The following is a 212,049-nucleotide window of genomic DNA, read 5'->3' as shown; positions in this document are numbered from 1 at the left end:
AGAGGGCGCCGCCCTCCGTCTTTCCGTACTTGGTGCCGTCGGCCTTGGTGATCAGTGGCGTCGTGAACGCGTGCACCGTCTCTCCCGTGACGCGGCGCACCAGCTCGACCCCGCCGGTGATGTTGCCCCACTGGTCGGAGCCACCGAACTGCAGGCTCACGCCGTGCGTACGGAAAAGGTTCAGGTAGTCCATGGACTGCAGGAGGATGTAGGAGAACTCCGTGTAGGAGATGCCGTCCTCGAGGCGCTTCTTCACGGTGTCGCGGGCCAGCATCCGGTTGACCGGGAAGTGCTTGCCGACATCACGCAGGAAGTCGATGACCGACAGCGACGCCGTCCAGTCGGCGTTGTTGACCATGGTCGCGGCGGTCTCGCCCTCGAAGGAGACGAACCGCTCGATCTGGCTGCGCACCTTCCCGACCCACTCGCCGACCGTCTCGGAGGAGTTGAGCGTGCGCTCGCCGGAGTCGCGGGGGTCACCGATCATGCCGGTGGCGCCGCCGACCAGGACGTACGGCGTGTGGCCGGCCTGCTGCAGACGCATCGCCATCGTGATCTGGAGCAGGTTGCCCATGTGGAGGCTCGGCGCCGTGGGGTCGAACCCGATATAGAACTTCACACTCCCGCCGGCCAGCGCTTCGCCGAGCGCGTCGCGGTCCGTCGAGTCGGCGATGAGGCCTCGCCACTCGAGGTCGTCGAGGAGTGTGGGATCGATGGACACGTGGTGCCTTTCTCCGGGCGTTATCAGTCGGACGTCTCGCCGCCCTCACCGGGCGGTCCAGGAAGCAAGGGTAGTAGGCAGAACCCCCTACTCTTGTCACTGGCGTTCAGGTACGAGATTTGAGGGGATCTGGGTGATCGCAGGCAGGTACCGGCTCGAGAGGGAGCTCGGCCGGGGAGCGATGGGGGCCGTCTGGCTCGCCACCGACGAGGTGCTGGGGCGCTCGGTCGCGCTCAAACAGCTGGTCGCGCTCGACGGCGTCTCCGATGCCGCGGTGGAGCGCGAGGCGCAGCTCGCCGCCAGGCTGGTGCACCCGAACGTGGTCGCCGTCTTCGACCTGGTGCGCGACGACGACAAGCCCTGGCTGGTGATGGAGTACGTCGAGGGCCAGACCCTCGCCCACATGGTGCGCGACGACGGTCCGCTGCCCATCGAGGACGCCGCCAACCTGACCGGCCAGATGGCCTCGGCCCTTCGATCCGCTCACGCCGCCGGCATCGTCCACCGCGACGTGAAGCCCGCCAACATCGTGGTCGGACGAGGCGGCCGCGCCAAGCTGACCGACTTCGGGATCGCGCGCGGCGTCGACTCCCAGACCACGCAGACCGGGCAGGTGACCGGCTCGCCGGCCTATCTGGCCCCCGAGATCGCCACCGGCGGACGCGCCAACCCGGCCAGCGACATCTGGTCGCTGGGCGCCACCCTCTTCCAGTCGCTGACCGGCGAGCCGCCGTACGGGATCGGTGACAACGCGCTCGCGACGCTCTACCGCGTGGTGCACGAGAACCCGCCGCGTACGCCGCTGGCCGGTCGGCTCGCTCCGCTGCTCGAGCACACCATGGCCTACGACCCGGACGAGCGCTGGTCGGCCGGCGACGTCGTCGACTTCCTGGCGGGCAGGTTGCCGGCCGAGAAGCTGGAGCCGGTCTCGCAGCGTACTCAGACGCTCGCCTCCGTCGCGGCGCCCGCGGCCGCTGCCGACACCGGCGAGGCGGCATCGACCGGCGCTTCCGATCGGCGCCGGCGCTGGTGGCCCGTGCTGCTCGTCGCCGGGGTCGCCGCTCTGGTGCTCCTGGTCGGCGGAGCGCTGTGGGCCAACCGCAGCGACGAGCCGGCCGCGGACCCGAAGAAGACCGCTACCTCCGAGCCGACCCAGAACGCCGAGGAGCTCGCTGAGAAGACCGACGGCGAGTCGGAGGAGCCCAGCCCGAGCACCAGCCCGAGCAGCAGCCCCAGCGAGACCGCCAGCGAGACTCCGAGCGAGAGCCCCTCACCGAGCGAGACCACCGGCGCTACCGCAGAAGGCGTCGATGCCTTCATCAGGAGCTATCTCGCTACCGCCCCCTCGAACCCGGACAGTGCCTACACGATGCTGACGCCGGCGTTCCAGGCTCGCAGCGGCGGGATCGAGGGCTATCGCGACTGGTGGGGCGGCGTCGCGAGCACCAGCGTCGTCTCGCTCTCCCCCAGCGTCGAGCCGCTCAAGGCGACCTACACCTACAACTACACGATGAAGGACGGTCGGCGCGACGGTGGCACCGTCACTCTCGGCCTCGTCTACGCCGACGGGAAATACCTCATCAACAGCGAGGGCTGAACACAGCATGGACACAACTCCTCGGACCCACTCGGACTCGATCCACGTACGGGTCGCCCCCGACGAGCTCTACGCGATCGTCTCCGACGTGACCCGCACCGGTGAGTGGTCGCCGATCTGCCAGGAGTGCTGGTGGGATGCGGGAGAAGGCCCCCAGGTCGGAGCGTGGTTCACGGGGAGGAACGTCGTGCCCGAGCGCACCTGGGAGACACGCTCCCAGGTCGTCGCGGCCGACCCGGGTCGCGAGTTCGCCTGGTCTGTCGGCAAGGGCTACGCACGCTGGGGCTTCCACCTCGAGCCGGGCGACGAGCCTGGCACGACGACCTTGACCGAGTCCTGGGAGTTCACCAGGGCCGGGCTCGAGGTCTTCATCGAGCGGTATGGCGACGACGCACCGAACCAGGTCGAGAACCGCACCACAGCCGCTCGCACGGGCATTCCGGCGACCCTCGCCGCGATCAAGAAGATCGCCGAAGCCGAGTAGCGGGGTCGAGGCACGGACGAGAAGGGCCGGTCGCCAGCGCCTCCTGACGGCGTCGTCCCGACCTCTAGTCCTGGGCTGTGCGGCGTCTCGCCAGCTCATCCCGCTAGGCTCAGCGCGGGCCGTTAGCTCAGTTGGTCAGAGCAGGGGACTCATAATCCCTGGGTCGCGGGTTCAAGCCCCGCACGGCCTACCACCGATCGGTGCGCTGGACCTCGTGCATGAGCTCGAGCTTGCGGAAGCCGAACTGCTTGTTGATGCGCTGCATCACGTCGTTGGACGGGTCGGTCCAGGTGTGGATGCTGGTGCGGTCGGGGTGGTCGCGCTGGACGGCGGCGAGGGTGGCGACCTTGAGGGCCAGGCCGAGCTTGTGGCCGCGGTGGGCGGTCTTGACGAAGGTGTCGTCCTGGATGGCCTCGTCGCTGCCGTGGGCCAGGAACATGACCGAGTATCCGACGAGCTCGCCGGTGAGGATCTCACGGGCGGCGGCGGTGATGCGGTCGTAGGAGCGGGCGGTGCTCTTCTCGGCCGAGCGGACGCGCTCCTCGGTGTGGGCGACGACCTCCTGGTCGGGGCGGCCGGGCATCTCCTTGCCCATCTGGTTGCGCAGTCCGACGAACTGCTGGAGCAGGTCCTCGGGTGTGCGGTCCTCCCACATCAGGATCTCGTAGCCGAGCACATTGAAGGGCTTGTGCCGCAGCGGGAGGTCGGCGGCGAGGTGGTCCTCGCGGCGTACGGAACGGAAGCCGAGGGCCCGCGCGAAGGCCAGGGACGACCTCGGCGGGATGGTCACCTCGGCGGTCGTGAGCGTGCGGCCGCTGGTGCGGCGTACGTCGTCGGCGGCACGCCACAGCTCGGTGCCGACACCGCGCCAGCGGTGCACGGGAAGGACATGGATGCCGAGCTCGACGACGTGAGCCCGCTCCTCCTCGGGAAGATCGAGCTCGGCGATGCCGATCGTCTCGCCCTGCTCCTTCGCGGCCAGCAGCACCCGGCGACCGTGGTCGTGCGGTGCCCTGACGGACGTGGTGAGCGCCTCCAGCGTGCGATGTGACGCATAGGGTCGATCGAAAGCCATCGATGCCGCCTCGACGGCGTGCCAGGCCTTCAAAGCGGTGTCATCGTGGACGTCGACGGGGGCGATCACAGACACGGGCTCTATCTAACCGTGTCGAGCAAGGTCGCGGGAAATGCGGTCCCCTGTTAGCCGTTCCAGCGGCCGTTGCCGGTGCCAGGACCAGGCCCGTCCGGCCCCGGTTCGTCTGTCGGCTCGTCACCGGGATCCGGCGGGAGCGGCGGATCGGGCTCTGTCGGGGTGGGCGTCGGCGTCGGAGTAGGCGTCGGGGTGGGCGTGGGCGTCGGAGTGTTGGAAGGCGACGGCTTCTTCGTCGGCTTCGGCTCCTTGGTGGGCTCCGGCTCGGGCGGCGGCGGGACGTACGGCGCGTGGCCGGTCTCGGGGGCCTCACCGTCGAGCCAGGCCGGCGGCGGGAACTCCTCGCGGTCGAGCCCGTCGGTCAGCTCGCTCATGATGTCGACCCAGGTGTCTGCCGGGTAGTCGGCGCCGAAGAAGGTGTCGAGCCAGCCGTCGAGGGCGCCGTTGCCGGTGCCGCGGCTGTAGGAGACCGCCGTCGCGAGCTGCGGGGTGTAACCGACGAACCAGGCCGAGGAGACCTCGTCCTTGCCGTTGGTCGCGGTGCCGGTCTTGCCGGCAGCGGGCTGGGCGACCGCGCTGGCCGCCTGCCCGGTGCCGCTGGCGACGACCTGCTGGAGGGCGTAGGAGGTGTCGTCGGCGACGTCCTCGTCCATCGCCCGCTCGGGCTTGCGGGAGTCGTCACGCTCGTAGAGCACGGTGCCGTCTGCGTCGACCACCTTGGAGACGGCGTGGACGTCGTTGTGCATGCCTCGGTTGGCGATCGTGGCGTAGGCGTTGGCCATGTTGATCGGGCTCGCCTGGTTCCTGCCGAGGGTGAGCAGGAAGTCTTCGGGGCTGAAGTCGCCGGTCGTCATCGGCATGCCGGGGTGGGCCGGATCGGCCTTCTGCGGCGGCAGGCCCGCAGCCACGGCCATGTCGTAGACGTCCTTGCTCCCCTTGGGCAGCGCGTCGGACATCTCCGCGAAGGCGGTGTTGACCGACTCCTCCATCGCGGTGAGGCTGCTGATCCGCGCGCCGTAGCTGTGACCGGTCGGGTTGGCGGCGTCCTGCCCGGAGTTGCGTACGCTCACACCGCCCGGGAACTCGGCGGGTGAGTTGCCGTTCCAGCTGTCCTTGAGCGAGTAGCCCGCCTTCAGGGCCGCAGCCAGGGTGAACGCCTTCATCGTCGACCCGGCCATGGAGCCGGTCGCCGCCCAGTTGCGCTGCGACTCCAGGTAGTCCTGGCCACCGTAGAAACCACGCAGTGCGCCGGTCTTCACGTCAACCGTCGCGGCGCCGACGTGGAGCTCGTCGGCCTTCTTGTTCTCGTCCTCGTAGTAGGCCTTCTTGTCGTCCGGGCGTACGTCCCTGACGGCATTCTCGACGGCCTTCATCGTCTTCTTGGTCAGCGTGGTGGTGATCCGGAGCCCGCCACCGTTGATCTCGTCCTCGGTGAGCAGCGGGTTGCCCTGCTCGTCCTTGAGGCGGAGCAGCTCGTCACGGACGAGCTTGAGCGCATGGCCCTTCTGCCCGCCGAGTCGGCTGTCGGAGCGCGGCGACTTGAACTTGGGCAGCGATTCCTTGGCCTTCTCCCCCTCTGCGGCCTCGATCATGTCGAGCTTGACCATCGAGTTGATGACGTAGCTGTAGCGGCCCTTGAGCTCGGTGACGGCCTCGTCGCCGTTGTTGGGGTCGAGGTCGTTGGGGTCGTTGATGATCGCGGCGAGCGCCGCGGCCTCCTTGACGGTGAGCTTCGCGGCCGGCTTGTTGAAGTAGGCGTTCGAGGCGGCCTCGACGCCGTAGGCACCGCGACCGAAGTAGATCGTGTTGAGGTAGCCGGCGAGGATGTCCTCCTTGGACTTCTGCCGGTTGATCTTGACCGAGATGACCGCTTCCTTCACCTTGCGCGTGTAGGTGCGCTCCTGGGTGAGGTAGAGGTTCTTGACGTACTGCTGGGTGATCGTGGAGGCACCCGACTGGGTGCCGCCGGTGTTGTTGTTGACCAGAGCGCGCAGGATGCCCTTGATGTCGATGCCGCTGTTGTTCCAGAAGGTGCGGTCCTCGGCGGCGACCGCGGCATCCTTCATCAGCTGCGGGATCTCTTCGTACGGCAGCGAGTCACGGTCCTGCGAGTCGGCGATGTAACGCCCGACCTCGTCCTTGCCGCCGCGGTAGTAGACGAAGGACGTCTCCTTCTCGTAGGCGGCGTTGGCGTCGGGGATCTGGATGGCGTTGTAGGCCACGATCACGCCCAGGGTGCCGATCAGCGCACCGACGAGGACGACGATGAAAAAGGTCTTGACGACCTTCCGTCCCCGCTTCTTCTTCGGCTTCGGCGTCGGTGTGTAAGGCGAGTTGCCCTGCCAGCTCACGATTCCCCTCCCGCGGTCACAAACGCCCATAAGACTACGGCGGGTGCCCACGCCCTACGCACTCTTCGGCCACGTGTCCGGGACGTTTCAGCGGGTCCTCAGGTTGTGGCACGCACGGCAAAGAGCCTCCGACCTGGGCCGCGGGGGTGATGTATGCCCAGGTCAGAGGCTCTTTCGCGGATCGATCAGGCCAACACGTAGAAGGTCGTGTAGTGGTCGGGGGTGAAGTAGACATCACCCGTCGTCGTGTCGAGGACGATCCGGTACGCCTGGCGCTGAGCGCCGCACTCGCGCGGGGTGACGTCGAACTCGAGGTAGGCGTGGCCCGTGGGGAGCTCACCTTCGTAGTTGTTGTAGGTGCCACCGGAGAAGTTGCAGGTGCCGGTGGGCGGCCAGTCGTGCCACCCACGGTTGGACGGGTAGCCGAGCGAGGCCCAGACCTGGTTGGAGTCGAGGGCCTCGGCGCAGCCCTTGTGGGTGCAGCTCTCGATCGGGTCGGCCTGGGCGGCGGGCGCGAGCGCGACGCTTCCGCCGAACAGGCTGACGGTGGCGACGAACGCTGCCAGGAGCAGCTTGAACATCGTGAGCACGGAGCGGTTCTTCCCGGACATGAATCCTCCAGAGTGTGCGTTACGGACGGCGGTAATTCTGCTACCTGGAGCGCCCCCATGGGGGGCTTCGAAGGTCACGAACCGGTGAACTCTCGGCTCAGACGGTGCCTTCTCAGACGGTGCCTTCTCAGACGGTGCCTTCTCAGACGATTCCGGTCTCGCGGGCCACGATGGCGGCCTGCACCCGCGAGGTGACGCCGAGCTTGGCCAGCACCCGGGAGACGTGGGTCTTGGCGGTCGCCTCGGAGATGACCAGCCGGCCGGCGATGTCGGCGTTCGAGAGGCCCTGGCCCAAGGCTCTGAGCACGTCGCGCTCGCGCGGGGTGAGGTCTGCGGGAAGGCTCGCCGGGTCTTCCGCCTGGGGTGCGCTCGAGGATCCGGCCGGGCCGGTCAGCTCGGCCAGCACCCGCCGGGTCACCTCCGGGGCCACCACCCCGTCGCCGGCCGCGACGTGCCTGACCGCGTCGATCAGGGCCGCCGACTCGGCGGTCTTGAGCAGGAAGCCGGCCGCGCCGGCACGCAGGGCGCCGAAGATGTAGTCGTCGAGGTCGAAAGTGGTCAGGACGAGTACGTCGGCGAGCCCCTCCTCGACGATCTGACGGGTCGCGGTCACGCCGTCGGTGCCCGGCATGCGTACGTCCATCAGCACGACGTCGGGACGCAGAGCGCGGGCGTTGGCGACCGCGGTGGCACCGTCGGCGGCCTCCCCCACCACCTCGATGTCGCCGGCCGTGGCCAGCAGCATCCGTAGGCCGGCGCGGATTGCGGCGTGGTCGTCGGCGAGCAGCACGCGGATCATCTGACCGTACCGCCTTCCACCTCGCTGGAAGCCCGCAGCGGGAGCACCGTTCGTACGCGCCAGCCGGGGCCGTCGGGACCGGCCTCGAACGTGCCGTCCAGGGCCTCTGCCCGCTCGCGCATGGAGACGAGCCCGGTTCCGGTGCCGACGCCTGTCGCGCTGCCTGCCTCCGTGGTCTCGCGATCGCCGCCTTCGTCGCTCACCTCGACCTCGAGCACCTCACCCGGCACCAACCGGACGTATGCCGTGCCGCCGCCGTGCTTGACGGCGTTGGTCAGCGACTCGCGCACGATCCGGTAGACGGCGTGGTCGACCGCGACCGGCAGCGCGAGATCCGCCCCGTCGACGAGGCCGGCCGGATCCTCGACCCGCACGGGCATGCCCGCGAGCCGGGTCTGCTCCAGGACCGGGCCGAGGTTGGCGGTGCGGGACGCGGCCGTGAGGTCGCCGGCATCTCCGTGGGCATCGACCGGGTCGGAGCGCAGCACCCGGATCATCGCGCGCATGTCGTCGAGCGAGGCCAGGCTCTCGGCCCGCACCGACCGCAGCGCCGCCCGGGTGCGGTCGGCGTCGTCGTCGCCGGCCAGCGCCGCCCCGGAGGTGAGCGCGATCGCGGAGAGGTGGGAGGCGACCACGTCATGGAGGTCACGGGCGACGGCGGAGCGCTCGGCCCTGACCGCGTCGTGGCGCTCGGCCTCGGCCAGCCGCAACATCGCCGAGCTGCGCTCCCGCTCGAGCCGGGCGCGTTCGTCGGCGGCGTCGGCGAGCTCGCTGTTGTGACGTACGTTCGAGCCCCACCACATCGGGGTGACCACGAGCGCGACCAGGGCGAACGCGAGCGTGGCCGGCACCCGCGGGTCGGAGGTGGCCGCCGCGGAGGAGATCACGGCCGCCGCGATCACCGCGACGATCCCGGCGCCGGTGACCCGGCGGGTGATGACCGAGCCGTGCAGATGCGTGGCGTAGAGCGCGTCCCAGAGCATCACCACCATCGCGACGCTGCCCCCGATCAGCAGGTCGCCGGCGAAGCAGACGGCGACGGCGGCCATCACCAGGAGCGGCTTGCGTCGCTTCAGCACGAGCGCCGCGGCGGCGACGACGAGCGGCACGAGGTGCCACCAGGCCGAGAGGTCGTCCGCGCCGAGGCCGAACGGGTGCAGCCCGCGTACGGTGCCGACCTGCCCCAACGAGTGGAGCATCAGGCCGACGGCGAGGACGACACCGGAGTCGGTCCAGGCCAGGCGCCGGTCGGAGGCACGCAGGCTGGAGCCGCCGCCGAGCAGCGCCGAGGGCAGCTGCTGCAGCAGGGTCGGGCGGTCCACGCCACCATCTCAGCACGTACGCCGCCACCCATGGGTCATCCGAAGGATGTATCCCGCCCCGGAAGGATCACCGTTTCGGCTGACGCGCGCCGGCGCGCCCGGCGCGAGAGTCGACGCATGGACATGGACCTCGGCCCACTCACCGGCGATCTGGGCGGCTCGGCGACGTACGCCGCGCTCGCGATCCTGGCGCTGATCGACTCCACCAGCTTCGGCACCCTGCTGATCCCGGTGTGGCTGCTGATGGCACCCGGGCGGGTGCGGGCCGGGCGGATCCTCGTCTACCTGGGCGCGATCGGCGGGTTCTACGCGCTGCTCGGCGTCGGGATCCTCCTGGGCGGCTCGGCCCTGGCCGAGACGTTCGCCGGGCTGCGGGACTCGCGGCCGTTCCTGTGGGGCCAGCTGCTTCTCGGCGTCGGCCTGTTCGCCTGGAGCTTCAAGCTGGACCCGCCGAAGAGGTCGGTGAAGACGCCGGTCACGGTGGGCACAGCGGCTGCTCCGGATGCACCGCAGACTCCGGAGACGCCGGAGTCCCCGGCGGAGCCGCAGCTGCCGCACCGGCTGCTGCGCTGGCGCGAGCGGGCGGTGGCCTCGGAGTCGGGTTCGACGGCCGCGCTGGCCGGGTTGGCGGTGCTCGCCGGCCTGGTCGAGGTCGCCTCGATGCTCCCCTACCTCGCCGCGATCGGCGTGATCGGCACGCAAGGGCCCGGCTGGCCGGTCTCGGGCCTGTGGATCGCCGCCTACTGCGCAGTGATGATCGCCCCGGCGCTCCTGCTCACCGTGCTGCGCGTGCTCGCCGCACCGCTGGTGGCCCGACCGCTGGCCGCGCTCGACCGGTGGCTGGTCAAGCACGCCGCAAGCGCGACGGCCTGGGCGGTCGGGATCGTCGGGTTCCTGCTCGCCCGGGCCGCTGCCGGGTCGCTCTTCGGCTGACCCCGGAGCGGCCTCACCCCCAGCCGCAGTGGAGCGGCAGGAAGTCGTAGAGGGCACTCCGCTGCGCCTTGCTCAACGGCAGGAAGTAGGCCGCATCCGCGGCGATGCCGGGGCCGGCGACGTGGACGCGGAACAGGCCACCCACCTTGTCGTCGGCCAGCGCGTGCGGGTCGCACCGGGCGGGCACGACGCGCATCTCGAGCGTCTTCGCCTCGCCCGTCATCGGTCGCGGCGCGGCCTGCGGCCAGGTCGGTGTGCCGGGGGCGAGCTGGAAGAGCACGGTGCCCTCCCAGCCGTCGAAGGTGACCTCAGAGCTCGCTCCGGTGGGGGCGAAGGTCACGGGGAGCACGAAGACGCTCTGCCTGCCGTTGCCCTCGAACCGCGGGTCGCCGACGGTGATGTCGGCGGCCTCGGTCAGGCTCCGCTCGGCGCAGTCGCGGTCGAGCAGCTGGGCGATGTTGGCGTAGCGGTCCTCGGCACGGCCGGTGCTGACCTGCCACTCCCCCGCGTCGTCGCCGGCGCGGCGCCAGGTCATGGTCACCTCGGCGTTGCCGCCCTCGCCGCACCGCCCGCGGGGCATGTCGACGTCGAAGTCCATCTCGGGATCGACCGACTCGGCCCCGGTCCAGCCGGCTCGGAACCGGTCGCTGCTCACCTCGACCCTCGAGACCTCGATCGGCGCCCCGGTGTCGTTGACGAGGCGTACGAACGCATCACCGGTGTTGCGCTGGAGCCGGGTCTGGTCGACGTACGCCGTGAGCCCGTCGGGCCAGGGCACATCGTCGGGCTCCGACCCACCGCAGGCGGTCAGCAGGCTTGCGGCCATCACGACGGCCGCAAGGAGAGGCCTCATCCGGCGACGACGATGACGTGCAGGTTGCGGGGACCATGGACACCCTCGACGCGGTCGAGCTCGATGTCGCTGGTGGCCGAGGGGCCGCTGATCCAGGTGAGCGGCCGGGCGGGATCGAGATCTGCGACGGCGTCAGGCACGTCGGCGACGACCTGGTGCTCGTGCACGATGCAGACGTGGGTGTCGGGCACGAGCGAGATGATGCGACGCCCCTGGCCGGGGCCGTGGTCGAGCACGATCGTGCCGGTCTCGGCGATGCCGACCCGGGCCTCGGTGACGACCGCGGCGATGCGGTCGAGGTCGGTCGCGGTCAGGGTGCCGTCGTCGACGACGGCGTCGGGCACCTGGACCGAGAGGCCCTCGGGCACGATCACGGAGCCTTCGGGGAGCGCGGCCGCGACCCGGTCGGCGAGCTCGGCGGCGCCGCAGCGCTCCACGACGGCGCGATAGTCGGCGACGCGCTCGGCGAACTTCGCCACCGCATCGGCAGGCGTCAGCGAGACGCCCGGCACCGTGGGTGCCGCCGGGGCCGGGTCGACGCCTGCGAGCGCCGCTCGCACGCCGGCGAGGATCTCGGAGCGTGCCTCAGTCATCGCCGTGCTCCTTCCGCCGACCGCCGTCGGTGCGTCTCCACCAGGCCCGGAACGACTCCTTCGGCGTATCGGGCAGATCCCGCGCGCCGGTCCAGGCGGCGATGCCCACGCGGCGGGCCAGACCCAGGCCGATGCCGGTCAGCCGCTCGAGGCCGGCGAGGCGGCTCGAGCGGCCGAAGACGTACGCAGCGCCCTTCATGGCGGCGGCCTCCGGCTTCGGCACACCGTTGCGATGGGCGTCGACGACCTGGGCGCGCTGGTCGACGAGCACGGCCGGGATGTCGATGCGCACCGGGCACACCTCGAAGCACGCACCGCACAGGGAGGAGGCGTAGGGCAGCGAGTCGACCTGGTCGTCATGCCCGACGCCCTTGAGCAGCGGGTTGAGGATGGCGCCGATCGGGCCGGGGTAGACCGAGCCGTACGCATGGCCGCCGGTGCGCTCGTAGACTGGGCAGACGTTGAGGCAGGCCGAGCAGCGGATGCAGCGCAGCGCCTGCCGGCCGACCTCGTCGGCGAGCGCGCGGGTGCGGCCGTTGTCGAGCAGCACGACGTGCACCTCCTGCGGTCCGTCGCCAGGCGTCACGCCGCTCCAGGTCGAGGTGTAGGGGTTCATCCGCTCGCCGGTCGAGGATCTCGGCAGCAGCCTGAGCAGCGGGTCGAGCTCCTCCCAGCGCGAGACGACCTTCTCGATGCCCACCACCGAGACCAGCACCTCGGGCAGCGTCAGGCACATCCGGCCGTTGCCCTCCGACTCGACGACCACGAGGGTGCCCGACTCGGCCACCGCGAAGTTGGCGCCGGAGACGCCGACCTTCGCCCGCAGGAACTTCTCCCGCAGGTGCTCGCGGGCGGCGGCCGCGAGCACCGCCGGCTCGTCGCTCAGGTCGTCGGGTGCGGGCCGGCCGGCGGCCGCCATCTTCGACATGAAGATCTCGCGGATCTCGGCGCGGTTGCGGTGGATCGCCGGCACCAGGATGTGGGAGGGCAGGTCGTCGCCCAGCTGCACGATCAGCTCGGCCAGGTCGGTCTCCCAGGCGGCGATGCCCTCTTCGGCGAGCGCCTCGTTGAGCCCGATCTCCTGGGTCACCATCGACTTGACCTTCACCACCTCCTCGGCGGCGTGGTCCTTGGCGATCGCGGCGACGATCGCGTTGGCCTCGGCCGCGTCACGGGCCCAGTGCACGGTAGCGCCGTTGGCGGTGAGGGTCTCCTCGAGGCGTACGAGATGGCGCTCGAGGTCGCGCAGCGCGGTCTCCTTGACGGCGGCGCCGGCGACTCGGAGGTCTTCCCAATCATCGACCTCGGCGACGACCTTCGCCCGCTTGTCGCGGATGGTGCCGGTGGCGTGGGCGAGGTTGTAGCGGAGCTGGGAGTCGGCGAGGGCCTCCCGCGCGGCCTCCGGGAAGGCGGGCATGCCGACGAAGGTGGCGCTCATCGGGCCGCTCCTTCCGCGTCGGCCCCCGCATCGACCTCGGCGGCCTCGTCGACGGTCGCCTCGGTGGAGGCGAGGATCTCGGCGAGATGCACCGGGCGTACGCCGGAGCGCTGCCGGGAGAGCACACCGCCGATGTGGGTCAGGCAGGAGTTGTCCCCCGCGACGACCATCTCGGCTCCCGTCTCCTTGATGTGGCGGGCCTTGTCGGCGCCCATCGCGATCGAGGTGTCGGCGTTCTTGACCGCGAAGGTGCCGCCGAAGCCGCAGCACTGGTCGGCGCCGGGCAGGTCGACCAGGGTGAGGCCGCGCACCGATTCCAGCAGCCGGCGCGGCCGGTCGCCGACGCCGAGCATCCGCAGCGAGTGGCACGTCGGGTGGTAGGTCACCCGGTGCGGGTAGTAGGCGCCGACGTCGGTCACGCCGAGCACGTCGACGAGGAACTCGGAGAGCTCATAGACCTTGGGCGCCAGGTCGGCGACGGCGGCCTCCAGATCGGCGTCGCCGGAGCGACGGGCCACGATCGAGTGCTGATGTCTCGCCGATCCGGTGCAGGACCCGGACGGCGAGACGACGGCGTCATAGCCGGCGAACGCCTCCACGAACGTACGCACCGCCGGCACCGCCTCGTCGAGATAGCCGGTGTTGACCATCGGCTGCCCGCAGCAGGTCTGCGCCTGCGGGAAGTCGACCTCGACACCGAGTCTTCGCAGGAGCCGGACGACCGCCTGCCCGGTGCGGGGGTAGAGCGCTTCGTTGATGCACGTGACCATGAGTGCGACTCGCATCCGCGGCCTCCTTCGTCCCCTCAGTCCTATCAGGAATCGCCGGGCTGTCGTGGCGAATGCCCGAACGGCCGGCGGGTTCGCGGACGTGGGTCTCTCGGCGCGGGAATCGGTGCGACGCCCGCCGCGTTCTCCGCCCATGCACGCACTCTGGGTCTGGGCACATCCGCACACGTCGTCACTGAACGGACACCTGCGCGAGGCAGGCATCACGGCGCTTCGCGAGAACGGCTGGAGCGTCGACGAGGTCGACCTCTACCGCGAAGGCTTCGATCCGCTCCTCGTGGAGACGGGCGAGGAGGACGTACGCCGGCACCAGGAGCGGCTGCGCGAAGCCGATCTCGTGGTCATGCAGTTCCCGCTGTGGTGGTATTCGGTGCCGGCGGTCCTCAAGGGCTGGATCGACCGGGTCTTCGAGTCGGGGTTCGCCTACGACGTACCGGATCCGGAGACGGGCAAACCGCTGAAGTATGGCAAGGGCGGGCTGGTCGGCAAGCGCGCGCTGACGATCGTGACCGCCGGCGACCGGGCCGACAGCCTCGGGCCGCGCGGGATCAGCGGCCACATCGAGGACGTCCTGTGGCCGCTGCTGCACGGCACTTTCTGGTACACCGGCATGGACCCGCTGCGGCCCCACCTGATCACCGAGACCGGTGACGTCGACACCGACGTGCTTGCCCAGCTCGAGACCGACCTCGCCGTACGCCTCAAGGGAGTCACCGACGAGCCGCGCATCGAGTATCTGCCCATGACCGACGACCACTACGACCACACGATCAAGCTGCACCCGAGCGTGGCACCGGGGAAGGAAGACCTGTCCGCCCACCGCAGCGACGGCTAGCGGCGAGCGGTACGACGGGACGCTCTTGTCGGTCTACCCATAGGTAACGGACAAGAGCGTCCCGTCGTATCCGGCAGGCTCCTCAGAGCTGGGAGTCGTAGACGCGGATGTAGTCGACGACCATGCTCTGCGGAAACTGGGTGGTGCCGTCGGGGTTGCCGGGCCAGTTGCCGCCGACCGCGACGTTGAGGATGAAGAAGAACGGCTGGTCGAAGACCCACGGGTTGCCGCCGGTGTCGGCGGTGGTGCGGGTCTGGTAGACGTTGCCGTCGACCGACCAGCTGACCGATCCGGGCTGCCAGTCGATGGCGAAGGTGTGGAAGTCGTCGGCGAAGGACCAGCCCTGCGGGTGGGTGTAGGAGCCGGTGATCGGGTTGCCGCCGGAGTAGCCCGGACCGTGCAGGGTGCCGTGCACCATGTGGGGCTCGAAGCCGACGTTCTCCATGATGTCGATCTCGCCGGAGTCGGGCCACGGGGTGTCGGGGAACTGGCCGCCCAGCATCCAGAACGCCGGCCAGATGCCCTGGCCACGCGGGATCTTGATGCGCGCCTCGAGGTGCCCGAACTTCGGCTGCACCTTGCCCTTGGTGGTCAGCCGGGCCGAGGTGTAGCCGCTGCCGTCCTGCCGGGCGGTGATGACGAGGTTGCCGTTACCGTCGAGCGCGGAGTTGTCGCGGGAGTCGGTGTAGGTCTGGAGCTCGTTGTTGCCCCAGCCCCCTCCCCCGGTCTCGAGGTTCCAGTTGGCACCGTTGGGGGCGCTGCCCGCGGCGCCGTCGAACTCGTCCGACCAGGTCAGGGCGGAGGCTTCGGGTGCGGCCGGCGCCTGGTCGGAGCCGCCTGCGGGGCCGGGCACCGCAGCCGGTGCGGCGAGCGGGGCAGCGAGGACGAGAGCCAGAGCGGCGCTCGCCGTGAGTGTGGTGCGGATGGTGCGGGTGCGGATCCTCGAGCTTCGCATCGATCGCTCCTTCGCGAACGTGGGGGTTAACTGTAAGGCGACCTTACAGTTATTTACCCTGGCCCGGAGCTGAAACGCCGACCCGGCCTCCGGACACACTGCAGGCGAGATGGTCGCCACGGCACGGATCCGAGCAGAACGTGGACGCCGCTCCGTGCTCTCGTCGAGCAGATCGCTCTCGAGCACGAGGACTACAGCGGCGCCATCCGGTCAGGGCCGAGCGTCCGATCTCCGAGGATCCGCCAGGTCGCCGACCCGACGTCGAGGACCCGATCAGCTGAGTCGAGAGGCAATCACCAGAATGGTTGAGATGCTTGGCCCGATGCCCACCACCACGCCGCCCCGGACCGGACGACGCCGGCCCCTCTTCTGGGTCGGGATCGTCCTGATCCTCGCCGGTCTGGCGATCCTCGGCTACGTCGTCTGGGAGCTCTACGGGACGACGTACGTCAGCAAGGAACGGCAGCAGAAGACGACCACGAGGATCGAGAAGGCGTGGGACTCCGGCCGCGCGGCGGTCCACACCGACGCCGGGTCGACCAGCACCGTCATCGAGATCCCTCGGTTCGGGAAGGGCTACCGGGTGCCGGTCATCGAAGGCACCTCAGATCGCGCGTTGAGCGCTGGGTTCGGCCACTTCGCGGGCACGGCCGGGCCGGGCGAGGTCGGCAACTTCGCGCTCGCCGGCCACCGGATCACCCACGGTGAGCCGCTCCGCGACCTGCCCGAGCTTCGCTCAGGCGACAAGATCCGCGTGCTGACCAGGGAGAAGACGTACGTCTACGAGTTCACCAGCAACGGCGACGACCTGGTCGTGCCGTTCACGTCGGGCTGGGTCACCGATCCGGTCCCCGACAACCCCGAGCGGGTCGGCGTGGAGCCGGAGCAGGGCGAGGGTCAGCGCCTGATCACCCTCACCACCTGCTCCGAGCTCTTCCACACCGACAACCGGATGATCGCATTCGGCAAGCTGGTCTCGACAGAGCCGGCGAGGTAGCTCGCGGGGCGCGTCGCCACCCCGCGGGAACTTCAGCCGTGGGCGGCCTTCGCCGCGTCCGTCTCGGTGGACGCGCTGCCGGTCTGCAGCTGGCCGCCCTGATCCTCCAGGTGGGCGCGTACGAACCAGTGGAAGAGCTCGAGCTGCTCGGTCTGGCTGATCAGGATGTCCTGCGTCACCGGGTCGAGCTGCTCGAGGGTGTCGATCGCCTCGCGGTAGGAGCCGATCACGCCCTGGTAGGTCAGGTCGAGGGCGGCCAGGTGCTCCTGGGTCGTGGCCCGTCCGATGCTGTACTCGTTCCACGTACGCTCCTTGACCAGTGCCCCAGGAGTGCCTCGCGGGGCTCCGCCCACGGTGGCGATGCGCTCGGCGAGAGCGTCGGCCATGTCGCGCACCGCGTCGACCTGGGGGTCGATCATCTGGTGCACGGCGATGAAGTGCGGACCCACGACGTTCCAATGCACATGCTTGAGGGTGAGCTGGAGGTCGTTGGTGGCGTGCAGACGCGACTGCAACAGGTCGATGATCCTCGTCGCGGCACCCTCGTCGAGGCCGGGGACGGTGTAGTGCGGCTTGTTGGTAGTCATGTGCTGGTAGGTACCCGTCAGCGGCTCGGTTCATACCGCATAAACTCGGCGCGTGTCCGCACTTCTCCGCTCGCCGTCCCGCCTCTTCCGTCTCGTCGCGACCGCCGAGGCGGTGACCTGGACCGCCCTGCTCATCGGCATGTTCCTGAAGTACGTCACGGAGACCACCGACCTGGCGGTCAGCATCTTCGGCATGCTGCACGGGATCGTGTTCATCACCTACTGCGTGACCACGGTCGCGATCGCCGTCGACCAGCGCTGGTCGTTCGGCAGGCGCCTCGGCGGCCTCGCCTCCTCGATCCCGCCGTTCCTCACCCTCTGGTTCGAGCGCTACGCCGAGCGCCACGATCTCCTCGTGCCGGCATGGCGGCTGACCTCCGAGGCCCCGGCTCGCCCCCTCGAGCGTCCGCTGGCCTGGCTGCTGCGCAACCCGATCGGTGGTCTGGGCGTCGGCGTCGCGAGCGTCGCGGTGCTGACCGTCGTCGCCCTCGTCGCCGGCCCGCCGGTCGGCTGACCCGGCGTCGCCGGCGCGCGTGGCCCTAGCCAGAGGTCACGCGGTCTGGCTACCGTGATCGCGAACGCATCCCCACTACGAAGGAGCATTCGCGATGGCCGGCAAGTTCGAGGTGTATGAGGACAAGGCGGGCAAGTTCCGATGGCGACTGAAGGCCGGTAACGGCGAGATCGTCGCATCGGGCGAGGCCTACGAGTCCAAGAGGGCCGCGATCAAGGGCACCGAATCGGTCCAGCGGGCGGCGGCCGACGCCGCCGTGGTCGAGGTCGACTGACCGACACCGTCAACAGGGGTGACACCCGGCGATCCGCCCTGTCGCTCACATGAAGAGAGCGGCTGGCCATGGCGTTGTGCCTGGTCAGCGGCTCTTTCTGTGGCCCCCGAGCTGGAATCGAGCCCCGGCGGGTGCGCCCGGAGCCGTAGCAGCCACGAGGGCGGCCACCTCCCACTCTTTGCCCCCACGAGGAATGACACAACTTCCAGTGCCGCACCGTAGTGTTGACGGGAGTTGACACGACCCTGGCGGGCGCGCATGCGGAGCGAGTCCGAGCAGGTTGAGCGGAGGTGGGCGTATGTCGGCGACGAAGCTCCTGGTACTCGGTGTCGTGCACCTCTCCGGCGGCGCGCATGGCTACCAGGTGCGGTCCGAGCTACAGAGCTGGGGTGCGGAGATCTGGGCCAAGATCAAGCCCGGCTCGATCTATCACGCGCTGAAGAAGGCGGCGGCTGATGGCCTCCTCAACGAGCACGCCGAGCCGGGCAACTCCGGGCCGGATCGCGTTCTGTACCGCGTGACAGATCGGGGACGTGACGAGATAGTCGAACTGGTCCGCGACGGTCTACGGCGCACCCATGACCCCACCATGCTCGACGCGGCCGTCGCCATGTTGCCCATGCTGACCAGGGCAGATGCCATCGCGCACGTTGACGAACGGGTCGCACGCCTGGAAGCGGAGCTCGTCGGGCAGGCCCAGGGGTGGGAGAACCCGAACTCCGACATTCCCGAACACGTCCGCGAGCAGGCCGACCTGTGGGCGGGACGCGCCCGCACCGAGCTGGAGTGGGCGAAGAGCCTGAGCAAACGACTCTCTGAGGGCGCCTACACCATGGCCGATGATCCGGGTTCGTGGCGAACGGTCCCCGATCCCCTCGAGATGCGCTTCTAATCAACCTTGACTAGTTGTTCTCCTTCGGCGTACTTTGGCCAAGTAGTCAAACTTGGCTAGTGCTCAACCAATCCGTTCGCAACGCCGAGAGAGGGAATCGAACCGATGGGAAAGCTCGCGATCGAGACGAGAGGGTTGAAGAAGAGCTTCGGCAAGACCACCGCGGTCGCCGGTGTGGACCTGGCCGTGAGCGCCGGGGGCGTGTACGGCCTGCTCGGCCCGAACGGGGCGGGCAAGACCACCGCGATCCGTATGCTGGCCACGCTCCTGCGCCCCGACGCCGGAGAGGCGCACGTGCTCGGCTACGACGTCGTGCGTGACGCCCGCGCGGTGCGGAGCAGGGTGAGCCTCACCGGGCAGTTCGCGTCGGTCGACGAGGACCTCACCGGGGTGGAGAACCTGTTGCTGCTCGCCAGGCTGTTCGGCTACTCACGCCGCCGAGGCAGGGAGCGGGCGGCCGACCTGCTCGACGCGTTCGGTCTTGCCGAGGCGGCCGACCGGCAGGTGAAGAAGTACTCCGGCGGGATGCGCCGGCGCATCGACATCGCGGCCAGCCTGGTCGTCACCCCCGAGCTGATCTTCCTCGACGAGCCCACGACCGGGCTCGACCCGCGCAGCAGGAACCAGGTGTGGGAGATCGTCAGGGCCATGGTCGCCGAAGGCACCACCGTGTTGCTGACCACGCAGTATCTCGACGAGGCCGACCAGCTGGCCGACCGGTTAGCGGTGATCGACCACGGGAAGGTGATCGCCGAGGGCTCGAGCGGCCAGCTCAAGGCATCGGTCGGCGCCGGCTCGCTCCACCTACGGCTACGTGCGCCCGAACAGCGGGCCCCAGCAGAGCGGGTCCTCGCCGGCGTCCTCGAGGTTCCGGTCGAGCCGTCCGCCGACCCGGCCGCGCTGTCCGCGCGGATCTCCGACCCCGAGCGGGTCGCCCGTTCCCTGGCCGAGCTGTCCCGCAGCGGCATCGACGTCACCGAGTTCGCGCTCGGTCAGCCGAGCCTGGACGAGGTGTTCCTCACCCTGACCGGACACGCCGCCGAGGAGACGCCCGAGGAGGATGCCGCATGAATGCCATGACCGCAGAACAGGCGTCGGCGCCGGTCACCGAGGACGCGCTGCGCAGTGTGCTGGCCGGCGAGCGGCCGTCCAGCCCCGGTCCGGTGCTCACCTCGTTGACATTCGGCTGGCGCGCTCTGCTGAAGGTCAAGCACGTGCCCGAGCAGCTCGTCGACGTGACCATGTTCCCGATCATGTTCACGCTGATGTTCACCTACCTGTTCGGTGGCGCGCTCGCCGGGTCGACTCAGGAGTACCTGCAGTTCCTGCTGCCCGGCATCCTGGTGCAGGCGAACGTCATGATCACAATGAACACCGGCATCACGCTGAACACGGACATCCAGAAGGGGGTGTTCGACAGGTTCAGGTCACTTCCGGTGTGGCGACCCTCCCCGCTGGTCGGTGCCCTGCTCGGCGATCTGGTGCGCTACTCGATCGGGTCGGCGATCGTGATCACGCTCGGCCTGGTCCTAGGGTTCCGGCCGGAGGGTGGCGCCGTCGGGGTGGTGCTCTCGGTGGTGCTGCTGCTGGAGTTCTCGTTCTGCCTGTCGTGGCTGTGGACGATGCTCAGCCTGATCCTGCGCACGCCGAACTCGGTGGCGGGGGTCAGCATGATGGTGATGTTCCCGCTGACGTTCGTGAGCAACATCTTCGTGGACCCGAAGACGATGCCCGGGTGGTTGCAGGCGGTCGTCGAGGTCAACCCGATCACCCACCTGGCGACCGCGGTGCGTGGCCTGATGGACGGCTCGGTCCCATCCGGTGAGATCGGCTGGGTGCTGGTCTCGTCCGTGCTTCTCGTCGCGGTCTTCGGCCCGATCACGATGGCCCTCTTCCGCAACAAGAAGTAGATGCCGCTACCCGGACACGACAAGGAGAGCCGAATGAGCACCATCCCCACGAACAGCTCGGAAACCGTTGCGCACACGCCCGGGCGGGCGATCAGCTTCGGGGTCTGGATTCTGCAAGTCGCGCTGGCGGTGATCATCGCCGGCGGCGGAATCTCGAAGCTCGCCGGCGACCCCGTCATGGTGGACATGTTCGCCGACATCGGGGCCGGCCAGCGGCTCCGTTACCTGGTCGGAGCGCTGGAGGTCGCGGGAGCGGTCGGCCTTCTGATCCCGGCTCTGGCGGGCCTGGCGGGTCTCGGGTTGGCGGCACTGCTGACCGGTGCTGTCATCACCGATCTGTTCGTGCTCGAGCAGAGCCCTTGGCTGGCGCTCGCCCTTCTCGTCGTGGCGGCCGTGATCGCAAGGGCGCGGTGGTCGCGCACCGAGGCCGTCGTCGGCACGCTGCTCAGACGCTGAGACAAACCCCTCGAACGGAGATGTGAGATGAACGAGATGGCCTTTCGCGTGACATCGAACGATGGCACCACCATCGCCTACGACCGGAAGGGAAGCGGCCCGGCCGTCGTCCTGGTAGGCGGCGCACAAGACGACGGAGCCGAGAACGCTCCCTTGGTACCTGCTCTCGCCGAGCACTTCACGGTTTACAACTATGCCCGTCGGGGACGCGGCACGAGCGGCTTCACCGAGCCCTACGCCACGGAAAGGGAGATCGAGGACCTGGACGCGTTGATCGCGGAGGCGGGCGGCTCGGCACACCTGTTCGGGGCGTCCTCTGGTGGCGCGCTGGCGCTGGAAGCCGCCGCGGCCGGGTCAGCCATCGACACGATCGCCGTGTGGGAGGTGCCCTATGCGGTCGGAGACGACATCCGCCCGCGATTCGAGGAGTACGTCGCGGACACCCGACGCGCCTTCGACGCCGGGCGGCACGAGGAGGTTCTCGAGCTGTTCATGCGCCTGACCGGCGCCTCCGACGACAACATCGCGGCCAGGAAAGCGGCAGGCAAGCAGACGGCGCACTGGGCGGACTCGGTCGCCCTCGCGCCCACGCTGGTCCACGACAGCATCTTCGTCAACCGCTACCAGTTGCCGGCCGATCGACTGGCAACGGTCACCCAACCGGTCCTGGTCACCACCGGAGGACCGATCACGGTCCCCTACATGGCGGGCCTACCCTCGGACTTCTTCGACCGCGCAGCCGACGAGCTCGCAGTCCTACTGCCCCACGCTCAACGGGAGACCCTCGAGGGGCCGGATCACGTCGTCGACCCACAGATCCTCGGCCCGCTGTTGCTACGGTTCTTCAGCAGCGAACACTGAGGGGACCGCGAGGTGTTGCGGGAAGACCGATGAGGCACCGCGCAAGCAGATCTCCGATGCGGCTGCTGCTCGAAATGACAAGAGCCTCTGACCCTGCGTTTCTGCAGGTCAGAGGCTCTTTTTCTGCTCCCCGAGTTGGACTCGAACCAACAACCCTCCGGTTAACAGCCGAATGCTCTGCCAATTGAGCTATCGGGGAATGCTCCTTGCGGCGCGTGTGGAACTTTAGCAACCCGGCCACGGCGATCGGAAATCGGCACCCCGGGAGATCGCGACCCTACTCGGCGACGAGGTTCCTGAGGCCGCGCCGGTGCTGCTCGAGAGCCGCGAGCTGGGCGAAGAGACGGTGGTAGCCCTCGGGGTCGGCGGCCGCGTCGGTGCGCTGCAGGCGGCTCTTCACCTCGGCGATGCGGCGCTGGTCGAGGAGCTCGAGGAGGCGTACGACATATTGCAGGACGTACGCCGCGTCGGGCTCCTTCGCCGACGGGACCGGCTCGACGGCGACCTCGGCGAGGATGCGGTTGACGAGGGGGTCGGAGGCGGCGGCACCGAGCTTCTGGGCCCAGCCGGCGTCACCGGTGCCGGCGCCCGGCCCGCCGAGGCCGGCGATGGTCTCCCACAGCGCCCGGTAGAGCGGGTGGGTGAAGGCTTCGGGGGTGATCTCGCCGGTGGTGCGGCCCAGGGCGACCGGGTGCTGCACGAAGAGCTTCAGCGTCTCCCGCTCGACCGCGAAGCGCGGCTCGCGCGGGTGTGGCATGGGCGGGCGCTGTGGTGCGGCGGGCGCCTCGGGAGCGGCGGCCGGCTCGCGACGCGCAGGAGCGGCCTGGGGCGCGGGGCGACCGGCTGCGCGGCGTACCTCCTTGGCGGCTTCGTCGGGGTCGACGCCGATGAAGCGGGCGAGGTCGCGGGTGAAGCCCATCTTCTTCGACTCGTCGCGCACGGAGGCGACCAGCGAGGCGGCCTCACGCAGGGCGTCGATGCGGCCGTCGGCACGGTCGAGGTCGTATTTCGAGGCGATGTTGCGCAGCACGAACTCATAGAGCGGCACCCGGTTGGCGAGCAGCTCGCGCACCGCCTCGTCGCCCTTCTTGATCCGCAGGTCGTTGGGGTCGAGGCCGTCGGGCTCGACGGCGACGTAGGTCTGCGAGGTGAAGTTGCCGTCGCCCTTGAACGCCTTCAGCGCAGCGGACTGACCGGCGGCGTCGCCGTCGAAGGTGAAGACGACCGCGCCGCGCAGCTGCTGGTCGTCGGAGATGAACCGACGCAGCACCTTGGCGTGGTCGTCGCCGAAGGCGGTGCCGCAGGTGGCCACCGCCGTCGTGATCCCGGCGAGGTGGCAGGCCATCACGTCGGTGTAGCCCTCGACGATGACTGCCTCGCGGGTGCGAGCCATCTCCTTGCGGGCCAGGTCGATGCCGTAGAGCACGTGGCTCTTCTTGTAGATCGGCGTCTCGGAGGTGTTGAGGTATTTCGCCTCGACACGGTCGTCGTCGAAGAGTCGGCGCGCACCGAAGCCGATCACGTCGCCGCCCGACTCGCGGATCGGCCACATCAGCCGCCCGCGGAACCGGTCGTAGTGGGAGCGCCCGTGCGCCACCAGCCCGGCGGTGACGACCTCCTCGTCGGAGAAGCCTCGTGCCCGCAGGTGCCGGTAGAGGTCCTCTCCCCCGCGTGGTGAGAAGCCGACACCGAAGTGGAGCGCCGCGTCGCGGTCGAAGCCCTTCTCGTCGAGGAACTGCCGCGCGACCACGGCATCGGGAGTCAGCAGCTTCTCGGCGTAGAACTCCGCGGCGACCTTGTGGGCCTCGACCAGCTTGCCGCGCGAGGGGCCGCGACGTACGGGCGCCTCGTCGCCCTCGTCGCGCTGCACCTGCACGCCGACCTTGTCGCCGAGCCGCTCGACCGCCTCGAAGAAGCTCAGCCCGTCGAGCTTCATCACGAAGTCGATGACGTCGCCGCCCTCGCCGCAGCCGAAACACTTGTAGAACCCGCGCGAGGGGTTGACGTTGAACGACGGCGTCTTCTCGTCGTGGAAGGGGCACAGGCCCTTGTAGGTGCCGGGCCCGGCGCGCCGCAGCGTCACGTACTGGGAGATGACATCGTCGAGGCGCGCCTTCTCACGCACCTCCTGGATGCTCGTCTCCTTGATGCGTCCCGCCACGGGGTGAATCCTACGGTGAGCGGGTCGAGACCGAGAACGTACGCCGCGGTCCCAGCTCCACCCTGCGGTCGGACCACATCCGCTGCTCCTCGCGCACCCGCGTCACCTCGGCCGGATCGATGGTGGCGACCACCATGCCGGGGTTGGTGTCGTCGAGGCGCTGGACGGGCATGCCGAGCGGGTCGTAGACCGCCGAGCCGCCGATCAGGCCGAGCGGCCCGCCGACGAGACCGGCGAAGGCGACGTAGATCGAGTTGTCGAGGGCCCGGGCCGCGTAGTGCAGGTCACGGCGGTGGGCTCCGCCGGGGAAGTAGGCACCGGTGTTGAGGTAGCAGATCGCGCCGTCGGCGGCCGCGGCAGCCGCATGCTCGGGGAAGTTGGCGTCGTAGCAGACCGACAGCGCCACCCGTACGCCGTCGACCTCGATCGTCGCGCCGTGCTCTCCGGGTTCGAAACGCTCGCGCTCGGGCGGGTAGAGATGCTGCTTGTCGTACGCCGCGACCGGCTGCCGCCCCGGCGCGATGACCAGGCTGGTGATCGTCCGGCGCCCGCCCGAGGCGAGGGGCGAGCTGAGCACGAGCACCGCGCCGGTCTCCTCGACGGCGGCCTGCACCGGGGCCAGCCAGGCGAGGTCGTCGAGCGTGGGAAGCGGGCCGTCGAAGGCGTCGAGGTCCCACGAGGTCGTGAAGGTCTCGGGCAGCGCGACCAGGCCGGCGCCTTGCGCCGCCGCCTCACGGACCCGGCTCGCGGCCGTCTCGACGTTGGTCGCCACATCGCCGGGCACGGCTGTGTCCTGGACGACCGCGAGCCGGAGCGTCGCGCGAGCGGGCATGTCAGTAGTCGCCGGACATGACGTTCGCCAGCGGCTCCCCGGCGGCGAATCGCTCGAGCTGCTCGCGGACGATCCGGTGGGCGCGCGGCCAGGTGGCGCTCGAGGGGCCGCCGACGTGCGGGGTGATCAGCAGGTTGGGCGCGTCCCACAACGGGTGCTCCGCGGGCAGCGGCTCGGGCTCGACGACGTCGAGGGCCGCGGAGATGCGCTCGGTGGCCAGCTCGGCCACCAGGGCGTCGGTGTCGACGACTCCGCCGCGGGCGATGTTGACCAGCAGCGCGCCGTCCTTCATCCGCGCGAGGAACTCGCGGTCGACCAGGCCACGCGTCTCGTCGGTCAGCGGCGTCGCGAGCACGACCACGTCGGCCTCGGGCACCAGCGCGGGCAGCTCGTCGAAGCCGCGCACGCCCTCGCGGGCCGTGCGGGCGACACCGATCACCTCGGTCTCGAACGGGATCAGTCGCTGCTCGATCGCGCGGCCGATCGCGCCGTGGCCGACGATCAGCACCCGCTTGTCAGCCAGCGCCGGGAACCACGCCTGCTTCCAGGTGTGCTTGTCCTGGTGGCGTACGTGGTCGGGGATGCCGCGTAGCGAGGAGAGGATCAGCGTGAGGGTGAGCTCGGCGGTCGAGGTGTCGTGGATGCCACGCCCGTTGCACAGGGTCACACCCTCGGGGATGCGACCGCGGGCAGCGTCGACGCCCGCGGTAAGCAGCTGCACCACCTGGAGCGACGACATCTGCTCGACGACGTCGAAGATGCGCGAGCCGAGCAGATAGGGCGGCACGTAGAAGGCGACCTCGTCGACCGACGCGGGCACCTCGACCGCGTCGGCGCCGAAGTATCTGCAGTCGAAGACCTCGAAGCGGAGACCGGGAGGAACCGAGCCGAGCTCGGCGGGATCGAAGGGCAGCCAGACCAAGGGATCGCTCACTCTGGCGAGACTACTCAGCCGAGTTCATCCGAATGCCGCCCAGGGCACCCCGAGAACCGGTTTGCTTGGACGGCACCGTGAACTCCCCCTCGAGCACACTCGGAGACAACCTTGAGACTCATCACGCGCATCCTGGCCGCTGCCGCCGTCGCGGCGCTGCCCCTGACCGCCACCGGCCTCTCCCCCGCTGCCGCCGGCACCACCGCCGACGCCGCTGCTGACACAGTCACGATCGACGGCGCGGCCGCGGGCACGTTCCGGGCGCTGACGTACAACATCGCAGGGCTGCCGGAGTTCCTCTCCAGCGCCCCGACGCCGCGCGAGGAGGCGACGCTGGCGATCGGTGAGCGCATCGGCGACTTCGACATCGTCAACGCGCAGGAGGACTTCAACTACCACGCCTACCTCTACCGCACCGACACCCACGCCCACCGCACCCCGACCTCAGGTGGCGTGCCGTTCGGGAGCGGTCTCAACAGCGTCCAGCACCAGCCGTACGAGGCCCTCGACCGCGTCACCTGGGACGACTGCTACCTCAACCAGGCCGACTGCCTGACCCCGAAGGGGTTCACCTTCCGCCGGGTGCAGCTCGCCGACGGCGTCTGGCTCGACGTCTACAACCTGCACGCCGACGCCGGCGACGCGGCCGGTGACGAGGAGGCCCGGCGCTCCAACCTCGCCCAGGTCACGGCCTATCTTCAGGAGCATTCCGCCGGGCGCCCTGTGCTGATCATGGGCGACACCAACACCCGCTACACGACGCCGGGCGACCGGATCGCGCAGTTCGCCGCCGACAACGGCCTCACCGACGCCTGGGTCCAGATCCCGCGCGGCGGCGACGCCCCCGAGCAGGGCGAGCCGCCGCTCGGGTGCCCCTCGGACAACCCCGGCACCGACTGCGAGGTCGTCGACAAGGTCCTCTACCGCAGCGGTGGCGGCGTGAGCCTCGAGGCGACCAGCTACGAGAACCTCGACGCCGACTTCCGCTACACCGACGGCCAGATGCTCTCCGACCACTTCCCGATCGCGGTCGGTTTCAGCTGGTCGGCCGAGTAGGCGACCACCTGGGCGCGGTCGTCACCTAGGCCGGCGAACCACACCTGCTCGCGAGAGTCGCCAGGCCCGGTCCGGCGAGATCCGAGAGGGCGTCGGCGCGACCGCAGACCGCCATCAGCAGAGCCTCTCCGGGGCCGGTGACCTCCTCACCGGCCCCGTGGGACCAGTCGAGGTCGGAGGCCACCAGACGCAGGCCGCGTACGTTGCGCCTCGCCGGCAGCGGCGGAGCCATCAGAGCGAAGCCCAGCACCGGCACCAACCGCTCGGCCGGCACCTCGCGCGGCAGCCCGAGGGCCCGGCGGATGTCCTGGTGATGGATGAGCCCGTCGGTCAGGCCGATCCGCGAGTCGGCCAGCGCCGTCGGGCCGGACGGCTTCGCGTGCGCGCGCACGTAGGCGACCAGGTCGCTGGGGTGCCGGGCGCTGAGCTCCTCGAGCCGGCGAGCGTTCATCGTGCCGATGTCGAACCCGGCCCGCAGGTAGCGGCGGGCGAGCTCCGACAGCCCGATCTCCTCATAGCTCATCATGTGTGCGACGACGTCGCGCACCGTCCACCCGCTGCAGAGCGAGGGCTGCTCCCACTGCTCCGCGCTCAGCGTCTCGAGGAGGTCGGCGAGGTCTCGCCGCTCGGCCGTGGCCAGTGCGGTGCGATCCGTGCTCATGGTGGTGCTCCTTCTCTGCCCGGCAGCCGGCTTCAGGATGCCTACTCTCCCAACGCCAGCCCCACGAAGGCCTGCAGCGCCGCGTCGATCGGGTGCGGCTGCGGGATGCCGGCGGCATCGAGAAGGTTCCAGCGCTGCTCGTTGAGCGCGATCGAGACCTGTCGGCGGCCGTCCTCGCTGGTCATCAACAGGGCGCCGGCGCCCCAGGCGGTGCCGTCGTGGCCCCAGAAGGTGCCCTGGCCCGGGGTCGTGGTGCGCGTCAGGCCGAGACCGTAGTCGATCGTCGAACCGTCGAAGGCGATCACCGGCCCCGTACGCCGCATCTGCTCCAGCGACGACGGCGAGACGATCTCGCCGCCCAGGAGCAGGCCGAAGAACCGGTTCAGGTCGGTGACCGTGGAGACCAGCGACGCGGCCGACCTGACCCAGGACATGTCGAAGACGCTGAAGTCGTGGGGCGGGTCGTACATGCCGAACCAGCGCTCGTACATCTTCGGGTGCGGCGCCTCGATCCGCGGCTGCGTGGGCAGCTCGGAGCCGGAGAGCCCTAGCGGCTCGATGAGGGTCTCGGTGACGTGCTGCTCGGCGTCGCAGCCGGTGACCAGCTCGAGCAGCTGCCCCAGGAGGAGGTATCCGGTGTTGGAGTAGATGCCCGGTCGGCCCTCTGGAGCGGCCACAGGCGGAGCGGAGACGCCCATCTCGATGAGCTCGATCGGGTCGAACCGGGTGAACTGGTGGTCCTCCATGCTCGCCGGGCTCGTCTCCGCGATGACCGGGAACGCTTTCAGGGAGGGGTAGGCCGTCGGCAGATAGTCGGCCAGGCCGCTGGTGTGGCTCAGCAGCATGCGCACCGTGATCCTGGCGCCGCGCTCGCCCGGCACCAGGCGCGGCAGGTAGTGGGCCACGGGCTTGTCGAGGTCGATCTCGCCCGCCTCGCACCGACGCATGATCGCGGCGGCGGTGAACGTCTTGGTGACGCTGCCGACCCTGAGTCGCATCCTCGGGTCCATCGGCCGGCGCGTGTCGGTGTCGGCGACACCGGCGGCTCCCAGCCAGGCGTGGCCGTCTTCGCGCACCTCCGCGACGATGCCGGCCAGTCCGGCGCCGTGGACCCGGTCGAGACCGGCCTGCAACGCTTCCGGGCTCATCGGGCCACCGCCTCGTGGGTCGCCTCGCGGGTCGGCTCACGGGTCGACTCGCGCCAGACCAGCACGACGGCCGCGAGACCTGCGATCGAGGGCAGCATGCCGACCCACCCGATCTGCGGCGCCAGCCCGGTCTCGCCCGAGGTGTCGCGGATCGTGAGGTTGAACAGCGCCACACCGGTGCCGAGCAGGAACAGCGTGGTCACCAGCCACGGAGCGACCCGGGGCCGCACCCTGCTGACCCAGAGGCTCACTGCCCAGCCGATCACGCCGATGGCTCCGAGCACGGTCAGATAGGTCGTGTAGACCCGCACTCCTTCACCGATCCGATCCTCGCCGTAGCTGGGGTAGCCGGCTCGGATGTGGTCGGCGAGCACGTTCGTGGTGGCGCGGTCGACGTAGACGACCGCGACCGCCGCGACGCTCAGGGCGAGGCCAGTCAGCATCACCAGCACGGTGCTGGTGCTCTTGTTCGTTCCCATTGATCTCTCCTTGTCTCTACATCTGTAGAGCACTCTACAGATGTAGAGGAACGACGCCAACGGATTTCAGGGGTCACCCCCGGCGGCGGAGCCTCAGGCGGTGACGGCGGCGATCAGCCGGGGAACGTTGGCCCGGATCACAGCGACCGCGTCGGCGGCACTCTCCTCGCGGACAACCGTGTCGAAGAGCAGGCCGTTGAGCAGGGCGACCAGCTCCTTCGCCCGCGCGGCCGGATCATCGACCCCCATCAGCGCGAACTGCTCATGGAGCGCACCCCGGAAGACCTCCTGACGAGCCACCAGGGCGGCGCGCAGCTCCGGGCGGCGGGTCGACTCGAGCGCGAGCTCGAAGCGCGCCACCTGACGCTCGCGGCCGGTGGTCACCCACGCCTCCAGGACGCCCGCGATCGTGGCGGCCGCGGCCTGCGGGTCTTCGAGCGAGGCCACGTCCATCTCCGCGGTGTCGACCTCGGTCGCTCGCTCCACCACCGCCTGGAGCAGCGCCTGACGCGTGCGGAAGTAGTAGGACGTCGACCCTTCCGGGAGGCCGGCCTCACGGTCGACCGCTCGATGGGTCAGGCCGCGCATCCCGTCGCGCGCCAGTGCGGCGATGGCCGCGTCGGCCAGCTCCTCGCGTCGCCCCATGGCGATTCTCCGTTCGCTCTACTTCTGTAGAGCCAGATCATAGGCCCCGGCAGAGCCGTTCGTGCCACGCCAGCGCGGTGACGTCGGTGAGCGAAGCGACCTGGTCGACCACGACCCGGAGCCGCGCCGCGTCGTCGCCCGCGGCGCGCCAGTCGTCGGCGAACTGACGGTCGAGGTCGCGCGGAGCGGTGGCAGCCAGGTGCTCGACGAGCCCGCTGAGCACGTTGCGCTGATGGTCCATCTTCGCCACCCGGTCGTCGGACTTCATCACGTAGTGCGCGGCGATGCCCTTCAGCAGCGCGATCTCCAGGCGGGTCTGCTCCGGCACCACCAGGTCGGCGCCGAAGCGGGCGAAGGGGCCGCCGCCGGCGGCGTACGTCGCCTCCTTCACGGCCCCGCAGAAACGGCCGATGACGTCGGAGGTCAGGTTCTTGAGCATCGCCTGCGACCGGCGCGAGCCGTCATAGGCCGCGCCCTCCGCGATCCAGCAGCCGGCCGCGCGCAGGTCGGCGATGGTCGCCTCCGCCCGGGCCCGGTCGAAGCCGGGCACATACCAGTCGGCCACCGTCTCGGCGACGCCGTCGAGGTCGAGCGTGGCGAGGTCGATCTTGCCGGCGACGATGCCGTCCTCGACGTCATGGACGGAGTAGGCGACGTCGTCGGCGAGATCCATGATCTGCGCCTCGACGCACTGCCGCTGCCCGGCACCCGGAGCACGCAGCCAGTCGAAGACGGGCAGGTCGTCCTCGTAGACGCCGAACTTCGGGCCGGGCCGCTCGCCGTTGCGCCACGGGTATTTCGTGCAGGCGTCCAGCGTCGCCCGCGTCAGGTTGAGACCGACCGAGCCGCCATCGGCGTCGAAGGTCTTCGCCTCGAGCCGGGTCAGGATCCGCAGCGTCTGGGCATTGCCCTCGAACCCGCCGACCCCCGCAGCGAGCTCGGCCAGCACGTCCTCACCGTTGTGACCGAACGGCGGGTGACCGAGGTCGTGGGCGAGCGCGGCGGTCTCGGCGATGTCGGGCTGCTCCGAGGCCGGCCCGTTGAGCGCACGTGACATGTCGCGCGCGACCTGGGCGACCTCGAGCGAGTGGGTCAGCCGGTTGCGTACGAAATCGTCGGCCTGCGGCCCCACGACCTGCGTCTTCGCCGCGAGCCGCCGGGTCGAGGCAGCATGCACCACCCGGGCGCGATCACGCTCGAACTGCGTACGCTCCGGCGCAGAGACTCGCTTGGGCGGCTCGGCGACGATCCGCTCGCGGTCGGCAGGCCTGTAGAGATCCACGACTGAGAGGCTAGCCGCTACCACCCCCAGCAACGCCGAGCACCGGTTCAGCGAAGCAGCGCCGCGTAGTCCTCCGCGCGGAAACCGGCGCTCGCGAGCACGTCGGCGAGCGTGATCGCCTCGAGCTCGGCGAGCACGGCCCGGGCGACCCGGCGGTCGAGATCGGTGAGCACGCCCTGGATGTTGGCACCCACCGCGCAGGCGGGGTTGGGGCCGTGGATGCCGAGCACCGGGTCGTCGCCCTGCAGCACCCGCCACACCTGGGCGAGGTCGACGACCTCCGGGTCTGCAGCCAGCTCCCATCCCCCACGGGCGCCGGGCCACGAGCTGACCAGGCCGGCCGCGCGCAACGGGCCGAGCACCTTGCGCACATGGACCGGGTTGACGGCGGTGCTGCCGGCCAGCTCCTCGGAGCCGACGGGAGTCGTACGGCCGGCCGCCGCGCACGAGGCGAGGTAGGTCAGCACATGGACGGCCACGGCGAATCGCGTGTTCGTCGGGGTGGCCATGACCCCCATCTTGCCTTATTGCCATCGCGGTGGCTACATTTGAACAACCGTCATCACCGCGACTACAGATTGAGGCTCTCCATGACCATCGCCATCACCGGCGCCTCCGGCCAGCTCGGACGACTCGTCGCCGACCAGCTCCTCGACGTGCTCGACCCTGCCGAGGTCGTGCTCCTCACCCGCGACCCCGCCAAGCTCGCCGACCTTGCCGAGCGAGGCGCCGACGTGCGCGCGGCCGACTTCGGCCGATCGGCCGAGCTCGCCGGCGCCTTCGCGGGCGTCGACCGGGTGCTGCTCATCTCGACCGACGTCGTGGGCGCCCGGGTCGAGGGGCACCGCGCTGCCATCGCGGCCGCCGCCAAGGCGGGCGTACGCCACATCGCCTACACCTCGGTGCCCGAGCCGACCGCCGACAACCCCGCCGGCGTCGTGCCCGACCACGCCGCCACCGAGGAGGCGCTGCGCGAGAGCGGGCTGGCCTGGACGATGCTGCGCAACAACCTCTACGCCGACATGCAGGTCGACACCGTCACCCAGGCCGCGACGAGCGGACAGCTGGTCACCAACCTCGGCGACGGCGGCGCCGCGTACGTCACCCGAGCCGACTGCGCGGCTGTCGCCGTCGGCGTGCTGACCAGCGAGGGACATGAGGGCAAGGCGTACGACGTCACCGGCCCGCACGCCTACACCGCGGCCGACCTGGCCGCGCTGGCCGGCGAGCGGTCCGGCACGCCGGTCGAGGTCGTCCAGGTCGGCGACGACGCCTACACCGCCGGCCTCGTCGCCGCCGGGCTGCCGGAGGCCTTCGCCCCGCTGCTCACCTCGTTCGGCGCCGCCACCCGCCTGGGCAAGCTCGCCACCGTCACCGACGTCGTCGAGCAGGTCGGCGGACGTCCGGCGACGCCGCTGAGCGCGCTGGTCGGCTAGCCCCACGTCGAGTCGGCGCGAATGTCCCAGAAAAACAGCTCGAGTCGGCGCGTCTGCCCCAAGCGGTTGGGGCAGACGCGCCGACTCGGGCGCAATTTCTGGGACAGACGCGCCGACTCGGCCCTTCGGCACGGGACAGACGCGCCGACTCGGCGGGTCAGTTGACGGCTACGTGGACGTGGTCGTAGTGGTTGGCGGTGGGGTCGCCGCGGTCCTCCATCGGGCGCCAGCCCTCGCTGGAGCGTACGGGGGTCCAGATCTGCTGATACCAGATGATGTCGTAGATGTTCAGGGCGGCGGCGTGCTCCTGCACGAAGGCGGCGATCGCGTCGCCGAGATCCTTGTCATCGGTCATGAAGTCGAGGGCCTCGCCGCTGATGTGCTCACCATGGGGGTCGTAGCCGTAGGTGGTGCCGGAGGCGACCGCCGGGAAGGCGTTGCAGACCGCGCGGTAGAGATTGACGGCGTCCGGCACGAGGCCGCTCTCGACCGAGGAGTCGCCGCACGCGGAGAAGTCGAGCCCGGCCGGGGCGTCGCCCGACGGCGAGGGTGATGGCGTGGGGGCGGGCTCGGGCTTCGGCTCGGGCTTCGTCTTGCCGAGGTAGCCGTCGGCGATCCACACCGGGCTGCCCTCCAGCACGATCTCCTGGCGGCTGCTCTCGTCGCGACCGGTGTAGTAGACCGCGCGACCGAGCTCGAGCGTGCCGAGCTCCTTGGCACGCTTCCCGGAGGCGGCGTAGACCGTGACGTCGTCCTGGAGGTAGCGCAGCACGGCCTCCTGGGCGCCACCGGCGACCGAGGAGGGCCGCTGGATCAGCGACTCGATGGTCGCCACGTCGCTCTTCGCATGCTTCGACGCCGTCGACTCGCGATCGCCGCCGCGGCTGACCACGGGGCCCCGATCGGAGACGTCGCGGCGATCCTTCGACACCCGGGTGTCCTCCCGGGTGGTCGGCAGCGGCGGCAGCTTCGTCGCGCTCTTCACGTCGGTCTCGCGCCCGGGATCGGGCACCGACGGCAGTCGCAGCCCGGAGCGGTGCTCCACCTCGGCGATCACGACGCCAGGGTTGGCAGCGGCGGCTCCGGTGGCGATCGCACCACTGGTCGCGAACGTCACGATGCCTGCGGTCGCCACGACCTGCTTGGTCCTGCGGACGGCTCGATAATCGCCTCTGTGGCTGGTGGCCACTGCGCAATCCTTCGCTCGACAATGTGGGGGTGTCGCCCGAGAACACCCTTCGCCACTCCCGATGGAGCTGGGCGTGGACCCGGGCACGGCGACCGAGTCAAGCACACACCTACGGGGGTATCCCACGTACGTCTGGAGACTTTTGCCAACTTGTTGATCAGCCGGCCGGGCCCGGACACAGCTCGGCCCGGGCTCGATGAGCCCGGGCCGAACCTCGTGTGGATCGTCGCGTGTCAGTTGGTCGACACGTGCACGTGGTCGTAGTGGTTGGCGGTGGCGGACCCACGGTCCTCCATGGCACGCCAGCCCTCCGAAGCACGCACAGGGGTCCAGATCCGCTGGTAGTAGATGATGTCGTAGAGGTTGAGCTCTGCGGCATGCTGCTGCAGGAACGCGGCGATCGAGTCGCCGAGCGCCTTGTCGGAGAGCATGAAGTCGAGCGCCTTGCCCGAGGTGTGCTCACCGTGGGCGTCCCAGCCACCGACGGTCATGGAGGCGACCTCGGGGAACGCGTTGCAGACCGCGCGGTAGACGTTGACCGCGTCGGGCACGAGGCCGCTCTCCACCGAGGAGTCGCCGCACGCGGCGGTGCTCACCCCGGCGGCGGCACCGGTGGCCTCGGGCTTCTCGTCGACGAGGTGACCGCTGGTCACCCACGAGACCTCGCCGTCGACGAGGATCTCGTCGCGACCGGACTCGGTGCGTCCGGTGGCGTAGACGAGCTCGCCCGCCTCGATCTCCCCGGCCTGGGCGGCGTGCTTGCCGAAGGCGGACCAGAGGTTGAGGGTCTCTTCGGTCCACCGCTTGACGGCCTTGCCCGTGCCGGTCTCGACCTGCTCGGGCCCCTTGGTCAGGGTCTCGACGGAGGAGACGGACTCACGGTCGCCGCCGCTACGGCTGACGACCGTCTCGCGGCGGTCGCCCGCCACTCGTGCATCGTCGCGCGTGCTCGGCACGTCGGCCTTGCTGGACGAGGCGATCGACGCCCCGGCCTTGTCTGCGATCAGGGTCGGCTCCGCGAATGCGGCTCCGGCGCCCACCGCGGCTCCGGTCGCAAGGACCGCGACGCCTGCGGAGACAACTATGGATTTGGTCTTACGGACGGCCCGAGTGTCGCCTCTGTGGCTGCCGACCACACGCAGTTCCTTTGCTCGATGACATGGTCAGTGCCCGCACATCTCGATGAGTTACAGCTGGTGAAACCCATCGGGGAAGGCCGGGCACGAAGATCGAGTACAGCACACACGCCAAGGGGTATTCCAATCCCTCTACGCGGTTTTTGCGTTGTTTTGTTTCTGTCGATCGACTGACTTTGCGCGCCCCAAAGGGCATGGTGTAGCGGCCGTCGAACCCTCGCCGCGAGGCCGGTGAGCCTCAGCCGCCGGAGGTCTCCGCGACGTTCTCCGAGAACCCGCACCCGCGCCCGTCGGCGTCGTCGAGCCACCCCTCGGGGAGGGCGACCTTGTGCCTGGGTGCACCCTGTCTCCCACGCGGAGAACCCAGCTGTGACGAGGGAAAAGGCTCGTTCCGGTCGAGCCTCGAGAGCATCTCGTCGAGATCTTCGAGGCTGTTCACGAGGCCCAGGGTGCGACGCAGCTCGCCACCGGCACCGAACCCCTTGAGATACCACGCGATGTGCTTGCGGATCTCCTTGCAGCCGCGCTCCTCCCCCATGTGCTCGCAGAGCAGCTCGGCATGGCGTCGCATGATGTCCGTCACTTCGCCGAGTGTGGGGAGAACGTTGACCTTGTCACCCGCGAAAGCGGCCGCCAGATCACGGAAGAGCCAGGGACGACCCAGGCAGCCGCGGCCGATGACGACGCCGTCGACGCCGGTCTCCTCGACCATCCGGATGGCGTCGGCGGCCTCCCAGATGTCGCCGTTGCCGAGCACCGGGATGTCGACAGAGGCCTTCAGCTCGGCGATCGCGTCCCAGTCGGCCGTGCCGGAGTAGGCCTGGGCGACCGTACGCCCGTGGAGCGCGATCGCCGCGGCGCCGCTCTCCTGGGCGATGCGGCCGGCGTCCATGTAGGTCATGTGGTCGTCGTCGATGCCCTTGCGGGTCTTCATCGTCACCGGCACGTCATAGGGCGCGGCCGCGCGCACGGCGTGCTCGAGGATCTCGCCGAGCAGCCCGCGCTTGTAGGGCAGGGCTCCCCCACCGCCCTTGCGGGTCACCTTCGGCACCGGGCAGCCGAAGTTGAGGTCGACGTGGGCGACGCCGTAGTCGGCGCAGAGGATCTCGGTGGCCTTGCCGACGTAGACCGGGTCGGTGCCGTAGAGCTGCACGCTGCGTACGGTCTCGGCGTCGTCGAACCGGAGCATGTCCTTGGTGTGCTCGTCACCCTCGACCAGGCCGCGGGAGGTGATCATCTCGCAGACGTAGAGGCCCGCGCCCTGCTCGGCGCACAGGCGCCGGAAGGCGGCATTGGTGACGCCGGCCATCGGCGCGAGCACCACCGGAGTCTCGACGCTCAGGCTGCCGAGCTGGAGGCCCCCGGAGATAGGCGAGGCGGGAAGGGACATGCCTTCCATTGTCCGGCCAAACCCGATGCGTACGAAATCTATGGATGTATCTAGGGAGTCGGCGATCCCGACGCCGACTTCGACGGCTTCGGCGCCGCGTACGGCGTCGGCTCGCCCTCCCAGGTGATCGGGTCGAACTCCTCGAACGGGCGGAAGCTCACGCCCACCAGCTTGCCCTGGTCGGGCACCAGCATCACCAGGCAGGCGTCGACGCTGGCACCGGCGCCGAACTTCTGCGGAAGCGTCTTGGCGCTGCAGGGCTTGAACGGCTCCTTGAACGCGGCCGCCTCGACGAGGTTGCCCTCGCCGTCGAGACCCCACAACGGGACGTCATAGCCACCGAGGTCGGTCTCGCCCTCGTTCTTCACGGTGACGCGCACGAAGTAGGGAGCGCGGGACTGGGCCGCCTCGTCGAGCTTCCAGCCGGAGAAGGTCTGCTTGTAGGAGGTCGACTCGAGCTTCTTGAGCGTGATCGAGATCTCGCCGTCGACGCCCGACTTGGGCGACCATTCGACCGTCGCCGTCTCTCCGACGTTGCGATCGGCGCCCGGCTCGGTCGTCGCCCCCGAGGTCGGTTCGGCGTCGGCCGTGCCGGACGCGGAGCCGGAGGCGGACGCCGAGGCGGAAGGTGACGCGGATCCTTCGGGCGCGCTGGACCGCGGGGCAGTGCCGCTGCAGCCCGTCAGCGAAATGGCAAGGACCGCACCCGTGACGGATGCGGTGACAAGGGAGCCCGCTCTCAGCATGGGGACATCCTGCCGCACTCCCCTCGGGGAGTGCGGCAGGAGGTGCTTACGCACGCGATAACGGTGCTCGCCGTGAGCGGTCGCGCTCAGGCGCCGATGAGACGCTCGGCGAAGTACTTCGTCACACCCTCGAGCGGGATGCGCTCCTGCTTCATGGTGTCGCGCTCGCGGATGGTGACCGCGTTGTCCTCGAGGGTGTCGAAGTCGACGGTGACGCAGTAGGGCGTGCCGATCTCGTCCTGGCGGCGGTAGCGCTTGCCGATCGACTGGGAGTCGTCGAAGTCGACGGCCCAGTTGCGGCGCAGCTCGGCCGAGAGGGCCTTCGCCTTCGGGCTGAGCGCCTCGTTGCGGCTGAGCGGCAGCACGGCCACCTTGACCGGGGCGAGGCGGTGGTCGAGCCGGAGCACGACCCGCTTGTCGACACCGCCCTTGGCGTTGGGCGCCTCCTCCTCGGCGTACGCGTCGACGAGGAAGGTCATCACCGAGCGTGACAGACCGGCCGCCGGCTCGATGACGTAGGGCAGGTAGCGCTCGTTGGCGGCCTGGTCGAAGTACTGCAGGTCCTGGCCCGAGTGCTTCATGTGGGTGCCGAGGTCGTAGTCGGTGCGGTTGGCGACGCCCTCGAGCTCGCCCCACTCGCTGCCGGCGAAGTTGAACTTGTACTCGATGTCGACGGTGCGCTTGGAGTAGTGGCTCAGCTTCTCCTGAGCGTGCTCGTAGAGACGCAGGTTGTCAGGGTTGATACCGAGGTCGGTGTACCAGGCCATCCGGGCGTCGATCCAGTGCTGGTGCCACTCCTCGTCCTCACCCGGCTTGACGAAGAACTCCATCTCCATCTGCTCGAACTCGCGGGTGCGGAAGATGAAGTTGCCCGGCGTGATCTCGTTGCGGAAGCTCTTGCCGATCTGGGCGATGCCGAACGGCGGCTTCATCCGCTGGCTCGTGACCACGTTGGCGAAGTTGAGGAAGATGCCCTGCGCGGTCTCCGGACGCAGGTAGTGGAGACCCGACTCGTCCTCGATGACACCGAGGTAGGTCTTGAGCAGGCCGGAGAACTTGCGCGGCTCGGTCCATGCGCCGCGGGTGCCGCAGTTGGGGCAGGCGATCTGGTCGAAGGGCACGTCGTCGGGGTTGACGACCTCGCCCTTCTTCTCCGCCTTCTCGGCCACGGCCTCCTGCAGGTGGTCGGCACGGAAGCGCTTGTGGCACGACTGGCACTCGGTCAGCGGGTCGGTGAATGTCTCGACGTGACCGGAGGCCTCCCAGGTCTTGCGCGGCAGGATCACCGCGGAGTCGAGGCCGACGACGTCGTCGCGCTGCTGCACCATCGCCCGCCACCACTGACGCTTGATGTTCTCCTTGAGCTCGACACCGAGCGGGCCGTAGTCCCAGGCGCTCCGGGTGCCGCCGTAGATCTCGCCGCTGGGGTAGACGAACCCGCGCCGCTTGGCGAGGGAGACGACGAGGTCAAGGGTCGATGCTGGCGGCTTTGCCACGATGATTGCTCTCTGCTCGGTTCGAGCCCGGCCGGCTGCCGGGCATCGGGATGGGGACACTCAAATCGTATCCACGGTGTCATCTTGTTATGTACGCCGCCCGCGGGGCCAATTCGCCAGGCCAAATCGTTGGGCGCCTGAGGTAGGTGCCGATACCGTCGTTCGGCATGGAGCCCAACGCGCGTCGCCTGTGGAAGCTGCTCGAGCCGATCCATGCGGTGGGCTACTTCTCCCCCGAGCCGATCGGCCTGCTCAAGGACGCGGGCTATCGCGGCTACTGGATGGGCTACTTCGCCGCGCGGTCTGCCCCGCTGGGCGCTGTTCCTCCCGAGGTCGTCCACGCGGCGTTCTACAACTTCGCTCTGTCACATGTCTCCCGGGCGCTTCCCGACGCCTGGGGATTCGCGCCGCCGGAGGCTGCCCACGAGGCCCGCCGCACCGGTGCCGTCGCCGCGCTCCGGCGTCAGCTCGGACCGCTCGCCGACTCCGACGACCTGGCCCGGACAGCCGCCCTCGCCTCCCGGGCCGCTCTCGGCGCTCCCATGGAGGGACGCCCCCTGTACGCCGCCCTGCGCTCGCTCCCCCTCGCCGACGACCCCGTGAGTCTCCTCTGGGACGCGGCGACGCTGCTGCGCGAGCACCGCGGCGACGGTCACGTCGCCACCCTGGTCGCCGCCGGGATCGGCGGCCGCGAGTCGCACGTCTTCCACGCCCTCGCCAACGGCACCTCGCCGTCGGTCTACGCCACCACCCGCAACATCCACGAGAGCGAATGGTCCTCCCTCGTCTCGGGGCTGCGCTCCCGCGGGCTCGTCACCCCCGACGGCGACTCACTCACCGACGCGGGCCGGGAGACCCAGGTCGGGATCGAGTCGACGACCGATGCGCTCGCCGCCACGGCGTACGAAGCGCTGCAGCCGGCCGAGGTCGACGACCTCATCACCCTGCTGCTCCCGCTGACCAAGGCAGTCGTCGCCTCCGGGGAGATCCCCGGCCAGTCACCGATGGGGCTGAACCTCGACGACCTCGACCGAGACCAGTGAGGTCCAGCGCCTTCGGTGCACACAGTCGTTACTGAAGTGAGGTTTGAGGCGCCTCGTTCGTCACATCAGTAACGACTGTGTGCGCGTCGGTCACCAGACCAGGGCGTCGAGGGATGCGACCCGGCGTACGTGCGCATCGGGATGGGCGTCGTGACGGTCGACGAGGACGGCGTCGAGGCCAGCGTCGATCGCACCGAGCACGTCGTGGGCCAGGCTGTTGCCGACCATCAGCGCCTCCGCGGGGGCGACGCCGGCCCGCTCGCAGGTGAGCCGGTAGGCCCGCGGGTCTGGCTTGCTCGCCGGAAGGGTCGAGGTCGACACGAGCAGATCGACCTCCGCGGCAAGGCCGGTCAGATCGAGCTTGAGGCGCTGGTGGGCATCCTCGCCGTTGGTGAGGACGACCGCCCGGAGTCCGGCCTCATGGACCCTGCGCAGCGTGGGGACGGCATCGTCGAAGGCGACCCACTGCGCCTCGTACCTCTTCAGATATCCGGCGAAGAGCGCATCCGCCTCCGCATCGTCGAGCTCGGTGCCGAGGAAGTCACGGGTCCGCTCCCGCCGCTGCTCGTGGAAGCTGATCTCGCGACGCTGGTAGCGCTCGTAGTGCCGGCCCGAGATCGCATCCCAGCGTGCTTCGACGTCCCCCGTGACGCCGTGCTCGGCCGCCCATCCGGTCACGGCTACCCGCGCCGCCCCCGCCTGGTCCACCAACGTGTCGTCGAGGTCGAAGATGATCGCGCGCAGCACGACCGACACTCTATTGCCGCCACCACCGCGCACCTGCCCGATTCTGGTTCCCCGTACGCGGCGTCAGCTGGCACCTTCCCCACATGTGCGCGGTTGTTGCATCCAGAGCTGGCGGGCGATCCAGCGGTTACCCGACCCGCACGACTTCAGCGCGGGCGGCAGCAGGCGCCGCGCCCCAGCCCGAGGTCGGCCGGGTCTCCTCCTCGGCTCAGACCTCAGCGGCGCGGCCAGAAGCGGCCCGAGCCCGGCCGGGCAGTCGGGTGACGAGGCCGACGACGACATCGGAGAGGGCGAGGACGAGGGCGGCGGGGGTGGCGGCGGCCAGGAGGATGGCGGCTGCGGTGAGAGGGTTTCCGGCGAGGTCGAACAGCAGCCAGGCCAGACCGGTCGAGCCTCCGGAGAGGAAGATCAGCACGGCCGCGCCCGCGACGACGCCCTTGGGGCCGCCCACGGCTCGGGCAGCGATCGCCGCAGGCACGGCGACGGCAACGCAGACGATGCCGGCGACGGCCCCGAGAAGGATGAGGACGGGCCCGGCGAGCGGGCCACCGGGACCCGTGTCGCCGGTCGCGGAGACGAGCAGGAGTCCGATGTAGACCAGGGCCGTGAGCACCGGGTAGGCGAGCCAGGCGATCACCGCTGCGAGAGCGAAGGAGGCAGTGCGGAAGGCGATCACGGGCAGGCTCATGCGCACAGGATGCCGGAGCGCGGTGGCTGTGGCGCCAGGTGTTGGTGTCTCGTTGGTCAATCGAGGCGTCCGCGGACCATGCCGATGAGGCGCCCGAGCACCTCGTCGGGCGCGACGTTGAGGCCGTTGTGGAGGTGCGCGTTGGTGATCCACGGGCGCAGGGTGGGCACCAGGCCGGCGGTGGCGAGCGAGTGCTCGCGCAGGACGTAGGGGTCGTCGTAGTAGACCGCCGCGGCGCACGGGACGTCGACGGTGGCCAGCGCGGCCGGGTCGTAGAGGCTCGGCCACTCGCGCTCGGCGAGCAGGTCCGCGGCGTCGGCGAAGGGAGCGAGCAGCGGGTCTTCGGTGAAGTGCCACGGGAAGAGGTGCTCGGCGGTGAACAGCGTCGGATCCTCGTACGCCGCGGGCCGGACCCGCGCGGAGGCCCACCGCGTCGCCTGCCCATCGGCGTAGCAGGCCTCGTGCACGAGCGCGTAGAGCGGGGCGTGTCCGCTGAAGGGCAGCAGGGCCGCGACCTCGTGCCCGAAACCAAGGCCGGCCGGGTCGCGCTCGAGGAGGTGGTGGATCTGCTCGGAGCCGCCGGTCATGCCCAGGCGGATGCCGATGGAGCGCGCCTGAGCGGCGGAGAGGAGACCGCCGTGCGGGAGCCGGATCTCGCTGGCGTCGCAACGCTCGACCAGGGCGCGCATCCGGTCGCGGTCGCCCGGGAAGCGGGCGTAGTGGCGCTCGGTGAGCTCGATCGTGCGGGCGAAGGTGGCGGCGTAGACCTCGTCGAGAGGCACGCCGACCGCCGGCACTCCCCCGGTGAACAGCACCTCGCGCAGCGACTCGGGATGGGTCGAGAGGTAGCGCAGCGAGCAGAATCCGCCGAACGACTGCCCCAGCAGCGACCAGCGTGAGATGCCCAGATGGGCACGGAGCAGCTCGGCGTCCTCGACGATCGAGTCGGCGCGGAAGTGAGCCAGGTGGTCGGCCTGCTCGGCCGGGCTCATCTGGGTCATCGCGGTGAGCGGCGTCGAGCGCCCGGTCCCTCGCTGGTCGAGGAGGATCACCCGGTAGTCCTGAAGTGCCCGCTCCAGCCACCCCGGCACCATCGGCACGTTGACCGGACGCGGGCCCTCGCCGCCCGGGCCGCCCTGCAGGAAGAGCAGCGCGTCGCGGTCGTCGCGATCACCCGGGCGGCGCACCTCGCGGGCGAAGACGGTCAGCGTCTCTCCCCCGCCGCCGAGATGGTCGAGCGGCACCTCGATCTCGTGCTCGATCAACACCAGGCCAGGGATCGTCTCGATGCGCACGCGACCGATCGTAGCCGCGTGCAGCTGGACACCTCTGTTGCCAAGCAGGCTGGACCCACCTAACCTGAACGCCGTTCAGTTGAACGGTGTTCAGGTTTGCTATCACCCGAGGAGACGCATCACATGACGACAGCCTTCGACCAGCTGGCAGACCGGATCCTGGCCGGCGGGGCCGCCAGCGCCGACGACGCGGTGGCGGTGCTGCGTGCGCCCGACGCGGAGCTGATGAGCGTCGTCGCCGCGGCCGGGAGGCTGCGGCGGGAGCATTTCTCCAACACCGTGAAGGTGAACTACCTGGTCAACCTGAAGTCGGGGCTGTGCCCGGAGAACTGCAACTACTGCAGCCAGGCGCTCGGCTCGCAGGCGCCCGTGCTCAAGTACTCCTGGCTCTCCAAGGACGAGACGCTCGAGCAGGCCGGCGCCGGACTCCGCGGCGGGGCGACACGAGTCTGCATGGTCTCCTCGGGCCGCGGGCCCTCCGAACGCGACATCGACAAGGTCGTCGAGATGACCTCAGCGCTCAAGGACGAGCACGAGGGCGTCGAGGTCTGCGCCTGTCTCGGGCTGCTCAAGGGCGGCCAGGCCGAGCGGCTCAAGGCAGCGGGGGTGGATGCGTACAACCACAACATCAACACCGCCGAGTCCAACCACGACAACATCGTGCAGACCCACACCTACGCCGACCGCATCGACACGATCGACAAGGCGAAGGACGCCGGCCTCTCGCCGTGCTCGGGCCTGATCGCGGGTCTGGGCGAGAGCGACGAGCAGCTCGTCGAGGCGCTCTTCGCACTCAAGGAGCTCGACGCCGACTCGATCCCGGTCAACTTCCTGATGCCGTTCGACGGCACTCCGTACGAGAACACCTGGGAGCTCTCCCCCGCCCGCTGCGTGAAGATCCTGGCGATGGCGCGCTTCGTCTGCCCCGACAAGGAGATCCGGATCGCGGCGGGGCGTGAGATGCACCTGCGTACGCTGCAGGCGACCGCCCTGCACGTCGCCAACTCGATCTTCCTCGGCGACTACCTGACCTCCGAGGGACAGGACGCGCTGGCCGACCTGGAGATGCTGCGCGAGAACGGCTTCGTCATCCTCGGCATGGACGCCGGGGCGTTCGAGGAGCTGATCGAGGAGCATCGCGCGAGGGCCGCCGGTGCCACCGACCGGGTCGCCGGCGGTTGTGGCAGCAGCTGCGGAGACGGTTGCGGCGGCGGTTGCGGCGGCCACGACGAGCCGGAGGGCCCGGCGATCCGGCGTCGCGGAGCGGGAACCGATGTCGCTGCCAACGCTTGAGCGGGGCGCCGAGCTGCTCACCTTCGACCGCGAGCACCTCTGGCACCCCTACACCTCGATGACCGAGCCCGCCCCGGTGCGGCTCGTGACCGGCGCCGAGGGCGTACGCCTCCATCTCGCCGGCGACGACGGCGAGCGTCTCGAGGTCGTCGACGCCATGTCGTCGTGGTGGTCGGCGGTGCACGGCTATCGCGTGCCCGAGCTCGACGCCGCGCTCGCCGAGCAGGCCGGACGGATGGCGCACGTGATGTTCGGCGGCCTGACCCACGCCCCCGCGGTCGATCTCGCCGAGCGGCTCGTCGCAATCACGCCCGACCCGCTGCAGCACGTCTTCCTGGCCGACTCCGGGTCGGTGAGCGTCGAGGTGGCGATCAAGATGGCGCTGCAGAGCCAGCGCGGACGCGGGCGGCCCGAGCGCACCCGCCTGCTGAGCCTTCGCGGCGGCTACCACGGTGACACCTTCGGCTGCATGAGCGTGTGCGACCCGGTCGGTGGGATGCACTCGATGTTCACCGACGTGCTGGCTCCGCAGGTCTTCGCCGAACGGCCGCCCGCGCCGGGCGGGGACGTGGAGGCATGGGCCGAGGGCGTACGCCGCCTCGCCGAGGCCCACGCCCACGAGCTCGCCGGGATCGTCGTCGAGCCGCGGCTCCAGGGCGCGGGCGGGATGTGGGTCTACGACGACCGCTGCCTGGGCGTGCTGCGCGAGATCGCCGACGAGCACGGTCTGGCGCTGATCTTCGACGAGGTCGCCACCGGGCTCGGCCGCACCGGCGACCTCTTCGTGTCCGCGCAGGTCACGCCCGACATCCTCTGCCTCGGCAAGGCGCTGACCGGCGGCTACATGACCCTGGCGGCCGTGGTGACCACCACCGAGATCGCGCACGCGATCTCGCGCAGCGAGTCGGGCGTGCTGATGCACGGCCCCACCTTCATGGGCAACCCGCTCGCCTGCGCGGTGGCGCTCGCCTCGCTCGACCTGCTGGCAGCTCGCGGCTGGGAGCAGGACGTACGCCGCATCTCCACCGCACTCTCCGCCGGCCTCTCGCCGCTCGCCGACCTGCCCGGGGTCACCGGCGTCCGCACCCTCGGGGCGGTCGGCGTGGTCGAGCTCGACCGCCCGATCGACTCCGCCCGCGCCACCGCGGCGGCGCTGCGGGAAGGGGTCTGGATCCGGCCGTTCCGCCACCTGATCTACACCATGCCGCCCTACGTCACCGACGACGCCGACCTCGTCCGCATCTGCCGCGCGATCGCTGCTGCCGCGGAGGTGGCCTGATGAGCAAGGCGCTGGACGGCTCGCCGGAGTCGACAGACCGGGGTCGGTCGAAGACTAGGTGGGAGAGCTGGATCGCTGAGGCTGCCACAGCTCGGGAGGCGGCCGGCCTGACCAGGCGGCTGCGGCCGCGTGGGCCCGGCGACGACACCATCGATCTGGCCGGGAACGACTACCTGGGGCTCTCGCGCCACCCTGATGTGCGTCGCGCCGCGGCCGACGCGGCGCTGCTCTGGGGCGGCGGGGCGGGTGCATCACGCCTGGTCACGGGCACACTGAGGCTTCATCAGGAGCTCGAGCACGAGCTCGCCGACTGGCTGGGGCAGCCGACGGCGCTGACGTTCTCGACCGGCTATCACGCCAACCTCTCGGTCGTCGGCGCGCTGGCCGACCGCTCGGCCCATGTCGTCTCCGACGCGCACATCCACGCCTCGTTGATCGACGCGGTGCGGCTCTCCCGCGCGCAGCTCACCGTGGTGCCGCACAACGACGTGGCCGCGGTGCGGGCCGCGCTGGCCGCTCGCCCCGGCGTACGCACCCTGGTGCTGGCCGAGTCGATCTACTCGGTGCTCGGCGACGAGGCACCGCTGACCGAGCTGGCGGCGGCGTGCGCCGAGCACGGCGCGCTGCTCGTGGTCGACGAGGCTCATGGTGTCGGCGTGCACGGGCCCGGGCTCGTGCATCGGCGCGGTCTCGCCGGGAGGCCCGACGTGCTGGTCACCGCGACCCTCTCCAAGAGCCTGGGCAGTCAGGGTGGTGCCGTGCTCGGGCCGGGAGCGGTGCTCGACCATCTGGTCAACACCGCCCGGCCGTTCATCTTCGACACCGGGCTGGCGCCCGCCTCGACCGCCGCTGCCTTGGCTGCCGCGCGGGTCGCACGCTCCGGCCCGGACCTGGCCGACACCATCCGCGCCCGCGTCACCGCGCTGGCCCGGGCCCTCGGGGTCGCGGCCCCCGCCGGCGCGGTGCTGTCGGTGCCGATGCCGTCGCCCGAGGCTGCCGTCGCCGCTCAGGCAGATCTGCTCGCCGAAGGCGTACGCGTCGGCTGCTTCCGCCCACCGTCCGTGCCCGACGGGGTCTCCCGGCTGCGGGTCACGGCCGGGGCGGGTGTCACCGAGGAGGCGTGGGAGCGGGCGTGCAAGGCCATCGACACGATCGTGGGCGAGGTCCGGTGAGAGCGCCGCTGAATGCTCACCGAGGTACCTCGGTGAGCATGCGAGGCACGGCATGACCGGCCGCGTGCTGATCGTCACCGGCACCAGCACAGGGCTCGGCAAGACGGTCGCGACGGCGACGCTGGCAGCCCGGGCGCGCGACGCCGGCGAGAGCGTGGCGGTCGTGAAGCCGGTGCAGACCGGCACCGCCGACGGTGACAGCGACGCCGCCGAGATCCACCGGCGCACCGGGATCGAGGTGCACGAGCTGACCACCCTCGAGGAGCCGCTCGCCCCCGACACCGCCGCGAGACGGGCCGGCGTGGAGATCCCCCGGGTCGCTGCGTACGCTCCGAGGGTCTCGGCCCTGGCCAGCGACAACGATCTCGTGCTCGTCGAAGGGTCTGGCGGCCTGCTGGTGCGCCTCGACACCCACGGCGGCACCCTCCTCGATCTCGCCGACGCACTGCGGGCCGCCCGTACGCCCACGTCGTTCGTCATCGTCACCTCGGCCGGCCTGGGCACCCTCAACCACACCGAGCTGACCGTGGCCGCGCTGCGCGCACGTGGCTACGAGCCCGACGGGCTGATCATCGGGTCGTGGCCGAGCGACCCCGGGCTGGCCGAGCGGTGCAACCGCGACGACCTCCCCCGCGTCACCGGTGTCCCCCTCCTGAGCGCCATCCCGAAAGGAATTGACAACCATTCTCAACAGGTCTGAGAATGGTTCTCATGACCCCCACAGTCCGTCCCGTCGGCCTCCTCGCGGCCGGCGCACTTCTGCTCAGCTCCGGCTGCGCCGCGTTCACCGACGACTCCGGCTCGGCCGGCTCAGAGTCCGGAAAAGTCCAGGTCGCCGCCGCTTTCTACCCGCTGCAGTACGTCGCTGAGCGGGTCGGAGGCGACCTGACCGACGTCACCGGCCTCACCAAGCCGGGCGTCGAGCCCCACGACCTCGAGCTCAGCATCAACCAGACCGCCGCGCTGCAGAGCGCCGACGTGATCCTCACCGAGCACGGCTTCCAGCCGGCCGTCGACGACGCGATCGAGCAGGACGTGCCCGGCGAGGTCGTCGACGTCGAGAAGTCCGTCGAGCTCCGCCACGGCGAAGAGCACGACCACGGTGACGACCACGGCGACGAGGACGAAGCGGCCCACGCCGAGGAGGGGCACGACCACGGCGATCTTGACCCCCACTTCTGGCACGACCCGCTGCTGCTGGCGCAGTATGCCGGCGACGTACGCGATGCTCTGGCGAAGGCCGACCCCGACAACGCCAAGACCTACGAGGCCAACGCCAAGGCGCTGACCGACGACCTGGGCGCGGTCGACAAGGAGTTCACGACCGGGCTCGCGAAGTGCCGGATCAAGGAGGTCGTGGTCTCCCACGACGCCTTCGCCTACCTGAGCAAGTACGGCCTGGAGTTCGAGTCGATCGCCGGCCTGACCCCCGACGCCGAGCCCAACCCGGCCCAGCTCGCCGACATCGGCGAGCACGCACGCGAGCACGACGTGACCACGATCTTCTCCGAGCGCCTGGTCAGCGCCGCGCTCGCCGACACCCTTGCCGGCGACCTCGGCCTGAAGACCGCCGTGCTCGACCCGATCGAGGGCCTCTCCGCGGACACCGAGAAAGAGGACTACCTTTCCCTCATGCGCCAGAACCTCGACGCCCTGAAGGCGGCCAACGGTTGTCAGTGACCACAACAGGGAGCAGCACCGTCCCCGCCGATGTCCCCGTGCAGCTGCTGCGCGGGGACGTCGCGCTGTCCGGACGCCCCGTCCTGCGTGAGGTCGACCTGAGCGTCGACCGCGGCGAGTTCGTCGCGCTGATGGGCGCCAACGGCTCCGGAAAGTCGACGCTCGTACGCACCTTGGTCGGCCTCAACCCGCTCTCGGCCGGGCGCCTGGAGCTCTTCGGCCGCCCCCTCGCGGGCTTCCACGACTGGTCGCGGATCGGCTACGTGCCGCAGCGCTCGACTGCCTCCGGCGGTGTGCCGGCATCGGTCTGGGAGGTCGTCGCCTCCGGCCGGCTCACCCACCGCAAGCTGCTGCGCCCGCTGCGCAGCGCAGACCGGGCCGCGATCCGATCGGCGCTCGAGGTGGTCGGGATGGATGCGTACGCCCATCGCGGCATCGCCCAGCTCTCCGGTGGCCAGCTCCAGAGGGTGCTGATCGCGCGAGCGCTCGCCGGCCGCCCGGAGCTGCTGCTGCTCGACGAGCCCACCGCCGGGGTCGACCTGCCCAACCAGCACGCCCTGGCCGGGGCGCTGCGGCGCCTCAAGCACGACGGCGCGACCATCGTGCTGGTCGCCCACGAGCTCGGTCCGCTCGCGCCGCTGGTCGACCGCGCCGTCGTGATGCGTGACGGACGCAAGGCCTACGACGGCGCTCCCCTCTCCGACGCCGACGTCCATGCGCAGGGGTTCGACGCCGCGCACGTCCACTGCGACGACGCGTCGACGCCTGAGACCAACGCCGCCGTCCCGACTCCCCTCAAGGAGCTCTGATGACACTCTTCGAGCTCTTCTCGGTGCCGTTCATGCAACGCGCCCTGATCGCGGCGTTCCTCGTCGGGGTCGCGGCACCCGCGGTCGGCACCTACATCGTCCAGCGACGGCTGGCCCTGATGGGCGACGGCATCGGCCACGTCGCCGTCACCGGCGTCGCGATCGGACTGTGGACCCAGACCTCCCCCACCTGGACCGCGGTGGTCGTGGCGATCGCCGGAGCCGTGGTGATCGAGATCGTTCGCGAGCGCGGTCACGCCGAAGGTGATGTCGCGCTGGCGATGCTGTTCTACGGCGGGCTCGCCGGCGGCGTCTTCGTCACCGGGCTCGCCGGCACCGGCGCCTCCCGGTTGCAGGAGTTCCTCTTCGGCTCGATCCTGACGATCTCGGTCGACGACCTGCTCGTGACGATGGCGCTCTCTGTCGTGCTCATCGTCCTCTGCGTCGGGCTCTCGCCACAGCTGTTCGCGGTCTCCCAGGACCCCGACTACGCGAAGGTCGCCGGGCTGCCGGTGCGGTTCTACTCGATCCTGGTCGCTGTGCTCGCCGCGCTGAGCGTCGTGATCGCGATGCGTACGGTGGGGCTGCTGCTCGTCTCGGCGCTCATGGTCGTGCCGGTGGCGATCGTGCAGCAGCTGACCCGGTCGTTCCGGATGACGCTGCTGGGCGCGATGGGCGCCGGGCTGCTCGCCTCCGTCGGTGGCCTGGTCCTGGCGGCCGCACTCTCGCGTACGGGCGCCAACGTGCAGCCCGGACCCAGCATCGTGCTGGTCGCGCTGGCCGGCTTCTTCCTGGTCTGGCCGATCGGAGCCTGGCTGCGCAGGCGGCGCGCCCTCGTGGCGCCCTTCCCCGAGACCGAGCCGCCCGAGCAGCCGGTCGACGAGGAGCACCCGCACCAGCACGGTGAGAAGTGCGGACATGTCGCGGTCGAGCACGGAGACCACGTCGACTACATCCACGACGGCCACCGCCACGCGGCACACGTCGGCGCGGAGGAGGAGCACTATGACGAACACTGACCCCGCGACCACCGCCCAGCTGGCCTCCGACGCCAGCCTGCGCCCCACCAAGCAGCGGCTCGCGGTGGCCGAGGCGCTGAGCACGTACGACGGCTTCCACTCGGCCCAGGAGATCCACTCCCGTCTCGACGGTGCCGTCGGCCTGGCCACCGTCTACCGCACCCTCACCGCGCTCGCCGAGTCGGGCGCCGTCGACGCCATGCGCTCGGAGGACGGCGAGACGATCTATCGCCGCTGCTCCGACACCCACCACCATCACCTCGTCTGCCGCGACTGCGGTCGCACCGTCGAGGTCGAAGGCCCCGCCGTCGAACGCTGGACCAAGGCCATGGCCGACGACAACGGTTTCACCGACGTCTCCCACACCCTCGAGATCTTCGGCACCTGCACCGACTGCCGCTGACAGCCGAGAGGTCACGTCTGCAGGCCGAAGCGTCACGTCTGCAGGTCGAAGCGTCACGTCTGCAGGTCGAAGCGTCACGTCTGCAGGTCGAAGCGTCACGTCTGCAGGTCGAAGCGTCACGTCTGCAGGTCGAGTGGGCATCGAGATGCCCACTCGACCTGCAGAACTGACCTCTCAACCCGCAGGAGTGACCTCTCGACCTGCAGGGGTGACCTCTCGGCGGGGAGGGGTTAGGGTGAGACCGGGTTGGGGAGGGCGCCGCCGTACCTTCTGTCCCTGCTCGCGTACGTCTCGATGGCGTGCCAGAGGTGGCGGCGGTCGACGTCGGGCCAGAGCACGTCGGTGAAGACGAACTCGGAGTAGGCGGCCTGCCAGAGCATGTAGTTGGACAGGCGCTGCTCGCCGGAGGTGCGCCAGATGAGGTCGGCGTTGGCGAGCTCGGGCACGTAGAGATACTTCTCGATCGTCTTCTCGGTGATCTTGGCCGGGTTGAGGCGACCGGAACGTACGTCCTCACCCATCGCCCGCATCGCGTCGGCGAGCTCGGCGCGGCCGCCGTAGTTGACGCACATCGTCAGGGTGCACACGCTGTTGTCGCGGGTGAGCTCCTCGGCGACCTTGAGCTCGTTGATGACCGACTTCCACAGCCGTGGCGTACGTCCGGCCCACCGCACCCGGACGCCGAGCTCGTTCATCTCGTCGCGGCGGCGGCGGATGACGTCGCGGTTGAAGCCCATCAGGAACTTCACCTCGTCGGGCGAGCGTGACCAGTTCTCGGTGGAGAACGCGTAGGCCGAGATGGCCTTCACGCCGATCTCGATGGCTCCTTCGACGACGTCGAAGAGCGAGGACTCACCGGCCTCGTGGCCCTTGGTCCGGGGGAGGCCACGGTCCTTGGCCCATCGGCCGTTGCCGTCCATGATGATCGCCACGTGCTCCGGGACGAGGTCCTTGGGGACCGGGGGCGGGGTAGCCCCGGACGGGTGGGGGCTCGGGATACGGACCGGGTTGTTCACGAGGCCCAACCCTAGTCGGGCGATAGCCAGCGGGCGGCTGCTGGCCCGGATAGGCCCGCGGCGGAGGCACCATCGGACGCCGCGCCCGGTCGTACTCCATCTCCTCGGGTCGCGGCGCCGGACCCGGCAGCGTCAGCGCGCCGATCACGGTCGTGATCGGCATCGCCAGCACCACCCCGATGCCGGCGGCCATCGTGGCCACGATCTCGCCGGCCATCTGCTCGGTCGTGAGCAGGGAGAGGAAGGTGCGGTCGTAGAGCTGGATCACCAGCAGCAGGGTCAGCGCCGAGCCGACGTAGGCGAACACGATCGTGTAGATGGTCGAGGCTACGTGGTCGCGACCGATCCGCATCGCTCCGCGGAAGATGTCCCAGCGCGACGAGTCCGGCCCGGCGGCGCGCAGCTCCCACACCGCCGACGCCTGGGTGATGGTGACGTCGTTGAGAGCGCCGAGGCCGGCGATGATCACCGCCGCGACCAGGAGGCTCTGCAGGTCGAGCCCGTCGTCGAGCGACGACAGCGTCTGGCCGCTCTCGGAGCCTAGGCCGCTGAGCCGGCTCGCACCGATGGCGACGGTGCCGATCAACGCGGTCACCGCGACACCGGCGAGCGTGCCCGCGAGCGCCACCGAGGTGCGCACCGAGAGCCCGTGGGTCGTGTAGAGCACGACGTAGAGGATCAGCACCGAGGAGACCAGCGCGACCCATGCCGCGGGCTCGCCCGAGAGCAGCGCGGGCAGCAGGAACAGCCACACCACGGCCCCGGCGAAGCCCAGCCCGAGCACCGCCATCAGCCCCCGCAGCCGGGCGACGGCGACGACCGCGATCACGAACAGACCGACCAGGAGCGCGAGCGGGGGGCCGCGCTCGACGTCGAAGAAGGCGTACGTCGCCTCCCCCTGCTTCTCGATGCGCGAGAGCTCCACCTTGTCGCCGGCCTCCAGGCCGGAGCGGGCCATCGGGGTCGAGACCTCGACCGAGACCTCGGTGCCGGTGTCGGGTCCGCTGGCGAGCTTGGCGGTGGCGGTGTCGCAGCCCTTGGGCTTGCCCTCGGCGGCGCAGGGCGCGGAGACGGAGGTCACCTCGGCGGTCTCGAAGACGACCCCCTTGGCGATGAACTCCTGCGAGCCCTGCAGCTGGTCGACCGCGGCTCGGTCGGGCCACCAGGCGGCCACCCCGGCCAGCGTGATCACGGCGACGAGCACCAGCGAGACGGTCAGGACCATCCGGGGCAGCGCGTCGACCTCCACCTCGACGTCGTCTCCACCGTGCGCATGACCGTGGCCGTGCGAGTGGCCGTGCGAGTGGCCGTGGGAGTGGGCCATCGTCTCCTCAGCTCTCGACGTATTCGAGCGACCGCAGACTGCGGTCCAGGTGCCAGGAGAGATAGGCGGCGACGAGCCCGCTCGCCTGTCTGCTGGTGCGCTCCTCGGCGCGAGCGACGCTATCCCAGTCGCCCGCGAGCAGCGCGCCGAGGTGGGCGAGCGTCTCCTGCGACGGCGTCGCCGAACCCGGCACCCGGCAGGTCGTGCACAGCGCACCACCCATCGACACGTTGAACCATCGGTGCGGGCCCTCCAGCCCACATCGCGCGCACGCCTCGAAGCTGGGCGCATAGCCGGCCACGGCCAGCGAGCGCAGCAGATAGGAGTCGAGCACGTGGCGCGGCAGCCGGTCGCCCTGGGCGAGCACCCGCAGCCCGCCGACGAGCAGCAGATACTGCTGCGGCGAGGGCTCGCGCTCCTCGTGCACCAGCCGGTCGGCGGTCTCGAGCATCGCCGTGCCTGCGGTGTAGCGGTCGTAGTCGAGACCGATGCCGCTGTGGAACAGGGTGAGCGTCTCGGCCTGGGTGATCGTGTCGAGCGTGCGACCCTCGGCGAACTGGAGATCGACGTGGGTGAACGGCTCCAGCCGCGACCCCCACCGAGAGCTCGTACGCCGCACGCCCTTCGCCACGGCACGCACCCGTCCGTGCTCGCGGGTGAGCATGGTGATGATGCGGTCGGCTTCTCCCAGCTTGTGGGTGCGAAGCACGATCGCCTCGTCGCGGTAGAGGGGCACAGGGACATTGTGCCCTCAGCCGCCCACATAACCTGCCTCACGCCTCGGCGTTATCGGAATATGCATCCGACCGTCCGGCGTCCGCTGGTCCTCGTCCTGGCCGCGGCACTGGCCCTTGCCCTCCTCGCGCTCGCCCCGGCCTCACCGGCCCGCGCGGCGACCGATGAGGTCTACGCCCCGCTCGACCGTCCCGGTCCTTCCCTGACGGTGCCACGCGAGAAGCTTCGCGACGCACTGACCTGCCACGGTGATCCGACGACGGGTCCGACGCCCGTGCTGCTCAACCCGGCCACCAGCGTGACCCCGGAGGAGAACTTCGGAGCCACCTACGTCAAGGCCTTCAACGCCCAGGGCCGCGCCTGGTGCTGGGTGACCATGCCCCACAACACCCTCGGCGACATCCAGATCGCCGCCGAGCATCTGACCTACGCCGTGCGCACGCTTCATCGACGGGCGGGCCGCGACATCTCGGTGCTCGGCCACAGCCAGGGCGGGATGAGCATCCGGTGGGTGCTCCGCTTCTGGCCGGACACGCGCGCGATGATCGACGACGTGATCGGGGTCGCTCCCTCCAACCACGGCACCACAGCGCTCGCCGAGTGCGTCGAAGGGGTCACCACGTGCACGCCCGCGGTCTGGCAGCAGCGGGACGAGGCCGCGTTCATGGACGCCCTGAACAGCCGCAGCGAGACCATTGCCGGGATCTCCTACACGGTCGTCTACACCCGTCTCGACGAAGTGGTCACCCCCAACCACTCCGCAGCCGCATCGTCCTCGTCGTTGCGCACCGGCGAAGGTGACATCACCAACGTCGCGATCCAGGACGTATGCCCCACCGCGGCCAGCGAGCACGTCCTGGTCGGCGTCACCGACCCGGTGGCGTACGCCCTGATCACCGACGCTCTCGACCACCGTGGCCCCGCCGAGCCGGCTCGGGTCGACCGGTCGACCTGCACGCAACCTGTGATGCCCTACTTCGACGCGACCGACCCCGACACCGCACGGCTGCTCCTGCTGCAGGCCGCGCCCAAGGTCGCGACCGTGCCGGTCCCGGTGCTCAACATCGCCGGAGCACCGCAGGTGCCGGCCGAACCACGGCTGCGCTGCTATGTGTACGCCGACGGTTGCTGAGCCACATCACGGCAACGACGCGTGTGGCTGACGGGCTCCGCACGATGCGTCTCATATCGTGCCGCTCATGAGCACAGCAGCCACCGACCGAGGCGCCGACCGGCGCCACGACGACCGCAACCCCGGCGCCGCGCCGACGCCGCCGGTCACGATCGTCGACTGGCTGATGCTGGTGCTCGCGATCGTCTCGGTCGCAGCGGTGGTGTGGGTCTCGTTCTGGGACGTCTCCCAGGTCTGGTACGACCGCGTGGCCGTCGCCGACTACGTCGTCTGCGGCATCTTCGCGGTCGAGTTCGTGGCCCGCTGGATCCGCTCGGGGCTCGGCTGGAAGTTCCCGATGATCTACTGGTACGAGCTGCTCGGCATGATCCCGCTCGGGGTCGCCGCCAGCCCGGCCTTCCGCGGCCTGCGGCTGCTCCGGATCGTGCTGATCCTGATGAGGCTGGCCCGCGCGGCAGACCGCGCGTTCGGCGACCGCATCTCGGCGTACGTGGTGGGGAGGTTCTCCGGCGCCATCGTCAACGCGATCCGCAAGCCGATCACGGTCGCCGTGCTCGACGAGGTCATCGCCGTGGTGCAGACCGGCAACTACACCCGCCACATCTCCTCGGCGATCGAGGAGAACCGCTCCGAGATCGACGCGCTCATCATCGATCTCATCCGCCAGGACCAGGCGGTGGGCAAGCTGAAGTATCTGCCGTTCCACGACGACATCGTCCGGCTCGTCGCCGACACGGTGCTGCGCCTGGCCGACGAGGGCCTGGCCGACCCGCGCGTGCACGAGATCATCTCCGACGCCATCCGCGAGTCGGCCAAGGAGCTGCGGGAGAACATCGGGTCCAGCGCCTACAACGAGGTCAAGAAGGACGCCGAGCTGTTCGGAAAATAGCCCGTCGGGGCCCGCGAACGGGCCCCGACGAGATGCTTCTCAGACGCTCGGGATCGTGACCGCCTGCGCGCGGTTGGCGGCGCAGACCACGGCCCGCAGCGATGCGGTGACGATGTTCTCGTGGATGCCGATGCCCCACACGATCTCGCCGGCGATCTCGCACTCGACGTAGGCGGCCGCGGCGGCGTCACCGCCGGCAGAGAGCGCGTGCTCGGCGTAGTCGAGCACCCGGATCTCGGCGCCGGCGTCCTTGAGCGCGTCGACGAACGCTGCCACCGGGCCGTTGCCGACACCCTTGTAGGTGCGCACCTCGCCACGGACCCGCAGGTCGACGCTCTGCTCGTCGCCGCCCTCGGCGTCGGTGACCGACGACCAGCTCTCCAGGGCGTAGGGCTCCTCGCGCTCGAGGTATTCCGCGGAGAAGGCCGACCAGATGTTGTCGGCGCTGATCTCGCCGCCCTCGGTGTCGGTGTGCTGCTGGATCGCCCGGCTGAACTCGATCTGCGCGCGGCGCGGCAGGTCGAGCGAGTGCTCGGTCTTGAGCAGGTAGGACACGCCGCCCTTGCCCGACTGGCTGTTGACCCGGATGACGGCCTCGTAGGTGCGGCCGACGTCCTTGGGGTCGATGGGCAGGTAAGGCGCCTCCCACGGGATCTCGCCGACGTCCTTGCCCTGCTCGGCAGCCAGACGGTCGAGGTCCTCGAGGCCCTTCTTGATGGCGTCCTGGTGGGAGCCGGAGAAGGCGGTGTAGACGAGGTCGCCGGCGTAGGGGTGGCGCGGGTGCACCGAGATGTTGGTGACGTACTCGACGGTGCGGCGGATCTCGTCGATGCCGCCGCCCACGGTGAAGTCGATCTGCGGGTCGATGCCCTGGGAGAAGAGGTTCATGCCCAGGGTGACCAGGTCGACGTTGCCGGTGCGCTCACCGTGTCCGAACAGGCAGCCCTCGACGCGGTCGGCGCCGGCCATCAGGGCGAGCTCGGTGGCCGCGACCGCGGTGCCGCGGTCGTTGTGCGGGTGCAGGCTGATGGCGGAGTGCTCACGACGGGTCAGGCCGCGACCGAAGTATTCGATCTGGTCGGCGTAGGTGTTGGGGGTGGACATCTCGACCGTGGCGGGCAGGTTGAGGATGATCTCGCGACCGGCCTCCGGCTGCCATACGTCGGAGACCCGCTCGCAGATCTCCAGCGCGTAGTCGGTGTCGGTCTGGGTGAAGATCTCCGGGCTGTACTGGTAGCCGAACTTCTCGGTGCCGATCAGCTCCGGCATGTGCTCCTCGGCGTACTTCATCACCATCTCGGTGCCGCGCACCGCGATGCCGATGCACTCGGCAGGCGAGACGTGGAAGACCACCCGGCGGAACAGCTCGGCGGTGGCGTTGTAGAGGTGGATCGAGGCGCGCGGGGCGCCGGCCAGCGACTCCGCGGTGCGTGCGATGAGGTCTTCGCGTGCCTGGGTCAGCACCGAGATCTGTACGTCGTCGGGGATCCGATCCTCTTCGACGAGCTTGCGCACGAAGTCGAAGTCGGTCTGGCTCGCGCTCGGGAAGCCGACCTCGATCTCCTTGTAGCCCATGTCGACGAGCAGCTCGAACATCCGCAGCTTGCGGGCCGGTGTCATCGGGTCGATCAGGGCCTGGTTGCCGTCACGCAGGTCGGTCGAGAGCCAGCGCGGAGCCTTCGTGATCTTCTGCGCCGGCCAGGTGCGGTCGGGCACGTCGACGGGCACGAACGCGGTGTAGCGCTCGAAGGGCATCCCCGACGGCTTCTGCTGATTGCTGGAGTTGCTCAGGTTGGTCATGCGGAATCCTCGTCAGATGGGAGAGAGTGCCGGCGCACGTCGAACCTCCGCAGCGAGGGAGTCCGGCTTCTCAGACCCCGCTGCGGCAGCTAAGAAGGAGGCTGCGCAACATGACTCCGTCACCATAACAGAACGGTTACACGCACTCCCCCGCGGCCACCCGGCTTCTCGGATCGAGAGACGCCCGAGCAGAGGCGCCTCCCGAGTCTCGGCCGTACGCCTGGACGGGTGCTCACAGCCGACAACAATGGTTGGCTGTGAGCATGGCCAGCCTGCTGATCGTCCACCACTCCCCCACCCGCTCCCTGCAACGTCTGACGGACGCGGTCGTCTCGGGTGCCAACGATCCCGAGATCCACGGCGTCGACGTCGTCGTACGCCCCGCGCTGGAGGCCACCGCCGACGACGTCCTCGCCGCCGACGGCTACGTGCTCGGCACCAGCGCCAACTTCGGCTACATGTCGGGTGCGCTCAAGCACTTCTTCGACTCGACGTTCCTCGCCGTCGGTGGTGCGCTCGACCCTTCCGGGGGCGCGGGTGAGTCAGCGGGAGAGACCGCCAAACGCCCCTACGGCCTCTACGTCCACGGCCGCTACGACACCACCGGCGCCATCCGCTCGGTGCAGTCGATCGTCGGCGCGCTCGACTGGACCCAGGCCTACGACATCCTCGACGTCCTGGGGGACGTCGAGGATGCGCACGTCGAGGCCGCCTATGAGCTGGGCGCGACGCTTGCCGCAGTGATCACGGCCTGACCAGGACGATCGAGTTGTAGGCCGTCAGGTTCTTGTCCACGTAGTAGCCGGATCCCAGGAACCCCTCGCAGTCGCCGGTGCCGTCGTAACCCGTGCAGGTGCGCGCGGTCGCGCCGCCGGTCTGGTTGTTGTAGACCCGGTGGTCGCCGTGCTCGTTGGAGAGGTTGTGGGCACCGTAGGAGTAGTAGACGTGCTCCGGCATGTCGCCGTTCCACCCGGTGCCGGGGTAGACGCAGACCGCGCCCGAGGGGCAGCCGTGCGCCTGGGCGGTGACGTCCTTCGCCGCCTCCGCCTGGGCTGCCGGGGCGGATGCCAGCAGGGCGCCACCGGCGATGGCGACAGAGGCGAAACCGGTCATGGCCGCCCTCGTGATCACGGTGTTCATGGTGTCTCCTCATCTCACGTCCGGCCGAGCGGTTCGACCGGGGCGGATCATCCGCCACCACCGACTCCACCGTGTCGGGCTCACCCGAATCTGCACCGAGTCTCACCCGCTCCTCTCGCGGACGGGTCCCACTGGATTTCGGCTCGCGCATACCCCCGCAAGTAGAGTCGACCCCCGTGATCGGCCATACCCCGCGACGTACGACGTCCGTTGCTCTTCTGATCGTGGTGCTCGCCGCTCTCGCGCTGAGCGGGTGCGGCGGCGATCGGGCTGCCGCAGAGGGCGAAGACCCGAAGCAGGTCGACTCGACCGCGCTGCCCGAGGTGGGCAAGTGCCGCAACCTCAGCCACGACGACGTCTCCGAGGCCTACAACTTCGACAAGTACGTCCCGTGCGACGAGCCGCACAACGCCGAGACCTTCGGCGCCGGACCGCTGCCCGACGAGTTCAAGGACGCCGGCTACGGCGACGAGAAGGTCAACGAGTGGGCCTTCAGCCAGTGCCGCAAGCTGCTGGAGGACTACGTCGGCTCCGACCAGAGCCTGCTGATGCGCTCGATGCTCTCCCACGTCTACTTCGGCCCGTCGGAGAAGGCCTGGGACGAGGGCGCGCGCTGGATCCGCTGCGACGTGGTCGGCGGTGGCCAGCAGGGGGCGGAGTACGTCGACCTGCCGACCACCACCCGCAACCTCCTCAAGGTCAAGAAGGTCGAGGACATCGAGGACCGCTGGATGGTGTGCGCGACCGGCAAGACCGTGACCTCACCGAAGGTGCCGTGCTCGGACTCCCACAAGATGCGCGCGGTGACGACCATCAAGCTGGGCGAGGCCAAGGACAAGTTCCTGGGCGTGGAGGACTCCAAGAAGAAGGCGGCGCAATACTGCCGAGGCTCGGTTAACGCCTGGCTGGGCTACCCGGAAAGCTTCGAATACGGGTACACATGGTTTGGAGAGAAAGAGTGGAAAGCCGGCAACCGCTGGGCGATCTGCTGGGCGGCGACCAAGGAGTGAGCATGCGAGACACGCTGAAGCGGGGCCCGAAGCGATCGATGCCGCTCGGGGGATCTCTGGCCCTTGTCATCGTGGGGGCCCTGGCCCTCGCCGGCTGCGGAGGCGGTGAGCCCGACGCCGCGCCGTCACCCTCCTCGGCACCGCCGTCGGCATCGGCGTCCGCCGCACCCTCCCCCAAGGACGGCGCCTGCTACAACGTCAGCTACGACGAAGCCCTGGCCCCCACGGCCGGTGGCACCGCGGTGAGCTGCAAGGGCAAGCACACCACCCAGACGTACGCCGTCGGCCGGCTGAAGAACGTCGTCGACGGCCACCTCGTCGCGGTCGACTCCGAGCAGGTCGCGGCCCAGGTGGCGGCCTCGTGCCCGAAGAAGGTCACGAAGTATCTCGGCGGCAACGCCGACGACCTGCGGCTCTCGATGCTGCGACCGGTCTGGTTCACGCCGACGATCAAGGAGTCGGAGGCCGGCGCCAACTGGTTCCGCTGCGACATCATCGGCATCGCCGGGCCCAAGGCGCTGATGACGCTCAAGGGCAACATGCGCGGCGTGCTGGGCGACTCCGACACCGCCGAGCCGTTCCGGATGTGCGGCACCGCGTCGCCGAAGTCCGACTCGTTCAAGCGGGTGCCGTGCTCGCTGAAGCACTCCTGGCGGGCCCTGTCGGTCATCGATCTCGGCTCGGGCAAGTACCCCGGCGAGTCGAGGGTCAACCGCGCCGGCGCCGAGGACTGCAAGGCCGCCGCCGCCGAGGTCGCCGACGACCCGCTCAAGTACGAGTGGTCGTGGGAGTTCCCCAGCGCCGAGCAGTGGCAGGGCGGGCAGAGCTACGGCATCTGCTGGGCGCCGGCCTGATCCCTCAGGGGCCGATCCCTCACAGACTGATCCGGCTCAGAAGCCCAGCCGGCGCAGCTGGCGCGGGTCGCGCTGCCAGTCCTTGGCGATCTTGACGTGCAGGTCGAGATAGACCGGCATGCCGAGCAGCTCCTTGATCTGCAGCCGTGCCCGCTGCCCGACGTCCTTGAGCCGGGCTCCCCGGTGGCCGATCACGATGCCCTTCTGGGAGTCGCGCTCGACGTAGAGGAAGGCGTGCACGTCCATCAGCGGCTTGCCCTCCGGGCGGTCCTCCCGCAGGCGCATCTCCTCGACGACGACCGCGATGGAGTGCGGCAGCTCGTCGCGTACGCCCTCCAGGGCCGCCTCGCGGATCAGCTCGGCGACGATGATCTCCTCGGGAGAGTCGGTGAGCTCGCCGTCGGGATAGAGAGCCGGGCCCTCCGGGAGGAGCTTGATCAGCAGGTCGCCGAGGAGGTCGACCTGGTCGTCACCGACGCTGGAGACCGGCACGATCTCCGCCCACTCGATGCCGAGCTCCTCGCCGAGCTGCTGGATCGAGAGCAGGTGCTGCCCGATCTGCTCGGGGGTGGCGAGGTCGGTCTTGGTCGCCACCGCGACGCGTTTGATGCCCTTCTTGAGCTTGTTGGCGTTCTCGGCGATGCGACGGTCGCCGGGGCCGATCTTCTCGTTGGCCGGGAAGCAGATCGCGACCACGTCGACCTCGGTCCAGGTGGACTCGACCAGCTCGTTGAGCCGCTCGCCCAGGAGCGTGCGCGGCCGGTGGATGCCCGGGGTGTCGACGAGGATCAGCTGGCCGTCGGGGCGGTGCACGATGCCTCGGACCACGGTGCGCGTGGTCTGCGGCTTGTCGGAGGTGATCGCCACCTTGGTGCCGACCAGCGCGTTGGTCAGCGTGGACTTGCCCGCGTTGGGGCGTCCCACGAACGACACGAAGCCGCTCCGGAATGCAGCCTGGGTCTCCGGATCGGTCACTGTCGCTCCTGTTGCTCGTCGTATCGCTGCCAGATCTGCTCATCGGTGAGCCCCTGGGCCTTGCCCTCACGCCAGATCGGTCCGGGGTCGACCGCCCGCGGCTGCCGTTTCTGGCCGCCTCCGCGCCAGTAGCCCATCACGTCGTAGGCGTGGGAACCGAGCTTGCGCTCGCGCATCAGATGCTTGCGGATCGCCCGCATCTGGCTCGACTCCCCCGCCATCCAGAAGTAGCCGTCACCACCGGGCCAGTCGATCTTCTCCACGGCCGCGGCCAGGTCGGAGGAGGTCGCCGTGGGCGACGTCGACCAGACGACGTCGACGCTGTCGGGAAGATAGCCGGGCACGTCCTCGGGCACCTCGGCCCAGATCCGCGTGGGCAGCGTGGTCGTCTCGGCGATCCGCGCCATCGCGGGCATCGCGGTCAGGTCGCCGACCAGCAGCAGCCACTGCGCGGCGTCGGGGGCGGCGTAGGAGCCCTTGGGCTCGGTGATGGTGACCGTCTGCCCGACCGGGTCGGTGCGCATCGCCCACTCGGTGACCAGACCGACGTCGTGCACGACGATGTCGAGGGTCAGCTCGCCACCCTCCCAGGAGCGCACCGTGTAGTAGCGCGACTGGAACTGCCCCGGCACGATCAGCCCGACCCACTCGTCGGGGATCCCGGTCGAGGTGAACCCGGCCAGCCCCGCACCGCCGAGCACGAGACGGACGAGGTGGGGCGTGATCTGCTCGCGCCGCAGCACCTCCGCGGCGTACTGCTGGGCCTTGACACTCATCGTCGCGCAGTTTATCCGCGCCCGGCTCCGCCACCCGCATCACCGCGTCGGCGCCCGCCGTGATTGTCGAATTGGTCGTGACTCGTTCGTGGAGCAGGTGGATAGTCCTGTTCAGGCGAAGGAGACAGCCATGAAGACCTACAACCTTGCTGAGATGTACGGCGCGCCGACGATGTCCTGGGAGGAGGTGAGCGAGCGGCTGGAGGCGGGGTTCAACCAGGGGCCGGGCTCGCAGGAGGGGGAGCCGGGGCGCTACACGACCTGGGTGAGCACGATCAACGCCGACGGCGGGCCGCACGTGAACGCGGTGGGCGCGGTGTGGTTCGAGGGCTCGTTCTACCTCGTCACCGGGCCGACGACGCGGCGCGGTCGCAACCTCGACCGCGACCCGCGTTGCGCGGTCTCGCTCTCGGTGCGCGAGTTCGACCTCGTGGTCGAGGGGCGGGCGACGCGGGTGCTCGGCGACGAGCTCGCACGGGTCGCCAGGCGCTACCACGACGACGAGGGCTGGCCGGCCGAGGTCGACGAGTCGGGTGACGCCCTGACCGCGCCGTTCAGCGCCCAGAGCGCCGGCCCCGCGCCGTGGCACGTCCACCGGCTCGAGGCAACCTCGGCGCACGCGGTCCAGTGCGTCGAGCCGTACGCCGCGACCCGGTGGAGGTTCTGACATGGTCGACCTCTTCGCGGGCATCCCGGTGACGAGCATCGCCGCCGCCGTGACCTGGTACGAGAAGCTGCTCGGCGAGGTCGCGTTCTACCCGAACGACGTCGAGGCCGTCTTCGAGGCCGCCGAGCACCGTTACGTCTATGTCGAGCAGAAGCCGGAGATCGCCGGACACGGGTTCCTCACCCTCTTCGTCGACGATCTCGACGCCCGTCTTGCCACGATCGCGGATCGCGGGCTGCGGCCGGCCTCGGAGGAGACGTATGCGAACGGGGTGCGCAAGACCCTCTTCCGCGATCCAGACGGCAACGAGATCGGCATCGGAGGCGGCCCGGAGGCCGCCTGAGATGCCGACCCGTCAGAAGGTGTGCCGCAGGGGGTAGCCGGAGAGGCCGTCCACCGTCTTGGTGGCGAGCACGTGGTGGAGCTGGATGTTGTTGCGCTCGAAACCGATCCGAGAGCCGGCCATGTAGACACCCCAGACCTTGGCGGTGCCGAGACCGACCTCGTCGACGCACGCGTCCCAGTGCTCGACCAGGTTGTCGTTCCACCCGGTGAGCGTCTTGGCGTAGTGCACCCGGATGTTCTCGTGGTGCTGCACCTCGAGGCCGGTGTTCTCGATCGCGGACACGATGGTGCCCGAGCCGATCAGCTCGCCGTCGGGGAAGACGTAGCGGTCGATGAACGCCCCTGCGCTCGCCCGGGAGACGTTCTCCGGGCGGGTGATGCAGTGGTTGAGCAGGCGGCCGCCGTCACGGAGCTTGCCCTTGATGAACCCGAAGTAGGCCGGGTAGTTGGCCACGCCGATGTGCTCGGTCAGCCCGATCGAGCTGACCGCGTCGAAGTCACCCTCGGCCACGTCGCGGTAGTCGGAGTAACGCACCTCGGCGACGTCGTCGAGGCCGTCGGCCTTGATCGCCCTCTGCGCCCAGTTGGCCTGCTCGCGCGAGAGGGTCACGCCGAGCGCCTTCACCCCGTAGTGCTTGGCGGCGTGACGGACCATGCCGCCCCAGCCGCAGCCGATGTCGAGCAGCCGCATCCCGGGCTCGAGCCCGAGCTTGCGGCAGACCAGGTCGTACTTGGCGAACTGCGCCTCCTCGAGCGTGGCGTCGTCGGCCGGGTAGAGGGCGCAGGTGTAGGTCATCGACGGCCCGAGGACGTACTCGTAGAAGGTGTTGGAGACGTCGTAGTGGTGGTGGATCGCGTCGGCGTCGCGCTCGTGCGAGTGGCGCGTCCACGGCAGCGCGCCGAGCGCGCGACCGGAGAGATGGCGTACGGTCTCGGCCCGGTGCCGCCAGGCCGGCAGGTGCTCCTGCGGCGGCGGCTTCGGCGGCACGAAGCTCTTCACACCCATCGCGCGCACCAGCTCGACCAGCTCGCGGGGGCTGGGCCGAGCGAAGTCGGTCTTCTCCAGCACCAGCGAGAGGAGCGGGTAGGGGTCGCCCGGATGGATGCCGGTCAGGTCCATGTCGCCGTTGACGTAGGCACGAGCCAGGCCGAGGTCACCCGGCGCGGTCAGCAGGAACGCCAGGCCGCGCGGGTTGAGGATGTCCATCCCGTACGGCGAGTCCGGGTCACCCGAGACGCTGCCGTCGTAGGCGGTCAGCTTGATCGGCAACCCGCCGTCGAAGAGCCCGTTGATGGTGCCTGCGATGTTCTTGCCCGGAACGTGACTGCCTGGAATGTGGCTGTCTGGAACGTGACTGCCTTGACTCACAGCCTCTTCACCGCCTTGCTGTACAGATCGGTCAATCGGTCGCCGGGGTCATACCTCGCCTTCACGGCAGCGAGGTTGTCCCCGTCGTAGAGAGCGTTGAAGACATCCTTGTCGTAGAACGCCTCGGAGTAGAGCGATTTATGCCCGCCGAGCTCGTGGACCCGCGCCTCGATCGCGCGGTTCTTGGGGGCGTCGACCGCATCAGGGCCGACGTGCACGGTGCCCCAGAAGCCGACGTTGACGTAGGGGCGGTGGGCCTCGAGCGGGTAGGTCGGCCACTTCTCCCCGGCCTTCGTGCCCCGGGAGACCAGCGGGCACAGCCACACCGGCCGCATCCCGATCTCGGCGTCGAACCACTCCAGGAAGGCCGGGAGATTCTCCACCGGCACCTCGATGTCCTGGATGACCCGCTCCCGCAGCGGCCGGCCGGCGCGGGCGTCGAGCCTGTCGGCGATGCTGAACCTGCGGTCGAGGCCGATCAGCTTCATGTAGACGTCGGAGCGGCGCAGCCGGCGCGGCCAGAGGCGGCGGACGTACTTGTTCTGCGCGCCGAAGGCGCCCGAGCACCAGAACCAGTCGGTGTCCCAGCGCCACAGGTAGTCGTAGGTCGTCAGCAGGTCGGTCTCGCGCTCCTGGATCGAGCGGTAGTAGATCTGCTGACCGCCGTAGTCGGACGGGTTGCCGTAGGGGCGCTCGGTCCAGGTGGCCAGGGTCAGGTAGTACTCCCCCGGCTCGAAGGCGACGCCGTCGAGCGCGTCGACGGCGACCTCGTCGTACGTGCCCGACTCGGTGATCTGCGCGATCGTCTTCGCGAGCAGATCGGGGTCGTCGAAACGGATGTGGCGCAGCGCGACGTGGCCGGGCACCTTCTCCAGCTTGATCTTGAGCCGGGTGGCGTAGCCGAGGGACCCGTATGAGTTGGGGAAGGTCTCGAAGAGCTCGCGGTGCTCGTTGTCGGGCGATGCGGTGACGACCTGACCCGTGCCGGTGAGGATGTCCATCTCCAGCACCGACTCGTGGGGCATGCCGTTGCGGAAGCTGGTCGCCTCGATGCCCATCCCGGTCACCGCACCACCGAGCGTGATGGTGCGCAACTGGGGCACGACGTAGGGGATCATCCCGTAGGCCAAGGTGACGTCGACCAGGTCCTCGTAGGTGCACATGCCCTGTACGTCGGCGGTGCCCGCCTGCGGATCGACCTCGATCACGCCGCCGAGGCCGGAGACGTCGAGACCGGGTGCGCTGGTCTCGGCGCGGGCCCTGAAGAGGTTGGTGGTGCGTTTGGCGAGTCTGACCGGGGCCCCGTCGGGGATCTCGGCGTAGGAGGCCGTCAGTCGTTTGACGGCCTCGTCGTGCACTTCCCAGCCAGTCTCACTCGTCACCCGATCGACTTTACTCGCCCGCTGGACATCCGGTTTCGATTTTTCGGGTAGTTCGCTTACAGTCGCAAGCTCCGACGCCTCTGTGTCGGGCTCCCCCACCTCGTGCACCCTGGAGGGTCTTCATGTCCAGTGCTGCCCATCGCGACGCTGTGTCCACACTTGCGGAGAAGGCATCGCCCTACTTCACCGAGAACCAGGTCAAGTGGCGCAACAAGGCCGTCTCGCAGGCCCGGCTCGCGCTGGCGATCGATCAGATCGTCGTGCACATGCGTGAGAAGGGCGTCGACATGGCCACCATGAACGGCCTCACCGCCTACCGCGACGAGGACGGGATCCACGTCACGATCGAGCTCGGCACCCTCCCGCTCGTCGCCGACACCGGCGGCCACCGGGCCGCTCGCTGAGCCGGCAGCCGTCTAACGGAGGTTGCCCCGCGGGTCACCGACCAGGACCAGCACGTCCTCGCCCGCGAACTCCTTGACGGCGGCCAGATCCTCGGCGGCCGGCTGATCGGAGTCGCCGAGCACGACGACGGCCTCGAGCCCCTTCGACCCGGAGGCGACGGCCATCGCCACGCAGACGCCGATCGCCGAGATCTGGAGCGCGGCCAGATCCACGGTGGCGGCGGCGTAGGTGCGGCCGTCGAGATCGCGTACGGCTGCGCCTTCGGCCGCTCCGGTGCGGGCTCGCGTCGCGCGGGCCAGCGTCACCAGCTTGCGGTCCTCGGCCGAGAGCTCACTCTGCTCGGGCATGGGCCTCCTTCATCCTGTCCTTGACCCGGTCGTGGGTCCTGTCGTCGGCCTTGTCGTCTGACCTGTCCGGCTTCTCGCGCTGCTCGTCGCCGCCGTCGTGGCTCGCGGTCTCCGACTCGGCCTCGACCGGAGCCACGACACTGATGCGTACGGTGCCGATCTTGTTGCGCCGCCCCGCCGACTCCTCGGCCTCGAAGTGGAGGCCGTAGGCGTCGACGTCGGATCCGGGGATCGGCACCAGGCCGAGGTGCTTGGCCATCAGGCCGCGTACGGAGTCGACGTCGTCCTCCTCGACGGGGAACCCGATCAGCTCCTCGAGGTCGCTGACCAGGAAGCGCGCGGGCACCCGCCAGGAGCCGTCGCCGAGATGGAGGGGTTCGCGATCCTCGACATCGTATTCGTCGGTGATCTCGCCGACGATCTCCTCCAAGATGTCCTCGATGGTGACCAGCCCGGCGGTGCCGCCATACTCGTCGACGACGACGGCGATGTGCTGACGGTGCTGCTGCATCTCGGCGAGCAGCTCGTCGACGGGCTTGGAGTCGGGCACCCAGGTGGGCTTGCGCATCAGCGACTCGACGCGCTGGGTGGTCTCGACCTCGGGCGCCTCGAAGTCACGGGCGACGACGTCCTTGAGGTAGACCATGCCGATGATGTCGTCGAGGCTGTCGTCGATGACCGGCATCCGGGAGAAGCCGGAGCGCAGGAAGAGCGAGAGCGCCTGACGCAGGGTCTTGCGTCGGTCGAGGAAGACGATGTCGCCACGGGGCACCATCACCTCGCGGGCGCTGGTGTCGCCGAGCTCGAAGACGGAGTGGATCATCCGGCGCTCGTCGGCCTCGATCAGGTCGGAGGCCTCGGCGATGTCGACCAGCTCACGCAGCTCGGTCTCCGTGGAGAACGGGCCCTTGCGGAAACCCTTGCCCGGGGTGAGCGCGTTGCCGAGCATGATCAGCAGGGTCGGGATCGGGCCCAGCACCGTGGTGATCATGCCGATCGGGCCGGCGACCGCGAGGGCGATGCCCTCGTGGTGCTGGCGGCCCAGCGTGCGCGGACCGACGCCGATGACCACGAAGGAGACCACCGTCATCGTGGCGGTGGTGGTGAGCACGGTCGGCCACCAGCGCCCCTGGTAGGTGTCGTAGGCCCACAGCGCGGCCAGCACGGTCGCGCCGATCTCGCACAGCATCCGCAGCAGCAGCACCGTGTTGACGTAGCGGGCGGGGTCGTCGACCACCGCCACCAGGCGCTTGGCGCCGGCGCGGCCCTCGGCGACCAGCTCGCCCGCCCGTGCGCGCGAGAACGCGCTGAGCGCTGCGTCGGCGGCCGAGAAGATGCCGGCGATGAGGACCAGAACTGCGGCTGCGATCAGCAGCCTCGCATCGTCCATGAGTGTTTAGACCGACTCCTACTCGGGTGCTCTGGCTGCGGATCCCCAGCTCTGCAGGAGCTTGGCCTGCAGGGCGAACATCTCGGTGTGCTCGTCGGGGTCCACGTGGTCGTAGCCGAGCAGGTGGAGGATGCCGTGTGTGGTCAGCAGCTCGATCTCCGCGACGGTGCCGTGGCCGGCCTCCTCGCCCTGCTTGGCGGCGATCGTCGGGGCGATGATGATGTCGCCCAGGTCGCCCTCCTCCGGCTCCTCGTCGAGTCGGCCGGGGAGGAGCTCGTCACCGGGGAACGAGAGCACGTCGGTCGGGCCCTCGGTGTCGAAGTAGCGCTCGTTGAGCTCGGTGATGGTGGCCTCGTCGCCGAACTTGATCCGCAGATCGGCCTGCGGGTGCACCCGCAGCTCCTCGAGCAGGTGACGAGCCAGCTTGGCGACGTGCTCGACGTCGATCTCCTGCTCGGACTCGTTGATGATCTCGGTGCTCATCGCGGGCTCAGCGACCCTCTCCCGAGGCGCGTTCGGGCTGCGCCTGGCTGCGGGCGTCGTGGTCCTCGTAGGCGGCGACGATCTTGGCGACCAGGCGGTGGCGTACGACGTCGTGGCTGGTCAGGTTGTTGAAGCTGATGTCCTTGACGTCCTCGAGGATGCCCTCGACGACCCGGAGGCCCGACTTCTGGCCTGAGGGGAGGTCGGTCTGGGTCGCGTCGCCGGTGACCACGATCTTGGAGCCGAAGCCGAGGCGGGTCAGGAACATCTTCATCTGCTCGGGCGTCGTGTTCTGCGCCTCGTCGAGGATGATGAAGGAGTCGTTGAGGCTTCGCCCGCGCAGGAACGCGAGCGGCGCGACCTCGATGGTGCCGCTCGCCATCAGCTTGGGGATCAGCTCGGGGTCCATCATGTCGTGGAGCGCGTCGTAGAGCGGGCGCAGGTAGGGGTCGATCTTCTCGGTCAGCGTGCCGGGCAGGAAGCCCAGCTTCTCGCCGGCCTCCACCGCGGGCCGGGACAGGATGATCCGGTTGACCTGCTTGGACTGCAGCGCCTGCACGGCCTTGGCGACCGCGAGATAGGTCTTTCCGGTGCCGGCCGGGCCGATGCCGAAGGTGACCGTGTGGTTGTCGATCGCGTCGACGTAACGCTTCTGGTTGAGCGTCTTGGGACGGATGCTGCGACCGCGGTTGGAGAGGATGTTGAGGCTCAGCACGTCGGCGGGCTTCTCCGTCGTGTCTGCCTGGAGCATGCCGATCACACGCTCGACGGTCTCGCCGCTCACGCCCTGGCCGGTGCGGATGATCTGCACCAGCTCCTCCAGCAGCCGCTCGATCATGGCGATCTCGCTGGGCTCGCCGATCAGGCTGACCCGGTTGCCACGCACGTGCACGTCGGCGTCGAAGTGTGCCTCGATGATGCCGAGATGCTCATCGGCCGGGCCCAGCAGGGTGACCATGTCGACGCTGTTGGGAACGACGACGGTGTGCTTGGTGGTCGCGGAGTCGTTCGGGAGCGGACTTGGGTGTCGATCGGTCATGGATGCCCGGGCGGGCCCTTTCTGGTCACGAGGCTGGTGCTATCCATCGTACGCGGCGCGCGGGCCCGGCTCCTACTGGCTAGTTCGCCCGCGGCCGCCGTCGATCTTCAGCCGGCCAGCAGGGCCTCGACCCGAGCGGTCTCCTCGGCCAGCTCGTCGCGCTCGTCGGGGGTGAGGTCGCGCAGCATCTTCTGCACGACGACCTCTCCGTCGACCGGTTTCCAGAGCCCGACGAGGTGGCCTCCGGCGAGGATGACAGCGCCGCCACGGGCGATGCCCCACTCCTTGCGGGTGCCCTTGGCGGTGATCCGCTCGCGGTTGGCGTGGGCGAGCCAAAGGTTGTCGTAGGTGCCGAGCAACCGCACCGGCGCGTGCTCCTCGCCTGTGGCGATCGGGGCGTCAGGCACGTCGTAGAGGGTCTTGCCGGCCTCGTCGCGATAGGTCACCAGGCCGTCGATCCGTTTGATGACCGGACCGAGACGAGTCAGCGACGACCAGGCGGTGATGTCGGCGGCGGTCGCCGGCCCGAAGGCGCGCAGGAAGCGGCGTACGATCTCGGGCGCCAGGCTCGGCACCACATCCTCGACCTCCACCGGGGAGACGCCGGTCCAGCGGGGCAGCAGGTCGTAGACCAGGCCGCCGGACCCCTTCCACAGCCCCCGGGGCGGCAGCTGCACCAGCGGCAGCTCGTTGCGCGCGCGCAGCCCCAGCGCCTTGGCGGGCACACCCGGGAAGTGGTCGACCAGGCCTGCCTCGAGGGCGGCGTTGGGCAGGGCGCCGAGGGCCAGCACGTCTTCGGTCGCCTCCACGAAACCGGGCAGCTGCGCGGCCGGGCGGATGATCTCGACCCGCTGGGTGTAGTAGTCGTGCACCGGCTGGGTCCAGGCCCTGATCAGCGCGGCGTCGGCGGCGGTGTGCATGTGGATCGTCGAGCGCAGCGAGGAGAGCCGGACGAGCTCGCTCGCCTCGAGCTGAGCGCTGAGCGCGTACGGATCGAGCGACTCCAGCCGGGCCGCGAGAGCGAAGAACGGTGGCAGCTGGTCCTGCGCCTGGAGGCCGACCAGGTGCTCGATCATCTCGGCCGGTGTCATCGCGACCCGTGAGAGCAGGTGCTGGCGCAGCAGGAGCGTCCGGTTGAGCCGGCGTTCGGTGAGGATCACGGTAGTGATGATCTCCTACTCGACCGTGATCTTCGCGCCGACCTCCTCTGCGGGCTTGCCCTCGCCGTCGGAGGTGTCGTCGGTGCGGGCGATGAAGGTGTAGGTGCCCGGCTCGAGCCCGGAGACGTCGACGGTCGTCGACCACGGGTAGAGCTTGTCCATCCAGCCGTCGGCCGTGGCCGCGCCGTCGAGGACCGCCTTGCCCGTGGAGTCCTGGATCTCCCACGGCACGTTCGCCTCGGGCGAGTTGGCCTTGCCCGAGGCCTCGAAGGTGTCGGCCACCTTCGCACCCTCGGCCGGCGTCGCCAGCGTGATCAGCTCGGCCGTACGCGGCGGGGTGCTGACCTGGGCGGACGGCTTCTCCGAGGGCGCAGCGGAGGCGTCCGGATCCTCGGCGACCGCGCCGTCGCTGCCGCAGCCGGCCGCCCCGGCCAGCACCCCGACCATCGCGATCGCGGCCAACCGGCGCCCGTGAACCGTAGGTGTGCTCCTCATGCGTCCATCGTCACGCTCCACCCCGTCACGAGAAACCCACCACGCCGGGCAGGCCGTTCCCGATCGTGAAACGTCGCCGGCCGACGTCTCGTGACGGGTCAGGCCCAGCGCAGGGTGCGCGCCAGGAGAGCCGCGGTGGCGGCGACGCCGGCGGTGGAGGTGCGCAGCACCTCGGCGCCGAGGCGGACGGTGGTGGCGCCGGCCTTCTCGAAACCGGCGACCTCGTCGTCGCTCAGGCCGCCTTCGGGGCCGACGACGACCAGGATGGTGCCCTCGTCGGTGACCGGGACCGCGCCGAGCGGGAGGGTGCCGTCCTCGTGGAGCACGACGGCGACGTCGGCGGCTTCGATCATGGCCACGACGGCATCGGTGGTGGCCAGCGGCTCGACCTCGGGGTGCCACAGCCGGCGGGACTGCTTGGCGGCCTCCCGAGCGGTGGCCCGCCACTTGCCGAGTGACTTCGCCGCGCGCTCGCCCTTCCAGACCGCGACCGAGCGCGACGCCGCCCACGGGACGATGCGGGCGACGCCGATCTCGGTGAGCATCTCGACGGCGAGCTCGCCGCGGTCGCCCTTGGGCAGCGCCTGGACGACCGTGATCGCGGGAGCGGGTGGCGCGTCGGCGAGGATGACGTCGTCGACGCGTACGGTCATCGACCTCTTGGTGGTCTCCGAGATCGTGCCGGTGATGCCGGCGCCGGCGCCGTCGGTGAGCATGACCTCCTCGCCGAGACGGAGCCGTCGCACGACGACCGCGTGATGACCCTCGTCACCGCTCACCTCGACCTCGTCGCCGACACGGGCGTCGGCGAGCGAGTCGACGATGTGAACAGGCAGCGTCATGTCGCTACCTCCGTAGCGCGAGCGCAAGAACACGGAGATAGCGACATGACCGACCGAATGTTCGCTCGCTGGCGCTCGATCATGACATCAGTGCCCGTTGAGGGTGTCCTTGAACCAGGAGAAGACGCCGCCCTTGTGGGCTGCCTTGAGCTGGCCCTGGGTGGCCTCCTCACCGCGCATCTCGGCGAGCTGGCGCAGCAGCGCCTCCTGCTCGAGGTCGAGCTTGGTGGGGGTCTCCACGCTGATGGTCACGACCAGGTCGCCGCGACCGCCACGAAGCCCGGGCACGCCGCGGCCACGCAGCACGTGGTCGGTGCCGGACTGGGTGCCGGGGCGGAGCTCGATCTGGATCGAGGCGTCGTCGGCGTCGACCAGGTCGGAGCCGTCCTTGGCGAGGTCGGCCTCCAGGGTCGGCAGGTTGAGCGTGGTGCCCAGGGCCGCCGCCGTCATCGGCACCTTCGCGGTGCACTGCAGGTCGTTGCCGCGGCGGGTGAAGGTGGCGTGCTTGGCGACGTGGATCTCGACGTAGAGGTCACCGGCGGGGCCGCCGCCGGGGCCGATCTCGCCCTGCTCGGCGAGCTGCACCCGGGTGCCGTCGTCGACGCCCGGCGGGATCTTGACGGTCAGGGTGCGGTGCGAGCGCACGCGCCCCTCGCCACCGCAGTCGCGGCACGGGTCGGGGATGACCGTGCCGAAGCCGTTGCAGGCCGAGCACGGACGCAGCGTGCGGATCTCGCCCAGGAAGGAGCGCTGCACGACCGCGACCTCGCCCTGGCCGTGGCAGGTCTCGCACGGCACCGGGCGGGAGCCCTCCGCGGCACCGTCACCGTCGCAGGTGTCGCACACGACGGCGGTGTCGACCTTGAGGTCACGGGTGACGCCGAACGCGGCCTCGGCCAGCTCGATGTCGAGACGGATCAGGGCATCCTGCCCGCGGCGTACGCGGGGACGGGGGCCGCGGCCGGCGCCACCGGTGCCCGCACCGGCGCCGCCGAAGAAGGCGTCCATGATGTCGGTGAACGAGAAGCCGGCGCCCTGGGCACCGAAGCCGCCGGCGAACGGGTCGCCGCCGCGGTCGAACGCGGCCCGCTTCTGCGGGTCGCTCAGCACCTCGTAGGCGTGGGAGATCTCCTTGAATTTCTCCTGCGACTCGGCGTCGGGGTTGACGTCGGGGTGATATTGGCGCGCCAGTTTCCGGTAGGCCTTCTTGATCGCCACGTCGTCGGCGTCGCGGTCGACACCGAGGAGCTCATAGGGGTCCAACGTCACTCTTCCTGCCATCGAAATCAGTTCCTGCTCAGGTCGTCAAAGGGTTCGGGGGCCTGCTCAGGCCTCGTCGAGGATCCGGGAGAGGTAGCGCGCGACCGCGCGCACCGCTGCCATGGATCCGGGGTAGTCCATCCGGGTCGGCCCGACCACGCCCAGCGTGGCCAGGGCCTCGTCACCAGGTCCGTAGCCGGTCGCGACCACGCTGGTCTGCGACAGCTCCTGGTAGGGGCCTTCGGCGCCGATGCGCACGGTCACCAGGCCGCCGGCGGTGGCCTCCCCCATCAGCTTCAGGAGGATGACGTGCTCCTCGAGGGCCTCCAGCAGCGGACGTACGGCGGTGTCGAAGCTGTCGCCGAAACGGGCCAGGTTGCTGGTGCCGCCGATGGAGATCCGCTCGTCGGAGCGGTGGTCGTTCATCGCCTCGATCAGCGACTCGGCGATCGCGGCGGCGAGAGCGTCCTGCGGGGCATCGGCCGCGGGCCGGGCGATCGCGCTCAGCGCTTCGCCCGCGTCGGCGATGATCGCCCCGGAGACAGCGGTGTTCATCTGCGCGCGCAGCCGGGCCAGGGTCTCCTCGGAGATCTCCTCGGCGACCTCCAGGATCCGCTGCTCGACGCGGCCGGTGCTGAGGATGACGACGATCAGGAGCCTGGTCGGCGCCAGCGCGACGAGCTCCACGTGGCGTACGGTCGAGCGGCTCAGGGTGGGGTATTGCACCACCGCGACCTGGCGGGTCAGCTGGGAGAGCAGCCGGGTCGAACGGCTGACGACGTCGTCGAGGTCGACGGCACCGTCGAGGAAGCCGGCGATGGCACGCTTCTCGGCCGAGGTCATCGGCTTGACCGTGGTCAGCCGGTCGACGAAGAGGCGGTAGCCCTTGTCGGTGGGCACGCGGCCGGCGCTGGTGTGGGGCGCGGTGATGTAGCCCTCCTCCTCCAGCGCGGCCATGTCGTTGCGCACTGTCGCCGGGGAGACGCCCAGACCGTGTCGTTCGACCAGCGCCTTGGAGCCGACCGGCTCCTCGGTCTTGACGTAGTCCTCGACGATCGCCCGGAGGACGGAGAGCCTGCGTTCGTTCTGCATCCGCGCTCCTTTCCTACCCCGGGTCCGCTGCCAGACCTTGGGTCGCCTGGCACTCATTCCGTGCGAGTGCCAATCCTACCGGTTCACCGGCAGGGAGCCAGTTCCGGCGGTCGTTCCGCGACCCGGAACGCCGCCAGGCGGCGAGATGGCATCGAAATCGTGACAGAGAACACATCTCTCGCCATCGAGACACCCTTAGGTTAGGCTGACCTTAGAGAAACTGATTCAACGCTTTCGCCCCACTGGAGAGTCCCATGATTGCTGACGATCGACTGGCCCGCATCACGGACCACGCGAACGACGAGCACCAGGCCGACCTGTGCCACACCCTCGCGGCACGCCTGGGCCTGCGCCCGCGGCACATCGTGGGCGTACGCCTCTCCAACCTCACCTCCGAGAGCGTCGAGGTCTCCTGGATCACCCTCGACGGCGGCCACCACGCGACCTTCCGGTTCCCGGCGACCGCCACGACCCCCGACGAGGTGCTCGAGCAGCTCGGCCGGGTGCTGACCGGCTCGCTGTACTGATCTGCGCACGCGGCGTGGCTGCGTGCCCCCGAGGGTGTCGGTCACTACCCTCACCCGGATGAGCGATCGCTACGGCTCCGACGTCCTTGCCGGCGACTGGCGCAAGCCCAAGAACGGGCGCGCCGTCGAGACCCCCGCAGAGCTGGGCGCGGTGGTGGAGGAGGTCGAGACCGACTTCGTCGGCGAGATCGTCCGGATCGACCGCGACCTGCACACGCTGACGCTGGAGGACAGGCGCGGCAAGCGGCGTACGTTTCCGCTCGGTCCCGGCTTCTGGCTGGAGGGCAAGCCGGTCATCCTCACTCCCCCGGTGACGCGCACGGCTCCGGCCAAGCCGGCCAAGACCGCCTCGGGGTCGGTCGCGGTCTCAGGCGTGAAGGCCCGGGTCGCGCGCGAGTCGCGGATCTTCGTCGAGGGGCGTCACGACGCCGAGCTGGTCGAGAAGATCTGGGGCGACGACCTGCGGATCGAGGGCGTCGTCGTGGAATACCTCGGCGGCGTCGACGACCTCGCCGACCACCTGGTCTCCTTCCGGCCGGGCCCGCAGCGACGTGTCGGCGTGCTGGTCGACCACCTGGTCAAGGGCTCCAAGGAGGCCCGGATCGCGGACTCCATCAGGCGCTCCGCGGTCGGCAAGGACGTGCTGATCGTCGGCCACCCGTTCATCGACGTGTGGCAGGCGGTCAAGCCGGATCGGCTCGGGCTGGAGAAGTGGCCATCGGTGCCGCGCTCGATCGAGTGGAAGAAGGGCATCTGCCAGCACATGGGCTGGCCCCACCGCGACCAGGCCGACATCGCGAGGGCGTGGAAGCACATCCTCTCCCGGGTCTCCTCCTTCGGAGACCTCGAGCCCGCCCTGCTCGGGCGGGTCGAGGAGCTGATCGACTTCGTGACGGTGGATCAGTAACCAGCACGCTTGGGCATGATGATCCACAGCACGATGTAGACGATGAACTGCGGTCCGGGCAGCAGGCAGGAGATCACGAAGGCCAGCCGGATCAGGTTGGCGTCGATGCCGAAGCGGTCACCGAGGCCGGCACAGACACCGGCGATCCATTTGTTGTCGGACGGACGAGAAAGAGTTGTGGTAGCCATGGCTCCACACTGCCCTGCCTGAGGCTCTTTACCAATCAGGAACTCCCCTGATCCTGCGATCAGGACCAACGTCCCGTCCTCAGGGCCTCTCAGGGCGTCTCATTGCCTCTCATGGCTTCAGGGCAGCAGGTCTCGGACCACGGCGTCGGCGAGGAGCCGGCCGGTGTCGGTGAGGACGATCGTGCCGTCGGCGACGGTGACCAGGCCGCGGCTCACCTGCCCGGGAAGGGCGGCGCGGCCCTCGTCGTCGAGCACCTCGACCCGCAGCCCGTCGGCGAGGCGGAGCTCGAGGAGGACGCGCTCGACGCGCCGGTCCTCCGCGGCCAGGATCTCGCGGGCGTGGGCCGGGCTGAGGCCGTCGTTGATGCGATCGGCGTAGGCCTTGGGGTGCTTGACGTTCCACCACCTGGTGCCGCCGACGTGGCTGTGGGCGCCGGGGCCGACACCCCACCAGTCGCCGCCTTGCCAGTAGAGCATGTTGTGGCGGCAGCGCTGGGTGGCGTCGGTGGCCCAGTTGGAGACTTCGTACCAGGTCAGGCCGTGTTTCCGCAGGGCGGCGTCGGCCAGCTCGTACTTGTCGGCGAGGTCGTCCTCGTCGGGCATCTCGAGCTCGCCCCGCCGGACTCGCCGGGCCAGCGCGGTGCCGTCCTCGACGATCAGGGAGTACGCCGAGATGTGGTCGGGGTCGCTCGCCAGAGCGGTCTCGAGGCTCGTGCGCCAGTCGTCGATCGACTCGCCCGGGGTGCCGTAGATGAGATCGAGGGAGACCTGCTCGAAACCGGCCTGCCGTGCCCACTCGACGACCTGCGGCACCCGCTCGGGGTCATGGGTGCGGTCGAGGGTCTCGAGCACGTGGGGAACGGCCGACTGCATCCCGAAGCTGAGCCGGGTGAACCCGCCCTCGCGCAGGGCGCGCAGGTAGTCGAGGTCGACCGAGTCGGGGTTGGCCTCGGTGGTCACCTCCACGTCGTCGGCGAGGCCGAACTCGTCCCTGATCGCGCCGAGGACGCCCGTAAGGTCCTGCGCCGGGAGGAGCGTCGGCGTGCCGCCGCCGAAGAAGACGGTGTCGACCTGCTTCTCGCGCTCACCCAGCACGCGGCGGGCCAGCCTGACCTCCTCGATGGCCTGGTCGGCGTACGTCGTGCGGCTCACGCCCTCGCCGAGCTCGATCGCGGTGTAGGTGTTGAAGTCGCAGTAGCCGCATCTGACCGTGCAGAACGGGACGTGGACGTAGAAGCCCAGCCCCTTCTCCCCCAGGGTGCTCAGCGAGTCGGCCGGCAGTGTTCCGTCGGCGGGGGCGGGGTCACCGGGAGGCAGAGCAGAAGGCACCCGTCCATTATCGAGCCAGCCGGCGAAATGGGTTAACCGCGCCTGGGGTGGGGGTGGCAAGATCCGGGTGTGTCCGTCTCCCAGCCAGACCTCCTCGATGACGTCCTCGACAACCCGGCCTGGCACTCGCTGACCGGTGCGCACGCAACGCTTGCCGAAGGCTCGGGGCTCGGGCGGCGCTACCGGCCCGACGTGTCGATCTTCGCCGCGGTCTCCGACCCGCACGAGCCGCAGGCGTGGCGGGATCTGGCCGGGGTCGTCGGCCCCGGAGGTACGGCGCTGATCACCGGCGCGGGTGGCGTCTGCAGCGAGGGGTGGTCGCGGGTCGGCGGCGGCGAAGGGGTGCAGCTCGTCGAGACGTCACGCGTCACGGCGGCACCCGATCCGGAGGCGATCGTGCTCGGCGACGCCGACGTGCCCGAGATGCTCGATCTCGTCGCTCGCACCGAGCCCGGACCGTTCGAGACCTCGACCCACACGATGGGTACGTATCTGGGGCTGCGTCACGAAGGCCGCCTCGTCGCGATGGCCGGCCAGCGGATGCACCCCGGCGGATGGGTCGAGATCAGCGCCGTCTGCACCGCCCCCGAAGCCCGCGGGCGCGGCCTCGCGAGCCGTCTGGTCGGTGCGATCACCGCCGACATCCACGCCCGCGGCTCGCGGGCGCTGCTCCACGCCTCGGTCACCAACACCAGCGCCATCTCGGTCTACCTGGGTCTCGGCTTCGAGCTGCGGCGGCGTACGACCTTCGAGCTCTTCCGCGCACCCCTCTGACCCTGTCTCGTCGAGGCGTCAGGTCTGCAGGTCGAGGCGTCAGGTCTGCAGGTCGAGGCGTCAGGTCTGCAGGTCGAGTGGGCAACGTTGTGCCCACTCGACCTGCAGGAGTGACTTCTCGCCCTGCAGGAGTGACTTCTCGACCTGCGGGGGTCAGCGGAAGTCGCGGGAGCGGTGGCGGGAGGCGATGGCCTTGGCTGCCTCCGGATGGATCTCGTCGAGCGGGGCGAGCCGGTCTGCGAGCAGGTTGGTGACGTTGTCGTTGCGCTCGAGGATGCCGCGGATGAGCATGACGGAGGTGGAGACCGCGATCTTGCGATGCTTCTTCCACAGACCGGCCGAGCAGACGACGTTGAGCATGCCGGTCTCGTCCTCGAGGTTGATGAAGGTGACCCCGCCGGCGGTGCCGGGGCGCTGCCGGTGGGTGACCAGGCCGGCGACGGTGATGCGGCGCCCGGAGTCATAGGTGGGGAGGTCGGCGATCTTCGGAAGGCCTGCCGCGGTCAGCCCCTGACGGAGGTGGGCGAAGGGGTGGCTGCCGGGGGTCACACCGGTCGCCCAGAGGTCGGCGAGGGTCTCCTCGACCGGATCCAGATCGGGCAGCTCGGGCGTCTCGGCGGTGAAGCGTACGCCTTCGAGCTGATCCTCCGTCTCGGTCCATCCTGCCTGCCACAACGCCCGGCGGCGGCTCGAGGTGAACACCTCCAGGCACCCCGCGGTGGCCAGCGCCTCGAGCTGGGTGCGCTCCAGGCCGGCCCGGCGCGAGAGGTCGAGGGAGTCCTCGAACGGGCGCTCCTCGCGGGCCTTCACGATCCGCTCGGCGACCTCCTTGCCGATGCCGCGGACGGAGTCCAGACCCAACCGCACCGCGAAGTTGGCGTCGCGGCGGTGCTCCGGGGTGGGGTCGGGGGTGCCGGGCACCCACGGGCTCTTCTCCTCCGTGTCGAGTCGGCACTCGTCCTTGCCGGTCGGTGACAGATCGGGGTCGGCCGGGCCCAGATCGACCGGCTCCAGATCGGCGGTCGCGCTGGAGAGGTGGAGGTCGGGGCGGCGCACCTCCACGCCGTGGCGACGGGCGTCCTGGGTCAGCGACTGGGCCGAGTAGAAGCCCATCGGCTGGGCGCGGAGCAGCCCCGCCAGGAACGCGGCCGGGTAGTGGAGCTTGAACCACGACGAGGCGTAGACGAGCTTGGCGAACGAGAGCGCGTGGGACTCGGCGAAGCCGAAGTTGGCGAACGAGAGGATCTGGCCGTAGATCGCCTCGGCCTGCTCCTCGGTGAGGCCCTTGCTGCGCATGCCGCTGTAGAGCTGCGCCTTGAGCGAGTCGATGCGCTCGACGCCGCGCTTGGATCCCATCGCCCGACGCAGCAGATCGGCGTCGTCGGCATCGAAGTCGCCCAGCACCCGGCCCATCTCCATCAGCTGCTCCTGGAACAGGGGCACCCCGAGGGTGCGCCCCAGCACCGGCTCCAACACCTCGTGGGCATAGCTCGCCTTCTCGCGCCCGGTGGCGCGGCGTACGTAGGGATGGACCGCCCCGCCCTGCACCGGCCCCGGCCGGATGAGCGCGATCTCGATGGCCAGGTCGTAGAAGCATCGCGGCTGCAGCCGCGGCAGGGTGCCGATCTGAGCACGTGACTCGACCTGGAAGACCCCGATCGAGTCGGCACGGCAGAGCATGTCGTAGACCGCCGGCTCCTCCTTGGGGATGGTCGCCAGGGCCCAGTCCTCGCCCAGGTGCTCGAGCGCCAGATGCATCATGTGGTCGAGCGCTGCCAGCATGCCGAGCCCGAGCAGGTCGAACTTCACCAGCCCCATGTATTCGGCGGCGTCCTTGTCCCACTGGATCACGGTGCGGTCATCCATCCGCGCCCGCTCGATCGGCACCACCTCGCCGATCGGCTCCTCGGTCAGCACCATCCCGCCGGAGTGGATGCCGAGATGACGCGGTGCGCCGTGGATCTCGGCGGCGAGCGCCAGGACCGGGGCGGGGATGCCGATGTCATCAGGAGCCTCGACGCGGGAGTAGCCGACGTGCTTGGACCAGGCGTCCTGCTGCCCGGGGCTGTGACCCAGCGCCTTGGCCGCATCCCTGACCGCCATCTTCGGCCGGTAGCCGACGATGTTCGCCACCTGCGCGGCATTGCGGCGGCCGTACCGCTGGTAGACCCACTGGATCACCTTCTCGCGCTTGTCGGAGTCGAAGTCGACGTCGATGTCGGGCTCCTCCTCGCGATGCACGGAGATGAACCGTTCGAACGGCAGCCGGTAGAAGACCGGGTCGATCGCGGTGATCCCCAGCGCGAAGCAGACCGCGGACGCGGCCGCCGATCCTCGCCCCTGACAGAGGATCCCCTCTCCTCGCGCGAACTCGACGATGTCGTGCACGATCACGAAGTAACCCGGGAAGTCCTTGCCCTCGATGACCGCGAGCTCATGCTCCACACGCTTGCGGGCCTTCGCGACGAACTCCGGGTCGGTGGCGTTCGGCTTCGCATAGCGCTCCGCGAAGCCCTTCTCGGTCAGGTGGCGCAGCCGGCCCGCGGCGGTCTCGCCCTCGGGGATCCCACGCTTGGGCAGCTTGGGCGTGGCCTTGCGCAGGTCGAAGGCGCACTCCTGCGCGATCTCGACGCTGCGCTCCACCGCGCCGGGGTGGCGGCGGAAGAGCTGCTGCATCTCCTCCCCCGACCTGACGTACGCCGTCGGGCCGGCCGGGAGCCAGCCGGCGATGTCGCTCAGGGTGCGCCGCGCGCGGACCGCGGCGAGCGCGTCGGCCACCCGATGCCGGTCGGGCGTGGCGTAGTGGACGTTGTTGGTGGCGACCGTGGGCAGCCCGAGCTCGCGGGCGATGCCGGCGAGCAGGTCGTTGTCGTAGGCGTCGGTCGGGTGGCCGCGATCGGTCAGCTCGACGACGACGTTGTCGCGCCCGAACATGTCGGTGAGCTCACGCAGCGCCCGAGCAGCGGCGATCGGGCCGGCGTCGGTCAGGGCCTGGCGCACGGCACCCTTGCGGCACCCGGTGAGGATCATCCAGGGTTGTGACGAACTGACTGACCGGTCAGTCAGTTCGTGGAGGTCGTAGGTCGGCCGGCCCTTCTCGTCGCCGCGCAGCTGGGCCTCGGTGATCGCCGCGGCCAGCTGCCGGTAGCCGTCGACGCCCCTGGCGAGCACCAGCAGATGACTGCCTTCGGGGTCGGCGACCCCGTTCTGCGGCTTGGTCAGGCCCAGGGACAGCTCAGCGCCGTAGACGGTCAGCAGCTTCCTCTCCGGCGGCTCTGTTGTCTCCGGTGTCTCCGGCACCAGCTTCTGAGCCGCCTCGGCCAGGGCGGGCGCCCCGTAGAACCCGTCGTGGTCGGTGATCGCCAGCCCGTGCAGCCCCTGCCGGATGGCCTCGGTGACCAGCGCCGAGGGGCTGCTGGCGCCGTCGAGGAAGGAGAAGTCGGAGTGGGCGTGGAGCTCGGCATAGGGCACCACCGGACCTTCTGGCCACGAAACCGCCTCCTCGGTCATCCGTTTCTTGCGTCGCGAGATCGGTGCATCACCGTAGGGGTCCTTCGGAGGGCGACCGGACAGCCTCCGCTCCAGCTCCTTCCACGGGATCTCGGGGTTGTTCCAGCCCATCAGTCATAGCTCGCTTCGGTGACCCAGTGGTCGGTGTCGAAGGTGGCCAGCCAGGCGCGACCGTCGACACCGACGAGCTGGAAACGGGCGACCCGCCGGCCACCGCCCGGCTCCCACCAGCCATCGGTGACCGGCCACGGCCCGGCCCAGGAGGCGATCCGCTGCCAGGGCTGGGCGGCCGTGGGGCGGTAGCGGACCGGCTCGCCGGAGAGGCCACCCCGCGGCAGGACGACCACCTGCCGCCCGGCCTGGTCGCAGACCTCCGCCGGCCAGGGATCGGCCAGCACCCTGGCCGGCGCCGGCGGCGGAATGCTCCCCGGCCAGGGCAGCGCCCGGTCGCGGAGGGTGGTGGGGCGGTCGCCCCAGGGGACGTACGCCTGCCGCTCGCGCGGGCTCCGGCCACCCTGGATCACGGGGGCGACGACGGCCTCACGGCCGAGCAGCCCCTGCACCCGGGCGATGCCGCGCTCGACGCGCTGGTCGGTGCCGCCCCAGAGCCCGTCGGCGTGAACCGCCTCGGGCACGGCGACCTCGGGCACGAAGCGGACCTGGGTCACCGCCCCGCCTCCGTCGACTCCAGCGAGCTGCCAGTGCAGCCGGTCGATGAGATCGGCGGAGGAGAACCAGCGCGGGTGCGCCCAGGTGCGGCAGGAGTCGGCGCCGCGCGAGAGGGACGCAGTCTCCATCGCGACCTCGATCCGCACCTCGGTGCAGACCTCCTGTCGCGCCGCGAGCCCTTTCACGAACCCTCCCGCAGCCTGGCGCGAGGAGAAGCAGACCGCCTCCGCGGAGTCGAGCGGCGGCTCGAAGGCCACCTCGGTGGCGAGCTCGGGTGGTGGCGTACGGCCTGCGACCGGTCGCAGCCCTTCACCGTGGATCACCCGTCGGACCCATGCGGCCTGCGCGCCGAAACGGGCCTTGACGTCGGCACCGGGCAGGTCGGCGAGGCCGCCGAGCGTGGTCAGGCCGAGCCGTTGCAGGAGGCTGACCGTGTTCGCGTCCTCGAGGACGTGGACCGGCAGCGCCCGCAGGAACGCCGCGGAGCCTCCCTCTACCGGGACCGCGTAGGTCTCCTGCAGCCCGGCGCTGCGCGCGGCCTGCTCGGCGGTGAAGAGCTCGTCGGCGATGCCGATCCGCACGTCCCAGACCCCGAGCCCCACCACGCACTCGGCGATCGCGGCGCCGGCCTCGGCCTCGCCACCGTAGAACCTGGCCGGCGAACGCAGCGCGACCAGCCCGGGGCGCAGCGGCATGACCCCGGGACGCAGCTCCTCCAGCCGGGTCAGCACCTCCTCGAAAGCCCGCGTGTCACGGAGCTCGTCGGCAGCGAGCACCTGCACCTCGGGGCAGCGCGACTGCGCATCCCGACGCCGCATCCCGCGCTTGATCCCGAAGTCGCGGGCCGCCTGGTTGCTCGCCTGGACCCGGTTCTGCGCGAAGACCGCCGCAGGCAGGTGCCGCGGCAGCCCCTGCTCACCCAGCGCCGAGGCGACCGGCCAGTCGGCGCACCAGACCACCAGCGTGCGGTTCATGGCATGCGCGGCGCTCATGCCGACTCCTGTTTACGCAGGTCGACCACGGATTCGAGGCCCCGCTGATCACCGGCGGGCCTGAGGGCGCCGCCCTCGGCCGGGAACCAGAGCGCCGTACGCCGCGGCGGAGCCGTGCCGCGCGCTGCCTCGACCGTCATCCGTCTCGCCCGGAGGTGGCCGGCGCCGTTGCCCAGACCGACCCAATGCGGCTCGGTCGCCCGGAGGCGTACGTCTGCCCTGGGCCACTCCCCCAGCGCGACCAGCGCGGCACCCCGGGTGCGCAGCCGGGCACCGATCTTCTCCGCTACACCCGGCGAGACCCGACCGGTCGGCCGGACCAGCACCACCGTGGTCACATCGACCAGCGCCGCGGTCGCCTCGAGCCAGAAGTCCTGCGGACGCGGCACCAGGATGGTCCGCTCCAGGGACACCCCGGTCTCGGCCGCCGCCTCGGCCCCGAAATCGTCCACCCCGACCACGGCGGTCCACTCCCCCACCCCCGAAGGCCCCGCCAGCATCAGCATCGCCAGTGACAGCGAGTCGACCGCGTACGTCCCGCCGGCCCGCAGCTGCACCACCCCGCCCAGCGCCTCGTGCGTAGCCAGCTCCGCGCCGATGCCCGGCTTCTGCTCCAGCCGTCGCACCTTCGACCGAAGCTGCTCGATCTGCGCCAGCTTCTGGTGTCGCTCAATCCCCGCTACCACTCCCACTCAGCAAGTATCGAACATTTGTTCGAACAGAGCAAGGTCGCCGAGAAGTCACTCCTGCAGGCCGAAGAGTCACTCCTGCAGGTCGAGTGGGCATCGAGATGCCCACTCGACCTGCAGACCTGACGCCTCACCCTGCAGACCTGACCTTTCGGCCTGCAGACCTGACGCCTCGGCGAGGGAAGGGTCAGCCGCCGCGGAGTGCGGAGGCGAGGTAGGTGAGGCGGGGGTGGTCGGCGGAGGGGAGGGCGGTGACGACGGCGCTGGAGGCGACGGCGACCTTCCAGTAGGTGGCGCCGGCGACGACGAGGAAGTCGGCCTTCGACGAACCGTCGCACGACAACGGCGTGGTGATGAGCTCGGGCTCACCGAAGGCGCGCAGGGCGGCGATGACCGGGGAGTCGTCCTCGAGGGCGGCGCGTGCGCAGGCGACCATGCCTTCGTCGGCGTCGGGCACGGCGCTGACACGCAGGGTCTGGATGCGCGGCTCGGCCTCCGGGGAGAGCATCACCTCGAGGTCGTAGCGGCCCTTCTCGGCCGGCACGACCGCCAGCGCGACGCCCATGGAGCGGGAGAAGTAGCCGTAGGGCGCACCGCCCAGCGGCAGTCCGACCTTCGCGCGCGCCTGGCTGATCTGGGTGCGCCGGTGGACATCGGGCGCGTCGAGCTCGACGTTGTCGGCGAACAGCGACGGCGTCGCGAACACCTCACCACCCTCCGGGTCGAACGTACGCAGCCGCTCGATCGCAGCCTCCAGCGCCGAGTCGAGCCGCGGCCGCAGGCCCTTGACCACCGTCGAGAAACGGTGCGGCCCGCCGGCGGCGGTCTCCTCGGCGACCAGTCGGCGCAGGGCGTTCGCCGCCGTCGGGGCAGCACCGGCGTAGGTGCTGTTGGACAACGTGATCACGCCGAGACCGGTCGCCGGGTGCCAGAGCATCCGCGACCCGTAGCCCGGGTAGCCACCGGAGTGGTGCACGAACTGTCCGAGCCGGTCGTGGTCGACCATCAGGCCGTAGCCATAGCCGGTCGCGACCGCGCCGAGACCCGCCTCTGGCCCCTCGAGCGCGAGCGTGGCCGAGACCGAGCCGAAGCGCTGCATCTGCTGCATCTCACGCCGTGACGCCTTCGAGAGCGGGTGCGCGTCGGTGGCCGAGGAGAAGGCACCGACGAACCCACCGACCCAGCGAGCCAGGTCGGCCACCGAGGAGTGCATCCCGCCCATCGCCGCGAAGGAGCCCGAAGGGATCGGCTCCGCCTCGGTCCACGACCTCGACCCCTCGAGCCGGTCGCCGGCCCAGGCCGGGTGCAGCGGCGGCACGTGACCGGGCACCCGGTTCACGATGAGGTCGGGCGAGAAGGCGGAAGCGGTCATCCCCAGCGGCGCGAGCAGCTCGTGCTCGATGAAGTCACGGTTGGCTCCCTCCGGCGAGGAGCCGCCCACGACGTTCTCGATCGCCCGGCCCAGCAGCGCATAGCCGAGGTTGGAGTATTCGAACCCGACGCCCGGCTCGCGCCCGACGGTGAGTCCGCCGTCGAGGAAGGTGCCGAAGTCGTCGTAGGACAACGACTCCTGACGGTCGCCCCACGGGTCGTCGGTGGGCAGACCGGCGCTCATCGAGAGCAGCAGCCGCAGCGTGACCGCCGGTGAGTCCGGCGAGTAGGGCGGCTGGTCGACGAGCTCGGGCACATACTGGGCGATCGCCTCGTCGAGGTCGAGCAGCCCGCGGTCGCGCAGCAGCAGCACCGCCGCGGCGGTGAACGACTTCGACATCGACGCGATCCGGAAGACGCTGTCGACACCCGGAGCCGGGCCACCGAGGGTCGTCGAGCCGAAGGCGCCGGAGTGGATCAGCTCGGTGCCGCGTACGACCCCATAGACCAGGCCGGGGGTCAGATTCTCCGCGAAACGCTGAGCGAAGAGCTCGTCGACGGCGGCGGTGTTGAGACTCATGCGGGCGTTCCTTCGGTTGCAGGTTGCTCGACGCGTTGCAGCCTAACCACCGACGGCACCGAGAGGACGGCAAGACAGACCACGACATAGAGCATGCCGCTGGCCAGGAACACCGGCCGTGCGCCGAACCACGCCCCGAGCGGGCCGTAGAGCAGCTGTCCGACCGGCATCGCCACGAACGAGCCGAGCGCGTCGTAGGAGTAGGCGCGCGAGAGCATCTCCTCGGGCACGTTCTCCTGCATCGCCAGGCTCCAGCCGAGGCTGAAGATCTCGATGCCGGCGCCGGCGACCGCCATCGTCACCACGAACGGCACCGTCTGCGGCCAGAGCGCGAGCGCGAAGAACGGCAGCCCGAACACCATGATCCCGCACATCCCCGCCCGCAGCGGACGCCGGATCGTGGCCCGCATCAGCACGATCGTCATCACGAGCATCCCCGCCGCCAGCGCGGAGTTGCCCAGCCCCCAGCCCTCCACGCCGATCGAGGACGACTTCGCGTACGCCGGGCCGAGCACCTGCTGGCCACCGGACTGGATCGCGTTGAGGATCGCGAACGCCACCACGACGACCCACAGCCAGGTGGTGCTGCGGAAGTAGGTCCAGCCCGCCCGCAGGTCCTGGAGGGCCGAGGTCTTCTCCGCATCCGCGGGCCGAGGCGGGATGCGTACGCGAAGCAGGAAGAGCGCCGCGAGCAGCCAGGTCAGCGCATCGACCGCCAGCGCCCAGCCGGCGCCGACACCGACCACCAGGAGCGCCGCGATCGAGGGGCCGAGGATCGTCAGGGTGCTGCGCGACATCGAGAGCAGCAGGTTGGCGGGCTGCAGATCCTTCTTCGCCACCAGCTGCGGCACCATCCCCTGCATCGCCGGGAAGGCCATCGCCATGGCGGTGCCGTTCATCGCCTCCAGCACGACCAGCTGCCAGATCTCGGCGTGGCCGCTGATGATCAAGGTGGCCGCGGCCGCCTGGGTCAGCGCCGAGGCCACGTTGCTCAGCTGCAGCACCAGCCGCCGCGGGAACCGGTCGGCGATCACGCCTCCGATCAGCAGGAACACCACCATCGGGATGGTGTGCGCGGCGACGACATAGCCCAGCGCCGAGGCCGAGTCGCTGACCTCCAGCACCGCGAACGCCAGCGCGACGTGCGACATCGACGACCCGGCGAGGTTCACGAACCGGGAGGCGAAGAACCAGCCGAAGTCGCGGTCCTTGAGGACGAAGAGGCTTGCCTTGATGCTCACCGGGTCGCGACGTAGCGCTCGGCCACGGCACGCGGCTTGTCACCCAGACCCTCGATGCCGATCAGCCGCGGCAGCAGCGTCCGGTCGAGGTTGAGCGCGCGAAAGAGGTCGGAGACGGTGATGCCGTGGTCGGGTCGGTGCACGACGACGATCTCGTCACCGGCCTCCAGCTCGCCCTCCTCCAGCACGCGCAGGTAGGGCCCCGGGCGGGCCTCCTGGGTGAACCTCCTGACCCACTGGGAGTTGTCGTAGCCCGAGACCCCCATCCAGTTCTTGAAGTCGTTGCACGGCGTACGCACGCTGCAGACCTGCAGCAGCACCGTGCCGATCCGCCACTGCTCCCCGACCAGCGACTCGTTGATGTCGATGCCCTCGGTGGTGAGGTTCTCGGCGAACTGGCCGTCGCGCAGCTCGGCGCCGAGGCGCGCGCCCCACAGATCGAGGTCTTCGCGGGCGAAGGCGTAGACCGCCTGCTCCTCGCCGCCGTGGAAGCGCCGGTCGGTCTGGGTGTCGGTCACGATGCCTTCCGCACCGACCCGCACCGGACCCGGCGTCGCGTGCTTGTCGATCGAGGTGGCGCCCACTCCCGCCCACTCCGCGGGCTTGGACGGACCGACGTTGACGCTTCGCACGATGGGCATGGCCCGATTCTCCCCCGGCCTCGCCGGGTGGGTCACGCGAGTTTCTGAGCCGCCCGAAGACAGCCCGGCGACCGCCCGGAGACCGCCCGGAGATCAGTCCTGCACAGCCTTGGCGACCGAGATCATCGCGGTGATCCACTCCTTGTCGGGCGTCTGGTTCTCGGCCACCTCGCCCTTGACGTTGACCATCAGCCGCAGTATCGCCCACGCCCGGGCACGATCCTCGTCGAGCTCGGCGGCGTCGACCAGCGCGAAGAAACGGTCGCGCACACCCTCGCGCAGCCGCCCCGCATATTCGTCGAACCGGTTCCACAGCATCGGCGCGAGCTCGTAGTGCGGGTCGCCGGAGAGCGGCTTCGGGTCGATCACCAGCCACTCCTCGCGATCACCGCGCAGCACGTTGCCGAAGTGCAGATCGGTGTGGACCAGCCGTCCGTCGGTCGCCTCGTCAGCGGCGAGGTCGCGGGCGATCGCGCGCGCCTGCTCGACCATCCGCGGCGGCGCCGGAAGCCGCCGGGTCCTCTCCCCCAGCTCGCTCGCCCAGCGCGCGGCCTGGGCCGACAACGTACGCAGCTGCGGCGGAGCCGCCACGTGCAGCTGCCGGTAGAAGCCGCCGACGATCTCGCACGCCTGCACGTCCCACACCTCGCTGAGGTCTTCGGTGTGCAGCCGCTCCAGCAGCAGCGCGAACCGTCTCGGGTCGGCCCGCAACAGGCGTACGACGCCGCGACCGCCCCACGCCTGCAGCGCCAGCGCCTCGTGCTCTGCCTCCCAGTGGGGCCGGACGACCTTCAGCATCGCGGCCTCGCCGTCGGCGGTGCGCACCGGCAGGACAAGGGCGGTGTTGCCGTGGGTCGGCTCGCCGTCGGGCCTCAGCGACCACTCCTCGAGCAGGTCGCGAGCCACGTCGGCAAGCCTGTCGAGCCACGTCATCGACAGCCACCTTAATCGCTTCCCAACCCCGGCCGGATCGGGCAGGTTGAGGCCATGTCACTTCCAGAGTCGATGGGGACCCGAGGCGTCCCCTATCCGCCCGAGCGCTACGACGGCGAGGCCGGTGAGGTCTCGGCCTACCACCGCCCCAGCTCCGCCGCTCCCGATCTCGAATATCCCCGCAGCGGCGTCACCGTCGACTATCTGGCCACCGGCGCCACCACCGCCGGCGACTACGGGCTCTACCGCTGGCACTTCGGCCCCAACGAGTCCGGCCCCGGCCCTCACTTCCACCGCGCGGTGGCCGAGTCGTTCTACGTGCTGACCGGCACGGTGAAGATCTACAACGGCGAGGAGTGGATACCGGCGGGCGCCGGCGACTTCGTGCACGTGCCGGCCGGCGGCCTGCACGGCTTCCGCAACGTCGCAGACGCACCCGCCTCGATGCTGCTCCACTTCACCCCGGGTGCGCCCCGGGAGGGCTACTTCGAGGGCCTGCGCGAGCTGGCCGAGGGCACCGAGCTGGGCCCCGACGACATGGCGGAGTTCTACAAGCTCCACGACAACTACTGGGTCGACTGAGCTACCGGGTGGTCAGAGCCTTCCAGGCCTCGATCCCCAGGCCGACGATGTCGGCGGTCGACTCTGAGGTGGCGGCCGCGTCCTCCAGCGGGAGCCACTCCGCGAAGTCGGTGGTGCCACCGACCTCCAGCGTGCCCAGCACGCCACCGACGATCCGCGCCTCGAAGATCACCCGCGTGGACTGGTAGGGCCGTCGCCCGGCCTCGAACGGCACCACGAAGACGTTGGTGGTCAACGGCTCGCCGACCTCGACGTCGTAGCCGGTCTCCTCCTTGACCTCGCGCACCACCGCGGCGGGCAGCTGCTCGCCGTAGTCCACGCCACCTCCCGGCAGCGTCCAGCCCGGGTCTGTGCGGTGGTTGCCGTTGAACCAGCTCAGCAGGATCCGGCCGTCATCGACGATGACGGCGTAGGCCGCCACCCGGGTGTCGTAGTCGGTGAAATGCATCCCCGGGAGACTACAACGGACGAGCCGACGGGCTCAGTCGAAGACGTACGCCGTCGCGTCCTGGGGGAAGGATGTCCAGGCCCTGATCCGGCGTGGGCGCACCACCGGTGCCCCTGCTGCGTAGTGCTTCGCCTCGAAGACGTTCTCGCCGTACTCGGGATACTTCGCGTTCAGCAGGCCCGCGATCTCCTCGGCGACCTCCGGTGCGAACGCCGTCTCGTGCACCTCTCCCTCGATGACCACCAGCTTCCACGGGTCCGGCAGGTTGACCGTGACCTTCGGGTGCTCGGCGGCGAGCCGTCGGTGCAACGTCTCCGGGCTGCCGCCGTAGACCAGCATGTCGTCGAACCAGATCCCGTCCAGCGGCGTCACGTGCGGACTTCGCCCCGGTCGCTGGAAGGCGAACCAGAACTGTTTCGCCTCGACCAGCCGTCGACGTACGTCCTCCCACGCCAGCAGCTCGCTCGGCGTGCCGTACTCCTCCGGGAACCGGACCTGTTCAGTGCGCATACGGCGAGTCAACCACCGCATGAGCACCTCCCGCCTGACCGAAATTGCGCTGGTTCGACGTCCGTACGCCACAACGCATAACCAGTGGCCGCGGGCGATCGCGGCGACAAGAATGACGTCGTGAGCACACCCCGAGCAGTCGGCGTACGCATCTCCTACGCCGACGTCCCGACGGCCGTGACCGGCTGGGTCGAGGCTCGCCTCGGCTCGCCCGTGGTCTCCTACGCCGACCAGGTCGGTGGGATGTCGCCCGGATGTGCCACCCGGGTGGTGTGCGCCGACGGCACGAGGGCGTTCGTCAAGGCCGTCGGCGCCGACCTCAACGCGCACACGCCGACGCTGTTTCGGCGCGAGATCGCCGTGCTGGACCTCATCGGCGAGCACCCGCTGTGGGCGCGGCTCGAGGCGTCCTACGACGACGGCGACTGGGTCGCTCTCGTGCTCGAGGACGTCGAGGGCCGCCATCCCGACCTGTCGGACGACGTGGTGATGGGCCGTCTCCTGGAGGCGACCGACGACCTCAGCGTCGTCCTGGGCGAGCGGACACCGCGCGAGATCGCCACCGGCGGCGGCACCTACGACACCGGGCTGACCGGCCAGCACTCGATCTTCCGGCAGTTCGCCGACTCCGTGGAGACCCTCACCGAGATCCCCGACGCGCCCGTGCCTGCGTGGGTGCGTGCGGACACGGCCGGCTGGGCGAAGAAGATCCGCACGCTCGCTGAGCACCCGATGACCACGCTGGTCCACTACGACATCCGGGTCGACAACCTGCTGCAGCGGCCCACCGGTGAGATCGTCTTCGTCGACTGGGGCGGCGCCGGGATCGGGCCCGACTGGATCGACCCGCTGCTGGCCAGGCTGGAGCGGGTCGACCAGGGCTGGTTCGATGCCTCGCTGGCCTCCTCCGAGGCCCTCGTGCGGATCGGCGACGAGGCGGTCACCACGTGGCTGGTCGGGATCGGCACCCATCTGGCCGTGCGCTCGGTCACCGCCGTCGACGTCAACCTGCCGACTCTGCAGGAGTTCCGGCGTACGGAGTCGGCGAGGTTCCTCGGCGCGGCAGCTCGGCGTCTGTGACCCGACGCTGCCGCGCTTGGTCCGTCGTGATGGACTGACGGGCATGCAGACCCGGGCTGCCCTGACCGCCACGCTCCTCGTGATCGCTGCGACCTCGGGCTGCGGCTCCGAGCCCGCGCCCCGGACCACCGGCACGCCGAGCGCGTTCTCGGCCGAGTCGACCTCCATCCCGAGCGGGTTCACGGCAGCGGAGTGCCCGGCGACGGTCAACGACAAGCACGCCACCTTGAAGCTGGCCGTGCCGACCGGGTTCACGCCCGAGTCCACCGACCCGAGCGACCAGACCCCCGACGGCCGGTGCTCGTGGCGCAGCCCCGACGACCTCTTCTTCAGCGTCGAGGTCGGCGAGAAGGAGTCACTCGGCGACCTCAACGACGAGCTGAAGCAGTATGAGGACATCGGCGGCGACGACGAGGTCAAGGACGTGACGTACGACGCCCCGACCGACGCCTTCGGCGGCATGGAGGGCGAGCGGCTCAGCTGGTGGACCTACTCCGACGGCTCGCCCGCCGACTGCGTCGATGTCCAGGCAGGCGGCGTCCATCTGTCGTGGCAGAACCCCGAAGGCACCGAGCAGCGCCTCGACGACCTCGACGTCGTCCTGGAGAGCGTCGAGCTCGTCCTGTCGTGAGGGGGCGTCAGGACGTGCGGATCCAGTGGTCCGGCGGCAGGTCGGGCTTGTCGGCGACCGGCACGGTGGTCTCGGTCCAGCCTTGACCCCACGCCTGGGTCGCCACCGCGGGCCAGAACGCGACGGCTGCTGCGTTGTCGTGCTGGAACGGCACCGCCCAGGGCCCGGGGTGTCGGGCGATGACATCGAGAGCGAGCTTGCGCCCGAACCCACCGCGACGAGCCGCGGGCACGACGAAGAACGCCTGCATGATGCGCTCGGCGAGCCCGAGGCCCCGCACCAGCGCGAACCCGATCGGAGCGTCCTCCCCCGTGTCGGGGTGCGGCGCCCAGGCCAGGTAGCCGCAGCGGTCAGACGCGGGATATTCGTCGAGCCACTCGTGCCGATAGCGGCCGTCGGCGAGCGGGAAGCCGTTGACCACGGGCGCGAGGTCGTGGCGGAAGTCCTGCCACAGCCAGGCGACGATCCCCCACTCCGCCTCGGTCGAGACGGGGCGGAGCGCGTAGGTCACTTCTTGCCGGCCGACTTGTCGGTGGAGGGCTGGGTGGTGGAGAGCGCGGCGACGAAGGCCTCCTGGGGCACCTCGACGCGACCGACCATCTTCATCCGCTTCTTGCCCTCCTTCTGCTTCTCGAGCAGCTTGCGCTTGCGCGAGATGTCACCGCCGTAGCACTTGGCGAGCACGTCCTTGCGGATGGCGCGGATGGTCTCGCGGGCGATGACCCGGGCGCCGATGGCAGCCTGGATCGGCACCTCGAACTGCTGCCTGGGGATCAGCTCGCGCAGCTTGCCGGCCATCATGACGCCATAGCCGTACGCCGCGTCGCGGTGCACGATCGCGGAGAACGCGTCGACGGCCTCGCCCTGGAGCAGGATGTCGACCTTGACCAGGTCGGCGGCCTGGTCGCCGCTGAACTCGTAGTTGAGCGAGGCGTAGCCCTTCGTCGACGACTTGAGCTGGTCGAAGAAGTCGAAGGCGATCTCACCCATGGGCAGCGTGTAGCGCATCTCGACGCGGTCCTCGGAGAGGTAGTCCATGCCGCCGAGCGTGCCGCGCTTCTTCTGGCACAGCTCCATGATCGTGCCGATGTAGTCGGCCGGCGAGAGGATCGTGGCCTTGACGACCGGCTCGCGCACCTCGCTGATCTTGCCCTCGGGGAACTCCGAGGGGTTGGTGACGATGTGCTCGGACCCGTCGTCCATCACCACGTCGTAGACCACGTTGGGCGCCGTCGAGATGAGGTCGAGGTTGAACTCGCGCTCGAGGCGGTCGCGGGTGATCTCCATGTGCAGCAGGCCAAGGAAGCCGACGCGGAAGCCGAAGCCGAGCGCGCCCGAAGTCTCCGGCTCGTAGGTCAACGCCGCATCGTTGAGCTGGAGCTTGTCGAGCGCCTCGCGCAGCACCGGATACTGGTCGCCGTCGATCGGGTAGAGCCCGGCGAAGACCATCGGGTTGGGGTGCTCGTAGCCGCCCAGCATCTCCTCGGCGGGCCGGTGGTTGCCGGTGACGGTGTCACCCACGCGCGACTGGCGTACGTCCTTCACACCGGTGATCAGGTAGCCGGTCTCGCCGACGCCGATGTGGTCGGCCTTGACCGGCTCGGGGCTGATCACACCGAGCTCGAGCATCTCGTGGACCGCACCGGTCGACATCATCTTGATCTTGTCGCGGTGGGTCAGCTTGCCGTCGAAGACCCGCACGTAGGTGACCACGCCGCGGTAGGTGTCGTAGACCGAGTCGAAGATCAGCGCGCGCGCCGGGGCGTCGGGGTCGCCGACCGGGGCCGGGGTCTGGGCGACGATCTCGTTGAGCAGGCCCTCGACGCCGAGGCCGGTCTTGGCGCTGACCTGCAGCACCTCCTCGGGCTCGCAGCCGACGAGGTTGGCCAGCTCGAGAGCGTACTTCTCCGGGTTGGCCGAGGGCAGGTCGATCTTGTTGAGCACCGGGATGATGTGCAGGTCGGCGCTCATCGCGAGATAGAGGTTGGCCAGCGTCTGGGCCTCGATGCCCTGCGCGGCGTCGACGAGCAGGATGGCCGCCTCGCACGCCTGCAGCGAGCGCGAGACCTCGTAGGTGAAGTCGACGTGACCGGGGGTGTCGATCATGTTGAGGACGTACGTCTCGCCCTCGACCGCGTTCTCCTGGCCCTCGGTGACCGTCCACGGCATCCGCACGGCCTGCGACTTGATGGTGATCCCGCGTTCGCGCTCGATGTCCATCCGGTCGAGATACTGCGCCCGCGCGGCCCGCTCGTCGACGACACCGGTCAGCTGCAGCATCCGGTCGGCCAGGGTCGACTTGCCGTGGTCGATGTGGGCGATGATGCAGAAGTTGCGGATGATGGCCGGATCGGTGGAGCCGGGCTTGGGGGCAGCAGTCATGATGCCCGTCATCATCCCATGGTCAGGGCTGATGGAACCAAAGCGGCAGCTGCACCGACTCCCCCGGGCAGGTCACGTTGCGATCGCGGTCGTCCTCGAGCCACTGCACGATGACGGCGGCGCCGCCCTGGAACATCCACTCCCCGTCGCAGCGTTCGAGCGCCGCCTCGCGTGAGGTCTCGCCGGCCGGGCGCCATTCGGGCAGCTGCAGCTGCAGGTCACCGACGATCGGCGTCCACAGGCCCGAGATCGAGTAGACCCCGACCCGCTTGCCCGCGTCGCGGTAGCCCTGCACCGCGCCCTTGACGACCGCCTGATTCTGCTCGATGTTGTTTGACCACTCCCAGACCTTGACCGGCTCGACGTCGATCCAGACCGAGGGCGACTCCAGACCGGCCCGCTTCATCTGGTCGAGGTTCCAGCGCGCCTGCTGGTAGCCGACGTTGGTGAGCTGCCCGGTCCGTGTGCTCGGGTCACCGGGGCCCTCGCCGCCGCGCTCGCGGATGTCCTTCTTCTCGGGGAAGGAGACGATCGCGTACGCCGAGGTCATCAGCTTGCGCTCCTTCGCCCACTCCGCCTGCGAGGCCAGGCACGGGTTGGGCCGGAACGCGGGCCCGTTGGAGAGCCCGATGATCACGAACTCGGCGGAGTCGAGCGGCATCGGCAGGCCCAGCGTGCGACGCTCCTTGATCCCCATGCCCTTCGGACACTGCGGCCAGCTCATGTCGCCGCCCTCGACGATGCCGCGATCCTCGGCCGGCGGCACCGAGGGCACCTCGAGCGAGGTCTGCGGCGATGGGCTCGTCGGCGCCGAGCTGCTCGAACCGGGCGCGGCAGGCGCTGAGGGCGACGCGGACTCGGCGTCGGCCTCGGGCTCGGCAGCGCACCCCAGCAGCATCGGCGCCGCCGCGAGCAGCAGGACACCGGCGTACGCGATCTTTCTGGGCCACATCACCCCAGATACTGCCAGCCGTATCCCAGCGGGTCACGCCTGCGCGAAGTCGTCTCCCATCACCGGACGGATCTCGATCGGCTCCCCGAGGACCGCGACGATCCGCGACACGATGTCGATGGCGCGCTCCTGGCTGGCCACGTCGATGACCGCGAAGCTGGCCAGGACCTCCTTCAGCTCGGCGAACGGACCGTCGGTCGCGACCGGCCCGCTCGTGCCCGGCCGGACCGTCACCGAGACCGCCGGATGACCCAGCCCTTCGGTGCTGACCAGCTCGCCGTTGGCGACAAGCTCCTCCTCGAACTTCTGGTACTCCGCGAATGCCGCGAGCGCCTCCTCCGAGGCCGTGTCGGCGGCGTCCCACGCATCGGCGGGCGTGTATCCCAGCAACAGGTATTTCATGCCTCCGAAAGTAGTCTGTGGACATGACCGGGCCAGCGGTTCTCGAGGAAATCCTCCGCACGGAGGCGCCGTACGTCCTGAGCGCCCTGGTCCGCCGCTTCGGGCGGTTCGAGGCCGCCGAGGACGCCGTCCAGGAGGCGCTGCTGGACGCCAGCGTGCAGTGGCCGCGCGACGGGGTGCCGGAGAACCCGCGCTCCTGGCTGACGCGGATCGGCTACCGGCGGATGGTGGATCTGCTCCGCACCGAGCAGGCGGCCCATCGTCGCGAGCTCCAGGTCGGGATCGGCGAGGTGGTCACGCCGACAGGCCCGGCGGCGGAGACCGACGACAGTCTGACGCTGTTGCTGCTGTGCTGTCATCCGGCGCTGTCGCGGACCGGACAGGTGGCGCTCACGCTGCGCGCCGTGGGCGGCCTGACGACGGCCGAGATCGCCCATGCGTACGGCGCGCCGGAGGCCACCATGGGCACCCGGATCAGCCGGGCGAAGCAGACGCTGCGCAAGGCCGGCGCCCGATTCACGCCTCCGGGCGAGGCCGAGCGGGCGGAGCGGATCGGTGCGGTGCTCGACGTGCTCTACCTCGTCTTCAACGAGGGCTACACCGCCACCGCCGGCGCCGAGCTGGCCCGGGTCGACCTGACGCAGGAGTCGATCCGGCTGACCCGGATGCTCTGCCGGATCGCTCCTGACGAGCCCGAGGCCGCCGGGCTGCTGGCTCTGATGCTGCTCACCGAGGCCCGCCGGCCCGCCCGCGCCGATCCGGATCTCGGCCTGGTGCCGCTGGCCGAGCAGGACCGGACGCTGTGGGACCGAGCTCTGCTCGAGGAGGGCCTGGCCGTGCTGGACGAGGTGTGGGGCGCCGGCGACCCGGGTCCTTTCCTGCTCCAGGCGGCGATCGCGGCCGTCCACGCCCACGCGGAGTCCGCGGCGGAGACCGACTGGCGCGAGATCCTCGGCCTCTACCTTCTCCTGGAACGTACGCTGCCGACCGCACCTGTCCGCCTCGGCCGCGTGGTAGCGGCGGCCCACGCGTTCGGCCCGGTGGTCGGCCTGCGGCTGCTCGATGAGGTCGACGCCGAGCACGGCCTCGCCGGCGATCCGTTGACCGCCCAGCGGGTCCTGGCGGTGCGGGCGCACCTGCTGGACCAGCGGCGCGACCCGTCCGCAGCCGCCCAGTTCCGGGCGGCTGCGGAGCTGACCGCCAACGAGGCCGAGCGCGACTACCTGGTGCGGCGCGCGAGTCAGACCCGGGTCATCGTCGACTCGTAGCCGCCCTGGCCGGCGTAGTCCCAGTCACCGGCCATCACGTCCCCGGTCTCGTTGAAGGTGCCGACGAACTTCACCGGCGAGCCCTTCTCGCCGCCCCAGATCGTGAGGACGTCGCCGTCGAGCTCGTAGACGTAGTCGAAGGTGGCACCGGTGTTGTCGTAGTAGCGAGAGTGCACGTCGGCGCTCGCCTCCTCGCCGAAGGGGCGCAGGTTGCCGATCACCTCGATCCCGGTCGTGACCTGGCCGAACTGCTCCAGGCGAACGTCTTGGAGCAGGAAGTAGCCGCCTTCCATCCAGCGGTAGGTCACCTCGCCCTCGGCTCCGCCGGTCACCTTCCAGGTGCCGATCAGCCGGTCCAGGGCGCGGATGCCCGGGCTCGGGGCGGGCGCTGCAGGCATGGCGTACTCGTCGTTCATGATGTCGCTCCTCAGATGCGGCTGGCTTCTCCGGCCTTCACCCCTCTCTCGGAGACCACCCGGCGATCTCGACATCTGCGTGAAAAAAGTTTCCTTCACCGGCGCCCGGCCCACCCTCCACGCACGTGTTCACCGATACGACCCGCGGAACTCACCGATCGTTCCGCCGGAGTCGGCAGGTTTGGTCCATGACCTCCCTCAACCGCCGCTCCGTCCTCGGCCTCGGTGCCGCCGCCGGGGCCGGACTCGTCATCCCCACGACCGCAGCAACCGCCCACGGCGCCCCGGCGTTCATCCGCGGCAACCGCCCGAACCTGACCCATGGCGTCCAGTCGGGCGACGTCGGTGCCCGGGGCGGGCTGCTGTGGAGCCGCGCCGACACGACCTCCCGCCTGGTCGCGGAGATCTCGGCCGACGAGTCGTTCCGGCGGGCGCGGCCGATCCACGGGCCCGTGGTGACCGGACGCAGCGACTTCACCGGCGAGCTGAAGGTGCGCGGCCTCGAGGCGGGTCGCGACTACTTCTACCGGGTGCGCGCCGTCGACCCCGACGACCCGCGCCGCGGCAGCGCCTGGGAGCTGGGCCGGCTGCGTACCGCCCCCGACCGCCGCCAGGACATCCGCTTCCTGTGGTCCGGTGACATCGCCGGCCAGGGCTGGGGCGCCAACCCCGACTTCGGTGGCTTCCGGATCGCGCCCGCGATGGCGGCGCGCGAGGCCGACTTCTTCCTCAGCTCGGGCGACAACGTCTACGCCGACGGCCCGCTCACCCCGACCGTGACGCTTCCCGACGGGCGGGTGTGGAACAACATCGTCACCGAGGAGAAGCACAAGGTCGCCGAGACGCTGACCGAGTTCCGCGGGCAGTTCGCCTACAACATGCTCGCCGACAACTGGCGCGCCTTCCTCGCCCAGACGCCGATCGTGGCGCAGTGGGATGACCACGAGGTCACCAACAACTGGTATCCCGGGGAGATCCTCCCCGCCGACGGGCCCTACACCGAACGACGCGTCGACGTGCTGGCCGCGCGGGCCAAGCAGGCCTTCCACGAATACATCCCGGTCGGCGACGCCTCCCCCGACCCCGACGGCCGGATCTACCGCAAGCTCTCCTACGGCCCGCTGATGGACCTCTTCGTGCTCGACATGCGCACCCACAAGGACGCCAACACGACCAACGGCGAGACCTCCGGCGACGGCGGCGTGCTCGGCGAGCGCCAGACCGCATGGCTCCTGCGCGAGCTGGCCGCCTCACGCGCGACCTGGAAGGTCATCGCCGCCGACCTGCCGATCGGGCTGGTCGTGCCCGACGGCACCTTGCAGGAGGGTCTCGCTCAGGGCGACAGCGGTGCCCCGCTGGGCCGCGAGATCGACATCGCCCGCGTGCTGACCGGGCTCAAGCGCCTGGGCATCCGCAACCACGTCTGGCTGACCGCCGACGTCCACTACACCGCGGCGCACTCCTACTCCCCCGACCGGGCCGCCTACCAGGACTTCGACCCGTTCTGGGAGTTCGTCTCCGGCCCCCTCAACGCCGGTGCCTTCGGCCCGAACACGCTCGACGCCACCTTCGGCCCGGCCGCCGAGTTCGTCGCCGCGCCCCCGGCCGCCAACGCCTCCCCGGCCGACGGGTTCCAGTTCTTCGGCGAGGTCGAGATCGACGGACGTACGCAGCAGCTGACCGTCACCCTGCGCGACATCGAGGGCGGCGCGCTGTTCACGAAGACGCTCGATCCGGCGCGCCGCTGAGGGGGCCGTTTTACGTTAAGGTCCACCCAGACGTCTTGCCGCCCGCCAGGAGGACCACCCGACGATGTCCGACATTCATGTGGTGCCCGGTGACATGAAGGCGGCCGCCGCTGTCGCCGCGGATGCTCAACGAGACGTACGCAGCGCCGACTCGGCCGAGCATCTGGGCAGAGCAGGTGCCGCGATACCGGGGGCGGAGTCGGTTGCGGCCCTGACCGACCTCGGCAACCGCTGGACCGATCAGACCACGTCCGCGGCTGACAGCGCAGAGAGGCTCTCCGCCCAGATCGAAGACGCCCTGCGTGAGGCGCAGATGGCCGACGCAGCAGTCGCCGCCGACGCCGGCAAGGTCATGGGCCGACGCTGATGGGAATCACGTTCGGCCAGGTCAAGAGCTGGAAAGCAGCGCCGTTGGGCACGGCCGGCGATGGGATCAAGGCCGATCTCAGCAAGCTCGAGAAGAGCCGCGACTCGTTGGAGAGCAAGGGCGTACCGGGCTCGTGGAAAGGAATCTCGGCAGAGGCAGCCAGAGCACATCGCAACGGGCTGGTCCAGCAACTGACTGCCCACATCGCGAACAAGCAGCAGATGCAGAAGGCTCTCTACTCCGCCGAGACCGAGGTCGAGGCGATCGAGCGTCTGGCCGACGCGATCACGGAGCGCGCCGCCGCGCAGCAGTTCACCGTCGGGGACGACGGCGCGGTCACCGACGTCTCGCCGACCCAGACCTTCGACTCCCAGGCCGAGGCAGACGACTTCACGAGCCGACGCAAGACCATCGCCGAGGAGCTCGCCCACGACGTCTCAGATCTGCTCACGAGGGCCGCGTCGGTTGATGCGACCCTCACCGGCACGATGTCCTCGTCCGGGAACATCGAAGACAGTGGCGACCCTCACGAGGACAGCGCCGAGGATGGCTACCTCGATCCCGAGATCGCGGCCCGCTGGGACGACCTCAGCGACGACGAGCGCCGGGCCGTCGTCGAGCAGATGACCGAGGAGATCGCCGAGGCGAACGGCATCGACGCCCCCAACATCGACTGGGAGGAGTTCGCGGACGACACCCCCGAGGGGGGCATCACCTACGGTTCCTGGGACGACGACGACAATCCGCTCAACCCCTTCGACGGCTCCGAGATGAATCTCAACCCCAATGTCTTGGACGACCCCACCCAGATCATCGACACGGTCGCTCACGAGCTGCGCCACGGCCGCCAGTACGAGGCGATCCGCGACGAGAACGACAGCTTCAACTGGTGGTGGCAGGACGACCCGTTCGACGAGCACGAGGACGACGGGATCACCCGCGACCAGGCCAACGAGTGGGAAGAGAACTTCGACGACTACAAGAGCACCAGCAAAGGCGACACCTACGAGGACTACTACGACCAGCCCGTCGAGGTCGACGCCCGGCGGGCGGGCCGCGACTACGTGAACGGTCTCACTCCCGAGGAGTTCGAGCGGATGCTGGAGGAGTCCCGATGACCACCACCAAGACCTACGGTGACCTGCTCACCGCCTACCTCGATGACCCGTCGAGCACGACCCTTTCCCCGCTTCGCCGGGCCATACGCAGCGCGCCCGGGTTCACCCCCGACCTCGATCTCGATGATGCCCACCGGCTGGTTGACGAGGGTGCCTACGACTCGGCGCTGAGCCAGCTGCGCGGGCTGCTCCCCGGCGCGCTGTTCAGCCCGTCCTACCACTCCCTGCTCGCCCAGATCTTCGAGGCGATCGGCAAGTCGGACGACGCCGCTCGCGAGCAGCAGTTCGCGCGAGCCGCAGTCACCTCCATCCGGTCGACCGGCGACGGCAGCTTCGAGCGGCCCTGGTCGGTCCTGCGGATCAACGATGAGTACGACATGCTCCGCACCATGGACAAGACCTCGGCCCGGCAGTCGCTGCTGCAGCACGGTGAGCGCAAGATCGACCGCCACGAATCAACCGACGGCGGCGTCTTCCACTTCGACGCCACCGAGCTCGTCGGTCGCTGAACGGTTGCGGAAGGTCCTGGTCCTGATGAAACGCACACTGCCTCTGTCCGCCATGCTGCTCGCCGGCATGCTCTCCGGATGTGCCGGTGGCGAGGATGCGGCGTGCTCCTCGTCCGCGACGGTCCGCCCGAGTGTTGCGGCACCCGGTGCCGTGTTCCCCGACACCTTGAGCGTGAGCCCGACCGGCGACGCAGTCGCCGCCGGCTGCTGGCAGGGTCTGTGCCGTTGGGACGCCGCGGACAGGACGTACGAAGTCGCCCTGGATCGCGACCCGCTGACGCTCGCCGCAGACTGGTCGATGGTCGCGACCGGCGCCGGCTGCGGTGACATCGCGCTCGTCGACCTGGACAGCGGTGATCGCATCGTCACGCTGGCCGGTCTGCCCTACGAGGACGACGTCACCGATACGGCCTGGATCCGGGACGTTGCGATCAGCCCGGACGGAAAGCTCGTGGCAGCGACCGGGACTGCTGACGCACTGATGATCTGGGACTCGGACGGCAAGGAGATCGTTGACACGGAGGCCCCGAGCGCTGGATCTCTCGCCTTCAACCATGACGGCTCTCGACTGGCTGTGACCACCCGCGACGGAGTCGAGATCATCGATGCCGAGAGCGGTGAGTCCTCAGGTCGTCTGGCCGGCGCCGAGGGCACGCCGGCCTGGAGCCCCGACGGCCACTGGCTCGCGGGCCCCGGAGTCGATGGCGCGCCGACCCTGTGGAGCGCGACGGACCTCAGCGTCGTCGAGACCCTCCCCGGCGCCGATGCGGACGGATTTTCGTTCGCCCAGACGAGCGCCACAGTGGGTTACGTGACAGGCGAGACGGCCGAGGTCTGGGCACCCAAGAAGCTGGACGGCGACGGCTCGCAACGTACGCTGCCCGGCCTGGTGGCTTCTGGCCAGAGCGTCGAGGGGCCGGCGATGACCGCGTTCAGCCCCGATGGTTCCCGGCTCTATGCGGCCACCGACGACGAAGGCATCGTCACGTGGGACCTCGCGGCGGACCGGTCGGCGACCCGGTTCCCCCTGCCGCCGACGTCGTCCTGACCCGTGGCGCGCCCGCCCCAGCGGTGGCGCGTCGCCCACCTCCCGGCCAAGATGTAGCGGTGAGCGCTATCCCGACGACCATTCCGCACGGGCAGACCGCCCGGCGCCTCGAGTGGGCCCACCTGCCCCCGTTCCTGCGAGCCGCGATCGAGAAGCGGCTCGGCGGCGGTCCGGTGGTCGACGCGGAGTCGCAGGCCGCCGGCTACACCCCGGGCTTCGCGTCGGTGCTGACCTGCCGCGACGGCTCGACGCACTTCGTGAAGGCCGCCTCGGCCAAGGCGCAGCGTGCCTCGGCGACCGTGTTCCGCGAGGAGGCGGCGAAGCTCAAGAAGCTCGCCGGCTGGATCCCGGCTCCGAAGCTGGAGTGGTTCGACGACGGCGAATGGGTGGTGATGGCCTTCGAGCATGTCGAGGCGCGCCTGCCTGCGCGGCCGTGGACACCCGAGGATCTCGAGACCGTCTCCGGGGCACTCATAGACGCTGCCGGCCAGCTCACCCCGGCCCCTGGCATCGGCTGGCCGACCTTCGCCGAGGAGTACGCCGCGTACCCCGAGCTGTGGGAGCGCACCGTCGGCTACCCCGACGCCGAGCGCGCGGCCGAGATCGCGGCCGGTTTCGCCGAGCACACCGCCGGCGAGACGCTGCTTCACCTCGACGTACGCGACGACACGATCCGCATCCGGCCCGACGGCAGCGTGCTGCTGGTCGAGTGGACCTGGCCCGTGGTCGGCGCCGAGTGGATCGACTCCCTCATGCTGTTGGTCGGGCCACGCGGTGACGGCCTCGACGTCGAGTCGCTCCTGAGCGCTCACCCGCTGCTCTCGCAGGCCGCACCCGAGGCGATCGACTCGGTCCTCGCGCTCTTCGCCGGCTACTTCCTGGCCGCCGCCGAGCAGCCCCTGAAGACGACCTCGCCCCACCTCCGCAGGATGCAGCGGTGGCAGGGCGAGGTGTGCCTGGACTGGCTCAGCGAGCGTCGGGGCTGGGAGTGAGGACAGGCCTCAGGAGCCGGCGTAGAAGGCGTCGATGCGCTCCTGCTCCTTGGCCTCGACGACGTTGCGCTTGACCTTCAACGACGGGGTCAGCTCACCGCGCTCGACGGTCAGGTCGTGCTCGAGGATCTCCCACTTCTTGACGGTCTCCCAGCGGTTGAGGCCGGCGTTGAGCTCGTCGACGTAGCCGCCGATCAGCTCACGCACCTGCGGCGAGGTGACGATCTCCTCGTAGCTCTTCCCCTCCAGCCCGTGGGAGGCGCCCCAGGCGGTGATCGCCTCGGGGTCGAGGGCGATCAGGGCGCTGACGAAGTTGCGGTTGGCGCCGAAGACCAAGAACTGGCTGGTGTAGGGGCACAGCGCGGCGAACTTCGACTCGATCGCCGGCGGCGCGACGTACTTGCCGCCCGAGGTCTTGAAGAGCTCCTTGATCCGACCGGTGATCGTGATGTAGCCCTCGTCGTCGATCGAGGCCTTGTCACCGGTGTGGTACCAGCCCTCGGAGTCGAGCGCCTTCGCCGTCTCCTCGGGCAGGTTGTGGTAGCCGGGCATGACGTGGGGGCCGCGGATGAGCAGCTCGTCGTTCTCCCCGATCTTCACCTCGCTGCCGGGGAAGGCCTTGCCGACGGTGCCGAGCTTGTTCTCCGTCAGGGTGCCGACGGCCGCGCCAGCGGCGTTCTCCGTGGAGCCGTAGCCCTCCATGATCAGGATGCCCGCGGCCCGGAACCACTCGGCGATGTCGCGGTTGAGCGGGGCGGAGCCGGAGATGAAGAAACGTACGCGGCCACCGAAGCGGTCACGGACCTTGCTGAGCACGAGCTTGTCGAGCACGGCGTGCTTGAGCGCCATCGTGGTCGGCACCGACTTGCCCTCGCGCACCAAGCGGTCGCGGGCGATGGCGTTGGCGAAGGCGGCGTCGAAGAGCTTCTTCTTCACACCACCGTCGTTCTCGACCATCATCGTGATCTTGGCGTGGACCTTCTCGAAGATGCGCGGGGCGGCACCCATGAAGGTCGGCTTCACGATCGCCAGGTTGTCGACGATCTTGTCCATCCGGCCGTCGATAGCGGTCGGGAAGCCGCAGGCGATCTGGATCGAGAGCAGCACCTTGCCGAAGACGTGCGACATCGGCAGCCACAGGAACTGCAGGTCGTCGGGGCCGAGCACGTCGCCCCGGACCCGGACGGCCTCTCCCTCGTAGACCCAGGCGCGGTGGAGCAGGCGTACGCCCTTCGGCTTGCCGGTGGTGCCCGAGGTGTAGACCAGCGTGGCCAGGTGGTCCGGGGTGATCTTCGCGGCGATGTCGTCGATGAGGCCGGGGTTGTCGGCCAAGTGCTTCTCGCCGATCGTCGCCAGGTCGTCGAGGCCGATCACCCGGTCGCCGTCGGTCGCACCGTCGAAAGTGATGACCTTGACGATCTCGGGCAGGTCGGCGGCCTTCTCGGAGATCTTGGCGAGCTGGTCGTCGTCCTCGGCGAAGACGAAGCGGCACTCGGCGTCACCGAGGATGTAGGCGGTGTCCTCGACGTTGGTCGTCGGGTAGACCGTCGTGGTGGCGCCGCCGGCGAGCATCACCGCGAGGTCGGCGATGATCCACTCGTAGCGCGTGGTCGAGGCGATGCCGACCCGCTGCTCCGGCTCGAGGCCGAGCGAGACCAGACCGGCGGCGAGGCGGCTCGCCTGGTCGCTGGCCTCCTTCCAGGTCAGCGACTTCCACTCCTCCCCGCCTGCCTCGGTCGTCGAGCCGACCACGGGATAGCGGAACGCCTCGGCGTCCGGGGTCGCCTTGACCCGGTTGAGGAAGTGAAGGGCGAAGTTCGCCGGCATCTCGTCGAGGAATGCGAGATCGATCGCGGACTGGGTCGGCATGATTCTCCTGGCCTGCAGTATGTGCGTGGGGTGAACGGTGGGCGGTGAGCACGAGAGGGACCGCGCGGGGGACCTTAGACGCTCGAGCTACGCCGCAACAGGGGGTTCCACCGGAAATCTCGTGACCGAGATCACCAAAGCCTACCCCGGAGTAGCTACTCGACGTACGGCGATTTGAGGCCGAACGACGCGAGTCTGTAATCTTGACCGCAAGCGTGTTCGCGTAGGCCTCTCCCCTCTCACTTTCCCCGAGGGGCCGGATTGAGAGCTCGCACCACCACACGTCGAAGCATCTGGAGATTATTCACCCATGGCGAACATCAAGTCGCAGGTCAAGCGCAACAAGCAGAACGAGAAGGCGCACGAGCGCAACAAGTCGGTCAAGAGCGAGCTCAAGACCGTCATCCGCAAGTTCAACTCCGCTGTCGAGGCCGGCGAGAAGGACACCGCGGTCGAGACTGCCCAGGTTGCCACCCGCAAGCTTGACAAGGCTGTCTCCAAGGGCGTCATCCACAAGAACCAGGCCGCCAACCGCAAGTCGGCGATCGCCAAGAAGGCCTCCTCCCTCTGAGGTGAGCCGCACCGAAGCCCCCGCCCCTCGTGGCGGGGGCTTTCTCATTTCCCGCCGAGAAGTCACCCCTGCAGGTCGAGAAGTCAGGTTTGCAGGTCGAGATGGCACTGGAAGACGTCTCGACCTGCGGACGTGACGCTTCGACCTGCAGGGGTGACCTCTCGGCTTGGGCCGGGTGGGATGGGTCAGCGCTGGCGGAGGGCGGCGATGGTGAGGACGAGGCGCTCGAGCGTGTACGCAGGGTCGCTGGCGGCGCCCTTGAGGTCGGCGTCGGCTCGGGCGACCGAGCGCAGGGCCTCGCCGATGGCCTCGCGGGACCAGCCGCGGGCGAGGGCGGCGACGGTCTTCTGCTTCCAGGGCGGGGTGCCGCTGTCGCGGATGCCGGCGACGTGGTTGGCCACGGTGCGCATCTGGCCGGCGACGGCGGAGAGGACGTAGACCGGCGAGGAGCCGGTATCGAGCGCCCAGCGGATCTCCTCGAGCGCCTTGACCCGGTCGCCGGAGATGATCGCGTCGGCGATCACGTAGTTCTTCACCTCGGCGCGGCCGCCGAAGTATTGCTTCACGTGCTCGAGGCCGAGCCGTTTCGCATCGTTGTCGCCGGCGAGCTGGCTCGCCGCGGCCGAGAGAGCTCGGAGGTCTTGCCCGACGGCCTGGATCAGGAAGTCGGCGCCCTCTTCGTCGATGCTCGCACCGTGCATCCGGATCTCGGCCTTGACGAAGCTGCCGAACTCGCGGGCCTTCAGCTCGACCGACTTGTGCTCGCTCACCTTGGGGAGCTTGCGGAGCTTGGCGAGCGTGCCGCTACCCTTCTGGCCGCCGCTGTGAACGAGCACCAGCGCGACCTCCTCCGACGGCATCCCGGAGTAGTCGACGAGGCCGGCGACCGACTCGTCGGGCAGGTTCTCCAGGTTGCGCACGACGACGCATCGGATGCTGGAGAAGAGCGAGGGCGCGCTCAGCTCGCCGAGCGTGGCCAGCGTCAGGTCGGCCGCGCTCGCCTCGGAGACCTCGGCCTCCGGGTCGAACTCCTTGACCGCCGCTTTCGCGGCCGCGACCGTGCGCTCCCCGAGGAACTCCTCCTTGCCCGTCACCAGGATCACCCGACCCAGGACATCGGAGGACGACAGGGCGCCGGCAGGGCTGGGGGCAGAGGCGGTGCGAGCCATGCCCAAACCTTCCCACACGGCACCGACACTCACTGCGTCACCACGGCGGCCTCACCTCCCGACTCGACGACCGCGATCGATCCGTCGCGATCGGTGCGGTAGACCTTCGCGCCGTCGTCCTCGAGGCCGTGGACGGTGGCCGAGGCCGGGTGGCCGTAGTCGTTGTCGGCTCCGACCGAGGTGAGCGCCACCTGCGCTCGCAGCGTACGCAGCCAGTCGAGGTCCTGATAGCGCGAGCCGTGGTGGGGCACCTTGAGCACGTCGATGTCCAGATCGGCGATGTCGCCGGCGAGCTGGTCCTGCCCCTCCGGCTCGATGTCACCAGTCAGCAGCAGCCGCAGACCGTGCGACTCGACGAGCAGCACGACACTGGCGTCGTTGGCCGTCGAGCCGTCCCCGGGGCCACGGGTGTCGGAGGTCGCCGTCGGCCAGAGCACCTGGATCCGGACCTCGCCGACGGTCGTCGTCACCCCGTAGGGAGCAGGAACGGGCACCACACCCGCGGCCGCGGCGCTCTCGCCGAGGATCCGCACGCCCTCGGCGGGATCCTGGAGGCGCGTGGTCCAGAGCTGGTCGACACGTCGCCCGGTGAAAACGCCCTCCACGCCGTTGACGTGGTCCGCATGGAAGTGGGTGATCACCACGAGCGGGACCCGCTCGACCTTCAACCGATCCAGGCAGTCGTCGACGAGGGCAGGATCGGGCCCGGCGTCGACGACCAGTGCGCTTCCCGGCCCCGTACGCACCGCCAGCGCGTCTCCTTGACCGACGTCGCACATCACCAGCACCCAGCCCGGCGGCGGCCATCCTGGGGTCGGCAGCCGCACCAGCGCGACCGCGAGCAGCACCAGGCATCCGGCCGCCCCCGTGACCGGATGCCGCAGAAGGCGCGGGGCCAGGAAGGCGATCGCCGCGCAGACCAGGACCAGGATCGCCAGGGCGACCGGACCCGTCGCCCAGCCGACCTGCGCGGTGGGCAGCGCAGCACCGGAGCGGGCGATGAGGATGATCCAGGCGACGCACCAGGTGGCGGCCGTGCCGGCGACCATCCCGAGCGGATCCCACACCAGCCCGAGCATGCCCCCGAGCAGGCCGAGCACCGTTGCCGGCGCGACGGCCGGCTCGACGAGCAGGTTGGCGAGCACGGCGACCAGGCTGACCTGCCCGGAGATGGCGGCGATCACCGGCGTGCACGCGAGCTGGGCGGCCGCCGGGACGGCGATCGCCTCCGCACACCATCGCGGCATCCAGCGGCGTAGCGCGTCCCGCCACGGCGGACCGAAGAGCAGGATGCCCGCGGTGGCGAGCACCGAGAGCGTGAACCCGACCGAGGTCGCCAGCCCCGGGTCGATCAGCAGGAGCCCGACCACCGCGGCGCCGAGGCCGCGCAGCGCCCGTTGGCGCCCGTTGTGGGTCATCGCCAGCAGCCCGACCGCGCCCATCGCGGCGGCGCGCACCACGCTCGGCTCGGTGCGCGCGAGCACGATGAAGCCGAGGATGCCGAGCACCCCGATCGCATACAGTCCTCTCCCCCGCACCCCGACCCAGCGGGCGAGGATGAGCAGGAATCCCACGACCAGGGTCAGATTGGTGCCCGAGACCGCCAAGAGGTGGGTGAGCCCGGTGGTGCGGAAGTCGTCGGCGAGGTCGTCGGAGAGTCCCGTGTCGTCGCCGTCGACCAGGGCCGGAACCAGGGCGGCCTGGTCAGCGGGCCGATGCGCCACCGCCTGCCGGATGGCGCTGCGCAGCGTGTCTGAGGCCCGCCACCAGATGCCCGGCCCGGCGACCACGCGTGGCTCGCCCGCGATCAGCAGCGCGGACTCCTCGTGGGAGTCGCTCGGCGCCAGCCGTCCCGTTGTCGAGACCGTCGCCCCGAGCGGGATCTCCTCCCAGGGCTCATGCCCGAGCACGACCACCGGAGTGCGCAGCCGGTAGACCGCCCCGCGGCCCCTGATCTCGCGCACGCTGGCCCGCCGGAGCTGATAGGTAGCATGCTCGCCGACCACCTCCTTCGGGTCGGTGGTGACGGTGGCGACCACCCGCACCTGGGCCTTCATCTCGGCGAGGTCGGCCACCGGGTTGTCAGCCACCCGGGCCGCGTGCAGCCCCGCGACGAGACCAGCCCCGATGACCATCGCGACCAGCGCCAGCGCCGTCGCGTGACGTCGGCGAAGCGCCCATCCCCCGCCCACGCCGAGCACGACGGTGGATGCCACCAGCAGTGTCGTGCCCCGCCACCCGCCGGCGACGATCACCGGCGCCGTCAGCGCCCCGACCCAGGCAGCCGCCCCGAGCAGCGGCAGTCGAAGATCCTTCACAACGTGACCAGAGGCTCGAGGCTCGCCATGGTCTTCGGACCGATGCCGTCGACCTCGAGCAGCTCGTCGACGGAGGTGAAGGACCCGTTGCTGGTGCGCCAGTCGATGATCGCCTGCGCCGTCACCGGCCCCACTCCGGGCAGCGTCTCCAGCTCCTGCATCGAGGCGGCGTTGAGGCTCACTCGGGCTCCACCCGGGGCCGGTGCCCCGGCAGCCGACGCGGCCGCGCCCGGCGCCGCTCCGCCACCGGGCCCGGCTCCGCTCGGTGCCCCGACCACGATCTGCTGTCCGTCGGTGAGCAGAGCAGCAAGATTGAGACCGGCGAGATGCTTGTGGGAGGAGCCGCCGGCGGCCTCGACGGCGTCGACCACCCGCGAGCCGACCGGCAGCACGACGATGCCCGGTTTGGGCACCTTGCCCTCCACGTCGACCGTCACCGTGCCGGCCGAAGCCCCGGCAGTTGGTGTCGCGGCCACGCTTCCCGGCGCGGCAGACCCTGTCGGCAACGCGACCATCGGTGACGCCGACGGTGCCGCGCGCGCTGCCGGCACCACCTCCGGGTCGGACCGGATCATCCACCAGCAGGCCAGCGCCAGCCCTGCGACCAGCACCAACGAGACGATCACGAGGTGCCACGGCCCGAGACTCACTCGGCCACGCAGCGGCTCCGGCAGCACGGCGTCGGGCGAGATCGTGACCTCGCGTCGCGACGCATGCCGCCCAGGCACAGGCACGAGCGGGTCCAGCTCAGCGGTGTCCGTGTCGGCGTCGGCCTCCGTCGCCACCGGAGCCGCCGGGGCCGCCCCGTCCCACCACGACGGCTGCCAGTCTTCCCCGTCGTCTTCACCATCGTCGACCTCGTCGTCCGGCGGTTCGAGCTCGGCCCGCAGCTGCTCGAGGCGTCGGGCGACGGCATCAGCGTGTTCGGAAGTCGGTCGGGTGCGCATGCGCCGAAGTTATGCGCATGCTCCGACAGTTCCGAGCGCGATTTCGGCGCCTGTGGAGAACCCGATCCTCAACCATCCCTGTGGACGGCAACCGGCCCAGAAAAACAGCCCAGAAGGAGCAGAAACCGGGCCAGAATCAGAGCGCCGGACCGACCGTGACGGTCACACACCCCGGACCGACATGCGCTCCGAGGACGGCACCCAGCTCCCCCACACGTACGTCGCCGTTGACCTTGCCGCCCAGCTCGCTGGCGAGCCCCTCCGCCATCGCATCGGCCCGGTCGGGGCTGCCCAGATGGCCGACGACGACCTCGACGGACTCCTCGCCGTCGGCGGCCTCGATGCCGAGCGCCTGCAACCGGGCGATCGCCCGCTCGGCCGTGCGCACGCGCGCGTGCGGCACGACTCGCCCGTCCTCGATCGTGAGCAACGGCTTGACCGCCAGCGCCGTCCCGAGGAGCGCCGCGGCGGCACCGATGCGACCGCCGCGTCGCAGATACTCCAAGGTGTCGACGTAGAAGTAGGAGCCGCTCGCGGCGACGTGACCCAGCGCGGCATCACGCGCGTCGGTCGCACTCCCACCGCGGGCGGCCACCGCGGCAGCGGCCAGCACGGCGAACCCGACCCCGGGCCCGACCAGCCGGGTGTCGACGGTCAGCACCGGCACCGGCGCCTCCCGCGCCGCCAGCATGGAGGACTCGCACGTCGCGCTCAGCTCGGCGGAGAGGTGGATCGAGACGATCTCGTCGAATCCCTCGGCCGCCAGCTTCGCGTACGTCTCGGCCAGCAGCGCCGGCGACGGCCGCGAGGTCGTCACCGTCTTGTGCGCCGCCAGCGCGGCCAGCAACGCGGCCGGCGACGTCTCGTCCACCCCGTCGTCGTACGACGTCCCATCCACGATCACCTGCAGCGGCACCGACGTGATCAGCGCCGCGGCATCCCCGAGATCGGATGGAAGCATCGCGGTCGAGTCGGTCACGATCGCTACCCGGGCCATGCGTGCAGCCTACAGATCGCACCCATCCGCGCTCTCCTCCCCGATGGCGACGGCACGGCCAGATTGCCCGCAGCGCACAGGCGACCTCCCAGATCTCGATGCATCATGCCCCCGACCTGTGTGAATAGCGGTCGACCCGCTCCTGCCCGCTCAGCGCACCGATCGCATCCATCAGCGCGTCGGTCGCCTCGCGGCAGTCGGCACGGGGCACGTCCAGCGTCCCGCCGATCGTGACCCGCACCCGCCCGCGCCGCCACCCGTTCCGGCCAGGTACGTCGACGGCCCGGGTGCCCACGATCCCGACCGGCACCACCTTCGCCTCCGGCACCCGCTGAGCCACCCGCATCGCACCGGTGTGACCGCGATGCAACCGTCCGTCGGGCGATCTGGTCCCCTCCGGATAGATCGCCCACACCCCGCCGTCACGCAGCACCCGCTCCGCCGCGTCGAGTGCGACCGCGGCCGCGTCGCCACCGCTACGGTCCACCGGGATCTGCCCGGTCACCTTCATCAGCCAGCGCTCGGCTCGGCCACGCAGACCACCACCCTCGAAGTACTCGCTCTTCGCCACGAACCTGGGCTTCCTGATCAGCACGAGACACAGCACGAACGAGTCGATCTCGGTCAGATGGTTCGCAGCGACGATCACCGGCCCGTCCTTCGGCAGGTCGCCGACCACGGTCGGCCGCGCGTACCACCTCACCACCGGGCCCAGCAGCACCCACTTCAACAGCCAGAACCACATTCCGCCTCCTAGACAGTGTCTACTCAGAGAGATGATAGACACTGTCTATGGATGTACGCAGCCGCCTCGTCGACAGCGGAGTCGAGCTCCTCGAGCGTGACGGCCTCCAGTCGCTGACCCTGCGCACCATCGCCCGCGCGGCCGGGGTCTCCCACGGCGCCCCCAGACACCACTTCCCCACGTACGCCGCGCTGCTAGCCGCGATCGCGCGCGAAGGCATCACCGACCTCGACGAGCGCCTCTCGCCCGCACTCACCGACCCCGATGCGGCAGTCGCGATCCGCACCGCCGCCGCGGCGTACGTCGCCTTCGCCACCGAGCGCCCGGAGATGTTCGCGCTGATCACCCGCCACGATCTCCTCGAGGGCGCGGGCGGTCACCTGCGCAAGACCACAGGACGCTGGATCGCGGCCCTGCACACCCGCCTGTCCGAGGCGCGCAAGGCACCGATCGACCTGGAGGACACGGCCGCCCTGTGGGCGAGCGTCCACGGGCTGGCGACCCTGACCAGCCGCCGCAGCGCCGAGCCGGTCGCCGACGTCGACCCCTCGGCGACCCTGGCCCGCGTCCTGGACCTCCACCTGCGCCCGTGACCCCAGCAAGAATCATGCAGCCGCGGGGAAATGCCCCTCTACGAACGCCGAAGCCCCGTCAGATCCCCACATGTGCGGGGTTCTGACGGGGCGGTTCGGCAGATGCTCAGACGACGATGTTGACGAGCTTGGGAGCGCGGACGATGACCTTGCGCACGGTCTGCCCTTCGATCGCACCGGCGATCGCGGGGTCGGCCAGCGCGGCTGCCTCGAGGTCGGCCTCGGAGATCGACGGGGAGACCTCCAGGCGCGCACGCACCTTGCCCTTGATCTGCACGACCGCAGTCACCGAGTCCTCGACCAGCAGCGCGGGGTCGACGATCGGCCAGTCGACGCGGGCGACCGTGGGCTCGTGGCCCAGGCGCTCCCACATCTCCTCGGCCGTGTAGGGCGCGACCAGGGAGAGCAGGATCGCGACCGTCTCGGCGGCCTCGCGTACGGCGGGGTCGGCCGGTCCGCAACCGGAGTCGATCGCCTTCCGGGTGGCGTTGACCAGCTCCATCACCCGAGCCACGACCACGTTGAACCGGTAGGACTCGATCAGCTGCTCGGCCTCGGCGATGGTCTTGTGAGTCGTACGCCGCAGCGCCACGTCCCCACCAGACACATCCGCTCCCGGCGAAGACGTCACGTCGCCCGCCAGCCGCCAGGCCCGCTGCAGGAACTTCGCCGAGCCACCGGGCGAGACGTCTGCCCAGTCGATGTTGTCCTCTGGCGGGGAGGCGAAGACCAGGGTCAGCCGGGTCGCGTCGACGCCGAACTCCTCGAGCACGTCGCTCAGGTTGACGCCGTTGCCCAGCGACTTCGACATCTTCTTGCCGCCGTTGATGACCTTGCCCTGCGAGAGGTAGGCCGAGAACGGCTCGTCCCAGTCGATCAGGCCGATGTCGCGCAGCGCCTTGGTGAAGAAGCGCGAGTACAGCAGGTGCAGCACCGCATGCTCGTCGCCGCCCAGGTAGAAGTCGACCGGACCCCACTCGCGGGCCGCCTCGGAGGAGAAGGCCTGGCTCTCGTCGGTCGAGGACAGGTAGCGCAGGAAGTACCACGAGGAGTCCACGAAGGTGTCCATCGTGTCCGAGTCACGCGTCGCCGGGCCGCCGCAGGTCGGGCAGGTCACGTTGACCCACTCGGAGGCCGCCGCGAGCGGCGAGACGCCCTTCGGCTTCAGGTCGGCGCCCTTCAGCTCGGGCAGCTGCACCGGCAGCTCGGCCTCGGGCACCGGCACCTCGCCGTCGACCGGGCAGTGGATGATCGGGATCGGCGCACCCCAGTAGCGCTGCCGCGAGAGCAGCCAGTCGCGCAGCCGGTAGTTGATCGTGCCCTTGCCGTGGCCCTCGGCCTCCAGCTTCTCGATGATCTTGTGGATGCCGGCCGCCTTGTCGGCGACGCCCTCCAGCACGGCCGAGTTCACGTACGCACCGTCACCCGCGGTCGCGACGTACGTCTCCTCGGGGTTGTCGGCACCCAGCACGTCGACGACACGGCGCACCGGCAGCGAGAACGCCTTGGCGAAGTCGAGGTCGCGCTGGTCGTGGGCCGGGACGGCCATCACCGCGCCGGTGCCGTAGTCGGCCAGCACGTAGTCGGCCGCCCACACCGGGATCTGCTCGCCGGTGACCGGGTTGGTCGCGGTGACGCCCAGGTCGACACCGGTCTTGGGGCGATCGGTCGCCAGCCGGTCGATGTCGGTGGCCTTGCGCACGTCCTCGACGTACGTCTCCAGGTCGCCACGGCGCTCGGGCGCGACGATCTCGGCAGCCAGGTCGGCATCGGCGGCGACGACCATGAAGGTCGCGCCGTAGAGCGTGTCGGGGCGGGTCGTGAAGACGGTGACCGACTTCTTCGCGCCATCCGTCAGGGAGATCTCGAAGTCGACGTGCGCACCCTCGGAGCGGCCGATCCAGTTGCGCTGCATGTTGACGACCTTGCCGATCCAGCTGTCCTGCAGCTGGTCGAGGCCGTTGTAGAGCTCCTCGGCATAGGCCGTGGTGCGGAAGTACCACTGCGTCAGGTCACGCTTGGTGACGACGGCACCGCAGCGCTCGCACTCGCCGTTGACGACCTGCTCGTTGGCCAGCACGGTCTGGTCGTTGGGGCACCAGTTGACCGGCGACTTCTTGCGGTAGGCCAGCCCCGCCTCGTACAGCTTCAGGAAGATCCACTGCGTCCACTTGTAGTACTCCGGGTCGGAGGTGTGCAGGCGGCGCGACCAGTCGAAGGAGATGCCGTAGCGCTTGAACGACTCCGCCTGGGTCTCGATGTTGGCGTAGGTCCAGCCGGCGGGGTTCTCGTTGCGCTTGATCGCGGCGTTCTCGGCGGGCAGGCCGAAGGAGTCCCAGCCGATCGGGTTGAGGACGTCGAAGCCCTTCAGCCACCAGTAGCGCGCCAGCACGTCGTGCAGCGCGGTCACCTCGGCGTGACCCATGTGGAGATCGCCGGAGGGGTAGGGGAACATCGTCAGCGCGTAGCGCTTCTCGGCCCCCTCGCGCTGGCCCGCCTTGAACGGCTCCAGCTTCTCCCAGATGGGGCGCCACTTGTCCTGGAGCTCGACGACGTCGTACGTCGCCTGCTCGGTCTGCTCCTGCGTCATGGGTCTTTCGTCCTTGTCGAGTGTCGTGCGTCAAGACTGCTTCTGGCTCAAGGCTCCGTAGAACCAAAAAGGCCCCTCACATGGAGGGGTTGCCGCGTGACCGGGGTGTGTCCCTCAGGGTCAGCGCGGCTGCCTAAGAAGCAGGACAGACATCTGCATGTGTCCAGGGTAGCCGACCACGACCGGCACCGTCATTCGCGGTCGCGGCCAGGCCGGGCCCACGTCCCGGGCGATACGGCACCAAATCCTCTGGACAGGGACTTTCGATACCCCATGCGTTCCATCCTGCAGATCGACCGACAGAAATTAACCCAAGACGAGCCGACTTCTATTGCGACCGCCAGATCGTGCGTGCCAGACTGACGACGCTCCGCTGCTCGTGATGTCGGTCGTGAATGAGGACCCCCCCATCTCATCCAAGGAACGCTCCGAGCAGCGGGGCGCAAGCTTCTTTTAGGGCACCCGCGAGCGCCACTCCCGCGTGCCGTGCTTGGTCGCCACCAGCGCCGCGGCCTCGTCGATCGTGGCCTGGTCGAGCCCGACGTACGTCGCCGCGAAGCTCTCCTCGAACTCGCTCAGCAGCGCCTCGATGACCTTCTCCCGGGTCAGTCCGGTCTGGGACCGGATCGGGTCGACACGCTTGGACGCGCTCCGGGTGCCCTTGTCGGACATCTTCTCCCGACCGATCCGGAGCACCTCGAGCATCTTGTCGGCATCGATGTCGTAGGCCATCGTCACGTGGTGCAGCACCCCGCCCGGCACCCGCTTCTGGGCGGCACCGGCGATCTTGCCGACCGGCGAGGCGATGTCGTTGAGACCGGAGTAGGCCGCCTCGATCCCGACCGTGCGCAGGCCGCGAAGCACCCACTCGTCGAGGAACGCGTACGACTCCTGGAAGGTCATCCCGGCCACGAGCGTGTCGGGCACGGCGAGACTGTAGGTGATCGTGTTGCCGGGCTCGATGAACATCGCGCCGCCGCCCGAGATGCGGCGTACGACCTCGATGCCGTGACGCTCGGCGGCGGCCGCGTCGACCTCGTTGGCCAGCGACTGGTAGCTGCCGATCACGACAGCGCTGCTCGCCCAGTCCCAGAACCTCAGGTTGGGCGCACGACGGCCCTCGGCGACCTGGCGGGCGATGACCTCGTCGAGAGCCATCTGCATCGCCGGCTCCAGCGGGCCGGTCCGGACGATCTCCAGCTCGAGGTCGTCCCAGGTCGTGGCCCGACCCAGCGCCCGCAGCACCGCCAGCGCGACGTCGCGGGTGCCGAACCCGACCAGGTCCGCCTCGAGCGCGGCATCGTCGAGGGATGCGGTCAGCTCGTCGAGGGACGCGTCGGCCGACTGCCCCTCCAGCGCCGCCGTCAGCCACCCCAGCGCCTCGTCGGGCTCCAGGAAGAAGTCGCCCGAGAGGACGACATCGATCAGCCTGCCTGCGGAGACCGTGGCGTCGACGACGACCAGCTTGCCGCCACGCACCTTCCGCTCACCGTGCACTCGTTCGCTCACGCTCCTATAACCACCAGAGCGCGCGAATCCATCCCTCCGCGGCTGACCTCAGACCGCCGCGCCGCAGGAGCCCGCGGTGTCGGCGAGCCGCGAGAGACCGGCCGGCCCGACGATCGGGCGTGGGTCCTCGGCCAGCGTCCAGACTCCGGCCTCGAGCACGTAGTCACCCGTGACGTCGCCCGCGAGCAGGGAGCGTACGCCGGCGATCAGCCGGTCGACGTCGGCGACCGAGGTGCCGACGCCGATGCTCGCCCGCACGGCGCCCGCGCTCAACCCGAGGCGCTTGAGGAGCGGCTGCGCACAGAAGCGACCGTCACGTACGCCCAGGCCGTGCTCGGCGGAGAGATAGGCCGCGACCCGGCCCGGCTCGATGCCCCGCACCGTGAACGTCACGACGCCGACCGGCTCCGCGAGCTCCTCCACTGCCCTGCCGATTGCCTCGGGCTCCGCTTCGGCAGGCCACAGCCGGATCACGTCGACGCCGTCGAGGGCGGTGAGCCCGGCGACGAGACGACCTCTCAGCGCGGCCTCGTGACGGTCGAGCTCGACCGGGTCGACAGCGTCGAGCGCCGCACACGCAGCGGCCAGCGCGGCCGCGCCGACGACGTTGGGCGAGCCACCCTCGTGGCGCGCGGGCGCGGGCTGCCAGGTGGTCTCCCCCACCTCGACGTCGTCGACCGCTCCCCCGCCCGCGAGGTAGGGCGTGCCGACGTCGAGCCAGTCGCGGCGGCCGACGAGAGCCCCCGCACCGTACGGCGCATAGAGCTTGTGGCCGGAGAACGCGACGTAGTCGGCACCCGTGGCGGCGAGCGAGAAGCGGCGGTGGGCGAGCAGCTGGGCGCCGTCGACGAAGACCCGGGCGCCGTGGGCATGGGCCAGGGTGACGATCTCGCCGACCGGCAGCGTCTCGCCGGTGACGTTGGAAGCGCCGGTGATCGCGACGAGGGCATAGCTGTCGCGGGCGAGCTCGTCGGCGAGCACCGCGACGGCGCCGGCAAGGCTGTCGCGCCCCTCGACCACGCTCACCCCCGACGCGACACGGCGCCACGGGAGCAGGTTGGCGTGGTGCTCGATGTCGAGCACGAGCACCCGGCCGGGCACGCACCCGGCCAGCAGGTTCACCGCGTCGGTGGTGTTGCGGGTGATGACGGTGACGTCGTCGTCGCGAGCACTGACGTAGGCGCCGATCTGCTGGCGGGACTGCTCGTAGAGCGCCGTGGAGACCTGGGAGAGATAGCCGGCCCCGCGGTGGACCGAGGCATACCAGGGCAGCACCTCGGCCACCCGGGCGGCCACGCTCTGCAGAGCCGGCGCCGAGGCGGCGACATCGAGGTTGGCGTAGGTCGTCGTGGTGCCGTCCAGCAGCGGGACCTGGGTCGCGGAACCGACGAGCGGGAGCAGGGGCATGGGTCACCCTTCAGGGTCGAGGGCTCCCCCGGCACGGTCCGATGAGGCTCGTCCGGCGAAGCACGCGCTTGCCCGCGCCACCTCGGCGCGAGCCAGGTCGTCACCCGGAGCACCCCACCGCGTCGGAGGGTTGCCCGCCAGCAAGCCGGGGCTTCGCGCTGGCAGTCGTGACCTTGACGAAGAGCGTGCCGCAGCCGATGCCCGTCGACCAAACCGAGATCTCGCTATCTGGTCAGCGTTCTCGCGATCCGGACACGGAGGCGCTGTCAGTCGTCGTGCTTCCCGCGGACGCCCCATGGCTTGCCCCGATGGCCACCATCGCCGTCGCAGGCGCCGAAGAGCTCGGCGATCGGATCACAGTCGTCCCCGTCGCCCTCGTCGTCGTCCTCCTCGTCATCGGGCGGCGGAGGCGGCGCGTTCAGCGACTCCTCGTGACCCGACTCGGGGTCGGCGCCGTCGACGTAGACGGGCTCGGGGAAGCTCTCGACGTCCTTGCCGTCCATGGCCTTCGACATGATCGCCGCCCACGTCTGGGTGGGATAGTCGGCGCCGAAGTAGGACGGCATCCAGCCGCCGTCGAGCTTGCCCTCGCCGTTGCCGCGCGTGTAGCGGACGGCCGTGGCGATCTGCGGGGTGTAGCCCACGAACCACGACGAGCAGACATACTGCTTGCTCGTGCACGTGCCGGTGCCGGTCTTGCCGGCGACCGGCCGGCCGATGCTCTGCGCCTTCTGGCCCGAGCCGCTCTGCACCACCCCCTGCATCGCGTACGTCACGTCGGCAGCGACGTCCTCGGGGATCGCGTGCTTCGCGTTCTTCCGCCCGTCCCAGCCGTAGAGCACGTTGCCGGCCCGGTCGCGCACCTTCTTCACCACGTGGGCGTCGTGGCGGTAGCCGCCGTCGGCGATCGTGGCGTAGGCGTTGGCCATGTTGATCGGGCTGACGTTGGCCCCGCCCAGCGCGATCCGGTCGTCCTGGTCGGTGAGGAAGCTGGAGGTGCTCGGGATGCCGGGGTGGCGCGGATCGGCCTTATCCGGTGTCAGGCCCGCCGCCAGAGCGGTCTCGTAGATCGCCTTGCGGCCGGCCTCGGGGCCGCCCATCGACTCGGTCATGTCGATGTAGGCGGTGTTCACCGACTGCTCCATGGCCTCGAGCATGGTGATGTGCTCGCCGTAGTCCATGCCGTCGGCGACACCGGCCTGCTCGCCCTCGTTGACCACCTGGGTGCCGGTGTAGGTCGTGAACGGGGAGTCGCCCGCCCACGTCGACTTCAGCGAGTAGCCCTTCGCGATCGCGGCGGCGGTCGCGAAGACCTTCATCGTCGAGCCCGCGTGACCGCCGGTCGCGGCCCAGTTGTGCTGGCTGGAGAGGTAGTCCTGGCCGCCGTAGAAGCCGAGCAGCGCACCGGAGCCGACGTCGATCGACGCGGTCGCCACGTGCAGGGCGTTCTTCTGCTCGGGATCACCCTCGACGTACGCCTTCCGGTTCTTCGGCTTCTCCTTCTTGGCCGCCGACGCCGAGGCCTTCATGACCTTCGGCGAGAGCGTGGAGGTGATCCGCAGGCCGCCGCTGTCGATCTCGTCCTCGGTGAACAGCGGCTTGCCGTCGGCGTCGGTGAGGCCGAGCAGCTCGGCCTTGATCATGGTCAGCGCGTGGCCGCGCTGGCCGCCCAGCCGGCTCGGCACCGTCTTGGCGGGGAACTTCGGGAGCGAGCCCATCACCTTGTCGGCCTCGGCCTGCTTCACGTAGCCGAGGTCGACCATGCCCCGCAGCACGTACTGGTAGCGGCCGAGCAGCTTCTTCTCGCCCCGGAAGGTCTTGCTGGCAGGGTCGAACCCGCGCGGGTTGTTGAGGATCGCCGCGAGCGCGGCCGACTCCTGCAGCGAGAGATCCTTGGCCGACTTCGCGAAGTAGGCTTTCGCGGCCGCCTCGATGCCGTAGGCGCCGCGGTTGAAGTAGATGGTGTTGAGGTAGTCGGTGAGGATCTGGTCCTTGCTCCGCTGCCTGGTCAGCTTCAGGGAGATGACCGCTTCCTTCAGCTTGCGCGAGTAGGAGTGCTCGGAGTTGAGGAAGTAGTTCTTGACGTACTGCTGGGTGATCGTGGACGCGCCCGAGGAGGTGCCCTCGGTGGTGTTGGAGAAGGCCGCGCGCAGGATGCCCTTGACGTCGACGCCGTTGTTCTCGAAGAACGTGCGATCCTCGGCGGCCACCACGGCGTTCTTGACGACCTCCGGGATCTCCTCGGACTCGAGCTTGATCCGGTTCTGGTCGCCCTCCTGGAAGCGGCCCAGCTCGGTCTTGCCGTTGCCGTAGTAGACGAACGAGGTCTCGACCTCGAAGGCGGCGTTCGGGTCGGGCACCGAGATCCGGTGATAGGTGATGATCGCCGCGACCGACCCGATCAGGGCGAGGGCCAGGAACGCGACCAGCGACGCCTTGGCCGTCGTCCTGCCCCAGCGCCGCCAGCTCGTGGCCAGCCACGCCTTGGCCGCCGAGGGCTCGACCGTCGCCCGGCGAGCGCCCGGCGCCCGGAGCGGGGCGACCGTCGGCAGGGCGGTCGGCGGCGCTGCCGGTGGCGCTGGTGGCGCTGGTGGCGCCGACTCAGGCGGCGCGGACTTCGGCGGCGGAGGACGCCACGACGGCGGCGGCCCGGTGGGTCCCTTCGGAGGCTCGGTGCTCCGGTGCTCCATTGCTCTCACCTGACGTCGACAGCTGGTTCGCTCCCCTCGCCGGCGAGGGACCCGAGACGGCGGCCGTTGATCCTACCGGGGTGGGTATGGGACCGGAGGCCGACCCCTTGCGGGACCGGCCTCCGGTTCACGAGGTACGCCGCGGCGTACGCCTCAGATCAGCGCTTCAGGTCGAAGCGGTCGTTGTCCATCACCTTGACCCACGCCGAGACGAAGTCGCTGACGAACGTCTCCGCGGCGTCGTCGCCGGCGTAGTGCTCGGAGAGGGCACGCAGCTCGGAGTTGGCGCCGAAGACCAGGTCGACCCGCGAGGCCTTCCAGCCGTTGGAGGAGGTGTAGGTCTGCTCGTCGTCGGACGGGGTCCACTCCTGCCACTCGACCAGGTTGGCGAAGAAGTCGTTGGTCAGCGCGCCCGGCTTCTCGGTGAGGACACCGAGGTCGGAGCCGTCCCAGTTGTTGCCGATCACGCGCAGACCACCGACGAGCACGGTCGCCTCGGGGGCCGAGAGGCCCAGGAGGTTGGCGCGGTCGATGAACAGGAACTCGGTGGGCAGGTTGACGAACCCGGAGTCGTAGTTGCGGAAGCCGTCGGAGACGGGCTCCAGCCACGCGAACTGCTCCTCCGAGGTCTGCTCCTGGGTGGCGTCGACACGGCCCGGGGTGAACGGGACCGTCACGTCGTAGCCGCCGGCCTTGGCGGCCTGCTCGACACCCACACCACCGGCGAGGACGACCACGTCGGCGAAGGAGACACCGGTCGCGGACGCGACCTTCTCGAGCTCGGCCAGCACCGGCTTGAGCTCGTCGGGCTGGTTGACCTTCCAGGAGACCTGCGGCTCCAGGCGGATACGGCCGCCGTTGGCGCCACCGCGGTGGTCGGACGTACGGTGCGTGGCCGCCGCCTTCCAGGCGGTGGAGACCAGCTGCTGCACGGAGAGACCCGACTCGGCGATCGCCTTCTTGGCGGCGTCGATCGACGCGGCGTCGGTCTTGCCGCCCTCGGCGGGCAGCGGGTCCTGCCAGTCGAGGTCCTCGGCCGGGACCTCGGGGCCGACGTAGCGGCTCTTCGGGCCCATGTCGCGGTGGGTCAGCTTGAACCAGGCGCGGGCGTACGCGTCGGCGAAGGCCTCCTGGTCGTCCTTGAAGCGACGCGAGATCTCGTCGAACTCCGGGTCGACCCGCAGCGCCAGGTCGGAGGTGAGCATGCGCGGCTCGCGCTTGCCGTCACCGAAGGCGTCGGGAACCATGTCGGAGCCGCCGCCGTTCTTCGGACGCCACTGCTTCGCGCCGGCGGGCGACTCGAAGAGCTCCCACTCGTAGCCGTAGAGGATGTGGAAGAACTCGTTGTCCCAGCGGGTCGGGTGGTAGGTCCAGGTGACCTCCAGGCCCGAGGTGAGCGCATCGGCGCCGACACCCGTGCCGTGACCGTTCTTCCAGCCCAGGCCCTGGTTCTCCAGCGGAGCGGCCTCCGGGTCGGCGCCGAGCTTGTCGTCGGGGTGGGCACCGTGGGTCTTGCCGAAGGTGTGGCCGCCCGCGATCAGGGCGACGGTCTCGGCGGAGTCCATGCCCATCCGGCGGAAGGTCTCCTTGATGTCGACCGCGGAGGACATCGGGTCGCTGTTGCCGTTCGGGCCCTCCGGGTTGACGTAGATCAGACCCATCTGCACCGCGGCGAGCGGCGCCTGGAGGTCGCGCTCACCGGTGTAGCGCTCGTCGTCGAGCCAGACCTTCTCCGGACCCCAGTAGATGTCGTCGTCGGACTCCCACGAGTCCTCGCGGCCACCGGAGAAGCCGAAGGTCTTGAAGCCGCCCTCCTCCATGGCCACGTTGCCGGCCAGGACGATCAGGTCGGCCCAGGAGAGGTTCTTGCCGTACTTCTTCTTGACCGGCCACAGCAGGCGGCGGGCCTTGTCGAGGGAGACGTTGTCGGGCCAGGAGTTGAGCGGCGCGAAGCGCTGCTGGCCGCGACCGGCGCCACCGCGGCCGTCGTGGCTGCGGTAGGTGCCGGCGGCGTGCCACGCCATCCGGACGAAGAGACCGGCGTAGCTGCCGAAGTCAGCCGGCCACCAGTCCTTGGAGTCGGTGAGGACCGCGGCGATATCGGCCTTGACCGCAGGCAGGTCGAGCGACTCGAAAGCCTTCGCGTAGTCGAAGTCCTTACCCAGCGGGTTGGTCGCCGGCGCGTCCTTGGCGAGGATCTTCAGGTTGAGCTTGTTGGGCCACCATTCCTGGTTGGCGCTGCCGGCGGTCGGGTGAACGCGGCCCGCATTCATGACCGGGCACTTGCTCACGGACTCTTCAGACATCTGGTTCCAATCCTTGTTGTTGGATCACTTGCTGCGCTGCTCAGATCTTGCGCTGCTCAGATCTTGCGGAGGGCGGCCTGACACTGCGGACAGGTGCCCCAATAGATGACCTCGGCCTCGTCGACGACGAAGCCGTGGTCGTCCGATGCCGTCAGGCAGGGCGCGTCGCCGACGGCGCAGTCGACGTCGGCGATCGCCCCGCAGGAGCGGCAGACCACGTGGTGGTGGTTGTCCCCGACCCGGGTCTCATAACGAGCTACCGAGCCGGACGGCTGGAGGCGGCGTACGATCCCGGCTGCCGAGAGGGCGGCCAAGGAGTCGTAGACGGCCTGGTGGGAGACGTCAGGAAGCCGCTCGCGCACCGCTCCGAGGATGGTCTCGGTGTCGGCGTGCGCATGTTCGGTGACGGCCCCCAGCACGGCCACTCTGGGTCGAGTGACGCGTAGGGAGGCTCCGCGAAGCTGCTCTTCGTACGTCTCGTTCCCCACGCGTCAGAGTCTTGCGCCAATTCTTGAATGAGTCAAGAAACAGGGGGTAACTCCTCGGCTTCGTACGCCACCGCGGGCCGGGTCGCGAAGCGGCGGGCCATGACCGGGATGAGCACGGCGACGGCCAGGGGGATCACGAACATCGAGCGTTCGCCGAACACCTCCGCCACGGCGGCGATCAGGGAGGCCGCGGCCAGATAGCCCGCATAGTTGGCCAGGTTGACCCGGGCGATCGCCTCCTCGGCGTTGTCCGGGGAGATGTGCGCCGCCGCCACGAACGACTGCGGCGGCACCATCGCCAGGCTGCCACCGAGGATCGCGAACCCGATCGCCGCCACGCTCCAGTGCGGCGCCACGACGATCAGCACCAGCGCCCCCACGCCGACGACGCCGCCGGTGCGGATCACCCGCTCGGCCCCGAACCGGGCCACCAGGCGGTCGCCGGGGAGGCGTACGGCCAGGAGCACCAGCTGGTAGGCCGCATAGATCGCGGGCGCCACCGCCGCCATCGCCCCCAGGCCGTCGACGACATAGATGCCGCCCCATGCCGAGGCTGCCGAGTCGATGAACCACATCGCGAACGTCGGCACCGCGACGAGGAGCAGCGGCAGCCATGGCAGCCGCGGCCTGGGTCTCTGCGCGGTGTCGGTGCGGTGCTCCGCCGCGTCGACCGCCCCGGGCGGCAGCAGCAGGATGAAGGTGCCGGCGTTGGCGACCAGCCCGAGGATCGCGATCGGGATCATGTCGAGACCCAGAGGTACGCCGAGGGCGATCGTCACGGTTGCATAGACCGCACCTGCGACCGCGGCCGCGCTCCACATCGCATGGAACCCGTTCATCAACGGCCGGGCGTACGCATCCTGCGTGGCCGTGCCCTGCATGTTCATCGAGGCATCGACACCACCAAGGAAGAAGCCGTAGACACCGATCAGCACCAGCAGGATCGTCATCGTCGGCGCGAACGCCGGCGCGACCGCCGTCACCGATGCCCCGGCGAGCATCAGCGAGAGCGTCGTCGCGCTGCCGATCCGGGTGGCCAGGTGGCCCGCCACGACGCTGCCGACTGCTCCGACTGCTGTCGTCGTGCCGAGCACGACGAACACGTCGGCCGCGCTGAGGTCGAGCTTGGACTGGATCGACTCCAAGCGGGTGATCAGTGAGGCGAACGTCAGCCCCTGGATCGCGAAGGCGACGAACACCGCACTGCGGGCCAGCTGGAGTCGGGTCATGGACGCGAAGTCTGCACCTTGTGGGGGTGGTTGTGCATCGGTTCTTGCTTGTGGTTGGTGTCTTTCGGTCTCCCTGCCGGAATCGTTTCTTCTTTTGGTTGGTGTGGGCCGCCGACCCGTACGTGAGGGTCTTCTCGATCTCACCCGGCGTCAAGGACGGCCTGCGGCCGCCGGCTACGCCGGCCGCTTCGCGGTCCTGGACTCCGGGCCAGATCGAGAAAAGATTTGGCTGATTATCGGGGCGGCGGCACCGGTGTGGCCGGAGGCGTGGCTGTTGGTTCGCTGCCGCAAAACAGGGTTTGACCTGCGAAAATAACTGGATCTACTGGTCGGTAAAGAGTAATATAGAGGGTATCCAAAGGCACCTTGAGAGGAGGCCAGCAATGAGCGTCGAGAACCACGTCGACCACTGGGGCACCAGCCCTCGTGACCCGGTTGCGACCGCTCTCGCTGGCATCGAAACCTCTCTCGGTGAGCTACTTGCGATGGACCCTGCCTACTGGCGTACCAGTCAGAAGAAGGACGTCCTCGCGCGGCTCGAGACCCTCAAGGCACAGCAGGCTGCACTCGAACTACGGGTGCTCGCGACGGCTGGCGATATCGCCGAGGAGACCGGTGACAAGGATGCGTCTGCGTGGATGCGTGCGGAGCTGTTCGTCGACAAAGGCGTGGCTCGTACGCAGCTGAAACTCGCGGCCGCCGTGACCAAGCACGAGCTGCTAGCAGCCGGCCTAGCAGAAGGTGTCGTCTCCGCAACCAAGGCGCGAGTGATCACCAAAGCCCTCGACGCGATCGAGACCAACCCCGTCGCAAGTGCGGAAGACCTGCTGCTCGCGGAGAAGTTGTTGGTCGACTACGCGACCCGGCTGACCGCCAACGAACTTCGGATCGTTGGGAAGCGGATCCTGGTCGAGATCGACCCGGCCCGGTTCGAAGATGCCGAAGCCAAGGCCCTGTTGGCCGAGGAAGAACGAGCTGAGCAGAAGACCGCACTGCGGATCTGGGACAACCACGACGGCACGGTTGGATTCGACGGTGTGTTGCCGGTCGCGATGGGGGTGCGTTTCAAGACCCACGTCGAGGCCTGGGCCCAGCCCCGTAAGCAGCAGCTCGTCGAGAAGGGCACTCCGTTGCCGCCCTGGGAGCGACTCATGGGCCAAGGCTTCGCCCGACTGCTCGAGACCATCGACCCCGACGCCCTGCCCCGACACGGCGGCGACGCGACGACCGTCAACGTGGTCATCTCGCTCGACGAACTCCGCAAGGAGCTCGGCACCGCCATCCTCGGCTACGACGAGACCAACGGGACCACCATCTCAGCAGCCGAGGCACGGAAGATGGCCTGCAACGCCACGATCATCCCCTGGGTCCTGGGCACCGACGGCCAAGTCCTCGACGCAGGCCGATCCAGCCGCTTCTTCCAACCGATCCAACGCAAAGCACTCCGGCTCCAGCAGAAATGCTGCCAAGCCGACGGCTGCGACATGCCACCAGAGTGGTGCGACGCCCACCACCTCGAACCATGGTCACTCGGCGGGAAGACCGACCTCAAAGACGGCGTACTGCTGTGCCCTCATCACCATCGGCTGGCGCACGCACCAGGTTTCATCCATGAGCGACTGCCGGACGGGACGATCCGGTTCACTCGACGCCCCTGAGCCAGGCATTCCCCTTGTGAACGATTCACAAAGCGTCATCGTCTAGTACAGCGCCCCGCGACCACCCCTGCGGGCAGCTAGACCTGCCCCCATCCTCAGCCCGGCACCCAACCCAAATGTGCCGTACCAGACCCCTGCCGCCGACCCGATACACATCCAAAATTCTCGACGGTGCCCGGTGTCAAGGATCGCCGATGGCGACCGGCGGAGCCGGCGGCCGTAGGCCGTAGGCCGTCCTTTACTCCGGGTGCCGGTGTGAAACACCCTCTGCGTACGGGTCGGCGGCAAACACCGACCACGCAACAACAGCAGCGAGCGCAACCGACCAAGACCCGACGTACGTCAGCGACCTTCGAGAAGCTTGTCGATGATCTTCTCGCCGTCCTTGCCTTCTCCCCCGCCGACACGGTCGAACTCGTCGCGGAGCTGTCGCATCTCGCGCTTGGCGCTCTCGCCCTTCTCGACCAGGTCGCGGATCTGTTCGATCTGGTCTTCCCATTCCTCGGACTGGCCTGCGTCGATGATGTTCCAGTCTTCGAGGTTCTCGCGCCAGCGGTCGAGCCGGTCGAGGCGGTTGAGGGTCTTGTTGTCCGACTCCTCGCCGTTGCCGTCGTCGCCGCTGTTGTCGTCGGCGGCGTCGTTGTCGGAGGTGTTGGAGTCGTCCGAGGTGTCGGGCTCGCTCTGCGACGGCTGGTCGGCCTGGGCCGGGGCGGGTTCATAGCTGGCCAGCCACGAGGCTGCGAAGACGCATGCGATCACGATCGCCGCGGCGCCGAGGAGCCGGTTGACGGGGAAGCGACGCATCGAGCCCGGCCGCGGGCCGGTGGGCGGCGGGGCCACGGGGCCGGGCAGGACGCCGGTGCGCGAGCCGGCCAGCGCCATCGGCTCGTCGAGCGGACGCTGCGGCGCCGCCTGGGTCGGACGAGGCGCCTGACCGGCCAGCAGATCGGTGGCGTCGGGGTCGGTGCCACCGAGCACGTAGCCGAGCTCGTGCCCGACCTGCTCCATCGACGGTCGCGCGGCCGGGTTCTTGTCGAGCATCCGGGTGACCAGTCGCGCCATCGGCTCGGGTACGGCCCAAAAGTCGGTGATGCGCGGCACCGGATCGCTGAGGTGCATGTGCAGGATCTTGACCGGGTGCGGAGCCGTGTAGGGCACCTTGCCGGTGAGCATCTCGAAGAGCACGCAGCCCAGCGAGTAGACGTCGGCCGGCGGCCCGACGGGGTCTCCCGCGGCCTGCTCGGGAGAGAGGTAGGACGGGCTGCCGATCACGTGGCCGGTCTGGGTGAGCCCGGGGTCGGTGCCGGTCATGGCGTACGAGATGCCGAAGTCGAGCACGGTCAGCCGGCCGTCACCGTCGAACATGAGGTTGGCCGGCTTGATGTCACGGTGCACGACACCGGCCCGGTGTGCGGCGGCGAGCGCGGCCGAGACCTGACGGGTGTATTCGACAGCCATGTCGACCGGCATCGCTCCCCGCTGGGTCAGCGCCTCGCCCAGCGTCGGGCCGGGCAGCAGCTCCATCACCAGGAAGACGTCGTTGTCGTCGCTGCCGGCATCGAAGATGTTGACCACGTCGTCGTGCACGACCCGGGCGGTCGAGAGCGACTCCCGGCGGAACCGCTCGGCCATCGTGGGGTCGTCGACGTCGCGCAGCAGCTTCACGGCGACGTCACGGTCGAGCACCGTGTCGCGCGCCCGCCAGACCTCGCCCATGCCACCGGTGCCGAGCAGGTCGAGGAGCCGGTAGCGGCCGGCGATCGGGGGATGCTCGTCCATGGCGGAAATTATGCCGGGCTCACCCAGGAGTGGAAGAGCGGGATGCCCTCCCACGCTCCCCCGCGGGCCACCGCGACCACCGCGTGCGGGCGGTCGAAGCGCAGGTCGATCTCGCGCACCGTCCTCTCCTGCGGCACCGCAGCCGCCGCCCGCGTCATCATCGCGGTCACCGCGGCGGCCTCGAATCCTTCGCGGTCGTAGGAGGCGACGGCCTTCTGCACGCACACGGTCTCGGTCTCGTCGACGTCACCGACGACCGCGGACTCCACTCCGGCGGCGATCTGCGCGACGCCGGGCGCGTTCGCCAGGTCGTGATCGCTCTCCGCCTTCCACTCCGGCAGGTGGCTGCGCCAGCGCTCGGACGGCGCCGGGCCGGTGGTGGTCACCTCGCGCACCGTCCAGGCGTGACCGTCGCCGGCTCCCGGCACGTCGAAGGCGTGGTTGCGCACCTCGTTCGCGTCGAAGCGCCGCACGACCTCCTCGCTCGCCCGCCAGACATCCTCGGCGGCGACCGCCGGGTCGGCGATGACCGAGTAGACCGCGATCGCGTCGTCGCTCGGTGGGCAGGCGACCGCGACCGGGCCGGCGGCCTCGGTCTCCACCACCGCCTGGAAGCCACGCTCGAGCAGCAGCCGGCCGTCGTCGTCGTGCTCGAGCGGCTCGCTCCATCGCGGGCTCACCACCAGGGCGGACGCGAGCACGAGCAGGGTCTGCGCATCGATCTGGAGCGGGAACTTCGTGATCAGACCCCGCGTGTTCTCCTCGGCCCATGCATCCAGCGAGGCCTGGTCGGGCAGTGACTCGAGCCTGATCGGCAGGCCTTCGTAGAGCTCGACGCCCGGCTTCAGCCACCCCGCGACCGCAGCCGCGACGGTCGGGTGCGGCTCCTCCAGCAGCGCCAGCGCGGCGGCGCGTGCGTCGGACCTCGAGAGCCCCAGCGCCTCCTCCACCTCGACCTTCGCCGAGGTCGCCAGCGACGCGAGGAGCAACCAGAGACCTGCGTACGAGATCACGGGTGCCTCCGCGGTGCCGAGTGCGGAGCGGGCGCTGGCGGCGTACGTCCGGACTGCCTGGGCGGCAGCGAGAGAGAGCTGTTTCTGGGTGCCGGTGGTCTCCATGGATCCGACCCTACGGGCACCCAGTTGCGATACAGTTATGTATCGAACGAGGAGGCACTGTGGCCAAGAAGTCGCGCACGGCAGGGCTTGATCCGGAGACCGAGTTCCAGGAGATCTCGAGACTACTGGCGCTCTACGAGTTCCCCTGGGACACGATGCAGGCGCTCAGCTTCGCGCTGTTCCGCACCTACGCGGTGCCCTCGATCGGCCGGCTGCTGGCCGACACGCGCCAGTTCACCGACAACACCCAGAAGCGCTACGACGACACCGCGCTCCTGCTCGAGGAGGCTGCCGTCGCGGACCTCGACAGCCCCAGCAGCCGGGCCGCGGTGCGCCGGATCAACCAGATGCACCGGATGTACGACATCTCCAACGACGACATGGTCTACGTGCTCGCCACGTTCGTGGTCATCCCCCACCGTTGGAACCGCGACTACGGCTGGCGGCGGTCGACCCCCGACGAGCAGCTCGCCGCCCTGCGCTACTACCAGGAGCTCGGGCGACGGATGGCGATCAAGGACATCCCGGCGACCCAAGCCGACTTCGAGCGTCTCCTCGACTCCTACGAGGCCGAGCACTTCGCCTACGACGAGGGCGGCCGCGCCGTCGCCGACTCGACGCTCGAGCTGCTCACCACGTTCTACCCGCGCCCGCTGGCTCCCCTGATCAAGCTCTTCGCGCTCTCGCTGATGGAGCCGCACCTGCTCGAGGCCTTCGGCTACCGCGAGCCGGGGCGTCTCGCTCGTCTCCTGTCCCGCACGGGGCTCAAGGCACGGGCTCGCTTCGTCGCCCTCCTCCCGCCACGCAGGAAGCCTGCGTACGTCCGCAACATGCCCCGCATCAAGAGCTATCCGCACGGCTTCGACACCGCAGACCTCGGCACCTTCGCCCCGGGCTGCCCGGCTCACCGGCCGGCCGAGACCGTCGTAGAGCACGAAGGCACCAAGCCGTAGCCCACTTCTCCCCCGCGCGTCACGGAGCCTTCACCGGACACCGCTTCGCTGGTCTGTCGATAACCCCCATATCGACAGGAGCACGTCCATGCCTGGTTCCAGCAGCACTCCTGACCTTCGCAACGCCTTACGCGGCCTCGATCGCCGCCGCTTCCTGACGGCCTCCGCCGCCGCGACGGCGCTCGCCTTCACCACCGGCCTGCCCCGCACCGGAGCCTTCGCGGCTCCCGCCGCCTCTCCGTCGGCGATCACTTCCGACCCCTTCACCCTCGCCGTGGCTTCGGGTGACCCGCTGCCCGACTCGGTGCTGTTGTGGACCCGGCTCGCGCCGCTTCCGCTGGAGCCGACCGGCGGGATGCCACCTTCGCGGTTCGACGTGAGCTGGGAGGTGTCGCGCAACTCGACCTTCACCCGCGTCGTCCGCCGCGGCACCACCACCGCACACTCGGAGTTCAACCACTCCGTGCACGCCGAGGTGCGCGGCCTGGACGCGGCGACGGAGTACTTCTACCGCTTCCGCGTCGGCCAGTGGATCAGCCCGATCGGCCGCACCCGCACCGCGCCGGCGGTGGGTGCCGCGGTCTCGTCGCTGACCTTCGCCCTCGCCTCCTGCCAGCGCTACGACCAGGGCTACTACACGGCGTACAAGCATCTTGCCGAGGAGGACGTGGACGCGGTCTTCCACCTGGGCGACTATCTCTACGAGTACGCCGTGAACGCGGCCGCCGGGGCGCGCGGCTACACCGAGCCGCTGCCGGCACACCTCAACCACGAGACCGTGACGCTCGACGACTACCGGGCGCGCTACGGGCTCTACAAGTCCGACCCGGACCAGATCGCCGCGCACCTCGCGCACCCCTTCATCGTCACCTGGGACGACCACGAGACCGAGAACAACTACGCGGGCGACACCCCGGAGAACTCCGTGCCGCCCGAGGAGTTCCTGGTACGCCGCGCCGCCGCCTATCGCGCCTACTGGGAGAACCAGCCGCTGCGTCTCCCGCAGCAGCCCTCGGGCTCGGACCTGGCGCTCTACCGGCGGCTGCAGTGGGGCCGGCTGGCGCAGTTCGACATTCTCGACACCCGGCAGTACCGCACCAACCAGGCCAACGGCGACGGCTGGAAGGTGCCCTCGGCGGAGTCGGAGGCGGAGTCGATGACCCTCCCGGGCCTCGAGCAGGAGAAGTGGCTGATCGACGGCTGGCGCCGCTCGTCGGCAACGTGGAACATCGTGCCCCAGCAGGTCACCTTCGCCCGCCGCGACAATCCGTCCGGCGACGGCACCCGCTCGATGGACTCCTGGGACGGATACCCCGCCTCCCGGCGCCGCGTGCTCGACGGCTGGAAGGCCTCGGGGCAGTCCAACCTGATGGTGCTGACCGGCGACGTGCACGTGCACTACGGCCTCGACATCCATGAAGACTTCGACGACCCGAGCTCTCCTGTGCTCGGGACCGAGGTCGTCACCACGTCGGTCACCTCCGGCGGCAACGGCTCCGAGCACCCCGCCAACTGGGCGGCGTACCTGGAGCGCAACCCGCACATGAAGTTCTACAACGGCCTCCGTGGGTACACGACCGTGTCGCTCGACGCGGCCGGCGCGGAGATCACCTACAAGAACGTCTCCCAGGTCACCACGCCTGGGGCTCCGCTCAGCGTCGGTGGCCGGTTCGTGACCAAGGCAGGCGAGCCGGGCCTGGTGGAGGCGTAGCCGTTCGGTACGACGGGGAGAACCGCGTGGTCACCCGCTGGTGATCGCCGCAGACCTCCCCGTCGTACCTCGAGCCGCTCACCGTCCGCTGGGTAGCGGCGAGACCTCCAGATCTCCGGTCAGATAGGCCATCGTCGACTCGTTCGCGAGCACGACCTGTCGAGCTCTCTCGTCGCGCTGACGGCGCATCGAGATCATCATCGCGATCACTCTCTCCGGGTGGTCGACGAGCCAGAACCCGATGCGGATCACCTTCCCCCGCCACCGTCTGGGGAGGAGCCGGACCTGATGCCGTCGCGTGACCGCCCATGACGGCGCACCCTGCAGCGGCGTGACCTCGATGAACCGGTTTCTGACGGTGACCCCACGGGACCTGGATATCTGCTCGAAGACGCCGACGTGGATCTCCTTCCACCCCACCGAGACGACCTGGCTGCCGATCTCCACGATCAGCCGCTCCGGCGTGATCAGCACCGCGCGACGCAGCCGCATCGTCAGCAGGTGGTCGGCGATGACCACCGCGAAGAAGGCCGCGGGCAGGGTCAGCAGCACCCCGAGCACCACGTGCCCGCCGCGGAATCCCAGCCCCGCACCGTGGCACAGCATCAACACGAAGCACACCAGCATCAGCTCGCCGCAGACCCCCGGGCCGCGGCGCAGCCGGATCTCGATCCCGGCACCGTCCATCCGCCGGACCCGGCGATGGATGCGGCTCCCGATGCGTACGCCTTTCATCAGCTGTCCGGCGACAGCGACGAGCGCCAGCAGCACCCCGCAGCCGGCGCCGATCAGATACGGCCCGAGCTCCCCTCCGTCGGCCAGCAGCGCGCCGGCGGCCATGGCCAGACCGACCACGAGGTTGAGCAGGCTCGTAAGCGTCCACAAGATCCTGCGCGCCGTCGTCTTCCACGACGACCCCAGATCCTCATCCCCGAGCACGGCCCCACCCTAGGGCGAGGCCCTCAAGCATGGTCGGCCCGAGCCCGGATCATCGCCTCGGCCTCCGCCGCGGACAGGTCACCGATGAGGACGCGCTGGGTGAGGCCGTCGGAGAGGGCGAGCAGCTCACGGGCACGTACGCGCGCCTCGGGCTCCCGCAGGTCTTCGGCCTCCTGGACGTGGCGGGTGCACTCCTCGACACCGTTACGGATCGCTTCGGCCAGGATGCGGCGTACCTCGGCGTGGGTCATCGCCTTGGCGATGTAGGCGTACCAGACGGTGACGCCGATGCGGCCGGGCTCGGTGGCGGGGATCTGCTGGAGCAGCAGGTGCAGGAGGCGCTCACGCGGCGACTTGCCGGCGGTGGCGTCGTAGTCGACGACGGCGCTCGCGACGAGGAGCTCGATCCCGGCGACGACCAGCGCGTCCTTGGTGCCGAAGTAGTGCTGCACGCGCCCCATCGAGACGCCGGCCCCGGCGGCGACCGTCCGCAGGCTGACGCCTTCGATCCCGCGGGTGGCGACGAGCTGCCACAGGCCGGCGACGATCTCGAACCGGCGTTGTTCATGGTCGACAACCCTTGGCATGGCGGGAGTTTAGCAATACAGTCGCATCGCGACGTTCCAATGCGATCGCATCGTCATCGGGACCTGGAGGACGGCGTGGACAGGACTGACGCAGTCGAGGAGATCGAGCCGCACCGCAGGCGCCGACGCTGGCCGGTGGCGCTCCTCGGCATCGTCGCGGTCGTCTCGAGCGGAGGCCTGGTGACGCTGCTCAGCACCAGCGGCCCCGGCGTCGGCCACTTCCGCACGCCCGAGGGCCGTGAGACCTACACCCAGGCGTACGCCGCGGCGTTCGCCGCCCTCCCCGAGCCGACCGAGACGCAGGACGTGGAGACCACCTTCGGCACCGTGCGCGCGTACGCCTGGGTGAGCCCGAACCGGGTCGACGAGGTCCCGGTCGTGCTGGTGCCGGGGCGGGCCAGCGGCGTACCGATGTGGGGTGAGAACCTGCACGACTTCGTCGAGCACCGCACCGTCTACGCGTTCGACGCGATCGGCGACAGCGGACTCTCCGAGCAGACGATGCCGCTGCGCGGGATGGACGACAACGCCCGGTGGGTCGAGGAGGCACTGGGCGGTCTAGGTCTCGACCGCGTCCACCTGGTCGGCCATTCCCAGGGCGGCGGGCTCGCGGCCGCCGTCGCCGTGCGCCACCCGGACCGGCTGGCCAGCCTCACCCTGCTCGAGCCGATCATGACCTTCGGCATGCTGCCCGCCTGGGCGATCGGCTGGTCCGCCGTCGCCGCCCTCCCCTTCCTCCCCGACTCCTGGCGCGACCGCGCGCTGAACCGGATCGGCGGCGTCGAGGACGACGAGGTCGACCCCGACGATCCGATGGCCCGGATGATCGCCGCCGGCACCAAGCACTTCGACTCGGGCAGCCTGCCGACGCCGTCACGGCTGACGGAGAAGCAGATGCGCGCTCTGCGGATGCCGGTCTATGTCGCGATCGCCAGCGACAAGTCGCTTGCGGGCGGCGAGGACGCAGCGACGAGAGCAGCGAAGGTCCCGGAGGCGACCGTCAAGATCTGGCCGAAGACCACCCACTCGCTACCCATGCAGGTCACCGCCGAGCTGGACGCCGAGCTCGAACGGTTCTGGTCGGACGTACGTTGATCGCGCCGCCGCCGATGGGGCCGCCTCGCTACGCCCAGAGCCCGACGTACTCGACGAACATCCTGAACCCGCCGTTGAACTGCGCTGCGTTGGTGGCGGCGTTGACGAGGCGTACGACCCAGAAGACCACCAGCATGTAGCCGATCCCGAGCGCGATGCCCGCCATCGCAGCACTCGAGCCGTCCACCTTCGCCCGGAGCAGACCGATGTGGCCGAGCACGATCGCGGCGACGACCGGGACGATCGAGGCGATCATCGCCACGCCCAGGATCAGCCAGATCACCGGCCGGTCCTCGAAGCTGAGGATGGCGTCGTAGTAGCTCTGACTGACCTTCGGGATGCCGACGAGCAACCTGACCAGCGCGATGATCACCAGCATCGCCACCGCGATCACCAGCGCGAACAGACCGAGCGTCCGGCCGCTGCGCGGAGCACCCTGTGCCTGCTCCGGCTGCCTCGCGCTCGGTGCACCGTTCGGTTGCGACATCGACTACCTCATCCTGTTCGACAGCTTCGACGCGTCAGCCCGCTCGGCGACGCCGGTTGTCGTTATCTCACGAGTACGAGGCAGCGTCCCAGCGAGACACGCGGCGGCCGCCGCTCGGCCCTGATGAGATCCGTCCGAGATTTCTTGAGAATCTATGTTTAAAGTCCGGGCTTCTGGGTAGGACCTAGATACCAGCAGCGTCGAGCCTCGTGGGGGAAGCCCAGTGAACGTCCAAATCGTCAGGTCGGAAGTGACAAAGTCGGCCAACTCCATCGGCACCGCAGCCGACGGCGTCGCAGGTCTGAACCTCGAGGGCCCCATGGCCAAGGTCGCTTCCGCGCTCCCCGGGAGCCTCGCCGTGGGCGCCGCGAACGGGCTCAAAGGTGAGTGGAAGAGCGACAAGGACACGTGGGTCAAGGACGCCCGTGAGCACAAGCGCGTCACCACCGCTGATGCCGACGCGATCGTCGAGACCGACACGCTGACCGGACAGGCGGGGAAGAACCGCCGCGAGATGATGGAGCGCTACTGATGGCAGTCACGTACGACACGCTGCAGAAGTGGAAGCCCGAAGAGCTCGACACCGCGGCCGACCAGCTCAACACCGCCCGCAAAGGGTTTCAGGACCAGCAGGACGAGATGGACGCCGGCGCCATCCCCAGCTCCTGGATCGGTGAAGCCGCGACGCGCGCGGGCAACCGCCACACTCGCCTGATCGCCGACCTCAACGACATGGTCGCGCCGCTGTCCCGCGTCATCAACGCCCTCGACGAGGCAGCTGCCGACATCAAGAAGGCCAAGGACAAGTCCAAGAGCGCCTACGAAGATGCGATCGGCAAGAAGTGGAAGGTCGACTTCAGCGGCGGCAGCGTTCATATCAGCAACCCGCATCCGGACGAGGACGATCCGGACAAGGATGACGGCACCATGCAGCGGCTCGCCGATGACATCCAGGATGCGTTGAACGACGCCACTTCTGCCGAGACCGCGTTGGTGGGTGTCCTCAACTCTGCGAAAAACGACGGCTACGACGGCGGCACCGGCAACATCTCCGAGGCGGCCCTCCCGGATGAGCTGCGTGGCCTGTCCGAAGAAGAGCTCTTCAACAAGATGCTCAGCGATCCGGACAAGTACGACGGTTACACCGACGCGCTGCCCGAGGACGTGCAGGCTCGACTCGGCAAGGAGATCAGCGACCGTCTTGACAGCACTCTGAACGACGACGACTACAAGCTCAGCAAGGAGGAGGCCGACAAGCTCAACTCCATGCTGAGCGCGTACACCGATGATTCAACTGTCGCGAGCGGTCTCTACAAGGATCTCGGCGCCGACGGCACCGTCGCCAGCACGGCGAGGATCGAAGAGTATCTGCGCATGCAGTCCCCCGATGCCGGCTCTCTCAATGCGCTCGCGTCCAACCTCCGAAGTGGTCTCGCCTCGGCTTCGAACGATCCCGGCTTTCCGGCCGAACAATTCGGCCACGACATCGTGAAGTACGCCGGCCCCTCGGGTGTCTACCTCTCCGACGATGAGGAGGATGCGCTTCGGGACCGCTACCCGAACTGGGGCGGCACCGGTGGCGCCTCGGTCCTCACCTACCTGATGAAGGACCACGACCTCAACGGCGACCTCGTGCTCGGCGCCGCCGAGGAACTCGACAAGTTCGAGCGCGTCGACGACCCCATCATGGGCGCCCAAGACTGGTACCAACACACTGGTTATGGCGCTCTGGGTGCCGGCGAGAACGGCTACGGCGCTGACCCGATGGGCGCCATCATGGGAAACCTCGGTGCCCACCCCGAGCAGGGCTACGAGTTCCTCACCGACGATACCGCGCGACAGGACTTCTATTTCGACAAGCGGGAGTGGCAGGGCGACGGCTACGCCGGTATCTCCGAGCTTGCGGAAGGCGTCGGCACGAACGAGGAACTCCTCAAGGAACACCCCGAGGAGACAACTGGAATCGTCTCGAAGTTCTTCCACGACGTGACCAACAGCGAGGGCTTCAACGCAGAAGACGCAAAGGCGGCTTCGCCACACGTCGCTGAGTTGATGAAGTTCTACACGCCTGGTATTGATGCCGCGCTTCACAACCCCGACAACTCCGGGGAACCGGGCACGGAGCCGTTCAAACTTGACCACTTCGGCAAGATGGATCCCTACCCCAAGTTCTACAAAGGCGACCTCGAGAACATGATGAAGGTCTCGATGAGTACACAGGACGGGATGACCAGCATCGCCGAGGGCGTCGGGGCTTTCCAACAGACGCAGATCAACAACATCGCAGCCGAGCTCGCGCAGAATCCGAACGACACTGGTCTGCGTACCGAACTGCGAGACGTCCTCGAACGTGGAGGCCACTTGCAGGGCTTCGCCGAGCATGCAGTTGGAGAGGTCGAAATCGACGGCGCCAAGAATAGCGACGCTCAACGTCAGGCATTCATCGACCTGACGAGCGAGGTCGCGGGGATGGTGCCGCTTCCGGGTGCAGAGCAGGTCGGCGATCTCGGCAGCAAGGTCATCGGGTACGGCGTTGGCCAGGCTATCGACCTGGGAACCGACGCCGCTGGCGAGAAGTTCGCCAGCGAAACAGCGGCCGCAACCGACAACGCTGAGACACGAGCCTCTGAGGGCGTTAACCGGGTCGAACTCAATGCACTGTTCGCCCTGGAACGAGCCGGCGTCGTTGACATCCCAGCCTCTGATGAGACTTTCATGAAGGACGGCAAGGTCATCCAGATGTCCGATGTCCCGGCCGCCGACGTCGATCGCTACGCTCGCGAGGCGATGAACTACCTAAACGAGTACGTGACCGCTGGAGACTTCGAAGGGACTTACAAGAATGCCTTCTTGGACTACTACCCGAAGTCGTAGGTTCCATCTGTTCGCCACCTTGTGTGCGGCGCTGTTTCTGGTCACAGCGTGTGGGTCTGCACCGACCCTGCTCGACGCAGATACACTGCCTGGGGTCGACGAGACCAATGATGGCGACATGGGCCCGCCTGGGACCACCTGGTGCGATGATCTCGCATACTTGGAAACTACGAAGCTCTCGAACGCCGCTGAGGGTGCGACCGGCGAGCAGTACGTACTTGATAATGGGGACGTAGTCGGCGCCACCGTCTTCGTACCGGGAGGCGGCGACTACCCCGATGCCGGTTCAATGCTCGCCGCGATAGATGCAGCCGTTGACAAGTGCTTGGCAGCTGCCGACAAGGGCGACTACGGCGAGGTCACGTCGGAGCCGATCAGCGGGCTTCCAGACGGAGCCGTGGGTTTCAAGTTCACGAACGCGTCGTCAGATCCCGTTGAAGTTGGCAGCGTTGCGTTTGCGGAGACTGACGATGGACGCCTAGCTGGGGTTGGGGTGACTCATTACGGAAGCGGGAAGGCGCCCACGGACGTGGTCGACCTCCTCTCCACGGCTCTCGAGCGAGCCGGTGACGTGCCCTCCAAGTGAGCGTTGGCAAGGCTGTCACTCAGATTGAGCCAAGGAGATAGCGACCATAAGAGCTGAGGCGACCAAGTGACAGCACCGCGATCAGCGCCTTGTAAAGAGCGACATTGGGGAAAGTCTTGTCGACGCACCCGCGTACGACATTCTCAGGCGATCTCACCCACGCCCAGAGCTGCGAGAGATCGAAGGTACGAAGGTGTCAATGATGGAGTCGACGCCAGCAGGCACGATATCTCGCGCATACTGCAACTGACGCCTCGGTAACCAGCGACGGAATCCACGACGCCATGGTCGTGGGCGCCGATAACAGGTACGGATTGGGGAGCATTGAGCACTAGAATGCCTAGGTTGAAGCCTTCCACCAGTTCTATGGGTGAGCACCGAGCCACACTGAGGCGGGGCATCCGGCGATCGTCGACCCGCCTCGTAGCCACGGCGGCGTTCGCAGCGAGCACCTTGGCCGCTTGCGGCGACGAACCTCCAACCCTGCTCGAACCTGGCGATCTTTCTGGGGCCAAGGGCGACGCACGCGATGCCGAGGGCGGGATCCCGGGTATGCCTCCGTGCAGAACCTTGAGAAGCCTCAACCAGGATCTGAACCTCCAAGCAGCAGGTAAGCACACCGGAACAGAAGTCAGGATTGACGGCGGCGGTTATGCGTTTGCTGTGGTCTTCGCCGCCTCGGCGACACAGCCGTCCGCCGACGAAGTCGTGGCCGACATCCCCACACAGATCGACGAGTGCGCCAAGGAACTGCAGGACGACGCAAATCGGCAGGTCAAACCCATTTCTGACCTTCCGGACGGAGCAATCGGCTACAAGGGTGAGGAAGGCTCAGTGGCAACGGAGTACGCCTACGTCGCCACCGACGACGATCGCCTTCTGGTCGTCGGGACGGAGCATCCGGCAGACAACAGGTCGTCTGTGTCTATGTCGAGCCTGCTCGATGTGGCGCTCAAGCACGCGCCCGATGTAACCGCTGGTTAATGATCCTCAGGCCGCACAATGAGATATCAACGCTGCGCGACTGGCCTGCGCGGCTTCCTCGGGGAGGTACTTCAAGCCGCCCGGCTCCCTGACGCCTGCTGAGATGGACGAGATGCTGAGGCGCCCGGAAGATGAGAGCGGGATCGGTTCGGCTGATGTCGTACACGGCGATGATCAACTCAGGTGCAGGGCTGAAAGAAGTTGGAGGATCACGGTTGAGGACGATTCGTGCGACAGGCACAGTGGTACTCCTCGGTGCGGCGCTGGCCATGTCGGGATGTGGTGGCGAAGATGAGCCAGCGGCCTATTCAAAGGAATCGGTCTGCGGAATCCCGTCAGAAATCGTGAGCGCCGTAGTGGGTGACAATCGCTATGAGGTCTCCCAAAGGGGCTCTGACTCTCTTCCGCTGGGGCCTGGAACAGACTCCAACAACGGGATCAGCTGCGAGATCGAGCAGGACGGCCGTCTTCTGGTCGAGTTCTCGGCTCACCGGACGTCAGCCGACGACCTTGCTCAACGAATTCAGAATGCCGAGTCGGCGGACGAGCACTATGCGCATGCCAACGGCACGCTTGGATTCTCGGCCGAGAAGAAAGGCGTCGATGATGGCTACGCCTACGAGGGATGGTGGATATGCGGCACCAAGTCCCCAGACGGAACTCAGGTTGCGTCTGCGACAGCGACTTCCAGTTTGGGAACCAAGAAGCATGACTTCCAGGCACTCCTCGAGGCTGTGGCAACTGCGGCCGGATGCGACTGAGCCTCCGCATAACCAACGGCTCTGTTGACGAGTCTCCCATGAAAGGCGAATGAATCCGGTGGCCTCAGGTGCCCCCGCGTGACTGAGGCTCCCAGGCTTCTCTGGTTCCAAACCACTCGACTGCTACGAGACTGCGACACTGCGGCGACGGGACGATGACCGCGGGCCGAGAGGGTCGCCGGCATGGCTGGTTCTTCACATGTCCCTGCTCTCGATGGGCTGCGCGGCGTCGCGATAGGGGGCGTACTGCTCTTTCATGCCGGTGTTCTCCCGGGCGGTTTCTTGGGGGTCGATCTCTTCTTCGTGCTCTCCGGGTTCCTGATCACCGGGTTGTTGCTGCGGGAGGCCGAGTCGGGGCGGGTGTCGCTGGTCGGGTTCTGGGGGCGGCGGCTGCGGCGGCTGTTCCCCGCGATCGCGGTGACGCTGGTCGTCGTGACGGTCGGTGTGTGGGGGCTGCAGCGTCTCGGGGTAGCGGGTGTCGGCGCCGACCTGGTGCGGACCACTGGGAGCGACGCCCTGTGGAGCCAGCTCAACCTGGTCAACTGGCACCTGCTGGCGCAGGATGCAAGCTATTGGGATGCCTACGGACAGGCCAGGATCTTCGAGCACCTATGGAGCATCGCGGTCGAGGAGCAGTTCTACGTGGTGTGGCCGCTGCTGGTCGTCGTTATGCTGGTGTTTCCGGGCCTTGATCGGACGTCTGCCCAGGTCAGAGTGATGGTTGCGGCGCTCGCCGGTGTGGTCGTGTCCACGGTCGCCATGGCGGCGCTCTGGGGCCCGGCGGAGGACCCGACTCGGGTCTACACGGGCACGGACACTCGGGCGTTCTCGCTGCTGATGGGGGCGGCGATGGCAACGGCGCCGGTACGCAGCGGGATCCGTCTCCTGCCCGGTGGCGGTCGTCTGGCGGGTCCTCTTGCGACCGGCATCCTGGCGTCTTGGGCTCTCACCGACGGCGTCTCCTCAGGATGGCTGTTCACTGGCGGGCTCGCCCTCCATGCGGCTGCTTGTGCGCTGCTGATCGGGCTGGTCGAAGCGACCGGAGCCACCTGGCTCGAGGCACGGCCGTTGAGATGGCTCGGCGAGATCTCCTACAGCCTCTATCTGTGGCACTGGCCGCTCATCGTGCTCATCACCGCGCTCGTCGGCAGTGACACGATCCCGGTCAAGCTCATGGCCGTGGTCATGGCGGCCGCGATCGCGTGCGCATCGACACACCTGGTCGAAGCACCGATCCGGTTCCGCGCCCGCTGGGCGCGAGGACGTATGGGCGTGGTCGCCTTCGGGCTCGTGTCGGCTGCGATGCTGCTGCTCTGGCTCTGCCTGCCAGAACCGATGGCGCCGAAGATCGACATCAGCGATCTGTGAGGTCACAGCGGGCAGGTGCGGGCCGGGCCGGTCTCCGAGGCGACATCGGTGAAGAGAAGGCGGACCCGGATGTCCGGGGATCCACCAGCCTGGACGTGGCCGGCCACCGCCGTGCAGACGAGCTGATCGACCCCGAGCGGGCCGACCTCGCTCGTCGCGAGCGGGAGGCGCAGGGTGATCACCCCGGAGCTGACCGTCACCTCGGTGCGGGTCACGCCGACCTCGTCGATCGCGGTCGACAGGCCCGAGTCACCGGGTCCGGTGAGCAGCAGCGAGACGGCGTCACCGATCGTCCCCAGTCGACCGGTCTCGCGCACCTGGAGCGTCAGCCGGTCATCGCGGACGAAGTAGAGCGGCGTGCCGTCGGCCAGGCCCGTCGGCGCCTCAGCCCCGGTCTCGACTCCAGGGTCCTGTGCGCCGCAGGCGGTGAGGGCTGCCAGCGTGAGGACGGTCAGCGTGAGGACGGCGAGGCAGGCGTTGCGTACGGGTCTCATCCCTCCTCCTCGGAGGCCGCCGGGAGCCGGAGGGTGAAGACGGCTCCGCCGTCGGGTGCGTTGGCCGCGGTGATGGTGCCGCCGTGGAGGCGGGCGTTCTCCTCGGCGATCGCGAGTCCCAGTCCGCTGCCCGGCGTGCGGGTGCGCGCCGGGTCGCCCTTGTAGAAGCGTGCGAAGACGTGCGGAAGTACGTCGGCGGGGACGCCGTCGCCATTGTCGGAGACCGACATGACAGCCTCGTCGGCGGTGGCCGAGAGGGCGACCCGCACCGGCGCCCGGCCGTGCCTGAGCCCGTTGCCGACCAGGTTCGCGACGACCAGGTCCAGGCGGCGCCGGTCGGCCCAGACGGTGACGGGCGATCCAGTCACCTCGACCTCGTCCTCCCAGCCGCGGGCGCGCAGACAGCCGTGGACGACGGCGGTCAGGTCGGTCGGCTCCCGGCGTACGTCGGCGGTGCCGGCATCCAGCCGGGCGATCTCGATGACCTCCTCGACGAGACGCACCAAGCGCCGGGTCTCGAGGACCGCGAGCTGGGCGGACTCGCGGACGTCGTCCTCGACCGGGCCGGAGGTGCCCTGCGCCAGCGCGTCGTGGAGGACCTCGACGGTGGCGGTGAGGGTCGTGAGGGGCGTACGCAGCTCGTGGGAGACGTCGGCGGCGAACCTCCGGGCGTCGTCCTCCATCCGGGTCAGCTCCGCCATCGTCTCCTGCAGCGAAGCGGCCATGTCGTTGACCGTGTGGGTCAGCTGGGCGAGCTCGTCGGAGCCCATCGGTGCGGATCGCGCGGCGAGGTCGCCGTCGGCGAGCCGCCGGGCCGTCGTACGCAGCCGCCCGACCGGCCGCAGGACACTGCGTGCTGCCAGCACGGCGATGACCACGGCAAACGGCAGGACCAGGAGTGCTGCCCCGGCGGCGCTGCGGACGAGTGCCTTCACGTCCTCCTCGACGCCGGAGAGATCGCGGGCGACGTAGACCTCGACCCCGGACGACTTCCGGGCCCCGGTGGGATCGGTGAGCATCACCGGGGTGCCGATCAGCAGCCACGGAGAGCCGTCGATCTCGACGCGCTGGGTCGAGACCCGGCCGGACCCACCGCGCACGGCTTTCCGCAGCCGTTGCGGCACTGCCTCGGACCCGTCCGCGAGGAGACCGTCACCGGACTCGCGATCGTCGACGACGACCAGCGCGTCGGGGCCGGCGGCGACGCGGAGCTGATCCATGGACTGCTGCGTCAACGGGTAGCCCACCGACGGGGCTGCGGCGGTGATCTGGCTGACCAGCGTGCTGACCTGCTGAGACCGGCTGGACTCGACCAGGGCGATGCTCGCCTGACGCACGCCCGCCCACACCGCGACGCCGGCACCCAGCACGGTCACCGCAACGAACGCCACGATCAGCCGGCTCCGCAACCCACGGAGCCGAGGCCACCGGGCGCTCATACCGGCCCGAACCGGTAGCCGAAGCCGCGCGCGGTCTGCACATAGCGCGGCGAGGCCGGGTCGCGCTCGATCTTCGTACGCAGCCGCATCACGCCGTTGTCGACGAGCCGGGAGTCACCGAGATAGCCCTGCTCCCAGACCTGCTCGAGCAGCTGTTGCCGGCTGAAGACCCGACCCGGGGAGCGGGAGAGCACGAGCAGCAGTCGCAGCTCCGTCGGAGTGAGACTCACCTCCGCACCCTCGACCGTCACCATCAGGGAGTCGGTGTCGATCCTCAGGCCTCCATGGACGCGTACCCCGTCGTGCTCCCCCACCGCGCGCCGCAGCACTGCCCTGATCCGAGCATCCAGGACCGTTGGCTGGATCGGCTTGACCACGTAGTCGTCGGCGCCGGCCTCCAGGCCGGTGACCACGTCGAAGTCGTCGCCACGGGCGGTGAGCATGATGATCGGCACCTGCGAGGAACGCCGGATACGGCGGCAGACCTCGAAGCCGTCGATGCCAGGGAGCATCAGGTCCAGGACGACGAGGTCGGGGTTGCGGTCGGCGAAGGTCTCCAGGCCGATCTCGCCGGTCTCGGCACCGACGACCACGTGGCCGTGTCGCTGCAGGGCGAGCTGCAGCCCACGACGCACCATCGCGTCATCCTCGATCAGCAGCAGGTCTGGCACGTTCACGACCCTAGAGCGTGTTGGGCCCGGATCGGCGTACGACGCCGGGCTGCGACACAACTGCGACATCGTCGCCAGGAGGCCGCGACATGGGCTGGCGATGGTGGCGGCATGAACATCGAGAACTCATCCATCATCCGTCCGTTCGCGCTGGCCATCACCGGTTTTGTCGCGCTCACCCTCACCGCGTGCGGCACCAGCTCGACCACGTCCGCCGACAAGGGCTGGCGAGAGTCCGAGGCCGCTGTCGAGGCCGGGGTCTCCCCCGTCGTGCTCGTCGGTGACTCGGTCGCCGCCGGCGAGGCCGCGCCGCTCACCCAGGCGGTCGCGGCCAGCGGCGCCAAGTTCGTCAACGCCACCTCGACCGGCGGCGGGAACGTCACCGGCCCCAACGCCGAGGCCCAGTGGAAGAAGCTCCCACAGACCCTGGCCAAGGCCGAGGGCGGCGTGGTCGTCTATCAGCTCACCACGTACGACTGGGGCAACGAGACCGTGCAGCGGGAGGCGTACGAACGTCTGGCCACCGAGACCGCGGCGGCCGGTGCCGACCTCGTCCTCGTCTCGATGCCGCCGATCAAGCCCGACTCGTTCTACAAGCCGCACATGCGCGAGCTCACCAGCGCCGCCGAGGTCGCCCGTGAGGTCGCCGAGTCCGCCGACGGCGCTGAGTTCCTCGACGCGAGCGAGGTGTGGGGCACGACCTATCAGCGGGTACGCGACGGCAAGGTCGACCGCAGCAAGGACGGCATCCACACCTGCCCCCAGGGTGCGGCCCGCTTCACCGACTGGCTGCTCGAAGGGCTGGCCGACCTCTACCCCGGCTTCGAGCCCGCCGACCCCGAGGAGTGGGCCGAAACGGGCTGGACCTCGGACAAGAGCTTCCGCGGCTGCTGACCGCATCCTTCCGACAGCAATCTTCGAAATAGAACTTGCGCTCCCTCCACTACTCAGCGCTACTATGTACCAGTAGTCAGCAACACTGAGTAGCCCAGGGATGGGAAGAGGGGAGGTGCCCGATGGGCAAGCAGATGACCGAGATGCTCAAGGGGACGCTCGAGGGCATCGTGCTGGCGTTCCTGACCGGCAACCCGGCGTACGGGTATGAGATCACCGCCTGGCTGCGGAGCCAGGGGTTCACCGAGATCGCCGAGGGCACGGTCTATGCGCTGCTGGTCCGGATCGAGAAGAACGGGCTGGTCGATGTCGAGAAGCGGCCTTCGGAGAAGGGGCCGCCACGGAAGGTCTACTCGCTGAACACCGGCGGCGAGGCGTACCTCGAAGAGTTCTGGACCACCTGGGGGTTCCTGGCCGAGCGCCTGGAGAACCTCCGCACCGAAGGGAAGTAAGACATGTCTGTCCGATCAATGCTCGAGACCGTCATCGGCGGGTTCGACCAGAAGCGCCGTTGGCGGGCCTACAAGGCACGAAAGCGCCAGCTGCCCGAGAGCCAGAAGAGCGCGGTCGGCGCGATCGAGCGCTACCTGATGTATGCCGGCGGCATCGCCGACGGCGAGATCGCCACCAAGATGCTCGAAGACCTGATCGACCTCTTCGAGCAGAGCGCCGCCGACGGCACCACGGTCGACGCGATCGTCGGCGACGACCCGGTCGAGTTCGCCGAGGAGTTCGCACGCAACTACTCCGAAGGCTCCTGGATCAACAAGGAGCGCAACCGGCTCACCGACGCCATCGAGGCGATCGACGACAAGGAGGGAGACTCATGAGCACGACGGCCGCCATCTCCGTACGAGGGCTGGAGAAGTCCTACAAGGACAACCAGGTGCTGAAGGGCGTCGACTTCGAGGTGGCGCGGGGGTCTATCTTCGCGCTGCTCGGCTCCAACGGAGCCGGGAAGACCACCGCCGTACGCATCCTCTCGACGCTCCTGCGACCCGACGCCGGCACGGCGCTGGTCGACGATGTCTCGGTGGTCGACGACGCGGCACAGGTGCGTGAGGCGATCTCGCTGACCGGCCAGTTCGCGGCGGTCGACGAGATCCTGTCCGGGCGTGAGAACCTCATCCTGGTCGCGAAGCTGCGGCACCTCCCCTCCCCCGGCGACGTCGCCGACGGGCTGCTGGCGCGCTTCGACCTGGTCGAGGCCGGCGCCCGGAAGGTCGCGACCTACTCCGGCGGGATGAGGCGACGGCTCGACATCGCGATGTCGCTGATCGGCTCGCCGTCGGTGATCTTCCTCGACGAGCCGACCACCGGGCTCGATCCGGAAGCCCGCCTCGAGGTCTGGCGGGTCGTCAAGGAGCTGACCGCGCAGGGCACCACCGTGCTGCTCACCACGCAGTATCTCGAGGAGGCCGAGCACCTCGCCGACCGGATCGCCATCCTGCACGGCGGCACCATCATCGCCAACGGCACGCTCGCCGAGCTCAAGGCCCTGCTGCCGCCGGCGCAGGTCGAGTACGTCGAGAAGCAGCCGTCGCTGGAAGAGATCTTCCTCTCGCTCACCGGCTCTGCCGCACAAGGACCTACCGCACAAGGACCTACCGCACAAGGAGCACAGTCATGAGACACACGCTGGCCGACACCGGCACCCTCCTGGGCCGTTCGCTGCGCCACATCACCCGCAGCCCCGACACGATCATCACCACGGCGCTCACCCCGATCGCGATGATGCTGCTCTTCGTCTACGTGCTGGGCGGGGCGATCCGGACAGGCCCCGGCAGCCCCGACAACTACGTCAACTATGTGCTCCCCGGGATCATGATCATGGCGATCGCCTCGGGCATCGCCTACACCGCCCTGCGGCTCTTCACCGACATGAAGGGCGGGATCTTCGAGCGGTTCCAGTCGATGCCGATCGCCCGCTCGGCGGTGCTGTGGGCGCATGTCGGCACCTCGATGGTGGCCAACATGCTCACCCTGGTGATCATCATGGCCGTCGCCTTCCTGATGGGGTTCCGCACCTCGGCGGGGCTCGGCGCCTGGCTCGCCGTCGCCGGGATCCTCGCGCTGCTCACCCTCGCGCTGACCTGGCTCGCGATCATCCCGGGGCTCGCGGCATCCACGATGGAGGGCGCGACCGGGTTCTCCTACCCGCTGATCTTCCTGCCGTTCATCAGCTCGGCGTTCGCACCGACCGACACCATGCCCGGACCGGTGCGGGCCTTCGCCGAGAACCAGCCCGTCACCTCGATCGTCAACACCATCCAAGCCCTCTTCGCCGAGCGGCCGGTCGGTGATGACATCTGGATCGCACTGGCCTGGTGCGTCGGCATCCTCGTCGTGGCGTACGTCTTCGCCATGGCTGCCTACCGGCGCAAGATCAGTTGACCCGCTCCGGCGCGAAGAAGAGCCGACCTACCCCTGACGGTGGTAGGTCGGCTGTTCGCCGTGCCTGAGGTCTCCTCGATAGAAGCCCGTACGCAGCTCGTAGGCGTATTCGGTGAGCTCGGGCATCCCGACGCTGGTGGCGTACGCGATCTCGGCCTCGGTGTCATAGGGCACCCGGACCCAGCCGATGCCGAACGGTGCCTCCTGGTCGCTGTCCATCACGCCTTCGAGGATCACGTAGACCGGGGTCGGGTCGCTCATGCAGTTGCCGACGCTGCCGGTGTTGAAGACGGTGCGCCTGCCGCGATCGGTCTCGTAGTAGGGGTCATGGGTGTCGGCGTAGCCGACGATGTCAGGCTCGTGCGCGTCGTGCCCGGTCGCGGCGGTGTTCTGGAACAGGCCGACGAACTCCGCCTCGTCGTGGTCGAACCTCACCCGGCGGTGCACGGTCTCCTCGGAAGCATGGAAGAGCCTGACCCTTCGGCCGCTGATGAGGAAGTCATGATGGAACGGCAGACTCCTCAGCCAGCGACCGTTCTCGTCACCGAGCTGCCCCTTCCACCACCTCATCGCCTCGTTGTCGAAGTCACGATCAGGGTCGGGCAGGAAGTCGTCCCAGTTGCCGAGGATGTTCACCTCGCACCTTGCTCTGCACAGCTCGGTCACCTCGCGTCCGCGAGGGCCCTTGCCGACGTAGTCGCCGAGGTTGAAGATCCTGGTGATCCCTCTCGCCTCGATGTCCTTCATGACCGCGTCGAGGGCGGTCAGGTTTCCGTGTACGTCTGAGATCAGCGCTATGCGCTCGGGGGTCATGTGTGCAGGGTATGTGGGGTGCTGGTGTGGGGTTCTCCCTGCCGGAATGTGTTGTGTTGGGGCTGGCGTGTGCCGCCGACCCTTTCTTGGAGGGTCTTCTCGATCTGGCCCGGCGTCAAGGACGGCCTGCGGCCGCCGGCTACGCCGGCCGCTTCGCGGTCCTGGACTCCGAGCCAGATCGAGAAAAGATTTGGCTGATTATCGGGGCGGCGGCACCGGTGTGGCCGGGAGGAACGACTGTTGGTTCGCTGCCGCAAAAAGGTGCTTTGACCTGCGGAAATAGCTGGCGTTACTGGTTGGTAAAGAGTAAAATGGAGGGTATCCAGGGCACCTTTGAGAGGAGGCCAGCGATGAGTGTCGAGAACCACGTCGACCACTGGGGAACCAGCCCTCGCGACCCGGTTACGACCGCTCTTGCTGGCATCGAAACCGCCCTGGGTGACCTGCTCGCAATGGACCCTGCCTACTGGCGAACTAGCCAGAAGAAGGACGTCCTCGTACGGCTTCAGCAGCTCAAGGCACAGCAGGCTGCGCTCGAGCTGCGGGTGCTCGCCACCGCTGGCGATATTGCTGAGGAGACAGGCGACAAGGACGCCTCGGCCTGGATGCGAGCCGAACTCCTCGTCGACAAAGGACCCGCACGTGCGCAGCTCAAGCTCGCCGCTTCGGTGTCCAAGCACGAGTTGCTCGCCACCGGCCTTGCCGACGGCTCGGTTTCTCATGACAAAGCCCGCGTGATCACCAAAGCACTGGACGCGATTGAGGCCGACCCCGTCGCGAGTGCGGAAGACCTACTGCTCGCCGAGAAGCTCCTCGTCGACTACGCCACCCGGCTGACCGCCAACGAACTCCGGATCGTGGGCAAGCGGATCCTCGTCGAGATCGACCCGGCCCGGTTCGAAGACGCCGAAGCCAAAGCCCTCCTCGCCGAAGAAGAACGTGCCCAACAGAAGACCGCACTGCGGATCTGGGACAACCACGACGGCACGGTTGGCTTCGACGGCGTGCTTCCGGTGGCGATGGGGATGAGGTTCAAGACCCACGTCGAGGCCTGGGCACAGCCCCGCAAGCAGCAGCTCGTCGAGAAGGGCACACCGCTCCCGCCCTGGGAACGACTCATGGGACAAGGCTTCACCCGCCTGTTGGAGACCATCGACCCCGATGCCCAGCCCCGCCACGGCGGCGACGCAACCACCATCAACGTAGTCATCTCCCTCGACGCCCTCCGCAAAGAGCTCGGCACCGCAATCCTCGGCTATGACGAGACCAACGGCACCACGATCAGCGCGACCGAGGCTCGGAAGATGGCCTGCAACGCGACGATCATTCCGTGGGTGCTCGGCACTGACGGCCAAGTCCTCGATGCGGGCCGTTCGAGCAGGTTCTTCCAGCCGATTCAGCGCAAAGCGCTCCGGTTGCAGCAGAAGTGCTGCCAAGCCGAAGGTTGTGACATGCCACCCGAGTGGTGCGACGCCCACCACCTGACTCCCTGGTCGCTCGGCGGGAAGACAGATCTCAAGGACGGGGTTCTGTTATGCCCGCATCACCATCGGCTGGCGCACACACCCGCGTATACACACGAACGGTTACCCGACGGGACCGTTCGGTTCACCCGACGCCCCTGACCCGGGTGCACCCCTTTGTGAACGATTCACAAAGCGTCATCGTCTAGTACAGCGACCCCGCGACCGCCTCGGCAGGCAGCCAGACGTGCCCCATCCTCAGCCCGGCACCCAGCCCAAACATGCCGTGCCAGACCCCTGCCGCCGACCCGATAGACAGCCAAAATTCTCGGTAGCGGCCGGTGTCCAGGACCGCGAAGCGGCCGGCGAAGCCGGCGGCCGCAGGCCGTCCTTTACTCCGGACGATGCCGAGAACACCCTTCCCGTACGGGTCGGCGGCAAACAGCCCCACGAACACGAGCAGAGTCCAGCTACACACGAGCCACCAACGACATCCACCGAGCCCACGAAGACGACACCCACGCACCGTCATACGCTCACCCCGTGAAGGTTCTGGTGACGGGCGGGGTGCGGTCGGGGAAGTCTCGGCATGCGGAGTCGTTGCTCGCGGGGGCGGCGGCGGTGGCGTACGTGGCGCCGGGGCCGACGGTCGAGGAGGATCCGGATCCGGACTGGGCGGCGCGGCTGGCTGCGCATCAGGCCAGTCGGCCGCAGGGATGGCGCACGGTCGAGTCGAGAGAGCTTGCCGGTGCGTTGTCTGACGCGACGGCTCGCGGCGACACCGTGATCGTGGACTGTCTCGGCACCTGGCTCACGGCGGTCATGGATTCTCATGATCTGTGGGAGGCGCCCTCGGAGAAGGCGACGGCGGTCGTCTCGGAGCTGGTCGACGACGCGGTCCAGGTGCTCAGCATCTGCGACGGCGATGTCGTGCTGGTGACCAACGAGGTCGGGCTCGGGGTGGTTCCGGCTCACCGCTCCGGACGACTTTTCCGCGACCTGCTGGGCATGGTCAACCAGCGGCTGGCCGAGGTCTGCGACGAGGTGCATCTGGTCATCGCCGGTCGGGTGCTGAAGCTCTAGGAGCTCTAGGTTCGGCTGTGCTGGCTAGCCGGTCGTGCTCAGGGTGACCAGGAGGGTCGCGAGGGCGGCCTCGACGGCGGCACCGAAGACGTCGCCGGTCACTCCACCGAACCGTTTCATGGCCCGCACCAGCACGGCGGCGACGATGACGACGGCCACGACAGCGGCCACGGCGCCGCGCCACCACTCGACGCCCGCCCACCACGACGCCGCCGCCAGCACCGCGCCCGACACCACCCAGACGAGACCGGCGACGATCGGCGAGACGGTCTGGGTGAAGGTGCGACCCAGCCCGTCCTGACGGGCGGGCCGCACGCCGCGTACGCAGCACAGTGCCAGCGCCGAGCGGGAGACGCAGACCGCGACGAGCACGAGCACGGCCGCGCGTACCTCACCGGCACCTGCCGCCGCACCGGACAGCACTGCGGCGGTCGCACTCACCTGGAGGCCGAGCACGAGCACGATCGCGGTGACACCCGCGGGCCCGGACGTGCCGGTCTTCATGACCTCGAGGGAGCGCTCGCGGTCGAAGGAGGCGGCCATGCCGTCGACGGTGTCGGCGAGCCCGTCGATGTGCAGCGCGCGGTTGCCGGCCACGACCGCTCCGACCGCGAGCAGCGCTGTGACCAGGTGCGGCAGCCCGGCGAGCTGCCCCAGGAGTGCGATGCCGCCGGCAACCAGTGCGAGCGGGAGCGCGGCCGCGGGCGCGAGCGCCATCGCGACGGCCGCGCGGGTGCGGTCGACCTGCTCGGGAGGGCGTACGGGCAGCGCGGTCAGGGTGCCGGTCGCGAGACGCCACGCGTCTCGCAGCATCAGGCGCCGAGCTCGGAGAGGAGCGCGACGTCGCGCAGCAGCGCGACCGCGCTGCGCACGACCGGCACCGCGGCGACCGCGCCGGAGCCCTCGCCGAGACGCAGGTCGAGATCGAGCAGCGGCACCAGGCCGAGCTTCTCCAGCGCGACCGACTGCGCGGGTTCGGTGGAGCGGTGACCGGCGGCGTACCACTGCGCGGCCCCGGGCTCGATCCGGTCGGCCGTGAGGGCGCAGGCGACGCTCATCAAGCCATCGAGTAGGACGGGCGTGCCCCGCCGCGCAGCCTCGAGGAGGAAGCCGGTGGTGGCAGCCAGGTCGGCGCTGCCCAGCGCGGCGAGGGTCTCGATCGGGTCGTCGGCGCGCTCGCCGGCGCGCGTCAGGGCCTGGGAGATGACCTCCGCCTTGGCGCGCATCGCCTCGTCGCCGATCCCCGTGCCGCGCCCGGTGACCTCGCTCGCCGGAAGGCCGAGCCCGGCGGCCACCATCGCGGCGGCGGGCGTGGTGTTGCCGATGCCCATGTCGCCGCTGATCAGCAGCTGGGCGCCCGCGGCGATCTCCTCGCAGGCGACGGCGGCACCGGCCTCCAACGCACGCGAGGTCTCCTCGGCGGTGAGGGCGTCCTCGAGATGGACCGCACCGCTCCCCCGCCGGATCTTGTGCTCGGTCAGCGCCTCGCGGGTGGTCGCGTCGAGGTCGTCGAAGTCTTCGTCGACGCCGAGGTCGAGCACCCGCACCTCGACGCCGTGGGCCGTCGCGAGCGCGTTCACGCCGGCGCGGCCCGCGAGGAAGGTACGCACCATCGCGCCGGTGATCGCCGGCGGGAACGCCGAGACGCCGTGGCCGGCGACGCCGTGGTCGCCGGCGAAGATGACCAGGCGTACGTGGTCGATCGGCCGCGGCGGCACCTCGCCCTGACAGGCCGCGGCCCACACCGCCAGCTCACCCAGGCGTCCCAGGGCGCCGGGCGGCGTGGCCAGGGCGCCGAGCCGCTCGGTGGCCTGGCTGCGTACGTCTTCGCGTGGGGTCTGGATCGTCACCCGCGCAAGGTACCCCACCCGCCGAGACCGTCCTCATGACGGCCGAGCAGTGAGTTGTGGGCGGCGAATCCCAGCTACGGGAGCGCGCGGACGACGCCTTGGGCCGTTACCTGAAGCGCGGAGACGAGGCGGGGGCGGTTGCGGCGGAGGTCGGAGACGACGATGCCGAGAGCCCCGATGACGCCGTCGGCCGTGGTGACGGGCACCGCCACCGAGCAGGCGCCGAGGGTCATCTCCTCGGCGGTGGTCGCCCACCCGTCGGAGACGACCCGGTCGAGCTGTCGCCGAAGTCGGCCGGGTGTCGTGATGGTGTAACGCGTGAACGGCGTGAGGGGGCCGGTCAGCACCCGGTGGCGTACGTCGTCGGGCGCATGCGCGAGGAGCACCTTGCCGACACCGGTGGAATACATCGGCAGGCGCGATCCGACCGAGGAGACGATCGGCACGTTGCGGGTGCCGCGCAGCGTCTCGAGGTAGAGCACATGGTCTCCCTCGCGCACCGCGAGATGCACCGTCTCCAACGTGGCGCCGTAGAGGTCGTGGAGGAACGGGGCCGCGACCGTACGGAGGTCGGTGGCGACAGGGGCGAGCAGTCCGGCGTCCCACAGGCGGCGCCCGACCGCGTACGTCCCGTCGTCCTCACGCACCAGCGCGCCCCATCCGACCAGCTCGGCGATCAGCCGGTGGGCGGTCGGGAGGGAGAGGTCGGCCCGGGCCGCCAGCTCGCTCAGGGTGAGCCGGCGATGGCCGGGGTCGAAGGCTCCGATGAGGGCGAGGACCCGCGAAGCGACCGTGCGTCCGCTGCTTCCGCCTGCCATTGCGGCTCCTGTCTCCTCGTCGGCGAATCTCGACATGATCATGCGACGGCTTCCGGCCAGTGGAAGCCACTGCTGTCATCGTAGGCGGTGCGGGCCTAGCGTGCGGAGCGTGACAGCGCCCAACAGACCGGTCGAGACCCAGGCGGACCTCTCCGCCGAGATCGAGAGCATCGAGACCGCCGCCGACCACACCACGCCCCAGCCGCTGCTGGACTACCCTCCCTACCGGTCCAGCATCCTGCGCCACCCGACGAAGGACCCACGCCACGCCGACCCGGAGACGATCGAGCTGTGGGCACCGTGCTTCGGACACACCGACGTCGACCCGCTCGAGGCCGACCTGACCATCGCCGGCAGCAACGAGCCGATCGGCGAACGGATCACGGTCAGCGGCCGAGTCCTCGACGGCGAGGGGCGCCCGGTGCGCAACCAGCTCGTCGAGATCTGGCAGGCCAACTCGGCCGGCCGCTACATCCACAAGCACGAGCAGCACCCGGCACCGCTCGACCCCAACTTCACCGGTGTCGGCCGCTGCATCACCGATGCCGAGGGGCGCTACCGGTTCCAGACGATCAAGCCCGGCCCCTATCCGTGGGGCAACCACGTCAACGCCTGGCGGCCGGCGCACATCCACTTCTCGCTCTTCGGTCGCGCGTTCACCCAGCGGCTGATCACGCAGATGTACTTCCCCAGCGACCCGCTCTTCGCGCTCGACCCGATCTACCAGTCGATCACGTCGCAGAAGGACCGTGACGCGCTGGTGGCGACCTACGACCACGACCTGTCCGTCCCCGGATTCTCGATGGGCTACGAGTGGGACATCGTCCTGACCGGCCCGAGCCGCACCTGGACCGAGCCCGAGGAGGGCGACCTGTGAGCACATTCTCGACGAATTCACAGAGCCCGACGCCAGGCCAGACGATCGGCCCGTTCTTCGGCTATGCCCTCCCCTACGAGGGCGACGCCGACCTCGTCCCGCCGGGCAGCGCCGGCTCGATCCGGCTGCACGGCTGGGTCTACGACGGCGCCGGCAACCCGATCCCCGATGCGCTCCTGGAGATCTGGCAGACCGACGCCGAGGGCAACGTGCCGCAGGCCGAGGGGTCGCTGCACCGCGACGGCTGGACCTTCACCGGCTGGGGTCGCGCCGACACCGACCTGAACGGGCGCTACACGTTCTCGACGGTGCTCCCGGGTGCGTCCGCGGAGGGCACGGCTCCGTTCTTCGCACTCACCGTCTTCGCCCGTGGTCTGCTCGACAAGCTGCAGACCCGGATCTACCTGCCCGATCACCCCGGCAACGCCGGCGACCCGCTGCTGGTCTCGCTCTCGGAGGACGAGCGTGCGACGCTGGTGGCCACTGCGGACGCGACGGGGTTGCGGTTCGACCTCCACCTCCAGGGCGACCGCGAGACCACCTTTCTCACCTACGGCTGAGGAGTCCGATGTCACTGCTGTGGCCAGGCGAGGAGCGCGCCGGGGATCTCTTCTCCGAGGCGGCCTACCTCGCCGCGATGGTGCGGGTCGAGGAGGCCTGGCTGGCCGCGACCGTCTCCGCCGGCATCGCCCCCGAAGAAGCGCGTACGCCGCTGGCCGGCCTGGTCTCCTCGGGCGATCTCCCGGGGCTGGCCGAGGGCGCCGAGGCCGGGGGCAACCCCGTCATCGGCCTGGTGAAGCTGCTGCGCGGCCGACTCGACGGCGAAGCCGCGCGCTGGCTCCACAAGGGCCTGACCAGCCAGGACGTGGTCGACACCGCGCTCGTGCTCTGCCTGCGCGACGTGCTCGACCGGGTCGAGGACGAGCTCGCGGCACAGGCCGCCGCACTGGTTGGCCTCGCCCGGCAGCACCGCGCCACGGTGATGCCGGGCCGCACCCTGACCCAGCACGCGGTGCCGATCACCTTCGGCCTCAAGGCTGCGACCTGGCTCTCCTGCCTGAACGACGCCGCCGAGACGCTCCGTCGCACCCGGGCCTCGCTGCCCGCCCAGATCGGCGGCGCCGCCGGCACCCTCGCCGCGGTCGTCGGGCTCGCCCGGCTCCGTGGGCTCGCCGACCCCGTGGCCGCCGCCCAGGAGGCGACCACCACGGCGGCGACCACCCTCGGGCTGACGCCACGCACCCCTTGGCACACCAACCGTGCCCCGCTGACCACGGCCGCCGATGCCCTGGTCACCGCGGCCGACACCTGGGGTCGGATCGCGGGCGATGTCGCGCTGCTCGCCCGACCCGAGATCGGCGAGCTCGCCGAGCCGGGCGGTGAAGGGCGCGGCGGCTCCTCGACGATGCCGCACAAATCCAACCCGGTGCTCTCGGTGCTCGTCCGCCGCCACGCGCTCGCCGCTCCCCCGCTCGCCTCGACGCTCCACACCGCCGCGGCGAGCTACGTCGACGAGCGCCCCGACGGCGCCTGGCACGTCGAGTGGGAGACCCTGGCCACGCTGGCCCGGCGCAGCGTCGTGGCCGCCTCGCAGACCACCGAGCTCCTCGCCGGTCTGCGCGTCGACGCCGCCCGGATGCGGACCACCGCCGAGGCCGCGGGTGCAGACCTGCTGGCCGAGCAGCGGTCGCTGACCGACTTCGTGGGTGGCGACGTACTCACCGGGACGGACGCCGCGACCGGTCTCGGCGACTATCTCGGCGCCGCCGACGCCCTCATCGACGCCGCGGTCGGCCGCGCCCACGAACTCTGGAAGGACCTTTCATGACGCCGAGGATCACCCCTGTCGAGCTGGCCGGCGACCGGAGCAAGCCGATCCTGGTCGTCGGCCCGTCCCTGGGCACCTCGGTCACCGCGCTCTGGTCCGCCGCTGCCGCGCTGCTCGCCGACAGCTTCCACGTGATCGGCTGGGAGCTGCCGGGCCACGGCCACGGCGCCCCCGCCACCGAAGCGTTCAGCATGGCCGACCTCGCCGCCGGCGTGCTCGCCAGCGTGGACGGTGTCCTCACCGACCGCGGCGAGCGCCACGGCACCTTCGCCTACGCCGGCGACTCGGTCGGCGGAGCCGTCGGCCTCCAGCTCCTGCTCGACGCACCCACCCGGGTGAGCGCCGCGGTGCTGACCAACACCGGCGCCAAGATCGGCGAGCCCGACGGCTGGAACGACCGCGCCGAGACCGTACGCTCCGCCGGCACCGCATCCCAGATCGCCGGCTCCACGCAGCGTTGGTTCGCGCCGGGGTTCCTCGAGCGCGAGCCCGAGCGCGGCGGGGCCCTGCTCCACTCGCTGCGCGACGCCGACGCGGAGAGCTATGCGCTGACCTGCGACGCGCTCGCCGCCCTCGACCTGCGCGGCCGTCTCGCCGAGATCGCAGCCCCCGTGCTGGCGGTCGCGGGAGTCGACGACAGCCCGACGCCGCCGTCCTCCCTGGAGGAGATAGCGGTCGGGGTGCGCCACGGACGCCTCGTCGTCCTCGACGGCGTCGGCCATCTCGCGCCCGCGGAGGCGCCGCATGCGGTCGCCAGCCTGATCACATCCCATGTGAGCGGGTCGGACCAGGCGTACTCGACCGGCATGGACGTACGCCGCCAGGTGCTCGGCGACGCCCACGTCGACCGCGCCACCGTCGCGATCACCGACGTCAACCGCGACTTCCAAGACCTGATCACGCGCTATGCCTGGGGTGACATCTGGACTCGCCCCGGTCTTGCCCGCCGCGACCGCTCGATCGCCGTGCTCACCGCCCTCGTCGCCGGTCGCCACTTCGAGGAGCTCGAGTTCCACCTCCGCGCCGCGCAGACCAACGGGCTGAGCAAGGAGGAGATCATCGAGGTGCTCCTGCAGACCTCGATCTATGTCGGTGTGCCCGCCGCCAACAGCGCGTTCGCCGTCGCCAGCCGCGTCTTCAGCGACTGAGCGACGGCGACCGCTCCCGCCGCGCGGGCCTCAGCGCCCGCTCCGGCGGGAGATGACGATCGCCGCCACGACCGTCCACACCATCGACCCGACCCGGCCCAGCGGCAGGAAGATGCTGGCGTAGTAGACGGCGATCGAGATCACCGACAGCATCGACAGCATGCCGACGACGTAGCCGAAGATCGCGGTGCCCTTGCCGACCAGGCCGGCGGCGCGGAGCTGACGCGCCCCGAAGAAGGCCACGAAGCCGAGCGTGGCCACGTTCACCACGCCACCGGCGTAGAAGCTGGCCAGCCGGAGCATCGAGTGGGTCTCGGCGGAGAGGTCTGGCGCCAGCACCGCCGAGGCGATCGTGATCGCCGACGACACCAGCATGGCCGCCACCGAGATGCCGGCGGCGATGCCCACGGCGCGGTCGCCGGTGCGCGACACCACCACGCGGGCGAAGGCGGCGAAGCCGACGACGGAGACGGCCTGCAGGAGCGCGCCGGTGATCGCTGCGAGCGGGTTGTCGACCACGAACGCCTTGATCTGCGCACCGGAGTCGGTCGGCAGCGGCACGGCGCCTTCGGCGAACATGCCGGCCACGGGGCTCACCGCCAGATAGGCGACCAGGAAGACGGCCGCTCCCGCGATCGCGGTGCGGGACAATGCTCTGTCTGCCGGGGCAGACGTGATCGTTGTAGACATTCTCGAGACTCCTCGCTTGCTCGGATCGGATGTCTCGAGCATTCCGTCGTCGCTCCCGCACGGCGTCCGGCCCGCGGCGGCCCCGACCTACGCAGTTCTACGTACGTCCAGCGGCACGGGCGACCAGCGGCTAGCGTCCGGCTCATGCCCCAAGCCCGTTTGCGCACCGAGCGCCTCGACCTGGTCCCGCTGCACGAGGAGCACCTGCCGTTCCTCGTCGACCTCAACTCCGACCCGGTGGTGCTCCGCTACCTCTTCACCCGCGCCCTCACGCCGCAGGAGACCGAGGCACGGATGCGCAGGTGGCTCGAGACCGCCACCGAGGATCAGGGCAAGTGGATCGCGTACGCCGCCGGCGAGCCGGTCGCGCTCTTCATGCTCGAGCCGCCCGACAGCCCGCCGCGGACCGACGCGGCCGAGCTCGGCTACCGGATCCCGGAGCGCCACTGGCGCAAGGGGTTCGCAAAAGAGGGGTCGCTCGAGCTGCTTCGACATGCCTTCGACGACCTCGGTCAGCGCGTCGTCATCGCCCAGACGATGGCCGTCAACGAGGCCTCCCGGGCGACCATGGCGTCGGTCGGGATGAGCCTGACCCGCAGCTTCCACGAGGAGTTCGAGGAGCCGCTCGCGGGGCACGCCGACGGCGAGGTCGAATACGAGATCACCCGCGCGCAGTGGCTCGCGAGCCACCCGGGGTAGGCTGCGACCACGCTCGTGGTGCAGGAACCCGGTGAGAGTCCGGGGCGGTTCCGCCACTGTGTTGTTCGCGCGGAGCGCGAGCACAGCCAGACACTGTTCATGGGCGATCCGACCGATCGACGGGGCGAGAACCCCTAGGAGGACCCCGGCATGGCCGACTCTGCACGCGTACGCATCGCCCTTCTGTCCACCTCGGACACCGACCTGCTCTCGGCCCGCGCCAGCGAGGCCGACTACGCCTGGGCGAACCCGTCGCGGGCCACCGACCTCGAAGCCGTCGTCGCCGACGCCGACCTCGTCGTCTTCCGGCTGCTCGGCTCGCCGAGCGACCTGTGGGAGGGCCTGGCCGCGGTCAAGGATCGCGGCACCCCGGTGGTGGTGCTCGGCGGCGAGCAGCAGCCGAGCGCCGAGCTGATGGAGCACTCCTCGGTGCCGATGGGTGTCGCCGCGGAGGCGCACCGCTATCTGGCCGAGGGGGGGCCGGCCAACCTCGCCCAGCTGCACGCGTTCCTCTCCGACACGGTCCTGCTGACCGGGTTCGGCTTCGAGCCGCCGGCCCCCGTGCCGGCGTGGGGGTTCGCGGACCGTGTTGGTCTCGACACGGATTCGCTCGTACCTCGCGAATCCGGCTCGACCGACGGGGGCGGCTCGACCAGCGGGGAGCCGCGGATCGGGATCCTCTACTACCGCGCCCACGAGACCAGTGGGAACACCGCGTTCGCCCACGCGCTGGCCGATGCCATCGACGCGACCGGGCAGGCCACCGGCGTACCCGTCTTCGCGGGGTCGCTGCGCTCCGCGCCCGACGACCTGTACGAGGCGCTCGGCACCCTGGACGCGCTCATCGTGACCGTGCTCGCGGCCGGTGGCTCGGTGCCGGCGTCCGCCTCCGCCGGCGGTGAGGACGAGGCGTGGGACGTCGAGCGGATGGCGGCGCTCGACATCCCGGTGCTGCAGGGGCTGTGCCTGACGAGCTCCCGCGCGGAGTGGGAGGCCTCCGACGACGGCGTCACCCCGCTCGACTCCGCCTCGCAGATCGCGATCCCGGAGTTCGACGGGCGGATCATCACCGCGCCGTTCTCGTTCAAGGAGCTCGACGAGCAGGGTCTCCCCCACTACGTCGCCGACCCCGAGCGCACCACCCGCGTCGCCAGGATCGCGGTCAACCACGCGAAGCTGCGCCACAAGTCCAACCAGGACAAGCGCCTCGCGCTCGTGCTCTCCGCCTACCCGACCAAGCACTCCCGCATCGGCAACGCGGTCGGCCTCGACACCCCGGTCTCCGCGATCCGGATGCTGCGTCGGCTGCGCGAGGAGGGCTATGACCTCGGCACCGACAACGAGGTCGTACGCATCCTCGACGGCGCTGACGACACCGCCGCCGGCGACGCGCTGATCCACGCCCTGATCGCCGCCGGCGGGCAGGACGAGGAGTGGCTGACCAACGCTCAGCTCACCGACGCCCACGTACGCATCTCGAAGGCTTCCTACGACGAGTGGACCAAGGATCTCCCCGCTGACCTGCGCGAACAGATGGTCGAGACCTGGGGTCCGACGCCGGGCAGCCTGTTCGTCAACGACGACAACGAGCTCGTGCTGGCCACGCTCCAGGCCGGCAACATCGTGCTCCTCATCCAGCCGCCGCGCGGTTTCGGGGAGAACCCGGTCGCGATCTACCACGACCCCGACCTGGCCCCGTCGCACCACTACATCGGCGCCTACCGCTGGCTGGGCAGTGCTGTTGAAGATGGGGGCTTCGGGGCCGACGCCGTCGTCCACCTCGGCAAGCACGGCTCGATGGAGTGGCTGCCGGGCAAGAACGCAGCCCTCTCGGCGTCGTGCGGACCCGACGCCGCGATCGGCAACATGCCGCTGATCTACCCGTTCCTCGTCAACGACCCCGGCGAGGGCGCGCAGGCCAAGCGCCGCGCGCACGCCACCATCGTCGACCACCTGGTGCCGCCGATGGCGCGTGCGGAGTCCTACGGCGACATCGCGCGGCTGGAGTCGCTGATGGAGGAGTACGACCGGATCTCCTCCATGGACCCGGCCAAGCTGCCCGCCATCCGTGGCGAGATCTGGCAGCTGATGAAGGCCGCCGAGCTCCACCGCGACCTCGGCATGGAGGAACGCCCCGAGGACGACGACTTCGACGACTTCATGCTCCACATCGACGGCTGGCTCTGCGAGATCAAGGACGCCCAGATCCGCGACGGGCTGCACGTGCTCGGCGCCGCCCCCGAGGGTGAGGCACGGGTCAACCTGGTGCTCTCGATCCTGCGCGCGGCGCAGGTCTGGGGCGGCGTCGGTGGCGCCGTGCCCGGTCTGCGGGCAGCGCTCGGCCTCAAGGACGGCGCCGAGACGAAGGCCGTCGACGAGATCGAGACCCAGGCGAAGGATCTGGTGCAGCGGATGGACGACGCCGGCTGGGACCCCGCCGCCGCGACGACCCTCCACGACGACCCCGCCGTGCAGCAGGTGCTGGTCTTCGCCGCCGAGCAGGTCGTGCCGCGGCTGGACGGCACGACCGACGAGCTCGCCGCGGTCCTGCACGCGCTCGAGGGCGGCTTCGTACCGGCCGGCCCCTCGGGCTCACCGCTGCGTGGCCTGGTCAACGTGCTCCCCACGGGTCGCAACTTCTACACCGTCGACCCGCGCGCGGTGCCGTCGCGACTCGCCTGGCAGACCGGTCAGGCGATGGCCGACTCGCTGCTGCAGCGCTACCTCGACGAGACCGGCGACTACCCGGCGAGCGTCGGGCTCTCGGTGTGGGGCACCAGCGCGATGCGTACGGCCGGAGACGACATCGCCGAGGTGCTCGCCCTGCTCGGCGTGCGCCCGGAGTGGGACGAGGCCTCGCGCCGCATCACCCGCCTCGACATCACCCCGCTCGAGGAGCTCGGCCGGCCACGGATCGACGTGACCGTACGCATCTCGGGCTTCTTCCGCGACGCCTTTCCCCACGTGGTCGCGATGCTCGACGACGCGGTGCGGATGGTCGCCGACCTCGACGAGCCTCCCGAGGACAACTTCGTGCGTGCGCACACGCTCGCCGACCTCGACGACCACGGTGACCAGCGCCGCGCGACCTCACGGATCTTCGGCTCCAAGCCGGGTTCGTACGGTGCCGGGATCCTGCAGGCGATCGAGTCGGGCAACTGGCGCTCCGACCAGGATCTGGCCGACGTCTACGCAGCCTGGGGCGGGTTCGCCTACGGTCGCGACCTCGACGGCGCACCGGCGGCCGACGACATGCGTGCCAACTACCGCCGGATCAAGGTGGCCGCGAAGAACGTCGACTCCGCCGAGCACGACATCGCCGACTCCGACGACTACTTCCAGTACCACGGCGGCATGGTCGCCACGGTGCGCGCGCTGACCGGCTCCGACCCGAAGGCCTACGTCGGCGACTCCACCTCCCCCGACGCGATCAAGACGCGCACGCTGCAGGAGGAGACCAACCGCGTCTTCCGCGCCCGCGTGGTCAACCCGCGCTGGATCTCGGCGATGCAGCGCCACGGCTACAAGGGCGCCTTCGAGCTGGCCGCGACCGTCGACTACCTCTTCGGCTTCGACGCCACCGCAGGTGTGGTGCACGACTGGATGTACGAGAAGCTCGCCAACGAGTATGTGCTGGACGAGACCAACCAGGAGTTCATGCGGGCCTCGAACCCGTGGGCGCTGCGTGGGATCGTCGAGCGGCTGCACGAGGCGGCCGAGCGCGGGTTGTGGGAAGAGCCCGACCGTGAGCTGATGGCGAAGATGCAGGAGATCTATCTCGACATCGAAGGTGACCTGGAGGACGACAAATGACATCGTCTGGGCGGCGTCGGATCAAGATCATCGGCGTCGGCCCGGGCGACCCCGACCAGGTCACCCTGGAGGCGGTCGCCGCGATGCGGTCTGTCGACTACTTCCTGGTCACCGACAAGTCGGGCACGGCCAAGGGCGGGATGCCTGATCCGCTGGTGCGGGCGCGCGAGGAGCTGCTCGACCGTCACCTCGACCGGCCGGCTCAGGTGGTCAAGATCGCCGACCCGCCCCGGGAGCGCCGCGCGGAGTTCACCGGCACCGACGCGGACTATCGGGCTGCGGTCGACGCCTGGCACCGTGCCCGGGTGGAGAAGTATCTCGCCGTGCTCGACGAGCACCCCGGCGATGTCGGCTTCCTGGTCTGGGGCGACCCGGCCTTCTACGACTCCACGATCCGCGTCGTCGACCAGATCGCGGCGGAGGTCGACGTGGAGATCGACGTGATCCCCGGGATCTCCTCGGTGCAGCTGCTCGCCGCGCGCCACCGGATCGTGCTGCACGAGGTCGCGCGGCCTCTCTACGTGACCACCGGCCGCGCGGCGCTCGACGCCGTCGAGGCCGGCCACGACAACATCGTGGTGATGCTCAACCGCGTCGTCGACCTCCCCGGGCTCGGCGACTGGCGGATCTGGTGGGGCGGCAACCTCGGCACGCGTGAGGAGGAGCTGGTCGCCGGCACCGTCGGCGAGGTGCTGCCCGCGATCGAGGAGGCCCGCGAGCGGCTGCGCGCTGCGGCTGGGTGGGTCATGGACATCTACCTCCTGCGGGCTCCGCGATGACTCATGAGTCACTGTGGTCCCGCGCGCCCCAGGGATACCCGGTTGACCGGGTATCCCACACCCAGGGCACCCGATGAGCGGCCTGCTCGTCGCCGGCACCACGTCGGACGCCGGCAAGTCGATCGTCACCACCGGCCTGTGCCGGGCCTTCGCGCGTCGCGGCGTCGAGGTCGCGCCCTACAAGGCGCAGAACATGTCCAACAACTCGATGGTCTGCCAGGCCCCGGACGGAACGACGGCAGAGATCGGCCGGGCGCAGTGGGTGCAGGCGCGCGCAGCGCAGGTCACCCCCGAGCCGGCGATGAACCCGGTGCTGCTCAAGCCCGGCTCCGACCGCCGCAGCCACGTGGTGCTGATGGGGCAGCCTGCCGGCGAGGTCTCCTCCCGCGACTGGGAGGCGGGTCGCCGGCATCTGGCGACGGCTGCTCATGCGGCGTACGACGATCTCGCCTCCCGTTTCGACGTGGTCATCGCCGAGGGCGCCGGCAGCCCGGCGGAGATCAACCTGCGCGCGGGCGACTACGTCAACATGGGGCTGGCCCGCCACGCCGGGCTGCCGACGATCGTCGTGGGTGACATCGACCGGGGCGGCGTGTTCGCGGCGATGTACGGCACCCTCGCTCTCCTCGAGCCCGCGGACCAGGCTCTGATCAGCGGTTTTGTGATCAACAAGTTCCGCGGGGACGCCTCGTTGCTGAAGCCTGGGCTCGACTCGCTGGAGTCTCTGACCGAGCGCCGGGTCTTCGGTGTGCTCCCCTGGGACCCGTCGCTGTGGCTCGACTCGGAGGACGCGCTCGACCTGGAAGGGCGTCGCTCGGCGGCCGGAGCGACCCGCAAGGTCGCGGTCGTACGCCTCCCCCGCATCTCCAACTTCACCGACGTCGACGCGCTCGGCCTCGAGCCCGACCTCGACGTCGTCTTCGCCTCCTCGCCGCACGACATCTCCGACGCCGACCTGGTCGTGCTGCCCGGCACCCGCTCGACGATCAGCGACCTGGCCTGGCTGCGCTCGCGCGGTCTCGACGCGGCCATCACCGAGCACGTACGCCGCGGCCGCCCGCTCCTCGGGATCTGCGGTGGCTTCCAGATGCTCGGGGCCGTGATCGCAGACCCCGACGGTGTCGAGGGATCCGTCGCGGAGGTCGAGGGGCTGGGTCTGCTCGACGTACGCACCGACTTCGCCCCGGAGAAGGCGCTGCGGCTGCCCACCGGGTCGGCGCTCGGTGTCGAGGCGAGCGGCTACGAGATCCATCACGGCCGGATCAGCCGCGGCGACGGAGCCGAGGAGTTCCTGGGTGGGGCCCGGGCCGGCAGTGTCTTCGGCACGATGTGGCACGGCAGCCTGGAGGGCGACGCGCTGCGGGGCGCTCTCCTCGCCGAGACCCTCGGGCGCGCACCGTCCGACGTCTCCTTCCCGGCCGCGCGCGAACGTCGTCTGGATCTCATCGGCGACCTCGTCGAGGAGCACCTCGACGTCGACGCGCTGCTCGACCTGGCCCGGGAGAGCCGATGCGGCTGCTGATCCTGGGCGGGACCGGGGAGGCGCGGGAGCTGGCCGCGCGGGTGGTCGACGCCGGGGTCGACGTCACCTCGTCGTTGGCGGGCCGGGTCGCGCGGCCACGGCTGCCGGTGGGTGCGGTGCGGATCGGCGGGTTCGGCGGGGTCGCCGGGCTGCGGGTGGCGCTCGCTGAGTTCGACGCGGTGGTCGACGCCACCCATCCGTTCGCCCGCGGCATCTCGGCCAACACGGCGGCGGCCTGCGCGGAGACCGGCCACCCGCTGCTCCGGCTGGCGCGGCCCGGCTGGCCGGCCGACCCGGCCTGGAGCTACGTCGAGACCCACGACCAGGCCGCCACGCTCGCCGCGACCCTGGGGAAGCGTCCGTTCCTCACCGTCGGACGTCAGGAGCTGGCCCGGTTCGTCCCGGCGCTCGCCGGGCACGAGGCCCTGGCCCGCGTGGTCGACCGTCCCGAGATCGACCTGCCGGAGCCGTGGACGCTGCTGACCAGCCGCGGGCCGTACGACCTCGACGGCGAGCTCGCGCTGATGCGCGAGCACGGCAGCGACGTGCTCATCACCAAGGACTCCGGCGGCAGCTACACCTGGCCGAAGATGCAGGCGGCCGGGCGGCTCGGCATCGAGGTGGTGGTCGTACGTCGGCCGGAGAGCCCTTCCGGGGTCCGGACCGTCGACGACGTCTCCGCGGCGCTGACCTGGGTGATGGGGTTGGGGGACGCTGTGAGGGAGGGTCCGAGCTCGTGAACGGATTCACCAGGTCGGACCCTTCCCCACAGGCACGGGTCCTGGTGGGGATGTCCGTCACCGACGTCGACCGACGCGGCGAGCTGCTCGCCCTGGCCCGCACCCACGACGCGAGCCTCGCGTTCCTGCAGATGGGCGACCCGTCGCTGGCGGCCGACCTGACCCGCCTGGCAGACCTGGGAGAGAAGACGATCACGCTCGTCGGCGTCAGCCTCGGCCCGCTCGCGCCCGGCCATTCGTGGCTACGCAGGATCGCCGCGCACTGGTGGCGGGAACGCGGCGGGACCCGTCCGGAGATCCGGGTCGCAACCGGGTTGGTCACCGCTCCCGACGAGCTCGCCGAGGCACTGGCGGAGACCCGCCCGCTCACCGGCACCGAGCCCGGACTCACCTCGCCCGCCTGGGAACAGGTCAGCAACCACGTACGCCAGGTGCTGATCTGCCGCGGCCCGCGCTGCACCGCGAAGGGCTCTGATGAGACCGCGAAGGCCGTCATCCTGGGCGCGATGGAGGCCGGTCTCGGCGACGATGACCTGCTGATCACCCACACCGGCTGCCAGTTCCCGTGCAACCAGGCGCCGGTGGTCAACGTGCAGCCCGACGACGTCTGGTACGGCCACGTCGACGCCGCCGCCGCGCAGGCGATCGTGCGCGACCACCTCGCCGACGGCCACCCATTGGAGACCCACCGCCTCCCCCGCTGACCCGTCGAGTCGGCTCGTTCTAACGAGCCGACTCGACGTGGGGTCACAGGCTGGCGGCGAACGCCTTGCGCTCGGCGACAGCCTGCTGCTGGCGGTGAAGCCGACCGATCAGGCCGGTCAGTGCCACCCCGAGCACACCCCACATCGTGGCGAGCGTGATCAGCGAGGCGAGCCGGAAGGACCACAGCGTGTCGGCCGGGAAGTCGCCGATCTCGTTGACGGTCGTGAAGAGCTGACCGGCGACGACCACCACGACCAGGTAGGCGGCGGTGCCACCGACCACGGCGGCGTACGTGCCGAACCGCTCCCGCAGCCGCACGGCGCCGTAGGTGGCGAGCGCGGCCGCGACCACGGAGACGAGCAGGTAGCCGAAGTAGACCGACGTGCGCAGCCCGATGGTGTCGCCGCTGCCGACGGCGGGCGGCGTGGCCGGATACTTGAGGAACGGCACGAGTGCGAACGCCACGAAACCGATCACCGTGACCAGCGCGGTCGACTGCCCTGGTGAGAGCCGTCCGATCCTGCCGAGCGCGACGGCTGCGACCAGGGCGACGATGCCTCCGAGCGCGACGCCGATGGCCAGCGTGCCGGTCAGCAGACCCCAGGTGCTCTGGTTGGTGCGGGAGACCTCGGGGGTCTCATCACCGCCCTCGGCTCCGGCACCCTCGGCATGCGAGTGGGAGTGCCCGTCACCACCGGCATCTTCGAGCGCGATGGCAGCGCCGACCTGCGGCTCACCGACGGCGTACGCCACCATGAAGGTGACGATGCCGGCGAGGAGACCAGCTAGCAGGCCGCGTACAAGAAATGCACGCGCACTCATCAGTGGCAGGGGTAGCCGAGGAGGTGGCGACCGTCGTGGACCCACTCGTGGACGAACGTGCCGGACGGGATCGAGATGGCGCCCTGGTCGGCGCTGATGAAGAAGATCACCAGCAGACCGAGGAGCCCGAAGAAGAGCGCCCACGGCGCGAGCTCACGGAGCGGGATGGTCGGAACGGCGGCACCCGCGACGGGTGCGACAGCAGGCTGCGACATAAGTCCTCCTCAGGGATACGTGCGTCCCTGTTCGTTGGGGTTGGACGGACACTCGGGTCTGACTCCACCGCCTTGAGGCGATGTCACAGTAGCGCGACTGTGCCGGAGTTCCACCGGCTTCCTCGTGCCCGTTCGCTGCACTCTAACGGACTTAACCCGGCCCCGAGACTGGCTTCCAGATACAGGATCAGCTCGCCCAGGCCCCCTCACCTGCTCGATCACGATCACGTCGGTCACCTCGGAGAGTTGACCCGGCTCTTCACGTGTCGGGCCGGCCACCAGAACCGCTCGCCGAGGACGAAGGCCAGCGCGGGCACGAGCAGGGTGCGTACGACCAGGGTGTCGAGCAGCACGCCGATGCACACGATGGTGCCGATCTGGGCGAGCGCGACGACGGGGAGGATGCCGAGCACGACGAACACCGCCGCGAGCACGATGCCCGCGCTGGTGATGACGCCACCGGTGACGCTCAGCGCCTCCTGCATGCCGTCGCGGGTGCCGAGCCGGGCGCGTTCCTCGCGGGCGCGGGTGGTCAGGAAGATGTTGTAGTCCACCCCTAGCGCGACCAGGAACAGGAACGCGTAGAGGACGACCCGGTTGTCGAAGGCCGGGAACCCGAGCAGGTTCTGGAAGAGGAGGTTGCCGGCGCCCAGGCTCGCGAAGAAGGTCGCCAGCACCGTCAGGATCAGCAGGACCGGCGCGAGCAGCGACCGCAGCAGCACGACCAGGACCAGGAACACGACCAGCACGATCAGCGGGATGATCAGGTTACGGTCGCGCGCGTCGGCGTCGTTCTCGTCCAGTGCGGACGCATCCGGCCCGCCGACCAGCACGCCGTCGAGGGTTGCGTCGTCCGCGTACGTCTCGCGGAGGTCGCGGATCGTCGAGAAGGCCTCGTCGGTCTGCGATCCGCCCTCGACGGCGATCATGATCCGGGTCCAGCCCTCTGCGGCGCCCGAGACAGTCGCGTCACCGACACCGGTGACGGTCTTCGCCGAGGCCACGGCCGGGGCAGCCTGGTCGTCGGGGGCGAGCACGGTCAGCGAGGTGCCGTAGTCGCTGCCGAACGCCTCGGTCGCGACCCGCTCACCCTGGACCGACTCCGGATCGCCGAGGAGCTGCTCGGTCTGGCTCAGCCCGATCCTGGCACCCAACAGACCGACAGCGAGGATGCCGAGGACGACGACGGTGGCGGCCGCGATCGTCGCCGGCCGCCTGCGTACGCCCCGGCCCACCCGCCCCCAGAACGACGGCCGTTCGGTGCGCTCGGCGCCGGGTCGCGGGACGAACGGCCAGAACAGACCACGGCCGCAGACCAGCACGGCGGCCGGGAGAACCAACAGAGCCATGGCGAGCGCGATCGCGATCCCGATCGCACACGCCAGGCCGAGCGCACGGTTGCCGGAGAGGCTGGCGAAGAGCAGCATCAGCAGGCTGAGCACGACCGTGCCGCCGCTGGCGAGGATCGCCGGCCCCGCTCCGGCGACGGCCTCACGCATGGCCACCCGTCGGTCCTCGTGGGCGAGCAGCCCTTCGCGGTAGCGGGCGATCAGCAGCAGCGCGTAGTTGGTGCCGGCCCCGAAGACCAGGACCGACAAGATGCCCATGATGGAGGCGTCGACCGCGATGTCGAACCGCTCCGCGATGGCGCCGACGACGAATCGCGCCAGCCCGTCGCCGGTGGCCACCACCAGGAGCGGCACCAGCCACAGCACCGGGCTGCGGTAGGTCAGGATCAGCAGCAGAGCAACCACTCCCGCAGTGACCAGCAGCAGACGTACGTCCGTGCCGGCGAAGGCGTTGACGGTGTCGGCCTGGAAGCCGACAGCGCCGGAGAGGTAGGTGTCGACACCATCAGGCCGGCCCTCGGTGGCGATCTCCCGGAGCCGGTCGGCCTGCTCGACGATCGCCTCCGACTCGCCACCCGCACCCTCGACCGGCACCGCGATCATCGCGGCCGAACGGTCCTCGTTCAGCTGCGGCCGGACCGCCTGCGGGGCGACCGACTCGGCGGCGAGCCCGGCGACGGCAGCCTCGAGATAAGCCGTCTGCTCCGCGGAGAACGCCGATCCGTCGCCGGTCGCGACCACCACGAGCGCCAGGCTCTGGTCCGCGTCCGGGAAGGCTTTCAGCAGCCTCGCCACCCGCGAGGAGTCGGCGTCATCGGGCGCCGAGGACGGAGGCGCGGAGTCGTTCGACGTCGTGGGCAGCAGCGCGAACAGCGCACCGAGGGCGAGCACCGCGACGGCGAGAACCACCAACGATGAGATCCGGCCGGTCTGCAGCCGAGCAAGGTGCTTCATGCGACTCCATCGTGTTGGCGGAGCCCGAACTCTATACCCCCCTCCTTGACATTGATAACCGTTCTCATTACTGTCTGGTCGGCCTGCGCAGCGTAGGCACCGATGAGAACGGAGTGATCGACCGATGAGAGGTCTCAAGCCCTGGGGCACTGCGGTGTCCGTCTTGGCCATGCTGGCGGCGACCGGATGTGGTGCGGCCAGCTCAGGCAGCACGATCGGTGAGGCCGACCGGCGTGCGACCACCGTGGACAGCTGCGGCCGGGAGGTGGAGTTCGACTCGCCGCCGCAACGAGTGATGGCGATCGGCTCGGAGGCGCCGTCGTTGCTCGTCGCCGCGGGCGCGGGCGACAAGATCACCCACTACGCCGGCAGCCTCGACGTACCCTTCGACGAAGCGACGAGCACGGTGGTCGAGAAAGCCGAACGGGTCACCGAGGACTCCCACGACGTCTCGTTCGAGATGATCGTCAGCTCCGGCGTCGACGCCGTCATCGGCACCGATGTCACCGCAGGTGTCGACATCGACGCACTCGCCGCCCGGCTGGACAAGGCCGGCGTGCAGATGCTGACCGTGAGCGGCTACTGCGCCGGCTTCGAGGACCGCTCCACCGACGGCCTGAGCGGGTTCGACCTGATCTACCGCGACATCGAGACGTACGGCCGGCTGTTCGGGACCGACCCGACGGCGAAGCAGGCGGTGCAGAACCTCCAGAAGCGCGTCGAGGCCGCGGCCCACCGGGCGAGCGGCCCGCGGCGCAGCGCGGTGCCGCTCTACGTGCCGACCGAGGGCACCTTGGGCTCCTACGGCGGCCAGTCCCTGGTCGCCGAGCAGATGACCGAGCTGGGCCTGGACAACGTCTTCGCCGACGTGCCGAAGCGCTACTTCGAGCCCTCGACCGAGGAGCTGGTCGACAGCACACCGGACCTGGTCTTCGCGATGTATCTGCCCACCGGCTCCTCGAGCCTGGAGAGCGACGAGGACGTCATCGACGCGCTTCGTGATCGTCCAGAGCTCGCCGGGATCGAGGCGATCGAGAAGGACGGTGCCGTGCTGCCGCTGAACTACTTCTACACCTCCCCCGGCCCGCTCGCCGTCGACGGGCTCGAGCTCCTCGCGGACAGGCTGGCCGCCTCGTGAACCACCCGGTGAACCACCCCACAACCCACCCCCTGACTCGCCCCGGAGAGGCGCACCGACACGACCGTGGCGCCGCGACCCGACCCTCGCACGCCGTACCTTCTCGCCATCGGCCACGTCACGCGATGGCCCGGGACACGGCCGCGGTCGAGTTCGTGAAGCTGAGCCCGACGAGCAACACGACGCTGCTGGTCACCAGCCGTCATGCGCCCGACGCCTACCGGCCGATCGCGACCCAGCTGCTGTCCGCGACCCACGTCCACGCCGAACAGGTCGGCTTCGTCACGACGCCCTCGATCTCGGCCGCTCAGGTGCGTCTGCACATGGCCGGCGACGAGTTCTGCGGCAACGCGTCGATGGCGCTGGCCGTGCTGACCGCCGCCGAGCACGGCCTCGCCGTGGGCAAGCGGACCGAGATCGCCCTGGAGGCCTCAGGCACCGATCGTGCGCTGGCCTGCCGGGTCGAGCACCAGCACGACGGCTACCGCTGCGACCTCGCGGTGCCGGCCCCGAGCCGGGTCGAGGCGTACCCGTTCTCGGGCGCGAGCGAGGGCCGCTCGGCTCTGGTCCGTTACCCCGATGCCGTCCATCTCGTCGTCGAGTGCGACCGACCGGGGCCGGAGATGCGGGAGCGGGCGGAGGTGATGGCGGCCTACCTCGGCGCGACCGAGGGCGTCTCCGTCGTCGGCGTCATGCTCTATGACCCGCTACGCCGCGAGCTGGCGCCGCTGGTGAACGTGCCTGCCCTGGGCACCATGGTCTGGGAGCGCAGCTGCGGCTCCGGGACGGCCGCGCTCGGCGCCTATCTGGCCACTCGGGCCGGCGGCCCGGTGCGGACGAGCGTCCACCAGCCGGGCGGCCGCATGCACGTCTGGGCCGATCTCGGCCCGACCGGCGTCACCGGGCTACGCATCGGTGGTCACGTCGGCATCGTGGCCGAAGGGACGGCGTACGTCCATGTCTGATCTCCCGCCCCAGACCGCACCGGCGATCACCGCCGCTGCCCACGACATGCTCACCACGCTGCGCGCCTACCGGACGCGCTTCACCACCGCCGCCGACACCTACGACGGGTCGACGCAGCACGCGGCCGACCTCGAGCAGGTGATGGCCGACTACTCCACCTATGTCACCGACGAGCGCAACCAGGCGCCGTTCGCCGAGATCAGCAGCGCCAGGAGCGCCGAGACGGAGAGTCTGGTCGCCGAGCTGCGCACACAGTCCGCACGGTGCGCCGCGGTGATGGAGAAGTATCGAGCCCTGCGGCTGCTGGCCGGTCGCAGCGGCTCGGTCGGCTACTTCGCCAACGTCGAGTCGTGCATCGAGGAGGAGTTCGGCGCGGTCGCGCCGACCCGGGACTCCCGGCTGCTGCTGGTCGGGTCCGGATCGTTCCCGATGACGCTGCTGCACGCCGCGGAGCGCACCGGGGTGCCGACGGCCGGGGTCGACATCGACCCGGAGGCAGTCGACCTCGGCCGCCAGGTCGTGCAGCGCCTCGGCAGCGGCCTGGACATCTCGCTGGAGAACCTCGCGGCCGAGGAGCTGGCCTTCACCCGCGAGGCCACCCACATCATGATCAGCTCCACGGTCGAGGTGAAGTATCAGATCCTGGAGCGGCTGCACGCGGTCACCCGCGACGACGTCGTCGTCGCGATGCGCTTCGGCGACGGGCTCAAGTCGCTGTTCAACTACCCGATGCGCGAGGTCGACCCCGACCGGTGGCGTCTGCTCGATACGATCCGCCGCCCCGACCAGGTCTTCGACATCGCGCTCTACGCGAAACCGAGCGCCGCCCAGGACGGAGCCGGCGATGACTGATCTCGGAGACGTGCTGGTCGCCGGGACCGGCCCGGCCGCCGTACAGACCGCGGTGCTGCTGGCCCGGCTGGGACGCCCGGTCGGGATCGCGGGTCGCATCTCGGAGCGGTCGGAGGCCTTCTTCACGGCACTGAACGGGTCCGGCGTCCTGCGGGTCGAGGTGCAGAGCGAGCGACACGACGCGCTGCGAGGCGAGGGCCGCCCGGCGCAGCGGTTCCAGGGCTACCCGAGCGTCACCGGCGCGTGGGACACGTTGGTGCTGACCGTCACCGCCGATGCGTACGTCCCTGTGCTGAGGCAGCTCGACCATCAGGTGCTCGGCCGGATCAGCCGGATCGTGCTGCTCTCGCCGACGCTCGGCTCGAGCTCGCTCGTGCAGGAGTACGCCCGGCAGCAGGGCCTCGATCCCGAGGTGATCAGCTTCTCCAGCTATCTGGGCGACACCCGGTGGCCGGAGAGGACCCCGGGCGCGACGGCGCTCACCGCCGGCGTCAAGCACCGCATCTACGCCGGCTCGACCGCCGGATCCTCGGCAACGCTGGACACGCTCAGTGACCTGTTCGAGTCGGTCGGGATCACCCTGGAGCTGTGCCCGCGGCCGGTCGAGGCCGAGTCGCGCAACATCTCCCTCTACGTCCATCCGCCGCTGTTCATGAACCCGTTCACCCTCGAGGGGGTCTTCGCGACGGCGGCACCCGGCGCTCCCCCGAAGTACGTCTACAAGCTCTTCCCCGAGGGCCCGATCACGCCGTCGCTGATCGCAACGATGGTCGCGATGTGGCGGGAGCTGACCGCGATCATCACCCGGCTGGGCGGCACCGGGGTCAACCTGCTGGCGTTCATGCTCGAGGACAGCTATCCCGTACGTCCCGAGAGCATCGCGCCGGCCGACATCGCCGCCTTCGAGCGGCTGCCCACCACTCACCAGGAGTATCTGGTCTACGTGCGCTACGCATCGCTGCTCATCGACCCGTTCTCGGAGCCGGACCACGACGGGAGGTACTTCGACTTCTCCGCCATCCCGATCCGGCCGATCCACCGCAACGCCGCCGGCGCCTGGGACGTGCCCCGGATGCCGAAGGAGGACTACTACCGCACCAAGGTCATCCAGGGTGTGGCCCGGCACCTCGGCGTCGCCTGCCCGAGGATCGACGCGCTGCTGGCGGCCTACGAAGAGCATCTCGTGCGAGCCAGGACGCAGCACGCCGGCGACCCGATGAGCGAGGCCTTCGAGGTCCGTGACTTCGCCGACGACCTGGAGCTGATCTGCGCCGGGATCGAGGGCGCCCGATGAGTGACCTCGACATGAGCCCTACCGAGACGCTGCCCAGCGAGCGGAAGATCATCGCGACCGTCTGGCCGACGCTGCTCGCCTCGGCGGTCGGGCTGCTGCCCTTCACCGTGTTCAGCACCTTCCTGGTGGCGATCGCAGAGGCCGCCGGCGACGGCGAGGCTGCCGTCGGGTCGCTGCGCGGGCTCGGCGGGATCGGCGCGGTCGTGGTCGGTGTCGTGCTGGCGCCGCTGATCGGGCGGATCGCGCCGGGGCGGGTCGCCGCGGTCGCGCTGGCCCTGCTCGCTGCCGCGGCCTTCATCGGCACCGTGTCGTGGCTCCCTGCCCTGATCGCCTTCTGTCTCCTGACCGGGGTGTCGAACGCGATGCTCTACCCGGCGCTGTCGACCGCGGCCGCGGACCGCTTCGGCTCCGGTCCCGCAGCAGGACGGGCGGCGACGCTGGTGATGACCTCGCAGACCCTGGCCTCCACCCTGGGCGCACCGCTGCTGGTGGTGCCGACCCTGTGGTGGGGCTGGCGCGGCGACCTGGTCGCGGTAGGCGTCATCGCGCTCCTGCTGGCGCCGCTGCTGTTCGGCTTCGGTCGCGAGAAACGAGCCGCGGAGCAACCCCCGCGGCTCGGCTACCTGGCCGCCTTCCGCACGCTCGCGGGCGTGCCCGGCGCGCGCTCCCTCCTGCTGGTCGCCTTCGCCCGCGCCGGCGCCTTCATGGGCCACCTCGCGTTCCTGGCTCCGCTCTACGCCGACCGGTTCGAGCTCGCTCCGACGACGTTCGCGCTCGTGTGGGGGCTCAGCGGCGGCTCCTTCTTCGTCGGCCACCTCGTCTCCGGTCGGCTGCTGAACACCGAGGACTCCCCCGCCCGCAGCCACCGGGTGATGGTGGTCGCGCTGGCCGTCGCGCTGGCCGCCCTGATCGCCGTGTACGTCGCACCCACCCTCCCGCTGGCGCTGCTCGCCACCGCAGTGCTCTCGGCCAGCCACGCCGTCGTCGCAGCCGCCGTGGTCACCCTCCTGGTGCGCCGCTGCGCGAGCGTGCGCGGCACGGCGCTGAGCCTCAACTCGGCCGGGATGAGCCTGGGCCTGTTCCTCGGCACCGCCGCGGCCGGGGCCGGGCTGGCCGCAGCGGGCTACCTCGGTGCGGCCGTTGTGCTCGGCGGGCTCACCCTGCTCGCCCTCGCGGCGGCGCTGACGCTGCGGGGTGATGCTGCGTGACGTACGACGCAACGGCGGCGATGGACCGGATCGAGGACGGCGACCTCGACGACGACCTCGACCACGACCGACGTCGGCGCCACACCGGCCTGTGGATCGGCGGCCTCGTGATCGCCCTGTTGGTCACCCTCCCGGTCGCGGTCGGCCTCGGGCCGGCAGCGGTGCCGGTCGACACCGTCGCCCAGATCGTCGGCCGCCACCTGTTCGGGGTGCCGGTCGAGATGACCTGGACCCCGGCCCAGGAGTCGATCGTCTGGCTCCTGCGGGTGCCGCGGGTGCTGCTCGGCGCCGCGGTCGGCGCCGGGCTCGCGATCGCCGGCGTCGGCCTGCAGGCGCTGACCCGCAACATCCTGGCCGAGCCCTACCTGCTGGGCGTCACCTCCGGCGCCTCGAGCGTGGCCGCGGCGACGATCCTGTTCGGGTTCGGCGCCGGCGTCGGGTCGTCCTCGCTCGCGGCCAGCTCGTTCGTCGGGGCGCTGCTGGCCGGGGTGGTGGTCTACCTGCTGGCCCGGGTCGGCGGGCAGATGACCTCGACGCGGCTCGTGCTGGCCGGGGTCTCGGTCGGCTACGTGCTGCACGCGCTCACCTCGTTCCTGATCTTCGCCTCCGACGACCCCGACGCCGGCCGCTCGGTGCTGTTCTGGACGCTCGGGTCGCTGACCCTGGCCACCGGCGGCTCCGCCCTGGTGACCTGGGTGGTCGTGCTGGCCACGCTGGCGCTGCTGGTGCTGTGGGCACGTCGCCTGGACGCGCTGGCCATCGGCGACACGACGGCACAGACGTACGGCATCTCGCCGACGCGCTTTCGGGCGCTGGTCATGGTGACGATCGCACTGTGCGTGGGCGCTGTGGTCGCGGCGTCGGGCGGTATCGGGTTCGTCGGGCTGATCATCCCGCACGTGGCACGGATGTGCGTCGGGACCTCCCACCGGCGGCTGCTCCCCGTCGCCGCGCTGCTGGGCGCGATCTTCCTGGTGTGGGCCGACGTGCTCGCCCGCACCGCGCTGATGCCACAGGAGCTGCCGCTGGGCATCGTCACAGCGCTGGCCGGCGCGCCCCTGCTGTTCCTGCTCGTACGCCGACTCAACCCGAGCGGATGACCCCCACCAACCGAGAGGAGCCGTTGACATGATCGCGGCGACCGACGTCAGCGTCGGCTATGACGACACCCTGGTGATCGACGGGGTCGGCCTGCAGGCCGCGCCCGGGGAGGTGGTCGGCCTCATCGGGCCGAACGGCAGCGGCAAGACCACCTTCCTACGCACCATGTACGCAGCGCTGCGCCCCCGCGCCGGGCTGGTCACCCTCGACGACCGCCCGGTTGCCGAGCTGCGCGGACCCGACCTGGCCCGTCGCATCGCGGTGGTCGCCCAGGAGACACCCTCCGACCTGCCCGTCACCGTCGCCGACATGGTGCTGCTGGGACGCGCCCCGCACCGCCGGGCGCTGGCCGCGTTCACCCGAGACGACCACCGGGCGGTGGCCTCGGCGCTGACGCGGGTCGGCGCCCGCCATCTCGCCGAGCGCCGCTACGCCACCTTGTCCGGCGGGGAGAAGCAACGGGTGCTGGTCGCCCGGACGCTGGCGCAGCAGGCCGACCACATCCTCCTCGACGAGCCGACCAACCACCTCGACATCCGCTACCAGCACGAGCTGCTGCGGATGGTCGGTCGGCTCGGAGTCACCTCCGTGGTCGTGCTCCACGACCTCAACCTCGCCGTTCGCTACTGCACCCGGCTGGTGCTGCTCGACCATGGTCGCGTTGTGGCCACCGGGGCGCCGGAGGAGGTCGTGACCTCACCTGTCCTCAGCGCCGTCTACGGCATCCACGTCGAGCCGGTCACGGTCGACGGGTGCCTCCAGCTGGTCTTCAGCCCGGCCGACGAGGCTCTGGCCGAGACCGATCCCGAGAACGAGCCGGTCGCTACCGCGCCAGCCACTCGTTGCCGGTGAGGCTGCCGAGCTCGGTGATGTCGAGCCGCGGCTCGATCCCAGAAGACGGCGCGAGCCCGAAGCGCTCCAGGGAACGGCGCACCCACTCCGCAGCGTCGATGTTGAGCGGACCGGAGACCCACATCGCGTACGGGAGGTTCACGAACCGCTTCTCCTTGACCGCGGTCAGGTCGCGGGAGGCCGGGTTGGCCTCGAGCACCTTGACCTTCTCCGCGTAGGACTGCCCCGGGTAGTCGACGAAGTAGATGACGTCGGGGTCGGCCGCGGCCAGGCGCTCCCAGCCGACCTCGGTCCAGGTGTCCTCGACGTCGGCGGTCGCGTTGGTCACCCCGGCGCTGTCGAAGATGGCCTGCGGGCCGCCGAAGGAGCCGGAGGTGAAGACCGCGTCGGTGCCGGAGTCGAAGAGGAACGCGGTCGGCTTCTTCTCCGGCTGCGGCGCGCGCTCCAGGGCGTCGCGGCGCTCCTCGATGTCGGCGACCGTCTTCTTCGCGGTCTGCTCGTGGCCGGTCAGCGTGCCGATGTTGAGCAGGTCGGTGCGCAGCGCCGTCCAGGCGTCCATGGTGCCGCGGGCGCCGTCGTCCTGGCGGCAGGTCTCGCTGAGCAGGTAGGTCTCGATCCCGTGCTCCTCCACGCTCTGCGGCACCAGGTTGCGCGACTCGCTGAAGCCGTAGCCCCAGCCCGCGAACATCAGCTGCGGGTCGAGCGCCAGCACGGTCTCCAGCGTCGGCACCTTGTCGCCGACGACCTTCAGGTCGTCGACCCGGTCCTGCGGGTAGGCCAGCTCGAGCACCTCCTGGTCGCGCGCGATCCCGGTGACCCCGGCCAGCTCGTCGCGGGCGCCGACCGCCAGCGCGATCGAGATGATGCCGCCGTCGTACGCGTAGAGCTCGGTGACCGGCTTGTCGACGCTGACCTTCTCACCGCAGTTCTCGACGCTGATCGCACCAGCACCGGCAGCGCCGGCAGCTCCGTCGTTGTCGCTGTCGGCGCCGCAGGCGGTGAGGACGGTGGCGCCCAGGGCGAGCACGGCCAGCGCGGTGAGTCGGGCGCGGCGTACGGGGCGGGTCGTGGGGCTCATGCGGAGGTGTCCTTCCGAGGATGGATGAGGAGGTGAGACTGGGGCAGGTGCGGGTGGGGCACCTGGACGGAGCCGACTCCGAAGTGGTCCTCGACCAGGACGGCGTCGAGGACCTCCTCGGGCGGTCCCTGCGCGACGACGGTCGCCGGGCCGGTCTCCGGATGTACGCCGGGCGGTCGGCCAAGCACGGCGAGCCGGTCGAAGGAGCGCAGCGCGAGATCGAGGTCGTGGATGGTTGCCACGACCGTGGTGGCCCGGTCGGAGACGGTCTGGAGCAGATGCAGCTGCCAGGCGACGTCGAGGTGGTTGGTCGGCTCGTCGAGCAGCATCGTCGGGCTCTCCTGGGCCAGGCCGCGAGCCAGCACGGCCCGGCGCCGCTCACCGCCGGAGAGCCGGTCGCAAGGATCGTCGATCCGGTCGCCCAGCCCGACGACCTCGAGCGCCGCCCGGACGATCTCGCGCTCGCGGCGGCCACCGCGTGCCCAGGGCCGGGTGCGCGGCACCCGACCCAGCGCAACCATCTCGCCGACGAGCAGCTCGGCCGAGGCCACCTCCTCCTGCGGGACGTAGGCCAGCAGCCGCGCCCGGGCGCGGGCCGGGATGCGCACTGCGGGCTGCAGGTCGCCGGCCTCGTCGGCGAGCTCGGCGTGGCCGGTGCTCGGGCGACGTACGCCGGCCAGGATGCGCAGCAGGGTCGACTTTCCCACGCCGTTGACGCCCACGATCCCGAGCCTGGCTCCGGCCGGCACGTCGAGGTCGACGTCGCGCAGCACCTCCCGCTCCCCCAGCCGGGCGCCGACCCCGCGCAGCCTCAGCACCTGTCCGGACGCGCTCATGACTCGCCGCCGAACCGGTAGCGGCTGCGACCCATCAGCAGCAGGAAGAGCGGCGCGCCGACGACGCCGGTGACCACGCCCAGAGGGATCTCCTGCGGCCGGGCCACGAGCCGGGCGAGCACGTCGACCCAGAGCAGGAACAGCCCGCCGCCCAGCGCCGCGACCGGCAGCACGACCCGGTGTCGGGCACCGACCAGAAGGCGGGCGGCGTGGGGCACGATCAGCCCGACGAAGCCGATGCCGCCGCTGACCGCGACCAGCACGCCGACGAGCACCGCCAGCGCGACGAACAGCCCCGCGCGCAGCGCCATCACGTTCACACCGAGGGAGGCCGCGGTCTCCGGGCCGGCGGCGAGCGCGTCGAGCCAGCGGTGCATCGCCAGCATGCCGACGGCGACGACGAGGCCGACGACGGCCGGGACCCACAGGCGCTCCCAGCTGGCGCCGCCGACGCTGCCGAGCATCCAGAACATCACCGAGTTGGCCGCGCGCGGGTCGTCGCTGGCGAAGACCAGGAACGAGGCGATCGCGGAGAGTCCCGAGGAGAGCACCACCCCGGAGAGCACCAGCCGGATCGGGGTCAGCCCACCCTGCGCGGTCGCGACCAGCCAGACCATCACGCTGGCCCCGATCGCGCCGAGCAGCGCCCCGGTGGAGAGCGCGTAGATGCCGAGGCCGGCCAGCGCGCCCGTGGTGATCGTCGCGGTCGCGCCCACCGAGGCGCCCGAGCTGATCCCGAGCAGGAACGGGTCGGCCAAGGGGTTGCGTACGAGCGTCTGCATGCCCGCTCCGGCGACCGCCAGCCCGGCTCCGACGACCAAGGACATCAGCGCCCGGGGCATCCGCAGCTCCCACACGATCACGTCCCAACGGCCGGGAGGGTTGCCCTGGACCCGGTCGGTGACCGCGGCGACGACCTCCCCGAGCGGGATCCGCTCGGTGCCGAACGCCAAGGAGGCCACGGCACTGAGCACGGAGGCGACCAGGAGCACCACCACCAGCGGCACGAACGGCACCCGGCGCCCGCGAGCCCGGCCCGGCTCGGACGTACCGGTGGGATCGGCGGTGCGGCAGGCGATTGCCACGGCGGTCGGCCTCTCAGGTCTTCGGGACCCTGATCGCGAGGGCCGTTGACGTACATCTGAGCCGACAGGTCTTCGGACTCGGGTTCACCCGGCGACGCTGCCTTCCCAAGAACTCACGTCCCAGTGGCTGGTGTAGCGCCGCCGTCGCCCTCACCGCTGCGCGCCAGTCCCGGATTCATACCGGAGTTCCCTGGCATCTCGAGGATGCGTTCGACTCGAGGAGAGGCTAGCACGGCTCGCCAGGCGCTCCGGGCGGCCTGAGTCACATCTCCGCGAAGCACAAGATCTTGATAGTTGCATCGGTGTAATTCCCGCATATAGTGGTGCCCGCAGCTGGTTCTCCCTCCTCGGTGACGAGGCGGGAGAGGCAAGAGGGAACCCGGTGAGAGTCCGGGACTGCCCCGCAGCGGTGAGTGGGAACGACCGCCGTCACCAAGCACTGGGAGCAAGCCATGCCCCTGGGAAGCGACGGCCACTAGGACCGCGTACGACGCCCACGAGTCCGAAGACCTGCCAGTGCCCACCTCATGGTGGGGTCCGCGACCTCGAGGGAAGGTCAGGGGATCGAGCGCCGTCGGTGCCGGCCTCTTCTGCCCTCGACACGGATGCACGAGACATCCACGCGGGCCGCGGGGCCCGCCGACGAAGGGGGCACGGACATGATCGACACCGACGGTCTGCCGATCCGCACCGAGAAGGCGGCGTACGTCTTCGACTACCCGATGGCCGAGGACCTGGCCAAGAAGCAGCGGAGCATCTTCTGGACCGCCGAGGAGATCCCGGTCGAGAACGACAAGCAGGACTTCCTGGTCAACATGACCGACGCCGAGCAGGCGGCGGTCAAGACGACGCTGAAGCTGTTCACCATCTACGAGCTGATCCTCGGCGGCGAGGTGTGGGGCGACCGGCTCTTCCACGCGTTCCCGCGGCCAGAGATCCAGATGATGACCAACGCGTTCTCGTTCGCCGAGCTCAACATGCACGCGCCGTTCTACGCGAAGCTCAACAAGACGCTGATGATCGACACCGAGGAGTTCTACGACTCCTACAAGAACGACCCGGTGCTGGCCGAGCGGATCGCGTTCGTCTGGGACGCGATCGCCGACGACGACCTCCTCTACGCACTGAGCGTCTTCACGCTCATGGAGAACTGCGTCCTCTACTCCAACTTCGCCTTCCTCAAGCACTTCCAGTCGGGCGGGAAGAACCTGCTGCAGAACGTGATCAGCGGCATCAACTTCTCCGCCCGCGACGAGAACCTGCACGCCACCGGCGGCGCCTGGCTGTTCAACACGCTCTTGGAGGAGTACGCCGCGACCGTTTCTGCCGAGCAGTTCGAGGCCGAGCGCGCCGACCTGTTCGCCCGGGTCAGGGGCGTCGCCGAGCACCTCTACGCCCACGAGGCCCGGATCGTGGAGATGCTCTTCGCCCACGGCCCGATCGAGGGCATCGACCAGGCCGACCTGGAGGCGTTCGTGAGGTCGCGGGTCGACATGACGCTGGAGAACATGCGGATGGAGCCGCTCTTCGGCGTCGAGGACAACCCGATCGCCGAGTGGTTCTACAGCGGCATCAACGGCACCCAGTTCCACGACTTCTTCCAGGTCACCGGCAACGAATACAACCGCAACATCGGCGAGATGGAGTTCAGCTTCTGATGACGAACAACAACTGGGAGACCCTCTCCGCCGAGCGCAAGGCGCTGCAGGACTCGGGCACCGTGCCGACCTTCATGACCACCGCGGGCTACGCGATGTTCAAGGCGAAATACACCGTCGAGGGCCAGAGCGTCCGGGAGCGCTACCGGAGGATCGCGGCGACCGCCGGCGACCTGGCCGACGAGATGTACGCCCGCGAGGACGGCATCTCCTGGACCGAGAAGTTCTTCGAGGCGATCTGGAACGGCTGGCTCTCGCCGTCGACGCCGGTGCTCTCCAACCTCGGCACCGACCGCGGCCTGCCGGTCTCGTGCGAGGGCTCGTACGTCGAGGACTCGGTCTGGGGTTTCTACGAGACCCTCAAGGAGGCCGCGATCCTGTCCCAGCACGGGTTCGGCACCTCGGCCTACCTCGGCGACGTACGTCCTCGGGGCGCGAAGTTCTCCGACAACGGCAAGGCCAACGGGGTGGTGCCGGTCTTCGGCAACTTCGTCGAGATGACCAACCAGATCAGTCAGGGCGCCACCCGCCGCGGCTCCTGGGCGGGCTACCTGCCGGTGGACCACCCCGACTTCTACGAGCTCGCCGACCTGATCTTCCGCGAGCCGGCCAACAAGAACATCGGCTGGATCTTCAGCCAGGCGTTCATCAACCGGATGCTCGCCGGCGACCGCGACGCGCTCGAGCGCTATCAGCGGGTGCTGAAGATCCGGGTCGTGCTCGGCAAGGGCTACATCTGGAAGGTCGACACGGTCAACGCAGCGCAGACCGAGTCCTACAAGGCCAGCGGCCTGGAGAACAAGGCCTCCAACCTGTGCTCGGAGATCACCCTGTTCAGCGACGAGGACCACTCCTACACCTGTGTGCTCTCCTCGCTGAACCTCTCGACCTACGACGAGTGGAAGGACCAGGACACGGCGTACGTCGCGACGGTCTTCCTCGACGCGGTCGCCGAGGCGTTCCTGCGCAAGGCCCGCACGGTGCGCGGGCTGGAGCGGGCGGTGCGCTACACCGAGAAGGCGCGCAGCCTGGGCCTGGGCGTGATGGGCTACCACGACTACCTGCAGAAGCAGCGGGTGCCGTTCGAGTCCGACAAGGCCGCCGCGCTCAACAAGGACGTCTTCGAGCACATCTCGACCCGCGCCGACGCGGCGTCGCGGTGGATGGGCTCGGTCGCCGGCGTGCCGGGGTGGTGCGTCGGCCGCCGCAACTCCCACCTGATGGCGATCGCGCCGACGATGAGCACCGCGGTGATCGTGGGCGGCACCAGCCAGGGCATCGAGCCGTACGTCGCCAACGTCTGGAACCAGACCACCTCGGCCGGCGAGATGCCGCGGGCCAACCAGAACCTCGTCGAGGTGATGACCGAGCGCGGGGTCTACGACCAGACGCACATCGACGACATCATCGACCACGGTGGCTCCGTGGCCCATGTGGACTGGCTCGACGACCACGAGAAGGACGTCTTCAGGACCGGCTACGAGATCGACCAGGAGATCCTGCTCGCCCGCGCCTCCGACCGGCAGGTCTACATCGACCAGGCGCAGTCGCTCAACCTGTTCTTCCAGGCCGACGCGACCCCGCAGTACATCAGCAAGATCCACAAGATCGCGCTGCTCGACCCGAACATCAAGAGCCTGTACTACCTGCGCTCGCGGGCCGGGATCCAGGCCAGCAAGCAGACCCCCAAGAACTGATCCGGCTCACGAGAGGCATGACCATGAACGAGAACCCGACCACCACGACCACCACCGACGCCATCGACGACCTGAGCTGGGACGACTGGAGCGACGCCGAGGTCTGCGCGATCGAGAACGGCCCTGACTGCGAGGCGTGCGAGGGGTGACCCGCCCCGTTGCTGGGCGGCCGACGCTGACGGTCTGCCGCGGATGCTGCTGCGGCACCGAGCGCAAGTCGCCCGGGGTCGACCACGAGGCGGTGCTCACGACCCTGAGCCAGGCGGCCGGGGAGTCGGCGACGGTGCGCGTCGCCGACTGCCTCGGCCCCTGCGAGAAGGCCGACGTCGTGGTCGTCGGCCCCTCACCGGAGGGCCGGCGGAGCGGCGCCCGGCCCGTCTGGGTCGCCCGGGTCGGCACGGCACGGGTCGCCGACGCCCTGGCCCGCTGGGCCGGCGAGGGCGGACCAGGCATCGCTGATGCTCCGCCCGCGGTGCTGGCTCGGGCCTTCCGTCACGGACGCTGAGCGACGGCCACGTACGCCGCCGCGACCACCACTGCCGGTCGAGCCGCGAGGCCGCCCGCGGCCGAGCGTGTCGAGACCAACACAGTCCCCTGCCGCGCCCGATAGAACTGCGTTGGTCTCGACACGCCTCCGCCGCCCTCGCTTCGCTCGGCCGCCTAGCGGCTCCGGCGGCTCGGCCAGCGGATCCGGCCGGACGCCACGTACGCCGCCGCGACCAGCGCCGCGCCGATGCCGACCCGGCGGGCCAGCCGGGTAGAGCGGGGGATGTCGGCGGGCTCGGTCGCGCGGCCGTCACCCATGACGGCGCGGTGCTCGACGCGGGTGCCGTAGTAGGTGTTGGTGCCGCCCAGCCGTACGCCCAGCGCGCCCGCGAAGGTGGCCCCGACGACCCCGGCGTTGGGGCTGGGGTGCCAGGCGGCGTCACGTCGCCAGGCGCGTACGGCAGCGCCCGCGCCGCTCGGCGCGGCCGCCGTCGCGAGCACGCCCGACAGCCGGGAGCCGGGCAGGTTGAGCAGGTCGTCGAGCCGGGCGCTGGCCCAGCCGAAGCGTTCGTAGCGCTCGTTGTGGTGGCCGACCATGGCGTCGAGCGTGTTGGCGGCGCGGTAGCCGAGCAGGCCGGGGACTCCCCCGATCGCTCCCCAGACCAGCGGCGCGACGACCGCATCGGAGGTGTTCTCGGCGACGCTCTCGACGACCGCGCGGGTCACCTCGGAGGCGTCGAGGGCGGCGGTGTCGCGACCCACCAGGCGGGTCACCTGCTCACGCGCCGCCGGCAGGTCGTCGGCGGCGAGATGCGCATGGACGGCCAGCGCCTCCCGCTCCAGCGAGCGTCCGCCCAGCACCGCCCAGGTCGCGGCGGCGGTCAGCAGCATCCGTCCGGCGCGGCCGGGAACGACCCGCTCCGCGGCGGCGCCGAGGACCACCGCTCCCCCGACCAAGGTGACGGTGTGGAGGACGCCTCGGGCTCGATCGTCGGCATACCAGGCGCGTTCGGCCCGAGCCGCCACCGTGCCGAACCCGGCAACCGGATGAAACCGCCGCGGATCCCCGACAAGACGATCAAGCACAAACCCAAGGAGAATCCCAACCGCCCGCGGTGTGCTGCCAGAGGTGCGCCTGGGCGCACGCTGGGCAGCACACGGCGTCATCGCTTGCACCTGCTCAGCGCCGACAGCAGGCGGTCGGTCTTCTCCGGCGGGCGTACGGCGATCCGCACCCACTCCGGATCGAGGCCGGGGAAGGTGTCGGCGCGGCGTACGGCGACGCCTTCGTCGCGCAGAAGCTCACGGACGCCGGCGCCCGGGCGGGCGAGGACGAAGGAGGCCGTCGAGGGGACGTGCTCGATCTGCTGGGCCCGCAGACCCGCCTCGAGGTGGTCGCGCCAGGCCACGATCCGCTCGGCGCGCTCGCGGGCTTCGGCGCTCGCGCGCTCGGTGGCGCAGGCGAGCATCGCGGCGGTTGCCGTGGACGAGACGGACCAGGGCGTACGCACGGCCTCGAGGTCACCTACCGCGGCCGGGTCGCCGACGACGTAGCCGGCGCGGACACCGGGGATCGACCAGTGCTTGGTGAGGCTGCGGATGACCAGGAGGCCGTCGTCGCGGGTGGTGGTGAGCGTCTCCGGCTCGCCGGGCACCGCATCCATGAACGCCTCGTCGACCACGACCAGCCGCCCTGGGCGGACGAGGGCGCGGAGGCTGGCTGCCGGGTGGAGCACGCCGGTCGGGTTGGTCGGGTTGCCGACGACGACCAGATCGGCGTCGTCGGGCACCGCGGCCGGGTCGAGTGCGAACCCGTCCCGGGCGCTCAGACGCACCTCGGTGACGCTGTGACCGGCCTGCTCGAGCGCCGCGTGCGGCTCGGTGAACTGGGGATGGACGACGACAGGCTTCCGCCACGGCCGTGCTCGCGCGACGAGAGTGAACGCCTCCGCCGCCCCCGCCGTCGGCAGCACCTCGGCACGCTCGCGGCCGTGGTGCTTGGCCAGCGCAGCGCGTGCGGGCTCCTCGTCGGGATAGGCCGTCGAGGCGAGCGACTCGTGGAGCGCCTCGTCGAGCCAGCTCGGCCGCTCGCCCGGGTAGACGTTCACCGCGAAGTCGAGCAGCCCCTTGCCGACTTCGACGTCTCCGTGGTGTCGCAGCGGATCAGCAACCCCGCTGGTCGAGCCGCCGGAGCCGCTAGGCGGAGGCGTGTCGAGACCAACACGGTCAACTGTCGCGCTCGAGAGGACTGTGTTGGTCTCGACACGCTCGCTGGCGCTCGCGGCTCGACCGACGGGGGCGAACGAACGTGCGGCGTCGGCGAAACGGCGGGCGAGGTGCGGGTATCCGGCCCAGTGCACGTGCAGGTACGCCGCATGCACCGTGTCGCTGCTGAATCCGGTCGGTGCGCCGTCGACGGTCCAGGCCGCCTCGGTGCCGGCGGCGGGCGAGGTGGCGGTGCGGTGGAACTCGTGGCCGGTGACCTCCTCGCCGGCGCGGGTGAGGAGGGAGTCGGAGGCGGCGGTTGCGACGGGGTAGCGCAGAGTGAGTCGTTCGCTCATCGCTGCGTGGGCGGGGAGGGCGCCGGCCATGGGAGTGCCGTCGAGCGACTCGGCCAGATAGAGCAGTCCGGCGCACTCGGCGACCGTCGGGATCCCGGCTTCCACCGCGGTCCGGAGGTCGGCGAGCAGCGACCGGTTGGCGGCGAGCTCGGCGGCGTACATCTCGGGGAAGCCGCCACCGAGGTAGATCCCGCTGGTGCCCTCGGGGAGCGCGGGGTCGGTGAGCGGGTCGAAGGGGTGTAAGTCGCAGCCTGCTGCTTCCAGGAGCTCCTCGGTCTCGGGGTAGCGGAACGTGAACGCGCGTCCGCCGGCGACGGCGATCACGGGGCGATCACTCTGGTCCTCGACTGTGTTGGTCTCGACACGCTCGCTGGCGCTCGCGGCTCGACCGACGGGAGCTGCTTGACCGACAGGGGTGGCCCCGTCGGTCGAGCCGGCGTCGTGAGGAACGAACGACGCCGTTTCGAAACCAACACAGTCGTCCCCGCGCAACGCCAGCACCGGATCCCAGGCATCTCCCTCGAGCCCAGGCGCCGACCGCGCAACGTCCAGCAGAGCGGCAAGATCCAGATGCGCAGCGACCTGCTCCCCCAGCCGCTCGATCAGCGCGACCGACTCCGCCCGCTCGTCGACGGGCACGAGCCCGAGGTGGCGCGACGGAGTCGCCAGCGTCTCGTCGGGCGGCAGCATCCCGAGCACGGGCAGACCGTGCTGCTCCAGAGCGCCGGTGATCTCGTCGGCGTTGCGCCCCGGACGACACCGGTTGAGCACGACTCCCCCGATGCGTACGGACGGGTCGAAGACCGCCATCCCGGCGGCGATCGCGGCGGCGGAGCGCGACATCCGGGCGACGTCGAGCACCAGCACCACCGGCGAGGAGGTCAGCGCGGCGACGTGAGCGGTCGAGGCGAACCCGGAGGTGCCGAGGCGGCCGTCGTAGAGCCCCATGACCCCCTCGATGACGGCCACGTCGGCCCCGGCCGCACCGTGGAGCAGCAACGGAACCACCCGCGACTCGCCCACCAGGTGCGGGTCCAGGTTGCGGCCCGGACGCCCGGTGGCGAGCGCGTGATAGCCCGGGTCGATGTAGTCGGGCCCGACCTTGTGCCCGCTGACCTCGTGACCGGAGGCGCGCAGCGCCGCCATCAACCCGGTGGCGATCGTCGTCTTCCCCGAGCCCGTCGAGGGAGCCGCGACCACCAGCCGAGGCAGGGTCACCATTCGATGCCCTTCTGCCCCTTCTGGCCGGCATCCATCGGGTGCTTGATCTTGGTCATCTCGGTGACCAGGTCGGCCACCTCGAGCAGCGCCGGGTCGGCGTCACGCCCGGTGATCACGACGTGCTGGCGCCCGGGCCGCGCCGCGAGCTCGGAGGCGACCTCCTCGGCGGAGACCCAGCCCCACTTGATCGGGTAGGTGAACTCGTCGAGCACGAGCAGGTCGTAGGTCTCCGCAGCCAGGCAACGCTTGATCTCCGCCCAGCCCTCGGCGGCCGCGGCGGCGTGATCCTCGGCGTCGCCCTGCTTGCGCGACCACGACCAGCCCGAGCCCATCTTGTGCCAGTCGACCGGGCCGCCCTCGCCGGTCTCCTCGTGCAGAGCACCCAGGCGCTCGAGCACGGTCTGCTCGCCGATGCGCCACTTGGCCGACTTCACGAACTGGAAGACCCCGATCCGCCAGCCCTGGTTCCACCCGCGCAGCGCGAGCCCGAACGCGGCGGTCGACTTCCCCTTGCCCGGCCCGGTGTGCACCATCACCAGCGGCCGGTTGCGGCGCTGACGCGTGGTGAGCCCGTCGTCGGGCACGTTGAGCGGCTGTCCCTTCGGCATCAGGCTGCTCCCTTTCCAACAGTGGTGTATCCGTGCACGGCCGACGTCAACGCCTCGGCGCTGACCTCGGCGACCGGCACGTGCTCGGCGCCCAGGTGACCGGCCAGCTCGCGCGCCAGCCCGAGCCGCATCGGGCCGCTCTCGGAGTCGATGACGACGGTGGTGACACCCAGACCGGCGACGTACGCGGCGGCCTGCTGCGAGCGCTTCACGGCAGCCTTCCCATGGGTGCGCGAGTTGGCGCGGCCGTCGGTGACCACCACCAGCAAGGGCCGCAGGTCGGGGTCGCGCAGCTGCTCGCGCTGCAGCACCCGGGCGGCCTCGAGAAGGCCTTCGGCCAGCGGCGTACGCCCCCCGGCGGGGATCTCGTCGAGGCGGGCCGCCGCGAGGTCGACCGACCCGGTCGGCGGCAGCGCCACCTCGGCGCCCTCGCCGCGGAAGGTGACCATCCCGACCTTGTCGCGACGCCGGTAGGCGTCGAGCAGCAGCGAGAGCACGGCCGCCTTCACCTGTGCCATCCGCTTGCGCGCGGCCATCGAGCCCGACGCGTCGACGCAGAAGAGCACCAGGTTGGCCTCGCGACCTTCGCGGATGGCCGTGCGCAGGTCTTCGGTGCGCAGCTCGACCCGTCCGGTCGTACGCCCCCGGGCGGCCTGCTTGCCTGCCGCGGCCTTGAGCGTCTCGACGAGGTGCAGCCCGCCTCGGCCGCCCTCGGTCGCGCCGATCCGGCGGCCGCTGCTGCCGATCGCCTTGCTCCGGCCGCCGGTGCGGCCCGTGCCGAGGCCGGTCACGGTCAGCAGGCGGGGGCGGTAGGCCTGAGCCGCGGAGGTGACGGACTCGGGGGCGACGCCTGAAGGAGCCTGGGGCTCGTTTGGGGGCTGGTCGTCCGCGGGAGCGTCTGTGTTGGTCTCGCTGTTGCCGTCTGGTTCGGCGCTCGCTTCGCTCGCGGGCTCGACCGACAGGGGTTCTCCCCCGTCGGACCCGTCGTCCCCGCTGGCCGATCCGTCGGAGCTGTCTTCCCCGTCGGTTGAGCCGTCGGAGCCGCTAGGCGGAGGCGTGTCGAGACCAACAGAGTCGTCACCCGAGCCGTCGTCCGAGCCATCGTCCGGCCCACCCTCCGGCGGCTCAGGAGGCAGCTCGTCGTCGCCGAGGATCCGGTCGAGCAGGTCCTCGTCGAGCCCGGGAGCGTCGAACGGGTTGCGCCGGCGCCGGTGCGGCAGGGCGAGCAGCGCGGCCCGCCGGATGTCGGCACGCGTCACCTCGGAGCGACCTGCCCAGGCGGCGTGGGCGACCGCGGTGCGGGCGGTGACGATGTCGGCGCGCAGCCCGTCGACCTCGAACGCGGCGCACACCTCGGCGATCTTGAGCAGCCCGGCCTCGGTCAGACGCACCTTGCCGACCAGCTCACGCGCCTCGGCGATCCGCGCGGTCAGCGCCCGCTCACCCGGGCCGAACCGCTCGGCGAACGCGGCGGCGTCGAGGTCGAAGGCCATCCGGCGGCGTACGACCTCGGCGCGGAGGGAAGGATCGCGCGGCGCCGCGACCTCGACGGTGAGCCCGAAACGGTCGAGGAGCTGCGGGCGCAGCTCGCCCTCCTCGGGGTTCATGGTGCCGATCAGCACGAAGCGCGCCGCGTGCGAGACGGAGACGCCGTCGCGCTCGACCGAGACCCGGCCCATCGCGGCGGCGTCGAGCAGCAGGTCGACCAGGTGGTCGTGGAGCAGGTTGACCTCGTCGACGTAGAGCAGCCCACGGTGGGCGCGGGCGAGCAGCCCCGGCTCGAACTCGACGGTTCCACGCGAGAGCGCGCTCTCCAGGTGGATCGAGCCGACGACCCGGTCCTCGCTGGCCCCCACGGGCAGCTCGACCAGCCGCACCGGCCGGCTCTCCACGGCCGCAGCGGCGCCGAACGGACCGTCGGGCGACTCGGCGGAGCCGTCGGCCGGGTCGATCGAGAACCGATCGCCCGCGTAGACCGAGATCGAGGGCAGCACGGCCGCCAGGCCGCGTACGGCCGTCGACTTGGCCGTGCCCTTCTCGCCGCGCACGAGCACGCCGCCGATCTCCGGGGAGATCGTGGTGAGCACGAGCGCGAGGCCCATGTCGTCGAGCCCGTCGGCAGAGTCGGCCTGGCAGCCGAGGACGGCAGAAAATGGGTAGTGCACCGGCATGAGAGGCTCCCGCTCCCTATCGCATTGACTGGATGGTCGCGAGGCCGGTCTTCGGACTTGCCGAGGCCCCACGGATGGGGCTCGACTCACCGCAGCGGGCCTGTGCCGGACTCTCACCGGCTTCCCAGATTCTCCCTTCGCACCGTCACCGTCGGCTCCTGCACGGATCCGTCGGCTGGGCGGTCGGGGCACCTCGCGACTGTGCGGTCACTGTAGCCTCTGGCCCCATGATCGTCGTCGTGGGCATCGGTGCCGGAGGTTGGGACGAGATTCCCGTACGCCACCAGCGGCTGATCCGCGACGCCGGCGTGCTCCTCGGCGGCAAGCGCCACCTCGACATGGTGCCCGACGTCGCCGGCCAGCGGCGCGAGCCCTGGCCGAGCCCGTTGCGCGAGGGGCTGCCGGCTCTGCTCGAGTCGCTGCCGACCACCTCGGTCGTCGCGCTCGCCTCCGGCGACCCGCTGGTCTCCGGCATCGGCACGACCCTGATCTCGGCCCTCGGGCGTGAGTCCGTACGCATCGAGCCGGCCGTCTCCTCCGTCGCCCTCGCCCGCGCCCGGATGGGCTGGGCGGCCGAGTCGTGCGCGGTCGTCAGCCTCGTCGGCCGCGACGTCTCCCTGGTCTCCCGCGAGCGCTCCCCCGGCCGCCGCATCCTCGCCCTCTCATCCGACGGCTCGACACCGGAGAAGATCGCAAAATTGCTGGTCACCGCCGGTTTCGACGCTTCGACGATGACCGTGCTGGGTGACCTGGGCGCAGAGACGGAGACCGCCCGCGCCGCCACCGCCGCCACCTGGTCGGGCGCGTCCCCGCAGCTCAACATCGTCGCGATCGAGTGTGAAGCCGACCGTGTTGGTTTCGACACGGACCCGCTCGTTCCTCGCGGGTCCGGCTCAACCGACGGGGGCCCGTCGGTCGAACCGCCGGAGCCGCTCGACGGGGGCCACCCGCCGGTCGAGCCGCCGGAGCCCCTGGGCGGAGGCGTGTCGAGACCAACACAGTCGTTCCCCACGACCTGGGTCGCCGGCCTGCCCGACGGGGGCCCGTCGGTCGAGCCGCCGGAGCCCCTGGGCGGAGGCGTGTCGAGACCAACACAGTCGTTCCCCACGACCTGGGTCGCCGGCCTGCCCGACGACGCCTTCGAGCACGACGGTCAACTGACCAAGCGCGACCTGCGGGCATCGGCCCTCGCGCGTCTCGCCCCGGCCCCGGGGCAACACCTGTGGGACGTCGGAGCCGGCGCCGGATCGGTGGGCATCGAGTGGATGCGGGCGCACCCGACGTGCACGACGACCGCCGTCGAGAGCCACCCCGAGCGGGCAGCCCGGATCACCCGCAACGCCGTCCACCTCGGCACCCCCGGCCTGAGCGTCGTCGAAGGCCGCGCACCCGACGCGCTGTCCGACCTGCCCACCCCCGACGCTGTCTTCATCGGCGGCGGCGCGACCCGCCCCGGCGTGCTCGACGCCTGCCTCTCCGCGCTCCGACCCGGCGGCCGGATCGTCGTCCATGGCGTCACCCTGGAGACCGAGCAGCTCCTCACGAAGCAGCACGCCGAGCACGGCGGCGAGCTGACCCGGATCTCGGTGGAGTCCGTCGACTCGATCGGCACCTTCCGCGGCTGGGCACCCCAGCGCACGGTCGTGCAGTGGGCCTTTCAGCGCTCCGAGTAGCAGCTCACGCGCGGACGATGCCCGTCACCTCGGCCAAGCTGTCGATCCGATGGGTGGCCGCCGAGAAGTCCTGATCCGCGGTGAACTCGTTGCGTACGACCGCGCAGTCGATGCCCGCGGCGACCGCCGAAGCCAGTCCTCGGGAGGCGTCCTCGACGACCAACGCCTCCTCCGCGGTAGCACCGAACCGCCTCAACCCGGCCAGATAGGGCTCCGGGTGCGGCTTGGCCCGGTCGTAGTCCTCCCGGACCAGCACGAAGTCCATGAACCGCCCGATCTGCCGGTCGCGCCGATCCTTCCGGACCGGCGAAGCCGCGTACGCCGGGACACACGTCAGCCCATGGGTCGATCGTCTAGGGTCGGCGGGTGAATCTGATCGTGCCGTCGGGAAACCGCTCGTGGGTGAAGGCTGGCGCGTGGGCCAGTCGGTGATGGTGTGGACAGAGAAGGACGCCGTCCTTCAGATCGGTCTTCCCACCTGCTGACCATGGGTCCAGGTGGTGCGGGTCGCACCACTCCGGCGGCATGTCGCACCCCTCTGCCCGGCAGCACTTCTGCTGTAACCGGAGCGCCTTGCGCTGGATGGGTTGGAAGAACCTGCTCGTACGTCCCGCGTCGAGGACCTGGCCGTCGGTGCCGAGGACCCAGGGGATGATCGCGGCGTTGCAGGCCATCTTCCGCGCCTCGGCCGCTGAGATCGTGGGCCGTTGACGTCGTCGAACCCGAGGGTCGCGGTGCCGAGGTCTTTGCGGAGGTCGTCGAGGGAGATCACCACGTTGACCGTGGTTGCGTCGCCGCCATGCCTGGGAAGCGCGTCGGGGTCGATGGTCTCCAGCAGCCGCGCGAACCCTTGGCCCATCAGTCGCCCCCAGGGCGGCAGCGGAGAACCTTTCTCGACGAGCTGTTGCTTGCGCGGTTGGGCCCAGGCTTCGACCTGGGTCTTGAACCGGTAACCGACCGAGGCCGGGAGGACCCCGTCGAAGCCAACTGTCCCGTCGTGGTTGTCCCAGATCCGCAGTGCTGTTCTCTGGTGGGCGCGTTCTTCTTCGGCGAGGAGTGCTTTGGCTTCGGCGTCCTCGAACCGGGCCGGGTCGATCTCGGCCAGGATTCGTTTGCCGATGATGCGTAGCTCGTTGGCGGTCAGCCGGGTCGCGTAGTCGACCAGGAGCTTCTCCGCGAGAGCCAGGTCTTCAGTGGTCGCGACCGGGTTGGTTCCGATGTCAGCGAGGGCCTTGGTGATCACCCGCGCTTTAACCTGGGAGACGTCGCCGGTCGCCAGGGCGTCAGCGACCAGCTCGTACGTCGCTACACCCGCAGCGAGCTTGATCTGGGTCCGAGCAGTCCCTTTGTCGACGAGCAGCTCGGCACGCATCCACGCCGAGGCGTCCTTGTCGCCGGTCTCGGCGGCGATGTCACCCGCAGAAGCGAGCACTCGAAGTCGAAGGGCGGCCTGCCGGGCCTCGACCTTCTCCAGCCACGCCAGGACGGTCTTCTTCTGCTTCACATCCCAATAGATCGGGTCCGACGCGAGCAGCCGGTCGAGGGAGGAGTCGACGGCGTCCAAGGTGTCCGTGAGCGAGTCGCCGGGGTTGTTTCCCCAGTGATCGATCCCGCGTCCGACACTCACCTGATGCCCCTCTCAAAGCCTGTCCCAACTACCTCTGATTTTACTCTCTCGACCCCACAAAATCTACCTATTTCCCCAGGTCAAACAGGGTTTTCGATGCGGCAGCGAAGCAACATGAAGTGTCGGCCACACCCGGGCCGTCGCCCCGATATACAGCCAAATCTTTTCTCGATGGATCCCGGTGTCCAGGACCGCGTCAGCGGCCGGCGTAGCCGGCGGCCGTAGGCCGTCCTTGACTCCGGGGTCCATCGAGAAGACCGTGCAGAACGGGTCGACGGCCCCTCGAGTCGCTGTCGTAGAAAGTTTCCGGCAGGGAGGTCTGGCAAGCTCGACCAACGAGGTCCGTCAGCTGGCGAGGTCCCGACGCCAGCGGGGTGTGGTCGACTCCAGCGCCGCGAGAAGACCGACGGCCTCAGCAGGGTCGCTGAGGCGGTGGCCGAACATCTCCTTGATCCGCTTGAGGCGGTGGCGCACGGTCTGCTCGTGCACGGTGAGCTGCTCGGCGACGATGGGGGCGCTGGGGCGGGTGCGGAGCCAGACCAGCATGGTCTCGGCGAGCGCGAGGCGCCGTTTGGGGGTCTCGTCCAGGAGGGGTGCGAGCAGCTGCTCGTCGGTGAAGCGGCGCAGCGTCGGGTCGGCGTGGAGCCACAGCTCCGCCTGGTAGGCCGTGCACCAGACGATGCCGTCCTCGGAGGCGTGGATGACCTGCTCGGAGAGCAGCGCGAGCGCTCGCAGTCCCCAACGTACGGCGTCCTGGGTCTCCTCGAGCCGCACCTCCCAGGTGACCGCGATCGCGTGGTCGGTCGCGGCGGCGACCTCCTGGGCGCAAGCGTGCAGCTCGCGTGCGGGTCCGACCACGATCAGGGCGCCCTGGCTCGACCCGACGAGCAGGTGTGAGCTCGGCGAGCTGAGCTCGGACGAGAGCGATCCGCCCGGCATCACCGCCACGACCACGCGGTCGGCGAGCGCCCAGCCGGCGCGCCCCGCGAGCACCTCCAGTCCCTCGACCGGCGCGGCTCCGAGAAGCGCCGCGAGGAGCGCGAGCCGGGGGTCGACCGGTGCGGTGGGCTCGGTGAAGCCGTGCATCGCGTGGTCGAGCAGCTGGCACTGGTAGTCCATGAGCGACTCGGCCAGATAGCCCACCATCGTCATCGGCAGGTGCAGCTCGTGGGCGATCGCGGTCATCTCCCGCCACGACTCCTGGGTGGCGATGTGGTGCCCGGCCCGCATCGCGTCGAGGTTGTGACCGGCCCTCCCTTCCAGGCTGCCGAGGTGTCGATAGACGTCGGCGACGCTGTGGCCGCGCACCGGCGCCCCCGACATCGCGTCGATGAACAGGGTGACCGCCTCGTCGAGCGCCTGCTCGATGACGTCGTGCACCCGCGGATCCCTGAAGGCGTCCACCTCGTGGCAGATGCGATGGGCGATACGACGCGACAGCTTGCGCGCCCGTGGCCGGCAGGCCACCACGATCTCCCGGGCGATCGGGTCGGTCGGCGGCGACAGGGTGATGCGTGGGGTGGGGCGAGGCCTTCTCGGGATCGTGCCGGTGAAGGTGTCCGTCTTCTTTCGTGCCATCGGGGTCACAGCTCTCCTCCGCGTCGGCCCCTCGTTGAGTCGCGACCTGGGGAGCCGCACGAGGGACGTCATCCATCAGCAGTGAAGGACCTCACAGACCCATGCGTCCAGAGGCGCAGAGACAGTGCGCGCAAATACCTGCAAAAGTTGTGATGGGCATCACAACTTTTGCTCTTCGAATCAAAACTGTCACCCATCTGACAGTTTTGGCCCGCTCCCGGTCTCCTCGGCCACGACCTGCTTGTCAGCGATCGCTCGCAGCCCCCTCAATGGTGACGTCATCGCAGTTGTGGTCGGGCCACGCTCGGTTCGATCACGTCCATCCCATACCGCAAGGGGAGATCGTGAGAACCCAGCCTCTACCCCGTCGCCGCACGTGGGTCGCCACGGCTTTCGCTGCTCTCGTGGCCACCGCGTTGCTCACGGGGGCACCCGCTGCCCAAGCAGCTGAGAACCCGACGCTCGACATCGACTTCGACGCCGTCGGTACGACGCACATCGGTGCCCAGGTCGACGCCTCGATGGACCTGGGCCCCTCGGTGCTCGAGTCGACGCTCGACGTCACCAACGGCCACATCGTCGGGGGTTCCCTCGACATCCCGCAGAAGACGATGAGCTTCGACGTCTTCGGCATCCCGGCCCGCGCCACGGTCACCATGACCCAGGTCGGCGAGCTCACCGGCGCCATCGTGCCCACCGACCAGCTCGGCAAGTCGACGCTGACCTCGACGGTGGCGTACGACATCAGGCTGAGCGACGTCGAGGCCAAGGTGTTCGGCGTCTGGTGGCCGCTCGCGGTCGGCAGCCGCTGCCACACCGCCGACCCCGTCTCCATCACCGCCAGCACTCCCGAGGGTGAGTTCTTCACCGTCAACGGCGGCGGCCGGGTCACCTCTAGCTACACGATCGGGAGCTTCACCGGCTGCACGCCGCTGAACTTCCTCGACATCCCCGGCTTCTTCCCGACGTTCGGCTCCGTGCCGGTCAACGCCCTGGTGCCGGGCTCCGACAACACCCTCGACCTTCAGATCTCCAACCCCCGCGCGGGTCTGGCTTGAACCGCTCGGACTCAACCCAACACACAAGGAGAAACACCATGAAGAAGATCACCAACCGCGTGCTCACCGGTCTCGCCGCCGGAGCACTCGCTGTCGGCACCGTCGCGGCCATGTCGGCACCCGCCCAGGCGGCGGCCGACGGCTACACGCCGACCGGCCCGGACCCGGTCACCTTCGTCGGCGACACCGTCGCCTTCACCGCTGACGACGCCGGCCAGACCCTGACCTGCGACGTGTTCGACCTGGAGGGAAGCATCACCGCTTCCGGCACCAGTCGGGCCTTCGGTGACTCCGCCGGCACGCTCGACGACCTCACGTCCAGTGGCTGCACCAACCCGATCGCCGGGGACACCACCGTCGAGCCGACCGGTGCCTGGGACGTCGCGATCACCGGGGCGGAGGTCGGCTCGGTCTCGCCCGCCGCGCTCAGCGATGTGACTGCGTCCGTCTCGGCGGCCAGCTGCGACTTCAACGTCGCGGGCGGCGTCACCGGCGAATTCGACGACTCGACCGGTGTGTTCACGCCGACCGCGTCGACCCTGGTCATCTCCGACGACCCGGTCGGCTTCGTCTGCACCCTCCTCGGCGTCGCGAAGGGTCAGCACATCTCCGTGGACGGGAGCTGGACGGCCGCGGGCCTGACCATCACCAACCCGTGATCGACAGGAGCTGATCATCCCATCAGGGGTCTGTGTCGGTGCCAATGACCGCCGACACAGACCCCTATTTCATCCCCACAGGAGGCCAGTCATGACAAAACTGTCCAACCGAGTGCTCGCCAGAATCGGCGCTGCGGCGCTCGCGATCGCCACCCTTGCGGCCACGTCGCCTTCCCAGGCCTCGGCCAACACCTACACGCCACACGGTGTGCCTGCCACGGTGATGATCGGCAACGACGTCGCCTTCACGTTCGACGACGCCGGTCAGACGTTCATCTGCGAACAGTTCGACCTGCAGGGCTCCCTCACCGACCCCGGTCTCAGTAGACCATTCGGGACGAGCGCCATCACTTTGAACCAACTTGTCGACGGCGGTTGCTTCAATTCGATCTTCGGCGACACCACGTTCGATATGACCGGTACCTGGGGATTTGCGATCACTGGGCCCGAGGTTGGTTCGGAGTCGACCGCCACCCTCATTGACGCAGACATGTTCTTCTCCGCAGCTGACTGCGAGTTCAACATCACCGGCGAGATCACCGGCGTCTTCGACGATACAAGTGGAGTGTTCACCGCCACCGGGTCAAGCCTAACCATCGCCGACGTTCCTGTCGGCTTCATCTGCGGGATCCTCGGCCTAGCCCAAGGTCAGAGCATCAGTGTTGAGAGCGGCATCTGGACGATCAGCAGTGTGACGATCAGCAACCCATGATCGGCAGCCACTGACCAACACCCACGCCCCTGGGAAAACTTGTCACGCGCGTGACAAGTTTCCTCGAATCAGCGGCCCTCGTTCCATCGTTCTGTGGCGCTCGCCACATTCGCGGTCTTAACTGATGGCGGACACCCGCACGGTCCTCGCCGGACCCGATCACCTGAGGAACTCTTCATGCGTATCCCTCGCCGCCGTGCCGGAGCACGCTCTGACCGGACCGCCACCGACACCAATTGGCTGACAACGGTCCTCCTGGGTCACACACGAGCAGAGAAGAGCGTTGTGAGCAGCGCGCACCGCGGAAGCGCGTCGACCGCCCCACGACGGGGATGGAGGGTCGCCGCGCTGGCGATGGTCTGTCTACTGGCGACGGTGCCGACCGGAGCGGCTGCGCCCGAGGACGACCTCCCGGACCGGACGAAGCACAGCGCCAGTGGCCCTATCACCTCGACTCAGATCATCTCGACGCAGCGCGCGAAGATGAGCATCACGATTGGCCCTGACAACCCGGTGTGGGGCCTGTTGTACTACGGGATGTTCGACGCGTGCAGAAACGGGAGCACCCTCGCACGGTGTCCGGTCGGGCAGACACCGGACGCCTACGGGGGGCTTCTCAGGGTCGCCTGGCCCTTCGAACCACTGCCAGACTCTTGTGTCCCAAACCGCCCACCCGAGGAGCGCACGCAGTACGTCAGGTCCCAGCTCGTCGTCCTCTCCCCTGAGCCTCACAAGACGCCCGAGGGCACCACCTATCCACTGGGCAATATCGGCGAGTTCCCCGAGGTCCAGGTGAACCTATTGGCGTTCGGGTCGATTCCCGCCACGGTGACCCTGCGGATGTCGATGACCAGGCTGGGATCCACGATCCCGCCGTGGACCGTGCATGTGTGGAACCCCACCGGATACAAGGCGCCCACAGGAAAGAACTGCGCAGTCTTCTACCGCACCCTGCTCGAGGGACAGGTTGACATCCGGCTCGAGGACCTCAAGGTCGACGGCAGGTCCGTTGACCTCGGCCCGAACTGCCGGACGTCCCGTCCCGTCGACATCGCATTGTGGGGGGAGCAGGGCTACCAAGCGTTGGCTGGGGGATACCTGAGCCAACGCGACGGTCACGAAAAGGGTGACGGGACGGTCGTCCCCCTGCATGCCCCCCTCGATCCCGCCGAGTACGTGTCGCCTTACCACGATGACGAGGGCCGGATGCTGCCGGACTCGACTGGCGTGGACATCCCACCATTCACTGGCTGTGGCGCCATCGAAGATCTCGACTCGCTCGTCACCGCGATGGCCTCCGGCCCGAACAACCCTCTGCGTGTCCACCAAGGAACGCCGGGCTTTACATTCGATCCTGCGGACCTGGCGAAGTGCGTCGCCGGCCGCTGTCCGCTACCAGCCCCCGAAGCGCCGGACACAGCAACGCCGTCCAACCCGCCACCGGACCACGACTGGTGACTAGCCTGGCATAGGGGATGACGCCGCTGCGTACCTCTCCTCGTGGATCACCGAGGAGAGGGCGGAGCGGGGGCGCCAGCCGAAGCGTTCGAGGTCGGACAGACAGATATGGAGCGCAGGAACCTCTCGGGATGAACCCCACCACCAGGGAGAACATCATGAGGAAGTTCACCAGCACAGTGCTCGCCGGAGTCGCGGCCGGCGCACTCGCCATCGCGACCATCGCGGCGATGTCCCAGCCCGCCCAGGCTGCGGCCGGCACCTACACTCCACACGGCGGACCCCTCGTCACCCTCAGCGGCCACGACGTCACGTTCACCCATGTGGAGTCCGGCTTCAGCTTCACGTGTCCGCAGCTCGACATGTCGGGCAGCCTGTTCGACCCGAGTCAGAGCAGACCTTTCGGCACACCCGCCACCACCTGGGACGACCTCACGACCAGCGGGTGCACCTCGTCGATGGGCGGCGACGTCACGGTCGACCTGACCGGCACCTGGGGCTTTGCGGTCACCGGGGCCGAGGTCGGCTCGGTCTCCCCCGCCGCCATCACCGACGCGGCGATGTTCGTCGGGGCGGGCGGCTGCTCGTTCAGCGTTGCCGGCGACATCGCCGGCACCTTCGACGACGCCACCGGCGCCTTCACCCCCGACGGGTCGACGCAGATCATCTCCGACGACCCCGCTGGCTTCCTGTGTCCGATCCTCGGGATCACGCAGGGCCAAGCCATGGATGTCGACGGCAGCTGGACCATCACCGGACTGACGATCACCAATCCGTGACCGATCAGTGCTGCCGCGCTGCGTACCTCTCCTCATGGATCACCTTCGAGAGCGCAGAGCGGTGGCGCCAGCCGAAGCGTTCCAGGTCGGGCACCTCTGGCACGCCCTCGACCTGGCCGACGCAGAGCCAGGCGACGGGGCGTACGTGGTCGGGCAGGCCGACCAGGTCGCGGAGGAACTCCTCGCGCGGGCAGCGACCGTGGCTCAGCCGCGGCGACCGACGCGCTCGGCGAAGGCGTCGAGCGCGTCGATGACTTCGTTGGCGAGCCACACCCGGTTGCGCTGGCCGCTGCCCACGCGCGTGAGGATCTTGGCGTCTTCCAGCTGCTCGACCGCCCGCTGAGCCGCAGACATCGCTGCACCTGTCGCCGCCTCGACGTAGGCGACGTTCACGGCCGGTTGGTTGAGCAGATGCGGCAGGAGCCGTCGTGCGGCTGATCCACGGCGGGAGGGAAGGCGCTCCCCCCAGCCGTCGTATACCCGCTCCAGATCGTCAACCAGGTGGCGACCGTTGCGGATGGCGCGGAAGGAGGCGTTGACGAACTGCCTGACGATCGGCTCGACATCGCCGCTGCGGTAGGCCGTCAACGCCTCGAAGTACGCCGACGTGTCGGTCAGCAGACCGGCCGAGACCGGCACTGTCAGGCGGTGCGTCACATCGGCGTGACGCAGCATCGCATGCACAAGGGTGCGACCGACACGTCCGTTGCCGTCGTTGAAAGGGTGGATCGTCTCGAACTGTGCGTGCGCGATCGCGCACTGGACCAGGACCGGAAGGTCCACCCTTCTCACGAAGGCGATCAAGTCATCCATGCTTGCCGGCACCCGCGTGTGGTGAGGGGGAACGAAGGACGCCGTGTGCGGGCTCACGGCGTTGCTGCCGATCCATACCTGAGAGGTGCGAAATCGTCCGGGCGCGGCGTACTCGTGTCCTGCGAGAAGTGCGTCGTGGGCGGCGAGGATCGAGTCGACGCTGATGTCGTCGGCGAGCGCAACCGCTCGCTGCATCGCAAGGACGTTGGCCGTGACGAGCTGGGCGTTCGGACCACTCTTCGCCTCGATCGAAGCGAGCGCCAGGGCCCGGGCACCGGCGGTGACACCCTCGATCTGCGAAGACGACGCCGACTCGGTGCGCAAGAGCACCGAGGCCAGCGGAGCCAGCTCCGTCGCAGCGTCGTCTCCCTCACCGAGAGAGCGCCGCTCAGCAAGCGCGGTCACCTGGGCATCGAACCGAGTGATCTCCCGCACGGCATCTTCAGCCTCAGCCTGGATCTCCGCACCGACCGCCGGGATCAGATCCTCGATCCGAGCAGGAACGGCAGCTTGGTAAGGACCACGGGCAGACAACCGCTGGCGTCGAGACGCAGAACGGTCCGGCTCGCCCTGCCACTCGCGGGGCTCCGTCGCGATGGCGAAACCTGCTGGAAAGTGGTCCACAGCCCCATCTTACGCCACTTTATGGCATAAAGTGGCGTAAGGATGGCCTTCGCGCCTCGATCCGATCGCCTACCCGAATCTCTCCTCGTGCACCACCGTTGACAGCGCGGAGCGGTGGCGCCAGCCGAAGCGTTCCAGGTCGGGCACCTCGGGGAGGTCTGCGACGGGGCCGACGCAGAGCCAGGCGACGGGGCGTACGTGGTCGGGCAGGCCGACCAGGTCGCGCAGGAACTCCTCGCGGTAGAAGCTGACCCAGCCGACGCCGAGGCCTTCGGCGGTGGCGGCGAGCCAGAGGTTCTGGATGGCGAGCACGGTGGAGTAGAGGCCGGCGTCGGCGATGGCGTGGCGGCCGAGCACCTGGGACCCGCCGCGGGTCGGGTCGTAGCCGACGACCACGCCGAGCCCCGACTCGCAGATCCCCTCGATCTTGATCTTCGAGAACGTCTCCGACCGCTCCCCTTCGAGGGAGGAGGCGAAGACGTCGCGCTCGGTGGCGACGTGCTCGCGGAACGTACGCAGCGTCTCGGTCGAGCGCACCAGCACGAAGTCCCACGGCTGGGTCATGCCGACGCTCGGGGCGGCGTGGGCGGCGGAGAGCACTCGCTCGAGCACGTCGGGGTCGACCGGCTCGCCGGTGAACTCGGCGCGGGTGTCGCGGCGGCGGTTGATCGCGTCGTAGAGGTCCATCAGTTGTTCGCCCCGCTGCGGTCGCGGTGGGCGGCATAGAGCCACGATTCCCCACCGTCGGTGTCGACCGCGGTCAGGGCGCGGCCGACGAGAATGACGGCGGCCTGCCGCAGGCCGGCCTCCTCGACCAGGTCGGCGATGGTCGCGACCGTGCCGCGCAGCACGAGCTCGCCCGGCTGGCTGGCGCGGAAGACGACCACGACCGGGCAGTCGGCGCCATACTCCGGCTCGATCTCGCTCATCAGGCCACGGATGCGGGTGATCGCCAGATGGAGCACGAGGGTGGCACGGGTCGCCGCGAACGCGGCCAGCGACTCGGTCTCCGGCATCGCCGAGGAGCGCGCCTGGGTGCGGGTCAGCACCACCGACTGGCTCACCAGCGGCACGGTCAGCTCGGAGCCGACCTTCGCCGCCGCGGCCGCGTAGGCAGGCACGCCCGGGGTCACCTCCCAGGTGACCCCCGCCGCCGCCAGCCGCCGGGTCTGCTCGAAGAGCGCGGAGTAGACCGAGGGGTCACCCGAGGTGAGGCGTACAACCTGCTTCTCCGCGCTCGCCGCGGCCACGATCGTCGCGGTGATCTCGTCGAGGTCGAGGCCCTGGGTGTCGACCAGCTCGGCCTCGGGGCTGCAGTGCGTGAGCACCTCGGGGTCGAGGTAGGTGCCGGGGTAGAGCACCACGTCTGCGGCCGCGAGCAGCCGCGTCGCGCGCACGGTGAGGAGGTCTGCCGCGCCGGGGCCGGCGCCGACGAAGTGGACGGTCGGCTGGGCTGTCATCGCACATACCTCGGCGTCCAGACCTGCCCGGCCTCGGTGACCCGGGTCGAGCTCGCCCCCACGATGACCAGGCACTTCATGTCGATCGTGGCCGGATCGAGGTCGCCGAGGGTGGTCACGGTCAGCGACTCCTCCGCGCGGCCGATGTCGCGGCCGACGATGACGACGGTGTCGGGCTTGCGCTGCTCGAGGAGTACGTCGCGGGCGGTCGCGATCTGCTCGGTGCGCGAGCGCGAGGCGGGGTTGTAGATCGCCAGCACGAGATCGGCCGCGGCCACCGCGCGCAGCCGCTCCTCGACCACGGCCCACGGCTTGAGCCGGTCGGAGAGCGACATCACCGCGAAGTCGGCACCGACCGGGGCGCCGGCGCGGGCGGCCACCGCCTGCACGGCGCTGACGCCGGGCAGCACGTGGATGCGTACGCCGGCATAGGCCGGGTCCTCGGCGGCCTCGAACACGGCCGAGGCCATCCCGAAGACCCCCGCGTCGCCGCCGGAGACGACCGCGACCTTCTCCCCCGCCTTCGCGAGGTCGAGCGCGTGCCGGGCCCGGTCGACCTCGACGGTGTTGCCCGAGGCGTGCCGCTGCAGGCCTTCGCGCTGGGGCACGCGGTTGACGTAGGGGGCGTAGCCGATGACGTGGTTGACCTCGGCCAGAGCCTGGCTGACCTCGGGGGTCAGCCAGGCGTCGGGGCCGGGGCCGAGTCCGACGACGAGCAGCTCGCCGCTCGCCCGCTGGTCGAGCCCGGCGAGCGCCAGCGAGCCGGTGTCGAGACCAACACGGTCCCCTCCGGCGCTCGATTCGACCGTGTTGGTCTCGAGCCGGAGTCGTTCGTCCCTCACGACTCCGGCTCGACCAGCGGGGGGCTGGGAGTCGCCGGGAAGGACGATGAGCGAGAAGTAGGGCACCGAGTCCGGATCCACATCAGCCACCGGGAGCCAGCGCTCCTCGGGCTGCGAGGCGCGCTCGACGTACCAGGCGCCGTCGAGCCGCCCAGCAGCAGCCAACGCGGAGCGTACGGCCGGGAAGGTGCGGCCGAGCTTCATGATGATCGCGGCCTCGGTGTCGGCCAGGCGGCGGGCGAGCTCGGGCTCGGGCAGGGTGCCTGGGAGCACGGTGAGCACGTCGGTCTGGCGCACCAGAGGCGTGGACACCGCGGCGGTCGCGGCTGCGAAGGCGGGCACACCGGGCACCACCGACGTCGAGTAGATCTCCTTGAAGCGGTCGTGGAGATACATCGAGGAGCCGTAGAAGAGCGGGTCGCCCTCGGCGAGCAGCACGACGTCGCGGCCGGCGTCGAGATGGGCGGAGAGCCGCACGGCGCACGACTCGTAGAACTCGGCCATCGCGCCGACATAGCCGCCGGGGTGGGAGGTGGTGCCGGTGGTGACCGGGTAGCGCAGCTCCTCCTCGATCGCGTCGGCGGGGATCAGCTCGGAGGCGATGCGGCGGGCGTGCGACTGCTTGCTCACGCCGGCGTGGTAGGCCACCACCGGGGCGGCGCCGATCAGCCGGGCGGCCTTGAGGGTGATCAGCTCGGGGTCGCCGGGGCCGATGCCGACGACGGTGAAGCTCCCACGGGTCGCGCTGGTCATTCCTGCTCCTGGGCGAGTGCGTTGAGGGCGGAGGAGGTCATCGCCGAGCCGCCGCGGCGTCCGCGCACGGTGACGAAGGGGATGTCGATGCCGTGGTCGTCGGCGAAGGAGGCGAGCGCCTCCTTCGACTCCGCCGCACCGATGAAGCCCACCGGGCAACCGACGATGGCGGCCGGGCGCGGGCCGCCGTCGAGGATCATCTCGAAGAGGTGGAACAGCGCCGTCGGGGCGTTGCCGATGGCGACCACGGCACCCTCCAGATAGGGCTCCCACAGGGAGAGCGCGGCGGCCGTGCGGGTGGTGCCCCACTCGCGGGCCAGCGCCGGCACCCGGTCGTCGCCGAGCATGCAGAGCACCTCGTTGTCGCGCGGCAGCCGGCTGCGGGTGACCCCGGTGGCGACCATGGTCGCGTCGCACAGGATCGGCGCACCGGCCTCCAGCGCACCCCGGGCGGCCTTCACGAGATCGGGGTGGATGACCAGGTCAGCGGCCAGATCGACCTGCCCGCTGCCGTGGATCATCCGCACCGCGAGCCGCTCGGCGTCGGCCGGCACCGCGGAGAGGTCGGCCTCGCGCCGGATGGTCGCGAAGGAGTCGACGTAGATCGCCGGCCCCTGGTCGATGTAGTCGTAGCGCCGGGTCGGCCGTGCCTTCGGCGCCGGCACGAGTACGCCGCGCCACGGTGTCACCACGACCTCCGGCGACCTCTCGGCCAGCGCCTCGATCGCGGCCCGGTCGAGGGTGCCATCGGGCGCGGCGACATGCTCTCCCCCGGGCACCTCGCCGAAGTCGAGCTCGGCGGCCGGTGCGGGCACCCGCGGGTCGGCCACGAACGGCTCGATCAGGGCGGAGTCGAGCTCGGGTTCGAGCTCGGAGACGTGCCAGGGCGCGGACGGGCCCTCGCCGCGTACGTCCAGGAAGTCGGAGGCGAGCGCGGCGATCCGCGAGGCGGCCTCGACCAGCGGCACGACCGGCCCCCACGAGTCACCGACCCGCAGCTGCCCCTCGGTGGCCGAGAGCGCCACCACGCCCAGGTCGCACTCGCGCGAGACCAGGTCGCCGCGACCGTCGTCGAGCACGAACAGGAACCGGCCCGGCAGCGCCGCCAACCGCGGCGAGGCACACAGCAGCCGGTCGAGGGTGGCGGCCACACCGCGCAGGTCGGCCCGGCCCCCGGACAACCCCGTCTGCGGGGAGACCATCACGTTGCGTACGAGCTCGTGGCTCTGCGCCGGCACCAGACCGGTCGCCTCCAGCGCGGTCAGCACCTCGCCGGGCAGCGCACCGTCGGCCGACGGCAGCCCGCGCACCTGCAGGTTGGCGCGGCCGGTGAGATGCACCTGCCCGTCGCCGTAGGTCTCAGCCACCTCGACCAGAGCGCGCAGCGACGCCGTGGAGACCGCGCCGCCGATCAGACGCAGCCGCACCAGCAGGCCGTCGTCGGCGGGCCAGGGGCGGCCGACTCCCGGGCAACGGTCGGTTCGGACTCGCGACATCAGGGGCACCTGCTCCGTGTCATGTGCCCGATTTTCGTGTTGCAGCGCGGGGCACGTGGTGACCTGGCGACGGATGTCACCAGAGCCAGCAGGTCTTCGGACTCGGAATCGATCGGTGCGGAGCGCCTTCCCGGAGCCAGGCTCCAGTGGCTGCCCTTGCCGCTGAGGTCTCAGCAGAAGCGCGTGCCCCGCCCGTCATCCTCACCGCTGCGCGTCAGTCCCGGACTCTCACCGGGTTCCCTGACCCCATCACCGATGGAGCACGACTGGCAGGGGCGAGACTACCCGGCCTCGGGAGCCTGCGACCGCTCGGCCCGGACCGCGGCCAGCTCCTCGCGTACGGCGGTGAGGTCGTCGCGCATCGAGGTGAGCAGCGTCATCATCTCCGCATCGGACTCCTCCTCGTGCTCGGCGAGGCTCTCCACGCTCTCCATGCCGGAGACGACCACGGCGAGGAAGAGGTTGAGCACGGCGAAGGTCATCACCAGGATGAAGACGACGAAGAAGACCCACGCCGTCGGGTCCTCGGCCATGACCGTGCGGGCGATGTCGGGCCAGGCCTCGCCGGTCATCGTCTGGAAGAGCGTGAACGCACTGGTGCCGAGGTCGCCGAAGTATTCCGGCGCGATCTCGCCGTAGAGGTTGGTCGAGATGACCACCGCGACATACATCATCAGCACCAGCAGCCCCGCGACCGCGCCCATGCCCGGCATCGCGTTGATCAGCCCGTCGACCACGCGGCGCATCGACGGCACCGAGTTGACCAGCCGCAGCACCCGCAGGATGCGCAGCGCGCGCAGCACCGAGAGCGGCCCCGTCGCCGGCACCAGCGCGATCGCGACGATCACGGTGTCGAAGACGTTCCACGGGTCGAGGAAGAACCTCGGGCCGTACGCCACCAGGCGCAGCAGCAGCTCGACGACGAAGACCGCCAGCAGCAGGCTGTCGAAGAGGGCCAGCTCGTGGGCCAGATGCTCCGGCACCATCGTCTCCACGCCGAGCACCACGGCGTTGAGGATGATCACCCCGATGATGATCTTCTGGAATCGCTCGTCGTCGACCAGCGTACGCACCCGGGTGCGCACCGAGATGTTGCCCGACATCGTTCGCCCGTGCTCCTGCCGCCTGTGACCTGTTGCCGTTGCTGCTGTGGTCGTTGCTGTTGCTGTGACCGCGCCGGAGCCTATCGGTGCCGAGTCGGCTCGTTCTCACCAGATCCCCCGCCGAGTCGGCTCGTCATAACGAGCCGACTCGGCGGGTCTAGGTGGTGGCCAGGTGCACGGCGAGGCCGAGGCCGGCCAGGCCGACCAGCCAGCGCAGCGGGCGCTCGGGGGCGACACGCACGATGGCGGGGCCGAGGAAACCGCCGAGCACGGCGCCGGATCCGAGGGCGAGCGCCGCAGGCCAGTCGACCGGGGCGAAGAAGAGATAGGCGATGGCCGCAGTGCCGTTGGCGACACCGGTCGCGATGTTCTTGACCGCGTTGGTGATCGCGATCGCCTCGGCGCGCTCGAGCGCGAGAGCGGCGAGCGCGATGATGCCGACGCCGGCGCCGAAATACCCGCCATAGATGCCGAGCACGAACACGATCGCTCCCCAGCCGAACGCCCGGACCGACGTACGCCGCCCATCGCCGCCCAGCGCCCCCGGTCGCGGCCGCTCGGCCGCCCGCGAAGCGGCCCAGGTCCGGATCCGGTCGCGAAGCAGCAGGAGCACCGAGCCGGAGCCGACGAGCCAGGGCACCACCGCCTCGAAAGCCTCGGCCGGGGTGGTGAGAAGCAGGGCAGCGCCCACCGCACCGCCGAGGAACGAGGCCAGCGCCAGCCAGCCGATCCTTCTGCCCTGGCCGCGCAGCTCGCGGTGCGAGCCCGCGACGGCACCGCCGGTGACGCCGAACATCGCCACCGTGTTGGTCACGTTCGCGATCACCGGCGGCAGGCCCGCGGCGAGCAATGACGGATAGCTCACCAGTGAGGCCAGGCCCGCGACCGAGCCGGTCAGCCCGGCCCCGACGCCGGCGAGCAGGAGCCAGGCGACCTCGGCGCTCACCGGATCGGGGGCGCGGTCAACGGACCAGGCAGGGGCGTTTGGGGTCGAAGGTCCATCCAGGCACCAGATACTGCATCGCGACGCCGTCGTCGCGGGTGCCGAGGCCGTGCTCGAGGTAGAGCTCGTGGGCGGCGGCGAGGCGGTCGCGGTCGAGGCGTACGCCCAGGCCTGGCGTGGTCGGCACCTCGATGGCGCCGTCGCGGATCTGCAGAGGGGCCTCGGTCAGGCCCTGGCCGTCCTGCCAGATCCAGTGGGTGTCGAGGGCGGTGATCTCCCCCGGCGCGGCGGCGCCGACCTGGGTGAACATGGCCAGCGAGACGTCGAAGTGGTTGTTGGAGTGGGAGCCCCAGGTGAGCCCGAAGTCGTGGCACAGCTGAGCGACGCGTACGGATCCGGACATGGTCCAGAAGTGCGGGTCTGCGAGAGGGATGTCGACGGCGTCGGTGCGGATCGCGTGGGCGAGCTGGCGCCAGTCGGTGGCGATCATGTTGGTCGCCGTGCGCAGCCCGGTGGCGCGCTTGAACTCGGCCATGACCTCGCGGCCCGAGTAACCGCCCTCGGCGCCGCACGGGTCCTCGGCGTAGGCGAGCACGTCGTCCTTGCCCTCGAGGAGGCGGATCGCGTCGGCCAGCGGCCAGCCGCCGTTGGGGTCGAGGGTGATCCGGGCGTCGGGGAAGCGCTCGTGGAGCGCGGTGACCGCGGCCACCTCCTCCTCTCCGGGGAGCACGCCGCCCTTGAGCTTGAAGTCGTGGAAGCCGTAGCGGGCCTGGGCGGCCTCGGCGAGGCGTACGACGGCCTCGGGGGTCAGCGCGACCTCTCGGCGGAGGCGTTCCCACTCGTCGGCAGCCGCGGGCTCTCGGAGGTAGGGCAGGTCGGTCCGGCCCGGGTCGCCGACGTAGAAGAGGTAGCCGAGCATCGGCACGGAGTCGCGCTGCTGCCCCTCCCCGAGCAGCTCGGCGACCGGCACACCTTGGGCCTGACCTGCGAGATCGAGGAGCGCCGACTCGAGCGCGGTGACGGCGTGCACGGTCGTACGCAGGTCGAAGGTCTGGGCGCCACGGCCGCCGGCATCGCGGTCGGCGAAGCGCGTGGAGACCTGCCGCAGGAGGCTGCGGTAGCGGGTGACGGGCCGGCCGACGAGGAGCTCGGCGGCCTCCTCGATGGTGCGGCGGATCGGCTCGCCGCCGGGCACCTCGCCCACGCCCTCGCGACCCTCGGAGTCGGTGAGGATCGCGATGTTGCGGGTGAAGAACGGGGCGTGCGCGCCGCTGAGGTTGAGCAGCATCGAGTCGTGGCCCGCGACCGGGACGACCTCGACCTTGCTGATGGTGGGCGCAGCGTTCGAGGTGCTCATGGCAGCTGCAGCTCGCCGTCGATACGGCGGGCGAGGTGCCACGGGTTGTCGTCGCGCACGGCCTCGGGGAGGATCGCGGCCGGCACGTCCTGGTAGGCGACCGGGCGCTGGAACCGCTCGATCGCGAGGCTGCCGACAGAGGTGGTCAGCGAGTTGGAGGTGGCCGGGAACGGGCCTCCGTGCACCATCGCGTGGCCGACCTCGACGCCCGTGGGCCAGCCGTTGAAGAGGATGCGGCCGGCCTTGAGCTCGAGCGCGGAGACGACCTGCGCGGCGGCCTCGTTGTCGGCGTCGGTGGCGTGCACGGTCGCGGTGAGCTGACCCTCGAGGGAGTCGAGGCTGGGCAGCAGCTCGTCGATCGAGTCGTAGCGCACCACGACGCCGGAGGCGCCGAAGACCTCGTCGGTCACGCCGGCGAGGCGGGCGGCCTCGACGAGCTGGGGTGCGGGGGCGTCGGTGTCGCCGGCGGTGCCCTGGCCGACGACGGAGACGCCGTCGGTGGAGCGCAGCTTCTCGGTGCCTGCCTCGTAGGCCTGCGCGATCCCCTCGGTGAGCATGGTCGCGCCGACGGCCTCGGCGGTGGCCCGGCCGGCTGCGGCAAGGAAGGCGTCGCCCGCCTCGCTCCTCGGCAGGAAGAGCAGGCCGGGGTTGGTGCAGAACTGGCCGGAGCCGAGGGTCAGCGAGCCGACGTACGCCGTGGCGAGGGCATCCGTGTCGCCCGTCGCGAGGGCGCCGGGGAGGATGACGACGGGGTTGATCGACGACATCTCGGCGTAGACCGGGATCGGCTCGGGGCGAGCCGCCGCGGCCGCGGCGATCGCGAGGCCGCCGCCGCGGGAGCCGGTGAAGCCGACGGCCTTGATCCGCGGGTCGGTCACCAGGCTCTGGCCGAGCTCGATGCCGGTCTGCGGGCCGGCCGCGGGGTCGGTGTCGAGGAGGAAGGAGAAGGTGCCGGCGTGCAGGCCGGCCTTCTCGACGGCGCGGGTGACGGCCTGGGCGACCAGGTAGCCGGTGAGCGGGTGGGCCGGGTGGCCCTTGACGACCACCGGGCAGCCGGCGGCGAGCGCGGAGACGGTGTCTCCGCCCGCCGTGGAGAAGGCGAGCGGGAAGTTGCTGGCGCCGAAGACGGCGACCGGGCCGAGCGGGATCTGACGCTGGCGGATGTCTGCGCGCGGGAGCGGGGTGCGCTCGGGGAGCGCGGGATCGATGCGTACGCCGAGATGGTCGCCCCGGCGTACAACGCCGGCGAACATCTTCAGCTGGCCGGTGGTGCGGCCGACCTCGCCGCTGATCCGGCCCTCGGGCAGGTGCGACTCGGCGACTGCCGCCTCCACGATCTCGGCGCGCGCCGCCTCGATCTCGGCGGCGACGGCGTCGAGGAAGTCGGCCCGTGCCTCGGGGGATGTGGCGCGGAAGCCGGCGAAGGCCTCGGTCGCGGCGCTGGTCGCGGCGGCGACATCGGCCTGCGCGGAGTCCGCGCCGGCGATGATCGAGCGGTAGGGCATGCCCTGTCCTTTCGGGTCGTTCTCGGTCACGGCGTGGTCAGGAGATCCGGGCGATCAGGTCGCTCAGCTCGGCGAGCTCGTCGTCACGCAGGTCGGTCAGCGGAGGTCGTACGGGGCCGGCGGGCCGGCCGATCGCGGCCAGGCCGGCCTTGACGATCGAGACGGCATAGCCGGCCGTACGGTCGCGGATGTCGAGGTAGGGGATCACGAACTCGTTGAGGCGACGGTAGACCTCGTCGCGGTCCTGGGCGCGTACGGCGTCGTAGAACTCGATCGCCCACTGGGGTGCGAAGTTGAACAGGGCCGAGGAGTAGGTGCTCACGCCGAGCTGGAGCAGCGGCAGCGCGAACGTCTCGGCCGTCGGGAGGCCGCCGACGTAGGTGAGCCGGTCGCCGACGCGGGCGTAGATGCGCGTCATCTGCTCGATGTTGCCGACGCCGTCCTTGAAGCCGATCAGTGTGGGGTTGCGCTCGGCGAGCTCGGCCACCGCATCGTCGCGGAGCACCGCGTTGGCGCGGCTGTAGACGATCACGCCGAGGCCGGTCGCCTCGCACACCCGGCTCGCGTGCTCGACCAGACCTGCCTGACCCGCCTCGGTGAGATAGGGCGGCATCAGCAGCAGCCCGTCGGCACCCGCCGCCTCCGCCGCCTTCGCCTGCGCGATCGCATTTGCGGTGCTGCCCGTCGCCGGCGCCAGCACCGGGACCGCTCCGGCGACCTCGTCGACCGCTGCCCGGACGACCCTGTCGGTCTCCTCCGGGCTCAGCGAGAAGCCCTCCCCCGTGCCACCGGCCGCGAACAGCCCCGCCACCGGATACTCCGCCAGCCAGCTCAGGTGCTTGCGGTAGCCCTCCTCGTCGAACTGGAGATCATCGGTGAAATGGGTGACAGGGAACGAGAGGAGCCCGCTCTTCAGCTGGGCGGCCAGGTCGGTCGGGCTGTACTCGGTCACGAGTCACGTCCTTCAGTCTTGTCAGGCAAGGTGGTGCCATCACGGTAGGAACGTTCTGTGATGCCTGTCCAAGGCCGAATTTGAATCTCGTGATGCGTTGGGGGCATCAAGGGGGTTGCTTCTTGGGGGATGTGGTTCGGGGTGGTGTGTGCCGCCGACCCTTTCCTTGACGGTCTTCTCGATCTGGTCCGGCGTCAAGGACGGCCTGCGGCCGCCGGCTTCGCCGGCCGCTTCGCGGTCCTGGACTCCGGACCAGATCGAGAAAAGATTTGGCTGATTATCGGGGCGGCGGCACCAGTGTGGCCGGGAGGCTTAACTGTTGGCTCGCTGCCGCGAAAAGGTGGTTTGACCTGGGAGAATAGGTGGCGTTACTGGTCAGTAAAGAGTAAAATGGAGGGTATCCGAAGGCGCCTTTGAGAGGAGGTCAGCAATGAGCGTCTAGAACCACGTCGACCACTGGGGAACCAGCCCCGGCGACCCGGTTGCGACTGCTCTCGCTGCCGTCGAAACCTCCCTCGGTGACCTGCTCGCGATGGACCCTGCCTACTGGCGCACCAGTCAGAAGAAGGACGTCCTCGCACGGCTCGAAACCTTGAAAGCACAGCAAGCTGCGCTCGAGCTGCGGGTGCTCGCCTCGGCCGGTGACATCGCCGCTGAGGCCGGCGACAAGGATGCCTCCGCTTGGATGCGAGCCGAGCTGTTCGTCGACAAGTCGGCCGCCCGTGCGCAGCTCAAGCTCGCGGCCGCCGTGTCCAAGCACGAGCTGCTCGCAGCCGGCCTCGCCGA

General features: G+C 69.8%; 201 protein-coding genes, 2 tRNA genes, 3 pseudogenes and 5 riboswitches (2 of these 211 cut by a window edge). Of the genes and pseudogenes, 92 read left to right on the top strand and 114 right to left on the bottom strand.

The window, feature by feature from the left end; genetic code table 11:
* Nucleotides 1–721: the 5' portion of a tyrosine--tRNA ligase gene (gene tyrS / locus FB381_RS08360; RefSeq protein WP_141779859.1), read on the bottom strand. The gene continues 551 nt to the left of window position 1, outside the view; the window shows 721 of its 1,272 coding nt (coding positions 1–721); its start codon is at nt 719–721; its stop codon lies off the left edge, out of view.
* A 133-nt stretch (nt 722–854) separates the two neighbouring features.
* Here tyrS and FB381_RS08355 point away from each other — a divergent pair, with 133 nt between their 5' ends.
* The 3 genes from FB381_RS08355 to FB381_RS08345 all read left to right on the top strand — a co-directional run bounded on the left by FB381_RS08355 (nt 855) and on the right by FB381_RS08345 (nt 2,995).
* Entirely contained in the window at nt 855–2,318 is a 1,464-nt protein-coding gene (locus tag FB381_RS08355) for a serine/threonine-protein kinase (RefSeq protein ID WP_170225095.1), read from the top strand.
* A gap of 7 nt (nt 2,319–2,325) precedes the next feature.
* Nucleotides 2,326–2,802, top strand: coding sequence for an SRPBCC family protein (locus tag FB381_RS08350; protein ID WP_141779857.1), 477 nt, complete (start codon nt 2,326–2,328; stop codon nt 2,800–2,802).
* A gap of 116 nt (nt 2,803–2,918) precedes the next feature.
* Nucleotides 2,919–2,995 (top strand) — tRNA-Ile (locus tag FB381_RS08345).
* On the opposite strand, the gene FB381_RS08340 is transcribed toward FB381_RS08345, so the two are convergent.
* The 5 genes from FB381_RS08340 to FB381_RS08320 form a co-directional block, all read right to left on the bottom strand.
* A complete protein-coding gene (locus FB381_RS08340) occupies nt 2,990–3,877 on the bottom strand; it encodes a GNAT family N-acetyltransferase (RefSeq protein ID WP_141779856.1) in 888 nt (295 codons plus the stop codon). The genes FB381_RS08345 and FB381_RS08340 overlap by 6 nt on opposite strands.
* A 125-nt stretch (nt 3,878–4,002) precedes the next feature.
* The gene (locus FB381_RS08335) at nt 4,003–6,303 is read right to left on the bottom strand and encodes a transglycosylase domain-containing protein (protein WP_246088021.1); all 2,301 of its coding nucleotides are present in this window, start codon (nt 6,301–6,303) and stop codon (nt 4,003–4,005) included.
* A gap of 185 nt (nt 6,304–6,488) precedes the next feature.
* Complete coding sequence (locus tag FB381_RS08330) at nt 6,489–6,914, bottom strand: ribonuclease domain-containing protein (RefSeq protein ID WP_141779854.1); 426 nt, start codon at nt 6,912–6,914, stop codon at nt 6,489–6,491.
* A 142-nt stretch (nt 6,915–7,056) separates the two neighbouring features.
* Nucleotides 7,057–7,713 carry a response regulator gene (locus tag FB381_RS08325; RefSeq protein ID WP_141779853.1) on the bottom strand — a complete coding sequence of 219 codons (657 nt, stop codon included), beginning with the start codon at nt 7,711–7,713 and terminating at the stop codon, nt 7,057–7,059.
* Nucleotides 7,710–9,035, bottom strand: a complete 1,326-nt coding sequence (locus tag FB381_RS08320; RefSeq protein WP_141779852.1) for a sensor histidine kinase — start codon at nt 9,033–9,035, stop codon at nt 7,710–7,712. Before FB381_RS08320 ends, FB381_RS08325 begins: the two co-directional genes overlap by 4 nt.
* A gap of 117 nt (nt 9,036–9,152) precedes the next feature.
* On the opposite strand from FB381_RS08320, the gene FB381_RS08315 reads away from it, so the two are divergent.
* Complete coding sequence (locus tag FB381_RS08315) at nt 9,153–9,968, top strand: GAP family protein (RefSeq protein ID WP_211352363.1); 816 nt, start codon at nt 9,153–9,155, stop codon at nt 9,966–9,968.
* A 13-nt stretch (nt 9,969–9,981) separates the two neighbouring features.
* Here FB381_RS08315 and FB381_RS08310 read toward each other — a convergent pair whose 3' ends face one another.
* Genes FB381_RS08310 through FB381_RS08295 form a run of 4 tightly spaced genes read right to left on the bottom strand, consistent with a single transcriptional unit; the run spans nt 9,982 to nt 13,637 of the window.
* Nucleotides 9,982–10,821, bottom strand: coding sequence for a hypothetical protein (locus tag FB381_RS08310; protein ID WP_141779851.1), 840 nt, complete (start codon nt 10,819–10,821; stop codon nt 9,982–9,984).
* Nucleotides 10,818–11,414, bottom strand: coding sequence for a LutC/YkgG family protein (locus tag FB381_RS08305; RefSeq protein ID WP_141779850.1), 597 nt, complete (start codon nt 11,412–11,414; stop codon nt 10,818–10,820). Before FB381_RS08305 ends, FB381_RS08310 begins: the two co-directional genes overlap by 4 nt.
* Nucleotides 11,407–12,852 carry a lactate utilization protein B gene (locus tag FB381_RS08300; protein ID WP_141779849.1) on the bottom strand — a complete coding sequence of 482 codons (1,446 nt, stop codon included), beginning with the start codon at nt 12,850–12,852 and terminating at the stop codon, nt 11,407–11,409. The genes FB381_RS08305 and FB381_RS08300 overlap by 8 nt, the downstream gene beginning before the upstream one ends.
* Nucleotides 12,849–13,637 (bottom strand): (Fe-S)-binding protein, encoded by a 789-nt coding sequence (locus tag FB381_RS08295; protein WP_141779848.1) that lies wholly within the window; start codon nt 13,635–13,637, stop codon nt 12,849–12,851. Before FB381_RS08295 ends, FB381_RS08300 begins: the two co-directional genes overlap by 4 nt.
* Nucleotides 13,638–13,773: 136 nt before the next feature.
* Between FB381_RS08295 and FB381_RS08290 the strand changes: the two genes are divergently transcribed.
* Nucleotides 13,774–14,475, top strand: a complete 702-nt coding sequence (locus FB381_RS08290; protein WP_141779847.1) for an NAD(P)H-dependent oxidoreductase — start codon at nt 13,774–13,776, stop codon at nt 14,473–14,475.
* A gap of 82 nt (nt 14,476–14,557) precedes the next feature.
* Here FB381_RS08290 and FB381_RS08285 read toward each other — a convergent pair whose 3' ends face one another.
* Nucleotides 14,558–15,430 carry a glycoside hydrolase family 16 protein gene (locus tag FB381_RS08285; protein ID WP_141779846.1) on the bottom strand — a complete coding sequence of 291 codons (873 nt, stop codon included), beginning with the start codon at nt 15,428–15,430 and terminating at the stop codon, nt 14,558–14,560.
* Between the two features lie 322 nt (nt 15,431–15,752).
* On the opposite strand from FB381_RS08285, the gene FB381_RS08280 reads away from it, so the two are divergent.
* Nucleotides 15,753–16,427 (top strand): class E sortase, encoded by a 675-nt coding sequence (locus FB381_RS08280; protein WP_246088020.1) that lies wholly within the window; start codon nt 15,753–15,755, stop codon nt 16,425–16,427.
* A gap of 32 nt (nt 16,428–16,459) precedes the next feature.
* Here the strand turns inward: FB381_RS08280 and FB381_RS08275 are convergent, their stop codons facing one another.
* Nucleotides 16,460–17,014 carry a Dps family protein gene (locus FB381_RS08275; RefSeq protein WP_141779844.1) on the bottom strand — a complete coding sequence of 185 codons (555 nt, stop codon included), beginning with the start codon at nt 17,012–17,014 and terminating at the stop codon, nt 16,460–16,462.
* Between the two features lie 52 nt (nt 17,015–17,066).
* Between FB381_RS08275 and FB381_RS08270 the strand changes: the two genes are divergently transcribed.
* The 7 genes from FB381_RS08270 (at nt 17,067) to FB381_RS08240 (ending at nt 21,921) form a co-directional block, all read left to right on the top strand.
* Nucleotides 17,067–17,528, top strand: a complete 462-nt coding sequence (locus tag FB381_RS08270; RefSeq protein ID WP_141779843.1) for a DUF3817 domain-containing protein — start codon at nt 17,067–17,069, stop codon at nt 17,526–17,528.
* 94 nt (nt 17,529–17,622) lie between these two features.
* Nucleotides 17,623–17,802 (top strand): YegP family protein, encoded by a 180-nt coding sequence (locus FB381_RS08265; protein WP_141779842.1) that lies wholly within the window; start codon nt 17,623–17,625, stop codon nt 17,800–17,802.
* Nucleotides 17,803–18,100: 298 nt separating this feature from the next.
* The gene (locus FB381_RS08260) at nt 18,101–18,694 is read left to right on the top strand and encodes a PadR family transcriptional regulator (protein ID WP_141779841.1); all 594 of its coding nucleotides are present in this window, start codon (nt 18,101–18,103) and stop codon (nt 18,692–18,694) included.
* A gap of 105 nt (nt 18,695–18,799) precedes the next feature.
* Entirely contained in the window at nt 18,800–19,765 is a 966-nt protein-coding gene (locus tag FB381_RS08255; RefSeq protein WP_141779840.1) for an ATP-binding cassette domain-containing protein, read from the top strand.
* A 5-nt stretch (nt 19,766–19,770) separates the two neighbouring features.
* Nucleotides 19,771–20,604 (top strand): ABC transporter permease, encoded by an 834-nt coding sequence (locus FB381_RS08250; RefSeq protein ID WP_211352362.1) that lies wholly within the window; start codon nt 19,771–19,773, stop codon nt 20,602–20,604.
* 33 nt (nt 20,605–20,637) lie between these two features.
* On the top strand, nt 20,638–21,060 hold the full coding sequence (locus tag FB381_RS08245) for a DoxX family protein (RefSeq protein ID WP_141779838.1): 423 nt from the start codon (nt 20,638–20,640) through the stop codon (nt 21,058–21,060).
* A gap of 27 nt (nt 21,061–21,087) precedes the next feature.
* A complete protein-coding gene (locus FB381_RS08240) occupies nt 21,088–21,921 on the top strand; it encodes an alpha/beta fold hydrolase (RefSeq protein ID WP_141779837.1) in 834 nt (277 codons plus the stop codon).
* Between the two features lie 126 nt (nt 21,922–22,047).
* Here FB381_RS08240 and FB381_RS08235 read toward each other — a convergent pair.
* From FB381_RS08235 to FB381_RS08220, 4 genes are all read right to left on the bottom strand, one after another.
* A tRNA-Asn gene (locus FB381_RS08235) sits at nt 22,048–22,120 on the bottom strand.
* Nucleotides 22,121–22,198: 78 nt separating this feature from the next.
* On the bottom strand, nt 22,199–24,082 hold the full coding sequence (gene dnaG / locus FB381_RS08230) for a DNA primase (protein WP_141779836.1): 1,884 nt from the start codon (nt 24,080–24,082) through the stop codon (nt 22,199–22,201).
* Between the two features lie 10 nt (nt 24,083–24,092).
* Nucleotides 24,093–24,914 (bottom strand): carbon-nitrogen hydrolase family protein, encoded by an 822-nt coding sequence (locus tag FB381_RS08225; protein ID WP_141779835.1) that lies wholly within the window; start codon nt 24,912–24,914, stop codon nt 24,093–24,095.
* Between the two features lies 1 nt (nt 24,915).
* Complete coding sequence (locus FB381_RS08220; RefSeq protein WP_141779834.1) at nt 24,916–25,848, bottom strand: 2-hydroxyacid dehydrogenase; 933 nt, start codon at nt 25,846–25,848, stop codon at nt 24,916–24,918.
* A 111-nt stretch (nt 25,849–25,959) separates the two neighbouring features.
* On the opposite strand from FB381_RS08220, the gene FB381_RS08215 reads away from it, so the two are divergent.
* Entirely contained in the window at nt 25,960–26,904 is a 945-nt protein-coding gene (locus FB381_RS08215; RefSeq protein WP_141779833.1) for an endonuclease/exonuclease/phosphatase family protein, read from the top strand.
* Nucleotides 26,905–26,929: 25 nt separating this feature from the next.
* On the opposite strand, the gene FB381_RS08210 is transcribed toward FB381_RS08215, so the two are convergent.
* The 6 genes from FB381_RS08210 to FB381_RS08185 form a co-directional block, all read right to left on the bottom strand.
* The gene (locus tag FB381_RS08210; protein WP_141779832.1) at nt 26,930–27,565 is read right to left on the bottom strand and encodes a maleylpyruvate isomerase family mycothiol-dependent enzyme; all 636 of its coding nucleotides are present in this window, start codon (nt 27,563–27,565) and stop codon (nt 26,930–26,932) included.
* A 41-nt stretch (nt 27,566–27,606) separates the two neighbouring features.
* Nucleotides 27,607–28,713 carry a serine hydrolase domain-containing protein gene (locus FB381_RS08205; protein ID WP_141779831.1) on the bottom strand — a complete coding sequence of 369 codons (1,107 nt, stop codon included), beginning with the start codon at nt 28,711–28,713 and terminating at the stop codon, nt 27,607–27,609.
* Nucleotides 28,710–29,192: a hypothetical protein gene (locus tag FB381_RS08200; protein WP_141779830.1), complete on the bottom strand. Its 483-nt coding sequence runs from the start codon at nt 29,190–29,192 to the stop codon at nt 28,710–28,712. Before FB381_RS08200 ends, FB381_RS08205 begins: the two co-directional genes overlap by 4 nt.
* 93 nt (nt 29,193–29,285) lie before the next feature.
* A complete protein-coding gene (locus FB381_RS08195; protein WP_141779829.1) occupies nt 29,286–29,837 on the bottom strand; it encodes a TetR/AcrR family transcriptional regulator in 552 nt (183 codons plus the stop codon).
* A gap of 37 nt (nt 29,838–29,874) precedes the next feature.
* A complete protein-coding gene (locus FB381_RS08190; protein WP_141779828.1) occupies nt 29,875–31,119 on the bottom strand; it encodes a deoxyguanosinetriphosphate triphosphohydrolase in 1,245 nt (414 codons plus the stop codon).
* 47 nt (nt 31,120–31,166) lie between these two features.
* A complete protein-coding gene (locus FB381_RS08185; RefSeq protein WP_141779827.1) occupies nt 31,167–31,628 on the bottom strand; it encodes an Rrf2 family transcriptional regulator in 462 nt (153 codons plus the stop codon).
* An 81-nt stretch (nt 31,629–31,709) separates the two neighbouring features.
* Here FB381_RS08185 and FB381_RS08180 point away from each other — a divergent pair, with 81 nt between their 5' ends.
* The gene (locus FB381_RS08180) at nt 31,710–32,555 is read left to right on the top strand and encodes an SDR family oxidoreductase (RefSeq protein WP_141779826.1); all 846 of its coding nucleotides are present in this window, start codon (nt 31,710–31,712) and stop codon (nt 32,553–32,555) included.
* A 157-nt stretch (nt 32,556–32,712) separates the two neighbouring features.
* Here the strand turns inward: FB381_RS08180 and FB381_RS08175 are convergent, their stop codons facing one another.
* The 5 genes from FB381_RS08175 to FB381_RS08155 form a co-directional block, all read right to left on the bottom strand.
* The gene (locus tag FB381_RS08175) at nt 32,713–33,744 is read right to left on the bottom strand and encodes a VldE C-terminal domain-containing protein (protein WP_141779825.1); all 1,032 of its coding nucleotides are present in this window, start codon (nt 33,742–33,744) and stop codon (nt 32,713–32,715) included.
* 233 nt (nt 33,745–33,977) lie between these two features.
* A complete protein-coding gene (locus FB381_RS08170; protein ID WP_246088019.1) occupies nt 33,978–34,784 on the bottom strand; it encodes a VldE C-terminal domain-containing protein in 807 nt (268 codons plus the stop codon).
* Between the two features lie 334 nt (nt 34,785–35,118).
* Nucleotides 35,119–36,270 carry a tRNA dihydrouridine synthase DusB gene (gene dusB, locus FB381_RS08165; protein WP_141779823.1) on the bottom strand — a complete coding sequence of 384 codons (1,152 nt, stop codon included), beginning with the start codon at nt 36,268–36,270 and terminating at the stop codon, nt 35,119–35,121.
* A gap of 50 nt (nt 36,271–36,320) precedes the next feature.
* Nucleotides 36,321–37,016, bottom strand: coding sequence for a hypothetical protein (locus FB381_RS08160; RefSeq protein ID WP_141779822.1), 696 nt, complete (start codon nt 37,014–37,016; stop codon nt 36,321–36,323).
* An 86-nt stretch (nt 37,017–37,102) separates the two neighbouring features.
* Nucleotides 37,103–38,512, bottom strand: coding sequence for a glycine--tRNA ligase (locus tag FB381_RS08155; protein WP_141779821.1), 1,410 nt, complete (start codon nt 38,510–38,512; stop codon nt 37,103–37,105).
* Between the two features lie 167 nt (nt 38,513–38,679).
* Between FB381_RS08155 and FB381_RS08150 the strand changes: the two genes are divergently transcribed.
* Nucleotides 38,680–39,555 carry an SCO6745 family protein gene (locus FB381_RS08150; RefSeq protein WP_141779820.1) on the top strand — a complete coding sequence of 292 codons (876 nt, stop codon included), beginning with the start codon at nt 38,680–38,682 and terminating at the stop codon, nt 39,553–39,555.
* A 90-nt stretch (nt 39,556–39,645) separates the two neighbouring features.
* Here the strand turns inward: FB381_RS08150 and FB381_RS08145 are convergent, their stop codons facing one another.
* The 3 genes from FB381_RS08145 to FB381_RS08135 all read right to left on the bottom strand — a co-directional run bounded on the left by FB381_RS08145 (nt 39,646) and on the right by FB381_RS08135 (nt 42,285).
* Complete coding sequence (locus tag FB381_RS08145) at nt 39,646–40,302, bottom strand: HAD family hydrolase (protein WP_141779819.1); 657 nt, start codon at nt 40,300–40,302, stop codon at nt 39,646–39,648.
* A gap of 208 nt (nt 40,303–40,510) precedes the next feature.
* Nucleotides 40,511–40,990, bottom strand: coding sequence for a hypothetical protein (locus tag FB381_RS08140; RefSeq protein WP_141779818.1), 480 nt, complete (start codon nt 40,988–40,990; stop codon nt 40,511–40,513).
* A 56-nt stretch (nt 40,991–41,046) separates the two neighbouring features.
* Nucleotides 41,047–42,285 carry an alpha/beta fold hydrolase gene (locus FB381_RS08135; protein WP_141779817.1) on the bottom strand — a complete coding sequence of 413 codons (1,239 nt, stop codon included), beginning with the start codon at nt 42,283–42,285 and terminating at the stop codon, nt 41,047–41,049.
* A 123-nt stretch (nt 42,286–42,408) separates the two neighbouring features.
* On the opposite strand from FB381_RS08135, the gene bioB reads away from it, so the two are divergent.
* Genes bioB through FB381_RS08095 form a run of 8 tightly spaced genes read left to right on the top strand, consistent with a single transcriptional unit; the run spans nt 42,409 to nt 49,940 of the window.
* Complete coding sequence (gene bioB / locus FB381_RS08130) at nt 42,409–43,578, top strand: biotin synthase BioB (protein ID WP_141779816.1); 1,170 nt, start codon at nt 42,409–42,411, stop codon at nt 43,576–43,578.
* A complete protein-coding gene (locus FB381_RS08125) occupies nt 43,559–44,857 on the top strand; it encodes an adenosylmethionine--8-amino-7-oxononanoate transaminase (protein ID WP_141779815.1) in 1,299 nt (432 codons plus the stop codon). The genes bioB and FB381_RS08125 overlap by 20 nt, the downstream gene beginning before the upstream one ends.
* Nucleotides 44,857–46,029: an 8-amino-7-oxononanoate synthase gene (locus tag FB381_RS08120; protein WP_141779814.1), complete on the top strand. Its 1,173-nt coding sequence runs from the start codon at nt 44,857–44,859 to the stop codon at nt 46,027–46,029. Before FB381_RS08125 ends, FB381_RS08120 begins: the two co-directional genes overlap by 1 nt.
* 52 nt (nt 46,030–46,081) lie before the next feature.
* Complete coding sequence (gene bioD / locus FB381_RS08115; RefSeq protein ID WP_141779813.1) at nt 46,082–46,729, top strand: dethiobiotin synthase; 648 nt, start codon at nt 46,082–46,084, stop codon at nt 46,727–46,729.
* 11 nt (nt 46,730–46,740) lie between these two features.
* The gene (locus tag FB381_RS08110) at nt 46,741–47,709 is read left to right on the top strand and encodes a metal ABC transporter substrate-binding protein (protein WP_211352361.1); all 969 of its coding nucleotides are present in this window, start codon (nt 46,741–46,743) and stop codon (nt 47,707–47,709) included.
* The gene (locus tag FB381_RS08105) at nt 47,706–48,518 is read left to right on the top strand and encodes a metal ABC transporter ATP-binding protein (RefSeq protein WP_246088018.1); all 813 of its coding nucleotides are present in this window, start codon (nt 47,706–47,708) and stop codon (nt 48,516–48,518) included. The genes FB381_RS08110 and FB381_RS08105 overlap by 4 nt, the downstream gene beginning before the upstream one ends.
* On the top strand, nt 48,518–49,537 hold the full coding sequence (locus FB381_RS08100; RefSeq protein ID WP_141779810.1) for a metal ABC transporter permease: 1,020 nt from the start codon (nt 48,518–48,520) through the stop codon (nt 49,535–49,537). Before FB381_RS08105 ends, FB381_RS08100 begins: the two co-directional genes overlap by 1 nt.
* Nucleotides 49,524–49,940 carry a Fur family transcriptional regulator gene (locus FB381_RS08095; protein WP_141779809.1) on the top strand — a complete coding sequence of 139 codons (417 nt, stop codon included), beginning with the start codon at nt 49,524–49,526 and terminating at the stop codon, nt 49,938–49,940. Before FB381_RS08100 ends, FB381_RS08095 begins: the two co-directional genes overlap by 14 nt.
* Nucleotides 49,941–50,170: 230 nt before the next feature.
* Here FB381_RS08095 and FB381_RS08090 read toward each other — a convergent pair whose 3' ends face one another.
* The 3 genes and pseudogenes from FB381_RS08090 to recO all read right to left on the bottom strand — a co-directional run bounded on the left by FB381_RS08090 (nt 50,171) and on the right by recO (nt 53,016).
* The gene (locus FB381_RS08090) at nt 50,171–50,965 is read right to left on the bottom strand and encodes an isoprenyl transferase (protein ID WP_211352360.1); all 795 of its coding nucleotides are present in this window, start codon (nt 50,963–50,965) and stop codon (nt 50,171–50,173) included.
* A 139-nt stretch (nt 50,966–51,104) separates the two neighbouring features.
* Nucleotides 51,105–51,914 (bottom strand): annotated as a pseudogene (locus FB381_RS24240) (YibE/F family protein); the annotation flags it as partial.
* Between the two features lie 373 nt (nt 51,915–52,287).
* On the bottom strand, nt 52,288–53,016 hold the full coding sequence (gene recO / locus FB381_RS08080) for a DNA repair protein RecO (RefSeq protein ID WP_141779807.1): 729 nt from the start codon (nt 53,014–53,016) through the stop codon (nt 52,288–52,290).
* Nucleotides 53,017–53,076: 60 nt separating this feature from the next.
* Between recO and FB381_RS08075 the strand changes: the two genes are divergently transcribed.
* Nucleotides 53,077–54,147 carry an esterase/lipase family protein gene (locus FB381_RS08075; RefSeq protein WP_141779806.1) on the top strand — a complete coding sequence of 357 codons (1,071 nt, stop codon included), beginning with the start codon at nt 53,077–53,079 and terminating at the stop codon, nt 54,145–54,147.
* A 67-nt stretch (nt 54,148–54,214) separates the two neighbouring features.
* The gene (locus FB381_RS08070) at nt 54,215–55,036 is read left to right on the top strand and encodes an ion transporter (RefSeq protein ID WP_211352359.1); all 822 of its coding nucleotides are present in this window, start codon (nt 54,215–54,217) and stop codon (nt 55,034–55,036) included.
* Between the two features lie 39 nt (nt 55,037–55,075).
* On the opposite strand, the gene leuA is transcribed toward FB381_RS08070, so the two are convergent.
* Complete coding sequence (leuA, locus tag FB381_RS08065; protein ID WP_141779805.1) at nt 55,076–56,836, bottom strand: 2-isopropylmalate synthase; 1,761 nt, start codon at nt 56,834–56,836, stop codon at nt 55,076–55,078.
* Between the two features lie 263 nt (nt 56,837–57,099).
* Between leuA and FB381_RS08060 the strand changes: the two genes are divergently transcribed.
* Entirely contained in the window at nt 57,100–57,591 is a 492-nt protein-coding gene (locus FB381_RS08060) for a flavodoxin family protein (RefSeq protein WP_141779804.1), read from the top strand.
* Here the strand turns inward: FB381_RS08060 and FB381_RS08055 are convergent.
* A complete protein-coding gene (locus FB381_RS08055) occupies nt 57,581–57,976 on the bottom strand; it encodes a hypothetical protein (RefSeq protein WP_211352358.1) in 396 nt (131 codons plus the stop codon). The two genes, FB381_RS08060 and FB381_RS08055, sit on opposite strands and share 11 nt — an antisense overlap.
* Nucleotides 57,977–58,152: 176 nt before the next feature.
* On the opposite strand from FB381_RS08055, the gene FB381_RS08050 reads away from it, so the two are divergent.
* Together FB381_RS08050 and FB381_RS08045 are read left to right on the top strand one after the other, a co-directional pair.
* Nucleotides 58,153–58,986, top strand: coding sequence for a septum formation family protein (locus FB381_RS08050; RefSeq protein WP_141779803.1), 834 nt, complete (start codon nt 58,153–58,155; stop codon nt 58,984–58,986).
* A 2-nt stretch (nt 58,987–58,988) separates the two neighbouring features.
* Nucleotides 58,989–59,840, top strand: coding sequence for a septum formation family protein (locus FB381_RS08045; protein ID WP_246088017.1), 852 nt, complete (start codon nt 58,989–58,991; stop codon nt 59,838–59,840).
* A 36-nt stretch (nt 59,841–59,876) separates the two neighbouring features.
* Here the strand turns inward: FB381_RS08045 and era are convergent, their stop codons facing one another.
* Together era and FB381_RS08035 are read right to left on the bottom strand one after the other, a co-directional pair.
* Nucleotides 59,877–60,815: a GTPase Era gene (era, locus tag FB381_RS08040; protein WP_141779802.1), complete on the bottom strand. Its 939-nt coding sequence runs from the start codon at nt 60,813–60,815 to the stop codon at nt 59,877–59,879.
* Entirely contained in the window at nt 60,812–61,591 is a 780-nt protein-coding gene (locus FB381_RS08035; RefSeq protein WP_141779801.1) for a siderophore-interacting protein, read from the bottom strand. The genes era and FB381_RS08035 overlap by 4 nt, the downstream gene beginning before the upstream one ends.
* 130 nt (nt 61,592–61,721) lie before the next feature.
* Here FB381_RS08035 and FB381_RS08030 point away from each other — a divergent pair, with 130 nt between their 5' ends.
* Nucleotides 61,722–62,258 carry a pyridoxamine 5'-phosphate oxidase family protein gene (locus tag FB381_RS08030; protein ID WP_141779800.1) on the top strand — a complete coding sequence of 179 codons (537 nt, stop codon included), beginning with the start codon at nt 61,722–61,724 and terminating at the stop codon, nt 62,256–62,258.
* Between the two features lies 1 nt (nt 62,259).
* Nucleotides 62,260–62,601 (top strand): VOC family protein, encoded by a 342-nt coding sequence (locus FB381_RS08025; protein WP_141779799.1) that lies wholly within the window; start codon nt 62,260–62,262, stop codon nt 62,599–62,601.
* A 12-nt stretch (nt 62,602–62,613) separates the two neighbouring features.
* Here FB381_RS08025 and FB381_RS08020 read toward each other — a convergent pair whose 3' ends face one another.
* Together FB381_RS08020 and FB381_RS08015 are read right to left on the bottom strand one after the other, a co-directional pair.
* Nucleotides 62,614–63,972: a class I SAM-dependent methyltransferase gene (locus FB381_RS08020; RefSeq protein WP_246088016.1), complete on the bottom strand. Its 1,359-nt coding sequence runs from the start codon at nt 63,970–63,972 to the stop codon at nt 62,614–62,616.
* Nucleotides 63,969–65,354 (bottom strand): FAD-binding oxidoreductase, encoded by a 1,386-nt coding sequence (locus FB381_RS08015; protein ID WP_141779798.1) that lies wholly within the window; start codon nt 65,352–65,354, stop codon nt 63,969–63,971. The genes FB381_RS08020 and FB381_RS08015 overlap by 4 nt, the downstream gene beginning before the upstream one ends.
* 149 nt (nt 65,355–65,503) lie before the next feature.
* On the opposite strand from FB381_RS08015, the gene FB381_RS08010 reads away from it, so the two are divergent.
* A complete protein-coding gene (locus tag FB381_RS08010; protein ID WP_246088015.1) occupies nt 65,504–65,758 on the top strand; it encodes a hypothetical protein in 255 nt (84 codons plus the stop codon).
* Nucleotides 65,759–65,770: 12 nt separating this feature from the next.
* Here the strand turns inward: FB381_RS08010 and FB381_RS08005 are convergent, their stop codons facing one another.
* From FB381_RS08005 to hrcA, 9 genes are all read right to left on the bottom strand, one after another.
* The gene (locus FB381_RS08005; RefSeq protein ID WP_141779796.1) at nt 65,771–66,106 is read right to left on the bottom strand and encodes a cytidine/deoxycytidylate deaminase family protein; all 336 of its coding nucleotides are present in this window, start codon (nt 66,104–66,106) and stop codon (nt 65,771–65,773) included.
* Complete coding sequence (locus FB381_RS08000; protein WP_170225093.1) at nt 66,090–67,496, bottom strand: hemolysin family protein; 1,407 nt, start codon at nt 67,494–67,496, stop codon at nt 66,090–66,092. The genes FB381_RS08005 and FB381_RS08000 overlap by 17 nt, the downstream gene beginning before the upstream one ends.
* Before the next feature lie 18 nt (nt 67,497–67,514).
* Nucleotides 67,515–67,979 carry an rRNA maturation RNase YbeY gene (gene ybeY, locus FB381_RS07995; protein WP_141779795.1) on the bottom strand — a complete coding sequence of 155 codons (465 nt, stop codon included), beginning with the start codon at nt 67,977–67,979 and terminating at the stop codon, nt 67,515–67,517.
* Nucleotides 67,980–67,986: 7 nt separating this feature from the next.
* A complete protein-coding gene (locus FB381_RS07990; RefSeq protein ID WP_141779794.1) occupies nt 67,987–69,018 on the bottom strand; it encodes a PhoH family protein in 1,032 nt (343 codons plus the stop codon).
* Nucleotides 69,019–69,125: 107 nt separating this feature from the next.
* The gene (locus FB381_RS07985) at nt 69,126–70,178 is read right to left on the bottom strand and encodes a winged helix DNA-binding domain-containing protein (RefSeq protein ID WP_141779793.1); all 1,053 of its coding nucleotides are present in this window, start codon (nt 70,176–70,178) and stop codon (nt 69,126–69,128) included.
* Between the two features lie 15 nt (nt 70,179–70,193).
* A complete protein-coding gene (locus tag FB381_RS07980; protein WP_141779792.1) occupies nt 70,194–70,673 on the bottom strand; it encodes a Gmad2 immunoglobulin-like domain-containing protein in 480 nt (159 codons plus the stop codon).
* A gap of 98 nt (nt 70,674–70,771) precedes the next feature.
* Nucleotides 70,772–71,515 carry a 16S rRNA (uracil(1498)-N(3))-methyltransferase gene (locus tag FB381_RS07975; RefSeq protein ID WP_141779791.1) on the bottom strand — a complete coding sequence of 248 codons (744 nt, stop codon included), beginning with the start codon at nt 71,513–71,515 and terminating at the stop codon, nt 70,772–70,774.
* 87 nt (nt 71,516–71,602) lie between these two features.
* Nucleotides 71,603–72,796, bottom strand: a complete 1,194-nt coding sequence (gene dnaJ / locus FB381_RS07970) for a molecular chaperone DnaJ (RefSeq protein ID WP_211352357.1) — start codon at nt 72,794–72,796, stop codon at nt 71,603–71,605.
* A gap of 45 nt (nt 72,797–72,841) precedes the next feature.
* Nucleotides 72,842–73,867, bottom strand: a complete 1,026-nt coding sequence (gene hrcA, locus FB381_RS07965) for a heat-inducible transcriptional repressor HrcA (protein ID WP_141779790.1) — start codon at nt 73,865–73,867, stop codon at nt 72,842–72,844.
* A gap of 254 nt (nt 73,868–74,121) precedes the next feature.
* On the opposite strand from hrcA, the gene FB381_RS07960 reads away from it, so the two are divergent.
* Nucleotides 74,122–74,394: a hypothetical protein gene (locus tag FB381_RS07960; RefSeq protein ID WP_141779789.1), complete on the top strand. Its 273-nt coding sequence runs from the start codon at nt 74,122–74,124 to the stop codon at nt 74,392–74,394.
* A gap of 58 nt (nt 74,395–74,452) precedes the next feature.
* Nucleotides 74,453–75,301, top strand: a complete 849-nt coding sequence (locus FB381_RS07955; RefSeq protein ID WP_141779788.1) for a DUF3097 domain-containing protein — start codon at nt 74,453–74,455, stop codon at nt 75,299–75,301.
* On the opposite strand, the gene FB381_RS07950 is transcribed toward FB381_RS07955, so the two are convergent.
* Together FB381_RS07950 and hemW are read right to left on the bottom strand one after the other, a co-directional pair.
* Nucleotides 75,295–75,489 (bottom strand): PspC domain-containing protein, encoded by a 195-nt coding sequence (locus tag FB381_RS07950; RefSeq protein ID WP_141779787.1) that lies wholly within the window; start codon nt 75,487–75,489, stop codon nt 75,295–75,297. The two genes, FB381_RS07955 and FB381_RS07950, sit on opposite strands and share 7 nt — an antisense overlap.
* A gap of 117 nt (nt 75,490–75,606) precedes the next feature.
* The gene (hemW, locus tag FB381_RS07945) at nt 75,607–76,818 is read right to left on the bottom strand and encodes a radical SAM family heme chaperone HemW (RefSeq protein WP_141779786.1); all 1,212 of its coding nucleotides are present in this window, start codon (nt 76,816–76,818) and stop codon (nt 75,607–75,609) included.
* A 69-nt stretch (nt 76,819–76,887) separates the two neighbouring features.
* Here hemW and FB381_RS07940 point away from each other — a divergent pair, with 69 nt between their 5' ends.
* Nucleotides 76,888–77,592: a GNAT family N-acetyltransferase gene (locus FB381_RS07940; protein WP_141779785.1), complete on the top strand. Its 705-nt coding sequence runs from the start codon at nt 76,888–76,890 to the stop codon at nt 77,590–77,592.
* 153 nt (nt 77,593–77,745) lie between these two features.
* Here FB381_RS07940 and FB381_RS07935 read toward each other — a convergent pair whose 3' ends face one another.
* From FB381_RS07935 to FB381_RS07905, 7 genes are all read right to left on the bottom strand, one after another.
* Nucleotides 77,746–81,213 (bottom strand): error-prone DNA polymerase, encoded by a 3,468-nt coding sequence (locus FB381_RS07935; protein ID WP_141779784.1) that lies wholly within the window; start codon nt 81,211–81,213, stop codon nt 77,746–77,748.
* Nucleotides 81,213–82,763 (bottom strand): DNA polymerase Y family protein, encoded by a 1,551-nt coding sequence (locus tag FB381_RS07930; protein ID WP_246088014.1) that lies wholly within the window; start codon nt 82,761–82,763, stop codon nt 81,213–81,215. The genes FB381_RS07935 and FB381_RS07930 overlap by 1 nt, the downstream gene beginning before the upstream one ends.
* Entirely contained in the window at nt 82,760–83,455 is a 696-nt protein-coding gene (locus FB381_RS07925; protein ID WP_211352356.1) for a hypothetical protein, read from the bottom strand. The genes FB381_RS07930 and FB381_RS07925 overlap by 4 nt, the downstream gene beginning before the upstream one ends.
* Nucleotides 83,456–83,639: 184 nt before the next feature.
* Nucleotides 83,640–85,403, bottom strand: coding sequence for a serine hydrolase domain-containing protein (locus FB381_RS07920; RefSeq protein WP_141779783.1), 1,764 nt, complete (start codon nt 85,401–85,403; stop codon nt 83,640–83,642).
* Nucleotides 85,400–86,644 (bottom strand): MFS transporter, encoded by a 1,245-nt coding sequence (locus tag FB381_RS07915; RefSeq protein ID WP_141779782.1) that lies wholly within the window; start codon nt 86,642–86,644, stop codon nt 85,400–85,402. The genes FB381_RS07920 and FB381_RS07915 overlap by 4 nt, the downstream gene beginning before the upstream one ends.
* Entirely contained in the window at nt 86,641–87,285 is a 645-nt protein-coding gene (locus FB381_RS07910) for an MOSC domain-containing protein (protein ID WP_141779781.1), read from the bottom strand. The genes FB381_RS07915 and FB381_RS07910 overlap by 4 nt, the downstream gene beginning before the upstream one ends.
* A gap of 93 nt (nt 87,286–87,378) precedes the next feature.
* A complete protein-coding gene (locus FB381_RS07905) occupies nt 87,379–88,218 on the bottom strand; it encodes an aminoglycoside phosphotransferase family protein (protein ID WP_141779780.1) in 840 nt (279 codons plus the stop codon).
* Nucleotides 88,219–88,272: 54 nt separating this feature from the next.
* Between FB381_RS07905 and FB381_RS07900 the strand changes: the two genes are divergently transcribed.
* Nucleotides 88,273–88,800, top strand: a complete 528-nt coding sequence (locus tag FB381_RS07900) for a cupin domain-containing protein (protein WP_246088013.1) — start codon at nt 88,273–88,275, stop codon at nt 88,798–88,800.
* Nucleotide 88,801: 1 nt separating this feature from the next.
* Here FB381_RS07900 and FB381_RS07895 read toward each other — a convergent pair whose 3' ends face one another.
* Both FB381_RS07895 and FB381_RS07890 read right to left on the bottom strand, forming a co-directional pair.
* The gene (locus tag FB381_RS07895) at nt 88,802–89,248 is read right to left on the bottom strand and encodes an NUDIX domain-containing protein (protein ID WP_141779779.1); all 447 of its coding nucleotides are present in this window, start codon (nt 89,246–89,248) and stop codon (nt 88,802–88,804) included.
* A gap of 33 nt (nt 89,249–89,281) precedes the next feature.
* Nucleotides 89,282–89,758 (bottom strand): pyridoxamine 5'-phosphate oxidase family protein, encoded by a 477-nt coding sequence (locus FB381_RS07890; RefSeq protein WP_141779778.1) that lies wholly within the window; start codon nt 89,756–89,758, stop codon nt 89,282–89,284.
* Between the two features lie 120 nt (nt 89,759–89,878).
* Between FB381_RS07890 and FB381_RS07885 the strand changes: the two genes are divergently transcribed.
* Together FB381_RS07885 and FB381_RS07880 are read left to right on the top strand one after the other, a co-directional pair.
* The gene (locus tag FB381_RS07885; protein WP_141779777.1) at nt 89,879–90,838 is read left to right on the top strand and encodes a phosphotransferase; all 960 of its coding nucleotides are present in this window, start codon (nt 89,879–89,881) and stop codon (nt 90,836–90,838) included.
* Between the two features lie 43 nt (nt 90,839–90,881).
* Entirely contained in the window at nt 90,882–91,469 is a 588-nt protein-coding gene (locus tag FB381_RS07880; protein WP_141779776.1) for a hypothetical protein, read from the top strand.
* Nucleotides 91,470–91,476: 7 nt separating this feature from the next.
* On the opposite strand, the gene FB381_RS07875 is transcribed toward FB381_RS07880, so the two are convergent.
* Genes FB381_RS07875 through FB381_RS07860 form a run of 4 tightly spaced genes read right to left on the bottom strand, consistent with a single transcriptional unit; the run spans nt 91,477 to nt 95,205 of the window.
* Nucleotides 91,477–91,980, bottom strand: a complete 504-nt coding sequence (locus FB381_RS07875; RefSeq protein WP_141779775.1) for a GNAT family N-acetyltransferase — start codon at nt 91,978–91,980, stop codon at nt 91,477–91,479.
* Entirely contained in the window at nt 91,977–93,851 is a 1,875-nt protein-coding gene (lepA, locus tag FB381_RS07870) for a translation elongation factor 4 (RefSeq protein ID WP_141782658.1), read from the bottom strand. The genes FB381_RS07875 and lepA overlap by 4 nt, the downstream gene beginning before the upstream one ends.
* A 22-nt stretch (nt 93,852–93,873) precedes the next feature.
* Nucleotides 93,874–94,803 carry a glycoside hydrolase family 25 domain-containing protein gene (locus FB381_RS07865; RefSeq protein ID WP_141779774.1) on the bottom strand — a complete coding sequence of 310 codons (930 nt, stop codon included), beginning with the start codon at nt 94,801–94,803 and terminating at the stop codon, nt 93,874–93,876.
* A 33-nt stretch (nt 94,804–94,836) separates the two neighbouring features.
* Nucleotides 94,837–95,205 (bottom strand): YciI family protein, encoded by a 369-nt coding sequence (locus FB381_RS07860; RefSeq protein ID WP_141779773.1) that lies wholly within the window; start codon nt 95,203–95,205, stop codon nt 94,837–94,839.
* A 23-nt stretch (nt 95,206–95,228) separates the two neighbouring features.
* On the opposite strand from FB381_RS07860, the gene FB381_RS07855 reads away from it, so the two are divergent.
* On the top strand, nt 95,229–96,473 hold the full coding sequence (locus FB381_RS07855; protein ID WP_141779772.1) for an RNA polymerase sigma factor: 1,245 nt from the start codon (nt 95,229–95,231) through the stop codon (nt 96,471–96,473).
* On the opposite strand, the gene FB381_RS07850 is transcribed toward FB381_RS07855, so the two are convergent.
* The gene (locus FB381_RS07850) at nt 96,446–96,889 is read right to left on the bottom strand and encodes a hypothetical protein (RefSeq protein WP_141779771.1); all 444 of its coding nucleotides are present in this window, start codon (nt 96,887–96,889) and stop codon (nt 96,446–96,448) included. The genes FB381_RS07855 and FB381_RS07850 overlap by 28 nt on opposite strands.
* Before the next feature lie 188 nt (nt 96,890–97,077).
* Here FB381_RS07850 and FB381_RS07845 point away from each other — a divergent pair, with 188 nt between their 5' ends.
* The 6 genes from FB381_RS07845 to FB381_RS07820 all read left to right on the top strand — a co-directional run bounded on the left by FB381_RS07845 (nt 97,078) and on the right by FB381_RS07820 (nt 102,671).
* Nucleotides 97,078–98,637, top strand: a complete 1,560-nt coding sequence (locus tag FB381_RS07845) for an alkaline phosphatase D family protein (protein ID WP_141779770.1) — start codon at nt 97,078–97,080, stop codon at nt 98,635–98,637.
* Between the two features lie 64 nt (nt 98,638–98,701).
* On the top strand, nt 98,702–99,004 hold the full coding sequence (locus FB381_RS07840) for a hypothetical protein (protein WP_141779769.1): 303 nt from the start codon (nt 98,702–98,704) through the stop codon (nt 99,002–99,004).
* Entirely contained in the window at nt 99,004–100,122 is a 1,119-nt protein-coding gene (locus tag FB381_RS07835) for a hypothetical protein (protein ID WP_141779768.1), read from the top strand. The genes FB381_RS07840 and FB381_RS07835 overlap by 1 nt, the downstream gene beginning before the upstream one ends.
* Complete coding sequence (locus FB381_RS07830; protein ID WP_141779767.1) at nt 100,119–100,631, top strand: DUF4919 domain-containing protein; 513 nt, start codon at nt 100,119–100,121, stop codon at nt 100,629–100,631. Before FB381_RS07835 ends, FB381_RS07830 begins: the two co-directional genes overlap by 4 nt.
* 25 nt (nt 100,632–100,656) lie before the next feature.
* Nucleotides 100,657–101,679, top strand: coding sequence for a WD40 repeat domain-containing protein (locus FB381_RS07825; RefSeq protein WP_141779766.1), 1,023 nt, complete (start codon nt 100,657–100,659; stop codon nt 101,677–101,679).
* Nucleotides 101,680–101,738: 59 nt separating this feature from the next.
* Nucleotides 101,739–102,671, top strand: a complete 933-nt coding sequence (locus FB381_RS07820) for a protein kinase family protein (RefSeq protein WP_141779765.1) — start codon at nt 101,739–101,741, stop codon at nt 102,669–102,671.
* A 9-nt stretch (nt 102,672–102,680) separates the two neighbouring features.
* On the opposite strand, the gene FB381_RS07815 is transcribed toward FB381_RS07820, so the two are convergent.
* Nucleotides 102,681–104,540: an AMP-dependent synthetase/ligase gene (locus tag FB381_RS07815; RefSeq protein WP_141779764.1), complete on the bottom strand. Its 1,860-nt coding sequence runs from the start codon at nt 104,538–104,540 to the stop codon at nt 102,681–102,683.
* Between the two features lie 310 nt (nt 104,541–104,850).
* Here FB381_RS07815 and rpsT point away from each other — a divergent pair, with 310 nt between their 5' ends.
* Nucleotides 104,851–105,111 carry a 30S ribosomal protein S20 gene (gene rpsT, locus FB381_RS07810; RefSeq protein ID WP_141779763.1) on the top strand — a complete coding sequence of 87 codons (261 nt, stop codon included), beginning with the start codon at nt 104,851–104,853 and terminating at the stop codon, nt 105,109–105,111.
* 185 nt (nt 105,112–105,296) lie between these two features.
* Here rpsT and holA read toward each other — a convergent pair whose 3' ends face one another.
* The 5 genes from holA to FB381_RS07785 form a co-directional block, all read right to left on the bottom strand.
* Nucleotides 105,297–106,280: a DNA polymerase III subunit delta gene (gene holA / locus FB381_RS07805; RefSeq protein WP_141779762.1), complete on the bottom strand. Its 984-nt coding sequence runs from the start codon at nt 106,278–106,280 to the stop codon at nt 105,297–105,299.
* 29 nt (nt 106,281–106,309) lie between these two features.
* Nucleotides 106,310–108,598: a ComEC/Rec2 family competence protein gene (locus FB381_RS07800; RefSeq protein ID WP_141779761.1), complete on the bottom strand. Its 2,289-nt coding sequence runs from the start codon at nt 108,596–108,598 to the stop codon at nt 106,310–106,312.
* Nucleotides 108,595–109,545, bottom strand: a complete 951-nt coding sequence (locus FB381_RS07795) for a helix-hairpin-helix domain-containing protein (protein WP_141779760.1) — start codon at nt 109,543–109,545, stop codon at nt 108,595–108,597. Before FB381_RS07795 ends, FB381_RS07800 begins: the two co-directional genes overlap by 4 nt.
* A gap of 136 nt (nt 109,546–109,681) precedes the next feature.
* Entirely contained in the window at nt 109,682–110,542 is an 861-nt protein-coding gene (locus tag FB381_RS07790) for a DegV family protein (protein ID WP_141779759.1), read from the bottom strand.
* Between the two features lie 103 nt (nt 110,543–110,645).
* A complete protein-coding gene (locus FB381_RS07785; RefSeq protein ID WP_141779758.1) occupies nt 110,646–111,287 on the bottom strand; it encodes a lysophospholipid acyltransferase family protein in 642 nt (213 codons plus the stop codon).
* A 47-nt stretch (nt 111,288–111,334) separates the two neighbouring features.
* Here FB381_RS07785 and FB381_RS07780 point away from each other — a divergent pair, with 47 nt between their 5' ends.
* Complete coding sequence (locus tag FB381_RS07780; RefSeq protein ID WP_141779757.1) at nt 111,335–111,880, top strand: TetR/AcrR family transcriptional regulator; 546 nt, start codon at nt 111,335–111,337, stop codon at nt 111,878–111,880.
* A gap of 106 nt (nt 111,881–111,986) precedes the next feature.
* Here the strand turns inward: FB381_RS07780 and leuS are convergent, their stop codons facing one another.
* The 7 genes from leuS to FB381_RS07740 form a co-directional block, all read right to left on the bottom strand.
* Nucleotides 111,987–114,470 (bottom strand): leucine--tRNA ligase, encoded by a 2,484-nt coding sequence (gene leuS / locus FB381_RS07775; protein WP_141779756.1) that lies wholly within the window; start codon nt 114,468–114,470, stop codon nt 111,987–111,989.
* 453 nt (nt 114,471–114,923) lie between these two features.
* A complete protein-coding gene (lplB, locus tag FB381_RS07770) occupies nt 114,924–115,979 on the bottom strand; it encodes a lipoate-protein ligase small subunit (protein WP_246088012.1) in 1,056 nt (351 codons plus the stop codon).
* A gap of 48 nt (nt 115,980–116,027) precedes the next feature.
* A complete protein-coding gene (locus tag FB381_RS07765) occupies nt 116,028–117,386 on the bottom strand; it encodes an aminotransferase class V-fold PLP-dependent enzyme (RefSeq protein WP_141779755.1) in 1,359 nt (452 codons plus the stop codon).
* A 59-nt stretch (nt 117,387–117,445) separates the two neighbouring features.
* Nucleotides 117,446–117,559: riboswitch (SAM riboswitch) on the bottom strand.
* A gap of 93 nt (nt 117,560–117,652) precedes the next feature.
* Nucleotides 117,653–120,076 (bottom strand): transglycosylase domain-containing protein, encoded by a 2,424-nt coding sequence (locus FB381_RS07760; protein ID WP_246088011.1) that lies wholly within the window; start codon nt 120,074–120,076, stop codon nt 117,653–117,655.
* Between the two features lie 158 nt (nt 120,077–120,234).
* A complete protein-coding gene (gene katG / locus FB381_RS07750; protein ID WP_141779754.1) occupies nt 120,235–122,382 on the bottom strand; it encodes a catalase/peroxidase HPI in 2,148 nt (715 codons plus the stop codon).
* A 56-nt stretch (nt 122,383–122,438) separates the two neighbouring features.
* Nucleotides 122,439–122,870 carry a Fur family transcriptional regulator gene (locus FB381_RS07745; protein WP_141779753.1) on the bottom strand — a complete coding sequence of 144 codons (432 nt, stop codon included), beginning with the start codon at nt 122,868–122,870 and terminating at the stop codon, nt 122,439–122,441.
* 32 nt (nt 122,871–122,902) lie between these two features.
* A complete protein-coding gene (locus FB381_RS07740) occupies nt 122,903–124,243 on the bottom strand; it encodes an MFS transporter (RefSeq protein ID WP_342778390.1) in 1,341 nt (446 codons plus the stop codon).
* A 239-nt stretch (nt 124,244–124,482) separates the two neighbouring features.
* Here FB381_RS07740 and FB381_RS07735 point away from each other — a divergent pair, with 239 nt between their 5' ends.
* Nucleotides 124,483–125,757, top strand: a complete 1,275-nt coding sequence (locus FB381_RS07735) for an HNH endonuclease signature motif containing protein (RefSeq protein ID WP_141779751.1) — start codon at nt 124,483–124,485, stop codon at nt 125,755–125,757.
* Between the two features lie 342 nt (nt 125,758–126,099).
* Here FB381_RS07735 and FB381_RS07730 read toward each other — a convergent pair whose 3' ends face one another.
* Both FB381_RS07730 and FB381_RS07725 read right to left on the bottom strand, forming a co-directional pair.
* Nucleotides 126,100–127,536, bottom strand: a complete 1,437-nt coding sequence (locus FB381_RS07730) for a protein kinase domain-containing protein (protein ID WP_141779750.1) — start codon at nt 127,534–127,536, stop codon at nt 126,100–126,102.
* Between the two features lie 8 nt (nt 127,537–127,544).
* Entirely contained in the window at nt 127,545–128,654 is a 1,110-nt protein-coding gene (locus FB381_RS07725) for a serpin family protein (protein ID WP_141779749.1), read from the bottom strand.
* Nucleotides 128,655–128,713: 59 nt separating this feature from the next.
* On the opposite strand from FB381_RS07725, the gene FB381_RS07720 reads away from it, so the two are divergent.
* Nucleotides 128,714–129,607, top strand: coding sequence for an oxygenase MpaB family protein (locus FB381_RS07720; protein ID WP_141779748.1), 894 nt, complete (start codon nt 128,714–128,716; stop codon nt 129,605–129,607).
* A gap of 88 nt (nt 129,608–129,695) precedes the next feature.
* A complete protein-coding gene (locus tag FB381_RS07715) occupies nt 129,696–131,318 on the top strand; it encodes an alkaline phosphatase D family protein (RefSeq protein WP_141779747.1) in 1,623 nt (540 codons plus the stop codon).
* A 78-nt stretch (nt 131,319–131,396) separates the two neighbouring features.
* Here FB381_RS07715 and FB381_RS07710 read toward each other — a convergent pair whose 3' ends face one another.
* Nucleotides 131,397–132,257 carry a hypothetical protein gene (locus FB381_RS07710; protein ID WP_141779746.1) on the bottom strand — a complete coding sequence of 287 codons (861 nt, stop codon included), beginning with the start codon at nt 132,255–132,257 and terminating at the stop codon, nt 131,397–131,399.
* A 23-nt stretch (nt 132,258–132,280) separates the two neighbouring features.
* Entirely contained in the window at nt 132,281–132,844 is a 564-nt protein-coding gene (locus tag FB381_RS07705; protein WP_141779745.1) for a TetR/AcrR family transcriptional regulator, read from the bottom strand.
* Nucleotides 132,845–132,919: 75 nt separating this feature from the next.
* On the opposite strand from FB381_RS07705, the gene FB381_RS07700 reads away from it, so the two are divergent.
* Nucleotides 132,920–133,939: an alpha/beta fold hydrolase gene (locus FB381_RS07700; protein ID WP_246088010.1), complete on the top strand. Its 1,020-nt coding sequence runs from the start codon at nt 132,920–132,922 to the stop codon at nt 133,937–133,939.
* A gap of 28 nt (nt 133,940–133,967) precedes the next feature.
* On the opposite strand, the gene FB381_RS07695 is transcribed toward FB381_RS07700, so the two are convergent.
* Nucleotides 133,968–134,426, bottom strand: a complete 459-nt coding sequence (locus tag FB381_RS07695; protein ID WP_141779743.1) for a hypothetical protein — start codon at nt 134,424–134,426, stop codon at nt 133,968–133,970.
* A gap of 250 nt (nt 134,427–134,676) precedes the next feature.
* Between FB381_RS07695 and FB381_RS07690 the strand changes: the two genes are divergently transcribed.
* The 6 genes from FB381_RS07690 (at nt 134,677) to FB381_RS07665 (ending at nt 140,999) form a co-directional block, all read left to right on the top strand.
* Entirely contained in the window at nt 134,677–134,958 is a 282-nt protein-coding gene (locus FB381_RS07690; RefSeq protein WP_141779742.1) for a hypothetical protein, read from the top strand.
* On the top strand, nt 134,958–137,300 hold the full coding sequence (locus FB381_RS07685; RefSeq protein ID WP_141779741.1) for a WXG100 family type VII secretion target: 2,343 nt from the start codon (nt 134,958–134,960) through the stop codon (nt 137,298–137,300). The genes FB381_RS07690 and FB381_RS07685 overlap by 1 nt, the downstream gene beginning before the upstream one ends.
* Before the next feature lie 118 nt (nt 137,301–137,418).
* Complete coding sequence (locus FB381_RS07680; RefSeq protein ID WP_141779740.1) at nt 137,419–137,886, top strand: hypothetical protein; 468 nt, start codon at nt 137,419–137,421, stop codon at nt 137,884–137,886.
* Between the two features lie 345 nt (nt 137,887–138,231).
* Nucleotides 138,232–138,870 (top strand): hypothetical protein, encoded by a 639-nt coding sequence (locus tag FB381_RS07675; RefSeq protein ID WP_141779739.1) that lies wholly within the window; start codon nt 138,232–138,234, stop codon nt 138,868–138,870.
* Nucleotides 138,871–139,025: 155 nt separating this feature from the next.
* Entirely contained in the window at nt 139,026–139,631 is a 606-nt protein-coding gene (locus tag FB381_RS07670) for a hypothetical protein (RefSeq protein WP_141779738.1), read from the top strand.
* 183 nt (nt 139,632–139,814) lie between these two features.
* A complete protein-coding gene (locus tag FB381_RS07665) occupies nt 139,815–140,999 on the top strand; it encodes an acyltransferase family protein (protein WP_141779737.1) in 1,185 nt (394 codons plus the stop codon).
* Nucleotides 141,000–141,001: 2 nt separating this feature from the next.
* On the opposite strand, the gene FB381_RS07660 is transcribed toward FB381_RS07665, so the two are convergent.
* Genes FB381_RS07660 through FB381_RS07650 form a run of 3 tightly spaced genes read right to left on the bottom strand, consistent with a single transcriptional unit; the run spans nt 141,002 to nt 143,603 of the window.
* A complete protein-coding gene (locus FB381_RS07660; RefSeq protein ID WP_141779736.1) occupies nt 141,002–141,493 on the bottom strand; it encodes a GerMN domain-containing protein in 492 nt (163 codons plus the stop codon).
* A complete protein-coding gene (locus FB381_RS07655) occupies nt 141,490–142,884 on the bottom strand; it encodes a sensor histidine kinase (RefSeq protein ID WP_211352355.1) in 1,395 nt (464 codons plus the stop codon). The genes FB381_RS07660 and FB381_RS07655 overlap by 4 nt, the downstream gene beginning before the upstream one ends.
* Before the next feature lie 44 nt (nt 142,885–142,928).
* Nucleotides 142,929–143,603: a response regulator transcription factor gene (locus FB381_RS07650; RefSeq protein ID WP_141779734.1), complete on the bottom strand. Its 675-nt coding sequence runs from the start codon at nt 143,601–143,603 to the stop codon at nt 142,929–142,931.
* A 111-nt stretch (nt 143,604–143,714) separates the two neighbouring features.
* Between FB381_RS07650 and FB381_RS07645 the strand changes: the two genes are divergently transcribed.
* The 5 genes from FB381_RS07645 (at nt 143,715) to FB381_RS07625 (ending at nt 146,891) form a co-directional block, all read left to right on the top strand.
* Nucleotides 143,715–144,497 (top strand): SGNH/GDSL hydrolase family protein, encoded by a 783-nt coding sequence (locus tag FB381_RS07645; protein WP_141779733.1) that lies wholly within the window; start codon nt 143,715–143,717, stop codon nt 144,495–144,497.
* 122 nt (nt 144,498–144,619) lie between these two features.
* Nucleotides 144,620–144,949 carry a PadR family transcriptional regulator gene (locus FB381_RS07640; RefSeq protein ID WP_141779732.1) on the top strand — a complete coding sequence of 110 codons (330 nt, stop codon included), beginning with the start codon at nt 144,620–144,622 and terminating at the stop codon, nt 144,947–144,949.
* Between the two features lie 3 nt (nt 144,950–144,952).
* Nucleotides 144,953–145,327 carry a DUF1048 domain-containing protein gene (locus FB381_RS07635; RefSeq protein ID WP_246088009.1) on the top strand — a complete coding sequence of 125 codons (375 nt, stop codon included), beginning with the start codon at nt 144,953–144,955 and terminating at the stop codon, nt 145,325–145,327.
* Entirely contained in the window at nt 145,324–146,127 is an 804-nt protein-coding gene (locus tag FB381_RS07630; protein WP_141779731.1) for an ABC transporter ATP-binding protein, read from the top strand. The genes FB381_RS07635 and FB381_RS07630 overlap by 4 nt, the downstream gene beginning before the upstream one ends.
* The gene (locus FB381_RS07625; protein ID WP_141779730.1) at nt 146,124–146,891 is read left to right on the top strand and encodes an ABC transporter permease; all 768 of its coding nucleotides are present in this window, start codon (nt 146,124–146,126) and stop codon (nt 146,889–146,891) included. Before FB381_RS07630 ends, FB381_RS07625 begins: the two co-directional genes overlap by 4 nt.
* Nucleotides 146,892–146,918: 27 nt before the next feature.
* Here the strand turns inward: FB381_RS07625 and FB381_RS07620 are convergent, their stop codons facing one another.
* Complete coding sequence (locus tag FB381_RS07620) at nt 146,919–147,704, bottom strand: metallophosphoesterase family protein (protein WP_141779729.1); 786 nt, start codon at nt 147,702–147,704, stop codon at nt 146,919–146,921.
* Between the two features lie 26 nt (nt 147,705–147,730).
* On the opposite strand from FB381_RS07620, the gene FB381_RS07615 reads away from it, so the two are divergent.
* Together FB381_RS07615 and cobU are read left to right on the top strand one after the other, a co-directional pair.
* Complete coding sequence (locus FB381_RS07615; RefSeq protein WP_246088008.1) at nt 147,731–149,329, top strand: HNH endonuclease signature motif containing protein; 1,599 nt, start codon at nt 147,731–147,733, stop codon at nt 149,327–149,329.
* Nucleotides 149,330–149,710: 381 nt separating this feature from the next.
* Entirely contained in the window at nt 149,711–150,250 is a 540-nt protein-coding gene (gene cobU / locus FB381_RS07610; protein WP_141779728.1) for a bifunctional adenosylcobinamide kinase/adenosylcobinamide-phosphate guanylyltransferase, read from the top strand.
* Nucleotides 150,251–150,274: 24 nt separating this feature from the next.
* Here the strand turns inward: cobU and FB381_RS07605 are convergent, their stop codons facing one another.
* From FB381_RS07605 to FB381_RS07595, 3 genes are all read right to left on the bottom strand, one after another.
* The gene (locus FB381_RS07605) at nt 150,275–151,063 is read right to left on the bottom strand and encodes an adenosylcobinamide-GDP ribazoletransferase (protein WP_141779727.1); all 789 of its coding nucleotides are present in this window, start codon (nt 151,061–151,063) and stop codon (nt 150,275–150,277) included.
* A complete protein-coding gene (cobT, locus tag FB381_RS07600) occupies nt 151,063–152,100 on the bottom strand; it encodes a nicotinate-nucleotide--dimethylbenzimidazole phosphoribosyltransferase (protein ID WP_246088007.1) in 1,038 nt (345 codons plus the stop codon). The genes FB381_RS07605 and cobT overlap by 1 nt, the downstream gene beginning before the upstream one ends.
* 74 nt (nt 152,101–152,174) lie before the next feature.
* Nucleotides 152,175–152,918 carry an IclR family transcriptional regulator gene (locus FB381_RS07595; protein WP_141779726.1) on the bottom strand — a complete coding sequence of 248 codons (744 nt, stop codon included), beginning with the start codon at nt 152,916–152,918 and terminating at the stop codon, nt 152,175–152,177.
* A gap of 109 nt (nt 152,919–153,027) precedes the next feature.
* Between FB381_RS07595 and pcaH the strand changes: the two genes are divergently transcribed.
* From pcaH to pcaDC, 4 genes are read left to right on the top strand one after another with little or no spacing between them, the layout of a single operon-like run.
* Nucleotides 153,028–153,795 (top strand): protocatechuate 3,4-dioxygenase subunit beta, encoded by a 768-nt coding sequence (gene pcaH, locus FB381_RS07590; RefSeq protein WP_246088006.1) that lies wholly within the window; start codon nt 153,028–153,030, stop codon nt 153,793–153,795.
* Nucleotides 153,792–154,355 carry a protocatechuate 3,4-dioxygenase subunit alpha gene (gene pcaG / locus FB381_RS07585; RefSeq protein WP_141779725.1) on the top strand — a complete coding sequence of 188 codons (564 nt, stop codon included), beginning with the start codon at nt 153,792–153,794 and terminating at the stop codon, nt 154,353–154,355. The genes pcaH and pcaG overlap by 4 nt, the downstream gene beginning before the upstream one ends.
* 8 nt (nt 154,356–154,363) lie before the next feature.
* The gene (locus tag FB381_RS07580) at nt 154,364–155,623 is read left to right on the top strand and encodes a lyase family protein (RefSeq protein WP_141779724.1); all 1,260 of its coding nucleotides are present in this window, start codon (nt 154,364–154,366) and stop codon (nt 155,621–155,623) included.
* The gene (pcaDC, locus tag FB381_RS07575; RefSeq protein ID WP_141779723.1) at nt 155,620–156,771 is read left to right on the top strand and encodes a bifunctional 3-oxoadipate enol-lactonase/4-carboxymuconolactone decarboxylase PcaDC; all 1,152 of its coding nucleotides are present in this window, start codon (nt 155,620–155,622) and stop codon (nt 156,769–156,771) included. Before FB381_RS07580 ends, pcaDC begins: the two co-directional genes overlap by 4 nt.
* Nucleotides 156,772–156,801: 30 nt before the next feature.
* Here the strand turns inward: pcaDC and FB381_RS07570 are convergent, their stop codons facing one another.
* On the bottom strand, nt 156,802–157,461 hold the full coding sequence (locus FB381_RS07570; protein ID WP_141779722.1) for a hypothetical protein: 660 nt from the start codon (nt 157,459–157,461) through the stop codon (nt 156,802–156,804).
* 144 nt (nt 157,462–157,605) lie between these two features.
* Between FB381_RS07570 and FB381_RS07565 the strand changes: the two genes are divergently transcribed.
* The 6 genes from FB381_RS07565 to FB381_RS07540 all read left to right on the top strand — a co-directional run bounded on the left by FB381_RS07565 (nt 157,606) and on the right by FB381_RS07540 (nt 165,718).
* A complete protein-coding gene (locus tag FB381_RS07565) occupies nt 157,606–158,160 on the top strand; it encodes a GNAT family N-acetyltransferase (protein ID WP_141779721.1) in 555 nt (184 codons plus the stop codon).
* A 150-nt stretch (nt 158,161–158,310) separates the two neighbouring features.
* Complete coding sequence (gene cobN / locus FB381_RS07560) at nt 158,311–161,973, top strand: cobaltochelatase subunit CobN (RefSeq protein WP_141779720.1); 3,663 nt, start codon at nt 158,311–158,313, stop codon at nt 161,971–161,973.
* On the top strand, nt 161,970–162,752 hold the full coding sequence (cobF, locus tag FB381_RS07555) for a precorrin-6A synthase (deacetylating) (RefSeq protein ID WP_141779719.1): 783 nt from the start codon (nt 161,970–161,972) through the stop codon (nt 162,750–162,752). Before cobN ends, cobF begins: the two co-directional genes overlap by 4 nt.
* A 73-nt stretch (nt 162,753–162,825) precedes the next feature.
* The gene (locus tag FB381_RS07550) at nt 162,826–164,274 is read left to right on the top strand and encodes a cobyric acid synthase (protein ID WP_141779718.1); all 1,449 of its coding nucleotides are present in this window, start codon (nt 162,826–162,828) and stop codon (nt 164,272–164,274) included.
* Nucleotides 164,262–165,014 (top strand): cobalt-precorrin-6A reductase, encoded by a 753-nt coding sequence (locus tag FB381_RS07545; RefSeq protein ID WP_141779717.1) that lies wholly within the window; start codon nt 164,262–164,264, stop codon nt 165,012–165,014. Before FB381_RS07550 ends, FB381_RS07545 begins: the two co-directional genes overlap by 13 nt.
* Nucleotides 165,015–165,064: 50 nt before the next feature.
* On the top strand, nt 165,065–165,718 hold the full coding sequence (locus tag FB381_RS07540) for a (2Fe-2S) ferredoxin domain-containing protein (protein ID WP_141779716.1): 654 nt from the start codon (nt 165,065–165,067) through the stop codon (nt 165,716–165,718).
* A 43-nt stretch (nt 165,719–165,761) separates the two neighbouring features.
* Here the strand turns inward: FB381_RS07540 and FB381_RS07535 are convergent.
* From FB381_RS07535 to FB381_RS07525, 3 genes and pseudogenes are all read right to left on the bottom strand, one after another.
* Nucleotides 165,762–166,523 (bottom strand): annotated as a pseudogene (locus FB381_RS07535) (CbtA family protein); the annotation flags it as partial.
* Nucleotides 166,524–166,540: 17 nt separating this feature from the next.
* Nucleotides 166,541–166,756 (bottom strand): CbtB domain-containing protein, encoded by a 216-nt coding sequence (locus FB381_RS07530; RefSeq protein WP_141779714.1) that lies wholly within the window; start codon nt 166,754–166,756, stop codon nt 166,541–166,543.
* Between the two features lie 233 nt (nt 166,757–166,989).
* Complete coding sequence (locus FB381_RS07525) at nt 166,990–169,059, bottom strand: MMPL family transporter (RefSeq protein WP_141779713.1); 2,070 nt, start codon at nt 169,057–169,059, stop codon at nt 166,990–166,992.
* A gap of 154 nt (nt 169,060–169,213) precedes the next feature.
* Here FB381_RS07525 and FB381_RS07520 point away from each other — a divergent pair, with 154 nt between their 5' ends.
* From FB381_RS07520 to FB381_RS07490, 7 genes are all read left to right on the top strand, one after another.
* Nucleotides 169,214–170,197 (top strand): ABC transporter substrate-binding protein, encoded by a 984-nt coding sequence (locus tag FB381_RS07520; RefSeq protein WP_211352354.1) that lies wholly within the window; start codon nt 169,214–169,216, stop codon nt 170,195–170,197.
* A gap of 125 nt (nt 170,198–170,322) precedes the next feature.
* On the top strand, nt 170,323–171,162 hold the full coding sequence (locus tag FB381_RS07515) for a histidine racemase CntK family protein (RefSeq protein WP_141779711.1): 840 nt from the start codon (nt 170,323–170,325) through the stop codon (nt 171,160–171,162).
* On the top strand, nt 171,155–172,015 hold the full coding sequence (locus FB381_RS07510; protein ID WP_211352353.1) for a class I SAM-dependent methyltransferase: 861 nt from the start codon (nt 171,155–171,157) through the stop codon (nt 172,013–172,015). Before FB381_RS07515 ends, FB381_RS07510 begins: the two co-directional genes overlap by 8 nt.
* On the top strand, nt 172,008–173,309 hold the full coding sequence (locus FB381_RS07505) for an opine metallophore biosynthesis dehydrogenase (RefSeq protein WP_141779710.1): 1,302 nt from the start codon (nt 172,008–172,010) through the stop codon (nt 173,307–173,309). Before FB381_RS07510 ends, FB381_RS07505 begins: the two co-directional genes overlap by 8 nt.
* Nucleotides 173,306–174,517 (top strand): MFS transporter, encoded by a 1,212-nt coding sequence (locus FB381_RS07500; protein ID WP_141779709.1) that lies wholly within the window; start codon nt 173,306–173,308, stop codon nt 174,515–174,517. Before FB381_RS07505 ends, FB381_RS07500 begins: the two co-directional genes overlap by 4 nt.
* On the top strand, nt 174,514–175,617 hold the full coding sequence (locus tag FB381_RS07495; RefSeq protein ID WP_211352352.1) for a FecCD family ABC transporter permease: 1,104 nt from the start codon (nt 174,514–174,516) through the stop codon (nt 175,615–175,617). The genes FB381_RS07500 and FB381_RS07495 overlap by 4 nt, the downstream gene beginning before the upstream one ends.
* Before the next feature lie 28 nt (nt 175,618–175,645).
* Nucleotides 175,646–176,470 (top strand): ABC transporter ATP-binding protein, encoded by an 825-nt coding sequence (locus tag FB381_RS07490; RefSeq protein ID WP_141779708.1) that lies wholly within the window; start codon nt 175,646–175,648, stop codon nt 176,468–176,470.
* On the opposite strand, the gene FB381_RS07485 is transcribed toward FB381_RS07490, so the two are convergent.
* The 3 genes from FB381_RS07485 to FB381_RS07475 are packed head-to-tail and all read right to left on the bottom strand — an operon-like array spanning nt 176,442 to nt 179,400.
* Nucleotides 176,442–177,548: an ABC transporter substrate-binding protein gene (locus FB381_RS07485; RefSeq protein WP_141779707.1), complete on the bottom strand. Its 1,107-nt coding sequence runs from the start codon at nt 177,546–177,548 to the stop codon at nt 176,442–176,444. The genes FB381_RS07490 and FB381_RS07485 overlap by 29 nt on opposite strands.
* Nucleotides 177,545–178,384, bottom strand: coding sequence for an ABC transporter ATP-binding protein (locus FB381_RS07480; protein ID WP_141779706.1), 840 nt, complete (start codon nt 178,382–178,384; stop codon nt 177,545–177,547). The genes FB381_RS07485 and FB381_RS07480 overlap by 4 nt, the downstream gene beginning before the upstream one ends.
* Nucleotides 178,381–179,400, bottom strand: a complete 1,020-nt coding sequence (locus tag FB381_RS07475; protein ID WP_211352553.1) for a FecCD family ABC transporter permease — start codon at nt 179,398–179,400, stop codon at nt 178,381–178,383. The genes FB381_RS07480 and FB381_RS07475 overlap by 4 nt, the downstream gene beginning before the upstream one ends.
* Nucleotides 179,401–179,515: 115 nt before the next feature.
* A riboswitch (cobalamin riboswitch) is annotated at nt 179,516–179,699 on the bottom strand.
* Nucleotides 179,700–179,785: 86 nt separating this feature from the next.
* Nucleotides 179,786–180,001: riboswitch (cobalamin riboswitch) on the top strand.
* A gap of 127 nt (nt 180,002–180,128) precedes the next feature.
* Between FB381_RS07475 and FB381_RS07470 the strand changes: the two genes are divergently transcribed.
* The 4 genes from FB381_RS07470 to FB381_RS07460 are packed head-to-tail and all read left to right on the top strand — an operon-like array spanning nt 180,129 to nt 183,329.
* Entirely contained in the window at nt 180,129–181,127 is a 999-nt protein-coding gene (locus FB381_RS07470; RefSeq protein WP_211352351.1) for a ribonucleotide-diphosphate reductase subunit beta, read from the top strand.
* Nucleotides 181,127–182,824 carry a ribonucleoside-diphosphate reductase subunit alpha gene (locus FB381_RS07465; protein ID WP_141779705.1) on the top strand — a complete coding sequence of 566 codons (1,698 nt, stop codon included), beginning with the start codon at nt 181,127–181,129 and terminating at the stop codon, nt 182,822–182,824. The genes FB381_RS07470 and FB381_RS07465 overlap by 1 nt, the downstream gene beginning before the upstream one ends.
* Nucleotides 182,825–182,841: 17 nt before the next feature.
* The gene (locus tag FB381_RS24450) at nt 182,842–182,973 is read left to right on the top strand and encodes a hypothetical protein (RefSeq protein WP_268244494.1); all 132 of its coding nucleotides are present in this window, start codon (nt 182,842–182,844) and stop codon (nt 182,971–182,973) included.
* On the top strand, nt 182,970–183,329 hold the full coding sequence (locus FB381_RS07460) for a hypothetical protein (protein ID WP_141779704.1): 360 nt from the start codon (nt 182,970–182,972) through the stop codon (nt 183,327–183,329). Before FB381_RS24450 ends, FB381_RS07460 begins: the two co-directional genes overlap by 4 nt.
* Before the next feature lie 155 nt (nt 183,330–183,484).
* On the opposite strand, the gene FB381_RS07455 is transcribed toward FB381_RS07460, so the two are convergent.
* The 4 genes from FB381_RS07455 to FB381_RS07440 form a co-directional block, all read right to left on the bottom strand.
* On the bottom strand, nt 183,485–184,396 hold the full coding sequence (locus FB381_RS07455) for a cobalamin biosynthesis protein (protein WP_246088005.1): 912 nt from the start codon (nt 184,394–184,396) through the stop codon (nt 183,485–183,487).
* Between the two features lie 77 nt (nt 184,397–184,473).
* Nucleotides 184,474–187,092 carry a bifunctional hydrogenobyrinic acid a,c-diamide synthase/histidinol phosphate aminotransferase CobBC gene (gene cobBC, locus FB381_RS07450; RefSeq protein WP_141779702.1) on the bottom strand — a complete coding sequence of 873 codons (2,619 nt, stop codon included), beginning with the start codon at nt 187,090–187,092 and terminating at the stop codon, nt 184,474–184,476.
* Complete coding sequence (gene cobO / locus FB381_RS07445; RefSeq protein ID WP_141779701.1) at nt 187,086–187,700, bottom strand: cob(I)yrinic acid a,c-diamide adenosyltransferase; 615 nt, start codon at nt 187,698–187,700, stop codon at nt 187,086–187,088. Before cobO ends, cobBC begins: the two co-directional genes overlap by 7 nt.
* Nucleotides 187,700–189,871, bottom strand: a complete 2,172-nt coding sequence (locus tag FB381_RS07440; RefSeq protein WP_246088004.1) for a VWA domain-containing protein — start codon at nt 189,869–189,871, stop codon at nt 187,700–187,702. The genes cobO and FB381_RS07440 overlap by 1 nt, the downstream gene beginning before the upstream one ends.
* A 24-nt stretch (nt 189,872–189,895) precedes the next feature.
* Nucleotides 189,896–190,048: riboswitch (cobalamin riboswitch) on the bottom strand.
* Nucleotides 190,049–190,098: 50 nt separating this feature from the next.
* On the opposite strand from FB381_RS07440, the gene cbiE reads away from it, so the two are divergent.
* Complete coding sequence (cbiE, locus tag FB381_RS24235; RefSeq protein WP_246088003.1) at nt 190,099–191,544, top strand: precorrin-6y C5,15-methyltransferase (decarboxylating) subunit CbiE; 1,446 nt, start codon at nt 190,099–190,101, stop codon at nt 191,542–191,544.
* A gap of 4 nt (nt 191,545–191,548) precedes the next feature.
* Here the strand turns inward: cbiE and FB381_RS07425 are convergent, their stop codons facing one another.
* The 3 genes from FB381_RS07425 to FB381_RS07415 all read right to left on the bottom strand — a co-directional run bounded on the left by FB381_RS07425 (nt 191,549) and on the right by FB381_RS07415 (nt 194,749).
* Nucleotides 191,549–191,821 carry an HAD family hydrolase gene (locus FB381_RS07425; RefSeq protein WP_281285076.1) on the bottom strand — a complete coding sequence of 91 codons (273 nt, stop codon included), beginning with the start codon at nt 191,819–191,821 and terminating at the stop codon, nt 191,549–191,551.
* 183 nt (nt 191,822–192,004) lie between these two features.
* Entirely contained in the window at nt 192,005–193,171 is a 1,167-nt protein-coding gene (locus FB381_RS07420) for a 13E12 repeat family protein (RefSeq protein ID WP_246088002.1), read from the bottom strand.
* A 345-nt stretch (nt 193,172–193,516) separates the two neighbouring features.
* Complete coding sequence (locus tag FB381_RS07415; protein WP_170225091.1) at nt 193,517–194,749, bottom strand: PucR-like N-terminal domain-containing protein; 1,233 nt, start codon at nt 194,747–194,749, stop codon at nt 193,517–193,519.
* A 404-nt stretch (nt 194,750–195,153) separates the two neighbouring features.
* Here FB381_RS07415 and FB381_RS07410 point away from each other — a divergent pair, with 404 nt between their 5' ends.
* The 5 genes from FB381_RS07410 (at nt 195,154) to FB381_RS07390 (ending at nt 199,415) form a co-directional block, all read left to right on the top strand.
* Nucleotides 195,154–195,807 (top strand): hypothetical protein, encoded by a 654-nt coding sequence (locus FB381_RS07410; protein WP_141779698.1) that lies wholly within the window; start codon nt 195,154–195,156, stop codon nt 195,805–195,807.
* A gap of 38 nt (nt 195,808–195,845) precedes the next feature.
* Entirely contained in the window at nt 195,846–196,466 is a 621-nt protein-coding gene (locus FB381_RS07405) for a hypothetical protein (RefSeq protein ID WP_141779697.1), read from the top strand.
* 91 nt (nt 196,467–196,557) lie between these two features.
* A complete protein-coding gene (locus FB381_RS07400) occupies nt 196,558–197,178 on the top strand; it encodes a hypothetical protein (protein ID WP_141779696.1) in 621 nt (206 codons plus the stop codon).
* A gap of 285 nt (nt 197,179–197,463) precedes the next feature.
* Nucleotides 197,464–198,636, top strand: a complete 1,173-nt coding sequence (locus FB381_RS07395; RefSeq protein ID WP_141779695.1) for a hypothetical protein — start codon at nt 197,464–197,466, stop codon at nt 198,634–198,636.
* A 158-nt stretch (nt 198,637–198,794) separates the two neighbouring features.
* The gene (locus FB381_RS07390) at nt 198,795–199,415 is read left to right on the top strand and encodes a hypothetical protein (protein ID WP_141779694.1); all 621 of its coding nucleotides are present in this window, start codon (nt 198,795–198,797) and stop codon (nt 199,413–199,415) included.
* 204 nt (nt 199,416–199,619) lie between these two features.
* Here the strand turns inward: FB381_RS07390 and FB381_RS07380 are convergent, their stop codons facing one another.
* The 11 genes and pseudogenes from FB381_RS07380 to kdgD all read right to left on the bottom strand — a co-directional run bounded on the left by FB381_RS07380 (nt 199,620) and on the right by kdgD (nt 211,263).
* Complete coding sequence (locus FB381_RS07380) at nt 199,620–200,558, bottom strand: Fic family protein (protein WP_211352350.1); 939 nt, start codon at nt 200,556–200,558, stop codon at nt 199,620–199,622.
* A gap of 363 nt (nt 200,559–200,921) precedes the next feature.
* Nucleotides 200,922–201,539 (bottom strand): 5,6-dimethylbenzimidazole synthase, encoded by a 618-nt coding sequence (bluB, locus tag FB381_RS07375; RefSeq protein ID WP_141779692.1) that lies wholly within the window; start codon nt 201,537–201,539, stop codon nt 200,922–200,924.
* Nucleotides 201,539–202,312, bottom strand: a complete 774-nt coding sequence (cobM, locus tag FB381_RS07370) for a precorrin-4 C(11)-methyltransferase (RefSeq protein ID WP_141779691.1) — start codon at nt 202,310–202,312, stop codon at nt 201,539–201,541. The genes bluB and cobM overlap by 1 nt, the downstream gene beginning before the upstream one ends.
* Nucleotides 202,309–203,907, bottom strand: a complete 1,599-nt coding sequence (gene cobJ, locus FB381_RS07365; protein ID WP_141779690.1) for a precorrin-3B C(17)-methyltransferase — start codon at nt 203,905–203,907, stop codon at nt 202,309–202,311. Before cobJ ends, cobM begins: the two co-directional genes overlap by 4 nt.
* On the bottom strand, nt 203,904–204,512 hold the full coding sequence (locus tag FB381_RS24080) for a precorrin-8X methylmutase (RefSeq protein WP_246088306.1): 609 nt from the start codon (nt 204,510–204,512) through the stop codon (nt 203,904–203,906). The genes cobJ and FB381_RS24080 overlap by 4 nt, the downstream gene beginning before the upstream one ends.
* Before the next feature lie 693 nt (nt 204,513–205,205).
* Nucleotides 205,206–205,403, bottom strand: a pseudogene (locus FB381_RS24230) (nitrite reductase); the annotation flags it as partial.
* Nucleotides 205,404–205,473: 70 nt separating this feature from the next.
* Nucleotides 205,474–205,689, bottom strand: a riboswitch (cobalamin riboswitch).
* Nucleotides 205,685–206,506, bottom strand: a complete 822-nt coding sequence (locus tag FB381_RS07355; protein ID WP_141779688.1) for an ion transporter — start codon at nt 206,504–206,506, stop codon at nt 205,685–205,687. Its footprint overlaps the riboswitch before it by 5 nt.
* A 157-nt stretch (nt 206,507–206,663) precedes the next feature.
* On the bottom strand, nt 206,664–207,452 hold the full coding sequence (locus tag FB381_RS07350) for a sulfite exporter TauE/SafE family protein (protein ID WP_141779687.1): 789 nt from the start codon (nt 207,450–207,452) through the stop codon (nt 206,664–206,666).
* 16 nt (nt 207,453–207,468) lie between these two features.
* Nucleotides 207,469–208,806, bottom strand: coding sequence for an enolase C-terminal domain-like protein (locus FB381_RS07345; protein WP_141779686.1), 1,338 nt, complete (start codon nt 208,804–208,806; stop codon nt 207,469–207,471).
* Nucleotides 208,803–210,341, bottom strand: a complete 1,539-nt coding sequence (locus tag FB381_RS07340) for an aldehyde dehydrogenase (NADP(+)) (protein ID WP_246088001.1) — start codon at nt 210,339–210,341, stop codon at nt 208,803–208,805. The genes FB381_RS07345 and FB381_RS07340 overlap by 4 nt, the downstream gene beginning before the upstream one ends.
* 7 nt (nt 210,342–210,348) lie before the next feature.
* A complete protein-coding gene (kdgD, locus tag FB381_RS07335; RefSeq protein WP_141779685.1) occupies nt 210,349–211,263 on the bottom strand; it encodes a 5-dehydro-4-deoxyglucarate dehydratase in 915 nt (304 codons plus the stop codon).
* 532 nt (nt 211,264–211,795) lie between these two features.
* Between kdgD and FB381_RS07330 the strand changes: the two genes are divergently transcribed.
* Nucleotides 211,796–212,049, top strand: the 5' end (the start) of a protein-coding gene (locus FB381_RS07330; RefSeq protein ID WP_246088000.1) for an HNH endonuclease signature motif containing protein. Its footprint extends 919 nt past the window's final position; 254 of the gene's 1,173 nt are visible here — the first part of the coding sequence; the start codon lies at nt 211,796–211,798; its stop codon lies off the right edge, out of view.

The organism is Nocardioides albertanoniae (genome assembly GCF_006716315.1).
GTDB classification, from domain to species: Bacteria; Actinomycetota; Actinomycetes; order Propionibacteriales; family Nocardioidaceae; genus Nocardioides; species Nocardioides albertanoniae.
This window is presented reverse-complemented; position numbering and strand designations above follow the sequence as displayed.

Bases quoted from the DNA above. Each gene is read 5' to 3' on its own strand.
- FB381_RS08350 (WP_141779857.1), top strand. From the start codon at position 2,326: ATGGACACAACTCCTCGGACCCACTCGGACTCGATCCACGTACGGGTC.
- FB381_RS08340 (WP_141779856.1), bottom strand. From the start codon at position 3,877: ATGGCTTTCGATCGACCCTATGCGTCACATCGCACGCTGGAGGCGCTC.
- FB381_RS08330 (WP_141779854.1), bottom strand. From the start codon at position 6,914: ATGTCCGGGAAGAACCGCTCCGTGCTCACGATGTTCAAGCTGCTCCTG.
- FB381_RS08325 (WP_141779853.1), bottom strand. From the start codon at position 7,713: ATGATCCGCGTGCTGCTCGCCGACGACCACGCCGCAATCCGCGCCGGC.
- FB381_RS08315 (WP_211352363.1), top strand. From the start codon at position 9,153: ATGGACATGGACCTCGGCCCACTCACCGGCGATCTGGGCGGCTCGGCG.
- FB381_RS08310 (WP_141779851.1), bottom strand. From the start codon at position 10,821: ATGAGGCCTCTCCTTGCGGCCGTCGTGATGGCCGCAAGCCTGCTGACC.
- FB381_RS08305 (WP_141779850.1), bottom strand. From the start codon at position 11,414: ATGACTGAGGCACGCTCCGAGATCCTCGCCGGCGTGCGAGCGGCGCTC.
- FB381_RS08300 (WP_141779849.1), bottom strand. From the start codon at position 12,852: ATGAGCGCCACCTTCGTCGGCATGCCCGCCTTCCCGGAGGCCGCGCGG.
- FB381_RS08295 (WP_141779848.1), bottom strand. From the start codon at position 13,637: ATGCGAGTCGCACTCATGGTCACGTGCATCAACGAAGCGCTCTACCCC.
- FB381_RS08290 (WP_141779847.1), top strand. From the start codon at position 13,774: ATGCACGCACTCTGGGTCTGGGCACATCCGCACACGTCGTCACTGAAC.
- FB381_RS08285 (WP_141779846.1), bottom strand. From the start codon at position 15,430: ATGCGAAGCTCGAGGATCCGCACCCGCACCATCCGCACCACACTCACG.
- FB381_RS08280 (WP_246088020.1), top strand. From the start codon at position 15,753: ATGCCCACCACCACGCCGCCCCGGACCGGACGACGCCGGCCCCTCTTC.
- FB381_RS08275 (WP_141779844.1), bottom strand. From the start codon at position 17,014: ATGACTACCAACAAGCCGCACTACACCGTCCCCGGCCTCGACGAGGGT.
- FB381_RS08265 (WP_141779842.1), top strand. From the start codon at position 17,623: ATGGCCGGCAAGTTCGAGGTGTATGAGGACAAGGCGGGCAAGTTCCGA.
- FB381_RS08260 (WP_141779841.1), top strand. From the start codon at position 18,101: ATGTCGGCGACGAAGCTCCTGGTACTCGGTGTCGTGCACCTCTCCGGC.
- FB381_RS08255 (WP_141779840.1), top strand. From the start codon at position 18,800: ATGGGAAAGCTCGCGATCGAGACGAGAGGGTTGAAGAAGAGCTTCGGC.
- FB381_RS08250 (WP_211352362.1), top strand. From the start codon at position 19,771: ATGACCGCAGAACAGGCGTCGGCGCCGGTCACCGAGGACGCGCTGCGC.
- FB381_RS08245 (WP_141779838.1), top strand. From the start codon at position 20,638: ATGAGCACCATCCCCACGAACAGCTCGGAAACCGTTGCGCACACGCCC.
- FB381_RS08240 (WP_141779837.1), top strand. From the start codon at position 21,088: ATGAACGAGATGGCCTTTCGCGTGACATCGAACGATGGCACCACCATC.
- FB381_RS08225 (WP_141779835.1), bottom strand. From the start codon at position 24,914: ATGCCCGCTCGCGCGACGCTCCGGCTCGCGGTCGTCCAGGACACAGCC.
- FB381_RS08210 (WP_141779832.1), bottom strand. From the start codon at position 27,565: ATGAGCACGGATCGCACCGCACTGGCCACGGCCGAGCGGCGAGACCTC.
- FB381_RS08205 (WP_141779831.1), bottom strand. From the start codon at position 28,713: ATGAGCCCGGAAGCGTTGCAGGCCGGTCTCGACCGGGTCCACGGCGCC.
- FB381_RS08200 (WP_141779830.1), bottom strand. From the start codon at position 29,192: ATGGGAACGAACAAGAGCACCAGCACCGTGCTGGTGATGCTGACTGGC.
- FB381_RS08195 (WP_141779829.1), bottom strand. From the start codon at position 29,837: ATGGGGCGACGCGAGGAGCTGGCCGACGCGGCCATCGCCGCACTGGCG.
- FB381_RS08185 (WP_141779827.1), bottom strand. From the start codon at position 31,628: ATGGCCACCCCGACGAACACGCGATTCGCCGTGGCCGTCCATGTGCTG.
- FB381_RS08180 (WP_141779826.1), top strand. From the start codon at position 31,710: ATGACCATCGCCATCACCGGCGCCTCCGGCCAGCTCGGACGACTCGTC.
- dusB (WP_141779823.1), bottom strand. From the start codon at position 36,270: ATGTCCCTTCCCGCCTCGCCTATCTCCGGGGGCCTCCAGCTCGGCAGC.
- FB381_RS08160 (WP_141779822.1), bottom strand. From the start codon at position 37,016: ATGCTGAGAGCGGGCTCCCTTGTCACCGCATCCGTCACGGGTGCGGTC.
- FB381_RS08150 (WP_141779820.1), top strand. From the start codon at position 38,680: ATGGAGCCCAACGCGCGTCGCCTGTGGAAGCTGCTCGAGCCGATCCAT.
- FB381_RS08140 (WP_141779818.1), bottom strand. From the start codon at position 40,990: ATGAGCCTGCCCGTGATCGCCTTCCGCACTGCCTCCTTCGCTCTCGCA.
- bioB (WP_141779816.1), top strand. From the start codon at position 42,409: ATGACGACAGCCTTCGACCAGCTGGCAGACCGGATCCTGGCCGGCGGG.
- FB381_RS08125 (WP_141779815.1), top strand. From the start codon at position 43,559: ATGTCGCTGCCAACGCTTGAGCGGGGCGCCGAGCTGCTCACCTTCGAC.
- FB381_RS08120 (WP_141779814.1), top strand. From the start codon at position 44,857: ATGAGCAAGGCGCTGGACGGCTCGCCGGAGTCGACAGACCGGGGTCGG.
- bioD (WP_141779813.1), top strand. From the start codon at position 46,082: ATGACCGGCCGCGTGCTGATCGTCACCGGCACCAGCACAGGGCTCGGC.
- FB381_RS08110 (WP_211352361.1), top strand. From the start codon at position 46,741: ATGACCCCCACAGTCCGTCCCGTCGGCCTCCTCGCGGCCGGCGCACTT.
- FB381_RS08100 (WP_141779810.1), top strand. From the start codon at position 48,518: ATGACACTCTTCGAGCTCTTCTCGGTGCCGTTCATGCAACGCGCCCTG.
- FB381_RS08095 (WP_141779809.1), top strand. From the start codon at position 49,524: ATGACGAACACTGACCCCGCGACCACCGCCCAGCTGGCCTCCGACGCC.
- FB381_RS08075 (WP_141779806.1), top strand. From the start codon at position 53,077: ATGCATCCGACCGTCCGGCGTCCGCTGGTCCTCGTCCTGGCCGCGGCA.
- FB381_RS08070 (WP_211352359.1), top strand. From the start codon at position 54,215: ATGAGCACAGCAGCCACCGACCGAGGCGCCGACCGGCGCCACGACGAC.
- leuA (WP_141779805.1), bottom strand. From the start codon at position 56,836: ATGACCAACCTGAGCAACTCCAGCAATCAGCAGAAGCCGTCGGGGATG.
- FB381_RS08060 (WP_141779804.1), top strand. From the start codon at position 57,100: ATGGCCAGCCTGCTGATCGTCCACCACTCCCCCACCCGCTCCCTGCAA.
- FB381_RS08055 (WP_211352358.1), bottom strand. From the start codon at position 57,976: ATGAACACCGTGATCACGAGGGCGGCCATGACCGGTTTCGCCTCTGTC.
- FB381_RS08045 (WP_246088017.1), top strand. From the start codon at position 58,989: ATGCGAGACACGCTGAAGCGGGGCCCGAAGCGATCGATGCCGCTCGGG.
- FB381_RS08035 (WP_141779801.1), bottom strand. From the start codon at position 61,591: ATGAGTGTCAAGGCCCAGCAGTACGCCGCGGAGGTGCTGCGGCGCGAG.
- FB381_RS08030 (WP_141779800.1), top strand. From the start codon at position 61,722: ATGAAGACCTACAACCTTGCTGAGATGTACGGCGCGCCGACGATGTCC.
- FB381_RS08025 (WP_141779799.1), top strand. From the start codon at position 62,260: ATGGTCGACCTCTTCGCGGGCATCCCGGTGACGAGCATCGCCGCCGCC.
- FB381_RS08005 (WP_141779796.1), bottom strand. From the start codon at position 66,106: ATGCCCGAGCAGAGTGAGCTCTCGGCCGAGGACCGCAAGCTGGTGACG.
- FB381_RS08000 (WP_170225093.1), bottom strand. From the start codon at position 67,496: ATGGACGATGCGAGGCTGCTGATCGCAGCCGCAGTTCTGGTCCTCATC.
- ybeY (WP_141779795.1), bottom strand. From the start codon at position 67,979: ATGAGCACCGAGATCATCAACGAGTCCGAGCAGGAGATCGACGTCGAG.
- FB381_RS07990 (WP_141779794.1), bottom strand. From the start codon at position 69,018: ATGACCGATCGACACCCAAGTCCGCTCCCGAACGACTCCGCGACCACC.
- FB381_RS07980 (WP_141779792.1), bottom strand. From the start codon at position 70,673: ATGAGGAGCACACCTACGGTTCACGGGCGCCGGTTGGCCGCGATCGCG.
- FB381_RS07975 (WP_141779791.1), bottom strand. From the start codon at position 71,515: ATGACGCTGCCTGTTCACATCGTCGACTCGCTCGCCGACGCCCGTGTC.
- dnaJ (WP_211352357.1), bottom strand. From the start codon at position 72,796: ATGGCAGGAAGAGTGACGTTGGACCCCTATGAGCTCCTCGGTGTCGAC.
- hrcA (WP_141779790.1), bottom strand. From the start codon at position 73,867: ATGCAGAACGAACGCAGGCTCTCCGTCCTCCGGGCGATCGTCGAGGAC.
- FB381_RS07960 (WP_141779789.1), top strand. From the start codon at position 74,122: ATGATTGCTGACGATCGACTGGCCCGCATCACGGACCACGCGAACGAC.
- FB381_RS07955 (WP_141779788.1), top strand. From the start codon at position 74,453: ATGAGCGATCGCTACGGCTCCGACGTCCTTGCCGGCGACTGGCGCAAG.
- FB381_RS07950 (WP_141779787.1), bottom strand. From the start codon at position 75,489: ATGGCTACCACAACTCTTTCTCGTCCGTCCGACAACAAATGGATCGCC.
- FB381_RS07935 (WP_141779784.1), bottom strand. From the start codon at position 81,213: ATGGGCTGGAACAACCCCGAGATCCCGTGGAAGGAGCTGGAGCGGAGG.
- FB381_RS07930 (WP_246088014.1), bottom strand. From the start codon at position 82,763: ATGAGCGCCGCGCATGCCATGAACCGCACGCTGGTGGTCTGGTGCGCC.
- FB381_RS07920 (WP_141779783.1), bottom strand. From the start codon at position 85,403: ATGAGTCTCAACACCGCCGCCGTCGACGAGCTCTTCGCTCAGCGTTTC.
- FB381_RS07910 (WP_141779781.1), bottom strand. From the start codon at position 87,285: ATGCCCATCGTGCGAAGCGTCAACGTCGGTCCGTCCAAGCCCGCGGAG.
- FB381_RS07905 (WP_141779780.1), bottom strand. From the start codon at position 88,218: ATGACGTGGCTCGACAGGCTTGCCGACGTGGCTCGCGACCTGCTCGAG.
- FB381_RS07900 (WP_246088013.1), top strand. From the start codon at position 88,273: ATGTCACTTCCAGAGTCGATGGGGACCCGAGGCGTCCCCTATCCGCCC.
- FB381_RS07895 (WP_141779779.1), bottom strand. From the start codon at position 89,248: ATGCATTTCACCGACTACGACACCCGGGTGGCGGCCTACGCCGTCATC.
- FB381_RS07890 (WP_141779778.1), bottom strand. From the start codon at position 89,758: ATGCGCACTGAACAGGTCCGGTTCCCGGAGGAGTACGGCACGCCGAGC.
- FB381_RS07880 (WP_141779776.1), top strand. From the start codon at position 90,882: ATGCAGACCCGGGCTGCCCTGACCGCCACGCTCCTCGTGATCGCTGCG.
- lepA (WP_141782658.1), bottom strand. From the start codon at position 93,851: ATGACTGCTGCCCCCAAGCCCGGCTCCACCGATCCGGCCATCATCCGC.
- FB381_RS07865 (WP_141779774.1), bottom strand. From the start codon at position 94,803: ATGTGGCCCAGAAAGATCGCGTACGCCGGTGTCCTGCTGCTCGCGGCG.
- FB381_RS07860 (WP_141779773.1), bottom strand. From the start codon at position 95,205: ATGAAATACCTGTTGCTGGGATACACGCCCGCCGATGCGTGGGACGCC.
- FB381_RS07855 (WP_141779772.1), top strand. From the start codon at position 95,229: ATGACCGGGCCAGCGGTTCTCGAGGAAATCCTCCGCACGGAGGCGCCG.
- FB381_RS07850 (WP_141779771.1), bottom strand. From the start codon at position 96,889: ATGAACGACGAGTACGCCATGCCTGCAGCGCCCGCCCCGAGCCCGGGC.
- FB381_RS07845 (WP_141779770.1), top strand. From the start codon at position 97,078: ATGACCTCCCTCAACCGCCGCTCCGTCCTCGGCCTCGGTGCCGCCGCC.
- FB381_RS07840 (WP_141779769.1), top strand. From the start codon at position 98,702: ATGTCCGACATTCATGTGGTGCCCGGTGACATGAAGGCGGCCGCCGCT.
- FB381_RS07835 (WP_141779768.1), top strand. From the start codon at position 99,004: ATGGGAATCACGTTCGGCCAGGTCAAGAGCTGGAAAGCAGCGCCGTTG.
- FB381_RS07830 (WP_141779767.1), top strand. From the start codon at position 100,119: ATGACCACCACCAAGACCTACGGTGACCTGCTCACCGCCTACCTCGAT.
- FB381_RS07825 (WP_141779766.1), top strand. From the start codon at position 100,657: ATGAAACGCACACTGCCTCTGTCCGCCATGCTGCTCGCCGGCATGCTC.
- FB381_RS07815 (WP_141779764.1), bottom strand. From the start codon at position 104,540: ATGCCGACCCAGTCCGCGATCGATCTCGCATTCCTCGACGAGATGCCG.
- rpsT (WP_141779763.1), top strand. From the start codon at position 104,851: ATGGCGAACATCAAGTCGCAGGTCAAGCGCAACAAGCAGAACGAGAAG.
- holA (WP_141779762.1), bottom strand. From the start codon at position 106,280: ATGGCTCGCACCGCCTCTGCCCCCAGCCCTGCCGGCGCCCTGTCGTCC.
- FB381_RS07795 (WP_141779760.1), bottom strand. From the start codon at position 109,545: ATGCGCACCCGACCGACTTCCGAACACGCTGATGCCGTCGCCCGACGC.
- FB381_RS07790 (WP_141779759.1), bottom strand. From the start codon at position 110,542: ATGGCCCGGGTAGCGATCGTGACCGACTCGACCGCGATGCTTCCATCC.
- FB381_RS07785 (WP_141779758.1), bottom strand. From the start codon at position 111,287: ATGTGGTTCTGGCTGTTGAAGTGGGTGCTGCTGGGCCCGGTGGTGAGG.
- FB381_RS07780 (WP_141779757.1), top strand. From the start codon at position 111,335: ATGGATGTACGCAGCCGCCTCGTCGACAGCGGAGTCGAGCTCCTCGAG.
- leuS (WP_141779756.1), bottom strand. From the start codon at position 114,470: ATGACGCAGGAGCAGACCGAGCAGGCGACGTACGACGTCGTCGAGCTC.
- FB381_RS07765 (WP_141779755.1), bottom strand. From the start codon at position 117,386: ATGCCCCTGCTCCCGCTCGTCGGTTCCGCGACCCAGGTCCCGCTGCTG.
- FB381_RS07760 (WP_246088011.1), bottom strand. From the start codon at position 120,076: ATGGAGCACCGGAGCACCGAGCCTCCGAAGGGACCCACCGGGCCGCCG.
- katG (WP_141779754.1), bottom strand. From the start codon at position 122,382: ATGTCTGAAGAGTCCGTGAGCAAGTGCCCGGTCATGAATGCGGGCCGC.
- FB381_RS07735 (WP_141779751.1), top strand. From the start codon at position 124,483: ATGAGCGTCGAGAACCACGTCGACCACTGGGGCACCAGCCCTCGTGAC.
- FB381_RS07730 (WP_141779750.1), bottom strand. From the start codon at position 127,536: ATGGACGAGCATCCCCCGATCGCCGGCCGCTACCGGCTCCTCGACCTG.
- FB381_RS07725 (WP_141779749.1), bottom strand. From the start codon at position 128,654: ATGGAGACCACCGGCACCCAGAAACAGCTCTCTCTCGCTGCCGCCCAG.
- FB381_RS07715 (WP_141779747.1), top strand. From the start codon at position 129,696: ATGCCTGGTTCCAGCAGCACTCCTGACCTTCGCAACGCCTTACGCGGC.
- FB381_RS07705 (WP_141779745.1), bottom strand. From the start codon at position 132,844: ATGCCAAGGGTTGTCGACCATGAACAACGCCGGTTCGAGATCGTCGCC.
- FB381_RS07695 (WP_141779743.1), bottom strand. From the start codon at position 134,426: ATGTCGCAACCGAACGGTGCACCGAGCGCGAGGCAGCCGGAGCAGGCA.
- FB381_RS07685 (WP_141779741.1), top strand. From the start codon at position 134,958: ATGGCAGTCACGTACGACACGCTGCAGAAGTGGAAGCCCGAAGAGCTC.
- FB381_RS07680 (WP_141779740.1), top strand. From the start codon at position 137,419: ATGGGCCCGCCTGGGACCACCTGGTGCGATGATCTCGCATACTTGGAA.
- FB381_RS07670 (WP_141779738.1), top strand. From the start codon at position 139,026: ATGTCGTACACGGCGATGATCAACTCAGGTGCAGGGCTGAAAGAAGTT.
- FB381_RS07665 (WP_141779737.1), top strand. From the start codon at position 139,815: ATGGCTGGTTCTTCACATGTCCCTGCTCTCGATGGGCTGCGCGGCGTC.
- FB381_RS07660 (WP_141779736.1), bottom strand. From the start codon at position 141,493: ATGAGACCCGTACGCAACGCCTGCCTCGCCGTCCTCACGCTGACCGTC.
- FB381_RS07645 (WP_141779733.1), top strand. From the start codon at position 143,715: ATGAACATCGAGAACTCATCCATCATCCGTCCGTTCGCGCTGGCCATC.
- FB381_RS07640 (WP_141779732.1), top strand. From the start codon at position 144,620: ATGGGCAAGCAGATGACCGAGATGCTCAAGGGGACGCTCGAGGGCATC.
- FB381_RS07635 (WP_246088009.1), top strand. From the start codon at position 144,953: ATGTCTGTCCGATCAATGCTCGAGACCGTCATCGGCGGGTTCGACCAG.
- FB381_RS07630 (WP_141779731.1), top strand. From the start codon at position 145,324: ATGAGCACGACGGCCGCCATCTCCGTACGAGGGCTGGAGAAGTCCTAC.
- FB381_RS07625 (WP_141779730.1), top strand. From the start codon at position 146,124: ATGAGACACACGCTGGCCGACACCGGCACCCTCCTGGGCCGTTCGCTG.
- FB381_RS07620 (WP_141779729.1), bottom strand. From the start codon at position 147,704: ATGACCCCCGAGCGCATAGCGCTGATCTCAGACGTACACGGAAACCTG.
- FB381_RS07605 (WP_141779727.1), bottom strand. From the start codon at position 151,063: ATGCTGCGAGACGCGTGGCGTCTCGCGACCGGCACCCTGACCGCGCTG.
- FB381_RS07595 (WP_141779726.1), bottom strand. From the start codon at position 152,918: ATGGCAGGCGGAAGCAGCGGACGCACGGTCGCTTCGCGGGTCCTCGCC.
- FB381_RS07580 (WP_141779724.1), top strand. From the start codon at position 154,364: ATGTCACTGCTGTGGCCAGGCGAGGAGCGCGCCGGGGATCTCTTCTCC.
- pcaDC (WP_141779723.1), top strand. From the start codon at position 155,620: ATGACGCCGAGGATCACCCCTGTCGAGCTGGCCGGCGACCGGAGCAAG.
- FB381_RS07570 (WP_141779722.1), bottom strand. From the start codon at position 157,461: ATGTCTACAACGATCACGTCTGCCCCGGCAGACAGAGCATTGTCCCGC.
- FB381_RS07565 (WP_141779721.1), top strand. From the start codon at position 157,606: ATGCCCCAAGCCCGTTTGCGCACCGAGCGCCTCGACCTGGTCCCGCTG.
- cobN (WP_141779720.1), top strand. From the start codon at position 158,311: ATGGCCGACTCTGCACGCGTACGCATCGCCCTTCTGTCCACCTCGGAC.
- cobF (WP_141779719.1), top strand. From the start codon at position 161,970: ATGACATCGTCTGGGCGGCGTCGGATCAAGATCATCGGCGTCGGCCCG.
- FB381_RS07550 (WP_141779718.1), top strand. From the start codon at position 162,826: ATGAGCGGCCTGCTCGTCGCCGGCACCACGTCGGACGCCGGCAAGTCG.
- FB381_RS07545 (WP_141779717.1), top strand. From the start codon at position 164,262: ATGCGGCTGCTGATCCTGGGCGGGACCGGGGAGGCGCGGGAGCTGGCC.
- FB381_RS07540 (WP_141779716.1), top strand. From the start codon at position 165,065: ATGTCCGTCACCGACGTCGACCGACGCGGCGAGCTGCTCGCCCTGGCC.
- FB381_RS07530 (WP_141779714.1), bottom strand. From the start codon at position 166,756: ATGTCGCAGCCTGCTGTCGCACCCGTCGCGGGTGCCGCCGTTCCGACC.
- FB381_RS07525 (WP_141779713.1), bottom strand. From the start codon at position 169,059: ATGAAGCACCTTGCTCGGCTGCAGACCGGCCGGATCTCATCGTTGGTG.
- FB381_RS07515 (WP_141779711.1), top strand. From the start codon at position 170,323: ATGGCCCGGGACACGGCCGCGGTCGAGTTCGTGAAGCTGAGCCCGACG.
- FB381_RS07510 (WP_211352353.1), top strand. From the start codon at position 171,155: ATGTCTGATCTCCCGCCCCAGACCGCACCGGCGATCACCGCCGCTGCC.
- FB381_RS07505 (WP_141779710.1), top strand. From the start codon at position 172,008: ATGACTGATCTCGGAGACGTGCTGGTCGCCGGGACCGGCCCGGCCGCC.
- FB381_RS07500 (WP_141779709.1), top strand. From the start codon at position 173,306: ATGAGTGACCTCGACATGAGCCCTACCGAGACGCTGCCCAGCGAGCGG.
- FB381_RS07490 (WP_141779708.1), top strand. From the start codon at position 175,646: ATGATCGCGGCGACCGACGTCAGCGTCGGCTATGACGACACCCTGGTG.
- FB381_RS07485 (WP_141779707.1), bottom strand. From the start codon at position 177,548: ATGAGCCCCACGACCCGCCCCGTACGCCGCGCCCGACTCACCGCGCTG.
- FB381_RS07480 (WP_141779706.1), bottom strand. From the start codon at position 178,384: ATGAGCGCGTCCGGACAGGTGCTGAGGCTGCGCGGGGTCGGCGCCCGG.
- FB381_RS07470 (WP_211352351.1), top strand. From the start codon at position 180,129: ATGATCGACACCGACGGTCTGCCGATCCGCACCGAGAAGGCGGCGTAC.
- FB381_RS07465 (WP_141779705.1), top strand. From the start codon at position 181,127: ATGACGAACAACAACTGGGAGACCCTCTCCGCCGAGCGCAAGGCGCTG.
- FB381_RS24450 (WP_268244494.1), top strand. From the start codon at position 182,842: ATGACCATGAACGAGAACCCGACCACCACGACCACCACCGACGCCATC.
- cobBC (WP_141779702.1), bottom strand. From the start codon at position 187,092: ATGGTGACCCTGCCTCGGCTGGTGGTCGCGGCTCCCTCGACGGGCTCG.
- cobO (WP_141779701.1), bottom strand. From the start codon at position 187,700: ATGCCGAAGGGACAGCCGCTCAACGTGCCCGACGACGGGCTCACCACG.
- FB381_RS07440 (WP_246088004.1), bottom strand. From the start codon at position 189,871: ATGCCGGTGCACTACCCATTTTCTGCCGTCCTCGGCTGCCAGGCCGAC.
- cbiE (WP_246088003.1), top strand. From the start codon at position 190,099: ATGATCGTCGTCGTGGGCATCGGTGCCGGAGGTTGGGACGAGATTCCC.
- FB381_RS07415 (WP_170225091.1), bottom strand. From the start codon at position 194,749: ATGGCACGAAAGAAGACGGACACCTTCACCGGCACGATCCCGAGAAGG.
- FB381_RS07405 (WP_141779697.1), top strand. From the start codon at position 195,846: ATGAAGAAGATCACCAACCGCGTGCTCACCGGTCTCGCCGCCGGAGCA.
- FB381_RS07400 (WP_141779696.1), top strand. From the start codon at position 196,558: ATGACAAAACTGTCCAACCGAGTGCTCGCCAGAATCGGCGCTGCGGCG.
- FB381_RS07390 (WP_141779694.1), top strand. From the start codon at position 198,795: ATGAGGAAGTTCACCAGCACAGTGCTCGCCGGAGTCGCGGCCGGCGCA.
- bluB (WP_141779692.1), bottom strand. From the start codon at position 201,539: ATGGACCTCTACGACGCGATCAACCGCCGCCGCGACACCCGCGCCGAG.
- cobM (WP_141779691.1), bottom strand. From the start codon at position 202,312: ATGACAGCCCAGCCGACCGTCCACTTCGTCGGCGCCGGCCCCGGCGCG.
- cobJ (WP_141779690.1), bottom strand. From the start codon at position 203,907: ATGACCAGCGCGACCCGTGGGAGCTTCACCGTCGTCGGCATCGGCCCC.
- FB381_RS07355 (WP_141779688.1), bottom strand. From the start codon at position 206,506: ATGTCGGGCAACATCTCGGTGCGCACCCGGGTGCGTACGCTGGTCGAC.
- FB381_RS07345 (WP_141779686.1), bottom strand. From the start codon at position 208,806: ATGAGCACCTCGAACGCTGCGCCCACCATCAGCAAGGTCGAGGTCGTC.